A 230686-nucleotide genomic window follows, 5' to 3' on the forward strand; every position below is an offset into this window, starting at 1 on the left:
ATTTCCAATCGAGAAAGGAACGTCTCCATATCTTCATTCTTTTCATGTGCTTCCTTTGCCTTATCCATTAAAAAGCTTTAATAATGAAGCAGATCCTCACATAAAGATTGATCGCCTGCGTTTCCATGTCCAGGCACATAGGTCTCAATCTCCATTTGTTTTACGCTTTGCAAAATGGTTTGAAGCTGAATCGGGTCTACAATAGGGAGATGTAGCCTTTCCGTCAGCAGATCGCCCATGAAGGCGATTTTCACATCGGGTATGTACATGAACGTATCACTCGGGGTATGGCCTCCCCCGTAACAAACGATTTCCACCTGGCGCTTCGTACCTCTAATCATCAGCTTTTCCTCAAAAATGAAAGTAGGAAGGATGATTTCCAAAATCGGCAGGTCTTCCAATAATTTCGCTATCTCTTCATATTGATTAACGAAGCTTGCCTTCGTGATTTCATCCACTGCTTTCATCTGCTGATTCTTTAGGTGCAGCAGGTAATCCCTCATCTCCTGCTCTTCCTTTTCAAGTTCACCCATTTGGTTTTCAAGACCTAATCTAAGCGTCTCAGAGGTCGCAATGATCGGTACATCCTTAAAGGCTTGATTGCCAAACACATGGTCACCGTGATAATGGCTGTTCACAAGATATTTGACTGGCTTACCTGTTATCTCTTCAGCCTGTCTTCTCAGCTCTATTCCGGCAGAAGGCGTTCCGAGTGAATCAAATACCAGCACCTCTTCCCCTAAATCAACGATGCCGGCATTACTCCACGCTCCTTGTCCCGGCTTTGCCATAGCGGCATAGATTCCATCAGCTAATATATGCAAAGTGAAATAACTTGTCTCTTTTATGAGATTTTCCATCCTGCATCCTCCCTTTCCCACACCCAAACCCTAACATTAAATGGTAAAATGATTGTATAGTCTTATAGAAAGGAGTGATTCTATGAAGCGAATAGCGGTCATTGTCCTCTCCGTTATACTTTGCGGCACCATCTTATCGTATTTCTTTCGTGATACAAGCGGAGAATTTATTGTCTGGGCTGCTCTGCCCTTACTTCTAGTCCTTCTAGTCATAGATAGACAAAAAGATCCATTTTCAGAATTAATTAGACCTCATACATTTTTTATGTCTTCTTTTATGGTGATTATCTGTCTACTCGGAATCGAATTCAATCAGTCTCCTGTTTTTCTGCTTGCTGTATATCTGCCAGGTTGGTTTCTGATTCATGCCTGGCGTGAGCATCTATATGACAAGGAAACCGCAAAAGCCGTCGAGAAAGCCTTTTCCGAGAAAAGACCAGAGGACATTAAGCAGGCCCTTGAATTTCTTGCCTATGATGACCGGTATGAAAAGCTCAAGAACGGACACATATGGTATAATGAGCTTCAAAAAATGATTAAAGAGTGATAATGATGAGTAAAAGGCTGTACTATCTATCGGGCTTCCTTGGCACCATCGTGTTCGGTCTCCTATCAAGAAGGCTCGGAGACATACTGCCGGGCTTTCTGGCAGACCATGCCGGTGATGCAATATGGGCGATGATGGTTTATTTTGGTTTCCGTTTCCTCTTGTCTAACAGGGCACCGGGCTTATCCGTCATACTCAGCCTTTGCTTTTGCTTTGCCATAGAATTCAGTCAGCTTTATCAGGCAGATTGGATCAATGCTATCAGAAGCACAACCATCGGAGCGCTTGTGCTCGGAAAAGGATTCTTGATGATTGATCTTATTCGTTATACAGCCGGAATGGTCATTGCCTATGTGTTGGATCAGATGTTAGTCAAAGATAGAAAAGAGGAGAAAAATGGAATGTAGAAAAGCTGAACACGCTGACCTTTCTCGAATCATGGAAATCATTAAGGATGCGCAAGAAAGCTTAAAGGAGCTCGGAATTGACCAATGGCAGAATGGATACCCGTCTAAGGAAGTCATTCTTCACGATATGGATTGCGGCTATGGGTATGTCTTCCTTGAAGAAGGGAACATCATCGCAACCGCTGCTGTCTCCTTTGACGGAGAAGAAACGTATGAAAGGATCTATGAGGGTGACTGGCTCTCCACAGGGAATTATGCGGTTATCCACCGTTTGGCTGTAGCACGAAATCATAAAGGCAAAGGCCTCTCTCATGAGGTCATGAGGCAGATTGAACTTCTCTGCCTGCACTACCGTCTTCCAAGTATCAAAATTGACACGCATGAAGATAATTCTCCTATGCAGCATGTCATCAAGAAAAACGGATATACGCATTGCGGCGTAATTTATGTAGAGGATGGAACGAAACGGTCAGCCTTCGAGAAATTATTAAATTAGAATGGCCTCTATATTTTCTTCTACATGTTCCTTTCTTTTCATGCCGACCATGGCAGCAAGAATACCTTCTGTTTGAAGGACAGTGGACAAGGCTTGCTTTTTCTCCGGCACGGCTCCTGCCTGCAATGGGGAGCTCACGGTAACATGAATCCCTAATTCATGAGCAGCTTCTATCACGGTCAGCCACCTTCCTTTTACCCGCTGATTCTGAAACTGCCGTGCTTCAGGTTTATCTGGGTTCAGCGGTAATTGGATGAAAGCAAAATGATGCTCTTCTCCCCCTGCTTCTCTCGCACAAGTGATGATTCTTTCAAGTGACAAATAGCCCACTGCCTCAGGCGAACTGATCAGCCCATCCCACGTGGCGATTCCATAATGCCTGATATGCCCGAGTGCCGCCTCATCCTCCAGCTTCATAAACAATCGTGTAAGCTGCCGGTAAAATTCTCTTTCTCCAAGGGGAATCAAGGAATACTCTGGATTGTGCACAAAATAGAGATCGATTGTCTCGATATTCATATGTTTCCGGCTCTCCCCAATCGCGAACTCAAAATAAGACGGGCTCAATACATGCTTATAATGATTCAAGACTTGAATCTCATCCGGTTGAATGATTTCTCTCTTCAGCAGGACTTCACGAAGATAATTCTTCGGCACCAGCGCGGCATCAATATCTCCTGGAAGAATGCCTGCTTTCGTGGAAATGACAATCTCTTCTCTCTTCAAGTGTCCAGCCGCTGCTGCCTCCGTCAAACATTCCCCAATATCCCGCTCCGACCTCATCCCCCGATAATTCAAGGCCGTATCCACCATATTTATGCCTCTATCAACAGCACAAAGAATCGCCTCTTGATAAAGCAGCGAATCCACCCTGTTCATTTCCCCTAAATGCGTGCCAATGGCCAGCGGCGAAACGGAAAACGACCCTGCCTTTCTGCTCATGACGCCCTTTCTTTTAAGAAACGCACCTGATTCCTGTACCTGTGCATACCCTGGAATCATCCCAATCACTCACCAACCCTTCTGCTCAAGCAAGGACGTAATATGGGCAAGATGATGCTTCCCATGCCACGCATACATCCCGATATTTTGATAAGTCAAGACTTCCCCTAAATCTGGATGAATGAATGTCTTCTCCATTTCTGATTGACTCAAGGTACGAAGCAGCTCAGCCCAGCGTTTATGCAACCCTTTCAAAAGCAGCAAAGAACCTTCAACAGAGAATTGATAATCATTCAACTCAGCCCATTTCGTTTCATCATACGTTTTAACGACAGGACTTTCCTCTGTTAATGCAAGCTTCAAGCGAATATAGGCATTCATATGACTATCAGCGAGATGATGAATGACCTGGCGAATCGTCCATCCATCCAGACGGTAGGGCGTATCAAGCTGTTCGTCATCTAAATCTTTTACAGCATCCTGCAGCATACGCGGCAGTTCTTCAATCTCCTTGACCCACTTATTAACCACTTCCATATCCATCTCACCATCATATTGAAACGAGCCGATTGGGTATCTCACATCCATCCTTTATTCCTCCTCACTATGGTAAAATTACCTTATTCTACATCCCTTCCATGAATTCCTTTTCTCAAACCGTCGACCACAAGAAAAAGGACATCAATCCTTCTCGATTAATGCCCTCTATTATTCGATTTTTTCATTCAAACGATGTCTATATTTCTTTGAAACAATGAATTCAGTAATCGGCAAAGTAATCCACGCTAGTCCAATCACAATGACTAAAGGAATATTTTCCAAATCATTCATAGCTGTGAAACCTTCAGATATGAATAAAATGAGAATCATCATGATTAATAAGACGAAGTAGCTGATTTTTGAGCTTAAGAGAGTGATATATTTCTCCCTTTCATCCTTTTCCCCTTCTTGCTTTCCATCTATCTCTCCCCACGTCATCGCTTGAAATAAGAAGCCAATTCCTAGGGATAGAAAGAAGATGGCAGAAGGGTTCAGTGTTTTCTCTGTTAGCCACTCATAGATGCCTGAAGTGCCAATGGCTGTGATAAGCACGATAGAAGCTGCTATACTGATATTTTTGACCGTTAACATGTATTTCTCCCCAATCTTCCTTCTTTCACTCACTAACACTTACATCACCGAACAGAGAAGCCCATCAATAAAAAAGGCCAAACAATAATCCCGCAAGCAAGATCGAGATGCCTTGTATTTGCCAAAAGGCATGAAGTGTTGCTTGCTCCTTCCTTGCCGCTATTGATAGGTGCAGCGAGATACATACGATAGAAAAGCAAACGCCCACACTCAAGCTGGTCAAAGCGAATGGAACAATTCCAGACAGCCTCGTTTGATATAAGAACTCGGATAAAACAAATAGTGGAATCCCAGCCCAGAACCCGGTTGTGGTGATTAAGAGAAAGATTGTCATAAAAATAAGCATGAATGTATGGTACATTCGCATGATATTCTCCTATACAGCTCGACTCTATTAAACATTCCCTTTAGATAATGGAAATTCCTCCTTGAATCTGCTCATAATGAGAGTATCATAGTAGGTTCCATCAGATAACCGCTTATCCTTCTTCAAGATTCCTTCCACTTCGAACCCGTTTTCCTCATAAAGATGGATCGCTTTTGTGTTTGTTTTAAGGACGGTTAACGTGATTTTTTCAAGCCCAATTTCATCTGCCCATTTGATTGACTCTTCAAGTAAGTGTCTGCCTATGCCATGTCCCCAGAATTCTTGAAGAACGCATACCCCAAATTCTGCTCTATGGGCGCTTCTCCTTAAATCATTCCCAATACAGCGGGAGAACCCGGCAATCTGCCCTTTTGCTTCTGCAACTAGGAACAAATGGTTCTCCTTTTCGTCATCTTGCTCTATGATGCGGCTGAATGCCTCGGAATCTAAATAATCTTCACCTCGTTCCCGGTCCATATATACGGTTTCTCCATCAATCCTCAGCCTGACTTCCGCTAATTCCTTTGCATCCTCTTTCCGTGCCTGCCGAATGACATAAGACCATTCCTGTTGATAGAATTCTTTCTGAAACATCTTCAATTATTCACCCCTTCGTCAGCAGGATATCTGCTGATTTTTGTCGAAATAGTAGGTTATCTGAAGGCAGGAGGTGCCATATGGGAGAGATTCATTACCGAAAAAATGACCGGATTACCGCCGAGCAGCTGTCAGAGGTGTTCAAGGCTTCAGGCATCCGAAGACCCGTAGAGGATAAGCCAAGGCTTGAGAGGATGCTCCATCATGCTGATATTCTGATTACAGCCTGGGATAAAGAGCGTCTGGTCGGCGTTGCTAGGGCCTTAACGGATTATAGCTACTGCTGCTATTTATCTGACTTGGCAGTGGACCAAGAGTACCAGCATAAAGGCATCGGCAAGGAGCTGATACAGGAAGTGGAAAGGGAGATTGGCGAAGAAGCTGCCCTTATTTTGCTTGCCTCTCCCATTGCGATGGATTATTATCCGAAAATTGGCTTCAATTGCATTGAAAACGGCTATATCATTCCGCGTAAATACTAAGAGAGATGGGAAATTCCCACCTCTCTTTTTGCTTATTTGAGAGAGCTGATAAATTCAATTACACGATCAAGCTCCATATCCTTCTTTGAATTTAAGCGTAAAACCACTCGTTCATCAAAGATTAATCCCTTTGTGACTTCATTCGGTACGATAACACATGGGATATTGGCACGAATGGCAGCAAGCGAACCATTTGCGGAATCCTCAAAAACAATCGCCTCATCCGGTTTAATGCCAAAATGACTTAATACCTTTTCATACAGCTCTGGATCTGGTTTTACATTTTTGACGTCATCTGATGTACAGATGACATCAAAAAGAGAAATGTCGAGTCCGATGACACCAAGATACTTTTCAATCCATCTTCTAGACGAACTGGAGGCGATGGCTACTTTTAGCCCAAGCTCTTTCCCTCTCTCTATGTATTCCTTTACACCCTCTCTCACACTCTCGCCCTCAACAATTTTTTCAAAAAAGCTTTCCCGTTCAACCATGAGGTCGTTCATATTTAAGTGCGGAACAGCTGCCATCAATGAGGCGTACGGGTCATATGTCGAGATGGTACCGATAATCTTCAGCCATTCTTCTTTCGGGAATGTCACCCCGTATTTTGCATAAAGCTCCTCGAAGGATTTCAGCTCACATGTTTCTGTATCAAAGATCAATCCATCAAAATCAAAAATAATTGCCTTAATCATCCTGTATTCTTCCCCCTCTAATTGATATCGCCCAAGTAGAATGGGCTTTTCTCTGTATTGGTGAGTATGGCTCCAAGCTTCTTTGGATAAACAGGGATAGTCTTGAGCTCTGTTAACGGAATCCATTCCACCCCTACCTGATAATCATCCGGTCTGGTTGGTTGGCCGTGATTCTTCTGTGGACTGGCTAGCTTACATGCAAAGAAAAATTCAACCTGATGGATATCCTTGTCATAGGAGGCATGCTCATGATTCTTTCCAATGTATTCCCGGATATGAAGCAGCTCGCCGATCATGATTTCCTGGCCAATCTCCTCGATGCATTCCCGTTTCAAGGCATCCTCCAATGTCTCGCCATGCTCCTGACCGCCGCCGGGAAACAGGTAGAATAGGACATCTTCATGCTGATTCTTTGTCAACAGTACAGAGCCATCCTTTATAATGACTGCTTTTGCTGAATTCCGTATGGGCATATTAACCTCAACTCCCTTTTCATTACCACACTCTTTTAATCGATTCCTATTCCATCATGCGGAATAGGCTTTTTCGCTGTCAAGCTTATCGTAAAAATATTCGCGCATTATAGTATAATAGATTATACTTGTAATATTTTTCCAAAACGGAGGTCGTCATGATTGAAATTACACTTGCTGACTTAACTCATGTAAAAGGAATTCAGGATGTATGCTCCGCAGGCTATCGCGCAACCTATCCAGACCTGCGATCTGAAGACTATATCGAACGGGTCATTAAGGAATTTTACAATGTGGAGCGCATTGAAAAAGAAGTGACCGAACACTCCCGCGAATGGGGCGGATATTTTGTAGCCGTAGAAAACGGGCAAGTCATCGGTGCTGCAGGAGGCGGAATGGTTCATGAGACACTTGGTGAACTCTATGTCCTCTATCTAGATCCAGGCCGTCGCGGCGAAGGAATCGGCACACTTCTCCTCAATGCCGTCACTGCCCAGCAGAAGGAATGGGGGGCGACTGAGCAGCAAGTAGCTGTAGCCAAAGACAATCAGAAAGCGATTCCTTTCTATGAAGCACGTGGATTCCGATTCATGGCTGAGAAAAGAAGTTATTCCAGCAGTGAACAGGATGGGTATGTAAGCTTGCATTACAGCAGGCGAATTTAATTACCCACGCAGGAATCCTCCCTCCGAATGAATCACCTGGCCCGTAATCCATCCCGCTTCTTCACTGGCTAAAAAGCCAATCAGTTTAGCGGCGTCAGTCGGCTGGCCAATACGGCCCATCGGAAATTTAGGCAATAAATGCTCACGTATTCCTTCATCCATCCAGGTGGAATCAGTCGGTCCCGGATTCACCGCATTAACCGTTATGTCCTCATGCGCGAGCTCTGCTGACAATGTTTTCGTGAAGGCTGTAACGGCTCCCTTCGTGGCTGCATAAGCAAGCTCGCCTGGCATTGGGCCAAGATCCTGCCCAGAGGTGAGGTTGATAATTCTTCCGCCCCGCATTCCGGCTTCTTTTAAGCGGCGGGCAAATTCCACCGAAAGCAGGAAGGTTGTCCTCATATTGACCTGATAATGCTCATCCAAGATGGTTGCATCCAAATTCTCATATCCATCCCGAACGGAATGGGCTGCATTATTCACCAATACGACAGGAATACCAATGGATGATTGAGCGGTATTGAGCAGCTGCACCGCGGCATCCGCCTCAGATAGATCCATCTCTACTCCTTCACACCGCACACCTGATCCCTCCAATTCCCGCTGCAATATACCTATCCACTTCTGGTCCGCCTTCCAATGCGTAAAGAACACATCAAAGCCTTGGCTGGCCAGCTGACGGCAAATAGCGGTCCCAATATCCCTTGAGTCACTCGCACCGGTGACCAGGGCAGCCTTCCTCTGTACTTGTGTCAAAATTGTTTCCTCCTCAATCTTTTAACATGAAACTAGCGGTCTTTCAGTTAGACAATCTCATTTGGCTTTTGATACGATTAGGTTAATTCGTCCACAATCTACATAGAAAACCATAATTTGTCAAGAGGAGATATGTATGAGTAAAAAAATTGCAGGCATTTTTGCCTTAACCTTTCTGTTGTTCACTGATCATGCTTGGGCACACACAGCCCTAAAGGAGTCTACTCCTGCTGCCGGTGATGAAATAACAACGCCCCTTCAAGAATTGACGCTTATATACTCCACGAAGGTGGAAGAAAACAGCAAGGTTACCGTAACCGGGACAGACGGAAATGAGGAACAAATAGAAAGCGTCAGCATCAATCAGGATACCATTACCGTCAAGATGGCAGAGCCTTTAGTTAATGATACCTATGTGGCAGCCTGGGATATCATTGGTGCTGACGGCCATCCAATCAAGGATTCTATTGAGTTCACGGTCAATGTTCCCGTAACAGAGGAAAAAGAGCCAGAAACAGAAGGAATAGAGGAAGAGGCAACAGAGGAAGCAGCACGAGAACCTGAAGTGACAAAGGATCAACAGGCCGAGAACGATGAAGGGTCTGCGGTTATGCCAGTCATCATTGGAGTGGCTGCCATCATCTTGGCCGGCAGTCTCTGGCTAATGGTTAGAAGGAAGAAATAAAGATGCTCATTCTTGTCATCATTAGTCAAGCCCTGCTCTATCTCTGCTTTGCTGTACTAACGGGGAGCTTCATTCTCCTTCTTATTCCATCAGCTTACCGGCCTGAAATCCATATCCGCAAAGCCTGGCTTTTGCTCGCATCCGGAGGAATTGCCTTTCTTTCATTCGTACCGGTTTGGCAAATCATCGCCTACTTATATGATGGAATTAACTTAGGGGCGGTTCTACAATCCGTTCTGTTTACCTTTGAAGCTGGCAAGGCATGGATATTGACTTACTTTATTGCGACCTTCCTGTTTCTATTCCTTGTCTGGTTCGATTATGACAGGAAACCGGGTTACGCCTGGGTCGGTATGGCCATGACGCTCATGCTGATTATTGCGATGGGCTGGTCAAGTCATGCCAGTTCATACGACCAGGTTGTCGGCTTTCTGAGCCACACCATTCATGTAACGGTCGTCAGTATTTGGGCTGGCATTCTCCTTCTGGTCAGCTGGTTTTCAAAAAACCATGCGAACTGGGCCAAGTTCCTAGCCTGGTTCACACCTGTTGCGGTTATTTGTTTTCTTGGGACAGCCGTAACTGGTCTTGTGCTGATGAATTTTGCTATCGAATTCAAGGACTATGTTAACAGCTGGATGCTGCCGTACGGTCAAGCCTTACTGCTAAAGCATCTATTGATTATCCCGCTCTTCCTCTATGCCTTCATCAACAGCCTATTAATAAGAAGGAAAGTGAATGCCTCACCTGAGTGGGATCCGCGCCAATGGGTGAAGTGGGAGAGCGTCATCATCCTGCTGATTTTCACTGTAACCGCCTCATTAGGACAGCAGGCCCCGCCACATGAAGTGACCATTACAGAGAATATGGTGTCCGATATGTTCTTATTATTCTATCAAGGAACCTTCCAAACCAATCTCATCGTTCATTGGGCACCGGGTGGGACAAGCATCGCGCTCTTCCTTATGACCATCATGTTTGCCGTATTAATGATTACCTCTTATATAAGGAAATTCCCTCCCCTTAGTACCTTCTTGATGGGAATGATGGTTGTGCTATGCGGATACTGCGGGTTGATTTGGAGCTTGCAATCGTAGAAGACGAACGATTAGTGTTCGTCTTTTTTTATTGGTTAAACCCTCAGTGCATCTGAAACTCAAACTTGGATTAGTTTTGGCGTTATCCAGGTTAAAAAATCGATAATTTCTTCCAAAAAAGCCTCGGCTTGTCAAAGTTTAATCTTACGGCGTAGAGGAGACTACTTTTCTTCCTTAAATCTAGCTTGCTTCCGGTAGTTTAAGGAAGAAATCCAATCGTTTAAGGGCGGAAATGAGGAGGTATGGGCGAAGATGTGACTCTTAGCTCCATAACCTCTTAGTAAATGAACAGCTCCTCTCCTCTTAAACGATTATTAAAGGTGTAACCGTAGATAGAACTCAATCTCAAAAGGCGGGTGCAGGCCCTTCGTCAATTTTTAAACGAAGTAAACCATAGGGCTTTTGCCTGAGGTCTCTTCCATAATGATATTTTGCCTGCCGATGCAATTGATTCACAATGAAATAGAGGTAGTGATCCGGACCAATGGACAGGGTATCCGCCCATAAAATTCTTGGGTCATGGGCAATGGTTTCCATGCGGCCGTCCGGCCAGATTTTCCGAATACTATTATTCTCATAGTCTCCAACATATACAGAACCTTTCGCATCGGTAATCAGTCCATCAGATGCGCCCTTTTCTCCCCAGTACTCCACATGATAGGGTAAATCCGCATCCGCTATCGATTGGTCTCTAAGGGCTTCCGTTGATATCGCGTACAGATGACGGCTTGTCAATGGGCAGAAAAACAGTCTCTTCCCATCAGGGGAAATTGGGGAAATGGCAATCCCATCAGCTGAAATGCTCAAAGGAGAAGTGGAGCCGTCTTCCAATCGGTTCATCAAGATTTCCCCTTCTACTTTTGGTATAAAATAAGGGTCAGGCGAAGTGGATGCCGCTCCATTTAATCTCCTAAACGCTGATCCGTCATCTAAATTCAAGACGATAATGCCCCCTGGTCCCTCAGAGGAAGAATCCGTTATATAAGCAATCCCTGCTTTACCCACACGAAAATCAAAGCGAACATCATTCAAATACGTCGTTGGCAGGAGCACATCCTCTGAGAAGGGATATACTTTTCTGATTGTATTGGTTTTTAAATCAACAGCGATTAATTTCGCTCCCCCTATTATGGGCTGTGAGAAATTCGGCGCAGCCGTGTCCAATATCCAAAGAGTGCCTATCCCATCAGCAATGACACTTTGCACACTAATGAAGGAAGCGGTGAGGTTCCCCTGTTTAGCTGTGTTTGTCTCAATATTCGGATATGGCACCAATTGGCCACCTGTTATTTCAGCTACCGTAAATGGTACATCATCTCCCCATTTTGGAAAGCAAACAAATATACGACCTGTTTCTGACACAGTCACACCAGTAGGCATCGCTCCATAAAAGGCATATACGAGCTCTAATTGACCAAAGTATCTTTCACTAGGTAACATGACAGCAGCATTCCCCCTCAACAAATTCAAACCGGATTGAATAAAGGATATGGACCACCGTACAAAAAAAGAAGCTTAAAAAGGATTCTCTCCCCTTCAAGCTTCTTCCCTTCTATTAATAAAGCAAATACTTCGAGCGTACCTTCAGGAATCCCTTCAAATCCCGCTCCCACTTCTGCTTGATTTGCTTGACTGATTTCCCTGCTTCAATATCATCGCGAACCCAGCCATTACCGATGAGCAAGTCGAAAAAGGAAATACCCTTGCTGTCCTCAGCCCGGAATTCAAATTCTTCCGGATACAGATCATGGACAGTCTTGACGATATGGAGTCCCGTCTCAAGTGGAACGAAATCATCATAATCTGTGATATGAACCTGTACACCATGAGTCAGCACTCCGCTGTGCTTGGAGAATGTCGGCGTAAAGGAGGCTGCTCGGAATTCAACGCCTTTCAGCTTCAGCTTGTTCAGCTCTCTGGCAAGCTCGGTGCTGTTTATGAACGGGGCTCCGAGCAATTCGAAAGGCTTGGTCGTGCCGCGCCCTTCCGATAGATTCGTTCCTTCAATCAATCCGGTTCCCGGATAGGCATAAGCCGTATCAAGCGTCGGCATATTCGGGGATGGGAGCACCCACTCGAGTCCTGTATCCTCATAATTCATCTGCCTCTTCCAATTCTTCATCTTGACGACCTTCAAATCTGCGCCAATGCCGAACTCCTTATTAAATAGCTTGGCCAGTTCCCCAACCGTCATCCCATGTCTGAGCGGGATTTCATATTGACCGATGAAGCTAGCATACTCAGGTGCTTCAAGAATCGGTCCTTCCACCTTCAGACCGCCAAGCGGATTCGGGCGATCAAGGACGACGAACGGAATTCCCTTTTCCTCGGCTGCTTCCATCGCCAATGCCATTGTGTAAATATACGTATAGAAGCGTGTACCGACATCCTGGATGTCAAATACGAGTACATCGACATCTTCGAGCATCTCTGGAGTTGGTTTCCGCGTCTTTCCGTAAAGACTGTAAACCGGAAGACCGGTCGTTTCATCAATGTAGAAATCGACATAGCTTCCAGCCTGAGCATCGCCCCTTACCCCATGCTCTGGACCATAAAGGGCCGTGAGATTAATATCCTTATCCTGATAAAAGCGGTCCACGATGCTGTTCAAGTCTTTGTCAACACCGGTCGGATTCGTAATCAGGCCGACCCTTTTCCCTTTTAGCAAATCCTTCTCACTGCTTAAAACAACATCCACGCCGAGCTTTAGGTCCTTTGATTTATGCTTCCCCTTGTGGCCTGCTTGTACGAAAGAGATGGTCGATAAAATCAGGACAAATGTGAATAGAAGAGCGACACTTTTCTTCAGCATATAAAGCCTCCTTCAAAATGGATTAATAGGATAAGCCGTGACCAAATGGATAAAGGGTTTCACCTTGTCCGGCTGGAATTGTGACTGGCAGCTTCCCGCTCGGATTGATTTCACCGAATATGGCTGCAGCGGTCGCGTTGAAGCTTGCGGTACGGAACCCGTATTGGGCAATATAGGCATCCACCTCTGGATAGGACATGATGTCATATGGGTTGCGAATCGCCACCGCAATCGCCGGTGCCTCATAGTTCGCAATTAGATCATTGATTCGCTGCATTTGCGGATGGCTTGGCAGTCTTGCGGCCACATTCGATGTATGGCTGCCGATGATGATATAATCTGCCTCACGCAGCTGCACCTTTTGTGCCTCTGTCAGTTGATAACTTGATGGGAGATTAATGACACTCGTGCCTGCATGCTTTTCTTTAATGGCATTGTATAGGTCTTGGTTATAAGTAGAACCAATAACGACAATCTTCGCTGATTGCTCCAATCCTCTTAACGGCAGGACATTCTCAGCATTCTTGACTAATGTAATGGATTTCTCAGCAGCTGTTTTCTCAATGACTTTATGTTCTGGGGAGCCTACTGTCTGCAGTGCCTCTGCGATACGGTCCTCAATCGGATCAGGTGATTCTTCCTTGAAGATACCGCGCTTGATCTTGAGTGAAAGGATTCGTTTCACGGAAGCATTGATTCGTTTTTCCTTAATCTCTCCGCTCGCAATGGCTTCGAGTAATCCGGCCCTCACTGCCTCAAGCCCTACCGGCATGAGAACAATATCTGTTCCTGCCTTGACCGTCATGATGGCTGCATCGACTGTTCCATAATGTTCAGTAATAGCTCCCATATTCATGGCGTCAGTCACAATCAAGCCATCATAATTCATTTCCTCCCTAATCAGACCCGTTAGAATCCTGTGGGAAAGAGTAGCCGGCAACGAAACTTCTTCACCGGTCTTTTTGGAGATGACCTTCGTCTCATCAATCTTAGGGAAGGTGATATGCGCAGACATAATCGCATCTACCCCTGCATTCATCGCCTGCTGGAATGGATAAAGCTCGACTTCCTTCAAGCGGTCCATTTCATATGGTACCTCCGGCAGACCGACATGGGAATCAACCGCTGTATCACCATGACCTGGGAAATGCTTGGCCGTTGCGATTGTACCGGTTTCCTGCATCCCTTCTATATAAGCGGTGCCAAGCTCAGCGGTGAGCTGTGGATTCTCACTGAAGGAGCGGACGCCGATGACCGGGTTGTCAGGATTATTATTCACATCAAGCGAAGGGGCGAAGTTTGTATTGATGCCGAGTGAGCCAAGCTCCTCGCCAATTGCGCGCGCCACATCTTTCGTGATTTCGCTGGAGCGAGTCGCACCTAGCGCCATATTGCCCGGCATATCTGTGCCGGATTGAAGCCTTGTGACAATTCCGCCCTCTTGGTCAATCGAGACAAACATTCCGTATTTCTCCGAAGCCTTTTGATAGGCATCAACAAGACGGGCCGTTTGCTCGGTCGTGACGACATTCTCACGGAAAAGGATTACCCCTCCCAAATCAAAGTCCTTCACTTGCTGTTCAATTTCCGGAAGCATTTCTGTCACGTTCTGACCGTTCCAGTTCCGGTAATCAGGCATGAGCATTTGCCCGAGCTTCTCTTCAATCGTCATTTTGCTGACTGCATAGTCGGCAAGCTGATACCGTTTCTGCTTCATGGTGCGGAAGGAGGCTTTTCCCTTCTTGTCTACTGTTAGAAAAGCTGTATCGCTTTTCTTGCCGGACTTAGCATGAATAACCGCTATCCCGGATTTCCCCGTCAGCGTCAATGTCCCTGCTGCCGTAATCTTCGCTATTTTCTTATTTGCGACCGACCATTTCACGTCATCTGTCTTGGTAAAATGACCATCCTTATATACCTTTATCGCTTCCATTTGCACACTATTTCCGGCAATATGACGCTCAACTTCAGGCAGGTTTTGATAGATGACAACATCCTGAATGCCATCATCCGGCTTTGGCGGCTTTTTCTTAGATGGACTGCTGAAGCCTGCTGTCAAAATGACGCTCAACCCTAGTAAAAGCAAGAACCATTTCCTCTTTCTCATCATTCATTCCCTCCCTAATGTTTAATCATTTCTGCGCTCAAATCCATCTGCTTCAAATGTCAGCGGCTGTTTCTTGCCATGCTTCCCCTTTAAGCTCGCATCCTGTACATACCAGCCCCGTCCATTGACGCTTGCATCTGTCTTGTAGGAGAAACGGATGGATTTCGTCCCAGCGGGAATCTGAATTTTTTCCTTTTCCCAATCATCGCTTTTACCGGTAAATTGTTTCACGCTTGTATACGTCTTCCCGTCTGAGGATATTTCCACATATCCGTTATCGCTTCCTTCTTCAATCCTGAACCAGGTGCCGAAGCTTAACTCCGCCTTCTCTTTCGTGTTCACCTTGGCAGTCAGCGTATGGTGCAATTGATCGCCATAGCCTGCAAACCACGTATGGCTTCCCTTCTTGACCTTCACTGGAATGCTGTCGCCGACCTCTCTGGCAAAGCTTCGCCTAATTGGATTAATAGAAGGCGTATTACGGGTCGGGTGTACTCGGTTTGTGAGAACAATGGCAATCGTTTGATTAGAAGGACTCATCACAAGTGCGGTTCCTGTATAACCTGTATGACCGGCAGAGAATGTGTCCGCAAGCGAATCCATATACCAGCCCTGATTCAGTTCAAAGCCAAGGCCATGTTCATTGCCCGGAAATGCGGTGTTATAGTTCTTCATAATCAAATCAATCGTTTTCTTCTTCAGAATGCGCATCTTGCCGTATTTCCCGTCATTCAGATAGGCATGGGTAAGAATCGCTAAATCCTTCGCTGTCGAGAAAACGCCGGCATGACCGGCCACCCCGTCAAGCGACCATGCATTCTCATCATGCACCTCACCCCAGACCAGACCGCGGCCAATCTTTGGCTGATATTCGGTTGCAGCGATACGCTGCTTTAGATTTGCGGGAGGATTATACATCGTATCCTTCATGCCAAGCGGCTCTGTGATTGCTTTCTTCACAAATTCATCCTGCCTGAGACCGCTCCATTTCTCCACCAAGGCTCCCAGTGTAATCATGTTTAAATCACTGTATAAATAGGTTGTCCCTGGTTCATTGATCAATCCATGACCTAGTACAGATTGAATGCGGCTTTCCCGCGTACCCTCCTCTGCATACAAAGCCTTCCCGGCCGCAAATCCAGACGTATGAGTCAATAGCTGCCTGATAGTGATATCCTCCTTGCCTTTTGCCGAAAACTCTGGCAGATGCATGGCAACAGGGTCATCCAGCTGGAAGAATCCTTGCTCATATAGCATCATGACAGCCGTTGTCGTAAAAAGCTTACTAATAGAAGCTACGTCAAATATCGTGTCTGTTTTCATTACAATTGGCTTGTCCATCTCGGTGAACTTATCGTCCGTATAAACAGCCGAATAGCCATAAGCATCCTTTTGAACGATATGGCCGCTTCTGGCAACAAAGGTGACTGCACCAGGGGTTAAGCCGCTCTCAATATACTGGCCGATTGCTTGATCAATATCATCCAGGGCCGACTGCTTCATGCCGGCCATTCGTGCACTTGAAGGAATGAGAATCGGCAGCATGCGTCCGGGCTCATCCCAATAATGGGCGGGCTCGGAATGTCCTTTTGCATTTGTCATCGTTTGACCTCCGGACGGAATAAATATAGAAACAGCAACCAAGGTGCTAAGCAGAATCGGGGTGGCTTTTTTCATATCGTTCCTCCTCTTTATTGAATTGGCATACGAACGGTTAGGATGGTGAAATGAAGACACGGGGGAAGGGTCTAATAGAGGGAGTTTCGTGATGGATTCCTCTTATTCAAGCATACAATTTGTTTACTTAATTTTCCATCTGACATAAGTACTTGTTTCCACCACAAGCCTTAGGTCTATCTATTGGGATAATCCTGTTTTTCGTTCAAAAATGACAGGCTTCCGCAGAATAAGCCCATTCTGAAGGCTTAGTGTGTCACTAAGAATATGTTCTTACTACTTCATCAGGATGGTTCTTTCCGCTTACACTCCCCTTCTATTGTTTACTTGCTATAATGGAATTTAAGAGGGGGGAGAATATGCTTCATCATATCGAAATCAATGTTCGTAATTTAAAGAATTCGGAGGTATTTTGGGGATGGTTCTTGGAGGAATTGGGATATGAACCTTTCCAAAAATGGGATAAGGGATTCAGTTATAAAGAGGGGAATACCTATCTTGTCTTTGTGCAAACTGAAGAACGATTCATGGATATTCCGTATCACCGGGGACGGACCGGTCTCAATCATCTCGCCTTCACTGCTAAATCGTCCAAGCATGTGGATGAGATGACGAGAAAACTGAGGGAAAAGGGGATACCGATACTTTATGAGGACCGTCATCCTTATGCAGGCGGTTCTGAGCATTATGCTGTTTTTTTCGAGGATCCGGACAGGATAAAAGTAGAATTGGCTGCAAACCTATGAGCTTGCAGCCAATTCTTCTAGGCGGAATCGGTTTTAATATTTGCGTTTTGCTTTCTTAGTTGATGGCAGAACGCTGTTTGATTTTCTGGGGAAATAACAACGAAATGATGGCTGGCATAATGAATCTCTAATTTTTCCATAGACAAAGCGGGGGCAGTGAATGGGTTTCTTGTTTCTCTTATGCTATGGATTTCCTCAATCTTGATTCTCTTCTTATAGGGGCCATATTGAATAGTGAGTATATCCCGTTCAATGGTATAGCCCGTTTTGAACCAAATCCAGATGAGGAAGAAACCGATTGGGAGCAGGAATATGTTCCGAATCCATTGCTGGTCAAGGAATTCTGGTACCATCCAAACACCCAATTCCGGGAAGAAAATAGGCGGAACGATAAACATTATAGCAAACAGCCACAAAATGACCGTCATCCATCGATCTCTCTTGGATGGAAAATACATCTACACCCTTCCTTTCAAACAAGTATTTTCTACTTATGGCAGCTAGTTAACTTTTCAACTTATTAATCAAACTTGCTCGAAATATCTTCCACACTTGAGATTTCAGGAAGCTTCCCATGCTCGTCAGGGGAAATCATATAAGAGCCAGAATCATCCTTATGGCGAACAATCAATTCAACCCCATCTGCCCCCTTATTCTGCAAATCCTCATAATAATGGTAGATTCCTTCCTCTATCTTCTTTGCTTCCGATTCACGATAAGGTACTTTCAAATCCACATAGAGCGTTAACCATAACGTATCTTTCACCTCATCAATTGCTTGTGTTAGCAAAGGAATATGATTCACTTCCTCATTTCTGTATCCAACATTCAAATCAACCTTTTCCACATACGGGACATATTGATCGGCATGCCCCCATACAGACAGCCCTTTCTTTCGCCAAACTTCTTCCTCATAAAAATCTACGCTGCCATCTTTGGAATCCGGCCTCCACCAGGCATCAAAGGTGATGCCATCCTCTGCAGTCAGAGTCGCCGCATATCCAACCATATGCGTATAAAACCCATCACTCTCGATGATATGGATTCCGTATTTGTCCTCCATTTCCTCTTCCAGCGCCTTTGCTGCAGCCATCATCTGTTCCTCATCCCCATATATGGCCCGGTAGAAATAAATAGAACTGCAAACCAACAAGATCATCATGACGACTATGCCAATAAGCCATTTCTTCTTCATAAATTCCCTGCCTTCATTGAATAACACATCTATTGGAATATTATTACACTTTAATTATACGAAACAATCCAATGAAAGAATAGGAGTTTCTCATAACCGATACGTTTTCAAAAATTCCATAAATTCGATGGTCTTCGCATCCCTTTCCTTTATGATTGCATATGTCCCGGCATTCGGAAGATTGGATAATGCATAGCAAGGCACTTCCATGACACTGCCCTCCAAGAGCTCCCTTCTGACCGTCGAGGCCGGCAAAAAGGAAACCCCAAGCCCTTCGATGATAAATCGTTTCGTAATATGAATCTGGGACACCTTCATCATCTTCACCTTTGGATATTTCAAACGGATTTGCTTCTTTAATCCCTCCCAATAAACGGGGTGATTCGTATTATAGAGTTCAGCCAGAACTTTCTGGTTGAACTTTTTTTATATGGATTTATTCTATCAGTAGCCAGGGTAGAACGTACGGGGGCGTGGGACATTGATCCCGTCGACTAAACTGTTCACCCCCTACTTGTAGAAATATGTTTGAGGCTGGTTGGGACTGAGATCTCGTATAACAAGCGAAGATATAATACTACTTGAGGTATTAGGGGTTACTGGTGAATACGCAATAGGAGGAGAAAGAATGAACCCGGTTGTGGGTATAGACGTAGCTAAAGAAGTAAGTGAAGTACAGGCTTTTTTAGATAAAGGAAAGCCTTATGGAAAGAGCTTTTCAATCAAGCATAATCGTGAAGAACTAGATGGTTTCATAAGTTATTTAGGGGATATTAAATCACTGACTGGCCAGATGCCAGTGGTCATATTGGAATCAACGGGCCATTATCATATTCCCATTATTCAGTGCTTAGAAGAGAATGATTTACTTTATATTCTGTTGAACCCCATCATATCTCATCAAGCGAAGAAATCCAGTTTAAGAAAAGTGAAAACAGATGCATTCGATGCCTATCAGTTATGTGTTCTTTATTATAAAGAGGATTTTGAACCTTATAAATTGAGGGGAATTCAACTGATGAACCTGCGTAACCTTTCTAGGCAACAGGAAATCGTGACGAATATGTATGTGGAAGCAAAACTGCAATTTCACACGATTTTAGATCAGACTTTTCCTGAATACAGAAAGGTATTTGGAGATCTTTTTTCAAAAGTATCCTTATCAATATTAAGAGAATATCCAACTTCGGAGAAGATTCTAGAGGCGGATGAAGAGGACCTGGCGGAACGAATAAAAGGGTATTGTCCAACTCGTTCTATTCAGTGGGCAAGAGAGAAAGCAAGGAAATTGATCCATTCAGCTACTCAAAACCCTTTTCAAAAGGTGATGTATCAAAGCCATCTCATCAATCTTAATATGTATATAGACATCCTGTTTCATTACCAAGGACATCTTTCGGAATTGGAGAACCAAATGATCTCCCTGGCAAATGAAATAGAAGAATATAAGATTATCCAATCAATACCCGGGATTGGAGAAAAAATCGCTGCCACGATTATTTCTGAAATCGGTGAAATTGATCGGTTTAATCACCCTAAGAAATTGGTTGCCTACGCTGGAATTGATCCCAGTGTACATTCCTCTGGAAAGTTTACAGCTACGACGAATCATATAACGAAACGAGGTTCCAGCAGGCTAAGACACAGTTTATATCTAGCTGTATTATGTGGAATTAGAAGTTCCAGAAATAAAAAACTCAAGGAGTTTTACGACAAGAAACGCTCAGAAGGAAAGCCTTCGAAAGTGGCAATTATCGCTTGTATCAATAAACTTCTTCACTGGATATATGCTTTATTAAAAAGGAAAGAACATTTCCTAGATATAGCTTAAAAAGAGATTTTGACCACATAAAGAAAAACCTTCCATAAGATATCTGGAGGGTTATTTGGTATGCCTAAAAATAGTATAGCATATAAAAATATAAATTTTACAGAGAGATATTGACAAGCTATTAGCTGGTTTAATCGTTAGAAGAAAATTCTTGATCAGCACCTTCTCATCAGGCATGGTGGCCATTTCAGCGTCCATGCCATCATGCCGGGCAATCAAGAGCACATGCTCATTGTAAAGCGTTTCGTAATGAACCTCCGAATGCTTCGGAACCTAGACTATCACTGCAAGCTAGCATAGTTGGCTGGATTGCTCACATCATCGAGCAGGCACAGAATAAGGTCATCTTTAGACCAGAGTCTTTCTTCATTGCAATAAATGCATAAATGATGACGAAAAAGCATGTTTTCTAATTCGTGAAAACACGCTTTTTATTTGCCTGATTTTGGTATAGTGAAAAGTAAAAAGGAGAAAAAAGAGAATGGAAATCAGCACTCTATTAAGCATGAAGGATTATGGCTTTGCTTTCGTCAATATATCCGAACCGCGCACGAATGAAACAGCCTTAAGAATTACCGTCTACGGAAGTGATCATGACACCTCCCTGCTCGTGGCGCCGAATGAGCCTGTTACAACCATCCACATCGATTTCCCTTCCTATATCACCTATTCCGTTACCTATGATGATTACACACTTTGGGATGAAGATGCCGTCTTTCAGGGAGAATCCTTCCGGCTTTATCAACAATCATCATTCATGGATTCCTTTATTCGTTCATCCTGCTTAGAAAAGACGATTATCGAAAGCATGCATCATTATGGCATACACTGTATCGAGCATTCCATTGAGGTGCTATCGACTTCCGTACCAACAATAAAAGTTGTTCCATCCATAACGAAGGAATAACCAGTTATCTGTTCTCAACAGACAATCCTTATGCTAAACTAGTTTTATCAAATTTTACCATTTTTTTAGAAAGGAGACCTTCTGTTGAGACTTTCCTTGGAATTGATTCGTATTCTAGCCATTTTTCTTATTATCGGGGGATTATTAAGCAGTTTCGCATTTGCTCTATACGCCAGTTTCGGCTTTGAGGTTGCCAACACGAACGGAGGCATGCTTGTTGGAGCCGCTATCCTTCTCATTCTCTTTGTCCTGTATAGAAATAAACTTCAATTCTCCGGTTTCTATAAAGGAAAAGGAATGACGAAGCTATCTAAGAATGCGAGCATTTTCTTAGTATCTTGTGCTGTCCTGCTGTTTATTGCCGCTCCTTCCTTTGTCTAAAATCCAGCCTTCCAAACAAGGAGATTCAGCTAATGAAAATGAAGAAAACATACATTTGGATGATCAGTATGATAATAACGATCATCACTGCCTTAATGAATGTGAGCTCCAAAGAAACCGGGGGAAGTATATATGGCTTCCCCGTTGATATCGGAGAAACATATCGGAATCCGGGTATGTCACTACATGTATGGGGTTTCCTGCTCAATCTGGTCTTTTTCTATTTTATTCTTCAGCTTATTTCTAGGATGTTCTTTAGAACCAAGGAATAAGCTTGGCACCGCATGCCTTTTCATAAAATTCAATCGGTCCAGCTTGTTCGATTACAGCATAAGCATAGCCTCTGTCAGCCATGTCTATTAAGCTGCGATGCAGCAATTCTTTTCCGACTGAATGTAAACGGAATCGACTGGAGGTTCCCATCGGGCCAAACATCCCTTTCTTCTCTACATCAAAGCAGGCAAAACCTATGATTTCCCCATTATATTCCGCAAGAAATACGGAAAGTTGACCGCTGGCAGGAAGATGATTTATCCGTTTGATCCAGCGGTCGCCAAATTCACTCTTAATGAACTGTTTCAACTCCGGAAGATCTGCATGCACTGCTCTCCGAATGGAATTCTTATACCCTATATGACTTTTGCTCTGATATTTTCCGAGATGAACAACCATATCCCTAGGCACACAAGCAATATCGATAATAGCTTCTTTCATTTCCTCGGTTAACCAATCATTTAAGCTTGAATCGGTTTCTAGAATGCTTTGAATGATATGGCCTTCATTTATAAGGGTTTGACGATAGTACTGTCTTTTTTCGTCTGCTTTTTCTAAGACAAGTGATAAATTGGACTGGCTAGCCCTACCCATATCCTTTTCATCTTGCTCTTTCATGAAATTCAGAAATTGATTCCCTAATTGCTTATGTAAATAGAGATGTAATTCCCCGCAAACGCCTGCAGCTTCCCTGCAAGCGGCGATGAACAAATGATGGGGTTCAATCACATCTTGATTATATTTAGCAGCTAATTGAAGAATTCGTTTGCTCCGTTCTGTTAAATGATAATGAGCTCGTTCCATTCCATTTGCCCCTATTCTTTTAAAATCATCAAATCAAAAATCAACCGTTATAGATACCAAAAAAGAGTCCTTATTTGTTCCCTTCTCGTTCATACACTTCAAGCAGTTTTTCTACAGAGATATTATTGATCGTCATTCCTGTTATGTCACTGTCCGTAATTTGGAAATTTCTTAAGTTACTGCTGCTAATCTTCGTTCCTTGAAGGTCACATCTTTCAAAATAGAGCGGTTTCTCATCTTCCCCAAGGTTTGTATCGATAAATCGGACGCCCGCTAACGTAACAAACCTCATTTTGCTGTAGGATAGGTTTAAATCAGCATAAAATGAATACTTTAAATTAATATTTTGAAATCTTGAGTAACTAAGATTACAGTTACTTATATGTATATTCATTAGGTTACTGTTCGTAAAAGAACTCCCTTCCATATTCACTTGATAATACTCGTTTTTTTCCATTTGGCAGCTTTCATATTGGGTTTTTGAAAGGACTTTCTTTTCAATTAGATTCTCTTCTCCGGCTGCACATCCTTTTCTCTTTATGTAGCAGTATTCATCCTCGGTTTTAAAGGTAACTCGGTACCCCATCTTCTCGTAGAAATGATGATTGTTCACCTGTCTGCTGGAAGTCTCAAGGTCCCAGGTTCTCACCCTTGGAAATTCCTCTTCTATTAATTCCATTACTCTTGAACCGATCTTTCTCCCCTGGTAAGCTGGATCAACGAATATGCGGTCTATCCTTCCAAAGGACTTTCCTGTTATCGTCACAATGATGCCGCCGACAATCACTTTGTTATATACTATTTTGTAATAAACTAATTCTTCCATCATATATCTAGTCATCTCAACGGAAGAATATCCAGGAGGTTGAATATTGTAATCTCGCATTTCTAGATTAACTGACCATCTCCTTGCTTCTTCATCAAAGGTTTTTTTCATTATTTCTGTTAGCTTTCCAGCATCCCAAATAGCTGCTTTTTCAATCGAAATCAATAGTTTATCCACCCTTACTTAATATTTTTTTGAGCAAGTTGACTGCTTATTAAGCAGCACCATTCCAGAATTAACGATATGAAAAGGAGAAACCTATGAAGACACTTGCTGCTGTAACACCCCTTGAGGAGCAACAACTATACGAAGCATTAAAGCATTTTCAACAGGAAGGAAGACTACCAATACATATAAATAAGAATGTGCTCATTAAATCTATGCTCACTCATATCGGTACACCGAACAGTAAGTTAAGAGACCAATTAATATACGGTTCTTTCTGTGAGCTTAGCCTGAATAACCAAATCGAGCATGAACTATATATCGAATTAGCTGAGTATGGTGTAAGTGATGCCTTCTTGTTTCATGGCATTGGCGAATGCGGGACAGATACCGTTTTTACGAGATCATTTACAACCCTATTACTCGCCCTCATCCTGTATAAAGATAATGAAGAGGATTTCTTGCCTCAAGGTATATTGGATAAGATTAAGGAAAATATGATTCTTTACATAAACGCTGAAAGGGATTTAAGAGGATTTGTCCCTAAGAAAGGCTGGGCACACAGTATCGCCCATGCTTCAGATGTTGTAGATGAACTCGCCAAAAGCAAAAAAATTGACCAGGAATCGGGATTGGCTCTATTACATTCACTTTTGGATAAAATCTATGTACATCAAAGTGTGTATGTACATGATGAAGACGAAAGAATCAGCAACGCCATCATTTCGTTCCTTCATAATGGAGTCAGCCCGGAAGAAGTAGCAGCGTTAGTTAGAGGAATGCCATCAAAGCTTCACGAAATAAAGAAACAAGTAGCAGAAGAAAACTATTGGTTCCTCTATGCTAACTGTAAGACCTTTTTGAAAAGCCTTTATTTCGCAATCAATGGGAGGGATGAACTGCCTACCTTGCAAAAGGAAATTGAAAGCTGCTTAGCTTCTCTCTAATAAACTTCAAAAAGAATCATTACTGTGCATGAAATTTGTCATATAGCTCGTCAAATCGTTTTTTCAGAAGGGTGATTTTTGATTCAGCTGATAGGATATCGAGCACATCATTATTCACGTATACTAAGTACTCTTCATTATAAAAACAAATATAGAGGGGCATATGTCCTCGCATAAGCTTCAAGAAATATCGATAGATTTCCGATACCCTCAGGCTATTCACCTGCGTATAAATGATATAGGCATCCAAGTCATCATTCCATCCCTTATGGTTTTTCCAGTTCGTGATAGTAACTATCTTTCCTAGCCCTAATCTTTCTCTACGAATGCCATCTGCCGTTTCATAGCCGGAGATGAAGAGACAAGCAAGGTTTTCGTCACTATCAAACATATGGTAAAAAACCTGCTTTAAGGTCCCTGGATTTTGCTGAAAATCTGACATCGAAAAACGGATTCTTTTTGAATCATCTACTTGAAAAAACGGTGTTATTCCAGCTGTAAAATCTATCGGAAATGGCTTAATATTCATGATTTCACCCATTCTTTTTATCATTGCTCATACATAAAAGAAAACGGCCAGGTCTCAAACTAACGGGTTCTGTTTTGAAGAAAAGCAGGCAATTTTGTAAGTGAATCAACATAAAAAATGCTTGGAGCATCTTATCTTCAAGCATTTTTTTAAGGTGACTTTATTAATTCTGTACGTTGAAATTGAGAGGTTCGCCTAAATTTGATGGTATTCCCTCTTCCCAAATCTTTAATGAAATCGAGACTATTATATTATTGTGCCTTGGTGCATTTAGTTTTCGTTTTGACAATAAATCAAATATTCCCCAACACTCTCCATCTACAATCAGGATAGATTTCATAGAGTCCTCAGACCAAATAATATCTACTTTTTCACATTCAAAAATTGAAGGAGATATTTGATTATAAATCCAAAGGGCATCAGCAATACCTACCATTTCCCCGTCAGAAGACAATGGGCAAAAATATAAGTATCCAGTCTCTCCGTCATCCTCAAATACACACAGCCACTTACCGTCGGGAGATACCCCATCAATAACAAAACTTTCTTCTTGATTACTCATTAGACTCTCCCCCAAAAAACAATATAGCTTTAAACAAGCTCACTTTTTAATTTTAACATAAATATCCAGAAACCTTATTATCATTTATAGTACGCCAAATTGCATAGTAGTTAGCTTTAGAACATGTACACTGACAATAACTTCTGTCACCTTACCATAAAGGGGGGATTCGTGAGGTAAAACATCCTTAATTGCACAGTAAACACTGATATATCAACAAAAAGACGCAGCCCAATTCAGTTGTGAATAGGACTGCTAATTTGTATGCGAATTATGTCTTTGTACTCGAAAACCGAAACCGTTAGTCTCAAACCTGTCCGTTTATTATTTCTCTACAATACGGATAATTCCTTCAGTCTTTTAATATCTTCCTCAATATGGTCACTCTCGCATATCCACGAAATCAACGCCACTCCATCGGCACCAGCACTGCGCGGAATATGAGCGTTTTCCCCTGTCACACCGCCAATTGCGACAATTGGCAAATCTGGATATAGGATTTTCGTTTCTGCAATCAAGGCAGTCCCAGCAGGAGGAGGCGCATTCTCCTTCGACTTGGTTCCAAAGACTGGACCAATCCCGACATAATCAGCTTTCGCGCGATAGGCGATCGCCGCTTCTTCTTTCGAGTGGACAGATACCCCGAGCCACTTCGAGCCAATCCGAGCGCGGACTTCATCTACCCTTCCGTCCTCCTGCCCGATATGAACACCATCTGCATCCAGCTCAAGCGCCAAATTGACATCATCATTGACAATAAACGGTACTTGATACTGCTTGCATAAACGATGACATTCATGAGCCAATCTCTCGTATTCTATTCCCGTTCTTGCACGCTTGCCCTTTTCCCTGAATTGGAACATGGTGATTCCGCCCTTTAAGGCTTGCTCTAAAACTTCAAGAGGGTTTGCTTCCTTGACATTAACTGACCCCATCACAAAATAAACCTGCAGCTGTTCACGCTTCAATGATTTCCACCTCACATTTCTCCTTACTTTTTCTATAAGCAAAATGATTCGTCGGTCCACTTCCGCTTCCGAGCCCAAGCTCCTGCTCAATTGCCAGCTGGATAAATTGCTTTGCTGCTACGATAGACTCTTCCACCGTCCATCCCTGTCCTAAGAAGGCTGTAATGGCTGCAGAAAAGGTACAGCCTGTCCCATGGGTATGCCGAGTTCGGACACGCTTGGTTGTCATTTTAAACGAATGACCGTTCTCAAAGTACACGGCGTCCGTTGCAAAATCCGGGTCATCAACATGACCGCCCTTCATGACAACACAGTTCGCCCCAAGCTCAAGCAAATGCTCAGCCGCTTTTGCGATTTGATTCCCATTGTGGATTTTCATTCCCGTCAGTACCTCTGCTTCCGGTATATTCGGCGTAATAACCGTACTAAGCGGAATCAAATGCTCCCTTAGGTCACGGACAGCCTCCATTCCAAGCAGCTGCTCGCCGCCCTTGGCAACCATGACAGGGTCAACGACAAGCTGCAAATCTTGCATTCTGAGAATCTCCGCTGTTTCACGAATAATCTCACTTGAAGCGAGCATTCCTGTTTTAGCAGCCTGGACAGGAAAGTCAGAGAACACAGCCTCTGCCTGAGACCGGACAAATGCTGAGGTCGTGGCAAATATATCATGAACACCCATCGTATTTTGAGCCGTTAAGGCCGTCACCACAGATGTTCCAAAGACACCCAGCTCCTGAAAGGTCTTCAAGTCAGCCTGTATGCCTGCTCCTCCGCCGGAATCTGACCCGGCAATCGTCATCACCACATTCATGCTTCCACCCTCCCATTCGCTTGGATAAATAATTGATCTAGAAAGGCCGCTTGAAAGGATGCAGGAGTTGAGCTTTGCTGATACGCTTCCTCACTCGCCCGCTTATAAAGAGACAATCCTTCTGCAATTCTATCTAATCGATTTTCTGTATGGACAGCTAATAGCGCAGTACAAACCGAGCTGAGCAAACAGCCGCTGCCCGTAACCTGCGTGATAATCGGATGTCCGCCGCTAATCCAGCGTCCTTCCACCCCATCCGTTAGATAATCCCGTTCCCCCGTCACAATCACGAGGCACTCATATTTCAAGGCAATCTTCTTGGCCTCCTCCTCAAGGTCAATCGTCCCCGTGCCGCTGTCCACACCCTTCTGCTCCCATGCAGCTCCAGAAAGTGCTGCGAGCTCACCAATATTGCAGCGAATCGCATCTACATGAACTTCATCAAGCAGCTCTCGAACGGTGTCCTTCCGATACAAAGCAGCCCCGACCGCGACAGGATCGAGCAATACTGGGATTTGTCGCACATTAGCGGCCCTGCCCGCCTTCAGCATTGCCATCCTCATCTGTGGATTGAGTGTCCCGATATTGATGGAAAGGGCCGATGCCGCCTTAATGATCTCCTCCACCTCATCAGGGCCATCCGCCATCACAGGTGACGCCCCAATTGCCAGCAGGCCATTTGCCTGCAGATTAGCTGCCACATAATTCGTGATGCAATGAATGAGTGGATTCCTCTCACGTACTTGGGTGAATACATTTGTTCCTCCAGATAAATCGTTCATCTTCTCTCCTCCATTTTTTGATGGACGCAAGAAAGAAAAAAGCCCTTCTATCTCACTAGCAAGAATAAAAGGGCTTAAGCATCAGTATACGCCTGATGATCATTGCTCCCTACGCCAGTATTAACTAACAGGTTCTAAGGGTCAGGTTTTAACCTTCTCAACTCTAAAAGAGTCCCCCCGCAATCAAATGATTTATTTAGTTTTAGGAAACATCCCAATAACTCCTCGGAGTTATTGCGGCGAAAAGTTGTTCGAGCTCCGCCCGAAAACCTTCCTCTCAACTTTTCTGCCATCCGCCGGAGGCTTTAACTTTATTCAGCAGGAGTTTGCACTCGTCCCTGAAGCCTTCTTTCAACTTGCATTGAATTTGCCATAAAAAGCTGAATAAAGTTAAAAGCTCTCCAAAACAAATGGAGAGCTATAGTATACAAAAAATATTATACGATGCTCCCTACGCTAGTGTTAACTAAGTCAGGTTCTAAGGGTCAGGTTCTACCTTCTCAACTCTAAAAGAGTCCCCCTGCAAATGATTTGATTGGTTTAACCTTAACAAATGTTCCTAATTTTTTCAAGATTACATTCAAATAAATCCATAATAAGGACTCTGACTATTAGCATCATGCGCCCACCGGATAAGTGTCATGAAATCAAATACTGGCAGCTGCACGGCTTGTTGAATGGCATAGGCACAGGGAGGAAGATCGCTGCATTCCAGAAGAATGGCTCCAATTTCCGGATGTTTTTCTGTCATTTCAGTTGCCTTGCTGACAACTTCATTACGAAGCCGATCGTTATGGAATGCACCAGCACCATTTGAAATGGAAGAAAACTCAGCTCCCTTGCTAAGATCTCCGATAATAAGGTTGGATTCATCTGTAATCCCGCAGCTTTTTAAAAGTGCATCGGTCAATCCCTTTTCATAAGCAGTTAAAATACCAATCTTTTGTCCTGGCTTCAGCCCTATCTGAATCATATTCAACTGGACCAAACTGGATAAGAAGACAGGGATATTGAGGGCACTTGCAGTTTGAGCCTGAAAATTTCCGAAGAAGCCGCAAGCGCTAGAAATCACCTTTGCCCCTTCACTCTGCAGCTGCATTGCAGCCTCGATAATCCTCTTCTCTAATGAAGAATCCCCATTTAAGAGTCGCTTTCCTGTACAGCAAGGAACTAATTTATAGTGGACGGGAAACGGATAGCTTGAGTAGTTGGCGACATTACCGGGAATGACGGGATAATTGTTTCCATCGGAATAGAGGATGCCGACAGCAAAACCCGTTACATAGCGCCCTTTTTTCTGCTCAATCTGCCCTGAATGCATGCCTGGGCCGATATAACCGTATTTCATGAGATATTCTCCCCTTTCGTGACAGAGTTAGTTTCTGACGGAGGAGTTCATTTATACAGCATCAGTTAAACCTAAAAAAAAGAACCCTCATATGCGGGCTCTTAAGTGACTAAACCATTCTATATGTTGGCGATTTCCTCCGAAATCACCCTCACGATCAACCCAAGCTCCTCTTCACTCACACAAAGCGGCGGCGCCAAGGTTAATACATTATTGAACCCCGCAACCGTTGCTCCATTCTTCCCAATCAACACACCTTTTTTCTTGCATCCGGCAATAATTTGATTGACATGCTTAATGTCGAGTGGTTCTTTCGTTTCCTTATCTTTTACAAGTTCGATTCCGATGAGAAGACCTTTGCCGCGGATACTGCCGACATTAGGATGTTCGCCGATTGCTCCTGCGAGGTCTTCCCTTAATTGTTTTCCTAGCTTTTTCGAGCGGTCGTACATGCCCTCCTGTTCCATGATTTCAAGATTCTTTAGCGCCAGCGCACAGGCGGCTGGATTTCCGCCGAATGTATTGACGTGTCTGAAATAATCATATTCATCCGTTCCCTTGAAGGCTTCATAGATTTCCTTTCGAACAGCTGTCGCTGATAAAGGCAGATAAGCGCTCGTGATTCCCTTCGCCATTGTGATGATGTCCGGCTTCACCCCATAGTTCATGAAGCCAAATGGTTCTCCTGTCCTGCCGAAGCCGCAGATTACTTCATCGACAATTAGCAAGGCCCCATGCTTCTCACAGACTTCCTTGACGCCTGCCATATAACCGTCAGGCGGCATAATGACCCCGCCTCCAGTGATGATTGGCTCCATGATAACACCGGCGATTGTTTCCCCGAGCTCCCATGTCATAACTCGGTCCATTTCCTGTACGGATTGAAGTTCCTGCGGCTTGGTGTCCGCTATTTCTGGTGAACGGTACGTATCGGGCGGAGCTACGTGAATAAAGCCCGGGGCAAGCGGTTCATATTTATATTTGCGCTGAGCCTGCCCGGTTGCAGCCAGAGCGCCCATGGAGTTGCCATGGTAGGAACGGTAGCGGGAGATGAATTTGTAGCGCCCATGTTCTCCCTTTTGCTGATGATATTGCCTAGCAATCTTGAAGGCTGCCTCGTTCGCCTCCGATCCACTGTTAGAGAAGAAAACGACATAATCACCGCCAAGCATCTCGTTTAACTTCTCCGCCAGTACAATTGCCGGTGCATGGCTTTGGCTGAGCGGAAAATAAGCCAGGCGTTTCAATTGCTCATAGGCTGCTTCCGCCAATTCCTCCCGGCCATATCCAATATTGACACACCAAAGGCCTGCCATTGCATCGAGCAGCCGGTTTCCATCAGCATCCGTCACCCAGCAGCCCTTTGCCTTGTCGGCAATCACGGTAGAATCCGGACTATACGGCTTCATCGAATGCCATACATATTCCGCATCCTTAGCCAGCAATCCTGTCTCTTCCTTCACTTCCGTCATGATTCATCCCCCTGTCCGCTTAATAGTCAAACCGTGAAGTGATCATTTTCTTGCGTGTATAGAAATTGACGCCGTCCTTCCCATTTACATGGAGATCTCCATAAAAAGAATCCTTCCAGCCGGAGAAAGGGAAAAAGGCCATTGTCGCCGGAACACCGACATTAATGCCAAGCATGCCTGCATCTGCCTCTTCCCGGAATTGCCTAACAGCCCTGGCATCCTTCGTATAAATAGTTGCTCCATTCCCATAACGTGATTTCCGAATGAACTCCAGTCCTTCATCAAGTGATTCCGCCCTGAGCAGACTTAGGACAGGTCCGAACATTTCTTCCTTGGCAATTGTCATCTCCGGCTTCACATGGTCAAAGATGGTCGGTCCCATGAAATATCCTTCCTTCAGCTCATCTGTCCCTTCCCTGCCATCCCGGATTAATTTAGCGCCCTCTTCCAGACCTTTATCAATATAGCTGAGTAATTTCTCCTTTTGTGATTCCCGGATTACTGGTGTTAAGAGGACATCCTCCTCCAATCCGTTTCCAACGACCAATTCATCTGCCTGCTTTTTCAGCTCCTTGACAAAGTCTTGTCCTTCACCAACCACGACAACCGCACTGCAGGCCATACAGCGCTGGCCAGCGCTTCCGAATGCTGAGCTGATAATATTTCCGGCAGCCTTTTTTATATCAGCATCGGGCATGACAATATGATGGTTTTTCGCACCGGATAAAGCCTGCACCCGTTTACCATTTGCTGCTGCGCGGCTGTAGACATATTTGGCGACCGGCTGCGACCCGACGAATGAAATAGCCTTGACATCCTCATGGTCGAGAAGACCATTTACAACATCATGAGCCCCATGTACGACATTCAGCACGCCCTTCGGCGCACCTGCCTCTGTGAACAGCTCTGCGAGACGATTCGCAAGCATAGGCGTTCGTTCAGACGGCTTTAAGATAAATGTATTTCCGCATGCAATAGCGAGCGGGAACATCCAGAGCGGAACCATCATCGGGAAGTTGAAAGGCGCGATTCCGCCAACGACCCCATGCGGATAACGGAACATCTCAGAGTCGATCTCTTCAGCAATTGAGGATAATGTTTCTCCCATCATTAAGGTTGGCGCACCAGCGGCAAACTCAACACACTCAATCCCTCTTTGAACCTCCCCGTATGCTTCCTTGTAAGCCTTCCCATTCTCAGAAACAACCAATCTCGCGAGTTCCTCATGGTGCTCCGTCAATAGATAATGAAATTTATAAAGAATCCTCGCCCGCTTTGGCACGGGAACATAACGCCACTCCTTAAAGGCTTCCTTTGCCGCAGCCACGGCCTTATCGACATCCTCTGCCGTTGAGATTGGCACCTTTGCCAGAACTTCACCTGTTGCTGGATTCGGTACATCAATGGAATTCGCTCCGCTCGGGTCGACCCATTCCCCATTTATATAATTCTTCAACACGAGTGTTTCCTCTTTAATCATTGACATGTGCTCCCTCCTAGTCTCTCTTTTTCCGTAAATTTCTACCCGGATTTATACATACATTTATTTGTCCGGCACTGCGTTCATTAAATGGATTGCAGCTCCATAACCGCTTCAAGCAGGACATTTACCCCGTTTTCACATTCCTCCCAGGATGTCCGTTCAACCTCGGTATGGCTCTTGCCGTTTTCACTGGGTACGAACACCATGGCCGTTGGGATATAAGAGGCGATGAACTGGGCATCATGTCCGGCTCCGCTCACCATCTGCTTGGAAGAGATTCCGAGAGTTTGAGCCGCTTTTTCAAGCGTCCCACATAACTGCTCATCAAACATGACAGTGTCCCGGCCCCATAGCTTTTTAATTCCAACCTGACAATCTTGCTGGTCAAAGCTTTTTCCTACATTTCTTATGATGTCTTCTACCTTCGCCATTACGGCTGGATCTTTATGTCTGGCCTCTAAAGAGAAGATAACGGAATCCGGAATGACAGTATGAATATTCGGGTGAACAGTCATTCTGCCCATCGTATAGACGAGTTCGGCATCGAGATTTCCGAGCTGCTCCCTGATAGCAGTGATGATATCATTAGCAGTAAACAAGGCATCCTTCCGCATGGTCATAGGAGTTGTTCCGGCATGATCAGCCTCTCCCTTAATCGTCCATTCATAACAGACCATGCCGACAACACAGCCGACAATGCCAACGGAGATTGATTCCTGCTCCAAGATAGGGCCTTGTTCAATATGCAGTTCCAGGAAAGCTCTGCCCTCCTTCAAACGCTCTTTTTCATCCCCGTCATAGCCAATTGCCTTTAATGCTTCGCCAAAAGTCGTTCCATTCACATCCTTCTTTTCAAACATAATCTCTTTATCAAATTTTCCTGACAGGATACCTGAGGCCATCATAGACGGCTCGAATCGGGCTCCTTCTTCATTCGTGAAATTGACAATGGTGATTGGATAGCGCGGTTTTATATCATTTTCTACAAGGGTCCTCACAACCTCAAGCCCCGCCGCCACACCAAGCACTCCATCAAATCGGCCGCCCCTTTTGACAGAATCCAGATGAGAACCCATTACTATTGGCGGTCCTCCTTCTGTCCCTTCAAGGGTTGCGTACATATTTCCGAGGTCATCATATGTAACCGTTAACCCAAGCTTTTCGCAGCAATTCCGCAAGTAATGGCGGGCCAGACGGTCCTCCTCTGACAGAGATAAGCGGGTGACGCCATTGTTCTCCGTCTTGCCGAATTCCGCGAATTTCTCCAATGTCTCTTTTAATCTCTTTCCATTGATTAATAGTTTTTGTCCTTCCACTCTAGCGCCACGCTCCTTTATGAAAATGACTAAGACTTAATTCTGAACTGTGCTGGTTTTCGCTTGATTCTCCATCATCTTGACGGAGAAATATTTCCTTGCATCCGGGGTGATGATATGGAGTATATGCTTTTCATATGCTCCTCCGGCATCTTCTCGTTTTGTAAATTCCACATATGCCCCGTCCAGGTTTTCCGTTACCCGCTGAATCGTGAAGCCCTGTGCAAGAAATGAATCAATTCGTTTGCGTTCCTCTACATACTTTGCATAATCTGACATGTATAATCCTCCCATCATGCTTACTCCGGAACTGCTTTTGCCCCCAGGGGCGGATCAGGGTCAGCTTCACTGATTTCCCAATCCCTTCCGGCTGTAATTCCAAGAAACTTCTCATCACTCGGATCTTCAATTTCCGCTTGCGGATACATCTTGAACCACCAATATTTAGCGAGTACATAATAAAGGAAGGCCCCGCAGGCAAACCCGACAAGCGAGGAATAGGCCGAAAGCACGTTTGCAATGCCTCCGCCGATAATCCAGGCAATGAACCCGGCAAAATTGATTCCTTTCCAATACTTAAATTGACCTTCTAATTCATAGAGGTCCGTGACATGGACACGTCTCTTGCGAAGCAAATAATAATCGGCAAACAGGATACCGACAATGGCGGTCAGGATTCCACCGATGATGAGCAAGGCAGAGTTCAACACTTCAAACAGGCTCCATGGCTGTGCCACAATCCCAATCATACCGGCAATAATAACGCCTACCCAAAAAGGCACTTTTGGTCCGCCGACATTAGAGAAGATTGTTGCGGCCGGAATAACATTTGCCGATGTATTAGTCGACCACTGCGCCAGCACAATCATCAACAAAAGGACACCAAGTACGATGCCGCCCGCTGATTCCTGCAAGGCAATAATCGGATCTGACGTACCAACAGCCATGTAAGATACGGCCCCTATGACAATCATGAGTGTATTAAAGATTGGCATCACGACAATACTTCCGAGAAGCTGCGTCTTATTGCGCTTAAACCAGCTGCGTTCATGTCTTGGGGCTTTAAAAAACCTGGACAATGATGGCATATCAGCAGCGAGAGTCGCCCAGAAGCCCATATTGGCCATAACGACAATCATGAAGGCCGTAAAGGCGGAGCCCCCGGCAGCCGGGCTTTCCACCCATGACCAAATATCCTTGCCGGCACTAGCCGCCTTATCAGCAAGCGTAATATACATCCAGCAGGAGATAAGGATAATAATTGGGGCAGCAAGATCCGCAAACCGTTCAATTGATTTGATTCCCATTGCGGTATTGACCAACTGGAAGACCGTGAATAACAGAAAGCAAAGAATCCAGTTATCAAAGCCAAACAAAAGGTTCAGCACAGCATTGATGGCTGTTGAGCCAAAATACGTGTTAATCCCGAACCAGCAAGAAGCCGTTATCCCCCGGACAATAGATGGGATATGCGTTCCGATGGTCCCAAAGGGTGCTCTCATATAAACAGGAAAAGACAGTCCATGTTCAACGCCAATATCCCCAATGATTGTCATTAAAATCCCAATGGCGACAGACCCAATAACAGTTGCCAGAATAACCGTCCCAAGCGGAAGCTGAATGATTCCACCCCCGCCGATGGCAAACGCAGCAAGCACAATCGCCATTCCGACCCATATGACCGCAAAGCCAAATGGCCCGATCTTTCGATTCTCATAACTAATAGGCAGCAAATCTGGAGACTTTAAATAATTTGGCTTCTTTTCCATTAAGGCACCCACCCTTTATTCATTTTTTAATTAGACGGAACAGCGTCCTCCTTCTGAACTAGCGCTTCATTATAGTTCGCCCGCTTAATGTATTGGCCTCGGCCAGGCTCTGCGACGAATTCCTTATCCTTAATGATATAGTCTCCACGTGATAACACCGTGACAGGCTCCCCTTTAACCTTCATTCCTTCAAACGGATTATAATCAACGGCCATATGATGGGTTTTGGCAGACAGCACTCTCTCTTTATTCGGGTCGAAGAGGACAAGGTCCGCATCTGCACCGACAGCGATAGTCCCTTTCTTTGGATAGAGACCAAATAGCTTTGCTGCCTTTGTTGAAACGAGGTCAACGAATTGATTAAGGCTGATTCTTCCTTTCTCGACTCCCTCTGAATAAAGAATGCTCACCCGGTCCTCAATCAGCGGACCCCCATTTGGTATCTTCGAGAAGTCACTCTTTCCGAGATCCTTCTGCCCGTTAAAATCAAAGGAGCATTGGTCAGAGCCGATAGTTTGCAATTGACCGGATTTCAGTGCGTTCCACAGGCTTTCCTGATTCCATTTCTCCCGAAGCGGCGGCGACCAGACATATTTCGCCCCCTCAAAATCAGGCTTCTCCAAATAGGATTGATCAAGCACTAAATACTGCGGACATGTCTCTCCCCATATATCAATTCCTTTCGCACGAGCCTCGGCAATTCTCTTTGCCGCATCCTCACAGGACACATGAACAACGTATAATTGTGAATCAGCAAGACCTGTCAATGTTGCCGCTCTTCCTGTCGCCTCACCTTCCGCCTCCGGAGGTCTTGTGAGTGCATGAAAAATCGGCTCTGTATTCCCTTCCTCAAGCGCCTTTTTGACCAAATAGTCGATAACATCGCCATTTTCTGCATGAACCATTACCAAGGCTCCTAGTTCCTTTGCCGTTACTAACGTCTTGAATAATGTCTCATCATCTGCCTGGAATTGATTTTTGTATGCCATGAAAACCTTAAAGGAAGTAATGCCCTCCTCCTTAGAGATAACCGGGAGCTCTTTTAAAACACTTTCTGTCATTTCGACAATTTGCAAATGGAAGCTGTAATCGATAACCGCCTTGTCCCTGGCTTTGTTATGCCACGTCTCGACGGCATCCTTCAGCGGCACTCCCTTGCTCGTCAAACAGAAATCAATAATGGTTGTCGTCCCACCGAAAGCGGCCGCCCTTGTTCCCGTTTCATAATCATCCTTTGTGACCGTACCGCCAAACGGCATATCCAGATGGGTATGCGGGTCAATACCGCCAGGAAAAACATAATAACCTTCGGCATCAATCACTTCTGCATCCTGGCTCGTAAATCCGTTTCCAATCGAGGTAATGACCCCATCATTGATTTCGATGTCTGCCCTGTACGTATCTGAAGCCGTTACAATCGTTCCATTTTTGATGATTTTTTTCATGCGATTCCCTCCATTTGTTTTCTCTCTTTTGGTCAAGCTGATTACTTTCCAATGACATCTGGCTGAATGGCGCTGAAATTGACAGCTGCCTGGCGTTCATTCCACGTCATCGGCGGCAGGTCTGTCGGCAATTCAATCATATTAATCGCATCATCCACCGGACAGACAATCGAGCAGAGATTACAGCCAACGCAATCCTCTTCCCTCACTTTGACATAGCTTGCGCCTGCCTCATCCTTCAATAAGTCAATGCATTGATGCGACGTGTCCTCACAGGCAATATGACATTTATTGCAATGAATACAGTTGTCCTGGTTGATGCGGGCCACAATCTTATAATTGAGGTCCAGATTGCCCCAGTCCGAATACTTCTCAACCGACTTCCCAACAAGCTCCATTACCGAACCGATGCCCCGGTCATCCAGATAATTAGAAAGACCTTCAATCATGTCTTCAACGATTCGGAACCCGTGGTGCATCGCTGCGGTACATACCTGCACACCGGTTGCCCCCATGAGTATGAATTCAACCGTATTCTGCCAGTTGGAAATTCCGCCTATCCCAGAGATTGGGATGTTGATACGGGGATTTCGAGCACATTCTCCGACCATATGAAGGGCAATCGGCTTCACTGCTGGGCCGCAGTAGCCGCCATGAGCTCCTTTTCCTCCAACATGCGGGACCGTATTCCACGTATCAATGTCAACGCCGGCCAAGCTGTTGATTGTATTAATCAGGCTGATGGCATCTGCCCCTCCGCGAACGGCCGCCTCAGCTGTCGCAGTGATATCCGTGATATTTGGTGTAAGCTTGACAATTACTGGCGTCGTTGCCACCTCCTTCACCCAATAAGTCTGGCGTTCGACCAGCTCAGGGACCTGTCCAGAGGCAGCTCCCATCCCCCTCTCAGCCATGCCGTGGGGACAGCCGAAATTCAATTCCAGTCCATCAACTCCCACAGCCTCCACCCGCTTGACAATTTCATGCCATTTCTCCTGCTTCGGTTCGACCATGAGTGAAGCAATGATAGCATGGTCTGGAAAGCGCTTCTTCGTTTCATAGATTTCCTTCAGGTTCACATCAAGAGGACGATCTGTGATCAATTCGATATTGTTGAAGCCCGCAACCCGCTGTCCGTTGAAGCTGACAGCGGCAAAGCGGGAGGAAACGTTGAGAATCGGGTCTCCAAGAGTCTTCCAGACGGCTCCTCCCCACCCCGCTTCAAAGGCCCGCTGAACCTGGTAGCCGGAATTCGTCGGTGGTGCGGACGCCAGCCAGAAAGGATTGGGTGATTGAATGCCTGCCAAATTAATCTTTAAGTCTGCCATTATATAAACCTCCCTATTGTTTTACTGCTTCCCTGTCCCCCTCATGACCTGAAAAGCAGCTATGCTGTCACACTCGCAGCCGGTGATAAAAGCTTGTGAATGGCATAAGCTGCCTCTTTGCCTTGCTGAGCAGCAGATACAACCATGGCCTCTCCCTGTCCTTTACCGAATATACAATCCCCGCAAGCCGATACCTTTTCATTTGATGTTCGATAAGTTAATGGGTCAATGATGGCAACGCCATCCTCATGCTTTACATTAAATTGCTCAATTAAACTGACATGTCTTGATTGGCCGATGGCTTTGATAACGATATCTGCCTCAATGATGAAGTTCGAGCCTTGCACAGGAATCGGCCGCCTGCGCCCGTCAGGTCCCGCCTGTCCTAATTCCATACGGATGCATTCCACTCCGCTCACCTTTCCTTCCTCATTGGCGAGAATACGGACCGGAGCTGTCAGCCATCTAAACTCAACCCCGTCCTGCTTGGCAAATTCATATTCAAACTCATAGGCTGTCATCTCTTCCTTTGTTCGCCTGTATAGAATCTTCACATTATCCGCTCCAAGCCGGACTGAGCAAGTTGCTGCATCAATGGCCGTATTGCCGGCACCGATGACGACTGCCTTCTTTCCTCTCAAATCACATTGCTCAAGAGCTTGCTTCGTCTCCTTCACAAATTCAATTGCATCACGGACGCCTTCAAGCTCCTCTCCGTTGATGCCGAGGTCCGGTACATTTGACATACCGGCAGCGAGCAGCGTGTAATCAAAATTCTCCAGGATTTCTTCCGCTTGGACATCGACTCCCACTCTTGTGTTTGTTCGAATCTCCACACCAAGGCCCTGGACCTGGTCAACCTCCCAATATGAAACTGCCTGCGGTAGCCGGAATGACACAATACCATATGTATTTAAGCCGCCCGCCTTCTCCTCTGCCTCAAACACGACTACTCGATAGCCAAGCAAGGAAAGCTCACGCGCAGCCGACAAACCGGCTGGTCCTCCGCCAATGATGGCCACAGATTTGCCATTTGGCTGTCCTGCCTTGAAGAGGAGCTGTTCATTCTTCATCGCCCAATCTGTCGCATAGCGTTGAAGATTTCCAATCATGATTGGCTTGGTTGAGTGATTCAATACACATGCCCCTTCACAAAGCTCCTCGGTCGGGCATACACGGGCACAGCTCGCTCCCATTGGATTGGCGGTCATGATTGTCTTTGCAGCTCCTCGTAAATTATGCGTAGAGATTTTCTTAATAAAAGCGGGAACGTTAATGCTAGTTGGACATGCTTGAATACAGGGAGCATCATAGCAATACAGGCAGCGTGCTGATTCCTCCGCCGCCTCCTGATGGGAAAGCCCATGATTCACTTCCTTGAAATTGTCGAGAATTGCCTTCTCAGGTTTACTCATGCAAAAACCTCCTCTTTTTCATTTTGAAAATAGGAATGCAAAATAAAGTCGGGCATGGATGTACCGAACAAAGCTTCTAACATATGCTGCTTTTTGTTAATGGATTGAAAAATAACGAGAATGCTGGTGATTTATATGATTCTTTGAATAGAGAGGGTGTTTCCTTTAAGCCTGTCCTAATACGAAAGTGACAACTTCGAATCGGTCTTCTTAGAAACATTTTGTGTAAAGATAAAAGGAAGAAAAGGAATAGAGCTCCTTTTAGATGTGGATGACGTGTCGCATTGCTTATGTAAAGAAAAATGACACGACTTATAAGATATGATTGTTAATTATATCGTAAACAGAATATTTAGGAAACTTTTTCCTATAAAATAGGATATAAGCACTAAATCAAAACGGGAGGAATGAAGAGGATTGTCGTTTATTGTTAGATTTTCTCACAATGTTTTGTCGATATTTTTATATTCTTCTTACCTTAGATAGAAGATTTCGATCTAATCCCATTAACCAATAAATGACACAGCCATTATAAGCGAGGTGGAGAACTAGATGGTATCTATGAAAAAGATTCACATTCTATCCTTGTTCCTTTTAATCGCACCACCTGTTCATGCCTTATCTTGGTCAACCTCTTATATTGTTTGGGATGGATTAGTTTAGGAGGCCAAACTGGAGGAATATGCTGAAGAAAGTAAGAGTGGTAGGAACATAGAAGAGGTAGAGACCAAACCGGACGAATATACAGGGGAATAGGAGGGTCATGCCTCCAACCATTTTCCAATCGGAACAAAGTATTATGCCATAAAAGTCATCTCCACTACAAAATCAATTGCCGTACAGGGGCAGCGAGTGGATCAGGGCAGATTTTATCCATGAAGCCCCATTTCACCTCAAGGTTGTTTTAAAAAGCTCTATGTTTCTTCCTTCATTCATCCTCGCTGTCTTCATCATACTAATCCTGATTTCCCTTAAGAAGAGGAGACTAGATCATTGAAGGGAAGCTTAACAACGTCTTTGGTGGTTCTTCTTGCGGCTCTCGTCCCCAAGGTCTGTACAGCCCTGCCTAATATCCCTATACTTGTTTATACTAGAAACTAACATGACGGAGAGAACCATATGAAAATGACTGATTTGATGAAACAACCAAAAGCGTACAATGCAGACCATAAAGATATGCCGAACCACCTCCAAGTTAAAGCGAAAACCTTATGCTGGGAATACAATCAAACTCGGCCGGATGAAGGAGAAAAGAGAGCCTCTATCTTAAAGGAGCTTTTCGGGACTTGTCATCCTCTGACCTTTATCGAGCCTTCCTTCCGCTGTGATTACGGCTTCAATATCCATACGAACGGGCTGACCATCATCAACTACAATTGTGTGATCCTCGATACTTCACCCGTTCATATTGGTGCAGATGCATTCATCGCACCGGGCGTATGCATCGCCTGTGCGGGCCATGCCATTGACCCAGAGCAGCGCGCACAGGGAATCAGCACATCTAAGCCCATCACCATCGAAGAGAAAGTATGGATTGGCGCCAATGCAACGATTTGCGGAGGCGTAACCATCGGAGCTGGCAGCATCATCGGTGCCGGCAGTGTTGTTGTGAAGGATATTCCTCCTGGCGTGATTGCTGCAGGAAATCCATGCAGAGTACTTAGGGAAATCACCGGAGAGGATAGATTATCTCCTCAAGATTGGATGCACTAACACACAAGAAGCCACGTATCAGTTTGAAGCTTCATAAACAATCAAGACTAGGTGAACCTCTGATTGTCAGGATTTGAAAATATGAAATAGTTATTATAACAAGCCTTACCTCCAGGTCCTTTTCGCTAGAGGCAGGGCTTTTTTCATGCTTTGACACGCTGCTGTTTGATAAGTCTGTTCTTTGACAGACTGACTCACCCTTTCATTCGTGCTTCTTCTCATTCTCTATAGATGCTTACCAGCCATTGTCTTTTTTTAGCGCCTCGGCTAATCCCCTTGAAACCTTTCCAGATTAGTGGCCGTTTTGATTTTGTCCATCCTGACTGAAGAAGATAATGAGTACGACCTTATAAAATCTATCCAGTTTCAATCATTCTTGCTAATACCGACCTTATTTGACAGTTACCTCTGCTTGATTCACATAAGCTTTCATTTTTCTAGTATGAGGTGTCAAAGAAAATATACATTTAATTAACTGTTTGTCTAAAAAATATACAGAACATCGGAAGATTGCACCTCTCTCCCACCGCCTGATTTCCGTTTATCATTGCTCTTTTCTATATATATATGATTTTTTCCTATTTTTATTAAAACAACAGAATTTGGCATGATACTTGCATTTTTAGTAGATAGGAGGTGAATCTGCAGTTCGTTCAGGTAATAAACTATTTTATTGATAAGGAGATGCTGATTGATGAAAAGAACGCCTGTGAAACCTAATAATATATCCATACTTTTCGCTTTGACTTTTGTATTCTTGTTAGCTTTCAGCTCAAACGCCTTTGCAGCCGAAGACTATTCTCATAATCACACTTTTCAAAATGAAACACTGAAAAAGCTAATTGGCGTACAGGATGACGATAACGATTATGATGTAGAGGAAGCTCAAAATATGATTGACCGGGTTTCCAAAATTAACGAGAGATTAATTTCAGAGACTCAAAAAGCTGGAGTGAGTCTTATACTAACAGATTTCCCAGTGACATATTTGCCAGAGTATCTCTATTTGAAAGGAGTTGTTCCGCGAGGGTGGGAAGGGACTGGATTAACATGGGATGATGTGCCTGGCATAGGAGGAATCCCTGTAACAGCGGCTCGCATTGGATATAGTGATTATGGAAGGGGTCACTCGACGGTTAACCTGGAACTTCATGAGTTAAGCCATGCGATAGACTCTGCAGCAGCAGGATTAGATATCTCCAATTTAGAAGAGTTTGCAAAGATCCACGAGGAGGAATACGAACCATTATTCCATGATCATGTTGTATTCTATTATTTTGCCTATATAGAAGAATACTTTGCAGAAGCAATGGCCTTATACTATTTGAACGAAGACACAAAAGCAAAACTTTTGGAAAGAGCCCCGAAAACATATCATTTTATCGAAACATTACCTCAAAGAATCATCAGCATCGACAAAATCACATCTTCTGAATCTTCTTTTTCATGGGAGCCTATAGATGGTGCAGTAAAGTATGAAGTATACAGGGATGATCGTTTACTGAGAAGCACGAAAAACACGAATTATAAAGATGCTCGTTTTAGGTCAGGCCAAAATTACACATATTATGTCAAAGCATTTGATAAAAAAGGAAATGTATTGAACACAACGTTTCCTCGATTAATTTCGAATGAAGTTCAAAGTCTTCCTGAGAATCCAACGAAACTAGCTGTAAAAACCAAGACAAAAGTAACAGTATCGTTAACTTGGAATCAAGCATCCGGTGCCGATTATTATGAAATTCTCCGGGATGGTGTCGTAGTTGGAACTTCAAAGAATAATAGTTACACAGACAATCGCCTGACACCGAATACCATTTATACGTATAGTGTTAGGGCTGTCAACGCATTAGGAGCTTCTGTTGGGGCCAATGAAATCATAGTCACAACCAATAAAGACCCGAAAGACAAAAATCCTACAAATATCAACGAATATAAAGGAAAACCTATGCACCCTATACCAAATAGATAACAGGAAATACATGATAACGAAAAATCATTTCTCAAATGAATGAACAATTATGGGTGAATCTAAATATAAAAGAACACTATTCTCGCGAAAATCTTCTCCATTATGCCTAGGCGCAAGTTGAACGAATAGCTGGTTACTGGTTTTGTGCTTATTTAAAACATTCGACAACCTGACAAAAAGGCACGGGAACCCCGTGCCTTTTTATCTTGATCGTTTATCTCTTTTTCTTCACATTAACCTCTGTTTGGAGAACGACCGTACTCATAGCTGGAACGACCAATTGCTCACCCTTAATGGTATAGAGTGACTTGGCTGAAGCATTTTCCCCATCTACAAGCACCTTCCATGAGGCATTCGCCGGTAGTGTAAGCTCCCTAGCGCCGTTATTTGCGTTATGAGCGATGAAGTATTGACTTCTATACTTTCCTTTGCCTTCTCCATCAATCGTATAGGCAATCACATTGGCTGGTGCATCCAAGAAGGCGATATGCTCCTTGATTGCGCTTGCCGTGGTCATCCGGAAAGCGGCATGCTTCTTGCGAAGGTCAATTAGTCCCCTCATATAATCCACTTCATGAGAAAACGCCGCGTTACGCTTCCAGTCCATCTGATTGATGGAATCAGGTGATTTATAGCTATTGTGATCCCCATATTTTGTCCGCATGAATTCCTGCCCTGCATGAATGAACGAGATTCCCTGTGAGGTGAGAATGATGGAGGAGGCGAGCTTATGCCTTTGCTTTTTTTCCTCATATCCCGCTTCCGGGTTTGTTAATTCAAGCTTATCCCAAAGGGTATGGTTATCATGGGCTTCCACATAGGTCAGCACCTGCTCAGGATCCTGGTAAGTTGCTTGAGCAGGATCGTAATCAAGGCCTGCCATTATTCCCTTCTTGATTCGATCCTCCATGTTGGCCTTCCCATTGATAAAACCATTATCCTTGTCAATGAAAACACTTCCTTTCAGACCGTCACGGATATCATCATTGAAATGGCCAATACCTGGCATCTTTGCAGCATTCTTCTGGTTTGCTTTTTCAGCAGCTGGCAGTGGCGTATTCAAATCCCATCCTTCTCCGTGAACAATGAAGGTCGGATCGATACGCTTCAATTCCTTTCGAACGAGATTCATGGTCTTAACATCATGAATGCCCATTAAATCAAAACGGAAACCATCAAGCTTATATTCATTTGCCCAATAGGTTGAGGAGTCCACGATGAATTTTCGCATCATTTTGCGTTCAGAGGCCGTATCATTTCCGACACCCGTGCCATTGGCTAATGTACCATCCTCGTTATAGCGATAATAATAGCCCGGAACAAGCTTCTGGAAGTTCGATTCGGCTGCATCAAACATGTGATTATACACAACATCCATGACGACACGGAGTCCTTCTCCATGCAAGGTTTGAACCATCTGCTTTAATTCTTGGATTCGCACTGCAGGGTCATATGGATTCGTTGAGTAAGAGCCCTCCGGAACATTAAAGTTCTGAGGATCATAGCCCCAATTATATTGGGCTTGGTCAAGCTTTGTTTCGTCTACCGTTTTATAATCATAGATTGGCAGGAATTGAACATGTGTAACACCGAGTGATTTAATATGATCAAGTCCTGTTGGCAGTCCATTAGGTCCCTTCGTCCCTTCCTCCGTTACACCAAGGAACTTCCCTTTTTGCTTGATTCCGCTCTCTGGCTGAATGGACAGGTCACGGACATGCAACTCATAAATAATCGATTCCTCCGGGTTACTCAGCTTAGGCTTTTTATGCTTAGCCCATCCCTTTGGATTCGTTTTGGAGAGGTCAATAACAGCTCCCCTTAATCCATTGACAGAGGCCGCTCGGACATAAGGATCGACTGCCTCATTCCACTTATCTCCGATTTTGACCTTATAGGTGTACAAGAGACCATTCTGATTCCCGCGCAGTTTAGCGGTCCATGTACCCTTTTCTCCTCGCTTCATCTTAATTTCTCTGCCAGTCTTATCATCCCATTTCGAGTATACGACCAGCTTTGCCTCTGAAGCTGTCGGGGCCCAGAGACGGAATTTCGTCGAATGACGAGAGTACGTGTTTCCAAGGTCTTGTCCATCATAATAATAAAGTCTGTCGAAAGCCTCTGTACGAACAATCTTCCCAATCTCAACCAGCTGCTCTCCATACCCTTCAATACGAACTTGGTAAGAACCGCTGACATCCAGCTTCTTTTTTGTCTTTAACGTAAATTGATTCGTTACATTTCCCTTTCCGTCAGCCGGGATAATCTCCTGAATATCCGCTCCGCTCAATTCAATGGCAGTCTGCCTGATATCAAGCGGGATGTTTGTTGTCACAGCAATTTGATCAAAATCATCCATTGAGGCTTTCTTGATGACTGGCTCATTGCTTGGCTCTGAATAATATACTTCATCATCTCCTGACATGACCCACACCTCCGCTTTTCCATCCTCAATCCCCTCGATCCATCGGTCGCCGCCATCCTTCTCCCAGGTATCCGTCCGAACGATAAAACCGACACGCTCATAAGTCCCATCCAAAGTAAAATGAGCGACCTTGCCAAACTCATCCTCTCCCGTGAATGGCTGCACATGACCATCCAAACCCTCTGCCCACACCCACAGATTCCAATCCTTCTCATTTCCGTCTGATTCCTGGTAATGGACTGTTATCTCCGTTTTCCCAGCATCTGCCCTAATGCTCAACTCTGGAAAAAATGCGAACAACAGACAAAAGACGGCTAGCAATGCGGTGATTCTCTTCTTATTTGTAAACATCGTCAACTCCCTCTCATTTAGTATAAAACGATAAGGCAAACGCTTGCACAAAAGGACTAAGAAAGCGCTTTCCTTTAATTTCATTCTAGTGAACGGGCCGTTTGGACAAAAGATTAGGTTTTCCTATCTTTTCCATCTACTTTATTCGACAACAAGGTCTTTTTACCCAGTAATGAAAGAATAAAGCCCGGCAGCAGATTAGCACCGGGCCTTCGAAATTATTTTAGTCTTCCCAAACATCTTCCATTAATTGTTCAATTTCCTTCCGAAGCTTCTCGGTTTCGTCCTTCAAAACCTTTACTTTATCGCCGGAAATTTCTACAACATCACCGGTTTCAGCTTCTTTCGGGAAGATTTTCTTTGGGAAATCCTGCGTTTCGCCGTCAATTTCAACAACAGCGATATCCCCTTCAAAGCGGTCAATGATTCCTTTCACTGCTGACCACGCTCCTATTTCATAGACTATATGCCTATTGTACCACTATGCTTCTCTCTAATAAAGGAGCCGGTTATTGAACCTCCAGCCTTAAGTCACCAGGGTGAACCTTTCCAGCCATTTTCAGCAGGCGGTGAATCGATACGGCAATCAAGACAGGAAGGATCATTCCAACCGCTACATATATAAGGAATACACCCCATCCTTGGTTTGCTAATATATTAATTGGGGCAATCAAGGAGCTTAATCCCATTCCCCCTAGCTCATATGGAACTTTGAAATCAAATACCATCGTCGCAATCGGCGCTGCTATTGCAGACGCTGTGAAAGCAGGGATGATATAGATTGGATTCTTGATAAGATTCGGAAATTGAACCTTTGGCGTAACAATGGATTGGGCTAAGAATCCGCCAAGGTCATTATCCTTATAAGACATTGCTGTAAAGGCGACGAACTGGACTGTACAACCAATCAATGCTGCTGCACTTGAAACAGGATCCAGCTGTAAGGCAATCGCAAGTGCGGCAGAGGATGCTGGTGTCATTAACAATAAACTGAATACAAGTGAAAGAACAATGGAACCAATAAGCGGCGACCCTTGGACAGAGGCAGTGATTTGCGCGCTGAACCAAGTTAAGAGCGGTGTCGTTACAGCCGCAAGCCCAACTCCTGAAATTCCTCCGACAAAGATGGCTGCAAGCGGGATTGCCATGATGTCTAGTTTTGTCTTACCAACCATTCTCTTTCCGATATATGTAGCAATGATTGCCGCTAGTACTGCGGAAATTGGCTGCCCTGTCACAATTGTGAAGGCGCCCTCTGCTGTCTTTTGAATTGCAGCTCCCCCTACTGAGGAACAGGCCATTGCGCTGAAGATTACCAAAGAATTACCGCCAAGCTGGTAAGCAATTCCGGCACCTAATGCAGGAGCAAGCAATACCTTTGCAGCACCACCAATGGTCAGGAACATTTGCCAATCAAAGTATCCCCCGATTGATTCGAATAAAAGGCCAATCCCGAGCGTTACCAATACAGCATTTGCAATTCCTGTTGAAGCTTTGTACATCCGGTCTATGATGTAGTCTTTCCTGCTCATGTTCATCGTCTCCCATTCCTAGTTGTGTGAAAATTCCGATAAATAACGATATAGCTTATTCCATCATTTATCATTTTCTTTAATATTTTGATATATTAACATATTTTCGACAAAAAGAACATAATATTTTGATAATTTAATTAATTTTATTTCACCTTCCATATTATAGGAAAATTGTCTCAATCAACGTGAAATTTGTAAAATTTTATTTTGAACATAGACAAGAGATGATATAGTATTACAGGGGGTGAAATAAAATGAAAACAGTTAAGTTATTAAAAAAATGTAAGGGCTTAATAGCTATTTTAGCAATTTTATCAGTCATCACTGCCTGTACTAGTGAAAAAGAAGAAAGTAATGAAACAGACAAGACTGCATGGGAAAACATCAAGGAGAAGGGCACATTGAAGGCTGCTACATCCGGCACACTCTTCCCTGCCTCTTATCATGATTCTGACTCCAATGAATTGACAGGATATGATGTCGAAGTAGCGAAGGAGCTTGCAGACCGGCTTGGGCTTAAAATTGAATTTACGGAAATGGCCTTTGACGGGATGCTTTCCTCCATTAACAGCGGACAGGTTGATTTCGCCATTAACGACATCACGGTTACAGACGAACGGAAGGAGAAGTTTGGATTTACCGATCCGTACAAGCACTCTGTTGGAGCTGCCATTGTGCGGAAATCTGATCTATCAGGCATTGATAGCTTGGAGGATTTGAAAGGAAAGAAAGCAGCCGGCGAAGCAACGACTACCTATATGGAGGTCGCCCGTACATACGGCGCTGAAGAGGTTATATATGATAATGCAACCAATGACCAATACTTGCGTGATGTATCAACAGGACGCACAGATGTCATCCTAAATGACTACTACACGCAAACGCTGGCCGTCTCCTACTATTCGGACCTGGATATCACCGTTCATCCAACAATCCGTTATAATCCCAGCAGTGCCTCCATCATCCTGAAGAAGGAGAACGAGGATATGCGGGATGCCTTCAACGATGCATTGAAGACAATGAAGGAAGATGGAACACTCACGAAATTATCGAAACAATTCTATAATGGTGCAGACGTGAGTGAAGAAATTGAACTTGAGGAAAGCAAGTAAGCATTAATATGGAACAAATTCAGTGGCAATATTTATTTAACCCAAGCTTGGCCATTGACTCCTTGCCTTATGTACTGGAAGGATTATGGAACACCCTGTTCATCTCCTTTACAAGCATGGCATTCGGTCTTCTGCTCGGGCTATTCCTGGCACTAGGGCGCAGCTCGGCCAACTGGCTGCTGCGACTGCCTTCTAGCCTGTATATCTCGTTCATGCGTGGTGTGCCGATTCTTGTCATCCTGTTCATCCTATATTTTGGTTTCCCAGTAATCGGTATTGAATTCACAGCCATCCAAGCTGCTGTCCTCGGCTTCAGCTTGAACAGTGCTGCTTATATCGCCGAGATCAATCGTTCGGCTATCAAGGCGATCGACCATGGCCAATGGGAGGCATCACAATCACTCGGACTTACATATTGGCAAACCTTAGGCGGTATCATTCTCCCTCAGGCTGTCCGCATTGCCCTCCCTCCGCTATCGAACGTGATGCTTGATCTAATCAAAGCTTCGTCGCTCGCAGCCATGATTACTGTGCCGGAAATCTTTCAGCATGCCAAAATCGTCGGCGGGCGGGAATTAGATTACATGACCATGTACATCTTGATTGCGCTCATTTATTGGGCAATATGCTCCGTCGTATCGGTTCTGCAGCGCTATTTGGAGAAACGGGCAGAGGTTTTTATGAAATAAGGATTAGGGCTGTTCCAAGAGTCAGGGAAGATTGACTTTTAAGGACAGCCCTTTTTAAATTAGTCATTTTTTCTTAACTTCTATACTAAAATGAACTGTAACTGGAATGATCTTAGTTAGCCATTAATTATGAGCATGAATATCAGGACGATTCTATGAACAGAAAGTATTTTGGGGTTTGGATGGTATTAATTGCAATACTGGTATTCTTTACGCAAGAACTAGTGCTTTTTATTATGCTCTATTTAATTTTGCTAATTTTAATGGAAATCAGTGATGAGCTCAAAAAGAAAAATCATTAATATTTGAACGGCCTCTCATCATTAGAGGCCATTTATTCCGTCAAAAAGAAAAAAAGCATTCTAGAACGTTCTCTAAAATGCTTATCCTTCTCTTAATCAAGACCTGGCACTTTTAACACCGCATATCGTTTGGCGATCAAGTGCTTCAGTTGCTCCAAATCTTCTAACGTTGTTCTATTTTGAATATAATCTTTGATTACTGGTGAAAGATTTAAAGAATCATTTTTTTGTTCATATTCTTTTTTATCCATTGTCATCGTTCCCTCTATGTAGTTTGTATGTTTATTATATAGCTACAATGTTACATCTGGGTTTCTATCTTTTTACATTTTGAAGTTATAGGTTTAAATGGATAAATTTGATTGCCACTTTTATAACTTATCATTTCTTATTACTCTTTGCTGTAAACAAACCAATCATAATCATAATAAGCCCATTCATAAAAAAAGACGGATCCATACAAAACCGCAAATAATCCTGTCCCAAATCCTCCTGAATCAAAAGGTCCGATTGCAGCAATCGTGATAAAAAAGACGATAGGGGAAAGAAGAATCAAAATTAAGCCAGACCAAAGCCTTCTTCCCCTATGTTTACCTGCAAGTTTAAAAACAGCCGTATTTGTTAATCCCACTACAACAATGAAGACAAATAAGAAAATGAATACCATTTAACCCCTCCCACTTTACCTCTTATAGCTTACGTAGATGATTCTCTTCCAGCATGTTTGTATATCTCAGTCCATAGCCTAATATCCGGTCCATCCCAATATGGGAAGCAAAAATCAAGCCTATCATCAGTAGCATGTCATTTGACCAAATGGAGCCGTATAAGATAAAGGGCCATACGAACAGGTATGTGTGGAAGATATTATACGATATGGCTCCAACACGCTGATTAACGAGAAAGCCTAAGGCGGATAAATCCGGCGCCATAATCAATAGAAAAAATAACATCCAGCTGTAATCGAATAAAGCATATACATACAAACTGACAAGCAAAACAGCCAAACCTTCCAGACGCAAAAGCCATTTGGGCACCTGGTCACCACCTCCACTTCTTTGTTTTCCCCCTATACTTTCTATTCCGATAGACGGAATCCTTCTTTTATGATGCTGTTTTCGTATAGATTGTTGCTTTTGTATAATAAGGGAAATATCCATTTTGTGATACCATTAAATGGACATACTTTCTTCAACTAAGGGGCAGATTTCACTTTGTATATTGAGGGAGGTTATTTTAACAAGAGCAACTGAGAAAATAACATGAAGTTAATTCAAGTATTTTAAGAGTTAAAATAAAAAAACGGGGGAAGAGATGAGTTGAGATCACGTACAAAAACAATCTCATTTTATGTTATATCAATGATTGTTACATATGCGATATTTGCAAGTATAGAGAGTGCAAAACTAAGTTCTAAAACTGTTGATGAAGCATTTGAAAAGTTTAAGAATGAATTTGTTCAAACTGAAATGGGTGATAAAGAATTTTACCGAATTGGGAATTCTACATTTGTGCCATTTGAAGTTGGAAATAGTGTTTCATTAGTCCGGTTTGAAAAAGGGATATTCGGTTGGAAACCAACCTATTATTCTCACGATGAGGATAGAGGTTCTTCCTATACAAGTATTGTTGATGGAGATATCCTTTTGCACGGGATCATACCAAAAGATATAGTGGCTGAAACGGAGACCTTAAAAGTGAACGGAATAGAGGCAGATATTGTTAGGCTCAATGATAAAACGAGCGTTTGGATTTTGATGAACAATAAACCAAAAAACTTTTCTAACAGAAATATAGACTTCTTAGATAAGGATGGACAAATAATCAGTGAAATATAAATACAACTATCATTTCTAAAGGTAGTTGCTATTATTATGAATAAGTATACGTAAACTAAGGGGGCTTTGATCCAACGGGGGATTAATGCCTTTTTGTGTTGAATTCCTTATTGTAGAAACGGGCAGTTTAGTTTAATAAGAACGAATCATTAAAAAATTGGGTTAGCCGATTCTTTTTTATATCATTTAATATAAAAGGAATGCAGTTATATACGTAGGTGTGTTAGGGGCGGAAAATAAAACCTTTATCTCATTTCCTTATAGGGATAACTGGTCAAAAGCAGAATTTCACTACTGTCAAATTGACAGTCTTTTTTTTTGCTGCTAAAAGGAAAGATAGGCTTACACAAATAAACTTTTATACTTATATAATTTATCATTTTGTGATAAACTTCACTTATATGGCAAAAATAAGCACAATCTCCATTCGTACAGTCTCTATAGAGAAATATAGAATAACACCAAAAGGTATTTTTAAATAACAAATAATTTATAAGGAGGTCTTTTATTGGGCAAACCATTAACAAAAAAACAACGCATTACTAAAACTACTTTTCGTTTTCTAATGATTACACTTGGTGCATTTTTATTTGCCTTTGGCATCGAGAAATTTTTAATCCCCAATAATATTGTGGATGGTGGCATCGTAGGTATATCGATTATGCTATCGAAAATCACTAATTTTCAGCTAGCCATTTTTCTAATCGTTTTAAATGCTCCATTCATCTACTTAGGTTACAAACAAATAGGTAAAACCTTCGCAATTCAAAGTTTCTACGGAATTTGTATCGCTTCCCTATTCACTATTCTTTTGCATCATTCCGCCCCTTTGACAGATGATCCGTTATTAGCAGCCATATTTGGCGGCATCATTCTTGGTGTTGGTGTTGGTATTGTACTACGAAACTCAGGCGCGCTGGATGGTACAGAGGTTTTGGCTATTCTCATTAGCAGTAAGTCATCATTCTCTGTTGGACAGATTGTTATGTTCTTTAACCTTTTCATTTTAGGTGCTGCTTGCTTTGTCTACAACTTTAACTCTGGAATGTATTCATTGATTGCTTATTTTGTCGCCTTTAAAACGATGGATATTGTAGTAGAAGGATTAGATGAATCTAAGCAGATTGTCATCATCAGCAACCACTATGAAGAAATCGCTAATGAAATCACTACAAGATTAGGTAGAACAGTTACTTTCTTAAATGGGCAAGGTGCCTATTCTAAAGAAGAAAAACGAGTTATTTTCTGCGTGGTCACTCGTTTAGAAGAGGCAAAACTACGGTCAATTGTTGATGGAATTGATGAGAATGCCTTCATTGCTATCAGTCATATCAATGAAGTAAAGGGAGGAAACTTCAAAAAGAAGAACATTCATTAAGAATCCAATATATTTTCACACAAAGAAGAATCGATAAAAAAGCTTATCGGTTCTTTCTTTATTTTATTGCTTATATGGGTGATTATAATAGTTCCTCTTTTAATAATTGCTTAGCTGATGAACTCCAGGGTAGTCTCACTATAGGACTACCCTGTATTTTATATAATTAGCAGGGGCATTGATTTAAGAAGGATTAATGCCTTTTTGTGTTGAATTCCTTATTGTAGAAACGGGAAGTTTTGTTGAAGAAGGTATTTGTTTTAACGATCCAGAATATATTCCCTTAACTATAAAAAAGAGGGGGAGTTATAATGAAAAAAATAATTATTGGTACTATAGTTTTGTTTGCACTTTTGGTATTACTCTCATTTTTTTTCAATATCAACATATTGTATTTGTTTCCCAATGTAATCGAATGGTCTACCAAGTTCATTCTGCCTTGGATAATCTTATACTGGGTCATAAAATTGGCCCAAATTTCCGAAAACAAATAAAGTTGTCGCTTAGGGCATTAATCTAAGAAGGATTAATGCCCTTATCTGTTGAATTGCTTATGGAAGTAAAGGTGTGGATTGAATAACTAAACTGGACAAAAATTATAAGGTCTGCTGTATAAATTCTACAGGCGATAGATAGCCCAGTGTTCCGTAGTTGTTTCTACTTTCCTTAAAAATTCGGGAGATTTCTTTTGAAAGCTTTTTATCTTCAGTTTTCTGCTTACGTTTGCCTTTAAGATTGGCATGATAGTAATAGGTACTGGCCGGAATTTGGAGGACGTCACAATCAGATGATAAAATGACAAAAAGTACCTTTGTTTTAGAAAGAGTGATCCTATGGCTTTTCATCAATCAGAATATAAACAAGCGGCATCTTATGCCAAGAGCCTGCTTCTTCAACAATCAGAATCGGCGGTTATCGATCAATGGCTGGAAGCTTGGGTGGAACTAGTTCGAAAAAATAATTCAGAGGATAATCAAACGGAGCTTTTTCTGATCCACACCCAATCCTTGCGTTCAATGCTGGATTCATTAAGCAGTAACTCTTTGAAATACCTTTTAGGCCGCCTTATTAAAGTATATGATTTAACTTGGAGCGGCACATTCTCACCCATCGTATTTGATTCTTCCTTATCCTTGATGACGGAATTGATTGATGAGACGTTCTCTCTTATACAGATGTTCACCCCCATTGAGTTCACCTCTTTATTGGCTTATTTGCAGGGAGCTTCTGTCAATCCGAACTCCGGCATCTTCTCTTATATTTGGAAAATAGAAAAAAACAGCCGCTTCTTCCGTTCAGCTGATTTCTTTTTGCGCAACAAGGCACTTCACTATCTGTTACACCTAAACGCTGAAAGTGGATATCATCATACTATTAAAGACTTTAAAAAAATACTAAACTTTATAAAAGAGGATAATACAGCCATTCTGAATACCCTCCGCCATTATAAAGTCAAAAATCATCAAGGCTGCTATCAATTCATCCATTACTTGTTTAGTGAATTCATGGAAACCGGATTCAATCGAACAAAACAATGTATTCTATGGCTGGATAATGCTGCTGGCCGCACACCGAAAAAACCTTGGATGGATAAATTGTCTACCATCCAGCAGGAGTTTACAGAAGACGAACTGAGAAAAATAACACAATGGATCTTAACGAACGAACAGTTGAAAAGAGAGTCTGCCACTGGCTGGAGTGATCAAATCTATGCAAGATTCTACAAGTCCTCCGAATGGTATGGACAAATGAAAAAAGCAAAGCCGGTTCAATAATGAACTGCACCCTATAAAGTAGACAGTTTAATAAAAAGGGATGTGCCGTGTTTATGCGGCGATGAGATGACTTCGGTAAGCTGCCGGAGTCATCTTCTTTAATGTCCATTGCTTTCTCGTATTGTTATAGTGATCCATATAATCATCAATCATATATTTTAGTTCCGCCAAACTGTTTGCATTTTTGTAAGGAACTTCGTCCTTCATATGTCCAAAGAAGGATTCCATCGGGGCGTTGTCCAGGCAGTTTCCCCTTCGTGACATGGACTGTAAGAGCCCCATCTCTTTCACGCGAGATTGATATTCAGGATGCGTGTAATGAAACCCTTGATCCGAATGAATCATTGCTTCTGGATGTAATTGATTCTCATAAAAGCTTTCTAACTTGGTTAATGTTCGGTAGACTATCTCCATCCGCAGGCTTGTCGAGAGTTCATAGGCGACGATCTCTCGTGTCGCCACATCTTTCACGCAAGACAAATAAGCCGTCTTCCCACCACGGATTTGCAGGTAGGTGATGTCGGTCAAGAAGACTTTCCCTGGTTCCTGTTGATCAAACTGGCGGTTCAAATGGTTGGGTACCTGACGGTGAACCTCTGTTGCCTTGGCCATCGTACGGTAAGGGTTCGCTCTCCGTACCTTGGCAAAAAAGTGAAACTTGCGCATCAATCGAAGGATTTTCTTGTGGTTCATTGGCTGACCGGCTTTCTCGGTGACTTCCATATATAAGCCGCGATAACCAATTTTCCCTTGGGCCTCATCATAAATCTCTTTTAGAAAGACATAATCCTTATAATCAGACTCCTCCCGGATAGCTTGTTTTTCCGCATTCTGAAGCCATTTATAATAGCCGCTTGGACTCACTTTGGCCACTTCACATAAATAACGGACCATGTTCTTCAATTGATAAAGCCGAATCGTCTCATTAATGACTTGATATTTCTCTCGGGCTTTTAACGACGATTCTTCTTCGCCTGCCTTTCCAACTCGTCTAGCTTTTTTAGTAAGGTCAATTCCGCCTCTAAGAGGCGAATGCGGGCTTCTGCTTGGGCCAATTTCTTCTCGGCAGAGGCATTCTCTTTCTTGGGGCGTCCCTTACTCGCTTTTCCTCGGCGTTCCTCTAAAAAGCCATTTTCTCCGTATGTTTGGAAGGTTCTGCGCCAACGAGCCAGGGCGCTTTGGGCTTTTTTAATGCCAATCACCTCTAAATCGAAACCTGCTTCTCGGAATATTTCCGCTGGGCCTTTCCCAGATTGGTTTTGTTTAACCGCCTGCAGTTTGAAGTCAGGGGTATACTGAATCGCGCGGTCTGTCACGGCTTTAACGTTTGGGTTAGCTTCTAGTAGTCTCTGTTGGTGTTCATTAAAGATAATCTTACTCATGAAAAATACTCCGTTCTAAAAATCGTAATGTTAGTATAACGGGAGTTTTCCGGAAAGAGAATAGGAAAACCCCGAATAGGGTCCACTTTTTTTAAAGTGTCCACTATTCGGGGTTCAGTTCATAAATGGCTTTGCTTTCTTTATTTCTATTTCATTCTTTATTTCTTCCTAGTCATTCTGCCAAGCAGGAAGGCTCCTGCAGCGACACCAAGGACAATATTTGTTTTCTTATTAAATACTTGCTTTGTCACTAAGCCAAGGTTTTGCGGCCTTTCAGCAAGACGTCTCATGAAGTAACCGTACCAGTCTGTCCCAAATGGCACATACGTACAGAATTGATAGCCTTCATTGGCCAGTTCATATTGAAGCTCAGTTCTGAATCCGTAAAGCATTTGGAATTCAAATTTGTCTTTCGAAATATGGTTGGCTTCAACAAATCGCTTCACGTGATTGATAACCTGATGATCGTGGGTGGCAATGGACGTGAATTTGCCGTTCATTAAATGATATTCAATTAATCGAAGGAAATTATCATCGATGTCAAGTTTCGTTTGATAAGCAACATCGCTTGTTTCTTTATAAGCGCCTTTCACAATACGAAGGCGATAATCCTTCAACCGCTCAATGTCTGACTGAGCACGGTAGAAATAGGCTTGGATAACCGTTCCGATATTGGGATACTCTTCAGAAAGTACCTCCAAAAGGCGGAATGACGGTTCAAGACGGTCATAGTTCTCCATATCGATATTAATGAAAAGTTCATACCTGGAGGCCGCCTCGGCAATTTCCTTTAAATTCTGGAGACAGAATGCATAATCAATATCAAGCCCTAATTGAGAAGGCTTTAATGAGATATGAGCATCAACGTCATTGTCATGAATCGCTTCAATCACTTGGATAATCTGTTCCTTTGCTTTGGTTGCTTCCGCATGGTCACTCACGAATTCACCGAGGCAGTCAACCGTGCAGGAGATTCCCCTACGGTTCAGCTCACGTATGCTCTTAATGGCTTCTTCAATGGTCGTGCCAGCAACAACAGATTTTGCCCCCATTTTCAATCCATATTTCTGTGCGGCTTGGTTCAAGAATTGGTTCTCCGATAACGAAATAAATACATCCTTCAGTTTCAATCTGCAACACCCCTTGATTAACAGCATGGCCGTGCGAACTTCTTATCTATTTCTTGGGTAATCTTGGTCATTCCCATTTCATTTTACCAAGTTACCGTTTAATCTGACAAATTTATCAATGAATGATCTTGCTTTTTTTCGCATCTTCATTGAATTTGTTCACAATTTTGGTAAGCGGCTTTTTAAATATGGTTCCAAAAAGAGTGAATAAGACAGTAATCAAGGATAGCACTGTGATGCACATACTCGCTGTCGGCCAATAGATTCCTCCGACTGATTCCCGCAATAATTTCACCGCATATGTGAACGGCAGGAACGGATAGATATGCTGGAAGAAGGAGGAGGAAACCTCAATTGGGAAGTTAGAGCCTGACCCTGCAACCTGAAGTACGAGCAGAATGATGGCCGCGCCTTTCCCGACATTGCCAAGGACAGATACCAGCGTGTAAATCAGAGCTGTAAAAACAAGCGCAATCAATAGAGAGAATAGAATAAAGTATATCCGATCAGAAATATCAGCCTTTAGCAAAAAGATATCTCCAAGGGCAATGACGGCTGTCTGAATAAGGGCAATCGTCAGGAAGGTCAGCCCCCTGCCGAAATAGACTTGAGCAATGGTATATCTCTCCTCCGGCATATGGACTTCAACCGAGAGCATAGAAACCAAGAGGACAACACCCACCCAAATCGCTAAGGTCGAATAAAACGGCGTACTCGCGGATCCGTAATTCGCAATCGGATACTTCGTGACCTCTTTCAAATCAATTGGATCAGAAAGGAAATCACTGTCATTTTGTACATCAAGTCGCAGGAATTCAATCAATTCCTCTAAATTGATTTCCCCCTTTGCTTCTGTTAATTTACTTGCCGCTTCATTAATTTTGGTGGTGAGCGGTGGCAGATCATTGGCAGCCAAATCTGCAGCAAGTTCTATTGATTTTTTGACTTTCGGCATCTTCTCATCAATCAGTTTTGCAGTCGATACAAGCTCCTTCGATATCCCTGGCCATTGATTCTCTACGAACGCACTGCCAAGCATGATGGATTCCTTTGCAGCTGGATATTTCGTCTCATAGAAGTCATTGGCGGTAGTGATGCCATTCGTAATGGCATCCATATTCGTTTGAACGGCATCGGATGCTTTATCTATAGCTGAAGCTATTTGAGGAAAGGCTGCCTCATACTTTTCAAGGGCCTTAATGGCATCATCGACAATTCCTCCTGCATTCACTAAAATGGATTCAACTTTTGGCAGCTGCTCGTTTAAGGTTTGCAGAACATTATCGGCAGATTCCATATGACTGCTCACATTTTTCAGTGCCTGCTCAATAGCTGGTAAATAGGCACTGTCATAACTGGCCAGTATTTCTTCTATCGCTTTCTGAAGCTGCGAAGCCTGTGCCTGAGCAGCCGACACATTACCATTACTTAGTGATTGCTGAGCAGATTGCGCATAGCTCTGGGCCCTTGCCAATTTCTGGCCAAAACCGCCCAGATTCCCGCTCGTTGCATTGATATCACTGATCAGCTGTCTTTGCGTTCCAAGCATCGATGATAAACGTCCCAATTGATTTTGGGCAGCTGCTGTATCGTTACCAGTGACTGACAAAGCAGAGGTAACCGTTTTAGCGGATGCGTTAGCCAATTGAAGATTTTTCTTAATCATTTGCTCGATGACCTCAAAAGAAGCAGCTAATTTATCCGTGAAATCCTTGATGACGGCTGTATAGCCTGAGCCCGCCTCCATCAGCTCCTTTATTTCAGGAAGAACAGACTGAACCTGGTTAATAACCTCGCTCGCATTTTTTGCCTCGGTTATCGCTGTATTCAAATTATCATGAATCGTATCAAAGTCATTAGTGAGAGATTCAACCGAATCGGCTGCTTGTTGAATCTCTGGTAAATGCTCTTCAAGGACTACGATTTTCTCCCCGGCCGCCTCAATCTTTGGAAGTGCATCCCTTACCTTGAGGACATTTCCCCCTAGTTCATCGATTTTCGGTATGTACTCAGTATAGCCAGTAGCTTTATTCACTTTCTCTTGAATATCGGGAAGCTTCTTATTCAGACTGATAATTTGATTGCCGAATTCATTCATCTTCGGAATAGCGGCTTGAATTTCATACAGCTTGTTTTCCATGTTGCGGATGGTTGGGAGCTCTTTCTCTAATTCAACCCCTATTTCCTTAAAGGCCGAGAGCATTTCAGAGGAAACCGTTTCAATAAACTGAGTGCTCACGCTGCTGGCAATGGTGCTTGCACCCTTAGAAGTAATTTTCGGTGCGATTGCATTGATTTTATCATTCACCGTATAAATAATTTCTGGTTTCTCGATATCACCGGTCAAGATACTAGCCATATTCTCTGAGAAATCCTTTGGGATATAAATACTGGCATAATACTTCCCTTGTACGACCCCTTTCTCGGCCTTCTCATGATTCACAAAAGTCCATCCTAGCTTTTTGTTCTTCTTAAGCGATTCTACAACCTGGTCCCCAATATCAATCTTTTTCCCCCTGAATGTATAGCCTACATCATCATTCGCTACAGCCACACGGAGGCCGGATGTATTTCCATAAGGGTCCCATAGAGCCTTTATATTAAACCAGGCATAGAGTGAGGGAAGAATCATCAAGGCGACGATAAGAAAGATAGCAGCTTTAGAACGAAAGATCCGAACCCAATCCGTCTTATATATTCTCCAAATTTTCGACATGCTCATGATCGCCCTTTCATCTGTAGTATGATGGATAGTGTGGGCTAATTTTCAGCATTTATCCTTAGAAGAGCATGCAAAAAAAGCACCTGATTAAAGCACAGGTGCCCAAGGATTTGAAACTATCTCTAGGGTGAGATCGTATAGTTACTATGACTACTATTCAGAAAGGACTAATGCATATGCCAACCTGTAAAGCATGCGGGAATTCCTGGACATGGTCTTCATCGCTAAAGGCCATACTCTCCTTTAGACAGTCGATGATTTGTCCTTATTGTCAAAAAAGCCAATATCAAAGTCAGTCCTCCCGTTTCAGAACATCCTTCATCACCATGATTCCACTACTTCTTCTTCCGTTTTTCATCCTATTTCAACTTTCTATTACCGTTACTTTATTGATCGAACTTGCTATCTTGATTATCATACTATTCGTTCTGCCCTTTGTCCTTATCCTGAGCAATCATGATGAACCGATGTGGTAGCGGGATAAATGCTGCCTATTAGATTCTTATATTTTTGCTTTCTGCAATTCTTCTGAGCGATCAAGGAATTCTTTAACACGGTCAACATATTTTTGTTTATCATAGCCGCTGTATAGGGCACCGGCCATACGGACAGGATCTCCAAAGAAGAAACGCTCGTACAAGGTCTGCCTTGAACCAAATGAACTCATGCACACATCCCAAGCCAATCTGTATAGTTTGACACGGTTATAGGCATCTCCATTGGCCGATTGGAGATACTTATCCAAATCCGGCCGCAGCTCTGATTGGAAATCCTCTTCGGTTGGGATGGCCATTAAGCCGCTTGCTCCCATGAGCTGCATAATCTCCGTAAAGCGGGGATAGATTTTCGGGAAATAATTCCTCGCTGCATTTAATGGAGCGAAGTCAGGTGTCATGATGCCCCATTTATCTATGGAAGCATTGGCTTCCGATGCAGCTACATATGCCTTCAATGTCTCAAGGGCAATGATGACTTCTGAAATTTTTTCCTGAATATGCTGATACTGGCCGATATTAATGGTTTCAGCCATGAGCTCAAGAATTCCAAGGACGAACTCGGTCTTAGCAACATTCTTGGATACAACCTGATGTGTCATATGAACAACCGCGTTGCTCTCATTATAGGCCTGGTTACAAATATTAACGTCGCCTAAAGCAAAGACACGGTCCCACGGAACGACCACATCATCGAAGACGACAATAGTGTCCATTTCCTCAAACCGGGAACCTAGCGGATGGTCAAATGAGGATTTGCCATAATCAAATGACTCTCTGCAAATAAACTTCAGACCAGGTGTATTGTTCGGAATGGAAAAGGCATAAGCATAAGGATTCTCTTCCTCCCCCTGCTTAAGCAATGTTGAAGGGAATACCATGATTTCATCGGTAATGCCCCCCTGTGTCGCTAGTAATCTCGCTCCTTTTATAACCACACCTTCATCCGTCTTCTCCTTGATTCGTGCCGCAATATACGGATCATTCAGTTTAGAGGCACTGACCCCCCTGTTCACCTGCGGCTGGATGAGGGTGTGAGTGAGAGAAAGATCGTTCTCCCGGCAATACTCGTAATAGCGGATCATATTTTGTTTATATTGCTCATCCTGCTTGACAAACATATCAGCTGCCACTCCATAGGCCATGATGCCGACATTAATATAATCAGGAGAGCGTCCCATCATGCCGCCTGTATAGACAGCCCACTCCTGCATCATTTGACGTCTCATCATCAGCTCCTCTTTCGTCCTTGGCTGGATAAAGGATGTTCCTACCCTTTCTCCTGAAGATGGAGAGGTATAGGTCATATATTCCTTCTTGCCTGGCTGATGCTGAAGGTCATACAGCTCAGCCTGAGATTTCATGACTCCCTTAAAGGCGGGATGCTCAGAAATATCACCCTCTACTTGCTTTCCATTTATCCACACATTTGCTTTTGCCTGATTAACCCGCTCTATGTATTCTTTGCCTGTTTTAGCTCCCAAAGTATCTCCTCCTTTTTTGATAAAGCGCTTACATTTTTCTCTTGAAAACATCGTATCATGTGGTAATCTATAGGAAAAATACAAAAAAGAAGCTTAATCTATCTAAAAAAAGTATAATCCAGCTAATTGGAGGTGAACGATTGGATATTCGTCAGCTTCGTTACTTTGCGGCAATCGCCGAGGAGGGACAAATCACTAGGGCAGCCAAAAAGCTGCATATGGCTCAGCCTCCTCTCAGCTATCAGCTAAAGACACTTGAAGAGGAGCTCGGACAAACCTTGTTTGAAAGAAACGGAAAAGCCATGGAATTAACCGAAGCAGGAAGATTATTGTACGAACGGACAAATGAATTATTTCGCTGGGTCGAAGAGACTACCCAAGATGTTCAGCAGGTTGGAAAAGGATTAAAGGGAAACTTGGCAATTGGAAGTGTAAAATCCAGCTTTTCTTATTTACCGGAAAGAATCAAACAGTTCAGAGATGAATACCCTGAAGTCATATTTCAGCTCTATGAGGGAGATTCATACAGGATAGCCGACTATTTACTGAATCGGGATATCGAAATCGGCATTGTACGTCTCCCGCTTGACCTCCATCAATTTCACACCATGCCTTTACCGACTGATCAATTTGTCTGTGTGCTTCCCAAAAGTATTAGCTGCAGCGATTCCTTGCATATGTCCGATTTGGCCGAGATGCCGATTATGCTGCTGCATCGAGTAAGGGGAGTCGGATTATACGAACTAGTTATAGATACATGCCGGGATAACGGACTTGAGCTAAATGTGATTTGTCATTGCCCAGATACTTCGATGCTTCTCACCTTGGTAAGAGCTGGCGTCGGCGCCGCTTTATTGCCTTTATCCGCCATACCTGCATCTTCGGAAGAATGGTGGATAGTCAAACATATCGAGGATTTGCACATCAATTCTGAATCCGCCGTCATCTGGCTTAAAAACCGCCGTCTTTCAAAGCAGGCTGAGCGGTTTTTGGACAGTCTGCCAACCTCCGGACCTAAAATACCAAATATTTGAATATTAAATGAATTTCATATATGATTTCATATATGATTATTAATTGATGAAAGGAAGGCGATGATTTGAGCAATCCAGTTTTCGACCGCTCCTCCATTTGCGCCCAGCTGCTCAGCGGGACTTCCCTAGCCTACTCAAATGCAGGGAATCCCATTATGGGAACTGTTTACGGGACATTATTAAATGTCAAGGATGCCTATCAAGAACTAGAATCTCATATGAAAAACAAGCCGTATCAAAAACCGCCAGAAGCTCCAATTCTATACATCAAACCAAGAAATACATACAATCAGCATAAAGGAATCATTTGGCTCCCAAAAGGAACTGAGCGTCTTCGAACAGGCCCTTCCCTTGGCATTGTCATTGGCAAAACAACCAAATCCATTGTAGAGGATGACGCGATGGACTATATTCAGGGCTACACAATTGTTAACGATATCAGCATCGAGCATGACAGCCTGTACCGGCCGCCCATTCGTTTTAATGCAAGAGATGGATTTTGCCCTATCGGCCCAGATGTAAAAAAAGCCAGCCTAGTAACAGACCCGCACAATCTTCGAATCGATGTATATATAAATGAACAACTCTCTCATACCAGCTATACGAGCGAACTGATCCGCTCTATTCCAGCTTTATTAACAGATGTAACCGAATTTATGACTCTATATCCCGGAGATATTCTTATGGTCGGAGTCTCCCATAACCCGCCCGTCATACATGATGGAGACCTGGTCAGAGTCACAATTGAACAGATTGGCAGCCTGGAAAATCAGGTGATGTCAGAAACACAAGCAGAACAGGAGGGGAAATGATGAAGGTTGCCCGTATTGCCTATAAAGGGTCCATTCATATCGTGACTGAAAAGGATGGAAAACTTGCCATGCCTGACGGGCAAATGCTCGAGGAGGATCAAGTCGTCTGGCTTCCGCCGGTGAATCCCGGCAGCACGGTGTTTGCTCTTGGGCTGAACTATGCCGATCATGCGAAAGAGCTCGATTTCTCTCCCCCAAAGGATCCCCTTATCTTCCTGAAGGGACCAAATACCTTCATCGGCCATAGAGGAGAAACGAAACGCCCCATAACGGCTAAGTATATGCATTATGAATGTGAGCTTGCCATTGTCATCGGCAGGAGAGCCCGCCATGTCAGCCGCAAGAATGCACATGATTATATAGCTGGCTATACGATTGCCAATGATTATGCTATCCGGGATTATCTCGAAAACTATTACCGGCCTAACCTGCGCGTCAAAAACAGGGACACCTGTACACCTCTCGGACCGTGGCTTGTGGATGCATCCGATATCGAGGACCCATGCAATCTTACACTGCGAACGTATATTAACGGGAATCAGACACAAGAAGGTCATACACGAAACATGATTTTCACACCCGATTATCTAATTGAATACTTAAGCAGTTTTATGACCTTGAATCCAGGGGACATTATATTGACAGGAACACCAGAAGGTCTGGAAAATACGGCAATTGGGGATGAAGTCATGACAGAAATTGAAGGCATCGGCCGACTTAAGAGTACAATCATCGCTGATCAGCCATTAACGGAAGAACAGCCGCTCTCCTCCAGTATGAGGAGGTCCTGATAAATGCCCCACTTAACCATCGAATACACAGATAATCTAGCCAATCAACTTCAAGTGAAAGAACTGCTAAAGAAATCTGGTCAAGTTCTCTACTCCTTCCAAGATGTCTACCCAATTGGAGGAATACGGGTAAGGGCTATTCAATTAACCGATTATTGGATTGCAGATGGCACAGAAGATGATGCCTTTGTTCATATGACATTAAAAATTGGCGCAGGCAGGACAGATAAAGAAAAGAAGGATACATGCGATAAGCTCTTTCAGATGCTCGAGGATCATCTGCAGGATTTGTATCAATCACGCTATCTCGCTCTTTCATTGGAGTTATATGAATTTAGTGAACTAGGCACCTATAAGAAGAATAATATTCATAAACGGTTTAGGTGATGTAAACAAGAGCCTTATTATACATCGCATGCAATAAGGCTCTTCCATTTATATTAAGTAGACCATCCCATAAGATACGATTATTTCTGAGAGAGATTATTAACCCATTGTTCCTTCCATTGAAAATAGGATTCATTATTGTCGTTATGTAAAAATAACTCTTTCGGATAAGGCAAAGCTAGTTCCGGCATATTTTGAGGATGAAAATATTGAAGGTCAGCCGTTTCTTGATCCATTGGATTTAGTTTACCGCCTTGAATAACACAATCAAACAAAAAAAGAGAATATTCTACTTGATGCCCATTTGGGTATTGATAACGATATTCCTCCCCGCCAAATACCCCCAATAACTTTCGTGGCGCAGGCAGATAATCCTGTCTCTTCCCATACTTCACGAACCATCGCTCCTGCAGGTGCTTCTCCAGGTTCAATCGCACCAGCAGGAAGACTCCATTTCTCACCATTTCCTTTGTTCTGTAACAAAATTTCTCCCAATTCATTTCGAACAACCCCTGCTACGCTTGGGATGAATAATAAATCATTCCCTACTTTATCTCGAAGTTTTTGATAATAATCTGACATCCCCATTTTTTGCCTCCTTAGGTTTTATTTATACTCTCAAATACTCTTGATAACGAACCAGTCGTTCTTCACCTAATCTGATACTTTAGTGCAAGACAAAAAGCTTATGAATTTGACTATTTGGTTTCCTTTTGAATTTAGGGGAGATTAATCCCTCGTGAAGTCCCTGTTATTCACCCTATTGTCCATGTAAATCGTCACCATATTGTCGATGTCCCTCGACATAGTTTTAGACATTTTAGAAGAGATGAGTTTATTGAACATGGATTTCCTACTCGACGTTCTTGGTAAATCTTCATAAGATTTAACAATTTATATTGGAGGGTGGATCTTTTTCCGGAACCACCCTTTTTAGTAGAGTATGTTCTTGTATGCAGGGGAAAGGAATAGAATTGTAAATATATTCAACTAATCTTTTCTACCATTTAGTATAGTAGGATTTTTTAACAATTATATTATCACTGGACAAAAAGGCATATCCGTTTAGGATTATGCCTTTTTTGTTTTCTTCAAATAAATTCCATCTCGAGATTTCAAATCTATTTCATCCAGAAGATCTCTATAGAAACTAAGATTAAAAGAATCATACAATCACCACAAACTGCCGCCGTTAACTCAGCCCGCCGTACTTCCCGCCAAAGAATAACAGCGGCTTTCCTTCGTTCAGCAGCAGTTCCTTCACTTCACCAATAAACAAGGTATGATCACCAGCAATCTGTTCACTGTATACGTCACAAAATATACTGGCAATGGCTCCCTTGATCAAAGGCCGTTCATCAACCCAATCAAATTCTACATTCTGTTTTTCTTCTGACTGTCCTGCAAAAAGGCGTGAGATGGATTCCTGCTCCTCCGACAGAATATTAATGACGAAGCTTTGCGATTGCTGAATCTTTTGCAGCATCCTTGCCTTTTCACCGATTGAAATCATGACGAGCTTTGGATTTAGGGAAACAGACATAAAGGCATTGGCTGTCATACCGTGAACCATCCCATCTGCCTTTGTTGTCAGAACGGTCACTCCTGTGGCGAATTTTCCCATCGCTGAACGAAACAAACGATCCTCCATTTATCCTCCCTCATTTCTAACAGATTCCACATGTCTTCTATATGATGAATTCAGGCTTCTTTTTCTTCAGCAGGGGCTCTTTCATTCTGCAGACTTCTCCTGTATGAACATCCAGCACCTCCGAGGCTTCGTCAAACCAGCAGTCTGGCGCTTTCGCTCCCCAAAATGTCTGTCTCCTCGGGTCATCTAACTGCCAATGCAGAGGGCCGACATCTGGATCACAGGTCAGATAATCTCCGTTATAGAGCTCAATACGATGGCCGTCCGGGTCTCTTAAATATAAGAAGAAGGCATTGGATAAACCATGTCGCCCAGGTCCCCGTTCAATCGAATGAGCAAACCCTAGAGCAGCGAGCACATCACAAGTATGAATAAGCGCTAAGGGGTCTGGAAGCCAGAAACCGATATGATGGAGCCTTGGACCAACCCCGTTCATGAAGGCATGGTCATGCACACCATGCTTTCGGTGCAGCCAGCATGCCCAGAGTTTTCCGTCTTCATCAATCGTATCCTCTGAGCAGGAGAATCCAAGCTCCTGAGAATAGAAGTCATGTGCTTTTTGAACATCCGGTACTGCACAGTTCACATGGTCGATTCTTTGCACTCTGGAGCCCTTGTAAAGGTCATATCTTTGCAACAACCGCTCCACCTGGTTCATTTCATGAAAGAATTCTACCGGAAGCCCGGATATATCCTGGGTGCGTAAAGCTCTGCCCATAGCATGCTGGCTTCCTTTATCCATCCATTTTGTCTTTAATCCCTTAGCGGTAAATAGATTCTCCAGCGCATCCAAGTCTTTGTCATTTGATACTTTATAGCTTATCGCCTCAACACTTGGTGCTTCAGCCTTTTGAAGGACCAGACTGTGATGATGAATTTCCTCCAGTCCGCGTAAATAAATATGCGTATCTGTACTTTCTGTCTCAATGAACCCTAAAGTATCGATATAAAATTCCCTGGAACGATTCAGATCAGTGACATTCAATATCGTTCTCGCAACACGAATAATATTAAAGTCCATAAACTCCTCCCTTTCCGAGTGGTATCCTTACTGAATTTCTGTTGCGGTAATCTGCTGCTTCTTTTTCACCCCAAATTTTGGAATGAACTGTTCGCCAATCGCCACATGAACAACCTGTGTTTCAGTATAAAATTCGAAGCTGTAATGGCCGCCCTCCCGGCCAACGCCGCTGTTTTTAGATCCGCCGAATGGAATACGCAAATCTCGTACATTTTGAGAATTAAGCCATACCATACCGCTGTCCACCTTCTGAGCCAGTCGGTGACCCCTTTTGATATCACCGGTCCATACATAAGCTGCCAAACCATACTTTGTATCATTCGCCATCTCAAGCGCCTGTTCCTCTGACTTGAATGGAATGACCGCCATAACCGGTCCAAAGATTTCCTCTTGTGCGACAGTCATATCATTCCGGCAATTCAAGAGGAGTGTTGGTGCCACGAAATTCCCCTCTCTTAATTCAGGCGGAATTGTTCCGCTAACGATTTCCGCTCCCTCCTCTTCAGCCAGCTGAATATACCGCTTCACATTTTCGTAATGCTCCCTATGAATCAGCGGACCGACTTCACTAGCGGGATTCATCGGATCCCCGATGATGATATTATTCACACGTTCTTTCAGAGATTGAACAAATTCCTCATAAATCCCCTCTTGGATAAATAAACGGGAATTTGCTGTGCAGCGTTCCCCATTAAAAGAAAAGATGCCCCATACGACTGCATCAAGCGCCTTCTCTACATCCGCATCATCAAAGATAATGGCAGGAGACTTGCCTCCTAATTCCATCGAAACACGCTTTAGTGTCGCTGCTCCGTTGCGAATGATTTCTGAGCCGGTTTTTGTTTCTCCCGTAAAGGAAATTAATTGAACGTCCGGATGGGCCACTAAGGCAGCTCCGGCCGTTTCCCCAAATCCATGTACAATATTAAAGACCCCTTTTGGAAGACCTGCCTGGTCAATGATTTCAGCCAGCTTGTTTGCCGTCAAAGGCGACCATTCCGCAGGCTTCAGCACGACCGTATTCCCTGTCGCAAGTGCAGGTGCCACCTTCCATGTCTCCAGCATAAAGGGAGCGTTCCATGGCGTAATCAGCCCGGCTACCCCAACAGGCTTGTGAATCGTGTAATTGATGTATTCCTCATCTACCTGGTACGCTTCCCCGACAAGGCGGCTATTGACCATCTCCGCATAAAAGCGGAAATTCTCCGCTGCTCTCGCTGCCTGCTTCTTTGTTTGGCTGATTGGCAAACCCGTATCTAATGACTCTAAATAAGAGATCTCCTCTGCTTCCTGTTCAATCAAATCTGCAATTTTTTTGATATAACCCAATCGTTCCTTTACGGATAACGCTCGCCATGGCCCATGGTCGAATGCTTGTCTTGCCGCTCCAACCGCTAAATCAATATCCTCTTTTTCTCCCTCGGCAACCTGATTGATTTCTGTATTTGTAAAAGGACTGATATTACTGAACCGGTTGTTTGAAATCGCTTCCAAAAATTCGCCGTTTATATACTGCTTTACATTCCGAACGACATAGGCTGTCATCGAACTCCTCCTGTCCATAAAGATTATTGGTTAACGCCTTCTAAATATCCATATGTTTGCAAAGTTTGCTTAATCTCATCGTGAAGCTTACCTGAAGGGGGTTCCATCGGCGGTCTCATCGCCGGATGAATCTTGCCAATCATGCCCATGGCAGCCTTCAATGGTCCTGGGTTCGTTTCCTTAAAAAGTACATCATTCAGCGGCATCAGCTTATAATGCAGGTCAAGCGCTTTATCGACATCGCCTGCTTTCCAATAGTTATACAGGTCGGCAACCTCCTTCGGCGCGACACATGCCGTTGCGCTGATATGACCAGCTCCCCCAATCGCAAGCATTGGGTAACAAAGAAGTTCAATACCGGAATATAGGAGGAAATCCCTCCCGCAATGAAGCAAGACGCGATTCACATGCTCGAAATCCTTATTGGATTCCTTCACACCAATAATATTCGGACAATCCTCCACCAGTCTCGCCAATGTCTTAACCTCAAGGTTCACAGCGGTTCGTCCCGGAATATTGTAAACAATGATTGGGATATCAACGGAATTAGCAACTGTCTTGAAATGATTGTATAATGCTTGCTGATTAGGCTTGTTATAGTACGGAACAATTACCAGCGCTGCATCCGCTCCCATCTCCTGAGCGCGCTTGGTTAAATGCAAAGTCTCCCGCTGATTGGCTGAGCCGGTACCCGGCATAACAGGCACCCGTTTGCCGGCTGCTTTGATGGCCGTTTCCATGACCATTTCTCTTTCTTCTATGGACAATGAGCTTGGTTCACCTGTAGTCCCGCAAACCGAAACGCCGTGAGATCCACTTTCAATATGCCAGTCAATCAACTTTCTCAAAGCTTCCGTGTCCACATCCAGTTCTTCATTAAATGGCGTAATAATCGGGGCTATTGACCCTCTCAATCTACTCTTAACATCCTCAAACATCTAACCGCTCCTTTTCAGTATATTCAGAAATTTACGGGTGATAGGCATGCATCTGCCCATCCTTCGCCTATAAAATTTGCTGGCTGCTATCTCCTTTTCGATGGAGGAAAGCATCAATCGTATTCTTGCGATGCTTCCTGATAATAGATTCAACTTGTTCCATAGGGGCTCTTTCCTTCAAACATTGAATTAGCTCTGAATGCTCTTGAATGGATTGGTACGCTCTTTTGGGAACCATTGAGAAAATAGATTTACGTACTCGATCCATCCGGTCCTGTGTCTCTTCAATTTTCTCAACCAACACGGGGTTGCCGCATTTTTGAATAATGCTGGCATGGAAGGAACGATTTAGTTCTCCAAATAACTCAAACTCATATTCACCGACAGCCTTTTCCATGTCATTGTTTAATTGAATCAGCTTTTCAATGTCCTCGTCAGTTAAAAGCTGGGCGCTGAGTGCTGTAGCATAGCCCTCTAAAACACTTAGAACATTAAGGGTATCGATATACTCTTTTTCATCTATGCTTGTTACAACAGCCCCGCTGTATGGCTTGTAGGTAATGAGCCCCTCTGACTCCAATTGTCTAATGGCCTCCCTAACTGGAATAATGCTCACCCTCAGCTCTTTTGCCACTTGATCAATCACAATCCGCTGCCCAGAACCAAAGGTACCGTCCAAGATGCGTGCACGTAAATGCGTATACACAAATTCCTTTTTGCTCATTGATTTTACATTCCTTTCCATACGGATATCATATATGAAATCATATATGATTTCAATTTAATTTTTAATCTTCAGAATATTTTAGGTCTAACTGCTTATTGCTAAAGCTTATCCTGCATTTCATAACTCCCGCATCATTCAGCATTCATACAGAAAAAGCATCCCTCTATCCAAAAGGATAGAGGGATGCTTTTTGGTTAACGCTTATTAATTGGAGAATGGATAACTCATGACAATCAATTCTCCTTTAGGTCCCATCCGTCTCTCCCATGAGTCCACGAAACCGCATTTCCTATATAAGCTTTGTGCAGCCGTATTCTTCACATTTACGGCAAGGATGATTTCTGTCATGTCTTAGAAATGAAATTGAATGAACGCTGGCAGCAGACTCAAAGCCTTTTTGGCATATCCCCTTCCTAGGTAGCGGTGATCTGTCGAGAATGCCCGGATTAGGATCGCCTGCTTATTTGTTGTGTAAGTGCTAGTTCCCTCTCCGTGATGAAGGACGAAGAAGGTGACAAGTTGATCTTCCTCAATTGCCAATACTGGTAAACGGTGAGCATCACCTTTAGAGAGCTCAATGCATTCAGAAGGCATAGCCGTATAGCGCAGTTGGTCATCCTGCAATTGGTATTGTTTGGTTTTTGCTTGATAGCAATCCTTGTAAAAGTGAAGCTCCATCATCCCATCCCATCCCCTCAAAAGAACATTTGTTCTAATTATACCAATATATTCAAGATGGGTGCAATCTAATAATCATCTATCTTCTTTCTGGGATTTCTAATAGTTCATTGACTTGATTGATATAAACGGCTATCGCAAAAAACACTATCCAGCAAACCTAAGAAACGAAAAAGGATCTCAGAGACATATCATTCCTCGCCGATCTTATGTAAAGTCCTATAAGACATCTTTGCCTCGTTCCTAGCAGAATGAAGGGAATATACCGTCTCATTTCCTCCAGATAGAGCAAACCGTTTTGTCCTATCGCCTGTTTTTACGAGAAAAAAAATCATACATTTCACTAAGCCATAGTCTTCTGCAAACCAAGCCATTCCTACTGTATACCAGTAAAGAGGGTGAATCAAATATAACTCCTGTATGCGGGCTTGTTCTTCATCTGACAAAGGTGGAAAAATTCAGCCTATGTGCGCCGTTGTTATATGTCAGTTTTTGTAAACCAATTAACACCCTATACAATCAATCAAAAGTACTACTATAACAAATTAGTATGAAAAGAAAGTAATAACATCATCCTCAAATTAATTTAGAGTAGTTTTCCCATTCGATTTGCATATCATTAGACCCATTCCACTCTAACCAAATCTAACAATAACCAATCATCCATGCATGCCTGCAACCATTTTTTAAGGGTCTAAAAACCTATTTTATACCATTTTTCATTAAGTTTCGAATATTCTCTTCCATTCCTCCTGTATCTTTAGCCACATTGACGGTAATTAACCTGACTCTATATTATTAATTTTGTAACCATTATTTAATATTGTAAAAAGTTTGTAAGTTTTACACACATTTTGAAACAAAAGGGGACTCATTATGGAAATGCATATTGGATTGATCATTACGTTAATCATGTATATCATCTTCTTTACTTTTCAGTCACTATACATTTTCATACCGCTTCTAACGGTAAAAGGCCCACGCTTCTCTGGCAAAGAGAATACCTTTGAACAAGGGATATCTGTCTTAATACCTGCCTACAATGAAGAATCGGTCCTGAAAAATTGTATACAAGCCATGCTCCATGTCGATTACCAAAAGTATGAAGCGTTCATTATTAATGACGGGTCATCTGACAACTCCATGAAACTCTTGAACTCTCTCCTTCAGCTGAAGGAATGCAAGAGAAATAAAGCTAATGTGCTGGAGCATAAAGCGATACGGGGAGTCTATCAATCTAAACTCTACCCAACCATTTTTGTTATTGATAAGGAAAATGGCGGAAAGGCTGATTCCCTCAATGCAGGGATTGAATATGCCTCCTTTGAGAATATTATTACGCTTGATGCTGACAGCTCATTAGATGTCCGTTCACTAAGCATCATTAATGAAGCTTTCACTGATAAAGATGTAGTAGCTGCCGGCGGTATGGTTCATATCGGACAGGCTTTTCACGGAGATTACACAAATCCTAAGCCACGGTTTTCGATTAATCATTTAATGAAGTTTCAATTTATGCAATATTTAGCCAATTTCTATTTGTATAAGATCACACAGACAAGGTTTAATGCGTTAGCCATCATTTCAGGCGCATTTGGGGTATTTAAACGGAGCATGCTTTTCGAAGTGAAGGGGTACCGTATCACGGTCGGCGAGGATATGGACATCACGATGAGGATTCAACGTTTGATCAAGACCAAATATCCTGATAAGAAAATCATCTTCATTCCAGAAGCCGTTTGCTATACAGAAGGACCGGAAACCTTCCGGGATTTGTTTAAGCAAAGAATCCGCTGGCAGAAGGCCTTTATTGACTGCATTATGATTTATGGCACATCACTCTTCAGGAAATTTGGATTTGGCGTTTCTGTCTTTCTATTAGTGGATGCATTGATGCTCGGTACATTGACCGCTTTCCCGACGTTAATTATTCCATTCATGATTCTTTTATCCGGTTCAGGCGCTGTCCTTGCACTCATGCTCTTTCTCTTTTCCTTCAGCCTTGGTGTTTTCCAAAGTGTCGTGAGCTTAATCATCACCCACCGCCTTGGCCATGCCTTCACGGTACGCGACCGGCTCCGGCTTTGCTATTTCGTCCCATTAGAGATTGTCAGTTATCGTTTTCTCGGCGTTATTTTTAATACCTTTGGAACAGTCGCCTATTTCATCAATAAGAACAGCTGGAATAAGGTTCAACGCGTTGGGAAACAGCACCAAACGTACAGCGAAGAATTGACTGGTTCAGAGAATGTCATTCCTATTCTGCAGAAAAGCAAAAAAACGAGCTAGAGGTAGATGAATATGAAGAGAAAGTTTAATACAACGTTTATACTTGTCTTTGTTGTCCATTTTGCAGTACTAAGTGTTCTATTCGCCCAAAACTTTGAAGCAATTGCCTATGGCAAGCTGCAATTTGTTTCAGATAAGCCGCTTGAATTGGATCGTAAAAATGAAATTCGGACTTTTGATGACACCAAAAAGAAGAAAGCGAAACAGGTTCCAGTTCTGATGTATCATCGTATTATTAAATCAGATGACCTCCAAACGAACCACTATAATGAAGAGGGAGAACTATACGGTACGATTGTGACAAAGGAACAATTTAATGAACAAATGCGCTTTTTACATAAGAAGGGCTATACAACATTAACCTTAGCTGAGTTTCAGGCTTATATGAATGAGGATTTGGATGTACCTGAAAAAAGTGTGCTTATCACCTTTGATGATGGGTTCAAGGATAATTACATCAATGCATATCCCATCCTGAAAAAATATGATCAGCGCGCATCTATTTTCTTAATTGCTGGAAATATCGACCGAGATCCAAGAGATTATGACCCGGCAGATGCCCAATTCTTAAGTGTTGAGGATATTGAGGCTAGTACAGATATCTTCGATTATGAAAGCCATACGTACAAATTCCATGAACGAGATGAAAGCGGAGCTGCTTTCTTAACATCTAAGCCGAGGGAGGATGTCCTTGAGGATATTGAGATTGGCATGGAGCTTGTCGGCTCCAAGACAGCCTTCGCCTACCCGTTTGGTGAGTATGATGGTGAGACCATCAAAATCTTAGAAGAGCTAGGGATGGAAATGGCCTTTACGATTAAAGATGGAATGGCTAAACCAGGAGGCAACCTTCTCGAGATTCCAAGAAGGGGAATCTACCCGGGGACAACGATGGAGATTTTCGAACTTCTCCTTACCTATGAATAAGCAAAGGACCGAAAGAGGATACGCCTTCTTTCGGTCCTTTCTTTATGTAGATATTCATGATGAGCTTCCAGTGAGTCTCACCTTTTGCTCATTATTCGTCTGTTCAATTATTAAGACATTTTCGAGTAAGTGATCAATGAACGGGGGATAGAAATCGGCTGTTTCCTCAAGGCTTGCGTACAGGACATTTGCTTTTCTAGCAGCCTTCTTCAAAAAGGCCATATAGGATTTCACAAGAATCAGCTTCTTCCTTTTCAAATCAAACTCAGCAAGTTGAATATGATAGCTTCCTTGCCCCTTAGCTTTCTCCTCATACAGTTCCTTAAGCTCCACCTCAAGCGTTCGGATGGCGTAATATTCAGAGAGCAGCTGCGGAGATACAGATGCCTCATGGTCTTGTATCTTATCAAGGATCCTTTCAGCTAAGGAACAAGCATCCATTACTTTTACTGATTCCTTTTTTCGATGCTCTTTAATCAAATATAATTCTCTTTCAAAAAATCCGTAGGTTTGTTTAATTCTCATCGCTTGAGGAAGAATGGTTGAACTCAATTGAGAGAACACTAGCCTATTTTCCTGCTTTTTCTTTTGGGACCATACACCCTCTGCAGCAGACAGAATTGAGCTTAATAGTTGGGAAGCTTTCTTCATGCCCATCCTCCTTCATTATCAGCCATATACTATTTTCTTTTCTATCGACACATTAAACTCTCATTAAACCTAGTATAGCGATAAGGTGACTTTTATCCTACAAAAAGAGCATTTAGACCTACCTATCCTAACACGGAATTCTGGACAAAAAAAGGAATGAAGAGCCCAATGACTCCTTATTCCTCAATTCTTCTCTCGTTTCGGCCTCTCTTCAAATACAAGCTCGATTAAATAAGAGATAACCCCTAATAACAATTCCGTTCTTACAGGGATGGTTATCCCTAATATACATTCATCTGCAATATAAAATGACAGGGCGGAGAATGCTACCATCATGATTGATCGTATAATGAACCGTTTAGAGGATTGAAATCCTCTGCTCACGAAACCTGTTACCAGTTTAGAGAGCGGCTCTATAAAGAAATCAATCAAGAGCAGCAGCAACGTAAAATAAACAAGGGCCTTCACCGACTCGTATGTAACGCCAAGCAGACTGAAAAAGCCTGCGATCCCAAAGAAAAAGATGCCAAAGACGAGCAAAATCGCCAAAAGGACTAAAATGACGACCATGCCGAGCGCAAGCAAACTCCCAAACCACCCCATGTCCTTGAAATCATCATCATGATTGTCCTTCAATGGTCCCCGACCTTTCTAGTATGTATTTTCATCAAAGGATTGCTATCCGATAAAATGAATGATACTATATACTAAGCATACAAGAACACATTGAAATAGTACCATTTTCAAGATATATTCTTCCTAATAATCATGATTTCCACCCTTTTATTGATTGCTTCACCCAGATACATAAAATAAAAGGAGGTTATTTTATGGAAGAATTGTACGAGCCGTATATTAGAAAGTATGATTTCTTTATCTATGAGGATGAACTGTTTCACAATGTAGATTTAGATTTTGAAGAATATGTGAAAGAAGATTAATAAACAAAGGATTGGTCCAATCTATGGCACCAATCCTTTCTTATTTTATGCGGATCGTTTATTCATATTCCTTCTCAAACATTTGGTTGCTCCTGACAGTGTCAATTGGCCGTACCACCGATTCAATATATTCACGCTTTGGCTCAAGGAATGGCGGCAAAGATAATTTTTCTCCCAAAGTCTCATATGGTTCATCCCCCATAAATCCCGGTCCGTCAGTCGCAAGCTCAAATAGAATCTGCGGAGCCACTCTCGTATAAAGTGATTCAAAGAAATGGCGATCAACATAGCCGGAAGACGGCAGACGGAATTGCTTCATCCGTTCAATCCATTCATTCAATGCCTCTGTATCCTCGACTCTGAAGGCCGCATGATGTACCGTTCCATAGCCCTGCTGCGCATATGGCAAGGATGTGTTCTTCTCCACGATAACCTGTGCTCCATTTCCGCCTTCACCCATCTCAAATAAATGGATATCCCCATCATGGTCGATTTCAGTGAAATGATAGACCTTCTCTAATACTTCCTTGAAGTAATCAAATTCAGCAATTCGAATATGAACCGGTCCAAGCCCTGTAATGGCATATTCGAGCGGAATGGGCCCGTTTTGCCATGGGATGCCGCTTGGCACACCTTCATTCTGCTCATCAGAAATCAATTGGTACTGCTGATCATCAAAATCTGCAAAAGACAGCGTCTTCTTCCCAAATTGCTCCTTGATGCCTGTATGTTCAATCCTTAAGCGGTTAAATCTCTTGACCCAATAGTCCAGCGCCTCATCTGTCGGCACCCGAAAGGCTGTTCGATAAATCTCATTTGTTCCATGGGAACCTTTAGGAATCCCCGGAAAATCAAAGAATGTCATATCTGTCCCTGCATTGCCCTTGTCATCGGCAAAGAATAAATGATAGGTTTGTATATCGTCCTGATTGACTGTTTTCTTAATCAGCCTCATCCCAAGCACATGCGTAAAGAATTGATAATTTTTCTCTGCACTGCTTGTGATGGCTGTGACATGATGAAGTCCTTTTATTTTGTTCATAAATCATCCACCCCCATATTGATACTTTTAATTTATCTCGAATTCGAGATAATGTCAATTTATTCGCTTTTTGAATTTTTCTTAATCCACATCACCTTTCATATAAAAAACAACTACCTTTTGATTTTTACTTCAACATCTTGATCCCACTGCCTTCACGTTTATAAATAATAAAAAGCTGACCCGAAAGCCAGCTCTGCCCAAAGCATCTAAATCATCCATTATTTTTAAGAGTCTTTAACAATGCCGGCCTTCTCAGCCGCCATTCCTTTTATCGCAGCTCCTATGTGACGAATCGCTTCCTTCCCTTGGTCAAGCGCGTCTGCCATACTGACAAAGCCATGAATCATCCCTTTATATTCCTTATATTGCACCGATACACCAGCGGCAGCAAGTGCATCTGCATACATCCTTCCCTCATCCCGAAGCGGGTCATATTCTGCCGTTAAGACAAGGGCCTTCGGAAGAGCGCTTAAATCCCCAGCCGACAGCGGGGAGGCATAAGGTGAGGTCCTGTCCTCATCACGGAGATATTGATAGGCAAACCAATTCATCATATCCTTCGTCAGAAAGTAACCCTCTGCATTCTCTTTCATGGAAGGAGTTGAAACAGTAAAGGATGTGGCAGGATAAATGAGTACTTGGCCAGCCATTTTCGGACCGCTCCGTTCCTTAGCCATCAAGGTCACGACAGCAGCCAGATTCCCTCCCGCACTGTCACCTCCGACGATGAGACAATCTCTCATCCCCCCATGCTCTTCAATATGTTTTTCCACCCACAAGAGAGCATGATAGCAATCCTCCGTCGCGACTGGAAATTTATGCTCCGGAGCAAGGCGATAATCAACTGAGACAACGATGGCCCCCGAGGCATTGGCAATCATTCTAGCCATACCGTCATGTGTATCCACACTGCCGATTACCCAGCCTCCTCCGTGAAAGAACAAAAAGACGGGATAGGGGCCGTTTCCTTCTGGAGTGTAAATTCTCGCCATAATCTCCCCATCTTCAACCGGAATCTGCACCTCCTGTATACGGCTTACCTCTTCCGGCTTTGAGCCTGTCCCCATATTTCTATTGGAAATGGCCCGATATTCCGATGGGCTAAATGAGCTAATGGTCGGTGCCCCTAGTGAAGCCTCTGCCATTTGCTCAAGAAATCCTTTGACCTGCGGATCAAGCGGCATATAGAATCCTCCTTATTCTTATCAGATGGTCACTCTATCTACCAAATTATTCCACTTGTTTGTGCTAGATTCCTTTAGGTCAATGGGCCTGTTTTCAATTCAATTATTTTTTCCTCAGCTCTTCGCTTAGTTCATTAATTTTCTTCTCCATGCGCTCAAGCTGCTCATTCCGTCTTTTACGAGAACGAATAAAGGCAATAATCCCTGTAATGAAAACTGCCAAAACAATGAAACTGAATAATTGAAAAAGGATATCCCCTGTATTAAAGCTGCTGCTCATATCATCACCTCAAATCTAGTGTATAGATTATGGTTTATTTTTACAATCACCAAATCGAAGAATAGCTATTTCTCTATAAAAAAAGGAAATAGGCTCCTACTAATCGAATTAGTAAAGAAATATATTGATAGAGAAACAAGGGGGAAAAGATGAAAAGACTAAAAATCTTGATGACGGTTGGGCTGCTTACTACGGTCCTCTACGGGTGTGAGGAATCCATTGCTTCGGAGAAGAGCAGACAAAAAGATAATACAATCAGCAGTGTTCAAAGCTTCTCCGATCGAGAGAATACCATTCTGACAACTGCAGCGGAAACGGCCATGGTATTTGACTTTCAATTGGCCAATCAGTATAAGGAAATAAAGGTCTGGGTTGAAAAATATCGCTTTGGAAAATTAATCGATGATAAATCAGGCTTGAGCGGCACGGATTCCTTTAAGGACAGCGGAACCATCGTATTTGCCGCACCAAGAAGCGTCGAAGAAGATATGCCGTTCACTTACCAGATTGGTATTGGTAACAATGGGCAATTCATGACGACAGCTCAAACAGATGAAAATCAAACAAAGGATGACCAGTTCGAAAAGATGGGAATGGTTTGGGGAAGCCTGGAAGAAGAAAAAAGCATACCCGATAATGAAGATTTCTTGTTGGGATACATCGGATTTTCCAGTGACGACAGCGGCATAAGTTCCGTAAGCAGCGAGCTTTTCCACAAGCTAGGCAATGAACAAAAAGAACTCCAAGATTATGATATTGCCTATTTAATTAAAGCGCGCTTTATCCGGTAAAAAATAACACCCGGAAATCTCGTTTCCGGGTGTCATCTATCCTTTATTCTTTATGCATGATGTTAATCTTATGTGATTTGCTGACTTCCTTTTTCGGTACATCAATATAAAGCATGCCATTTTTGCTTTCTGCTTCAATCTTGTCCACATTGATATTGCCTGGCAAGGTAAAGCTTCTGTAGAAGGACCCATAGCTATGTTCTTCCACATGCATGCGTGTATCCTTTTCCTCATGTTTGCTGCGAACACTCTTTTCTCCTTTTACGACCATCACATTGCCTTCAAGCTCAATGTCAACTTCCTCAGGATCTACTCCTGGAAGCTCCAGCTCAATCAAGTAGCTGTCTTTCTTCTCAGAAATATTCATTGCCGGAACAAGCTTGTCAGGGTCAGTAAAGAAGGAATTAGACAAAGAAAACGGCGTATCATCAAAAAAACGCTGCAATAGTCCGTTCCAGTCATTTGGGTAAGATGGCTGTACTGATTGATTTTCTGGATGTTTGTGACGAATTGGTTTCATGCTGCAATCGCTCTCCTTATAATCAATTATTGTAAAGCACAATAATCGCTATACCCTGTATGAGAGCAAATAAACTATTTAAATATATTTTTTAGCCACTTTATACTGATAAATTTTATTTCTTCTTCTCTCTTCCTTCTCTATTCACCATTATTTTTGAATAACGATATTCTTTTACAATCCTAATGCTTCCCGCATAAACGCATCAATTCGCTCAACATTTGCGAGGTGCTGATTACATTGCATACTGTCCTGACAGATATAGTGGGCAAATGCCTGATAATTCATCGACTTTCCTCTAACCTTTCTCTCTACAGAGAATAAACCGACCTCAGCCTGCTTGTGACAAAAGTGGCATAATCCCTGTTTCGATGAAGGTGTGATTCGACCGCTGATTCCCCTCAAGCTTCCATCCACGGCTTTCACGATAAATTTGCGTTCATTATGTGTCCAGCCGAAATACGTAAGCTCCTCCATTTGCTCCTGCGGAAGCAGCGGATACTGGAGTTTCTTCACCTTTCGAAAGAGTTTTGTCAGCTGAGCGTCAGATAGAGCAGGAAAAGGAATTCTCCATTTGACAAGTTCACTTAAGAATCTCTCATAATCTGCTTCTGTTCTAATTTCACTCAAGTCGTTCAGGCACTCTCTCTGATCATCCGTCAATGTCTGGAACTGTTCATACACATAGAATTGACTATTATCAATAAAGGTTTCCTGCACATGCCGATCATGAACTGTATGACGCGCATGCACAATCTGCCTTGCTTTTTCCCGAATAAAGACGTATTGGTGGTTTTCAATAAACGGTTTCATTCTTGCCTTCACCTCCGTTTTTCCATTTTATCATGCTTGACTCGCTGGATAAACATTCATCTTTCATATAAAAAGAAATTGGCACCCTGCAGAGAGCTGCCGTATTAAGCGCAGCCCCCTGCTTGGTGCCTACTTTCGATAGAGTATATTACGAATGGTATAAGGGGAGAGGCTGTACTGGTCAGCCAACTCGGTAATTGCTGCGCCTTGCCGATAAGAAGCCCTTATTTCCTCATTCCTTTTATTCGTATATTCCTTTGCCTTGGTCAAACTGCCCCATGGTTTTCTTTCTTCCTCTTTGACGGGGATATACAGTAAGTCACCGTCTATATATTGTTGAATTTCCTCAAGTAGCTCCTTTGGGAGAATTCGATTGGCTGATTGATATTTCATGTTAGGCTCGCTCCTCCATTATTTTGGTTAAATAACGAATTGAGCCTTTTATGATTGGGCGATTAAATGTGTACTACAATGCCGCTCCATATGAAGGATCGCCGCTAATAAAAGGCTTCATATGGAACGCTTGAGTATCCTGCTTTTGCATGCTGACCACCTCCATTTTTTACTCTTGCTCACTGATTATACGTCTTTCGTCCCCAAGTAAACAATAGACCTTTCCACACAGAAAAATTATCCTTTTGACTTCTGTCTGAAAGTATTGTACATTACAAAAGGACGAACATTATTACAGAACAAAATAATTTCATTCGGATATAGAGGTGCTAACTCATGAGAAAAGTATTTGATTACGAAGATATCCAGCTAATTCCCGCAAAATGCATAGTTGACAGCCGTTCAGAATGTGACACAACCGTTACACTTGGAGCTCATTCCTTCAAGCTCCCTGTCGTGCCTGCAAACATGCAAACCATTATTGATGAAAACATCGCAGTCAAGCTGGCCGAAAATGGCTATTTCTATATCATGCATCGATTCCACCCGGAAGAACGTGTTGCCTTTATTCAAAAGATGCAAGCCCGCGGGCTTATTACATCCATCAGTGTCGGTGTCAAACCAGAAGAATATGAATTTATCGAGTGTCTCGCGAAGGATGGTCTTCTTCCTGATTACATCACAATCGATATTGCACATGGTCACTCTAACTCTGTGATTAAGATGATTCAGCATATCAAGAAGTATTTGCCGGAGAGCTTTGTCATCGCCGGAAATGTCGGCACTCCTGAAGCTGTGAGAGAGCTTGAAAATGCCGGTGCTGACGCCACCAAGGTCGGTATTGGACCAGGTAAAGTATGCATTACCAAAATCAAGACTGGCTTCGGTACAGGCGGCTGGCAGCTGGCGGCTCTTCGCCTATGCGGTAAAGCTGCAACAAAGCCAATCATCGCTGACGGCGGTATCCGCACACATGGTGATATCGCGAAATCCATCCGTTTCGGAGCAACAATGGTTATGATTGGCTCCCTTTTTGCCGGGCATGAAGAATCACCAGGCGAAAGCTTTGAGATAGACGGGAAACGTTACAAGGAATATTTCGGATCCGCATCTGAATACCAAAAAGGCGAACGACGAAATGTGGAAGGCAAGAAGATGTATGTTGAGTATAAAGGACCTCTAATGGATACATTGGTTGAAATGGAACAGGACCTCCAATCCTCCATCTCCTATGCCGGCGGAAAAACACTAGAAGCAATCCGCACCGTTGACTATGTTGTCGTGAAGAATTCCATCTTTAACGGAGATCGAGTATTCTAATCTTTCATCATGCTACTTGCACAAAAAGGAGGCGTTCAATAGGAGCGCCTCCTTTCTATTTATCTATTATCCAGCCCTCTTCCCTGATTGCAGCTCATACATTTGATAATATCTGCCCTTCAAGCTCATCAGTTCATCATGGCTGCCCCGCTCAACAATCTCTCCTTTATCAAGAACCAGGATTTGGTCTGCATTCTTAATAGTTGACAGACGATGGGCAATGATAAAGGTCGTCCGTCCTTTTTTGAGGACATCCATCGCCTCTTGTATGAGTGTCTCTGTTTCCGTATCAATGCTTGATGTCGCTTCATCTAAGATAAGGATTGCTGGATTAAAGGCTAATGCCCTGGCAAAGGATATCAATTGGCGCTGACCAGAGGATAACGTACTCCCCTTCTCAACCACAGGCTCATCAAAGCCATGCTCAAGATTGGCAAGGACACGGTCTGCCCCAACATCCCTTAAAGCCTTCTCTGCTGCTTCCTTCGTAATCTTCGGATCATCAAGCGTGATATTGGAGAGAATTGTCCCTGTAAAGAGATACGGGTCCTGCAGGACAATGCCCATATGCTCCCGCAGCGTCTGCCTTGGAATATCCTTCAATTCTTTTCCATCCAGAAGAATCGCTCCTTCTTGGTAATCATAGAAACGGAATAAGAGATTCATAATGGAGCTCTTTCCGGAGCCAGTATGACCAACAAGTGCAATTGTCTCTCCTTGATTCGCCTCAAAGCTAATATTCTTCAAGACGTGTTCTCCTTCTTTATAACCAAACGACACTTCTTTAAATTCGACATGTCCATTCAAGCGTGCTATCCGCTTATCCTCGACATCTGTTCCGTTTTCGTCCAGAAGAGAGAATACACGTTCTCCGGCAACCATCGCTTGTTCAAAATTGGCGAATTGGTTGACAATCCCCGAAATAGGGTGAAATAGCCTGTTTAAATAATTGACCATCGCATACAGCACCCCAAGCGTTACAACAGATTCACCCGAAGCGGCAAGTCCGCCGAAGTACCAGATAAAGAGCGTCAGCGTAATGACGCGGAAGGCACCGACAAGATTTCCGTTCAAGAGAGAATTCAAGCGCTGCATTTTGCTCTGGTAAATATAATGCTCTGAGTTCAGTTCCTCAAACTCTGCCTGCGTCTCCTTCTCACGCCGGAATGCCTGAATGATGGTCATCCCATTGATGGATTCATTGATCATTGCATTGATATCACTGATTCTAGCTCGGATGACCCGGTTATATTTCGTCGCAAATTTACGGAACACAATCGTCCATACGATGAGAATCGGGATGACCAAGAGCGTGATCGCTCCAAGCTTTGGACTAAGTAAAAACAAGGCGATAATTATCCCAATGATGTTCACCGTGCTTGAGAAGAAATTTGCGAGCACTCTGACATACAGTTCGCGGATAGCCTCTGTGTCATTCGTAATACGCGCGACCAGCTTCCCTGCTGGCAAATTATCAAAGTATCGGATTGGAAGGCGCTGAATATGAGCAAATACCTCCATCCGCATGGATTGAATAATCCGATTGGCTGCTTTCTGTAAATAATAGCTCTGCCCATATTGGAAGAAGAAGGCTACGACCATAATGGCGAAATAAATCAAAATCAACTTGATGATTCGATTAATCTCCGGCTCATAAAACTGCATAATCTCCGTGCCTGACAGTTTAGCCGCTTCATATTCAGCCGTCTTTCCGCCATTGGTAACAGTCAATTTCCCCTCTTCATAGGAGCGTTCTCCATCAAACTTAAGCGGCTCGTTCAGGAAGAGGAAGGTGGTTCCCGTCTGGACAACGGAAACTGCCTCTCCGCTCCATTCCCCCTCTTGCAGATAAGCCTCCCGCTTATACCATTTCCCTTCAAACTGGACGGCATCCTCCGTCTTTTCTGTCTCTACCCATGGCTCTTCTATTCCCATAATATGATTATCGATAATATTCTTCCCGATATAAGGGCCAATGAGTTCAGCCGCAACAGAAATAGAGAGCATGATGAGGGCGAGAATAATCGTGCCTTTGAAGCGGACCGCATAGCGGTACAGACGCTTCATCGTTTTCGCACTGGATTCCGTTTGTTCGAGATGTTCATTCATGCGCTCACCCCCGTATTCGCCTCAACTTGCTGGCGTTCAAATTGTTCCTTGTACCAGCCGCCCTTCAAGACTAAATCTTCATGAGTGCCCTCTTCGATGACCCTTCCGTCATCAAGGACAATAATCCAGTCGGCATGCTGTACCGCAGACAGGCGATGCGTTGTAATCATCGTCGTTTTCCCGCTTCGTTCTTCTTGAATATTCTTAATAATGGTCGTCTCTGTCTTCGCATCGACCGCTGACAAAGAATCATCCAATATCAAAATCTCCGGATTCTTAATCAATGCTCTTGCGATAGAGATTCGCTGCTTCTGACCGCCTGACAGCGCGATTCCCTTTTCTCCCACTAATGTTTCAAGTTCATTCGGCAGCATGATTAGGTCCTTCTCAAAATCAGCTAAGCGGATGGCTCTCCAGAACTCTTCCTCTGTCGCATTTTTATTACCGAAGAGAATATTCTCCCGAATGGTCTTTGAGAATAAGACATGATCCTGCGGTACATAGCCAATCCAGTCACGCACTCCATCAAGCGGCTGCTTCTCAATTGGGATATCCGCAATTGCAAGGACTCCCTCACCAGTAGGATACTCACGCAGCAGCTGCTTGATAAAGGTCGTCTTCCCGCTGCCTGTTTTCCCGACAATCCCGATGGTCTCCCCCTTGCCGATATTGACATTTACTTCAGCGAGATTATCTACCTTCGAGGAAGGGTAACGGAAACGGACATCTTCATAAGCAACGGTTGCCGGGTCTTCAACCTCAACCGGCTCTTCCACATTCTTGACATCCGCCTCATAGCTGAGCGTTTCATTCATCCTATCAAGCGAGGCATTCCCTCTCTGCATAATATTAATCAGTTCGCCAATGGCAATCATCGGCCATATCAGCATCGTCAAGTAGACATTGAATGTGACAAGCTGACCGATAGAGAGTTGCTGGGCAAAAACGAGATTAGCCCCATACCCAAGGCTGATCAGATAACTGATACCGATAACAAAGGTAATGACCGGATCAAAGAAGGAATCCACCTTAGCTACATCCATGTTCTTCTTATACACATCCTCCGTCATTTCCTCAAAGCGTTTCTCATCCGCCCGCTCCTGAACATAGGCACGAATTACACGGACACCGGCAACCGATTCCAGTACCTTATCGTTCAGCTCGCCGAAGGCATCCTGCGCAGCTGTGAAATACTCATGAATCTTCTTGCCGCCCTTATTCACGGCCCACGCCATAAGCGGCAGGGGCAGAAAGGCCGCAAGCGTCAATTCCCAGCTGATCGTAATCGCCATTGTGAGCAAGATTGCCAGCATATAGAGCGATGAATCCATCAAAGTCAAAATTCCGTAACCCGCGGTAACAGAAATGGATTTCAGATCATTCGTCGCCCTTGCCATTAAATCGCCGGTCCGATTCTTCTCGTAAAAGGTCGGCGTCATCTTCAAAAGATGGCCCATAAAGCCCGAACGCAGCTTTCTCTCAAGGACAAATGCCCCGCTAAAGAGCTGATAATTCCAAATATAGGTCAAACCATATAAGGAAACGATCAGGGCAATCATCCACCAAATATAAGTCATCAGTGTATCATTCGTCATGGTTCCCATCCCAATATCATCAATGGCCATTCCGACCAGCATTGGCGGCAGAACCTCAAGCACATTCACCACATTCAATAGAATGATAGCAACCGTATATCGTATCCAATGTTCTTTAAAAAACCATCCTAATTTCTTAAAAACCGAAAACATTCCATCCCCTCCTCATCTTCATTCCGCTATCTGTTATGGCTACGTACTGTTCATCGATTCCTCTTTTGAAATCTTGACCGTGAATAAACGTCTCATCATCTTCATTCCTCCCTTTTATTCATAACCTTATCAACCAACAAAAAAAGACTGCAGCGGTGCCGGCGAGGCGCCCTTATATCCGAAAGAATCCATAAAGACGTGAAAACACGCCCTTACAATCCTAACGAACACAAGGGGCTCACACAGCAGCGTGCAGCCTTTCGTTCAAAACGAATGGTTAACCTCGTTTATCGAAACAAGAGGACTGCACAATGAATATGAACATCAGTTGAAATAAATACTGGTTTTACTCTTTTCATCGTACAGCCCTCCTTTCATTGGTAAGTGAATTGGTTATTTACTTAACATAGGTTACTACTTTTGGAATTGTTAGTCAATTGTAAATTTAAAAAATTTAAAAAATTAAGCTAATGCCCACTAACTCGCAAGCCTGCAAGCCCCTCATATCCTCACAGTTCCTTCGTCATGAACACACTATTTGGATCATCCCAATAATCGGCAAAAGGCGGACAATAGGTAAATCCAAAGCTTTCATACAGCTTTCGGGCTGGAGAGAAGGCTTCCATCGAGCCCGTCTCTAAGGAAAGCCTTCTGTATCCTCGCTTACGGGCTTCGTCTATTATGAAAGCAAGCAATGCTCTTGCAGTGCCTTTGCGCAAATGAGCTGCAGCCGTACGCATTGATTTGATTTCACCATGTTGGGAATCAAGCTCCTTTAACGCTCCGCAGCCTAATAACTCTCCATTCTCCCAGGCACTCCATACGGTTACATCCGGTTTCCTCAGTTCCTCAAGACCAAGAGCATGGATGCTCTCAGGAGGAGAAGTCAGATACATGCCTGCGAGATGTTCACTTATTAAATCAGCCATCTCCCTGCTTGATAAATCGTCTAGTTTAATTTTCATTTCCGTCCGCACCTTCCTATGACACGATTGTGATGAGTTAAGTATAGCAACTTCACACTTTCTTTAAAGATTTATTATAGAAATAAATCTGCCTAGTCTTAGATTCAATTGATACTGTAGAAAGACAAAAGTTCACTACACTTATCCCATTCATTTTAAGATGGTTTTAAATGATGAATTTGTACATTTGTTAATTTTTTAAAACTACCTTGCAATAAATAGTACTAAATGTCATACTATAGATACTACCTAAGATTATATAATAGCTCAGAAAGGAGGGTACGAAGTGAATGTCCAATTTAAGAAAGGTGTGCTGGAGTTATGTGTTCTTGTTCTTGTGAATAAGCGGGACCGGTACGGCTATGAGCTCGTGCAGGAGATCTCCCATAAATTCGAAATCTCCGAAGGGGCCGTTTACCCTCTTCTAAGACGCCTCACAAAGGAAGAGTTTTTTACAACCTACCTTAAAGAATCGACAGAAGGACCTTCACGAAAGTATTATCATATGACACAAAGTGGTCGTACCTATATGGAACAATTGATAGAGGAGTGGCGTACATTTTCTATTGGTGTTAATCAAATTATTAAAGAGGGTGAAGAGTGTTGAACAAAGAAGCATTCATGAAAGAACTAGCTGAACAGCTTCGCGGGCTCCCGCCAAATGAGCAGGCTGAAATTCTTGCAGATTATGCCGAGTATTTCGACCTTGGCTTGCTAGAGGGAAAAACAGAACAAGAGATTGCCTTAGGCCTTGGTTCACCAAAAACAATAGCGAAAGAGTTGGTGCTTAATAGCTCCATCGAAAAAACTGAACATAACCTCTCCATGACTAATGTTCTTCGTATAATCGGCCTGACCATTGGACTAGGATTCTTGAATTTTCTCCTTATTGTCGGCCCAATGATTGCCATCGTCAGCATCCTGTTTGCCGGATGGATTGCCAGTATAACCATGATTGCCGCTCCCATCATCCAATTAGCCGAGATTTTGTTTGATTTCAATCATTTCTCCCTTTTTGAGGTTTTCGTCTCTATTGGGGCTTGCGGCCTTGGTCTTCTCCTGTTCATCGGGATGTACCATCTATCCAAACTCTCCATGAGACTGACCATTCGTTATTGCAAATGGAATATGAACATTGTGAAGGGCAGGGAATCATATGTTTAAAAAGATTTTCATTACTGGAGTCCTATTAATAGCCATTGGCGGTATCGGCGCCCTTCTTACAGCAAAGTCTTACTTCTCCGCTTCAGAGCAGGAAAAGAGTGCCACGACTTTCGCTGACGTCATCATTGACGAAATTGACATTAAAGGTAATCTTGGTTCTCTAACGATTCAACAAACGGATGGGGATGCTGTCACGGTTGAATCAATTGGACCAAAGAAAGGCCAATCGATTAATATCGAACAAGATGGGCGCACACTTAAAATATCAACACCTAATCAAGCTGGCATTAATTTTGGTATCCAGTTCAACAAGCAAGCAACCGATATAATTATTCATCTTCCAGAAAAGACCTTTCGGCAAATCACTGCAGATACTGAAGTGGGCTCAATTGACATTTCAGGCATCAATGCGGAAATTATTAAATGTGAATCAGAGGTTGGGGATATCAATATCAAGGATTCTGCCGGAAAACTTGTCTTAAAAAATGAGATAGGCAATATTAACATTAAAGTCCCGGCAATAAAAGCGTCTATTACCGCCAGCAACGAGATTGGCGATATTGCGGTTTCTATTAGTGAAACACCCAAGGACCATTATATTAGTGCTAATTCAGAAATCGGTAGCATTCAAATATTCGGAAAGAAATCGAGCAGCTATATGAGCGGTAATGGCAGCATCGCTGTTGATTTGAAAACAGAGGTTGGCGACATAGACCTTACTAACTAATCTAAAGAACAATGAACCAAAAAAGCACGAATGTATTCATCCACATTCGTGCTTTTACATACAAAGCTATTCTGCTCCCGCCTTTTTCTGGCTTGCTGTCTCAAGTGCAATGACGGCGGCTGTAACTAGATGCATGATCATCCCTAAAAATGGGATAAACCCGACGACCGAGGTGATAATGCCAACGATATTACCAGCCGCTTTTTCCCCTGCCTTGGTCGAGAAAACGACAAGTATAATATGAAAAATAAACATAATTCCAAGTGGAGCCCAGCCTGTGGCTAATATGATCATTCCGCCTAAAATCGGAATTCCTAAAAATGCTTCTATTCCGGCCGAAATCCATTTCAATAAACGTAATGTGTCGCGATCCATCCTACTCTCCTCCTTCCCCGCATAGGATAAAAACATTTCGAACGATTCACATATCTTTAAGTTAAGTATAAGCTTGCAGGAACCACTTCGACAAGATTGCTCTCCCTCAAAAACTGCGAAACTAAATGAATATGTGAGCTGCCTATGAGCAATACAACACGGTCATCAGGAGCGGTTATAAGTTCAGCCAGATTCTTGTAAATAATCAGGTTCCTCTGATACCACCAACGCAGCCAATCAATCCCGACGTATTCCTCCCCTTTGCCAATTCGTGCAACAGTCATGTTTAACTCATGACCTAATTGTATCTCACTCTCTTGATTATACTCCTTCATCAGTTCATAAATGGACTTAGAGCCTGACTTTTCACGGATTGGCTTCTGATACTTTTCTTCAATCTCCTTATATAGGTCGGGCTGGTGTTCCTTTGCCCAATCATACACCTGTCCAATACCTCTGTTCCCAACCGATTCCATCCAATCAACGGCATATACTTGGTCATGCTCAAGCTCTTCAGCGATACGAAATCCAAATTGATAGACTTCATCAACCCCAAGTTCAAACTCCCCCCGCTGATAGCTTTGATACTCCTCATTTAAACGTTCATTCTCACTCTTAACCACTTCGAATGCCATCTTCGTAGGCTTAAAAGCTTTTACCCGTTCGATCACTTGCCTGATCTCCCGTTGTCTTTCCGCAAGTCCAATATCCCCTACATCCAGCCTGAACATATCCGCCGTGTAACGCATATGAAAGGTACCAAGCACCATCACTTTTGGTTTTTCCATACATTCTCCCTTGTATAGATATTTTTTTTAAATTAGGCAATGTTCCTCTTAAAGCTCTTGGTGAGTTCTTGCTTTCATCACCCGAAAAACAAGTCAATGATATTCGATGACTTCGAGGATTGCTTATTATAGAATTCTGAATATCCACAATTCTTACAATACACGACGATGAACGTATTATGCTGAACGTCCAGAAACTTCGATAACCCCGTTCCTGTCATCGCCACTTCCTTCTTACCCGCATCCCTGCTTCCGCATTTTACACAGCCTTTATCAGCCATAGTTCTTCTCCTCTCATGTCATTCATTATTTATAATTCCATTACGAAGGACAACAGGAAAAGGTTTCAACTATTATCGAGATAACCCGCAAAAAAAGAGGTACATACCCCTATAAAATGGTCATGTACCTGTTGTTGTTTTTACTTTTTATTAAATTGGCTTCTCCCTAATGTCTCAAAGGTTCGTGGGAAGAGACTGTAAATTTTGCTGCCCGCATTCATCCAGCCCGGAGCATTGATCTCCCGCTTCCCTGTCATCATCGCATCCACGATTCTTCCGGCAAGCTTCACCGGGTCAATCATGAGCCGGTCAATATTCTTTATGTAGGTTCCTTCCTTATCAGCGATGTTAAAGAAATTGGTCCGAATAGGCCCTGGATTAACAGAGGTTACATATACGTGCCTGCCGTGCATTTCCATGCGCAAGGAGTTCGTGAATCCTAGAACAGCATGCTTCGTTGCAGAATAAACACTTGATTTTGGCGTAGCCATCTTTCCTGCCTGCGAGGCGATATTGATGATGTGTCCCGAGCGGCGGCTCACCATGTCAGGAAGCACAAGCTTCGTGCACGTAATTAAGCCGAGCACATTTGTCTCGATCATGCCTTCTGCCTCATCCAAATCCATCTCAAGCACCGTATCAAAAACACCGAAACCGGCGTTATTAACGAGTATATCAATCGGTCCGACCTCTTGCTTGATTTTCTTAAAGGTTTCTTCTATTTTCTCGCGCTTCGATACATCAAGGCTATAGACATGGGCTTTAATGGAATATTTCGTCATCAATTCATCACGAAGGGCCGCGAGCTTGTCATAGCTTCTCGCCATCAAGACCAGGTTCGCACCGTTCTTGGCTGCCTGCCTCGCTATCTCCATTCCTAGCCCCCCGGAAGCACCCGTGACAGCGATGGTCTTGCCTTTAATCCGTTCATTCATTTCTGTACCACTTCCTTATTCTTCGGTCATTACTCTATAATATAACACACCCTCTGCATCCTGCTTCTCCACTTTATGAATGGATTCCAAATAATCCAGCTGTCCTAATGTCTCAAACAAAGCAAGAGCAGGGTCCCTTCTGATCGCTTTCGGGAATAACTGTATAGCAAGCTCTAAAATCGTGCTCTGTCCATCGCCGATTAAATCCTTCATCACATGCATGGCCCGTTCATGCTGCATGATTAATCTCTTTTCAATTAAGCTGTAGGGGTCCATAATATTATCCCCATGGCCGGAGTAGACAATATTCAGCTTCTCCTTTGAAATCCGCTTCAGGCTCTCGTTCAGCTGAAGCTGCGGCCTAACCCTTTCATCCCCCTTTTTCTTCGGAGGCTCAAGAATAGGGTTTGGTGAAATCTTTCCAATCAGCAGGTCACCACCAATTAGACTGCCTGTCGCTTCATGATAGAAAGAGAGATGCCCCTGCGAGTGTCCGAATGTCTCCATGACAATCCAATCCTCATGTCCAGGTATCCTGTCTCCCTCTTTCAAATATCCCGTCAAAGGCTTGGAGCCGGAATATGTGTACATGGATTCCACATTATTGGCGTATTTCATGTATTCCTTTGGCACACCCATTTTCTTAGACATTTCCGTAAAATACTCACGCTGCCAATCGAGAAATTCTTCACTTCTAATCAGGTAACGCTGATTATCCTCATGGCCAAGCAGCTCTTTGCCTTCAAAAAGGTCCACTAATCCGCAATGATCGGAATGATGATGGGTTAAGATAACCTGATCGATATCTGAGATGGTGTAGCCGCGGTCATTCAACTGGCTTTCAAGGGCATTTTCCGCCTCTTTCGTTTTGATGCCTGCATCAACCAAGGTTAGTTTCTGGCCCTCTATCAGAAATACATTGACATCTCCGACCGCAAAAGGTGTCGGCAGGATGATTTTTTCGGCTACCTTTGTCTGTGTCATCTCAGCATTTCTCCCTATACTTGTTTTTATCATTATTTTTACATAATTTGGTTCGAAATTCTATCCTTTTCACTCATTCACCATTATTTAATATCCCAGCCCTTGACATTACGCGCAGTTTTTTGCATAATGCCTATAACTATAACGTACAATGAAACAATATCGGCAATGATAAAGGTCAAGTAAACAAGCCTTATGGCGCAAGAGATTGGGACCCCCGGCTGCAAGGCCCCATCGCCCTCTATCCTTGTTGAACCTCCCTTTTGAGCTTTTCAGGAAAACCTGAACGTTCCGCTAACGTTACAAGGCATAGAGTTGTGAACCATCCCTGCGTTCTTTCGGTTCACAAATGAAGGTGGTACCACGGAAGAATAGCCTTTCGTCCTTTACGGATGAAAGGCTTTTATTGTTTTTAAAGGAGGACATACGAATGGATAAGAAAATCGCATTTCTTGGGGCTGGGTCTATGGCCGAGGCCCTCATCTCAGGATTGGCCGCCCGCGAAGGCAGTCACCCTGAAAATATTTGGATCAGCAACCGCAGCAATGACACACAGCTGGCAAGACTTCAACAAGAATACGGCGTTACACCGTCTCGGGACCTCTCCTCCCTCTTAAACGGGTCAGATGTTGTCATCATTGCCGTAAAACCAAAGGATGTCCTGGCTATTCTCTCACAGGTTAAGAAATATTTACGTAAGGACATGCTGCTGATTTCTGTTGCGGCAGGCATATCCACCGCCAGCCTTAAATCCATCGTGGAAATTGACATGCCGATTATTCGAGCGATGCCCAATACGTCTGCGGCAGTCGGTAAATCCGCGACGGCTCTCTGCGGCAATGAATATGTGAAAGATAAAGATAAACAGCTGGCGAAGGAGATCTTCGGGACTGTTGGCATGGCTGTTTATACCGAAGAAGATAAGATGGATGCCGTCACCGGTCTTTCAGGAAGCGGTCCTGCCTATATTTATTATTTAATCGAAGCAATGCAGCAATCAGCTGAGCAGATTGGCCTCGAGCCCCAGGATGCCCAAAGACTAATCATCCAAACCTTGATGGGTGCAGCGGAAATGGTCCATACATCTGATAAAACACCCCAAACGCTTCGTAAGGAGGTCACAAGTCCAGGAGGCACAACTGAAGCCGGCATTCGCATATTAGAGGAAAAAGGGGTTAAGGAAGCCCTAATTGAATGCATCAAGAAAGCCACGCACCGTTCCAGTGAAATGGGGGAAGAGCTGTCAAAAAAAATCAGCCAAGGGATTCTGTCAAATTAGACCTAAAACACCTTATCTTGAAATAAAGGCAGCGCGCTTCCATATTTGTCCAAACGATTTCTTTCTTTCTCCATATGCTATATACAGGAATAGGGGTTAACAAGCTACAATTCCCTAATTCCTATTCTTCCATTAAGGAGGTGTCACATATGAGTGAAGGTAAAGGGTCTTACGGCGGACACGGTATGGGAAGCTTCGCTTTCATTGTTGTTCTGTTCATTTTGCTTATAATTGTTGGTGCTTCTTTTGTTTACTAAGTAGCACACCCACTTAAAGAGGGGGTTGGCATAAGCTATTGCTTTGCCAGCCTTTTCTTCCTTCCATTTCCCTGGAAACAAACTAATCGCATCTCTATATAGGGTATTGTTATAATGATGGCACAAGGAGGGATTTTCAGATGAAATCAAAGCAACCATTATTATTTGAACCATATACAATTAAGGATGTCACATTCAAAAACCGGATTGTGATGGCGCCAATGTGCATGTACTCAAGCCATAACAAGGATGGGAAAGTCGATAACTGGCATCTTGCCCACTATACAAGCCGAGCGGTCGGTCAAGTTGGATTGATTGTGGTCGAAGCCACATCCGTCACCCCGCAAGGCCGAATCAGCGACCAGGATTTAGGGATCTGGGAGGATGGCCAGATTGAAGGGCTACATACATTGACATCCATGATGAAAGAATACGGAACCGTACCTGGCATTCAGCTTGCACATGCCGGAAGAAAAGCTGGAGTTGACGGGGAAATCATTGCCCCTTCTGCCGCTCCATTCAAAGAAGGCGATAAAACACCAAAGGCCATGACGAAAGAAGAAATCAAAGAAACGGTCGAAGCCTTTAAGCAGGGAGCTGTCCGTGCCAAGAAAGCAGGCTTTGAGGTCATTGAGATTCATGCCGCTCATGGCTATTTAATCAATGAATTCCTTAGCCCTGCCGTCAATACCCGCACAGATGAATACGGCGGCACCAAAGAGAACCAATACCGTTTCCTTCACGAAATTATTGAAGCTGTTAAAACGGTATGGGATGGGCCGCTCTTTGTCCGTATTTCTGCAAATGATTACAGCAAGGATGGCTATACAGCAGAGGATTATGTCCAATATGCGAAATGGATGAAGGAGGATGGAGTTGATTTGGTGGACATCAGCTCAGGTGGTGTTCTTCCTGTACCTGTTCCTAGCTATCCAGGCTATCAGGTTCCTTTCTCTGAAACCATCAAGCATGGTGCTGATATCGCAACAGGTGCTGTCGGCTTGATTACAACTGGCATACAGGCAGAGGAAATCATCCAAAATAACCGAGCAGACCTTATCTTCCTTGGGCGCGAACTTCTGCGCGATCCATACTGGCCGAAGAATGCTGCCAAGGAACTCCGTTACGAAATTACGCCCCCTGTTCAATACCGATTCGGATGGTAACCATAAAAATGGATGGAGACCGACTATGGTTTCCATCCATTTTTTTTTATAAGATAGTTTGTCAAATTAAGTGCACCAGTTCTTCCTCAAACGCCTCGTATGCAGTTTTCCAGCCAAGGCATTTCCTTGGTCGATTGTTGATAAGTTGAAGAGCCTGTTTCATCTCCTCAGGTTTCACTTGATCAAAATTCGTTTGTTTGGGGAAGAACTCTCGCAGTAAGCCATTACTATTTTCATTACTCCCACGCTGCCATGAGGAATAAGCATCTGCAAAATAGACTTGAACGTTTAATTCCTTTTCAAGCACATTGTAGCAACTAAATTCTTTCCCACGATCGGTTGTAGCCGTTTGAATCGCACCTTCTGGTAATTGTCGATGTAATTGTTTGACAGCTGTTTCCATCGATGACGCAGAACGATCAGGGATTAGAATCCCCATATACCAACGTGTTTTACGCTCAATGAATGTGGCAACACAGCCTTTTGCCTGCCCGCGACCTGAAACAACGGTATCTAGTTCCCAATGCCCAAATGTTTCTCTTTTACGGACCTCTTTCGGTCGTTTCGAAATAGGAGTACCGATATTGAACCGTCCTCTTGTTTCACGAGGTTTCTGACGTTTTCCTTTTTGACGGAGGACCGTTAAAGGCACTTCTAACAAACCACTATAAATCCAACGATAGATGCTTTTATAGCTCAGTTTCCCTTGATATAAACGTCCTATAATCTGTTCTGGTGACCAGGTATCATTCAGCTTTTCTTGAACCATTTGTTTTAACTCTGGTGTTAATTTCGTCTTCGCACCACAGTTCGATTTATTCGCCTGATAACGGACATGCGCTTCCTCCACCGAGCAATTAGCATGGCGACGTAGTTCTCTTGAGATGGTTGATGGACTCCGGTTTAGGCGTACGGCAATCTCCCTAATGGTACAGCCTAAATCAACATACGTTTCTATTTTTGCCCGTTCAGTTATGGTAAGATGGGTATAGCTCATGACGATTCCTCCTCTGAATGTTTGTGTGGTAACTAACATTTTACACGAGGTCGTCATGGGCTTCTTTTATTTTGACTGAGAGGTGTTGCACTTAATATTACAATTCATCATAATCAAATTGATTAGCAGACAAACATTTTGATAGGATTAATAAAACGACGATACTAAAGGAGTGAACGAACATGTTTCTAGCACCATTATTCGAAAATGATGTTCCAGCCGTATTCTCCCGCTCTTAACGGAGAGAATCAGAAGAGCTGCTTCTCTCCGTAAGGGCCATGATAGCCTATAATAATACGGAGGGTACCCAATGAAAAAAACATTAATTGGTTCATTATATTTAACAGCAGCTTCAAGTATATGGGGCGGCATGTATGTTGTCGTCAAACATATCGTAGAGGTTATTCCACCATTAGAGCTGGTTTGGATGCGTTATGTCATCGCACTTGTCACACTCATTATCATTGGATTAGCGAGCAAACAAAAGTGGCAGATGAAACAGAAACATATTCTTCTCGTCATTACGATTTCTCTGATCGGCTATGTTCTCTCCATCCTCACGCAAGAAACCGGGACTATGCTTTCCACTGCGCAAATGGGCGCCATCATCACATCAACGACACCTGCATTTATGGTCCTGTTCGCCAGTATCCTTCTGAAAGAACGATTAACATTCAAAAAAGCGTCATCCGTCAGCTTGGCCACCATTGGCGTCATTGCCATTGTCGGCATTGATGATATTGATATGTCCAGCACACTCGGGGGACTATCACTCATTATCGCAGCCTTGACTTGGGCCCTGATGTCCGTATTGATCAAGCTTTTGCCAACCCGGTATTCCCAGATTGTCGTGACTACCTATGCGGTTCTCATTGCGGTGGTCGTTTTAACGCCATTTGTTATTGTAAGATACCCGCAGGTTTCGCTGAATGAATTGGTACAGCCAAATATTTGGGGCGGACTCCTTTATCTAGGAATCATATCTACCTCCCTCGCCTTCCTCTTGTGGAACCGCGGACTGCAAATGCTCAATGCCTCAAGCGGCGGCATCTTCTTTTTCTTCCAGCCGGTAGTGGGTACATTTTTGGGCTGGGCAATCTTAGGAGAAACCATCAGTATGACCTTCTGGGTTGGCTCATTCTTGATTCTGATTGGGGTACTCATCGCCATTAGGGAGCCGCAGGAAGAATAAACGACTATATCATACTCTTTAACACAAATGATTCTATTATCATTTGTGTTTTTCATTTTCCTAGAATATCAATAACTATCTGACTTTCCCTTTCTATCAGCTACATAAAGAATCGTCCTTAAACTAGACTGAAGTTGAACACGAGTGATTCACAAGCCTGCTAAGAGGGAGACGATGTTTTTTTAACATATTAGCATTCTTATTTACTGATTATGCCTTAGTCATACGCCGATGAACAATCCTGTTTTTTGTCGAAATATTTATTTTCAGTTTTTGCCATTTACCCCATTTACTTTCTTCATTTATGGGAGTATGATAATTTTCAGTTTCAGATTTTCTAAATCGCTGAGACCGTATGGTGCGGGGGACCCAAATGTTTCTTGGGGTGAATCCTTATTAAAAGGTAGGGCTACTCATGGCCCGAATCCGTCAGCTAACCTCGTAAGCGTTATTTGAGAAGGAAGGTGGAACTTGTGATGCCAAGACTAACATCCTAGGTGTCTGCAAGTCTATTTCTCATTGGACTTGCAGGCATTTTTTATTCCAAAGGTTTATTCCTTTCGAAGAAAATGTCTGTTTATTCACGAAACTAAACAGGCAAGGTGATGAATATGTTTTATTATTCGCTGAAAAGAAGACTGATCGGTAAACCATTAAAATCAACTCAATTATCTGAACAAAGATTGAATAAAACCAAGGCACTGGCCATCCTATCATCGGATGCTCTCTCATCTGTGGCATACGGACCAGAGCAAATCCTGATTGTCTTAATGACCATCGGAATGGCGGCGTTCTGGTATTCAATCCCGATTGCGGCTGGAGTGGTCATCCTGCTTGCTATCATCATCCTTTCATACCGGCAAATTATATATGCCTATCCGCATGGCGGCGGAGCCTATATGGTATCAAAGGAAAACCTAGGGATGAATCCCGGTCTGATTGCCGGCGGTTCGTTGTTCATTGATTATATTTTGACCGTAGCTGTCAGTGTATCAGCAGGAACAGATGCGATTACATCTGCTATTCCTGCACTCTATGATTACAGGGTCTATTTAGCCGTCGGACTTGTGTTTTTGTTAACAGTGCTGAATTTGCGGGGATTAAATGAGTCAGCCTCTATTCTGGCCTATCCCGTGTACTTATTTATTTTCGCTGTATTTATCATGATTGCCGCGGGCCTATATCATATCGCAGCAGGTGATGTATCCCCTGCCGCTCATTCGCCAATGGGAGCACCTGTGACAGGGATCACGCTCTTTCTGCTGCTCAGGGCGTTTGCTTCCGGAAGCTCTGCATTAACAGGGGTTGAGGCCATCTCGAATGCGATTCCGAACTTCAAGCATCCGGAGCCGGTGAATGCCGCAAAGACCTTGTCCTATATGGGAATCTTATTGGCACTCCTTTTCTCAGGAATTGTCTTCATTAGTTATTATTACGGAGCAGCTCCCGCATTGAAGGAGACCGTTGTCTCTCAGGTAGCCGCGGAAATATTCGGAAGAGGAGGTTTTTACTACTTCATTCAAGGAACAACCGCCCTCATTCTTGTACTTGCGGCTAATACAGGCTACTCAGCCTTCCCGTTGCTGGCGGTTAACTTAACGAATGATCAATTCCTGCCAAGGATGTTTCGGATGCGAGGCGACCGACTCGGGTATTCAAACGGGATCATCTTTCTAGGCGTAACAGCAAGTATCTTGATTATCGCTTTTCAAGTTCACACCGAGCATCTCATCCCGCTTTATGCTGTCGGAGTATTCATTCCCTTCACCCTTGCCCAGGCCGGGATGATGAGAAAATGGCTGAAGGAGAAACCAGGGGGCTGGCGTTCGAAGTTAGCAATCAATACAGCCGGTGCCATCATTTGTTTCATTGTCATGATGATGTTCTTCTTGACCAAATTCCAGCAGGTTTGGCCAGTGCTTATCTTCCTTCCGATTGTCATTTGGGTGTTCCACCAAATCCGCAAGCATTATATCGCAGTCGGTGAACAGCTCAAAATCACGAAGGAAACCGAGGCATTGCCGCCGGATGGGAATGTCATCATTGTCCCGGTATCCGGCATCACACGTGTGGTGGATAATTCCTTGAAATATGCCCGCTCCCTCTCCCCAGATCGGCTGATAGCCGTTTATGTGGCATTTGAGAAGGAGGATATCAAGGCATTCGAGAAGAAATGGGAGTCCTGGCAGCCAGATGTGAAGCTTGTTACCTTATATTCGCCATATCGGAGTATCATCCAGCCGCTGAATAAATTTATCAATATTGTCGAGAAAAAAGCCAGGGAGGCCAATTTCCAAGTAACGGTCATATTCCCGCAGTTCATCCCAAAAAAAGGCTGGCATAACTTCCTGCATAATCAATCCAGCTTTATGATCAGGGCAAACCTGCTATATCGTAAGAACTTGATCATAACCATTGTGCCGTATCATTTAATGAAGTGAGATCATGTAATACCAAAAGAGAGAGCAAGGTGGTTTTCAGGTCGATTATCCATTTTAGGTCACTGTAGTAGCCGGCTTTTTCCTGCTCCCTCCTTTTAAGTGAAACAGCCAAAATAGATGTCACCTTTGCCTGCCTTGTTCGTCCTCTCATCAGGATTCCTGCTTGGGTTCAGGCGGACTGTCTTTTAAACAAGAATGGCCCTCAAGAGAAGGATTCCTTATGACTCCATGACAAGAACTGTACAACGGATGAGATTAGGAGCCGCTTTATCGATGAGCTAAAGAATACAAGCCTCATATGCAGAGTGACTCCTAATTAGATGAAGAAAGAGGCTGGGACAAAAGGAAACAGCAACTAAAAAAGCCGAACTATTATTAAATGCTATTTAAGCATGAGTAATAATAGTTCAGCTTTTTAAAATTCCATACACCATTCGGCTTTGCACACAGCAAATTTAGGTATGTCCCAGCTCTTTTCTCATATCTTAATGAGAGCAAGATCATGGGCGATTTCCGTCTCCGGAAAAACCGCTCTCGCCTCAGCCTGAAGTTCAACCGCATCATCTTCCGTAAAACGGGAGCTGATATGCGTTAAGATGAGCCTTTTCGCTCCAGCTTCCTTCGCGCATTCCGCTGCCTGGACAGTGGTCGAATGGAAATAATCCCTCGCCATCTCCTCTTGCCCTTTCTTGAAGGTCGCCTCATGTACAAGGCAGTCTGCCCCCTCTGCTAAGCGCAGTGTATTTTCACATGGTCTTGTATCTCCAAGTATCGTAATAATTCGGCCCTCTTTTGGCGGTCCTACATAATCAGCACCATTAATGACTCGTCCGTCAGGTAACTCAACCATTTCTTTCTTTTTAATACGGCTATATAAGGGACCTGGCGGGATATTTTCTTCCATTAACAAAGCAGCATTGAGCTCACCAGGCTTGTCCTTTTCCGTAATCCGGTACCCATAGCTCAGCACCGCATGTTCAAGCGGTAGAGCTTCAACGCGAAAAGCCTCATCCTCAAAAAGGACGGACTCCTCCCCAATCTCTACATAGGAAAGCGAATACTTCAAGTGGGTCTGGCTAAGGCGCAGAGATGTTTCAATATATTCCTTGATACCGGCAGGCCCATACACTGTCAGTGGTTCTGTACCGCCCTGGAATGACCGGCTCCCAAGCAGTCCCGGCAAGCCATATATATGGTCCCCATGCAAATGGGTAATAAAAATCTTCTCTATTTTCCTTGTCTTTACGGATGTCTTCAATATTTGATGCTGGGTCGCTTCCCCGCAATCAAACATCCAGCTAGCGGCTCTCTCTTCATTCATCTGCAAAACGATTGATGAGACATTGCGCTGCTTAGCGGGTATGCCCGCTCCTGTTCCTAGAAATACAAATTCCAAGCTCCCATTCCTCCAACTACATTCAATATACTCATTTTACCGCATTCCGGCTTATTTTTCAGCCATTGCTGAGTCTTCCATAACTTATTTTTCCTGTATAATATAAATAGAAAATATTTTGCATTCACTCACATACGATGTAAACTAAAAAAGAGTATTTACACTAAACCAATTTCATTGCTAATCATTTTAGCAAGATATAAAATAGTATATCGTAAATAAGGAAAACAAAGAGAGGTTCTGAATATGCCCACTATTACTAAACAATCGGGATTGCTTATGATCTTTGGGGCAACTGGTGATTTAGCTCAGCGTAAATTATTCCCATCACTTTATCGCCTCTATACAAAAGGAAGACTCTCAGAGAACTTTGCTTGTATCGGCATCGGAAGACGTGAATGGACAACGGAACGCCTTAAGCAGCACATCTCCGATTCCATCATGAATGAACATGGCCCTGCGGAAGAAAAACAAGAATTTACCAAGCTTTTTTATTACCAATCCCTAGATGTCAGCCAAAAAGATGCATCATTCAATGATTTAAAAAAATTAGCTGACACTCTTGATACTCAATATAACTTAAAAGGAAACCGCCTATTCTACCTGGCCATGGCACCAGAATATTTCGGTTCCATAGCTACCCGCCTGAAAGAGGACGGTCTGACTGAAACATCCGGCTATAAACGCCTAGTCATTGAAAAACCATTCGGACATGATTTTGAATCCGCTAAGGAATTGAATGACCAATTGCGCAAATCCTTTGCAGAAGACGAAATCTACCGGATTGACCATTATCTCGGAAAAGAAATGGTCCAAAACATCGAAGTCATCCGTTTCGCGAATGCCTTCTTTGAACCGCTATGGAATAATCATTACATAGCCAATATCCAAATCACCTCTACGGAAACCCTCGGCGTCGAGGACCGCGGAAGATATTATGAAAACAGCGGCGCTTTGCGCGACATGGTTCAAAACCATATCATGCAAATCGTATCCCTGCTCGCAATGGAACCGCCAATTAAGCTTTCAACTGATGAAATCAGAAGCGAAAAGGTAAAAGTGCTGCGTGCACTCAAACCGATTAAAGATGACGAAGTGGATGATTATTTCGTCCGCGGTCAATATGGAGCAGGCGAAATGGACGGCAAGCTTGTACCAAGCTACAGGGAAGAAAACATGGTTGCAGATAACTCCAACACAGAAACATTTGTTGCCGGAAAACTATTATTTGATAACTTCCGCTGGGCTGGTGTTCCATTCTACATCCGTACAGGAAAACGACTTGGAGAAAAATCCACCCAAATCGTCGTACAATTTAAGGATGTCCCAATGAACCTGTTCTACCGTACCGAAGAGAAATTAAACCCGAACCTGCTCGTCATTAACATCCAGCCGGAAGAAGGCATCACCCTTCATCTGAATGCGAAAAAAGGCGGGAAAACACCTGTTCAATTGAATTTCCTAACTTCCAAGTATGATAGATTCAATACGCCGGAAGCCTATGAGCGCCTGCTCTTTGACGCTATGCGCGGAGACGCAACAAACTTCTCCCATTGGGATGAGGTTGCCCTATCCTGGAAATACACGGACGTCATCTCCCGTTCTTGGGAAAGGGAACCAGCTGCCTGCTTCCCTAACTATCCATCCGGTTCAATGGGTCCACTAAGTGCCGATGAATTGCTCGCAAAAGACGGCTTCCACTGGTGGCCGGTCGTTGAAGAAACAGACAAATAAATTGCATGAAGGAGTTTTGACAATGAAAATTTACGACGTATCTATGCCAATTTACAAAGGAATGCCTGTATATAAAAACATCGAGGACAAACAGCCTTCCTTCAATACAGTCACAAACGGCCATGTAACAGAGTCCCGCATCACACTTGACGCCCATGTCGGCACACATACAGATGCCCCTCTTCACATGATTAATGACGGCGACACAATTGAAACAATCGGTCTCGAAAGATTAGTCAGAAAATGTAAAGTCATTGACCTAACAGAAGTAGAAGGACTAATTGAAAAAGAAGATCTAGAAGGACACGGAATCGAAAAAGACGACTTCCTTCTATTTAAAACCAAAAACTCCTTTGACGAAGAATTCAATTTTGACTTTATCGCCCTTGGCGAAAGCGGAGCAAAATATGTATCCGAAATCGGCATTGAAGGCGTTGGCATCGATGGTCTTGGCGTTGAACGCGCTCAGCCAGGACATCCAACTCACAGAACATTATTTGCCAACGACATTATTGTTATTGAAGGCCTTCGCCTAAAAGATGTACCAGCAGGCGAATACTTCATGGTAGCCGCACCTTTGAAATTAGTCGGCATTGATGCAGCGCCATCCCGCGTCATTTTGCTGGAAGGTATTCTCTAATCCAGCAATCTGACGGGATCACCGTCTCGGTTGAAACGGTCTAAGTCCACTTAATTGGTGAGCTTGGACCGTTTTTTTGTTTGGCGGGTTGTTGGGGGCAGGATGGGCTGGCTCTGTCGATGCCCACCCTACCTACATGAAGCATGGGATAAGCATGGGCATTGCCTGGCTTCTCCCACCTTTCGCCCACCCTTTGCCCACTCTACCTACATGAAGCATGGGACTAGCATGGGTATTGCCTAGCTTCTCCCACCTTTCGTCCACCCTTTGCCCACTCTACCTACATGAAACATGGGACTAGCATGGGCATTGCCTGGCTTCTCCCACCTTTCGTCCATCCTTTTCCCACTCTACCTACATGAAGCATGGGACTAGCATGGGCATTGCCTGGCTTCTCCCACCTTTCGTCCACCCTTTGCCCACTCTACCTACATAAAGCATGGGACTAGCATGGGCATTGCCTGGCTTCTCCCACCTTTCGCCCATCCTTTTCCCACCTTACCTACATGAAGCATGGGATAAGCATGGGCATTGCCTGGCTTCTCCCACCTTTCGTCCATCCTTTTCCCACTCTACCTACATGAAGCATGGGACTAGCATGGGCATTGCCTGGCTTCTCCCACCTTTCGTCCATCCTTTTCCCACTCTACCTACATGAAGCATGGGACTAGCATGGGCATTGCCTGGCTTCTCCCACCTTTCGTCCACCCTTTTCCCACTCTACCTACATGAAGCATGGGACTAGCATGGGTATTGCCTAGCTTCTCCCACCTTTCGTCCACCCTTTCCCCACTCTTCCTACATGAAGCATGGGACTAGCATGGGCATTGCCTGGCTTCTCCCACCTTTCGCCCACCCTTTTCCCACCTTACCTACATGAAGCATGGGATAAGCATGGGCATTGCCTGGCTTCTCCCACCTTTCGTCCATCCTTTTCCCACTCTTCCTACATGAAGCATGGGACTAACATGGGCATTGCCTGGCTTCTCCCACCTTTCGCCCACCCTTTTCCCACTCTACCTACATGAAACATGGGACTAGCATGGGCATTGCCTGGCTTTTCCAACCTTTCGCCCACCCTTTTCCCACTCTACCTACATGAAGCATGGGACTAGCATGGGCATCGCCTGGCTTCTCCCACCTTTCGCCCATCCCTTTCCTTCTTTATCTAAAACAAATAAGCTTCCACTCATCAAAGGAAGCTTTCATCATAAGAAACGTTTTCGTACATCTGGCGGTGGCAGCTCGCAGTCTGCTTTTTCGCCAAACCATTTTATTCGGTTGCGGGCAATGAGGTCATAAACAGTATCTCTTATGGGGCGAGGTATGAAAATGAAGGCATAAAGCAGCTTCCATCCGCCTTTTAATTCTCTGGCGATCTTTAAGGCTGCGGCAGATTTTGAATGATATCGATTGCCTTCAATGAGAATGATGCTATCCAGTTCCTCTGGTATGTGATAATCCTTTTTTAATTGGATTCCTTTTTCGCTTTGCAGGGAGGCAAATGAAAAGTTGCCTGCTGGATCATGTTTTATGATAAATTGGACGCTTTTGTCGCAAAAATGGCAGACTCCGTCGAATAGGATAATCTTTTTCAAATAATCACCCCTTTTTGTTTCTCCTTCATTTATCATAGCATAATTTTCCATTTTATACGTTTGCATATTCACTGCTGGTTGGTGGGAGAATTTACCTAAGGTTGATACGGTGATAGTTTTTGATAACTTTTGACTGTTTTAGGAAGAAAATGATTGATTTTTGAAAGCGATATCCTTATAGTAACACTAGGAGGTGGTTACTTGCTGACACCTGAAAGGCAACAATACATTATCGAAAAGATTAAGCAAGATGGATTTGTGAAGATACAGGAGCTTGTCAAGGACTTGAATACATCAGAATCAACCATTCGCCGTGATTTAAGCCAGCTTGAGGACATGCATTTACTTAAGCGGGTTCACGGAGGCGCTGAGGTAGTGAGAAAGCGCGGGAGAGAGCTGACGATTTCAGAGAAGTCGACAAGCCATCAACTTGAAAAGAAAGCCATCGCAAAGTTTGCGGCAAGCTTGATTGAAGATGGAGACTGCATTTATCTCGATGCAGGTACAACAACGCTCGAAATGATTTCTTATATTAAAGAAAAAGCCATTACGGTTGTTACAAATGGAATACAGCAAGCTGAAGCTCTCAAGGACAGTGATATTATCACTTACTTAATTGGCGGCCGGATAAAAAAATCCACCAATGCCTTAATAGGCAGCCAAGCCATCCAAAACTTAGCTAATTATCGTTTCGACAAATGCTTTCTCGGCATGAATGGCATCCATCCGGAATGGGGCTATAGCACGCCGGACCCTGAGGAGGCGATCTTGAAAAGATCGGCCATTGATTTGGGGAAGGAAAGCTATGTTCTGGCAGATATCAGCAAATTCGGAGAGACATCATTTTCAAAAGTGGCAGAACTTTATCAGGCAACAATTATTACTGCTGGGATAGATTCTGACAAAGAAGCAAAATATAAAATGAAAACGACTATAAAGGTAGTGAAACCATGATCTATACCGTAACACTAAATCCGTCCGTTGATTTCATCGTAGAGGTGGAAAACTTTCAACTTGATGGGTTAAACAGAATGAGCAAGGAAGCGAAATATCCAGGCGGAAAGGGCATTAACGTTTCTCGTATCCTAAAGCGTATTGGAGTAGATAATACAGCACTTGGGTTTAGCGGCGGTTTCCCTGGCGGATTCATTCTTGATGCTTTGAAGAAAGAAGACATCAAGGAGAACTTCATCCAAGTAGAGGAAGACTCCCGCATCAATATAAAATTGAAGACTGGTGATGAAACAGAAATCAACGGTCTTGGACCAGCCATCAGCGCAGACAAAATGGATGAACTGCTTAAACAGCTTGAAGGGATGAAAGAAGGCGATATTCTTGTTCTTTCAGGCAGCATCCCTCCTTCCCTCTCGAAGGATTTATACCGGGATTTGACGAAGGAATTCGCTGCTCGAGGCATTCAAGTTGTTGTTGATGCAAGTGGAAAGGCACTTCTCGATGTAGTTAAAGAGAACCCATTCCTTGTGAAGCCGAATCACCATGAGCTTGGCGAACTGTTTGACACGAAAACAGAAACAGTGGAAGATGCGATTCATTACGGCAAAATCCTTGTTGAACAAGGTGCACAGAATGTGATTGTTTCCATGGCTGGTGAGGGCGCTCTTCTTATTAATAAAGAAGGCGTATACACAGCAACGATACCAAAGGGTACTGTGAAGAACTCAACAGGTGCTGGTGATTCCCTTGTTGCCGGATTTATCGGGAAATGGGACCAAACACACGATTTGCTGCAAGCATTTCAATACGGCGTGGCATCTGGCAGTGCAACTGCCTTCAACTATGACCTTGCTGAAAAGCAGGACATCGACACCTTGCTGCCGCAAGTACAAATTACAAAATTATAAGGAAGTGACAACATGAAAATTACAGATTTGTTAAAGAAAGATACGATGATTCTCAATCTTTCTTCATCTAATAAACAAGAAGTAATTGAAGAGCTTGTAAACAAGCTTGACGAGGCTGGCAGATTATCTGACCGCGAAGGATATAAGCAAGCCATCATTAAACGTGAAGAACAAAGCACAACCGGTATCGGTGAAGGAATTGCCATTCCTCATGCGAAATCTGAGGCAGTTAAAAATGCAGCACTTTGCTTTGGACGTGCTAAAGACGGTATCGATTATGAATCTTTAGACGGTCAGCCGGCTAAATTATTCTTCATGATTGCTGCTCCTGCTGGCGCTAACAATACACACTTAGATACCTTATCCAAGCTGTCATCCATGTTGATGTATGATGATTTCCGCCAAGCAATCTTAAATGCCGGCACTGAAGAGGAAGTCCTCTCTATCATTGACAAAAAACAAGCAGAGCTCGAAGGAGAAGAATCTGCAGATCAACCGGCTCCAGATGCTGCTGAAGCGGAGGCTGAAGGCTATGTACTTGCCGTTACAGCTTGTCCGACAGGGATTGCTCACACATACATGGCTGCAGACGCTCTTAAAGCGAAAGCAAAAGAAATGGGCGTAAACATTAAAGTAGAGACAAACGGATCTACTGGTATCAAAAATCCATTAACAGATGAAGACATTCAAAAAGCGAGCGGCATTATCGTTGCAGCTGACAAACAAGTTGAAATGAACCGCTTTGACGGCAAGCATGTCATCCAAGTTCCGGTTGCCCAAGGTATCCGCAAGCCGGAAGAATTAATCAACCGTGCGCTGAACCAAGACGCACCTGTTTATAAAGCACAGGGCGGCGCTGCACAAGATACAAGCAACAATGAAGAGAAAACAAGCATCGGCTCACAAATCTACAAGCACTTAATGAGCGGTGTCAGCAACATGCTTCCATTCGTTGTCGGCGGCGGTCTCTTAATTGCCATCTCATTCCTATTCGGTATTAACTCAGCCGACCCAACTTCTGCTGATTATAATGCTTTCGCAGCTGCCTTAAATTCTATTGGCGGCGGTACAAACGGTGCATTCTTCCTATTGGTGCCCGTGCTTGCTGGTTTCATCGCGAGCTCCATTGCAGACCGTCCTGGTTTCATGCCTGGTATGGTCGGCGGTTTATTGGCTGCAACAGCCGGCGCTGGTTTCCTTGGCGGTTTGATTGCCGGTTTCCTTGCTGGTTATGTAACTCTCGGTGTTAAGAAAAGTCTTAACTGGCTCCCTGCTTCACTAGAAGGACTTAAACCTGTCTTGCTTTACCCATTATTCAGCCTCTTAATTACAGGCTTGATTATGGTATTCGTTATTAATGAACCTGTTGTATTCTTAAACAATGCTTTAACCAATTGGCTTGAAACATTAAGCGGTGCAAATGCCATTGTCCTAGGCTTAATTGTCGGCGGTATGATGGCAGTCGATATGGGAGGTCCAATCAACAAAGCGGCCTTCACATTCGGTATCGCAGCAATTGCAGCTGGAAATGGTGTACCTCACGCAGCAATCATGGCTGGCGGTATGGTTCCACCACTTGGCATTGCCTTGTCTACAACCTTCTTCAAACATAAATATTCAAAACAAGAACGTGATTCTGGTCTTACGAACTATGTTATGGGTGCTTCATTCATTACAGAAGGCGCTATTCCATTCGCAGCAGCTGACCCAATTCGTGTCATCGTCAGCTCTGTAGTCGGTGCAGCAACGGCTGGTGCCCTATCTGCAGCATTCGGATGCTCAACACCTGCTCCGCATGGCGGATTATTCGTTATCGCGTTAATCGACCGTCCATTCATGTATTTACTTGCCATCCTAATCGGTTCTGCGATTACGGCAATCATGCTTGGATTCTGGAAGAAGAACGCAGAAATCAAAGATGTAGCATAATGTCTTGCCTGAACGATTCCTTATTGATAAGGAATCGTTCTTTTTGTTATGTAAAGATAATTTTAATCACCACTTTAATTAGCCAACACTTGATTATTATTTCTTTAATCAGATTTTTTGATATGTTAGTATAATTATATGGAATCAGAAAGGAGTGGATAACATGAGGTATATGAAAGCTGTAACCTTTGCTGCCGCAGCATTGATGACGACAGCCTTTGCAGATGAAGCACAGGCTTCGACATCATACACGGTCAAAAAAGGGGATACACTTTCAGCGATTGCCGGCAAATACAATACAACTGTGTCAAAAATCATGCAGTGGAATAATCTCAAATCAACGGTAATCTATCCGAACCAAAAACTAACGATCGGCACAAGCTCTGCAACTAGCTCTTCCACATCGAGCAGTTCGAGCAGTTCCAGCAACACAACGTACACGGTAAAAGCCGGGGACACCCTATACGAGATTGCCAAGAAACATTCAACAACTGTCAGCAATCTAAAAAGCTGGAATGATATTTCTGGCTCTATTATTTATCCAAAGCAAGTATTAATCGTATCGAAGAGCGCTTCGTCAGCACCCAATACAAACAGCTCTTCTGGTACAAGCAGCACATCATCTTCCGGCACCTATACGGTTAAATCAGGTGATACTCTATCCGCAATTGCCAAGACGTATAACGTATCTGTATCGCAATTGATGTCATGGAACAACAAGACCAAAACGCTGATTTATCCTAATGAGGTGCTAAAGGTAAAAAAGAGCGCTTCAACGACCACTTCAGGCAGCTCATCGAGCACTTCTTCGAGTTCAGCTGCGACACCGGCTACTTATACAGTCAAGAGCGGTGACACATTGTCTGCCATCGCCAAAAAGTACAAATTGACTGTTTCACAAATCAAGTCACAAAATGGTCTTAGCTCTGATATCATCTATATAGGCCAGAAATTAAAGCTTTCAACATCAACCGATTCCATGTCATCCGTTTCAAAGCCTTCAAGCGGCTCAACAACGGCTCAGCAAACGATTGGCAATTCAGCATTTACGTCATCACTAATCTCGATTGCCAAAAGCATGATTGGTACGAAATATGTGTGGGGCGGATCCTCCGCATCCGGTGTAGACTGCAGCGGGTTCATATATTATGTGTTGAATAAGGCTGGCTACAGCATAAGCCGCTATTCAGCACAAGGGTATTATGACCGCTCATATTACGTTAATACACCGAAACCTGGGGATATCATTTTCTTCTCCGGCACCTATAAGCCTGGCATTTCCCATTTAGGAATCTATCTTGGCAATAACGAGTTCATCCACGCCGATAATCAAGGCGTTCGCATTACCAGCACATCAAACAGTTATTATAAGAAATATTTCGATTGCTACAAACGACTCTATGATAAATAAGAGAATGCGACAAAAAGGACTCCCTTGAACGGGAGCCTTTTTTCTAGCCTAATAGCTTATACATTAAACAATCATCCACATATTTCCCGCCAATGAAAAACTCATTCACCAGCCTGCCTTGATGCAGGTACCCATTTTTCTCATAAAAGGCGATGGCCCGCTTATTCGTAGAAAGCACACGGAGACATATTTTATGAATATCCATTAGCAGTGCCCTTTCCTCTACATAAGCCAGGAGCTTGCTGCCAGTGCCAGAGCGCCAGAAATCCGGATGAACCCCAATGGCGAGCTCCCACACATGCTGATTTGCCTCAAGCATTGTTGGGTTCTTCAAGGAAATATAGCCCGCCACCCTCCCCTTTTCGATAGCGACAAATAGACTTCCGGGTGGAGCCTGCTCCGCATATTCATCCGGTGATTCCCATTCAATGACCATTGGCGTATTCTCATCATTCCAGATGCTATTCTCTAGTTCGACTAACTGTTCATAATCCTCATACCGTGATGGCCTTATTTCCATCTATCTTCCCTCTTTTCTGTCTCACTTCTTTATAGTATGAGAAAGAGGCATCACTGCCCTCAACAGCCATGCCTCTTCCATGTTTATATATATTATTTCGTTAAATCAAGGAATTCTTGAACATCGGCAATAGCGAGGTCAACACCTGCCTGCCAGAAATCAGGCTTAGTCAAGTCTACACCAAGATGTTTCATCGCCAATTCCTCTGTGGTCATTGCCGCTGTATCCTGAAGGAGGGCAATGTATTTCTCCTCAAAGGCTTTCCCTTCCTTCAAGGATAGATGGTAGATGCCCAGGCTGAATAAATAGCCGAAGGTATACGGGAAATTATAGAACGGCACTTCTGCGATATAGAAATGCAATTTACTTGCCCAGAAGCTTGGGTGATATTCACTCAAGGCATCCTTGTAGGATTCCTTCTGTGCTGCCTCCATCAGTTCATCCAGGCGTTCAGCTGAGACGAGGCCCTTTTGACGTTCTTTATAGAAGTTCGTTTCAAAAATATAGCGGGCATGAATATTCATGAACATCGCAATGGCATTTTGAATCTTCGTATCAAGCAACGTGATTTTCTCGGCATCTGATTCTGCTGCTCGTACGCTTGCATCAGAGCAGATTTGCTCAGCAAAGGTAGAGGCTGTCTCAGCAACATTCATCGCATATTCGGTATTAAAGAATGGCTTCTCATTAAGTACATGGCTATGGAAAGCATGGCCAAGCTCATGCGCAAGTGTTGCGACACCACTCGGAGAACCAGCATAGGTCATGAATATACGGGATTCATTCGTTTCTGGGAAGCTTGTACAAAAGCCTCCTGGACGTTTTCCTGGGCGGTCCTCTGCTTCAATCCAAGCGTTCTCAAATGCCTGCTCCGCAAATTTTGGAAGCTCAACACCAAACTTGGAGAAATTGTCGATGATAAATTTAGCCCCTTCATCGTAGGAATAATGCTTTGGCTCAGTCGTTACAATCGGTGCATCGACATCAACCCAACTAAGCTTCTCTTTACCGAAGATTTGGGCCTTTCGGTTGAGGAAATCAACAAATGGCTGTTTATTCTTAGCTATGACATCCCACATCACATCAAGCGTTTCTTTTTTCATACGGTTATACTGGAGCGGCTCCTTCATGAAATCGGTAACGCCATGGGCTTTATAATCCGCCAGGCGGAAGCCGCCCAAATGGTTCAATGTATCTGCGAATAAAGGAGCTTTCTCATGCCACGCCTTTTCCCATTTCACAAACAGTTCTTTGCGGACCTCAGGATCTGGGTCATCCATCATCTTATTGAATGCCTGACCAGCAGATAGAAGGACCTCTCTCCCATCCTTATCTGTGTAAGGTATCTCGATTGTTTTAACGAGTGAGTCATAATGCGTACTCCATCCTATGTAACCATCCACTTTCAATGAATTAATCAGCGCTTCTTCTGCTTCGGATAAACGTTCCTTCCCTTGCTCACGCTTTTCATTCAAGTAAAAGGCAATCTCTGAAAGGGACGGGTCTTTCAAAAGCTCTCCCCATAAAGCGTCATCAATATCGACTAATTTAATGGTAAAACCAGTAAAAGCCGTTTGGAACTCACTAATCAAGGAATAGGCTTCCCCGTTCAATTGGTCGGCTTTCGTATCATGAACATCCTGTGCGGTAAGACATTCCAAGAAAGCAACCACTTGAGAAACAGCCTTCTCAATCTCCTCTGTCTGCTCAAGTATACGGACTAGCTGACCCATCTCCTGCATTTCCTTTATCGGACTGAAATTCTTCACCTCGTCCTTATATACCGCTATTGATTCATGCATTCTCTCTAATTTTGCTGCAAGCTCAGCTGATTGGGAACCTCCTGGGAAAATCCCTTCAAGATCCCATTTTAATGAATAGCTCATGCCATGTCCTCCTAATCTTTTCATAATTTTCAGTATACAACTTTTCTACTGAGTTGAGTATCATTTTAATTATGGCAATGGACCTTCTTCTGAAATAGATTATCGTCCGTCATTCCTATTATTTCTCTCTTTCATCCCATTTACCTTCTTTCCTAATAAAGAATGCGTGTTAGTTCCTATAAATTACGAACCATTTAGCATCTTTAATTTGAAATTTTTGACAAATCTTTTATAATAATAAGGTTACAAGGCCAGACTCAACCCAAGGAGAATAGAATGGATTCTATATTAGACCAAGCTCAAATATCTCTCTTAAATGCTATCGGAGAGAACCTTTTTATTTGTGACGAACAGTATCAAATCATCTTGCTCAATGATTATTCTAACCATCTCATAAAAAAACTGGAACCCTTTACCGGACTTTCAAGCAAGGAAGAATATATCGGCAAAAGCATTTGCGATCTAGACCCTAATGAAGGCCAAGCTCTTAAGGCAGCCATAGAAGCAGGTATCTTTCCGGTTGAAGCGAAAATCACCCTCTATCATAAGTGGGCGGCTAATATGACCGTCAACAGATGGAAAAACGGGCTTAACCAGTCGATCTATATCATCACCTGGAAGGATGTTACCGATTATGAGGAGGAGCTGCATAAAGGATATGCTCTGCTTGAGGAATTATACGCTCCTGTTATCCAGACCATCCTAGATGATGTGATTCTTATGCCGATTACCGGAACGATGACAAGAAATCGTTTAGACAAGATTAAGGAGATTGCCCTGTTTGAGAGCGCCAATAGACTAGCCAGCTATCTAATCATTGATTTCACCGGTATGACTGTCTTGGATGATGACAGCATTACAATGGAGCTTGAAACGATTTGCCGTTCTTTAAATTTTATTGGAACAACAGTGATCTATTCTGGACTTTCAGCTAAGTTCGTGCAACAGATTATTGGACAAGGCACATCGATTCCAACAGAAACATTTGCGACCTTCCGCCAAGCGATTCGATATGCTTGTAAGGAAAAAGGCTTTAAATTAGTTCATGTATAACTAAACCTGGATGAAAGCAAAGAACACGGAGTCTGTGTCTTTGCTTTTTTCATACCTAAATATAATTCTTGCATAATAAAAGGCTGCATGATAACTTCATTTCCTCTTATAGCTTCCCATCTAATATCCTTTCTAGGATATCTGTGTGAATAGACATACATGCAGAAAAAAGACCATGACTATAGACGGACAAAATTTAGACAAATATTCACTTTATGGGTGTCTGAACACCAATATTTTGATTTGTGACAAATTTGCATCCTGTCACAAATTTACCATTATTTATTCATGTCCTTCTCTAGTAATTTTCTAATCATCCGACTAAAATACATATAGATAACAAGTTATTATATTTTTTAATATAATAACTTATTCCTTATCTTCCATTGTCCACAATATATATAAAAGAAACTATTTCTTTATTCATCATCCTTCTCTTCGTATACATTGGTTTTTTTTTGAAGATATTGTGAACACATGAACATTACATAGTTAATTTTGAAAGGTGTGAATGATTTTATGGAAATTCTTGATTTAGCTCGTTTCCAATATGCTGCTACGACGATCTATCATTTCCTTTTCGTGCCGCTTTCTATCGGGCTCGTCTTCTTGGTAGCCATTATGGAAACAATGTATTTCTTTAAGAAGAAAGAAATCTACCTAGACATGGCGAAATTCTGGGGAAACATCTTCCTCATCGCCTTTGCGGTCGGTGTTGTAACAGGAATTATCCAGGAATTCCAATTTGGGATGAACTGGTCCGAATATTCTCGATTTGTCGGTGATGTATTTGGTGTACCTCTCGCCATTGAAGCACTCTTAGCCTTCTTCATGGAATCGACCTTTATTGGAGTTTGGATGTTCGGACGTAATCGTCTGCCAAGATGGGTTCATCTTCTCTCCATCTGGCTTGTATCCATTGGCACGATGCTCTCTGCCCTATGGATTCTGGCTGCGAACTCCTTCATGCAGGAGCCTGTTGGAATCGCTGTCGTTGAAGGCAAAGCAACATTAGTGGATATTTGGGCCTTTTTGACAAATCCACAATTGCTCGTAGAATTCCCTCACACGATTTTCGGTGCTTTCGCGACCGGGGCATTTGTGGTCGGCGGTATCAGTGCCTACAAGCTCATGAAGAAGAAGGATATCGAATTATTCAAACGTTCTTTTACCATTGCTACCGTTCTTGGCATTGTTGCCGGACTTGGCATTGCCTTTACTGGTCACTGGCAGGCACAGCATCTGGTTTCCTCTCAGCCTATGAAAATGGCAGCGAGTGAAGGATTATGGGAGGACAGCGGTGACCCGGCCAGCTGGTCCTTAATCGCTGATATTGACGAAGAGAATAAGACGAATAATTGGTCTGTTGAAATACCTTATTTATTAAGTCTCCTATCTTATAATAGCTTCTCCGGATCGATTGAAGGAATGAACACACTTCAAGAGCAATATACGGAACTATACGGCGAAGGAGATTATATCCCGCCTGTAGAGCCTGTCTATTGGAGCTTCCGCATTATGACCTTTGGCGGGGGAATCATGATTCTTCTATCCTTGATTGGATTGTTCTTAATTAAGAGAAAAACCCTGATGGAGAATGCCTGGTACTTGAAAATCATGCTTGGAGCCATCTGCTTGCCGTTCATTGCCAATACTGCCGGCTGGATCATGACTGAGATTGGCCGCCAGCCATGGACAGTTATGGGATTATTTACGACAGCCCAGTCTGTTTCACCGAATGTCACGGCAACGGATTTATGGATTTCTATCATCGCCTTCCTTGGGGCTTATACCATTCTTGCGGTTGTCTTAATTACCTTGATTGTGAAACAGGTCAAAAAAGGACCTCAGAAGGATGCTCCGGAAAAACCGGATGTAGATTTATTTAATAAGGAGGCCTTTGGACAATGAGCTTAAATGAGTTATGGTTCTTACTTGTAGCGGTTTTGTTTATTGGTTTCTTCATTCTCGAAGGATTTGACTTCGGGGTTGGGATGTCAACTCGCTTCCTAGCCCGTGACCAAAGAGAGCGTGACCAGCTTGTGACAACAATCGGTCCTTTCTGGGATGCCAATGAGGTATGGCTTATCACAGCCGGAGGTGCCATTTTCGCCGCATTCCCTGAATGGTATGCGACAATGTTCAGCGGGTATTACCTGCCATTTGTATTATTCCTTCTCGCCTTGATTGTCCGGGGAGTAGCGTTTGAATTCCGCCATAAGGTTCATACAAAATGGACGAATTTATGGGATTGGATGATTTTCATCGGAAGCATTGTCCCTGCCTTTGTGCTAGGTGTCTTATTCACAAGCTTAGTGCGCGGCATGCCAATCGACGCTTCCGCCAATATGTATGCCGGTTTCACCGATTACTTTAATCTGTACTCCATCGTTGGCGGCATTGCTATGGTTGTTCTCTGCTTCGTACATGGCCTTACGTATATCGGACTGCGGACAGAAGGACCAATCCGTAAACGTGCGCAGGAAATGCTCACAAAGATGTACATTCTTTTGTTAGTTGGCTTGATTGCCTTTGCGGTATTGACTTATTTCAGCACAGACCTATTTGAGGCACGCCCTGTTGCTACACCGCTATTTTTATTCGGTGCTGTTCTTACAACGGCTTTTGCCTACTTCTTCACAGGCAAAAGAATGGAAGGCTGGGCCTTCACCATGACAACAGGCACCATTCTATTCACAGTCACAATGCTGTTTGTCGGGCTGTTCCCGCGTGTTATGATCAGCTCAATCAGTTCTGACTTCAACTTGACCATCATAAATGCATCCAGCAGCCCTTATACGCTTAAGGTCATGACAATCGTTTCCCTTACGCTGCTGCCATTCGTGCTTGGCTATCAAATTTGGAGCTATTATGTATTCAGAAAGCGGGTTTCTGATTCTGAACCGGTGGGTCATGAATGATTACAAGAGACATTCTTAACTTAAAGGGCATTAAAGGGACATTCGTCTTCCTCTTTGCCCTCTCCCTCCTGCAGGGAGCTGCCATCATTATGCAAGCCGTTATGCTTTCGCGTGCAATCACGAATCTTTTCAACGGGGAGAAACTGAGCGATCAGTTCCTTCCCTTCCTTTTATTTGCGTCTGCTTATTTAGCAAGACAGGTCATGGTCTTTTTCCGCGATCAATGGATGGAACGCTTCGCATCTGATTCCGGAACGGCCATTCGCCGGGAATTACTTGATAAGATTTTCAGTCTCGGGCCTAAATTCACACAGAAGGAAGGAACAGGGAACCTGGTGACAATGGCACTTGAAGGGGTCACTCAAGTGGAGACATACCTGAAGCTATTTCTTCCTAAAATGATGAATATGCTGTTAATACCCGCGATGATTGTCATCTATATGTTCACATTAAACCCCTCCTCCGCTGGTATTGTCATTCTTGTACTTCCAATCCTGTTCTTCTTCATGGCCATGCTCGGAATTGCCGCGAAGAGGAAGGCGGATAAACAGTATGAATCCTATCAGGTTCTCTCCAATCACTTCGTTGATTCATTAAGAGGGCTTGAAACGCTGAAGCTTCTCGGCTTGAGCAAGGATTACGACAAGAATATCGGAACAGTCAGTGAACGATATCGCAAAGCAACGATGAGTACTTTACGTGTCGCCTTCCTGTCTACCTTTGCCCTTGATTTCTTCACCTCCCTATCCATTGCGATTGTTGCCCTGTTCCTTGGTTTAAATCTAATGGAAGGTGCGATTTTGCTGGGACCTGCACTGACCATCCTGATTTTGGCACCGGAATATTTCCTGCCTATCCGAGATTTCGGAACAGACTACCATGCCACCCTAGACGGCAAAAACAGCATGGGAGCCATCGGACATATATTGGCGATTCCGACCGAGGTGAAGGAGCAAGATACGAAAAGTGCTTCTTCCTGGTCATCTGCAGATATCCTATCCTTCACTGATTTGACGGTCGTTCATGAAGAAGCAAGCCGCCCATCTCTTCAAAATATCTCCTATTCCTGGAAGGGCTATGGGAAGATTGGCATCATTGGAGCAAGCGGTGCCGGCAAGTCAACCTTCATTGATGTTCTAGGCGGTTTCCTCGCTCCAAGCAGCTGTACAGTGAATCGGAATGGAGAGACTATGGGCGGTTTCCATGATTCTTCCTGGCAGGAGCAGATTCTCTATATTCCGCAGCACCCTTATCTGTTCAATGACACAGTGCGGAATAATATTCTCTTCTATACGCCGGGAGCAAGCGAGGAAGCTTTACAGTCCGCCATCAATCAGGCAGGACTTCGGGAAATCATTGATTCCCTGCCAAATGGTCTAGAAGAGAAAATCGGCGAAGGAGCACGCATGCTCAGCGGCGGTCAGGAACAACGGATTGCCCTAGCCCGCGCTTTCCTTGACACAGGCCGTAAGATTCTCCTTTTCGATGAACCAACGGCTCACTTAGACATTGAAACAGAGTATGAATTAAAGGCCAATATGCTGCCACTCTTTGATGACCATCTCGTATTCTTTGCTACTCACAGACTTCATTGGATGAAGGATATGGACCAAATTATCGTATTGGACAAAGGAAAAATTGTAGAGACAGGAACACACGAGGACTTAATGGCGCAGCGTGGACATTATTATCAATTAGTACAGATACAAAGCGGCAAGATGGAGGCGATTAAATGAAAAAGACATTATCCCCGCTAGCGATTATGAAAAATTCATGGATTCGCCCCTATTTGAGCGAGAATAAAGGGCTCCTTGCGCTAGTACTTATTCTTGGAACAGGAACATTCTTCAGCGCGGGTGCCCTTATGTTTACATCAGGCTATTTAATTTCAGAATCTGCAACCCTTCCTGAGAATATTCTCTTGGTTTATGTACCAATCGTGCTTGTCAGGCTGTTTGGGGTATCACGCCCTGCATTCCGCTATGCAGAGCGATTGAGCGGCCATAGTATGGTTTTGAAGATACTCTCCCGTATGCGCGTCCGTCTCTATAAAGCATTGGAACCAAATGCCCTGGATTTCCGTTCCCGCTTCAAGACTGGCGACCTGCTGGGCGTGCTTGCAGATGATATTGAACATTTACAGGATGTCTATATCAAAACGATTTTCCCAGCCGTTATCAGTGTGTTGTTGTATGTCATGATTGTATTAGGGCTTGGCTATTTCTCCATCCCATTCGCTTTATTTATGCTGCTGTTGCTATTTGTCCTAGTCATCCTATTCCCGCTTGTCTCCCTTCTGGCCACACATGCCCGTCATGCGAAAATGAAGGACGCCAGAAATGGTCTCTATCAATCATTGACCGATGCTGTCATGGGTGCAGGAGACTGGATGATCAGCGGCAGACAGGCTGATTTCATTCAACGGTATGAACAGGATGAAAGAAAAATGGATGAGATTGAAGCCCAGCTTACGAAATTTCAGCGCAGCCGCAACCTCCTTTTTCACCTTGTCATCCTCATCATTATTATTGGGATGGCCTGCTGGATTTCCTTGAGCGTTGAAGCTGGCCGATTTGAGCCAAGCTGGATTGCCGCCTTTGTCCTGGTCGTCTTCCCGCTCATTGATGCATTCGCTCCGCTTTCTGATGCGGTCAGTCAAATTCCGAGCTATCAAAGCTCTTTAGACAGGATGAATGCCCTGCAGGAGCAGAAGCCGGCAGAAACTCATGATCAAGTGAAGAGCAGTACACTGAAAGAGGCAAATTCTTTACCTATTCAGTTTCATGATGTCACCTTCTCCTATGACAATGGTGCTTTACCTGTCTTAAGGAATTTATCCCTTTCTATTCAAGCAGGAGAAAAAGTCGCTTTGCTTGGGAAGAGCGGAACAGGCAAAAGTACATTAGCCAAATTAATTTTAGCGGCCTATGCACCGCAAAAAGGGATCATCACACTTGGTGGTCAGCCAGTCAACGAGCTTGGAGATCTCTCAAGTGTTGTGTCAGTCTTACAGCAAAAACCGCATTTATTCGATACAACCGTCATGAATAACATCCGCCTTGGCAATCCCGGTGCTACGGATGAGGAAGTCATTGAGGCAGCTAAACAAGTTCATATGCATGACTATATCTCTTCCCTGCCTAAAGGATATGAGACAAGAATGCATGAGCTTGGCAGCCGGTTTTCCGGGGGAGAAAGACAGCGAATTGCGCTTGCCCGCATTCTTCTTCAGAATACACCAATCGTTATCCTGGATGAACCGACAGTTGGACTCGATGCCCTAACAGAAAGGCAGCTATTGAAGACGATCTTTGATACCCTTCGAGCGAAAACCATCATTTGGATTACCCACCATCTGGCAGGGGCTGAGAGCATGGATCGTATCCTTTTCCTTGAAGATGGTACAATCAGCATGGATGGCTCACATACAGAGCTCATGCAAACAAATGAGACCTATCAGAGCCTGTATCGATTGGATATGCCGGAATTATAGCCTTTAAAAAGGCACGAATGCTCCATCTGCATTCGTGCCTTTCTTATGGGTTTCTCTTTGCCGCTTCATGAAGCTCCGGCCATTCATATATATTAGTTCCTTTTTCACTATCAGCAGCGATTTGAACCATAGCTGCTGCAACTTCCTCTGCCTTAATCGGCTTAAATCTAGCAAGCCTTCCTCGTAGAAGAGGGGAAAACACAGGGCTTAACCATCCGCTCAATGCTTCTGCTGTACGGAATTCATCTCTTTTTCCAAGAAGCAAGGAAGGATGTATGAGCTGCAAGGAATCAAATTGCAGAGTAATTAAAGCACTCTCAAGCTCCCCCTTCACCCTTGAATAGAAAACCTTTGTCTCAGGATTTGCCCCAATGGCTGAAATGACCAAGTATTGACTCACTCCTTGTGCCTTCGCTAACTCAGCTGCCTTTAATGGATACTCATAATCGACCTTCCGAAAAGCCTCCTTTGATCCGGCCTTCTTGATGGTAGTGCCGAGGCAGCAAAACACCTCATCTACTGCAAATTCACTCGCCATTGACTCCATATTGTCAAAATCAATGATTCGCTCATGGAGCTTTGGATTCGCAAGACCCATCGGACGACGGACGAGTGCGGTTACGTGGCCATACAAATCTGAATCAAGCAATCTATGTAAAAGTTCATTCCCCACCAAACCTGTGGCCCCAATAATCAACGCCTTTTTCTTCTTCCCCAAAAGCTCTAACCTCCTGTCATACATACGGCAGACATATGAAATAGGAAGCCCTCATATATCTGCCAAAAATGATTTATCGTTATTTCTCATAGATTTCTTCAAGCGGTTTACTCGATTTCTTCCATGTACGGACTCCATCATCCTCATCAAAATCAACCAATACATCTACAACGCCTTTTTCCTGAAGAAGCTTTTCCTTCAAACGATCTTTAATATCATCCATTTCTGCCACGGTCATACTAGGATCAATCTCTACGCTGACTTCCACATGGAAATCCTCGCCCTCTTTGATGACCACAACATCCTGTACATCTCTGATACCCTGTTCATTGATTACCTTATCCCCTATATATTGCTCCATCACCTCATCTGCCTCACCGAGCGCACCCGCAGCATTATCAAGGAAAACCTTCCCGACAACAATCAGCATAAGAAGCCCAATCATGATGGAGGCCAGACCCTCTGCTGCATGAAACGGAGTATAGTGTGAAATGATGATAGCAATAATGGCCAAAAGACCGCCGCTTGTTGCGACCAAATCCTCTAGAAAAACAAGCCTTGTAGCTGGTTTAGCATCCTTGAACCTGCTAAAGCTCTTGTAAATATACGAAATCCCCTGTACCTCTTCACCGGTCTCATGCATAATCTCGCGCATCGCCTTCAACAGAACGAAAGACTCAAGAACGACGCTGATGAACAAGACCCCTAAACTGACAAGAAAATAACTAGATTCTGTCGGATCGATAATATGAAGGTATCCTTCTTTAATCGTTTCATAAGACATGATCCCTACAATTAGAACGGCACCAAGAAGCACTAAATTGACCAGACGCCCAAATCCATTGGGAAATCTCCCTGTCGGTGCCTTTTTCGAAAGGGCAGAACCGATGAATACGAAAAATTGATTAGCGGCATCTCCTAAGCTGTGAAGCGTCTCTGCAAACAATGCCACATTTCCGGTAAAAATGTAGGCCGTTCCTTTAATAACGGAGATGATGAAGTTAACAATTGCCGCCATAAACGCACTTACATTTCCTTTTTTTAACATGGTGAATAATTCTCTCATATTACTGCCCCTTATCCTATTTATAATGTTTTCACAGAAACAAATATATCACTCTATACCCAAATGCAGGAAAAATAACATCCTATCCCTTAACTTTTTACACTGTCGAGGGGTACCTTTCGCTCCTATTTATCCTTTTTTAAACAATAGACTGGATTTTTATTCGATAGAGGAGTATAGTTACCTAGGTAACTAAAAGGCGGTGAACTTATGACAGATTCCCAGCACTTCTTCCATCAATATTTACAGGTATCTCGATCCTTTACGAAAAACTTAAATGAACATCTTGCAGCCCATGCCATGTTTCATTCACAATGGGCTATTATTCATTTCTTAAAGAAGAATGGCCCGGCATCCTTGAGTGAAATCGTCCAATACTTGAACGTTGAGAAACCGACCGTCACCCGCACCGTTAGCCGACTTGAAGAACGGAAGCTGATTGAGCAGCTTGAATCGACGGATAAACGGCTGAAGAGGATTGACCTGACAAAGGCCGGTCAAGAAATGTACGAGCTCTGCAAGAAAACGACCATGGATTACGAGAAAACCGTCATTGCCGATGTAACGGAGGAAGAATTGGACATCGCCATGAATGTACTTAAAAAAATGCAAAAACAGCTACAACAAGAGGATGTGAACCCGCATGACTAGACCCAAACTTTGGACGAAGGACTTCCTGCTCGTCGCCTCAACAAACTTATTTATCTTCCTATGCTTTTACAGCCTGATGGTCACACTTACGGTCTATACAATGGACAAGTTCCATACAAGTGCCAGCATCGCCGGGCTCGCTTCAAGTATATTTGTCATCGGAGCCGTCTTAGTACGTCCGCTGGCCGGAAAAAAACTTGCCCTTATTGGTCCGAAGAAAATGCTTGTCGCAAGCCTTTGCGTATTCTTTGCGTCAACCCTTTTATATTTTGCCGCTGATAACTTGATCCTCCTGTTAGGCTTAAGACTGATTCACGGCGCGGCATTTGGCGTCTCTTCCACCGCAACCGGCACCATTGTCGCTGAGATTATTCCCCCATCCAGAAGAGGGGAAGGGATGGGCTATTTTGCTATCAGCACAAATATCGCCATGGCTATTGGCCCCTTTATCGGGCTCTATATCAGCAATGCCTATGAATACACTATGGTCTTCACCGTGAGTGTAGTATTTGCCTTCTTCAGCCTGCTGGCCTCTATCCTTTTGACGTACAAGCAGCCCGCTCTCACCAAGGAACAGATGGAAAGCCTGAAAAGCAATAAGCTTCGCGACTACTTTGAATTCTCCGCTATCCCGATCTCCATCACAGCAGGAGTCATCGGCTTTACGTATTCAAGTGTCCTGTCTCACATGACATCATTTTCGGCGGAAATCAACTTAGCAGGCGCCGCAAGCTTTTTCTTTGTCATCTATGCAGCTTGCCTGCTGATCACAAGACCATTCACCGGCCGCTGGTTTGACATACGCGGGGAGAACTTCGTCATCTACCCTTCGCTATTATTATATGCCGCCAGCCTATTATTACTCGGCGGTACAATGAACAGCGCCATGCTGCTCTTTGCAGGAGCCATCATGGGCATCGGCCTGGGCACCTTTCAATCAAGCGCCCAGACAATTGCCATTAAAGAAGCACCGCCACACCGAATCGGCCTTGCTACATCAACCTTTTTCGTCATGTATGACATCGGCATCGGCACCGGACCATTCCTGCAAGGACTCTACATCCCGCACTTCGGCTACCGCGGGTTATACTTCACAATGGGGGCAATCGCCATTGTCGGAATTGTAATGTACTACTTCGCACACGGGCGAACAACCGAGATAAAAACAACCAAGCCAGTCTGGAAAGACCAGGTTCAATGAAAAAAGCATTGCCCGAAATTTGGGCGATGCTTTTTTGTTTTTGGCTACTCTGTTGTCCACCCTTTACCACCATTGCCTGGGCATTGGGCGGGCTTTCTCTGACGATGCCCACCTTTCGTCCACCCTTGGCCCACCCTTTACCACCGTTGCCTGGGCATTGGGTGGGCTTTCTCTGGCGATGCCCACCTTTCGTCCACCCTTGGCCCACCCTTTACCACCGTTGCCTGGGCATTGGGTGGGCTTTCTCTGACGATGCCCACCTTTCGTCCACCCTTGGCCCACCCTTTACCACCGTTGCCTGGGTATTGGGTGGGCTTTCTCTGACGATGCCCATCTTGCGTCCACCCTTGGCCCACTCTTTACCCCCGTTGCCTGGGTATTGGGCGGGCTTTCTCTGGCGATGCCCACCTTTGGTCCACCCTTGGCCCACCCTTTGCCACTGTTGCCTGGGCATTGGGTGGGCTTTCTCTGACGATGCCCACCTTTGGTCCACCCTTGGCCCACCCTTTACCCCCGTTGCCTGGGGAAAGCATGGGCATTGCGTGTCTTACCCCATCTTTCTCCCACCTTTATCCCACCCACCCTGAATGAGACACTGACTTATCCCGCTTTTCCTGTACATAGCCTGGACCGTTCCTCCCGTCAAAACAAAAAAATAAACCTTCCAATCATCACTTTGATTAGAAGGTTTATTCATTTGATTTTGTAATAGAATTTCTCATTTGTGCAGCCACTCTCTAGTATTGGCTTATTCTCCACAATGCCATCGTTCGGCCCGTCGAGGCACATTTTCGCTAATTGTCTATATTTCTCTGCACTGAATCTGGCTCTTATGACGATATTATCCACCAACTTGTAAATCCACTCCTTCTGTGTTTACGTAGGCACATTCGTTCATGGCTTCCTGGCTGACTAATCGTTCAATCCAGCATACGTATTCTATATTTTCGAGCTGTGCTGCGGCTGAATGATGCAGGATATATAAATATTGTTGATCCATGATGTCAAAGCGGCATGTATAGCTCCATAGGATAGATACTAGTAATTTATCCAAATGATGGTAGGTGTAAACCACAATATTCTTCTTTTTGAAGTTTACTGTAGATTCTTGATTCTCCATGTACGGTTTTCCTTTTTCGGCTGAGATTTGGGCAAGTCGCATCCATTCATCGGGTAAGGCAGCCCACTCGTATAAAGCCCAATTGATGCCGACTCCTTGCTTCTTGAATCCTTCTGCAGCGTATTTCTCTAGAAAATAGGCGATGGCACCTTCATAGTCAGCTCTTCCTGCATCCTCTTGATAAAAAAGAAAGAGCGTTCCTTTGCTGTGATCGCTGTAGAGGTCTCCTAACAGACGGAATCTTTCTTCCATGTTCAGATTATCAGATTCTTCTGCTTCATTGCTGTCTTCGAGTTCAAGTTCAAATTGGAAAAGACGGAATCTTTTCAGGCTCCGGGTCGCGAGCGGAATGAATAAAAATAAGAGAATCCAAATCAGTAAAAACAAGAGCCCCTTTCCGACAATGCGGTTTGCCTCTGATGAGACAATATTGGTCATCATGGCGACAAACCATCCTTGGTCCATTGCCGGCATTTCATTAACTGTCAGTGCCTCAAATGGATTGAGAAAGACCTTGCGATAGGTGATGGCAAGAGAGGCCAGCGTCCAAAGCGCAATGACCATAATGCCAAGCTGATACAGACATATATACCCCTTCTTGGCTAGTAAACGAAATAAATTGATCGATTCCTTTAATCGAAACCATATTTTCATTACAACCAATTCCTTTATCGGGATTTTTTTAGACAAAAAAGGCCGCTTCTTCTTGTTAGACAAGATGCGGCCTAATGTGTGACAAGCAGCCTCCCGTCCATGGAGAGGCTGCTTTTGAACCGAATTGTTTTATTGGACTCGAGGGAATCCGAAGCCAGAGGCATAATCATCGCCAACTGCGGCGCCAACTCCACCCAAAATGTCATTGGCTTTCGCCCTGTTTTGAAGCACAGTGCGAACTTGGTTTGCTGTATATCCAGTGTTAGACGCCCAGATTTTCGCAGCTAAGCCGGAAACATGAGGCGTTGCCATGGATGTACCGCTGATTGTGTTGTATCCGCCTGTATACCAAGTAGATTCAACAGCTGAACCAGGAGCAGAGACTTCAATATCTTTCACGCCGATTACATAGTCACCGTCTGTGTTCGGATTTCCGCGGGAAGAATAATTTGCCACACGGTATGTGCCATTAGCTTGTACATTTTCAAGGGCTGCTACTGCTACGACATTCGCAAGTGCACCAGGGTAGCCGATTGTATTGGCAGCAGAACCGCTGTTGCCTGCAGCCGCAATGATAAGAACCCCTTTTCCTTGTGCATACGTTACCGCGCTTGAGATCAAGGAATCATTTGCGCTAGAACCGAGTGACATGGAGATAATCAGCTTCGAACCTGTCGATGTGGCTTGGTCGGCCGCATGTCTGATAGCAGCTGCAATATCATCAGAATATCCAGAGCCGCTGTCCGTTAGAACCTTATAGGCCCATAGCTTCGCTTGTGGAGCAACACCATATACCCCTGTGCCTCCTCCGCCATTACCAAGAACGGTACCAGCTACGTGTGTACCATGTCCATTTCGGTCAGCACAAGAATTATTCACGTATGTGCTGCTAGTCGTAAAATCTTTACATTGCTCCACATTGGACGATAAATCCTTATGTGTTTTCAGAACACCTGTATCCAATACAGCGACCTTTATGCCGCTACCACCCGAAGTAGACGTTAGTGAACTATTATTATAAATGGCTTTTATTCCCCAAGGTACGCGAGTGGTAGGACTTGACGTTGCCTTTAATTGGTTGGTCGCGGCAATCTTGAATTCTGGTACTTTCTTGACTTCGATGTCATTATTTTTGACTAGCTTCTCATACTCTTTTTCAGAGACATCGACTGTAAAGCCTTGGCCGTTGAAATCATGATGGACACCCATATCTTTCTTCGCCTGTGCCCGTTCACTTTGAGATCCCTTAATAAGGACCCGGATTGTTTCCTTCTGAACTGACTCTTTCGGAGCCTTCCCCATTTCTGCTGCTGATGAGAAGGATGCTCCACTGAACACCATTGCCAAACTCAACACGACCGTACTGATTAATCTTTTTGACTTCATGTTTCCTCTCCTCTCACATATTTATTTTTGATGGCTCTCTTTGATGTAAAACTAGTATATTGATTATTTTTTTTCTTGGAAACGGAGCGATTTTACTATAATTCAAAAATGAATAGATTGAATTGTTAAAATGTTCTAAAATTTCCCAAATAAATAACACCATATTTCTACCATATTTTTACTTATTACATTATTTTTCAACAAATCTCTTGTTTTTCACCGTGGAAGAAGTACCAACCCGACCAAAAACAAAACAGGTGTTTGTGCCTATCATTTTTTTATTTTCCCAACAAAATTTATACATAAAAAAGCCGACTGCTTATGCAATCGGCTTTTCCCATGTATTCAGATACGATGTATTTAAGTTACCGGCGGCAAGATGGGCGCTTTCATGTTCATCTCTACTCCCCCTTATGTTCTTATTCCATATAAGTATATTGCAGCGCTTCTTTAAACTTTCCTTCTTTTTTATAATAATCAGCTAAAATTTTATTAACCGACCTAATATCTGTAAAGCTCAGCTCCTTATCGTATAAAAAAGGAAGGGTATAATCTTCTAAATATCGAATGGCTCTCTCCTCTTCCCCCTCCATCATGTATAAATAATAGTTCGGGAGAATTTGATAGATTTTCGTGTTTGATCGAGCAGCATTCTTTTTTAATTGGTCAAAGCTTTCTTTTGCCATAACATAATCCTCAAGATAGTAAGATGTTTCTGCATAGGCATACAAGCTGACCATGTACGAGTAGGCATCATCTATCCCCGAATCCAATGCCTTCTTGAAGTAATCTCGTGCTTCTGCCAAATTCCCCATCTTCTGCTTCAAATACCCGATATTGTGATACGTGAGTGCCAGCATATCCATTTCTCCAAGAATCTCTGCATTCCGTTCGAGATGCTTATAGCAATCCAGCGCCACCTCATGGATATTAGAATCCGTATAACTGATTCCCATTATCATCAGCGTATGGAGCATTCGCTTAATATTATAGTCAGCTGTAAAAGAGGTCAAAGCATGCTTACCGTAAAAAATGGCGTAGCCCGGCTGTTCAATATGACATTTGACGAGAGCCAAATGATAGTACACATCACCAGAGGCATTGACACCCTCCCCTTGAGAAAGGACCAAATCATCCAAAACATCATTCGCTTGACGATACTTATTCTGGACAATCAAACAAATGGCATGATAGTAGTGAAATAGGTACAACTCTTGGTAGGAGAAATTCTTCTTATGCTTCTCAAGCCACTTATAATGCAGCTTCGCCTCCTCAATCTCGCGCACCAAAAGATAATACCTTAGCTTATAAAGCTCGTACAAATAGAGATGCGGCGTATAAGCAATAAAGCCTGACAGCTCTGAAAGCCGTTCATATAGTCCTCTTGCTTTATCTACCTGCAAATAATTGATATTATGGATCCACTCATCGAGCAGCTCCTCTATCATCCCATTCTTTTGTTGCACTTCCTTCAAATTCGCGCCAAGCCTATTCAAAAGCAAATCAATGGTTTGTTCATTCGCCTCCTTCCCATTATTCTCGATTTTGCTAAGATGAGGTACCGAGCAAATGCCTTCCACCAGTTCACTTTGTGTCATTCCCTGCTTTGTTCGATAATATTTAATCAGCGAACCAACATTCATGTCCCCACCTTCTTATCCTTATTTCCAATATTATACAACAAGCTTTCAACCCTTGCTATGAGTCGACTTTACTGATTTTCTTTGCTTAAAACAGGATTGATCTTTCTACAATATTGGACAAGCCCAAGTCGATTCTTTATTAATGGCAAAATCCTTAATATTATATAAAAATACTAAGACCTCCGATTTCTTTGCACACAAAAAAGCACCGCCCCCAGCATATCAATCAGGAGCGGCTTCTATACATTTCCCTTTAGGAGGTCATCGCGTACGATAACACCTTCATTTTAACATTAATGCGTTAAAGCGTAAACGAATTTAGTGAAAATTCACAATCTTGACACCTCATAAATGAGGAGGTTGAAAACAACTCTCTTTATAAGATACGTTCCTAGTTTAAAAGCTTGAATCCCTTATTATTAATTCAGTTGGGATAACCACCTTTTTAGGGACACTTCGGTCGTCTTTCATTCTTTCGAACAGCAGCCTTACTGCCGTCTCTCCCATCATCTCTGTATGAACCTTAATGGTGCTTAAAGCGGGGTAGACAAATTTGGCTATACTCGTGTCATTCAATCCTATTATGTTTACACGTTCTGGAACAGAGATATTTTCCTCATGTAAGGCTTTCAAGCATCCGATTGCCATGGAATCGTTTCCTGCAAAGAAGGCCGTCGGAAGCTGCTCTCCTTTTTCATGAATAGCCCTCTTCATTAACTGGTATCCCTCATCCACGGTAAAAAAGCCTGTATAGATTGAACTTTCATCCAGAATATCCATCTCCGCCAAAAATGTTCGAAAAGCATCAATACGGACATCCTCAATATCCATTCCTTCATCCATATATGATTCATGACCGCCAATATAACCGATATTTTTATGCCCTTTATTAATCAAGTGCTTTAAAATCTTTTCTGTCGCTCTCCTTAAATCAATAATAACGGAGTCGAATTTATCCTCATCCGGATTGAAATCGACGAATACAGCATTGGATGTAAGGTTACTTATCTCTTCAACCTGTTTCTTTCTGAACTTGCCAATAGCAATTATTCCCGCAATATCTTCATCATTAATCCTTTGTATTTCTTGATACGTGTATTTCATTGATTGCAGTTGCAAATCCTGACAAGCATTTTCGGCTCCAATTCGGATAGACATATAATACAAATCATCCAATTCCTCTTTGTCTGTATACCAATTAATGATAGCGACCTTAGGCAAATTGATTTTCCGTGAGGGGGCTTTTTTATAGGATAATTCCTCTGCTGCTTCAAACACTCTTCGCTTTGTTTCATCACTGACTGAAAGGGTATTATCATAATTTAATACCCTTGATACAGTAGCAATTGATACCCCTGCTTTTTCAGCAATATCCTTGATAGTAGCCATTTTTTTATCCTCCTGAACACTCGGCAAGTGACTATTCTATTAATTGATTAATTCAAGGTCTCTGACAAATTGCATGGACGAATCATCCCTTCTTCATCCAGCAGACATAGGATATGACCATATGGGGTAATTGATATCCCATGATAGCTTCCTTCTGTCTCCAAGTGATTAACGACCATTAAATATTTTTGATCATTTACAACTCGTTCGACGACCTCTATTCCTTTGTCAGATTCATACATAGTGAGATTGACTTCATTTGCAATCGTCTGACTTATTGAACTTAGTACAGATGCTTCAATTCCACCACCAATATAGTAGGCTTTCCCTTTGCCATAGCAATTCTCTGTAACACAGGCATAGTTTGAATAAAAAGGATCCTCATACTGATTCAATATTTTAGCCGTCGTTGGACGAACCATATCTCTCCAAATCGTACAATTACTTATATTGCCTTCAGAATCTATGATGCGGGCACTTCTTCCTTGATGCAAGGATTCTGATTCATCCACTTCAATTCCTAACAACTCAGCCAACAGCCCTGGAATCGTTTTACCGAATCGGATATTGTTATCTCTATCCTTTACTCCAGCACGATACGACATGACGAGTGTGCCGCCGCCTGCCACAAATTCTTCCAGCCTTTTCGCCAATTGCTTATCAATTAATTTCAAGATTGGCACCAGTAATACTTTATAGCCTGAAAAATCATGGTCATACCGAATCACATCAATAGTAGTATTTAGTTGATAAAACGGCTCATACAAACGAAGGACTTCATTCGAAAAATCAATGGCTGGATTCTCCCTCTGGGACCGCCAAGACCAAATATTATCAAAATCATACAGAACTGCCGTCTCTGCTTGAATAGGGCTATCAATAATGTCTTGGTAATGATGAATCTCAGCAAAGAATTTTTGAACCTCATAATATTTTCTTGAAAGGCGATTATTAGCGTCTATGATGCCTAAACAATTTTGTTCTGCGCCGCGATTCATTCCGCGCCAACGGAAATATATCATATTATTGCAGCCATGAGCAAAAGCATGATAAGACCAAGCTATTGATTGTCCAGGCCTTGGCAGATATCCAATGATATCATGTCCTTGCGCTCCCATTAATTGCTCTACAATCCAAAAATTCTCTCTTTTAAGCCCTCTTACAAAATCTAAGGACATCGATAATTGTGCTGGTGTTACCGGCTCAGCTAATCCACCCCATACTGGATAATGATCATAAGAGACGAAGTCTAACTCTCTTGAGAATTCATTATGGTCAAACCATTTCTCAAAAAATCCTCCAGGAAGGTTTGTCGTTACAGTTTGATGGTCACCTTTCAGTTTTTTTACTAGATTGATATGCTTACGTGCAAATCTTCCTAATGAAAAAGAACGGAATCTTGCCCATTCAAGCAGCATTGAAGGATTATGAACCGTTATTGTCTTAAGAGGCAGAGGAATTTCTGAGAATTGATTATAGCTTTGCCCCCAAAAAATGGTTCCCCATCGAAGATTGAGTTCTTGAATGGTCTCATACTTTTCTTTAAGGTATTGCTGAAATTGTTGATGACATTCATCACAAAAACACATATCACTGCCTTCATGACCTAATTCATTATCAATTTGCCAAGAGATGATTTGCTTTTCATCCTTGTAATGCAAAACAAGCTTCTCAACAATTCTGAGGGAGAGCTCGTTATATTTCGATGAATTATAGCAGTATTGCCGCCTGCCCCCAAAGCTCATCTTTTGGCCGTTTTCATCCTTTAAATAAATTGAAGGATATTTCTGTCCAAGCCATGCTGGGAAGGTGGCAGTAGGAGTTCCAAACATCACTTTGACACCATATTCTTTAGCCTTTTCAATAACTTGATCGAAAAAACTAAAATCAAACAAACCTTCCTCTTGCTCCATCATATGCCATGCAAACTCACCAATCCGGATAATGTTTACACCCATCTCTTTCATACGCTGTAAATCAGTATCTATTGAAACAAAATCCCAATGCTCTGGATAATAGTCAACTCCTAAGTACATGCCAATTAACCTCCCATTTCTCTTTTCTGCTGCACATAAAATAGTTGGGACTGGTAATCTCCGCCTCTTTTTGCTGTTAAACGGTTGACTCCATTGAACTCTTCCGGAAGTGGAAGACCAATCGCCATTAATTCATCACCATAAAAAGCTTGTCCCTGTATCATATATTCATAATCTTTCTTCAACCCGGCTAGACGAAGGTTCTGCATCCTTTTCCAATTAGGTATTGCCCGAATTTGATAAAAACCGACTAAAGCCTCGCTTTTATCTTTACTTACAATCATCCAGGCCGTTTCATTTGTCTCGAACGGGCTTTTCAACCGATAAAAGTCTCCATCTCGAATCAATAATCGATGCTGCTTGTATAACTCAACCTGAGAGATGATCTCTTTCTGTTCCTCATCTGTTAGCCGATTGGGATCCAATTCATATCCAAAGGTGCCAAAATAGGCAACGTCAGCACGCATGGAAAGACTCGTATCACGCAATGTCTGATGATTTGGAACAGCAGAAACATGAGAGCCCATACTATAGATTGGATAGGTCAATGATGTTCCGTATTGAATCTTTAACCGTTCAACCGCATCCGTATTATCGCTGATCCACGCTTGTGGTGCATAATAAAGCAACCCTGGGTCCACCCTGCCGCCTCCTCCAGCACATGATTCAAACAAGATAGATGGAAATTCGCTTGTCAATCGATCATAAAGCTTGTAGACACCTAATATATAACGATGGAAGAATTCATCTTGGCAGTCTGCCGCAAGCCCGGCAGAATATGCTTCGGTAATATACCGATTCATATCCCATTTAATATAAGATAATTCCGTATCTCGAATGACTTGAGCCATTTGAGAGTATATATATTCGACGACTTCATCTCTGGAAAAGTCAAGCACCCGTTGATTCCGGCTCAACGTCGGCTGATCTCCTGGTGTTCCAATTGCCCAATCCGGATGTGCCTCAAACAAATGGCTTTTCGGGCTGACCATTTCCGGCTCAAACCAAAGACCAAATTTCAATCCGAGCATTCTTACCTCATCAGCCAAACGCTTGAGCCCGCCTGGCAATTTTTCCTTATCAACTGTCCAATCTCCAAGTGACGAGGTGTCATTATTTCTATTGCCGAACCAGCCATCATCAAGGACAAATAATTCAATGCCCAGATTCTTCGCTTTATCTGCAATCGACAGAAGTTTTTCTTCATTGAAATCAAAATAGGTTGCTTCCCAATTGTTAATGAGAATAGGGCGAATTTCCTTGCGCCAGCGTTTGGGGATTAGATGATTTCTGTATAGGTCATGAAACGTCTGGCTCATTCCATTCATTCCGTGTTTGGAATAGACCATGACCGCTTCAGGGGAGTGAAAGAGTTCCTTCGGCTCAAGACGCCATTCAAATCGGAACGGATTGATGCCGAGTAATACGCGGGTATTTTCATAATGGTCCACTTCTGCCTGAGCAAGAAAATTACTGCTGTAAACAAAATTAAATCCAAATACCTCTCCCGTATGCTCAGTCACGTGAGGTCGTTTCAATGCTAGAAACGGATTATGGTGATGGGAACTCGCCCCTCGTGTGCTTGCTATTGATTGAATGCCTGATTCAAGCTTGCGCGTTTTAATCTGACACTCTCTTGTCCATGCTCCAGCAAGATGAACTAGGTTAAAATCCTTATCTGGAAAATCAACAGAAGCACTCATGAGTTTTTCAATATAGATTCGGTCACTGCCGTAATTTTTCAGCGATGCTGAACGAGTAATAACTGGCAGCTTGTGAAAAATCGTGTAATTCAAAATAAGCTCAAGCCGAAGATGCTTCTCCTCAAGTATGACTTGAAGCGTACTTGCCTCTTCATCTCCGGCATATGTCGCTGGCATTCCAGGAATAGTTGGTTTCCCGGATATAATCTCATACTTCTTATAGACGAAATTCACCGTATGACTACCATCAGGCTTACGCAAGCTGAGAGCTGGATCGCGGAAATCTCCCTTCCCATAGCAAGGGAATTCCTGTCTAAAGGATTCAATCGAGAAAGCAGAATCATCTTCTAGATGTGTACTGTTGCCAGTTGGGACTTGATAAGCCTGAAGCCGCGAAAAATCTTCACGCCCTCGTATCGATTTCCCATAGTACAAATGACCAAGATGCCCATTTTTCATAACATGGAATAGATAGCTGAGCTTGCCGTTAGAAAGATGGAACTGAGTGCCGTTATTGGTTACTTGTATGTACATTCCTTACCCGCCTCCTAACCCAAATTAGCTTGTTCCTTCAAGGTAATTACCTCTGTTTCTGTACCTTCAAGCTCGAGAATGATAATCTCATTTTCCCCTTCTTTCAAACAAGGACCAGGTACATACAATGTCTTTTGCGGGCCTTCTTCCCAATAGCGTCCTAAATTGAATCCATTTATGAACACATATCCTTTCTTCCAGCCTTCCATAGAAATGAACGTATCCCTGCATACATCAGCTTGCAGCAGTCCACGGTAAAATTTCGGATAGCGAGTTTCAGTGCATCCTGCCCCGTTCAAAGACATATCGTCAAGTTCAATCGAATATATCTCCCAATCAGAGACAAATTGATTGTTAATCCACAATGGGGAAATAATCCCCTTTGAATCCTTCAAATGCTTGCCATAATTGACACGTCCCATATTCTCGACAACGATTTCAAGCACATTTTCCTCTTGATTTGCCATCAATTGAATAGTCTTTTCTTTGTCATTACGATAGATGATATTCGTTAACTTGCCATTCAAATAAATATAGGCACGGTCTCGAATCGGAGCCGTATCCATTTCGAAGGTTCCATTAAAAGGCAAGATGGTCTTATACACAGTTAATCCATAGTTCTGGCCCAATTGCTCCATCGATAATGGATGAGAGTGAATCTTCTTTTCATAAACGGCTTCCAAAGTATCAAATAAACTGCATACTTCCTCCATCGTTACTTGCCCATACCCATGAGCGGGCGGTTGGTCTATCTTTACATCAGGCACTTCTGCATAATCCTTAATCACTTGCTGAACAAGACGGTATTTCTCCGTAATTTCTCCCGATTCCGTCAGCAGGGCATCATAATCATAACTTGTGATTGTCGGTGTATATTCTTCATAATGATTGGCCCCGTTCATGCAGCCGAAATTTGTTCCTCCATGGAACATATAGAAATTGATTGATGCCCCGCTCTCTAACATCTGCCTTAATGTCTCGGCGACATCCGTCCCTGATCGGGTATGATGTTCACCACCCCAATGGTCAAACCAGCCAATCCAGAATTCCATGCACATCTTTGGATGATCAGCCTTAAAATTCTCTACTTTCTCAAACGCTTCGGTTGGCTTCGATCCAAAGTTCACCGTTGTTAATACATCAGGCAAGGATCCTGCCTCAATCATCTCAGGACCATCTGACGTAAATAACAGGCTCGTGATTCCCCTGTCCATTAATGCATGCTTCAAAAACGATAAGTATTGCTTGTCATTACCGTAAGCACCATATTCATTTTCAATTTGAAAGGCAATCACCTGACCGCCAAGGGAATATTGATATTTAGCCAGCCTTGGAATCAGCTCATCGTAATAATCACTGACATGCTTCATAAATTCTTCATTCGAACAGCGTAGTTCCATATTTTTATCCTTGAGGAGCCAAGCTGGCAATCCGCCAAATTCCCATTCCGCACAAATATAAGGAGACGGTCTAAGGATGACGTACAGACCAAGTCTCCCTGCTAATTCCACAAAGGCTTCCACATCAGCCAAGCCGGAGAAGTGAAACTCTCCTTTCTTTGGCTCATGCAGATTCCATGGAAGATAGGTCTCAACCGTATTTAGTCCACAGGCTTTCAGCTTTAATAGACGGTCTTTCCAATGCTCAGGCACCACTCTGAAATAATGGATGGCTCCTGAGAGAATTTGGACCGGCTTCCCGTCTAACATAAATTGATTCCCTTCAGTTTTCAGCATAGTCACGTCCCCCTTATTTCACAGCACTGCCAAGCATGCCGGAAATGAAATGTTTTTGGAGGGCAAGGAAGAAGATGATGATTGGCACCGTTGCCAATGTTACACCTGTCATTACTTGACCGTAATCAATAATAGACAAACCAATCAAACTGGATAAGGCCACCGGAAATGTATACATATCACTTGATGTTGTCGCAACGAGCGGCCACATGAAGTTATTCCATTGGGCCATAAACAAGAAGATAGCCGTTGCTGCCAATGCTGGTTTCATCGAAGGCAAAACAATACGGAAGAAAATCTTCGTCTCTCCTGCCCCATCTATCCTCGCAGCCTCAATTAACTCTGTTGGGAAAGCCAAGAAATTCTGCCTCATCAAAAAGATAGCAAATGGATAGCATACGGTTGGTAAAATCAAAGCTGCATAAGTATTGAGCAAATCGAGATTCGTCATCATTCTAAATAAAGGGATTAAAGTAGCCTGATATGGAATCATCATGGACATTAAGAACAATGTGAAAATCAAATTACGTCCCCTGAATTGATATTTGGCGATAACATAAGCTGCTGTTGAACAAACAAATAACGCAACAATCACATAGACTCCTGACACGATTAAGGAATTGGTCATGACTCTGACAATATCAATTGATTCATTTAAATTGGAGAAATTGGTCATGAATTCATTGCCAGGCATTAATGTCGGCGTCTTAGAGAACATTTTGCTTGAATGATTGGTTGCCCCAATAATCATCCAATAAAACGGAAAGATCGAAATTACTGTGAATATAGCAAGAATTGTATACATCCCAATCTTTTTACCTAATCCTTGACGATTTTTTCTCACTGATTTATTTATCACTTGTTTATAGGATTCTACTTTCGCCATATTAATCATCTCCCGTAACCTTAAACTGAATAAAGGTCAATACCGCAACTAGCACTACGACTGCATAAGCAATAGCTGACGCATAGCCGAAATCAAAATAGTTAAAGCCGTTTTGGTAAATATATAGCCCTAATGACATTGTGGCATCTGCTGGTCCGCCTTTTGTCAGATTATAAGGCTCATCGAATAATTGCAGCGTACCGATTGTAGACAGAATTGCCGCAAACAAAATCACCGGCTTAAGAGATGGAACGGTTATCGAAAAGAATTTACGGATTCTGCCTGCTCCATCAATGGAGGCCGCCTCATACATTTCCTCAGGGACATTTTGCAAGGCTGCCAGAAAAATGACCATATTATAACCGGTCCACCGCCAAGTCATAGCAAGAATAATCGAGACTTTAGCCCAGAATGGATTGGATAACCAGCCTATTTGGTCAATTCCGAAATAACCAAGCAAAGTGTTAAAGATCCCCTCTTCTTGAAGCATAATTGAAAATAGGATGGAATAAGCAACTAACGAGGTCACCGCCGGAAGGAAGAACGATACCCGGAAGAACCCTTTAAGCTTCAATAATTGGTTATTTAATAAAGTGGCCAAGACAAGCGCAAGTATTAACATGATTGGTACCTGAACAACAAAGATAATGAACGTATTTCCTAACGCTTTCCAAAAAATCGCATCCTCCAAGAGGCGCCTATAGTTATCGAATCCAGTAAAGACATATTGTCCCCGTTCAGAAGTTTGGAAGCTTAGGATAAAGGAAGATACAATCGGATAAATAGTGAATATGGCAAATAAAACAGCTGCTGGAGCTATAAATAAGTACGGAAATAGTTTTTGTTTATTCATACAATCTTCCCCTTCTTAAACAAAGGGTTGAATGTTTCCATTCAACCCCCTCTTTTTGACTACTTGCCTATACGGTTTTCCAACCTGCTCTTAGCTTTTTCTAATGCCTTATCAATTTTCCCGCCGTTAAAAATTTCAGATTGGGCTTTTTCTGCCTCATCCTGAGCAAGGGTGTAATTGCTTGTATAGTTGACAGAAGGGATGTCATTCATTTCATCAGCAAATAGCTGCCAAATTGTCTGGTTAGAGAAATATTCATCCTCTGCGGTAAATACCTCATTATCATAAATCGTGTTTAGAGATGGGAACAATCCACCTGCCATTGCATCTAATTGGGCCTCATCAGATGTGGCGAAATACTCCATGAATTTGTATGCTTCATCTTTATTCTCACTGCTATCAAGAATAACGTAGTTACTTCCTCCAAGGTTTGCTGCTCTATTTCCGCCTTCTTCAACAGATGGCAATTGGAAGACACCCCATTTACCGGAAGAATCCACTGCCTGCTGTGTAAGAGATCCAGATAACCATGCACCTGATGGAGCTGTAGCCACATCACCATTGGCCATTGCACTAATCCAGGCATCCCAGCCTACTGTATTCTTGATAAGGTCAGCATCATTGATTTTCTTCAAGACATCCATTGCATTTTTTGATGCATCAGACAGGAAATCAATCTCCCCTTTATCATCGAAGTACAAAGATCCTTGCTGGTTCATAATCATTCGGTATAAACCATCGTCGCCATTTAAGTCCAGCCCAATCATATCTACACCGACTTTGTCTTTGATTGTTTTACCTGCTTCAACGAAATCATCCCATGTTTCGATATCATCCGGATTAACGCCAGCTACTTCAAAGAAATCTGTTCGATAGAAGACACCGGTCGGGCCAGCATCAAATGGGAACCCGTATACACTTCCGTCTTCCTGTGTTAATAAATCAATTTTGAAACTGGCAAATTTATCGGCATGCTCTTCGAATCCGCTTTCAGAAACATTCATGAATGCATCTGGGAAAGATTCAAAATATCCTTGAATACGATCATCCTCCACCAGAACTATATCAGGTAGCCCTTTACCGCCAGCCTGAAGTCCAGTCGTTAATTTTGAATAAACATCTTCACGTCCAAGTTCTACAACATTCAATTTGAAATCCGGATTTTCCTTCTCAAATTCTTCTGCCGCTTTCTCCAAGACTGGTACATTGATATTCCAAGCCCATGCGGTGATTTCTTTCTTCCCATCCTTTGAATCAGAGGAACTGCTGCTACTGCAAGCACTTAATACTAAACTAAGAATTAATACAAAACCTAACAGCTTAAATTTTTTCACGTATGTATCCCCCTTTTTAATGACAGCGTTTACAATTCAATTCTAGCTTTTCCAAGATTATACTGTCAATAAAATTTTAGTAAAATTTTAGTAAAAGAGTTTTATTGTGGATTTTACCGGATTGTATTACCGACTAAATATCATTTATAAATTTGTAAAAAAAAACAGGCGGTTATTCCGCCTGTTTAAATTCTGAGATATTTATCCCGTTATTCATCCTTCCAGTTCTTAACAATCTCTCGGTTCCGTCTAACCTGATCCTGTACTTCCTGAATAAGGACACGCTTGTTTTCCCAGCATTTTGGACTGAGGTCAACCGGGTATTTCTCCGGATTCAAGAAACGTTTGTATTCATCCCATAGCAAGGAGAGGTTATCATGGGCAAATTTCTGGATATCAGTGAGCTCTGGTGTTTTATATTTCAGTTCGCCGTTTTCGAAAATAGTTTCATGCAGCGGCACGGCTTCGAAGTCGGTGACTTCCTTGCAGATGAAGGTGTGCACTGGATGGAACATAGTCAATATTTTTTCTTCCTGCGGGTTTTCGCCGTCTAGGGTGATGTAGTCCCCCTCGGATTTTTTGGTTTCACGGTTGATGATACGGTAAACGTTTTTCATCCCTGGTGTTGTAACTTTTTCAGGGTTTCCGCTGATTTTGATGGTGTCAGCCATTCTTCCGTTATCATCTTCAATGCTGACCATTTTGTAAACAGCACCTAATGCCGGCTGGTCATAAGCAGTGATGAGCTTTGTACCGACACCCCACATGTCAATTTTGGCACCTTGGGCTTTCAGGTTGAGAATAGTTACTTCATCCAGGTCATTAGAGGCGGTGATCATCGTGTCGGTATAGCCGGCTTCATCCAGCATGATTCTTGCTTTTTTAGATAGGTAAGCTAAGTCGCCGCTGTCTAGGCGGATGGCTTTGAATTTAATCTTGTCACCCATTTCCTTGGCAACCTTGATGGCTGTCGGTACACCTGAGCGTAATGTGTCATAGGTGTCGACGAGGAAGGTGCAGTCATAATGGGATTCCGCGTATTTCTTGAAGGCTGTGTATTCGTCACGATAGGTTTGGACAAGGGCATGGGCATGCGTTCCTACGACTGGTATGCCGAATAATTTACCTGCGCGGACATTGCTTGTCGCTTGGAATCCGCCGATAAAGGCCGCGCGTGTCCCCCAAATGGCCGCTTCGGTTTCCTGAGCTCTTCTTGTCCCAAACTCAAATAATGGATCGCCATCGGCTACCATGGTGAGCCTTGAGGCCTTTGTTGCAATCAATGTCTGGTAGTTGACGACATTGAGGATAGCCGTCTCAACAAGCTGTGCCTGAGCTAGCGGGGCTTCAATACGCATAAGAGGCTCATTCTCAAATACGAGCTCCCCTTCCTTCATGCTTCTAATTGTTCCTGTAAATTTTAGTTCCTTAAGGTAGGACAGGAAGTCATCAGCATAACCTACTTCATTACGTAAATATTCAATATCAGTGTCTGTAAAACGCAGCTCTTTAATATACGTAATGACACGCTCAAGTCCTGCAAAAACGGCATAGCCGTTCCCAAATGGGTTACGTCTAAAGTAAACGTCAAAGACGGCTTTTCTGTTATGGATGCCATCCCGGAAGTATGTTTCCATCATATTAATTTGGTATAGATCTGTATGTAACGCAAAGCTGTCATCTTGATAGTGTTTCATCAAGCTTCCTCCTTAATTTATAAAACATCTGCTCCAAGTGTTTGTTCAAAATGGCCAAGAGCCCATTGATGGCCGGCCTCATTGAAGCTTGCCACTCCATCTTTATGGACGATGATCTTGTAGCCTTTATTGTAAGCATCCACCGCTGTATGGAGGACACAAATATCTGTACAAACCCCGACTAAATGAAGCTCGGTGATTCCCCGCTCACGAAGCTTGATATCAAGGTCCGTGCCGGCGAAAGCAGAATAACGCGTCTTGTCAATCCAAAGGACATGGTCTTCGTCCTTGTTCCTATTATACACATTTTGCAGATTTCCAAATAAATCTCTGCCAGCAGTGAAACGGATATTATGGGGCGGGAACAATTTCGTTTCCGGGTGGTAAGGATCATTCTCTTCATGCACATCAATGGCAAATACGACATAATCCTTCCGTTTAATGAATTCTTCTGTCAATGAAACAATATAATCCTCAATTCGCTGCCCTGGCTCACCGCAGGTCAATCTTCCCTCATCTGCCACAAAGTCGTATGTATAATCGATATTAATCAGCGCCTTCAACCGAATCACTCCTCTGAATTTATGGTTGGACTGTCATCAGCATAACAAAAAATCATGCGAGATGTCTTTACAAATAATTTTACAGCTATTCTACCATTTAAGACAGAAGATTTCCGCTTCTTCACCCGTTTTTTCCTTCTTGCCAGCTTTAAGCTGCTTATCTCTTACATTTTCCTAAAATCACCATCATTACTCCATAAGAAAAGCCAGCCCTGCAAAATGGACTGGCTGAACGGATATTATGCTTGCACTTGTTTGCTGCTAACCGCTTCAAAGGCGTTCTTCAGGTCGGCAATTAAATCATCAGCATGTTCGATACCAACGGAGAAGCGGAGCAGCCGGTTACAAACACCACCTGCTATGCGGACCTCCTCCGGGATATCGGCATGCGTTTGTGTAGCCGGGTAGGTCATAAGGCTTTCAACCCCTCCAAGACTCTCTGCGAAGGTGATGACACCAAGGCTTTTCAGGAAGTGATTGACCCATTTCTCAGATTGAAGCCTAAACGAAATCATGCCGCCTTTTCCCGGATAGAGGACATCGATGACCTCCTCCCGCTCCTGTAAGAAAGCCGCGATTTTCCCAGCGTTCTCCTCATGCTGCTTCATGCGAAGGCTCAATGTCTTCATTCCTCTCATGACAAGCCAGGAATCAAATGGCGAAAGGATAGCCCCTGTTGCATTTTGATATTCATCAAGCTTTTGGCAGACATCCTCTCCCTTTGCAGCAATGAGGCCAGCAAGAACATCATTATGACCGGCAATATATTTTGTCGCACTGTGAACAACAATATCAGCACCGAGTTCAAGCGGACGCTGCAAGATTGGTGTGTAAAAGGTATTATCAACAATCAAAAGGAGGTTATTCTCTTGACTTAAATCAGCAATTGCCCGGATATCGATTTCCTGCATTAAAGGGTTTGTCGGTGTTTCAATAAAAAAGGCTTTTGTCTGACTTGAAATGGATTCAGCAAAATCTCTATAGGACTGGCATTGAACAAAAGTGATGCCGTATTTCTTCCAGGTTTTTTCGAATAAACGATATGTACCACCATATAAATCAGCTGAAACAAGGATCTCATCACCCGGTTCGAATAATGTGAGCAAAGCATGGATGGCTGCCATGCCAGAACTATAGGCAAAGCCTTGCTCACCGCCTTCAAGGGCCGCGATGGCCTTTTCCAAAACCTCTCGGGTCGGATTTCCTGTCCTAGTATAGTCATAGCCTGTTGATTGTCCAATCCCCTCATGCCTGTATGCGGTCGAGAAATAAACGGGCGTGTTCACCGTACCTGTTTGTGTTTCACTTCGATTGCCGATTTGGGCTAATACTGTTTCAATCTTCCATGCGGTCATTGTTCTGCCCCTCCCAAATAAAAAATAAAAAAGCCTTCCAAGAAGAAGACTTATCGAGCTTTACTCTCCTTCTTATCTCTCGAGGCACATAAATATGCATATGCCTTGCAGGATTTAGCACCTTTCCGAATGCATCGGCGGTTGCTGAGACATCATCGGGCCCGTCCCTCCGTCTCTCGCGATAAGATTTGTTCGAATATTCATTTAACTATAATTTACATGGATATCCTAAAAAAGGCAAGAAATTTCTCATCTATTGTACCCTTTTTCCACGGAGGTATATAATAGAGCTATTCACTAATAAGAGGAGTGTCTACAAATGAAAGCAGACGGTCAAGAGATATACGGCTACATAAAAGATTTGGTTTCCATTCCAAGCCCGACTGGCTATACGGAAGAGGCCATTCGTTATACAGAGAACTTTCTGAATACATGCGGAATTGGAAACAAACGGACGAATAAAGGGGCCTTGCTTGCGACAATTAAAGGCCAAGATGATTCTAAACACCGCTTCCTGACAGCCCATGTGGATACTTTGGGAGCAATGGTCAAGGAAATCAAACCAAGCGGGCGTTTAAAGCTGACGATGATCGGCGGCTTTCGCTGGAATGCCTGTGAGGGAGAATACTGCAAGATTCATACAGCAGACGGTAATGTGTACACAGGAACGATTTTACTAAACCAAACCTCTGTCCACGTTTATCAGAAAATGGGTGAAGTGAAACGCGACGATGACCATATGGAAGTTCGGATTGATGCGGTCACCAAATCAAAATCAGATACGCAAGCACTCGGTATTGAGGTCGGTGATTTTGTCTCATTTGAGCCTCGGGCAGAGCTTGCTGGGGACGGCTTCTTAAAGTCAAGGCATCTGGATGACAAAGCGAGTGTCGGCATCCTACTCTACTTGATAAAACAACTGAAGGAACAAAACATCACCCTTCCATACACTACCCATTTCCTTATTTCCAATAATGAAGAAATCGGCTATGGCGGAAACTCTAATATTCCGGACGAAACTGTTGAGTATTTAGCTGTGGATATGGGCGCAATTGGAGACGGCCAAACAACGGACGAGTATAGTGTATCCATCTGCGCGAAGGATTCAAGCGGTCCTTATCATTATGGCCTGCGCCAGCATCTTGTCAAATTAGCCCAGGAGCATGATATTGATTACCGTGTTGATATATATCCTTTTTATGGATCTGATGCCTCCGCTGCCATCCGGGCCGGGTATGATATCGTTCATGGATTAATCGGACCGGGGATTGACGCCTCTCATGCGTTTGAGCGCACACATATCAGTTCCATTGAACATACGGCCAATTTGATTTGGCATTATTTGCAGTCAGAGCTAGTCGTCTGATTATTGCCTAAAAAAGGGGTGGGAATAGATGGGTGAACTGCACCCTATAAAGTAGACAGTTTAATAAAAAGGGATGTGCCGTGTTTATGCGGCGATGAGATGACTTCGGTAAGCTGCCGGAGTCATCTTTTTTAATGTCCATTGCTTTCTCGTATTGTTATAGTAATCCATATAATCATCAATCATATATTTTAGTTCTGCCAAACTGTTTGCCTCCTTATAAGGAACTTCGTCCTTCATATGTCCAAAGAAGGATTCCATTGGGGCGTTGTCCAGGCAGTTTCCCCTTCGTGACATGGACTGTAAGAGCCCCATCTCTTTCACGCGAGATTGATATTCAGGATGCGTGTAATGAAACCCTTGATCCGAATGAATCATTGCTTCTGGATGTAATTGATTCCCATAACAACTTTCTAACTTGGTTAATGTTCGGTAGACTATCTCCATCCGTAGGCTTGTCGAGAGTTCATAGGCGACGATCTCTCGTGTCGCCACATCTTTCACGCAAGACAAATAAGCCGTCTTCCCACCGCGGATTTGCAGGTAGGTGATGTCGGTCAAGAAGACTTTCCCTGGTTCCTGTTGGTCAAACTGGCGGTTCAAATGGTTGGGTACCTGACGGTGAACCTCTGTTGCCTTGGCCATCGTACGGTATGGGTTCGCTCTCCGTACCTTGGCAAAAAAGTGAAACTTGCGCATCAATCGAAGGATTTTCTTGTGGTTCATTGGCTGACCGGCTTTCTCGGTGACTTCCATATATAAGCCGCGATAACCGATTTTCCCTTGGGCCTCATCATAAATCTCTTTTAGAAAGACATAATCCTGATAATCAGACTCCTCCCGGATAGCTTGTTTTTCCGCATTCTGAAGCCATTTATAATAGCCGCTTGGACTCACTTGGGCCACTTCACATAAATAACGGACCATGTTCTTCAATTGATAAAGCCGAATCGTCTCATTAATGACTTGGTATTTCTCTCGGGCTTTTAACGACGATTCTTCTTCGCCTGCCTTTCCAACTCGTCTAGCTTTTTTAGTAAGGTCAATTCCGCCTCTAAGAGGCGAATGCGGGCTTCTGCTTGGGCCAATTTCTTCTCGGCAGAGGCATTCTCTTTCTTGGGGCGTCCCTTACTCGCTTTTCCTCGGCGTTCCTCTAAAAAGCCATTTTCTCCGTATGTTTGGAAGGTTCTGCGCCAACGAGCCAGGGCGCTTTGGGCTTTTTTAATGCCAATCACCTCTAAATCGAAACCTGCTTCTCGGAATATTTCCGCTGGGCCTTTCCCAGATTGGTTTTGTTTAACCGCCTGCAGTTTGAAGTCAGGGGTATACTGAATCGCGCGGTCTGTCACGGCTTTAACGTTTGGATTAGCTTCTAGTAGTCTTTGTTGGTGTTCATTAAAGATAATCTTACTCATGAAAAATACTCCGTTCTAAAAATCGTAATGTTAGTATAACGGGAGTTTTCCGGAAAGAGAATAGGAAAACCCCGAATAGGGTCCACTTTTTTTAAAGTGTCCACTATTCGGGGTTCAGTTCAGGGTCTATTCCTCCCCCTTTTTATCTCATAATAACTCCTTCAATTTTCCATATGCTTTCTTTGCTTCCCGGTAGCCTTCCTCATACAGATTCTCAAGCTTTTGCGGATTCCGTCCGATGGTGGAAACATCAAGCCTCCGTATTGGCTGGATAATAACAACGTTCCCCTTCTCCTCTTCCTCCTTAAGATACTTTATCGTGTCATTATAGACGATATGATGGTTTTTCATTGCTTTCAACAGTCCCGCATATTTCCCATATTTCCTTGAGGCAAGCCAATTCCAATTTGATGGTGCCTCTCTATATCCTTTATTCTTCGTTAATACAACAATGTTTTTCGTGTTTCCGTCTTTCACCGATTTCTTAATGGGAATAGGATCGGTCACACCCCCATCAAGGAGATATCGTCCATTAAAGGATACCTCCGGTGCAAACAACGGCAAGGAGCTGGAAGCCCTTAGTATGGTAAGCATATCCTTACTATATGATTGTTTATCAAAATAAACAGCTTCGCCAGTCTCACAATCGGTCGTTCCAACGACAAAGCCTTCCTTTGAGCTGCAGAATGTTTCCATATCAAAAGGAATTAGCTCATTTGGCATTTTGTCAAAAATTAAATCCATTCCAAACAATTCCCTATTTCGCAAAAAGCGCTTAAAGGAGATGTATTCAGGATGTCGACTGTATTCAATGATCACCTGATGATTCCGATTCATTTGGCGGGCAATATAGGAGCTGCCATTACATGCCCCTGCTGAAACTCCAATGGTATACGGGATATAGATATCCTCCTCCATCAAATACCTCAGGACACCCGCAGTGAAAGCTCCTCGCATTCCGCCCCCCTCCAAAACAAGCCCTGTATTCTGCATATGCACCATCTCCTTGGCTTAGTGTCTATACCGGTGTCATCCTACTTTTTCCCTCTTTCAATTAAAAAATAAGCATTATTTTCATAGAAGTTATTGACATCTATGGTGTATTACCAGTATAGTACACCTTAAGGAGTGTATGAACCATATAGTACACACACCAAGAATTAGGAGGTGAATGGATGTCATTCCTCATTAATAACCGCGATCCCGTTTACTTACAGGTTGTCCGTTACTTCAAGGAACGAATTGCGACTGGAGAATTGGCAGGAGGACAGGAAATCCCATCTCGCCGTGAACTGGCCGGTTTATTGAAAATCAACCCGAATACCGCACAAAAAGCCTATAAGGAAATGGAGGAACAAGGATTGATTTATACAGAGCGCAATTTCCCAAGCCGTGTTACGACAGATGAAAAGATCTTAAACGGCGTCCGCGAGGAATTGATTCAAGAGGCAGTCGATGCCTTCATCCTAGCCGTCAAGCCCATTCAAGTACCAGTTGACGAATTGGTTGATATTGTGAAAAAGAATTATCTTACCGAAGAGAAATAAGGAGGAGAACTATGCTGCAGGTAAAGAACGTAACAAAAAAGTTCGGCAGGAAACGTGTATTGGACGATGTAAGCTTCACGGCGAATAAAGGTGAAATCACCTGCCTGATCGGCATTAACGGCGTCGGAAAGACGACCATCATGAAAGCCATCCTTGGACTTACACCCGTCAATGGCGGCGAAATCCTCATTGATGGAGAACACCGAAAGAAAAGCACCTATGAGAAATTAACTTTCATTCCGGATGCATTAACCATGCTTCCAGGCTTTACGATAAAACAGGCAATGGATTTCATGACTGATTTCTATGAAAGCTGGAACCAAGACCGTGCTGATGAATTGCTTCAATTCTTTAAGTTAAACGAGGAACACCGTATTTCCACCCTTTCAAAAGGAAATACAGCCAAGGTTAATCTCCTATTAGGTCTTGCTCAGGATACAGACTATGTCCTCATGGATGAACCGTTCTCCGGAATTGATATCTTCAGCCGAGAACAAATTGCCAATGTATTCACGAGTCATTTAATTGAAGACCGAGGCGTCATCATCACAACTCATGAAATCAATGATATAGAACACTTAATTGATAAAGTAGTCGTATTAAACCATGGCACCGTCTATAAGGAGTTTAACGCAGAGGACATGCGGATCAAGGAAGGGAAATCCGTCGTGGATGTACTGAGAGAGGTGTATATACAATGAATCGATATTTAAAGCTAGTGAACCTGGAAGTTTCACGGGTAGCGAAAGTATTATTTGGGGGCTTGGCTGCTCTATTCATCATTCAAATGATTGGAGTATGGATAACATCCAATCAATATATGAGCCGTGCGAACGAGGCCATTATGAACGGAGAGAGCGTTCAATCGATTGTAGACAATTATTCTTATATGAGCATGCTTAGCTTCAGTGATAAAATTTATTTTATCGGACCTATCGCTCTTTGTGTGGGTGCTGTCTTCTTTTATATCTTTTTGATTTGGTACCGGGACTGGAGCGGTAAGAATACGTTCATCTATCGCCTTCTTATGCTGCCGACCGCTCGACTTTCCGTTTATTTTGCCAAAGCAACCGCTATAATGATCATTATCTTCACAATGGTTGCCGCTCAAATGGTCTTCATCCTAATCGAAAGCAGCTTCATGGAATTGCTCACACCAGCTGAGTATTTAAAAGAAGCGACCATCAGCCAGATGGCCAGCTATAATATATATTTGTATTACATCATCCCAGGTACCTTCACAGAATTTATCCTCTACTATGGTGGCGGATTCATCGTCCTGACGGTATTATTTGCAGCTATCCTGATGGAACGTTCGTTCAGATGGAAGGGGCTATTCCTCGGTTTGATTTATATCGCCTTTGCGGTATTCCTGACTTTATCACCAATCGGAGTTTTAATTATGCTCGATAAAGCCGACTATTTCTATCCATCAGAAGTCGTCTACATGACGATTGCCTCAAGTATGGTTACCGGAGCCCTGTCTGTATGGATCAGCCATTATCTATTAAATAAGAAAGTTACCGTATAGGAGGAAGTAATAGATGAAAAAATATTTAACTTTAACGATTCTGACTGTCTTCCTGCTCGCAACCTTCTCCATCTACTATATTCAATCGGCCTTAGCAAAAGATGACAAGCTCCAATTCTATATTGAACAAACAGGCGGAGACAAGGAGATAATCAAGGATATAAGTGTCAGTGGTGCATATAATATTGGCGGCAGGTACAACAGCAGGTACCAAACCATGACCATCAAGGATGATGAAACATCCTATGTAACAGATCTTCCCTATTTCAAACAAATGGATTACGAAGATTTAAGCTTTAGAAGCAAGCAATTCCAGAAACTAAAAAAAGACTACCCAAGCTTCATGAGAGGAAAATATGATACGGGATCATTATTCGAAGATGATAACCACGTCATCTATGCAGAGGTTGATTATTCCACGTCCATTAGGGGTGAGAGAAAAAGCTACCACTTCACCATTGATCGATTGAACAAACAGAATGAGAAAGCAAGCTCCTACAAGATCGATGTTCCAAAACAAAAGAACATCAATATAATGGAAGTTTATGATGTTCAATATCATTACAATGAAATGCGCATCATTACAGCCAATCAACAATCTAATCCTTACGTAACAGAGGTCCATCAATATTCCATTGATTTAAAAAAGGAAAAAGTCACAAATGACGAGGTTATTTTCACACACAAAGATACACAAGAAAATTATCACTCAACCTATTCCTTGATGGAACGGAATGCCACCCAGCCGTCCAGCATCATGATGTTCGAAACGGAGGAAAGTCCAATTAGTGATGATGATGAGGCCGAACCGCAGCCGTCAAATAAATCTATTTATGTCTTCCAGTATAAGAAAGGAAAGCTATCTGAGCTTAAATTGCCTGACGAACTGCAAAACCAGCCAAATTCCGATGTCTCTTATCTATACGATGAAGACTATTTATATGCAAATCTCACCTTATATGAGGAACAGCAAACAACCGCAACAGTCTATAAAATAGATTGGAAAACAGGTAAAGTGGTTGACAAACTCAAACTAAACCTTCGTGACAACAAGCAAATTGAATACATTACACTACGCGATGATCACATCCAGTTATTCGGCCGCGATTCCGAAAGCCATCCTATCTTTAGCATCTATAATCTTGATGATGGCAAGCTGAAGTTCGAAGGTCGAATTGAAGCGAAAGACAAAGATGCCGTTAACTTCAAAGAGCTGGATATGTCCTTAGACAGTATTGGCGGCATTTAACCTGCTGTCGGCGTTTGACCCCTCCCTTAATAAGGGAATAAAGAAAAAAAATACTTTTAAGCGGAGGGGACTATATGTTTTATATATTTTTCGAAACAGAATCTCGCCTTTTACATGAAGGCACGAAGTATAACATCGAACTGCCAACAAGACAGATGCAGGACGAGATTGCCAACGATTTAGAAAAATATGCAGAAGTATTCAATGTCCAGAAATTAAACGAACCGGTTCCTGAATACCCGGTGCTGACAAAAGAAACCTATAAGCGGAATATTTAATGAAGATACTGGCCCGGAAAGTGATTGGGCCAGTTTTTTGTGTGCCCACCCTTTGTCCACCCTTCACCCCCATTGCCTGGGCATTGGGTGGGCTTTCTCTGACGATGCCCACCCTTTGTCCACCCTTCATCCCCTTTGCATGGGCATTGGGTGGGCTTTCTCTGACGATTCCCACCCTTTGTCCACCCTTCCTACCCCTTGCATGGGCCTTGGACGGGAGGTGCCTGGCTACTCCCATACCTCTCTACCTTCCATCCTCATTATCCCTTTGCCTGAGTTCCCCCTCCTCCCTATACCATAAAAAAGAAGCAGGGTTTCTCCTGCTTCCATTCCCGCTCCTCTTCACTCTGTCTTGCGGGCTTCCTTGATTGGCATAAGGACATATTCACTTACACCGACAATTTGGTCCTTGTCAATGTACCCTAGGCCATTGCGGCTGTCCATGCTGTTTAATCGGTTGTCACCGAGGACGAAGTATTGGTGGTCGGGGATAGTGACGGGTCCAAAGTCTCCGGTGTAATTCATGTCAACTGCATGGGCTTTTTCGATTTCTTCGGCGAGGTAGGGTTCATTTACTTCTTCGCCGTTAATGTATAGGTGGTCATTGGTCATTTCTACTGTGTCACCTGGGAGGCCGATGACGCGTTTGACATAATTGATGTCTCGGTTTTTCCCGTCAATGATGATGATATCTTGCCGGTTGACTGAGCCGGTATAGGCTACTACCTTATTGACGAGTAGTTTTTCATTATTATTTAATGTTGGCTCCATGGAGGCGCCTTCTACGATAAATGGTTCAAATAGGAATGCTCGAACGCCGAGAGCCAATATGAGGGCAATGGTTAAGGCGGTTATCCAACTGAACAGTTCAGATTTCATGATTTTTTTCATGTGTGTCACCCTTTTTTGGTTTCTAGCTATTGGCTTTCTGGATTAGTTGGTATATTCATATCTTTTATTGTATCATGTTAAACTCTTTTTTTCTTCGGGACGGCATTCACTTACCCTTTACATTTGTGTTACGGTTTGCTTGTTTGCTTCAGGGGAATAAAATGAAGAAGAGAAAAGCAGGTAGACTATTTTGAAGTGTGTGAAAGAGAGGACGGGTTTTCATGCTTAGCTTATCGAGGAATCATGATCCGAAGAAGAATGAGCTTTTGTTATCGAAATGGCTTCCGAAGGGACGGACAATGGCTAATCTGGCGTCAGAAACGGAGCAGGTTTTAAAGGAGGCGATTCGCCAAAATGAACCGAAGCATTCGTTTCCTGCCATGACAAAGCGGTTCGCTTATTTTTTTCCGCGTCTTTTCTTGACGACAACAAAGGGGCCAGATTTAACTCATCCCCCTGCCCTTAAGGAAGGGACTCTTTATCCGCAGTGGAAGGATACGCTTGATGATGAGTATGAAGTTCTGAATCAAGCAATCAACAAGCAAGTGAATGTAGTTGATTATGGTGCTGTCGGCGACGGGGTGACGGATTGTACGAAGGCTTTTGCGGAGGCAGTTGGGCATGGACGAAGAATGGTGTTTGTCCCTGAAGGAACGTATATCGTCAAAGGCGTCAAACTCCCTTCCTTCACGTGCTTTGTCGGCGAGGGCAAGGGCAGGTCTATTCTGAAGCTATCAGATGATGCGGTTGTTTCAAGCACGCTTCTTAGAAATGCTAATCCTATTAGGGGTAATCACCATATTCTCGTGCAAGCTCTTACGCTTGATTGGAATTCAGGCCGGATTCCTGCCGGGCAGAGAACAAGTGCAGGGAATAATCGCTCCAGCTGCCTGACCTATGCGCATGTCACCTACGGCTGGGTAAAGGATGTGGAGGCTGTGAATGCCGGACTGCATGGGTTTGATCTTTCCTCCAGCTTTTATACATATCTCGGTGACGGTACATGGTCGCGCGGGGCAAGCCGATATATTTGGGTCGACCATGTAACAGGCTATGGCTTCGGGGATGACGGTGTGACAACCCATCACAGCAGCCATCTGCTGATTACGAACAGCCATATGTGCTTCCCGAGCGGCAGGGCCCATGCGGAGGGCTTTTCGAATTCAAACGGCTTTGAGATTGATGACGGGTCGAATGATGTATGGCTCATTCATAATTCCTCCAGCCATTGCTTCGGCGGCATCGAAATAAAAGCACATGCGACAGCTTCTGCTGCTAGCAACGTCCATATATACGGGCATTTGTCGGTCCATGATAATCGCTCCTTTAATTTCCGCCATATCGGCCATCATCTGCAAACCGACCCGGATTCTCTGTCAGCCTTTAACATCAGTGCGGTAAATCTCGTATCGATGGCACCTGTCTTTACAGACTTATACAAAGACTCAGCGCCCCGTTGCCTGGTTGTATCGGCTTATCAAAATGTCGTCATGAATCATTTTACGATGATTGGCGATTCTGAATACGATTACAAGGGTGAACCGATGGCCGCGATTCAATATAAATCGAGGTCGATTACGATCCGACATGCTTCTTCCCGACATTTCAAGACGGCTTCCGCCGACATAAAAATCTTCGGGGGGCCTCAGCATTCTGACCATATTCAGCTTGAAGGGCTAATCTTTACTGATTCAGCACCCATTGCCATCGACATTGGTCCTAAGGTTAAGAATATTACCGTTTCCTCTGTCACTGCAAGGAGAGAGAACGGTATGGCTGCCATTCAAGTGGCAGAGCCATCTGCCCGTTTAGCTAATATTGAAACAGCGGGCTATCAAACATCGATTAAATTTGCCGGAAAAACCAATCATCTGTCATAAAAGAGCATGTTGGCGCATACCTATTTAGTGGTTAATTTTGTTTCTATAACAAAGAGGTGACCGCTAGTGAACAAGATTCTAAAAGGTATGAGTCAGCTTGTCTTTTTTTGCAAAGAATTTCTGCCTCAAGTTTTATCGCTCATTTATTATTCTGGGATTTTCATCATCATCGGGTGGACCCTTGCCCAGTTGTTTTTCTTAGATCCTGCTCCACTCCAGGCTGACCCAGCCGTCCCTCCAACCTGGTGGACGGAGTATATCATCAAGCCGATTGTTTCATCACAGGTGAACCGGCTCCTATTCCAGGGATTCTTCTATCTATTGGTCTGGATTTCTTTGTTTATGATTATTCCTTTAACTACCCGCCAATTAAAGCGCTTCCGTTTATTCCAGATGGAGTTTGAGGTCGAGGATAAGGAAACAGCTGCTGTAGAGTTTATTGAGCTTCAAAGTGCAAAAGCTACGATCCTTTCTCATATGTATTCTGATATCTTTATCGGAAAGCTCTTCACATTCCTTGATGAGGAATCCATGGAAGTGGATTATGAGTCCGCTCTGGCCTATTTCCTTGAGGATTTAAAAATAAGCTACCACCGTCACTATCAGATTCCCTTCGAATTCATTACCTGTCAGTTCGACCAACTAAAAGGAGTCGAACGCAGCTATGCTGAGTTATCAAAGGAAACCGGTGAACCTGAGGTCGTTAATTGGGAGCGGCCGCTTGAAAAATTCAAAAAGAACCGCCTGATTTTCCATTTTCTTTATAAGGGCATAGAAAAAGTGACTATACTCTCAAGCCACTCAGCACAGTTCGATATCATTGATAAGCAGAACATCCTCTTCCTCCATTACGCTCTCATGTCACAATCCGAAAACATCGAATATGCCATGCAGCTTGAAAAAGAAGAATGGCCATTTTTGAAAACTCCCCTTTGATTACAATATAATTATACAAAACATATATTTTTTTTATACAAAAAGGTTTAACTATCTCGAATTAAGTGAATATACCAAATGATTACAAAATATTTAAGAAAAGGGGATAATCAAAATGAGTATTGTTCAAAAAATTGCACTTGTCTTAACTATTATTGGAGCGGTTAACTGGGGATTAGTCGGTTTCTTCCAATTTGATCTTGTTGCTGCCTTATTTGGAGGCCAAGACGCCATCCTTTCGCGCATTGTTTATGCATTAGTCGGAATTGCTGGTTTAATCAATATTGGACTATTGTTTGCACCTGCAAAAGAAACAAGAACTGCCTAATAAGTGAACAAACAGAAATGGCCCCTCCTTATGCGAGGGGTTTTGTTTTGTGAAAATGCGTGGAATGCCGCTTCAGCATCTCTTGCACGATTTGATTATTGGCGGCGAGCTCGCTTGGGTCCTTCACCCGAATTTTCTTCTCTGAGAACGGCTCTGCAAATCGTTCGCCTTTTTTATAACGGTCATATACTTCACGAATATGATCCATACATGATTCCCCTCCCTCAGTCCTCAGGTTATGTATATTCAAGAAATCCATTAAATTCCCCATCTATTTAACTATTAATCTCAGCTTTTTTTATATAAAAAATCATCTGTCAGGAAACGGTAAAGGTTGCTGACATTCACTATTTGAAATTGCTGAGTTTTGTGGTAAAGTTATGAATTGTTTGAAGTGATACTTGAAATGGATATCCACTAGGTATATCCACTCAAAATATGCTATGATATGTTATCGTTATAATAAAAATCATGACATTATTTTACTTAAGAATGGAGATTTTTTAATGCCGCAAAGCAAATCTTCTATCCACTCATTTAGGCAGATTTTCTTTTTGTACATAGGCTGTGTCATTATATTTGCTTGTCTATATCTGCTTCCTGTGTCAAAAACGGCTGATTTGGCTGTTATTGATTCATTATTCCTATCAACGAGCGCTTTAAGTGTGACAGGATTAACCCCTATTGATATTGGTACGGAATTAACAAGAGTGGGACAATCCATTTTAATGGTGGAGATGCAGCTTGGGGGAATCGGAATTGTTGTCATCATCAGTTATCTATTCTTAGTAATGGATAAACGAATTACCGTCTCAAATATGCTTCTTTTATCAAAAGACCAGAATCATCATAAGCTGGGTTCCATTACAGCTTTGGGAGTTTCGGTCTTAATTATCGCATCGATTGTGGAGACGATTTGTTTTTTCATTCTTTTTGGCGAGATTCGGCCGCGCTTTGATGATTTCGGTGATGCTGTCTTCGTGACTGCTTTCCATTCTGTCGCAAGCTTTACCAATTCAGGATTCGATTTATTCGGAGATAGCCTTGTCTCATTCAAGCACAATAATTTGTTCCTGACCACAACGGCAATCACGATTTTCCTTGGCAGTCTTGGTTATCCAACCATGATGGAATACATCCTTTCCTTCAGAAAGAAGAAGACCTTGTTTACCCGGATCAATATCCGGATGCATCTTCTGCTGCTGTTTGCAGGAACCGTCCTTTATCTCTTGCTCGAATCAAAGAATATTCTGGAGGGATTTTCTTTCTGGGACAAGCTGACCAATGCATTTTTCTTTTCGGCAACTTCAAGAAATGGCGGTTTGACGACAATTGATGTGTCAGGGCTGACCATTACGACTGTTCTATGCCTGATGTTTCTTATGTTTATCGGGGGAGCATCATCAAGTACCGGGGGAGGAATCCGGCTGACAACGGCAGCCGTCTTAATCGCAAAGATTGGTGCCGTGGCTAAATCACGCAAAGAAGTGGTCATCATGCGCAAGACGATTACACAGGATACGATCGATAAATCATTTATGATTTTCTTTACCTTTATCACGCTCTTTTTCGTATCCACCATTTTGCTGACAACATGGCAGCCGCAGGAACTTGAGCCAATTATGTTTGAGGTTCTGTCTGCATTGACGAATACAGGGCTCTCATTTGGCATTACAAACGAATTGACAGGTGCATCGAAAACCATACTAATCTTGTTGATGATTATTGGCCGGATTGGTATTTTCAGTTTCATCTATACGATTTTTAAAGCAGAAAAATTTAAAGCTAGATACTTAAAAGAAGACTTAGCTGTGGGCTAATCTAAACAAAGAGGAGATACAAAATCATGAAGTCATATTTAGTCATTGGAGCCGGACGATTTGGAACTGGGATTGTCAAGGAGCTTCACAAACAGCACTGTGAAGTGGTTGTCAGTGACAAGGATGAACGAAACCTTGAGCTGCTTGATGAGTATTCAACACATGCCATCGTTGGGGACCTCCGCGAAGGCGATGTGCTCGATGAATTGAAGATTGATCAGTTCAACGCTGTATTCATTGCAATTGGTTCTGACGCTTATTCCGCGATTCTTATCACAAAAAAGGTCAAGGAACGAAAAGCGAAAAAAATCATAGCGAAGGCAAATAACCGGGAAATCGGGGAAATCCTGCAAAGCTTGGGCGCTGACCGTGTCATCCTTCCTGAAGAAGAGGCCGGTAGAAAGGTTGCCCGACAAGAAATGCTTACAGGTGTGATTGAATATATTGAGATTACGAAAGATATTTCCGCGATTGAAATGGAGGTTCCGGAATTGATGCATGGGAAGTCATTGAATGAAATGAACTTCTCAAGGAAGTTTGACATTACTGTATCCTTGGTGCTTCGCAATGGTGAACCTATTCTCTCACACTTTGCTGATTTGCAGCTCCAGCCTGGCGATGACTTTCTGCTCATTGGGTCGAATACAAGCATTGATAAATTCAAGAAAAAATATAAATAATTCGAGGTGAGTGTCTTGTTGGTTGGTCATGTAAAAGGACTAATGCGGCACCCGGTTAAATCATTTACGGGTGAGGAAGTGACGCAAACGAATGTCATGCCTTATGGATTATACGGGGACCGGAGTCATGCTTATCGTGATCTTTCCCGGATAGACAAATTTTTGACCATCACCCAGGCACCGCAAATGGCCTGCTACACAGCGTCCTTTCAAGGAGAAGATGATTTAGAGCGCTATCCGGCCATTGCAGTCCGAACACCAAATGGCGTTGAACTTGAATGGGATGACCCAATACTGCTAGAAGAACTGGAGACATTATCCAAAAGGCCAATCCAGCCTGTACAATACACTACTAATGAGGTTCCAATCGGACCGCTTGAGGAGGACCATTTACTCCTAGTCTCGGAAGCTTCCATTCAATCCTTATCTGAGGAATGGGGAAAAGCACTTGATTACAGACGCTTCCGGCCAAATATTCTTCTCTCGCTAACTGAACAGCAGCCATTTGGTGAGGAACAATGGATTGAGAAGACACTCTTAATTGGCGATACCGTGAGAATCTCCATCAATAAACCTTGCGAGCGCTGCATGATTATTACCGTTGATCCCGAAACCGGACTAAGAGATCCCTCTCTTTTAAAGCTTGTCGCTAATACTCGGAAGAATTATTTTGGTGTATATGCCTCGGTCATTGCAACCGGGCCGATTCATATAGGTGATGATATTCGCCTTTTATCATAAAAGAAGGAGTTTGAACGTTTATTTCTGTTCAAACTCCTTCTTTATTATCTGCTAAATATCAATGCTGCATATCCACTTGCTAAACAGGTCTGCTTGACTAGGTTTTTTTCATTTTTTAGGGTCCATGATGCAGGAAACCTGAAGCACAGCCAAATCACTCCTTAAGCCAGCTTAGTGCTGGTTTCTTAAGACAAATCCATTGATGATGAATGTATAAATGAGATTTCCTACCTCAGCCAGGAAGTAATCCAACTCTTGATCAAACCATTTCTTCAATAACCCTATGATTCCATGCATAAGGAAATAAACAGCACAAACGAATTGTTCAGGATTTCTTACATATCCTTCATATTTACTTTCTTTTGCATAGTAAATGAGTTTTCGGGACATTTTGTCGACAAGGACACTCTCATCATGCCTGACAAGGATTTTAAAAATTTTTTCATTATCCTGCATGTAGTTTATTAACCCCCTTAATGACCGTTCCGTGTCTTCCTTATGATATTGGTATCCTCGCTCCCTGAATAACCTAATAAATTCAGTCGCAAAATCCTCTAATACGGCCTCGTGCACCTCATATACATCCTTGAAATGCTGATAAAAGGTGCTTCTATTCACCCCAGCCAGATTGGCAATTTCTTTCACGGTTATTTTATTGATTGGTTTTTCATGAACAATGTCAGTAAATGCACGCTTGATCAAATGCCTTGTTTTAATTGTTCGTCTATCGATTTTCATCACTAATCTCCCGCTTATTTTTTACATTCATAGCCTATTCAACCTTTACCTTATCCATCGTCAAAGGGCCTTAGAACTTTTCGATTCTCCTAGCAGTAAAAACTGCTTCGAGTGGTGATCAATCATCACTACTCTTACTGAGTATGCCCCATTTTTGTTAGAACGAACTTCAAAAATTGAATGAGAGAAAGAGAGGAAATAATGGATGGAACCTGTATGGCTTAGAATGAATAATTGAATCGAAAAAGCCGGCTTTCGTTTATCCTTAAAAGCCGGCCTTTCTTTATCTTTTATTTTTCAGGAGGTCTTTCTTCTGGCTGGCAAGGGCATTGAACCTTTCATCAAGCTGTTCATATATCCCATCACCCGCTGTCCTTTCACTCAGCTTGCCGAGAAGAGCCGTCATTTCCGTTTCCATTACCATTAGCTGTTCCTCAAGCGAATCAGTCTTTTCTTCCATTATAACGCTATCTTCCAGCCGCTTAATTTGTTTATTCTCAATATGCAGGCGTTTATCACATATCTTATTTAAGAAAAAACGGTCATGAGATACGGCTATGACCGTTCCCTGGTAGGAGGCTAATGCGCTTTCAAGTCTCTCCCTGCTGATAAGGTCAAGATGATTAGTCGGTTCATCCAAAATCAATAGCTCATAGCCATGAAGAAGCAGACAGGCAAGCTTCACTTTTGTCCGTTGACCGAGGGACAGAGCTTGCATCGGCTTGATTATGTCATCTCTGGACAAACCTAAATGGGTCAGAATCAGCTTTGCTCTTTGCTGCTCCTCTCTGTCATGTAAACCAATGACTTCGATTGCCGACTTGTCAGCCGGCAGATCACCGACATCCTGACTCATATATCCAATGGATACACCAGGGCTCACCCATACTTCCCCGTCTGTCGCATTTTCCTCCTGACAAAGGATACGGAGCAAGGTTGTTTTGCCAGAACCATTACTCCCAGTCAATGCAAATCTCTCTCCTCGCTTCACGTAGAAATGGCTATTTTCGAACAAAACTTCTTCTCCATAATGCTTCTTTAATTTCTTCACCTCTATTATTCTCTTCCCATGCTTTCCAGCGTCCAAGAAGCGGAAATCAACTTGAGGCTCTTCCTCCGGTTTTTCGGCTTTATGCTTCCTCAGTTCTGATTCAAGACGTTTTCTTTTTGATTTGACTTGTATATCCATCTTCTTTGCCTTCACACGATGGTATTCTTTCGCCCCGATGGTTCCTCCCTGCTTGGTAGATTCTTTATGGGCCTTTTCAGACCAATTCTGCAATTGCTCCATTTGTGACTCAATTCGGCGGATGTCCTTCTGCTGATTCTCATAGGCAATTTGTTCAATACGTCTATTCTCCGCTTTCTGTGCATGATAGGCAGAATAATTGCCGTCGTAGGCTTTTGCTTCCCCTTTCTCCAATTCAAAGATTCTTGTAACTGTTTCGTCGAGAAAATAACGGTCGTGGGATATAATGACCACGGCACCAGGAAAGACCTGCAATTCCCCAATCAGCCATTCGATTCCCTCCTGGTCCAAATGGTTGGTCGGTTCATCTAGAATCAATAAATCAGGCGATGAGGCCCATACATGAGCAAGTGCGAGCTTGATTCTCTCTCCTCCGCTTAAATGTCCGAAATCCTCTTCATTCCATTTCTTGAGCTTTCGAAGTCCCATCAAGCTTGCAAAAGTGTAAAATCCTTTATCATGCCCCGCCTCTTCGATTGCTTTAAATGTTTTGCTGGAGTATTCAACCGACTGGCGTAAATAGCCGATGTTCAAATGATCTGATGATGATTCTATTACTCCCTCATCCGGTTCAAGCTCACCTGCCAAAATATTAGCTGCAGTAGTTTTTCCCGCTCCATTTATCCCTATAAGTCCAATCCGTTCCTTTATGCGGACATGCAGCTCCATTCCTGTCAGAACATCTTTATCTCCGTACGATTTTTTTATTCCTCTTAGACTGATGACATTCATCCAATCACCTCCATCATATTTCAGGCAGGGCTAACGCAAAACAAAAAGCCCTGGAACAGAAACCTGCCAGGGAGGAATGCGCCTATAAACCGGAATACAGGAAAGAACACCCCATGAATCAATCATGGAGACCTTCTGCCATTCCATATGTTAGAGGGTGAAAAGGGCGCACTAATCCAATTTTTCAGGTTTCTGTTTTAAATTTCAAACGACCTGTAAAATCAGATTAGAATTTCATTGTCCCAAATCAGTCCTTTTCAAATAAGTTACCAACAGTATAATCTTCCAATTTCCTCCTTGTCAATGGGCGTATAGCCAATATTCATTCCTTTGATTCCTGCCGCTTTCGGCACTCTTTTCAAAAAAAGACTAGGATTTTGTCATCAATTTGCGCAAAAGGGTTTCGATTCCTGGCTATTTCATGTATAATCCACACATAAAGAACAATTGTACGTTCGAGGAGGACATCATGAAACAATTTGGGATTTTACCGAAAATTATCGCTGCCATTTTCTTAGGAATTATGATTGGTCTTATTGCACCAGCCTGGCTGGTTCGCATATTCGCAACCTTTAATGGGTTATTCTCTACCTTTCTTGAATTCATCATTCCGTTCATTATTATTGGCTTCATCGCTTCGGGAATCGGAATGATGGGAAGAGGAGCTGGAAAAATGCTTGGCATTACAACCGGTCTTGCCTATGCTTCAACCATCCTTGCCGGAATATTTGCCTTCCTGGCTGCCAAGACATTGTATCCATCCCTTCTGCAAAACCAGGTATCCAAAAGCTTCACAAGCCCTGAGGAGGCCTTGCTGTCCCCTTATTTCACGATTGAAATGCCCGCTGTAATGGGTGTTATGACGGCCCTTTTAGTAGCCTTTACAATTGGACTCGGGATGGCATCTATTAAGGGTGATGCCCTGCTGAATGTGATGGAAGAGTTTAAAGAGATTGTCGTCAAAGTGATTAATGTAATCATCATCCCGCTTTTGCCACTTCATATATTCGGCATCTTCGCCAATATGACACAAGGCGGACAGATTGCTTCCATTATGAGTGTATTCGCAAAAGTGTTCGTCATGATTATCGCACTCCATCTCATTATGCTGGCATTCCAATATACGATGGCAGGCTCTGTCACAAAGAATAATCCATACCAGATGCTAAAAGGGATGCTGCCAGCTTATTTCACCGCCCTTGGAACACAGTCATCTGCTTCAACCATTCCGGTTACCCTGAAGTTCACGAAGAAAATGGGCGTGAACAAAAAAGTCGCTGATTTCACGGTGCCTCTATTAGCAACCATTCATCTATCTGGCAGTACGATTACATTAGTCAGTTGTGCGATGGCGGTCATGATGCTTCAAGGCATAGATACTGGATTTATGCAGATGCTTCCATTCATTTTGATGCTTGGCGTAACAATGATCGCGGCTCCCGGGGTTCCCGGCGGTGCGGTCATGGCGGCACTAGGTCTGCTGGAATCCATGCTTGGCTTCTCTGATAATATGCTTTCACTCATGATTGCCCTCTATCTCGCACAGGATAGCTTTGGGACTGCCTGCAACGTGACAGGCGACGGAGCGATATCGGCCCTTGCAGGTCGTTTCGCTCCTAAGGAGGACTCCTCCAAGCTTCAAATCGAACGAGAGGAACAGGTCATCTAATCAAAAAAAGCATTCAGAACATATTGTGTTCTGAATGCTTTTTTTCTTAGGTCTCTTATTCCATCCATTCTGTATGGAAGATACCTTCTTTATCCACACGCTCATACGTATGAGCACCAAAGTAGTCACGTTGTGCTTGCAATAGGTTTGCAGGCAATGTTTCTGCACGGTAGCTGTCATAGTATGAAAGGGCAGCGCTGAAGCATGGTACAGGAATACCTGCTTGGATTGCTGCGCCAATCACTTCACGAAGCGCATCCTGGTAGCTAGTCACGATTTCTTTGAAGTAATCGTCAAGAAGAAGGTTCTTCAGCTCAGGATTGCGGTCATAGGCATCCTTGATTTTTTGCAGGAATTGCGCACGGATGATACAGCCGCCGCGGAAGATCATCGCGATATCACCGTATTGAAGATCCCAGCCGAATTCATCAGATGCAGCTTTCATTTGAGCGAATCCTTGTGCATAAGAGCAAATTTTACTCATATAAAGGGCCTTGCGGATAGATTCGATGAATGCTTCTTTATCACCAGTAAATTCTTTCTGTGCAGGACCAGATAATACTTTAGAAGCAGCAACACGCTCATCCTTCAAGGCAGACAAGAAGCGTGCAAATACGGATTCTGTGATGATTGGAAGCGGAACACCAAGGTCAAGTGCACTTTGGCTTGTCCATTTTCCAGTACCTTTTTGGCCTGCTTTATCAAGAATGATGTCAACCATTGGCTTGCCTGTTTCTTCATCCTTTTTCGTAAAGATATCAGCTGTGATTTCAATTAGGTAGCTGTCTAGTTCACCTTTATTCCACTCAGAGAACACTTCATGTAATTCCTCAGCGTTAAGTCCAAGAATATGGCGGAGCAAGGAATAGGATTCAGAGATCAATTGCATGTCTCCATATTCGATTCCGTTATGGACCATTTTGACATAATGTCCTGCTCCATCCGGACCGATGTATGTGCAGCAATCATCTTCGCCGACTTTAGCAGAGATCGCCTTCAAGATAGGAGCAACAAGCTCATACGCTTCTTTTTGCCCGCCCGGCATGATGGAAGGACCTTTCAATGCTCCCTCTTCACCGCCGGAAACACCGGTACCGATGAAGTAGAAGCCTTGCTTGCTGAGCTCTTCATTACGGCGTTGTGTGTCTTTGTAGAATGTGTTGCCGCCGTCAATGATAATATCACCTTTATCAAGGTAAGGAGTTAATTGTGCAATTGTCGCATCTGTAGCGGCACCTGCTTTAACCATAATTAGTATTTTACGAGGTTTTTCTAGAGAATTGACGAATTCCTCAATTGAATATGTAGGCAGCACATTTTTGCCTTCCGCCTCTTTCATCATTGCGTCTGTCTTATCAGAAGAACGATTATAAACGGAAATGGAATACCCGCGGCTTTCTATATTAAATGCTAGGTTTTTGCCCATGACGGCTAGACCGATGACACCGATTTGTTGTTTTCCCATTGCTAACATTCCTTTCACTCATGGATTTCACTTGTATAAACCGTATTAACCTTAGCAATTTTACACCATTTGTGCAAGTTCTTAAACCATTATTTCAAAGGTCACTCCCCTTGCTTTGGACGATGCAAAAAATCCTTGCTGAAGCTCGTATTGCTAGCGGCATTGGAATCTTTGACTTCAATGCCTTTTTGAATGATTTGGCTTCCGAACTTCTTCGTAATGGCATCCATGGCAGACTCAAGCTTCACTTCCTTCACATCCTGTGTGTAGGAAAATAAATCGAGCTGCTTCATGGCCTCGTGGGCGTCGACGACTTCATTGGCAGTAACACCGAGCAGACGGACGGGATCGCCGCTCCAATGCTTCATGAACAATTCCTTCGCATGTGTGTACAAATCATCGCCTTTGACGATAGGGTTTACCAATGTTTTACCCCGAGTTACGGTTCTTCTATCCTTATAACGTATCATTATTTGAACTTTTGCCGCTAATAGCTCTTTTTTCTTGAGTCTTGCCCCGACTTTTTCACTCAAACGCTTCAGCACAGCAAATAATTCCTGCTGATTGGCAACATCTCTCGGAAGTGTTGTCGAGTTACCGACACTTTTGTAATCATAGATTGATTCGGGGTCTACCTCTCGGCGGTCTATCCCGTTTGCCCGTTCCTTCAGGCGGAGCCCATTGATGCCGAGGAGCTTCTCTAGTGCTCCTTCATAGGCATTTGCTAGGTCGCCGATGGTTTTGATTTGCAGTGTTGCCAGCTTTTCAGCTGTTTTCTCACCGACTCCATGCATTTCCCCGACCGGAAGAGGCCAAAGCTTGTCCTTTACTTCACGTTTGCGGAGGATGGTGATGCCCATCGGCTTCTTCATGTCAGAGGCAGTTTTGGCTAGGAATTTATTCGGTGCAATCCCAATGCTGCACGGAAGACCCATCGTCTCCATAATGCGCTCCTGAATCGTTTGTGCAATCTTGATGGGTGACTTTCCTTCACAATAATCCGTGATATCTAAATAGCCCTCATCAATGGATACCGGCTCCACTAATGGAGTAAATGTTCGAAGCAGTTCAAAGATCCCTTGGGAGGCTGAGCGGTAACGGTCAAAATTAGGTTCCATCACAATCAGTTTCGGGCAAAGCTTTTGCGCCTGCCAAATAGGCATGGTCGTCTTAACGCCAAACTTCCGTGCCTCGTAACTGCAGGTCACGATAATGCCTCTGCGCTCCTTTGCATTTCCCGCAATGGCCAGAGGCTTCCCTTTGAGTGCTGGGTCAAAGGCGATTTCGACCGAAGCATAAAAGCTATTCATATCTACGTGCAGAATAATGCGCCCTCCTCTTTTGGGCTGCCCTTTTACTGTCATGTCAATCACTCCCTACTCCATCTGCCATGAACTAGTATCATGGCAAAGAAGCCACCGGTATCCCCCGGTGGCCGATTTCCTTTATAGATTACTTCGTTGGAGCAGCTACTTCTTCAATGATGGCCAGGACCATTTCACCTAATTTATATAGTTCAGCAATTGGCATTTTTTCATTGGTTGTATGAATTTCTTCATAGCCTACTGCCAGGTTGACTGTCGGAATGCCATGTCCGGCAATGACGTTTGCGTCAGAACCGCCGCCGCTATGCTTTAATTCAGGTTCTCTTCCGATTTTTCGTGCAGCCTTCTTGGCTACTTCTACGACATGGTCACCGTCTCCATATTTGAAGCCAGGGTACATGACATCGATTTCCACCTCTGCTGTACCGCCCATCTCAGCTGCCACAGATTCAAACGCTTCCTTCATGAGAGCTGCTTGAGCTTCCATCTTCTCTGTAATTAATGAACGTGCTTCTGCCAAGATTTCAACATGGTCTACTACGATATTTGTTTGCTGATTACCGCCATCAAAACGACCGATATTCGCAGTTGTTTCTTCATCAATGCGGCCAAGCGGCATTTTTGCGATAGCTTTTGCAGCAATCGTGATTGCTGAAACGCCCTTTTCAGGAGCCACGCCTGCATGAGCTGTTTTCCCTTTAATCACCGCTTTAATTTTTGCTTGTGTCGGAGCAGCAACGATAATATTTCCTACCGCTTCATCGCTGTCTAGTGCAAAACCGTATGTAGCTTTAATAAGAGATGGATCTAGCGCCTTCGCACCTACAAGGCCGGATTCTTCTCCCACTGTAATAATGAATTGGATTGTTCCGTGCTTCAAGTCATTCTCTTTGATTACACGAAGTACCTCAAGCATGACTGAAAGACCAGTCTTATCATCCGCTCCAAGGATGGTTGTCCCATCAGTTACAACATAGCCATCCTTAATGCTTGGCTTAACGCCGACTCCTGGTGTTACGGTATCCATATGGGATGTGAAGTAAATGGTATCCGCACCCTCCACATTTCCAGGAAGTGTACAAATTAAGTTTCCAGCCCCAAAGCCTGTAGCTTCTTTGGCATTGTCTTCGTATACATCCAGGCCAAGCGCCGTGAATTTATCTTTTAATACTTTTGAGATTTGGCCTTCATTTTTTGTTTCAGAATCGATTTGGACTAATTCTAGGAATTCCTGCAATAATCTTTCTTCATTAATCATTCTATCTTCCTCCTAACCAGGAATAAGCTTTACCTTTTTAAGTATACCGATGTTTTTCTGATAAGAAAAGGGCGGAGCCCCCTGCTGCCCTAGACATATTTTGCCTATTAAGCGTAACAATTCTGAATAGATAGAACGTTTAAGCCCTTTCATGAAAAGAAGAGAAATCCGCAATGGATTTCTCTTCCTCTTTCTCATAATGGTATATTGCCATGCTTTTTCGCCGGGCGAACTTCCTTCTTCGTTCTTAGGATCTCTAGTGCCTGAGCAATTTTGAGCCTTGTCTCGCGCGGGTCGATGACATCGTCAACCATCCCTTGGCTGGCTGCCACATAAGGATTCGCAAACTTTTCCCGGTATTCCTCAATTTTTTGCTGACGGACCTTCTCTGGGTCTGGACTATTATTTATTTCTCTCGCAAAGATGATGTTAGCGGCACCCTGTGGTCCCATAACGGCTATTTCCGCATTTGGCCAAGCATATACTAGATCTGCCCCAATCGATTTGCTGTTGAGGGCGACATAAGCCCCTCCGTACGCTTTGCGCAGGATGACTGTCAGCTTTGGTACTGTTGCCTCTGAGTACGCATACAGAATCTTCGCACCATGTCGAATGATTCCCCCATGCTCCTGCTTAATTCCAGGGAAGAAGCCGGATACATCTTCAAAGGTGACAATCGGAATATTGAAGGAGTCACAAAAACGGATGAATCGTGCTGCCTTATCGGACGAATTAATATCAAGTCCCCCTGCCATGTTTTTAGGCTGGTTACAAACAAGGCCAATCGTTTCCCCGCGGAGGCGGGCTAAACCAATCACAATATTCTTCGCAAATCCCTCCTGGATCTCCATAAAGGATCCTTCATCCACTACCTCTCGCACAACCTTTCTAACATCATATGGTCGAACACCATCAAACGGCACGATATCACAGAGGTCCGGCCGGTCATCATCGTTATCATTCCAGTCTTTGCGAGGGGGAGATTGCTCGTTATTGAGAGGCAGATAAGACACAAGCTGTCTGACCATCAGCAAAGTCTCCTCTTCTGTTTTCCCTTCGAAATGAGCATTCCCGCTCACTGTATTATGAACCTTAGCTCCGCCGAGGTCCTCTGAGCTGATCTTCTCACCTGTAACGGTTTCAATTACCTTTGGTCCTGTAATGAACATCTGGCTTGTCTTATCAACCATGAAAACAAAATCCGTAATAGCCGGCGAATAGACGGCACCGCCCGCGCACGGCCCCATGATGACAGATATTTGCGGAACAACCCCCGAATAGATGACATTCCGATAGAAGACATGTCCATATCCATCAAGTGATGTGACACCTTCTTGAATTCTCGCCCCGCCTGAGTCATTCAGGCCGATAATCGGCGCACCGTTTTTCACAGCCAAGTCCATAATATTGGAGATTTTCTTGGCATGCATCTCACCAAGAGCTCCTCCAAATACCGTGAAATCCTGTGAGAATATGTATACAGGCCTGCCATCAATTTTGCCGTACCCGGTTACTACACCATCTCCCGGCCCCTTTACCTGATCCAGCCCGAAATCTTTATTACGATGTTCAACAAATGCATATAGTTCTACAAAGCTATCCTCATCTACAAGAAGGTCAATCCGTTCCCTGGCCGTTAATTTCCCCTTATCATGCTGCTTCTCAATCTTCTCGAATCCACCGCCAAGCTCAATATCATTCCTTCTGTCATACAGCTCCGTGATCTTCTCGTAAATATCCACCCTTATTCCTCCCGTTTCGGTTTCTCACATAATTCAACCAAAACCCTATGTACTGACTTAGGATGTATGAATGCCACTTCTGTATGATGTGCACCAGGCCTCGGTTCTTCATCAATCAACTGTAATCCTTTTTCTTTCAGTTCAGCAATTCTATCTTTAATACTCGTAACTTCAAGAGCAATATGGTGAATGCCCTCCCCTTTTGTTTCGATAAACTTCGCAATTGGGCTTGTCTCATCAAGAGGTTCTAGCAGCTCAATCCGGGTATTTCCTGCCGATAGGAAGGCAACCCTTACCTTTTGACCTTGAACAATTTCTTCCCCTTCGTGAATCATTCCAAGTACATCCTCATAAATAGGAAGCGCTTTCGAAATTGATTTCACGGCAACGCCTATATGATCAATTCCCCTATGCATACTCATCCTCCCTTTTTTTGCCTATTTAAATAATAGAACATTCGTAAAATTCTATAAAGACATATAGCTTGAATGAGCAGAAATTTTTTTCACTTGAGGAGGAATGCGAAACATAGTAGTATCGAAATAAGAGCAAATAAGGAGTGGAATTCATGTCTAATAAGCGTACCCGAAAAGTCATTGTCTATTTAATGATCATCTCTATGGTGGTTGTTACCTTGCTATCAGGGATTTCCGCTTTTCTATAATCGGTCGTATTAGAAAACACCAGCTTTCTCATAGCTGGTGTTTTTTTATCTTTTATCAAGGCTGTGCCGCTTTACTGACGGCACCATATTTAATGGCAAAGATAAGCGGGTCCTCATCTCCTGAGTATATGTATACCTTTGTGGCGAGTGGAGCATGGGTGAATAATCGTTCGGCATCTTCATTTTTCATGCGTATGCAGCCATTTGAAATATGTTTGCCGATGGAGTCTTCTCTATTGGTTCCGTGGATTCCATACACCCTCCCATTTGTCTCTCGTGCATCAATGCCCATCCATCTTGAGCCTAATGGATTGCGCGGACTATTTGCGGGTATCCGCTTAGCGGAATATTCAGGGTCCGTAAATTTCGTCACAATCGTAAATAGTCCTTCAGGGGTATCGCCTGCTTCTTTTCCTGTCGCTACCGAAAAACGCATCAGTTCCTGTTCATCCTCATAATAATACAATTCATTTTCCTGTTTATTAATAATGATGAACGGATCGCCAGGAAGCGGATTCGGTCCAAGGGGCCAGAGCGGCGAGATGATGTGCAAAACAAAAACGAGTGAGAGCCAGTTCATAGGGAATCCCCTTTTTTCACATAGTATCTGACCTTCTCACTCATCTTATTCAGCCTCTTCTCACTCTCGTATAGGGCAATGGTTTGACCGTGCTCTTGATAATGAGGTAATCCTTCAGTTCCTTTCCCAATTGGAAAAGAGCCGCACGGCGTTCAAATTCATCAAAATTCGCCGGAATTTCCTTTTTCTTTAATTCATCCAGCAGATCTTCAAGCTGTTTGATATGTTCTTCTGTCGTATTCCTGTGATGAACATTATCACTCAAATGTCCAATGAATTCACCCATTTCACGACTGCCCTCATGCTCGGATAAATCCATTTTCCCTGCAAGCGGAAGAATACGCTTCAAGATGCCAAGCTGTCTTTCTCTGAGCTTGAAGTAATGATAATAGGAATCCTCGCTTCCGGTAATATGATTCTCTAGATCAACAGCAGCATAAAAGACCGCTTTTTTGATGGCGTTATCTGCCTCAATAATTTCCTTTCCTGTCCAGATGCTATTACCTGTCACTAAGTATTCACTTAGTTCCTTTAATATAATTCTGTATAAGTCCTCAATCTTTTCTTTATACGAAATGATTTCGCGGTCCATGCTTGGCATATAGAAGTTCACAAGAAAAGCAACGCTGATTCCGATGACGACAAGGCAGAACTCATTAAACAAAGTCGCCATGGTAATCGAGTTTGAAGCATATAGATGAAGGATTATGACGGAGCTCGTCACGATACCGCCGGACACCTTCAACGCGACAGTTGTCGGGATAAATAATAGGAGCATTAACCCGATGACGGGCGGTGTATATCCGAGCCACTCAAAGAATAAATAGGAATAGGCCATCGCAATCAAACAGGCTGCAAAACGGTCTCCAGCTGCCCTGAGCGATTTCTTTTTCGTACGCTGGATACACAAAATAGTAATGATTCCAGCCGAAGCAAAGCTTTGCAGACCGATCAATTGTGCAAGATAAATGGCCATTGGTGTCCCAATTGCCGTTTTGATCGTTCGATAGCCAATTTTGAACATGTATGTATCACCCCGATAAGTAATGTACCCAAAAAAAGACATTCTGAATATCAGAATATCTTTCTTTAGAATATGCTATTTACAATACTTTCTGCAAGAACTCTTTTGCGCGCTGGGATGATGGTGCTGTAAAGAAAAGCTCAGGAGCGCTGTCCTCCACAATAACTCCTCCATCAAGGAAGAGGACTCTGTCAGCCACTTCTTTCGCAAAGCCCATTTCATGCGTTACAATGGCCATCGTCATCCCTGAATTTGCCAAGGATTTCATAACCTCAAGAACCTCTTTGACCATTTCAGGGTCAAGAGCAGAGGTTGGCTCATCAAACAGCATAATCTCCGGCTTCATTGCAAGCGCACGCGCAATGGCGACACGCTGCTTTTGTCCGCCTGAAAGCTGTCCTGGATACTCATTTGCTTTTTCTGCCATTCCAACCTTGGTGAGAATATCCATCGCTTCCTTCTTAGCCTCATCCTTTTTCATCTTCTTCACCTTCATAGGTGCGTATGTGACATTTTCAAGAACGGTCTTATGCGGGAAAAGGTTAAAATGCTGGAACACCATTCCAACATTTTGGCGCATTGCAAGGACATTCGTCTTAGGAGCGGTAATTTCTTCTCCCTTGATCCAAATGGCTCCGCCAGTCGGAGTTTCCATTAAGTTGAGACAGCGAAGGAATGTTGATTTCCCGGAACCGGAAGGGCCAATAACAGCAATTACTTCCCCTTCCTTGATTTCTGTCGTAATTCCTTTTAACACTTCTAGTTTGCCGAAGCTTTTTTGTAGATTCTCTACTTTAATCATGAATGCTGCAACCTCTTTTCAACCATTTTTCCTATAAACGTGAGAATCATGACGAGAACATAATAGATGAGACCCGCAAACAAGAGCGGTTCTAAATATTGGAATGTCTCTCCCCCGACCTGATAGGCCCTTCTCATAATATCCATGACACCGATTGTTGTCACGATTGCTGATTCCTTCGTTAACGTAATAAATTCATTCATCAAGGCCGGAAGGATGTTTTTATATGCCTGCGGCAGGATGATGTTCGCCATCATGCTTGTATAAGGAACGCCCAGCGCCATCGCTGCTTCCTTTTGTCCTTTATCAACGGCCAAGATCCCGCCGCGGATGATTTCTGAAATATAAGCTCCTGAATTCAAGGAAAAAGATAGCACAGCGGCCCAATATCCTTCAATCTGAAACCCGAATAATTGTGGTGATGCAAAGTATATAATCATCAATTGAAGGACAAGTGGTGTACCGCGGAATATACTTGTATAGAAATCAGCCAGCCAGATCAGCGCTTTAAGCTTAGAGATTTTGCACAGAGCAAGCAAGGTTCCTAGAATAAAACCAAAAACAGCTGCAAGTGCTGCGATTTGAAGGGTGATTTTCACCCCTTCCAAAATATAAGGCATCGATGGGATAATTCCCGTAAAATCTAAATTCATAATAGGTTCTCCTTCTTCATGATTCATCTATCGTGTCATAAGGGGACATGAAAAGCAGATAATAAAAGAAGAATTTCAGAGGGATCAAGCCCTTCTGAAATTCTCCCGTCCTGCTTATTCAGCGTCTTCGTCAAACCATTTCACGATTAATTCTTCCAATTCTCCGTTTTCCTTCATTTTTTGAAGTTCTTCATTGAATTGTCCGCGTAATTCACTGTTCTTTGGAAAGGCCATTGCATAGCCGACTCCCTCTTCGTTCTGCTCAAGTAAAAAGCCTGTCAGGTCATCATTCTTTTCGAGATACCCCTCTGCTACTGTATCTTCAATGATTGCTGCATCAAAACGGCCAGCTTTAATTTCTTGTACAAGTTCAGGAATTCGGTTACGGTCTTCAACTTTTATATTGATTGTTTCAGCAAGCTCATCGGCTTTTGTTTCCTGGATGGATCCCATCTGTGCGCCGACTGTTTTTCCTTCAAGGTCTTCCGCACTGGAGATTCCGCTGTCTTTTGTTGTTACAACCATGTGATTGGATGTATAATAAATGTCTGAGAAATCAACACTCTTTTCCCTTTTCTCGTTCGGTGTCATTCCAGCCAGCACGAGATCAGCCTGTCCATTTTTCAGTGCGGTAATCAATCCGCCAAAGTCCATGTCAGAGACTTCTAATTCATAGCCGAGCTTTTCAGCCAATGTCTTCGCTAAATCAACATCAAATCCGATGATTTCATCACTCTTGGCCGTATCAATGTATTCAAAAGGCTTGTAATCAGCGGAGGTCGCCATTTTCAAGACCTTTTTATCACTTGCGTTTTCGCTTCCAGATTCTTCGCTGCCGCAGGCGCTTAATAATACCCCAGCGAATACGATAGTCAATAAACTAAGTAGCCACTTTTTCATGTGTGTTTCCCCCAATATGTTTGTTAATCAAATTCATATGCACTCTTCATTTTCATACAAACTATTAAACCATAAAAATTATATATATACAACAAAATGAATTTTAACACATCATTTTTTAGATTGCACGTTTTGTTTTCATTCTATATTAATAACATAATTCTTCCACTAAAAGAGAATACAAACGACATTTTCAATTATCTTCATTTTCAGACAACACTGTCTCTATAACCCTATGACTCTTCTTTATTCAAAATCTATGCATAAAAAAGTATATACTTATGGCTCCTTTCCTCTTTACGCAAAAAAGCCAATGCTCTTTTCGTGGAGCATTGGCTTCTTAACGTTTTAAATTTCCTCACAATATTCATCAAAAGCCTGTTGCAATGCGGATATGACTTGCATTGGCTCATGGCCTTCAATCTCATGTCTTTCAATCATCTTAATAATCTCTCCGTCCTTCATTAAAGCAAATGAAGGAGAGGATGGCGGATAACCCGTGAAATATTCTCGTGCCCTTGCTGTTGCTTCCTTATCTTGCCCGGCGAATACCGTCACAAGATGATCGGGGCGCTTATCGTAATTCACGGCGTGATAAGCAGCCGGACGTGCGATCCCGCCTGCACAGCCGCAGACGGAATTGACCATGACAAGCGTTGTTCCTTTCGCTTGAAGGGCCTCGTCTACCTCTTCTGTCGTTTTAAGTTCTTTATATCCAGCATTCTGTATTTCCTGCCTTGCCTGGCGGACTACATCATTCATAAACAAATTGAAATCCATGCTCATGCCGTTTGATCTTCCTTTCCGGTCTTTTTCCTTCATTTTACCAGATGAGTATAGAATTAAAAAATAATCCAGCCTATAGGTTTATCCACCTTATACGGCGGGTAAACTACCTTTAATTAAGATTTATCCCTATACTCCCTTGATTGAAGGATGGCATTCTATGCTATCCCTTTTTTTATGGCACTAAGCTCATTTTACTTCTTGTTTAAAGAAAAATAAATATTTATTAGTTCTCTAGCCGCTGCTGAAGGCAGGACCTTTCCTTCTATAACGTTCTGTTCCTGCCTTTGGAGAGAGACTTTCATATCCTCATCCTTCAGGAAGCGTTCTACTAAGAGACGCCTCATCTCAGTATGCAGCCATTTCCCAGCCTGAGTTCTTCTCCTGCTATCATAGATTCCAGACTTTTTAGTCTCTTCCATAAAGGATAAGATCAGCTTCCAAATATCATCCAATCCATGCTGATAAAGAGCTGAACAGGTTAACGCCGCAATATTCCAACCGGGAGTCGCAGGATTAATCCCCATCGTGACACGCCTGTATTCTTCCTTTGCCATTAGGGCTTTCTCTTCATTATCCCCGTCCGCCTTATTGACTGCTATAGCATCAACGAGCTCAAGAATCCCCTTTTTCATTCCTTGCAATTCGTCTCCCGCTCCTGTTAAGGCGAGCAGAAGGAAGAAATCAACCATATCCCTTACTTCTGCTTCACTTTGTCCGACACCAACCGTTTCAACGATAATGACAGAGTACCCTGCTGCTTCGCATAAAAGAAGGCTTTCCCTTGTCTTTCGATGCACACCGCCAAACTCCCCATCTGACGGTGTCGGACGGATGAAGGCGCTTGGATGACGGGAAAGCTTCTCCATTCTTGTTTTATCGCCAAGGATACTTCCGCCGCTGACGGGTGAGCTTGGATCAATAGCCAGAACAGCCACCCGATGTCCTAGACTACAAAGATAAAGACCAAAGCTTTCAATAAAGGTGCTCTTTCCTGCCCCAGGCACACCTGATATCCCGATTCTCACAGCATTTCCGGTACTCGGGAGCACCTTCTCAAGAATGGCTTGCGCAGCTTGCTGATGGCTCTCCTGTCTGCTCTCCACTAAAGTAATCGCCTTTGAGAGAACGCTCACGTTCCCCTCCTGAAGATTTAAGGCTATATCATGGACTTGAAGGTTTACTGGCCCTTTTCTCTTAAATCTTCTTCCTTCCTTCTTACTCATTAATCGGACACTTCCTCATAACCAAGCTCTTTGTAGATTTGTTCCATGATGGTCACAGCTGCCTCTGGAATAACTGTTCCTGGTCCAAAAATTGCAGCCGCTCCATGTTCGAGCAAATAATCATAATCCTGTTTAGGGATTACTCCTCCGGCAATGATGATAATATCCTCTCGGCCTAATCGTTTCAATTCCTGTTTAAGCTGAGGAAGCAATGTTTTATGTCCGCCAGCAAGAGAGCTCATCCCGATGACATGCACATCATTCTCGATGGCTTGCTTAGCTGTTTCTTCAGGTGTTTGGAATAACGGTCCCATGTCAACGTCAAAGCCTAGGTCTGCATAAGCGGTTGCTACTACCTTTGCTCCTCTGTCATGACCGTCCTGACCCATTTTTGCAATAAGAATGCGCGGACGTCTGCCCTCATGCTCCATGAACTCCTCCGTCATCTCTCTAACTTCCTGAATCTTCTCTTCCTGCTGATAATGACGTCCATATACACCGCTCACTGTTCTCACTTCAGCCTGATGTCTTCCTGATATTTCTTCAATTGCATCGGATATCTCTCCTAAAGTGGCACGCAGCATCGCTGCCTCTACAGCATATTCGAGCAGATTGCCTTCGCCAGTACGGGCTGATTCTGTCAGTTTCTCCAATGCTGCATGAACTTTTTCATGATCACGTACTTTCTTAATAGCCTGGAGTCTCTCAATCTGTTGGCTTCTCACCTTTGAATTATCCACTTCAAGAATGTCAAATTCATCGGTTTCATCACTTCTGTACCGATTCACCCCTATGAGTGACTCTTCTCCAGAATCAATTCTCGCCTGCCTTTTAGCGGCAGCCTCCTCAATGCGCATTTTCGGAATGCCGGTCTCAATCGCCTTTGCCATACCGCCAAGCTTCTCAATTTCTTCAAGATGACCCCACGCTTTCTCAATGAGACTCTTGGTCAAAGATTCTACATAATAGGAGCCGCCCCACGGATCAATGACATTAGTTAAGCCGGTTTCCTCCTGCAGGAACAGCTGAGTGTTACGTGCAATCCGTGCAGAGAAATCAGTCGGAAGGGCAATCGCCTCATCAAGTGCATTCGTATGAAGAGATTGCGTATGTCCCATTACAGCTGCATGCGCTTCAATCAAGGTTCGGGCAACATTATTGAAGGGATCTTGTTCCGAGAGACTCCATCCAGATGTTTGCGAGTGGGTGCGAAGGGCCAATGATTTCTCATTTTGCGGATGAAATTGCGTCATCAGGGTTGCCCATAAATAGCGAGCCGCCCGAAGCTTCGCCACCTCCATGAAATAATTCATGCCAATTCCCCAGAAGAAGGAGAGCCTTGGCGCAAATGTATCAATCGGGATTCCCGCATCCAACCCTGAACGGACATACTCAAGTCCGTCAGCGAGTGTGTAGGCAAGTTCAAGATCAGCAGGTGCGCCTGCTTCCTGCATATGATAGCCTGAGATGGAGATGCTGTTAAACTTCGGCATCTTCGAGGATGTATAAGCAAAGATATCCGAAATAATTCTCATTGACATTTGCGGAGGGTATATATATGTATTACGAACCATGTATTCTTTTAAAATATCATTTTGGATCGTTCCTGATAGTTTCCCGACCTCTGCCCCCTGTTCAATGGCAGCCGCGATATAAAAGGCCATCACAGGCAGCACAGCCCCATTCATTGTCATTGAAACAGACATTTTCTCAAGCGGGATCCCCTCAAACAAGATTTTCATATCCTCAATGGAGTCGATAGCGACACCAGCCTTGCCTACATCCCCAATTACTCGAGGGTGGTCAGAGTCATACCCGCGGTGAGTGGCCAAATCAAAGGCCACTGACAGACCCTTCTGCCCCATCTCCAGATTCCTTCTGTAAAAAGCATTGGATTCCTCTGCCGTAGAGAAACCTGCATATTGCCTGACCGTCCATGGTCTGTTGACATACATCGCTGCATACGGTCCTCTCGTATAAGGGGCAATCCCCGGATAGGACGGCATATGGGGAAGCTGCGTAAGATCCTCTTTTCCATAAACCGCCTTAATAGAGATTTGTTCATTCGTTTCACTTACCGCCTGATATTCGTCTGTCTTCTCTAAAGAAGGATGAGCGGTTGTTTTCCAATCAATCTTTGAAAAGTCTGGTCTCTTCATGCCTCTACCTCCTGCGTGGATGAAAGAACCGTGAGCCATTCAATCATATTCACGCTCCGGTCTATCTGCTGATATTTAGTGTGACCGCTGAAATCGCCAATTGTATATACACGGACATGAGGAGCCAGGGCTAATGCTGATAGTTCCTCATGAAGATCCTCCTCTTTGCCGCAAATGATGAGATGCATGACTTCAGACTTCTTGACAAAATGCTGGATGTCCTCTGTTTTGCTGATTCCCTCTTCCGCTTGATAGCCTAACCCGCCAGATGCCAGAATCTCTTTAGCAAAATCCATATAAGGTTTATACGCTTTCAGCTCTCCGATACCAGCCAAGCCAATTCGTTTCGCCTTTTCCTCGTTATGCCAGCTCAAGTTCATGGAACGGATTACCTCAAATTCACTAGAGAGGGTAATCGGTTTAAGCGGGGTAATCTCTTTCATCTTCATTTCGGACTGTTCGATAGGCTGTTTAACAGCCACATCAGGACGTGCCTCTGCTGGATTCGCATACGCATTGACCCCAATGATTTTCTCTTTTCGCAGAGATACATTCTCAAGGCGCTTCCGTGCCAGACCGGAAAGCTCCGTTTGTATCGTTCCCTTCTTCAAGGCTGCAAGAATACCCCCGGTGCGTTCTAATTCAAGGAACCGCTCCCAAGCTTTCTCGCATAGTTTATCGGTCAGCGCCTCCAAATAGTAGGAACCGCCCCCCGGGTCCTCCGTTTGACAAATACCCGCCTCTTCCTTCAGGATATGAACAATGTTTCGTGCCATTCGGACACCAAGCGAGCTCCCTTGAGAAAGCATCGTATCAAACGGTGAAACAGTTATGTACTGACAGCCTCCAGCCAATGCTGCAAAGGCTTCATTACTCGTTCGAAGAAGATTGACATGGCGGTCATAGCTTGATTTATTGCGACCCGATGTTTTAGCATGAATCACCATCATACAATCTTCAACTCCATAAGCTTGTCCAACGGTACTCCATAGCCTTCTAGCCGCTCTAAGCTTTCCAATTTGGATAAAGAATTGGGAATCGACGGCGAATGAGAAGACCATCTGCTTCGATCCCATCCTCTGATCAAGACCTGCTGCCTGGACAGCATTCATATACTCCACACCAGCAGCAAGCGCATAGGCAATCTCACTTGCCGCATCAGCCCCCGCTTCATGGTAAGGAGTTGTATCGACCATAATTGTTTTTATATCAGGATGATTCAGTCCCCATTCTCCTATGAGGGAAATCCAGTTTGCTAATTCATTCTTTTCATTGATTGGCAGCCCGCCTGCTTGAACCCATTCCATGATTAAATCACGCGTGACGGAGCCAGTGATAGTCAAACCGCTCTCCATGATCGCCTGCTGCAGCCTGCCCGCTTGGATAAAAACGGGATATTCATCAATCGGCAAATCAGACAGAAGCCTTATCACCTCATCAGGCTTTAAAGAGTCCGCCTTAAATGAAATGGTATTCTCTCCGCCCCTTATTCCTTTCCGGACAGCCTCCTTTACAGCCTCAGCATCCCGGCCTTGATTCTCTTGGCAAATCCATAATTCCTTTGTCCCGATTCCTCTTGTATAAGGAGGAACACCCGGGTGCTCCCTATCATCTATGCTTTCGGAATAAAGCGGTTTCAAAATAATGTTTTCATAGGTTTTCGTTTGTAAGCTAGCTGCATCTTTCCCTTTTAAGGAACGCTTAACAGCCTCTTCCCATTCCTGTTCAGTACTTTGTGAAAATACATGATTTCTCAACATATCCAGACTCATAGCTTGCTTTCTTTTGTTCGGAATGCTCCGAGAAAGAAAGCTCCCTCCCCTCATCAGTCATTTATTTCTGATAATTCCATTTTATCACAACATTTTCCAAACCTCTTCCTTCTTGATACAAAAAGAACTTTTGAATGGCTGTGAGCGCATAAAAAGAACTGGATGAAAGGCTCATCCAGTTCCAGCAGAAATCATTAATAAATCGAAACCGTTTTTTCACTTGTTCCTTCAAGGATTTCTTTAATCCTTGCCAAGAAACGTCCGGCCACTAAACCATCAAGCATACGATGGTCGATGGAAAGACAAAGATTAACCATATCTCTAATAGCAATCATATTCCCTTCCATCACAACCGGCCGCTTCACAATGGATTCCACCTGAAGGATGGCTGCCTGCGGATAGTTGATAATACCCATGGATTGGATGGAACCAAATGAACCGGTATTATTTACGGTGAATGTTCCTCCCTGCATATCATTCACGGATAGCTTTCCGGAACGCACCTTACCAGCCAGTTCATGAATCTCGCGGGCAATTCCTTTTATCGTTTTCTCATCGGCATGCTTAATGACCGGCACATACAATGCATCATCTGTCGCCACGGCAATCGATAAATTGATGTCTTTCTTGTGGATAATTCTGTCTCCATCCCACATTGAATTCATTTCTGGGAACTCCTTAAGTGCTTGTGCCACAGCTTTAACGAAGAAGGCAAAATACGTCAGATTATAGCCCTCACCCTCCTTAAACGCTTTCTTCAAGGCATCACGAGCAGATACAAGTCCGGTGACATCTGCTTCCACCATTGTCCAAGCATGAGGTATCTCCTGCTTCGTTCTAGTCATATTCTTTGCAATGGCCTTACGGACACCTGTGACCGGGATAATGGTATCATTTGCGGCCGTTTGAATCGTTTCCTTTCTTTGAGCCGTTTCTCGCTCTTGTTCTTTAGGGGCTGATACCTCCGCTTTTGTCTCAGGTTCAGCTGATATCTTCCTTGATACACCATTTTCAACGGCATTCAAGACATCCTTACGAGTAATTCTTCCCCCTGCACCTGTTCCTGTGAGAGTTTTCAAATCAATATTATGCTCTTCGGAAAGTCTTAGCACAGCAGGTGAAAAACGCGGTTTCGCCTCTGAAGGGGTCCCTTTTCCCTCTTGATTCTCCACTTTCACAGGAGCTGTTTCCGGTTTGTCTTCTGTATCAGTTCCTGTTCCTTCTGTTTCTATTTCTATGCTGCAAATCAGCTCACCGACTGGCACGGTCTCCCCTTCTTCTATGAGCAATTCCTTGATGGTTCCAGTAAACGAGGAAGGTACTTCAGCATTCACTTTATCCGTCATTACCTCTGCTATTGGATCGTACTTCTCCACATGGTCGCCCGGCTTCACTAGCCAGTTAGAAATCGTACCCTCTGTTACACTTTCCCCAAGCTGGGGCATTTTCATTTTTTCTATAGCCATTGTTAACTCCTCCCTCCTAGTTGTCTAGAATTCTGCCAATTCCTTCATTGCCTTTTCCACTTTATCAGGGTTCACCATGAAGAATTTCTCCATTGTTGGTGCGTAAGGCATCGCAGGAACATCCGGCCCGGCCAGTCTCTTAATCGGCGCATCCAAATCAAATAGGCAATGCTCCGCAATGATGGCCGAGACCTCGCTCATGATGCTGCCTTCCTTTGTATCCTCTGTCACCAATAGAACCTTGCCGGTTTTTCTTGCCGCTTCAATGATGGCTTCCTTATCAAGCGGATAGACCGTTCTAAGGTCAAGAATATGAGCGGAGATACCATCCTTTTCAAGCTTCTCTGCAGCTTGGAGAGCAAAATGGACACATAGCCCGTAGGTAACGACCGTGATATCTTCGCCCTCTCGTTTCACGTCTGCCTTTCCGATTGGCAAAACATAATCATCTGTCGGGACCTCGCCTTTAATTAAGCGATACGCTCGCTTATGCTCAAAAAACAACACGGGGTCCTCGTCTCGGATGGCAGCCTTCAAAAGCCCCTTCGTATCGTATGGTGTGGAAGGTATGACAACCTTCAGCCCCGGCTGATTGGCAAAGATGGCTTCAACTGATTGCGAATGATAAAGCGCTCCATGAACTCCTCCTCCAAACGGGGCCCTTATCACGATTGGACAGTGCCAGTCATTATTGGAGCGATAGCGTATTTTCGCTGCTTCAGAGATAATTTGGTTCACAGCCGGCATAATGAAATCAGCAAATTGCATCTCGGCGACTGGGCGCATACCATACATGGCCGCACCAATACCGACACCAGCAATCGCCGATTCAGCAAGCGGCGTGTCAAGCACACGCGCCTCTCCGAATTGGTCGTACAATCCAGCAGTAGCCTTAAAGACGCCTCCCTTTTTGCCTACATCCTCACCGAGAACAAATACCCTCTCGTCTCTTTCCATTTCTTCTCTTAAAGCCATGGTCACGGCATCAATATAAGATATAACCGGCATTAAACCGCCCCCTTCCCTTCGTCATACACATGATTCATTGCAGTCTCTGCCTGTGCATAAGGTGCATTTTCCGCATATTCCGTCGCTTCGTTCACAAGCTTCATTACACGTTTATTGATTTCTCCCTCAAGTTCATCATTCAAAACTCCGTTCTCCTTCAAATAAGCGCCAAATGTGATGATTGGGTCATTTGTTTTTGCCTCTGCCACTTCATCAGGAGCACGGTAGGAACGATCATCATCATCGCTTGAATGGGGGGTCAGCCGGTAAGATACGGTCTCAATCAAGCTTGGGCCGCCGCCGTTTCTTGCTCTGTCTGCCGCTTCCTTTACCGCTTTATATACCTCAAGCGGGTCATTACCGTTAACTGTTACTCCAGGCATTCCATAGCCTGACGCCCGGTCGGATACCCGTTCGCAGGCGAGCTGCTTTTCAACCGGCACAGAGATGGCATATTGATTGTTTTCACACATCAGGATGACCGGCAGCTTATGTACCCCGGCAAAATTTGCCCCTTCATGGAAATCCCCTTGATTGGATGATCCTTCCCCGAAGGTAACAAATGTCACCAAATCTTTATTTTGCATCTTCCCTGCCAGCGCAATGCCGACTGCATGCGGCACTTGAGTCGTCACAGGCGATGACCCAGTAACAATTCGGTTTTCCTTCTGTCCAAAGTGACCAGGCATCTGTCTGCCGCCTGAATTGGGATCCTCTGCCTTCGCAAATCCTGACAGCATGAGCTGCTTGGCTGTCATTCCAAAGGTCAAGACAACCCCCATATCCCGATAGTAAGGAAGAACATAATCTTTTTTCCTGTCCAGCGCAAAGGCAGCACCGACCTGAGCTGCCTCCTGCCCCTGACAGGAGATAACAAATGGAATCTTGCCTGAACGATTTAATAACCACATACGCTCGTCTAGTCTTCTTGCCAAAAGCATGGTTTCATACATATCTAATACAGTTTGATTGGATAATCCTAACGATTCATGTCTAGCCTCAGCCATCTAAATTCCCCCTATCAATCTCTTTTATTACAAATGCAGTGCCATACCATCCACCGCAAGGGCCGCCTCCCCAATTACCTCTGACAAGGAAGGGTGCGGATGTATGCTTGAAGCAACCTCCCATGCTGTTGCATTCAAGACAAGCGCAAGACCTGCTTCTGATATCATGTCAGTTACATGAGGTCCAATCATATGAACGCCCAGAAGATCATCGGTTTCTTCATCAGAGATGATTTTCGCAAATCCCTCCGTTTCTCCAAACACCAATGCCTTGCCTAAAGCTTGAAACGGGAATTTCCCGACCTTCACCTTATGACCTCTCTTCTTTGCTTCCTCTTCCGTAATACCGACGCTTGCTGCCTCTGGACTGCTGTAAATACAGCGCGGGATGAAATCGTATTGGATTGGCTCCGGCTTTAAGCCTGCCATATGTTCCACCGCCTTGATTCCCTCATGACTTGCCACATGGGCCAACTGCATTCCGCCGATGCAATCACCAATGGCATAAATATGGGATTCTTTCGTTTGAAAGAATTCATTTACACATATGAATCCTCCCTTGATCTCGATATCGGTATTCTCTAACCCTATTCCACTCGTATTGGCATCACGGCCAACTGACACAAGCATTTTTTCTGCTTTATACTCCTTAGTAGTTCCATTTTCCTGGGCTGAAATGGACAGACCACTCTCGGTTGAAAGTGTTTCAGGCAGTACTTTAGACCCTGTTATGATGTTAATTCCTTTTTTCTTCAATGCCTTTTCCATTGCTTTGGATAAATCCTTGTCCTCTAAAGGCAGAATTCGATCCGCATATTCGACAATCGTCACATCCACATCAAAATCACGAAGCATGGACGCCCATTCAACACCAATGACTCCACCGCCGATTATCAGCATGGATGATGGTAGCTTATCAAGTGTTAAAGCCTCATCAGAGGTTATTACCGTTTCGCCATCAATGGCCAGACCAGCAAGCGTCCTCGGTCTCGATCCAGTGGCAAGAAGGACATTTTTCGGAATAAGGATTTCATTTTCCTCGCCATTATTCATTTCGACGGAAACCGTACCAGGCATTGGCGAGAAAATCGAAGGACCTAAAAGACGGCCATACCCCTCATAAAGATCAATCTTTCCTTGTTTGATTAAGTATTGGACACCAGCATGCAGTTTATCTACAATGCTTTGCTTCCGTTTTTGTACAGCTTTGAAGTCGAGAGCTGCTCCTTCTGACTGAACACCAAAGTCTGCAGACTTTCTTACGGTTTGATATACCTCAGCACTTCTCAGCAATGCCTTTGAAGGAATGCATCCGGCATGAAGACATGTTCCCCCAAGTTTACCTGCTTCGACAATAGCCGTTTTTAAACCGAGCTGAGAGGCTCGAATAGCAGCAACATATCCGCCTGTTCCTCCACCGAGGATAACAAGATCATACTCTGTCGACATAAAAGACACCCTTCCCTGTATGAATCGCCGCCTATTTGGCGGCGTCATTATCTATGTTCAATCCTGACAGCCTCCAAGAGATGAAGGACTATCATCTCTTTTAGCGGCGACGATTTAAAATATGACGCCCATTCATGAGAAATTGGCTTCTTGAATTCTTGAGCTTTTCAATTCGCTCCTCAGCCATACGGTCTGCTGCCATATAGGTTGGAATTCCGTCACGTTTGGCAATTTCGATAACTCGTTCAATATTATTGTAAATCAGCTCTACCTTCTTTAATGCGCGCTCTTGATTGTAGCCATAGAGCTCATCAGCTACATTGATGACTCCGCCGGCATTGATGACATAATCTGGAGCATAAACAATCCCCATCTCATGGATGGCATCGCCATGTCTTGTTTCTTTGAGTTGATTATTGGCCGCACCGGCAATGACCTTCGCCTTTAATTGCGGAATTGTGTAATCATTAATCGTTGCCCCTAGTGCACATGGAGCATAAATGTCACAGTCAACACCATAAATCTCATTAGGGTCAACGGCTTTGGCACCAAATTGTTCTACAGCCATTTGAACGCTATCTTTGTTGATGTCGGTTACGATCAATTGAGCTCCCTCTTCATGCAGATGCTTGCATAAATTAAAGGCTACATTGCCTACACCTTGGACCGCGATGACTTTTCCTTCAAGAGAGTCTGTACCAAACGCTTCCTTAGCGGCTGCTTTCATCCCGCGGTAAACACCAAATGCCGTTACTGGAGATGGATTGCCAGATGAACCAAATGCCGGAGAGATACCTGTAACATAATCCGTCTCTTCATGGATAATATCCATATCAGCTACTGTCGTGCCTACATCCTCAGCCGTGATATAACGACCATTAAGCCCTTGGATATAACGGCCGAACGCACGAAACATTTCTTCGTTCTTGTCCTTGCGCGGATCGCCAATTATGACGGTTTTCCCTCCTCCAAGGTTTAGGCCTGCAGCAGCATTCTTATACGTCATCCCTTTAGCAAGACGCAGGGCATCCTCAATAGCTGCATCCTCTGATTCATATGTCCACATTCTTGTGCCGCCAAGAGCTGGCCCTAGCGTTGTATCATGAATAGCGATGATGGCCTTCAATCCAGATTGCCTATCCTGTACAAATAATAATTGCTCATAATCATATTGCTCCATATATTTGAAAAGCTCCATCTGTCATTTCCCCTCTCATCTTCTTCAAAGTCTAGCAGACTCCGGTTCTCTTTTTTGTATTTTGAGAAAATATTACTTTTCCGGAAAGCCAATAATAAATAATGCAAGAATCATGCCAAAACCATCATGCTTCAATAAAAGAATATAGATAATATAATAATCGTGCAATTTATTTCAAAAATGAAAATTTTTGCACGCAAAATTATTCTGAATTATATTTCGTTAATTTATAGTATAGGTTTCGTATGGAAAGACCCAATTGCCGGGCAGTCGCCGTTTTATTGCCATGCAGCTCTTTTAACGTCCTTTGGATGATTTCTTTTTCAACATTTGCCAGCTGTTCAGCCAGACTCACTGAGTTTTCCAATCGGATATGTTCTTGATTACGTTCCTCATATTGTTCATTTTTCAAAAACAAAGAGGGTAAATGGGTTTTCTGAAGCATTCGTTCATGCATATCCATGAAAATAATAGCTCTGCCCAGGATATTCTCCAGCTCCCGTACATTCCCTGGCCAGCTATACCCTTCAAGAACCTGAATGGCATCCGGGCTGATTGTCTTAATATCACGGCCATATTCTTCGTTCAGCTTCTTAAGCAGATGAATGCTGAGAGGGGCTATATCCCTTGGTCTTTCCCTCAGCGGCGGTATATAGATGGGCATCCGGTTTATTCGGTAATACAAATCCTCCCGAAATGTCCCATTTGCAATGGCTTTCTCCAAATTGACATTGGTTGCAGCAATAACCCGTACATCAATTTGAATCGGTTTCGTTCCACCTACGCGCAGGATTTCTCCCTCCTGAAGTACACGGAGTAATTTCGCCTGTGTACCGGGAGTTAGTTCGCCAATCTCATCTAAGAAAATACTCCCTTTATGAGCCTCCTCGAAAAAGCCTTTCTTTCCGCCTCTTTTAGCCCCGGAGAAGGCTCCCTCCTCATAGCCAAACAACTCGCTTTCAAGCAGGGATTCTGCGATTGCTGCACAATTCACACGAACAAATTGGTTATATTTACGATCGCTGGCATTATGGATTGCATGGGCAAATAATTCCTTGCCCGTCCCCGATTCCCCTCTTAATAAGACAGTTGCAGAGGTTCGCGCATACAGCCTGGCTTGTTCAAGGCATAGGCTCATTTCCTTTGATTCACCAATGATATCGTCAAAGGTATACTTTGCTTCAATCTTGCGAATCATTTGACGAGCGCGCTGCAGTTCCTTCGTTAAGTTCTGGATCTCGGATAAATCATGGATGACCCCGACACTGCCCTTCAGCTCGCCGTTTACCATGATCGGCGCCACATTAACGATCACATCCCGCTTAGCCGGACCAACCTTCATCCGTGCTCCACGAACCGGCTTCTGGGTTTTTAGTACCTGCATATGCATGCTCTCGCCTTCAACGATGTCTGCTGTCGCAGGCTTGCCGATTACATCTGATTCCTCGAGACCGGTAATCCTTGAATATGCTGGGTTTATCAAGAGCCCTGCACCCTTTTCATCGACAACAGAAATAGCATCATCGCTTGAATGAATGATTGCTTCAAGCATTTTTTGGATATGCTTTAAATTCGTGATTTCTTCTGCAAGACGGGTCATTTCTGTAATACCTTTGAAAATGGCAAATGCGCCTAAGATCTCCCCTTGTTCATTCTTGATGGGCATCCTTGTCGTAAGAATGTCCCGTCCATTATCAAGCCTTGCCCGCTGATTGCTCTCTGTCATTGCTGTTCGGATAATGCGAGGGAGAGAAGAGGCGGGCATAACCGCTTGTATAGAATATCCAACGGCGTTCTCTGCCTTTATTCCTGTTAAATTCTCCGCTTCTTGATTAAAGAAAACAACTTGTTCATCTTTATTGATCACAATCATTCCATTATCCGAGATGTTAAAAACGAGCTCGCGCAAGTATGCCTCTTCCTGGGATTTCTTCATTAATTCCTCTTTTTCCTGGATGAGGTTTGCCAGAATAAAGGCAACCCGTCCCTGAACTAGGATGGTCTCTTCTTCCTTCTCACGAGCAATTTCTTGATAGACGTTATCATTGCCTGTTACTTCAAAAATGATATCAGGCGGATGCTTAATCAAACGAGACCAGCTGCTTGCTGTTTCAATCTGATATATGCGTGCGAGCTTCATTCCTTCTGCATCCGGGTTAGAATCAATGACGCCGATTACGCGGTAATCCTTCGCCATCAGCAGGAAGTTGAGAATAGCTGTTCCTCCATTCCCTGCTCCGATAATCAGCACTGTTCTTTCCATGTACTCCCCCCAAGCTTCTCTCGGCATGCAATTTTTTTCACATTAATACTACCATATTTATCCTGAAAAAACTTGACATAACTTCCGAATTTTATAAAGATGAATAAGTAAGATACTTTCATTAGGTGAGGGTGAAATGAAATGCAGCGTGCGGTTGCGTTTATCCTTTTATTGATTCCGGGCTTTTGCACGGCACTTGGTATCAAGTGGATGAGAGATATGCTTTTTGGGAAATTAAGTCCTCTCTTACCCGCTTTATGGGTACAATTTTTAGTAGGTTTTTTCTTGTTTGCTGGCGGCTTAGCCTTTATTGGAGGATTTATTTTTTATCGAGATCGCAAACGAAATAATGTGCAGGATCGCTTCAAAAGACGCCCTGTCCAAAAATAAACCCGGCAAAGAGGTCGAGCCTCAATTGCCGGGTTTTATTTTCGTCCATCCCGAAAAAGAAATAGTCCATTATACCTATATTCCCTACATATTTCTTGGCCATGCAAGCCTCTATATGTCGGAAAGGGGTTCACTCGCTATGTATGTCGGTTTATCAGATTTCTTTTTTTAAACCTTCCGACGATATCCGAAACGGAATCGACAAGGAAGACAAGAAGAAAGAAAGCCCGCAAAATAAACGGTAAACTGACATTCCTCCAAACCCCTATGTCATTCATAATCCTTCCGCAGCTGGATGGCGAGGTCGGGGTCATCCGTGATAAAAGCAGAGCAGCCTGCCTTAAATAAGCGTTTCATATCCCCTTTTCGGTTTACCGTATAAGGTCTCACCGCTATTCCTGCTTCCTGGCATTGCTTGATTATTCCATCAGGTGCTGCGCGAAATTTTGGGTGGATCGATTTTGCCCGAATCGATTCCGCATACACCCATGGCATATAAAGTCCATCTGAGTATAAAGGGGCCGTCTCAATATCGGGTGCAAGCCGGTAGCAATAAACAAGACTGTAATGATTGAAGGAAGAAAGAATGACCCTATCCTCCAAACCAAATTCTCGTATCAGCTCAATCACTTTCTCCTCCATCCCCTCATATGGATAGATTGCATTCTTCAATTCAATATTCAGGAGGAGATTCGTTCCAGACAGCCATTCCATCACTTCTCTTAATGTCGGGATTCCCGCAAATTCCACTGTCTTGGAATTATTCGCTGCATTTAGTTTCCTTAACTCTTCAAGCGATAACTCACGGACAGAGCCCGTTCCATCTGTCGTACGGTCAACTGTTGGATCATGAATCACGACTAATTCACCGTCCAGACTCAGCTGCACATCAAGCTCAATTCCGTCCGCACCTGCATTTAGAGCCTCCTTAAACGATATCATCGTATTCTCGGGATAGAGGGCCGCATATCCCCTATGTCCAAATATAAGTGTCACGAAAAAACCTCCGTTCTCTCTAGTTCATTCCTCTCTAGCATACAATAAAAAACACCATTATTACCGCATAATATCACAATTCGGCAGTAATGGTGCTTTTGCATAAAGTTTGATAGCGTTTTAAGTATTTATTCATCATAAATGCGAGGCATAACGGCTTATGAGGCTTTATGTTCAAGGCGGAGTTTATCAGCCACCATCGCAATGAATTCTGAATTGGTGGGTTTCGCCTTTGTCATGCTGACTGTATAGCCAAATAATGAAGAGATGGATTCAATATTCCCCCTGCTCCATGCCACTTCAATTGCATGACGGATAGCCCGTTCCACCCGGCTTGCAGTTGTATTGTATTTCTTGGCAATATCAGGATAGAGGACCTTTGTGATGGACCCTAACAGCTCGATATCATTGTATACCATAGAAATAGCTTCTCTTAAGTACAGATAGCCCTTGATATGTGCCGGTACACCAATCTCATGGATAATACTAGTGATACTCGCATCTAAGTTAATTGGTTTCGACTCTACAGGCTGCCTCGGGGCATAGCTGTTTGAACGTGCAATTCCAGCGCCTTTTTCACCGGATTGCCTAATATGATTGACGAGGTTTTCCATATCAAATGGCTTCAGGATGAAATAGGAAGCACCAAGCTCTACCGCTTTTTTTGTCACGTCCTCCTGGCCAAAAGCAGTCAGCATGATGACATTCGGAATAGAAGTGCCTTTTTGAGAGTCCTTTATTCTTTCCAAAACAGCCAAACCATCTAAATGCGGCATAATGATATCAAGGACCAACACGTCTGGACTTACTTGTTCAAGCATACTCAGGCAATCCTGGCCATTATGGGCTACCCCGAGCACTTCCATATCCGGCTGTTCACTAATATACTCTTCCAATAAAGCAACAAGTTCACGATTATCATCAACAATACATACTTTTATTTTTTTCAACCAGATATCCTCCTCAAAACTCATTTTCCTATATTTACTAGTATTTCTATACTTTATTCTAACCGAGATATTCGACATTGCAATATAAAAAGTACCTAAAAATCAAAAAATGCTTAAAAAGAATGATTTAAACAAGTTTCTCTTTTGTTTACTCCTATTTTCGACCTTTTTCACATCTTTTTACAAACTTCCATCCAAATTTGTCGAATCCACTGTGAAAACGCTCTGTTTCGACTAAAAAAAAGCAGGTTTTAATCAACCTGCTTTCGAGTCCTTTTGATAAATATCTATACCTGCTTCGTTGAGCATCCATTCAATATGAACCCCGTACCCGCTTGTCGGGTCATTGACGAATACATGCGTAACCGCTCCAACAACTTTTCCCTTTTGAATGATTGGACTTCCGCTCATTCCTTGGACGATTCCTCCGGTCTTGCTCAATAATCTTTTGTCTGTCACCTTCAGAACCATGCCCTTTGTTGCAGGAAACTTTTGAGGTATAGTACTGATAATTTCAATCCCGAACTTTTCAACCTTATTTCCTTCCACAACTGTATAAATCTCTGCCGGACCTTCTTCTACCTCATTGGATAAAGCGATTGGAAGTGGTGTGTTCTTAATGCCGTTTTCCATCTGCTTTGTCAAACGGCCGAAAATACCGAATGGGGAATTACGAGTGATATTCCCAATCACTTCACGATCAGCCGCGAACCGGGCCAGCTTTTCACCTGGATTTCCGTTGCTTCCCTTTTCGATCGAGGTGACGGTAGATTTCACAATCTGCCCATCCTTCACCACAATCGGTTTCTTTGTATCCATATCAGAGATGACATGTCCCAATGCTCCGTATTTCCTTGTTTCCGGGTGATAGAAGGTCATCGTTCCGATTCCTGCCGCAGAATCGCGAATATAGAGACCAAGCTTATATACTTCCTCGTTTTTATCTTTTAAAGGCTCAATCTTCCTGGTAATCTTTTCATTATCACGAAATATATCTACAACCAAAGGTTCTGCAGATCCTCGATATCCGTTGACGAACGGGGCTACATCCTGCATTTTCGTGATTTTCTGTCCGTTTATGGCCATAATGATATCTCCGACCTTAATCCCGGCAATTTCGCCCGGGGACAGAGCGCCCTTTTCAGTTGTTATTTGGTGATGTCCGACGACCAGCACGCCAAGCGTATTTAATTTCACGCCAATCGATTGGCCTCCTGGAATGACCTTAAAATCCTTCAAAACCTCGATATTCATTTTCTTGACCGGGATACCTGCAATATTCAGGACAACTTGATCGTATCCACTTTTTGCTGCATGGATGCTTAATGCATCTGACTCTTTTGCAATCGACACGCTGTTGCTGGCAGAGACCACTTCTGCCTTCAGCAGATCACTCTTCGTTAAAGCTTTTTCTTGTCCTTCAAAAAGGGTTACATGGGTGGGAATTGCAAAATATTGTTGTAATGGGTGGCTAAAGAAAATCGCTAACAATGAAACAAGGAGGATTATACCAGCTGTTTTTCTTAATGGTATTCTTTTCATCCATCCACACTCCTCGTTTCTTTGGCTACGTCTTTAATTTTTCCGGGAGAGGGCTTCTTTATAACCTTCCCTGCAAATAAAAAGCTGCCCATTCTGGATAGGAATAACATCATGAATAACAAAAAACTGATGAAGGGATTCATCAGTTTTCCGTGATTATTCCTATCTATTCAGTTTCTCCGCCATAAGCTTTTCTTATACCATAGCAGCTTTAATATGTTCCGCCTGATCAAGCATTTCCCGGACATGCTCCTCAGTCAAGGATGTGAGCTCCTTCCCAGAAATCATGCGGCCGATTTCTTCCACACGCTCCGCTTTCTCAAGAGGTTTCACGCTTGTTTTCGTTCTTCCTTCAATAATTTCCTTGGAAATGAACAAATGAGTATCAGCCATAGCGGCGACCTGCGGTAAATGGCTGATGCAAAGGACCTGCGAACCGTTCGAGACTCGATAGATCTTCTCAGCAATCGCCTGCGCAACTCTCCCGCTGACACCTGTATCCACCTCATCAAAGATAATGGATGTAATTCCTTGATGCTTGGAGAAAATATTCTTCAAGGCAAGCATAATTCTTGAAAGCTCCCCGCCTGAAGCAGTTTTCGAAAGCGGCTTCAAAGGTTCACCCGGGTTGGCGGATATATAAAATTCAACTGTATCCAATCCGTTTTCATGAATGGAATCATCATATTCCTTCAGTTCAAGGAATCGAACATCAAATACAGCTTTATCCATATATAGCTCCTTGAGCTCTTGATGAATGGCATCTGTCAAGGACATGGCGTATTTCTTCCTTCTATCCGTCAATTCAGCACCAGCAAGCAGTACTTCCTTCTTTATAGAATCCAGCTGTTTAGACAGCTTCTCAATATGGCTTTCCCTGTTTAATATCGTGTCTATTTCTTCTTCAATGGCCGCACCATATTCAAGAATCTTATCAATTGTATTGCCATATTTCCGTTTCAGGTGATTGATTTCATTCAAACGGGCTTCTATATCATGCAGCCGTTCCGGTTCATACTCAAGCATATCGAGCTGCGTACGAACCGAGCTTTTCGCATCCTCCAACAAATAAAAGGCATTCTTGACTGTTTCTGATAATTGCCGGTACTCTTCATCCAAGCTTTCAATTCTCTCGAGCTCTGTCATCGCATTTCCAACCCAGTCAAGGCCGGTATTCTCGTTGTTGAGGGAGCCATAAGCATTATTCAAGCTCTGATGGACTCTCTCGAAATTGCTGAGCTTCTGCCTTTCTTCAAGCAGCCTGTCTTCTTCATCAGGCTCAAGACCCGCATTCTTTATCTCATTGTATTGGAATTGGATCAAATCAAGCCGATGGGCCATCGTTTGCTCATTTTCGCTCAGTTTATTAAGCGATTGTCTTGTTTCATGGTATTGCTTGTAATGGTGCTTATATTCCCCAAGAGCCTCATTGATTTCATGTCCACCGAACTCATCAAGAAGCGGCAGGTGATAATCGGGGTCCATTAGCTCCTGATGCTCATGCTGGCCATGAATATCAATCAGCTTACGCCCTATTTCTCTCAACGTTGAAATCGTAACCATCTTGCCGTTTATACGGCATATACTTTTACTGGACATATACATGGCACGCTGAATGATGATTGCATTGTCTTCTGACTCAATGCCAAATTCCTGTGCTTTTAAAATTGCCGGGTGCGAATTGTCAGGTAATTGGAAAAAACCTTCAATTTCTGCTTTGTCTTCTCCGTGACGGATGAACTCTGCTGACCCTCTTCCTCCCACTAACAATTGAATGGCATCGATAATAATCGACTTCCCTGCGCCAGTTTCCCCTGTCAGGACTGTCAGCCCTTGATGAAGAGCGAGAGTCTGCTTCTCTATGATGGCGAAATTACGAATGGATAGCTCCAATAACATATTTTCATCCCACTTTCTACAACATGTCTAAGAAACGTTCTGTTATAATATCTGCCTGTTCCTTTTCCCGGCAAATAATTAAGCATGTATCATCTCCACAGATGGTTCCAAGAATCTCTTCCCAATCCAAATTGTCAATGAGCGCACCAATAGCTTGTGCATTGCCAGGCAAAGTTTTCATAACTAACAGATTATTAGCAGAATCGATCCGAACGAAGGCATCCATTAATGACCGCTTTAATTTCTGCAAAGGGTTGAAGCGCTGATCTGCAGGCAGACTGTATTTATAACGCCCATCCTGCATAGGTACCTTCGCTAAATGTAATTCCTTGATATCCCTTGAAACGGTTGCTTGGGTTACATTTACCCCTTCAGCACGTAAAATATCAACTAAATCATCCTGTGTCTCTATATTGTTATTCGCAATGATATCGCGGATTTTTATATGTCTTTGTCCCTTATTCATGGTTTTGACACCCCTCATTATACGTTGATCTTTCGTCTCCCTTAATGTTAGCGGATTTTGTCGTAAATGTACATGTATTTTTATGCATAGGATGTATACAAAGCAAACCCCCGCGGCACAAACGCCGGCGGGGGAATAGATATCTCTATATTAGGATTCTTCGTTCTTTGCTTTTAAGGTCTGATGAGCTTCCTCGACGACTTCAGCCAAGTCTATATGAGGCAAATCGGCTGTCAGCTCTTTGTCTTCACCCGGCCAGTATAGATGGAATAAGAATTCAATATTCCCGTCTCCACCCGTAATAGGACTGTAGGTTGCCTCCTTCAGAATATAACCCTCACTTACCACAAAGTCACGCATATCCTCTACAACCTGCAAATGCACCTTCTTGTCACGAACAATTCCTTTCTTTCCTACTTGCTCGCGTCCTGCCTCAAACTGTGGTTTCACAAGGCAGACAACATCTCCCCCAGGTACTAATATCCTTTTTAAGGCTGGAAGGATTAGCCGCAAAGAAATAAACGAAACATCAATAGAGGCAAATTCAGGCATTCCCTCGGTAAAGTCCTCCGGAACAGAATGACGGAAATTCGTTCTTTCCATGACAATAACACGCTCGTCATTGCGAAGCTTCCAGGCAAGCTGATTATATCCTACATCCACCGCATAGGATTTCTTGGCCCCATTTTGCAGGGCGCAATCGGTGAATCCGCCAGTGGAGGAGCCAATATCAATCATTAATTTATCCTTTACAGATAAATCAAATTCGGACAAGGCTTTTTCAAGCTTGTATCCGCCCCTTGATACATAGGGCATGACCTGTCCTTTTATGGTAAGAGGGGCATCCTGGGCAATCTTTTCACCAGGCTTATCCATCCGAAGTTCATTGGAATAAACCAAGCCTGCCATCACTGCCCTTTTTGCCTTTTCCCTTGTCTCAGCAAGGCCTCTTTCTACTAATAAAACATCAATTCGTTCTTTTTTCATTTTTAATACGCCTTTTTCGTTTCTTTATAGGTCATTTTCGTTAAATGTTCAATGGCAGCTTCTGTAGTCAAGTGAATATCTGCAAGAAGCCTGCTTACGCTGCCATGTTCAACAAATTCATCAGGAATTCCCATCCGTTTAATATATGCTTGGGAAAAGCTGTGCTCCTCAGCGAATTCTAAAACGGCACTGCCAAACCCGCCTTCAAGGACAGCCTCCTCAATAGTGAGAATTGGAAGATTGGATGCCAAGATTTCAGAGAGCATAGCTGCATCAAGCGGTTTGATGAAACGAGCATTGACGACCTTAACTTGTACGCCTTTCTGAGCCATTGCCTCTGCCGCTTCAAGCGCCATTGGAATAGTCGTTCCAAATGTTAAAATAACAGCATCCTTCCCTTCTCGAAGGACTTCCCATGTGCCGATTGGAATAATTTCTAATTCTTCATCCATCTCAACACCAAGACCATTTCCTCTTGGGAAGCGCATCGCGATTGGACCATCATTATATTTAATAGCTGTATTAACCATATGCTGCCCTTCATTCTCATCTTTAGGCATCATCAGCACTAGATTCGGCATTGAACGCAGGAAGGATATATCAAATACCCCTTGATGTGTCTCTCCATCAGCACCGACAAGGCCGGCACGATCGATCCCGACAAAGACATTTAATTTCTGGCGGCAAATGTCATGCAGCATTTGGTCATAGGCACGCTGAAGGAACGTAGAATAGATGGCTAAAAATGGCTTCATCCCTTGAGTCGCAAGCCCGGCTGCAACGGTGGTGGCATGCTGCTCCGCAATGCCGACATCAAACATTCTATCCGGGAATTCACTAGCAAACCCAAGAAGCTTAGAGCCTACCGGCATCGCCGGTGTAATGGCAACTATACGGTCATCCTCGCGTGCAAGCCGTCTGACAGTTTCACTGACGAGTGCACTCCAAGCTGGAGGAGCATTGACTTCCTTAATAATGTCCCCAGTTTCCATCTTATATGGACCCGTCCCATGCCAAGTTCCTACGGCATCCGTTTCAGCAGGATCATAGCCTTTGCCCTTCTTCGTAATCACATGAAGCAAAACAGGGCCTTTCGTCTTTTTAGCATATTTTAGGTTTTCAGATAATTCATCAAAGTTATGTCCATCAACAGGTCCGAGATACGTAAACCCAAGCTCCTCGAAAAACATTCCGCTCACTAAGAGATACTTAAGGGAATCCTTCACGCGTTCAGCTGTAGTTGCAAGCTTACCGCCGACTGCAGGGATTTTCTTAAGAAGAAGCTCCAGTTCGTCTTTGACATAATTATACTTCCCGGCTGTTCTCATCCGGCCAAGAATGGAGTGCAGGGCACCGACATTCGGTGCGATAGACATTTCATTATCATTTAGGACCACAATCATATCCTTTTTCTCATGGCCGATATGATTAAGGGCTTCAAGCGCCATGCCGCCTGTCAGGGCACCATCTCCGATAATAGGCACAATATAGCTTTTCTCCTTTTTTAAATCCCGGGCAATGGCCATTCCCATCGCCGCCGACAAGGAGGTTGAGCTATGACCTGTTTCCCATACATCATGCTTGCTTTCGTTCATCTTTGGAAAGCCGCACAGTCCTTTGTATTGACGGAGTGTATCAAATTGGCTTGCGCGTCCGGTCAATATTTTGTGTACATAGCTTTGGTGGCCGACATCCCATAACAATTTATCCTTTGGGCTGTTAAACTCCTTATGCAAGGCAATGGTAAGTTCAACTACCCCTAGGTTTGGGCCGATATGCCCGCCGGTCTTTGACAGCTGCTCAATCAAAAATGTTCTTATTTCCTGTGACAACGCTTCAAGTTCTGCGTTTGTCATCTTCTTTAAAAAAGATGGGTCCTTTATAGACAATAGATCCAACAGGATCACTCACTTTCGTTTCGTATTCTTTTGAGTCGTTTTGCCCCTATTTTCTTTTATTATAACAATTTGGAAGTTTCGCTCAAGAAAGGATAACATTTTTCCGACTCCAAAGATAATATCTTTAGAATGCTGGATGGCAAATGTCTTTCCCATCGCTTTGCCTCCGACGGTTAATGCTGCGATCGTACTCGTCAGAACGATGGAACTGATACTCTCTGATGGAGACGCTTCGCCCCATTGGAAACGAAGAGCCAGCTGCGTAATAACGAGGGCAGCCGCTGTCCCGCTTACAATCCCAGAGATATCACCAATCACATCATTGCAAAAGCTCGCGAATCGGTCTGCATTCCGTATAATCCGAATGGAATGCTTCGCGCCGTGAATCCGCTTCGATGCCATTGCATGAAAGGGCGTTTCATCTGCGGCGGTTGCTGCAATTCCAATCATATCAAAGAATATGCCAATTAGTACAATGACAAGTACAATCGCAAGACCAACACTAAAGCTTACCCCCTTTAAGGAAAGCGTAGAGGCCACGGTAAAGATAGCTGCTAATATAAATGTAATGATTGAGATCGTAATTGTCCATTTCGCTGTCTTCTTTAGAGTTTCCTTCATGTTGTAAGTAAGACACATCCTGTATGTAAAATAAAGCTTGCTAAGCGCAAGCTTTGTTCTTTTCGTATAGAAACGAGTGGCCATAAATAGAGTTAATTTTACGGCTTAGGTCCAGTAGGATTTCCCAATCAGCTGCCGAATGTCGCCATCTCGGCGGTTTCCCTTTAAAGCCAACTCAGCCCCGTCTCCGAAAGCTGGACTGGATTGCCACTTAGTCCGCACCTTAATCCTCTATATATGTCATTGAACGAACAGTCTAGGGGATTTCCCCGGCGGCCTTTAACCAATTCCTTAGCCTCTTTTGCAAAGCAGATTTCATGCATGACAGACCAGCAAATATATCAATGGCCAACTGATGTATATGCCTAGTACGCAATCCCCTCATACTTCACTCAAGGCAGGCTACGCTGCACGCAGTTTCCTGATATGCAGGTTTTTCAATATCCCCCTTGCAAAAGGAGAATAAAGCCTCCGCGGAATCAGGGTCATCGCCCACATGCCATTGTGGATCGCCCTAATTCCTTACTCCCTGGACCGACCCAAAGCTGGGCGCTCCGAGCCAATCCAACGAACTTCATCGATGTGCCCTCTAGTGAATTTTTAGCCTCACCCTCCAGAACGGTAGACCGACTAGAATACTGCACCACTCGAAATGTACAATTAGTATAGCACACAACTTAAATGGACGTAAGTGGATGTCAGTGGAAACGATGGGCAATCAATGGTCTCTTTTTGCAACTAATTCCAGCATTTCAGCTAATATGCCGGCTTGGAAATTAGTATTTCCGAGCGCTTCATTTGCCATATTAACATGGAAACCCAGCTTCTCCTTAGCCCCCTCCATGGAAAGGAGAGAAGGATAGGTGCTCTTATGATTCGTTTCATCACTTCCCACCGGCTTGCCAATCTTGCTTTCGCTTCCTTCGATATCGAGGATATCGTCCCTGATTTGAAAGGCAAGTCCAAGATGATGGGCATACGTCTGCAAATGCTCCTTCTCCCAATCATCTGCACCAGCTAAAATGGCCCCTGCAAGAATGCTGTAGGATAACAGTTTACCAGTTTTATGTACATGGATGTATTCAAGCTCTGATAAACTCAAGTTCCTCATTTCACCTTCCATATCAGCAACCTGCCCGCCGACCATTCCTTCTGCACCCGCAGCCTTGGAAAGCTCAGCAACCAATTCAAGGGCAACGGCCGGGTTCTGCCGAGCTTGCTCTTGGTTAGCAATCACCCCAAAAGCTAGGGTGAGTAATCCATCGCCAGCAAGGATCGCTGTTGCCTCGCCATACACCTTATGATTAGTCGGCTTACCTCGGCGCAGGTCGTCGTCATCCATGCTCGGCAAATCGTCATGTATTAATGAATACGTATGAATCATTTCAATCGCACAGGCCGTATCAAGACCAATCAGCGGATTTTTCCCAAATGCACGCAATACAGCAAGAACAAGCAGCGGGCGAAGTCTTTTCCCTCCTGCCTCCAATGAATAATTCATGGCAGACCTTAGGTTTTCAGGCGTATTCAAATCAGAGACAATACCCTTCATTCTCTCTTCAATCTTTCGCTTATATTCTCGAGAAAAGGCCTCCAGCAGCTCTGCCACGCTTATTCCTCCTCTTCAATAGAGAATGGTTTTAACGCATCGTCTTTCATGATAAGCGTAAGCTGCTCCTCGGCGGTCTTTAGCTTATCATGGCACCATTTGGATAATTCCATTCCCTCTTTATAAAGATTAATGGATTCCTCCAGCGGCACCTCTCCATCCTCTAAACGCCCTACGATTTTTTCAAGCTTTTCCATCGCTTCCTCAAAAGTAATGTTTGACTGTTCCTTAGTCATTGGAATCACTCTCCCTAATCTCATTAACGGTACAATCCAGCTTTCCGTCCTGGATGACAACGGTCAATCGATCGCCGGCCTTCACCGAATCCCTTGTCTTAATCAGTTCATCCTGCTCATTATAAACAAGGCCGAAGCCTTTCTCCATAATCTTGAGCGGACTCACAGCCTTTAAGAGAGACACCCTGTTTAAGTATGCCTGCTGCTTACTCCGAATAATGGCTGCCTCTGCCCTTGTCATTCGTCCCTGCAGCTGTATGATATCCGCTGATTTCTTCGAGATTGTGCTCAGCGGATTATGACGTTCAATCATCTTCGCCAAGTGCTCGAGCTTGTCTCCTTTACGTTCAAAGTAAAGTGTACTGTTGCGTGCAATCCGCTCCGTCACTCGGTCCAGCTGTTCCATCTTTTGCTGATACAGCAGATGCGGGTATTTAAAGGCATAAGATTTTTCTATTGACACGAGTCGTTTCTTTTCACTTTCAATACGTTGCGTTGTATAGCGGCTGATTTTTGCTTCCATCATCTTGATTCTCTCAGCGATATCACTCACCTTTGGTGCAGCCATTTCCGCTGCCCCTGTTGGTGTCGGTGCCCTCAGGTCAGCAACGAAGTCACTGATCGTCGTATCTGTTTCATGTCCGACAGCTGAGATAACCGGAATCTGTGAATTAAAGATGGCTCGGGCGACAGGTTCCTCATTAAAGGCCCATAGCTCCTCGATAGACCCGCCTCCGCGCCCGACAATCAAGACATCAATTGGATGCTGATTCGCCGTCTCAATGGCGTTAACGATGGACGGCGCTGCCTGTTGTCCTTGGACGAGTGCAGGGAAAATGAGGACCTCTCCAATTGGGTAACGCCTCTTTAGGGTCGTGATGATGTCTCTTATCGCTGCTCCAGTCGGGGAGGTAATGACTCCGATTCTCGCTGGAAATGCTGGAATTGGCTGTTTATGCCGAATGTCGAAAAGACCTTCCTGCTCGAGCTTTTTCTTCAATTGCTCATAAGCGATAAATAATTCTCCAATTCCATCAGGCATCATTTCTTTTATGTACATTTGATAGCCGCCTGTCGGCTCGTATACACGGACCTCTCCTCGCAAAAGCACCTTCATCCCATTCTCAGGGTCAAAGGCAAGCCCTCTTGCCGATTGAGCGAACATGACAGCATTAATGCGTGATTTCTCATCCTTTAACGTTAGATACATATGTCCGCTTGAATGCCTTTTGAAGTTTGAGATTTCCCCTTTCAAATAAATATTATCTAAATTAGGGTCTGCATCAAACTTGCGCTTAATGTATTTCGTGAGGGCGGCCACTGTTAAATATTGATTTTTGTCCATTGGCATGGCCTCCTTGGCATAATATTCATCCATAGAAAAAAAGCTGCCGCAAATCTCATTATAGCAATTTCCGGCAGCTTTCAGGTAACATTGAAATTTATGATTGCTTTTGGACCATCTTTGCTGCCTGAACAGTATTGTACATCAGCATCGTGATGGTCATTGGTCCTACACCGCCTGGCACAGGGGTAATGTAGGAGGCCTTAGGGGCGACATCCGTGTAATCAACATCCCCGCAAAGCTTATTTTCCTCATCCCGGTTCATGCCGACATCAATGACGATTGCTCCCTCTTTGACATCCTCCGCTTTAACCATTTTTGCGACCCCGACAGCGGCGATCAATATATCCGCTTGAGTGGTGAAGGCTCTCAAATCCTTCGTTCTGGAATGACAGTAGGTAACTGTTGCATCCTCATTAAGGAAAAGCTGTCCAACCGGCTTACCGACAATATTGCTTCGGCCGATAACAACGACATGCTTTCCTTTAATGTCAATTCCCGTTTCCTTTACCATCTTCAGAATGCCAAATGGCGTACACGGAAGAAGAGCTTCTTGTTTCGTCATCATGCGCCCAATATTAATAGGATGGAAGCCATCGACATCCTTTGCAGGGTCAATGGTTTCGATGACGAGCTTTTCATCAATGTGCTTTGGCAATGGCAATTGAACCAATATGCCGTTTATCCTTGGATCAGCATTTAATTCACGTAAACGACCAAGCAATTCCTCTTCCGTGACAGAGGCAGGAAGCTTGATAAGCTCCGAGTACATCCCAAGCTGTTCACAAGCCTTTTCCTTGTTCCTGACATATGTATGAGAAGCTTGGTCATCTCCAACTAATATAACTGCAAGCCCCGGGGTTACCCCTTTGCCCTTCAGTATTTCAACCTCCTTGGCAATGTCCTCTCTAATAGAGGCCGATATGGCTTTTCCGTCTAATATGTTTGCTGGCATGACTCCTGCTCCCCCTTAATTCACTCTCTATTTATAGCAAAGCTTTATAAAGAATTCTTAATCTTAGATAAAACAGCGTTCACGAATTTCGGCGATTGGTCATCACCAAACAGCTTAGCCAATTCAATAGCTTCATTGATGGCAGCATTTTGCGGAACATCCTTGCTGTATAGAAGCTCATATGTTGTCAATCGAAGGATATTACGGTCAATATTCGATAAACGGTCCAGCTTCCAGTTCTCCAGGTTCGACTCAATCATCCGATCAACCTCAGCTGCATGGTCTGTTGCGCCGTCTACCAATTCCATTAGATAAGAATCTGCTTCAGATTCTTCAATTACATGCTCCAGCGCTGTTTCTTTTTCGACTTTCCCTACATCTATTTGAAAAAGAGCTTGAAGAGCCTTTTCTCTTGCCTCTCTGCGTTTCATGAATTACTATTACTCCTTTGTCTAAAAATGCGAAGCATCTGCTCGCACTTCATTTCATATATGAAGATAATAACACATCAAGCCCTTGAAAGGTAGTGTGCGGTCATCTTTTTGGAAATTGCTGCATCAAATTCTTTTCTCATGGACGACAGAATCTCCGCATGAAGTATTCCCGCCTCCGTTCATCCGTATACATACAATAAGAGACCAGGTCCCTATAAAAAGGGCCATGGTCTCTTATGGATGTTCTTAATGCTGTTCTTCTACTTCAGGTTCAGCTTTTGCTGTCTCAAATTGTACGCCGACAATGTGAATGTTTACTTCATTCGCATCGAGCGCAGTCATATTAAGTAACGTTTGGCGGATATTATCCTGTGCTTCCTGCGCAACTTTCGGGATGGAGATTCCGAATTTCACCAGGCAATACACATCTATTTTAATGCCATCTTCACTAAGCTCAACCTTGACGCCTTTTCCGTGGTTTTTCTTTCCTAGCTTTTCGACAACGCCTGAAGCGAAATTCCCTCTCATTTGTGCGATTCCTTCCACTTCTGAAGCAGCTAAACCAGCAATTACTTCAATGACTTCAGGGGCAATTTCAACCTTGCCTAAACCGCCATCATATCCATCCATTTCCAATGCATGATTTTCACTCATGTCTAACACCTCCAAATCATCTACTCTATTATGAGTTCATCACGTCGTAAGTTTCAAGGAATTTCGTATTAAAATCACCAGAAACAAAAACATCATGATTTAATAATTTTAAATGAAAAGGGATTGTCGTATCAATACCTTTTACGACAAACTCATCCAAGGCTCTTTTCATTTTCTTGATTGCTTCTTCCCTTGATGGTGCATGGACGATTAATTTAGCGACCATAGAATCGTAAAACGGCGGGATAGAATAACCGGTATACACTGCCGAATCAACCCGGACGCCAAAGCCTCCAGGAGGAAGATACATATCCACCATGCCTGCTGACGGCATGAATTTCTTCTCCGGATTCTCCGCATTTATACGGCATTCGATCGCCCATCCATTCATTTGTACATCTTCTTGCTGAATGGTTAATTTCTCGCCAGATGCAACAAGAATCTGCTCCTTGATTAAGTCAATCCCTGTCACCATTTCTGTTACAGGATGCTCAACCTGGATACGCGTATTCATCTCCATGAAATAAAACTTACGGTTTACATGATCATAAATGAATTCAACCGTACCGGCACCGGAATATTGTACAGCCTTCGCAGCAGTGACGGCTGCCTGTCCCATTTCATCACGCATCTCGCTGTCAATGGCTGGTGAAGGAGTTTCCTCAAGCAATTTCTGGAGCCGTCTTTGAATAGAGCAATCACGCTCTCCAAGATGAATGACATTGCCATAATGATCACCAAGTACCTGGATTTCCACATGTCTGAAATCCTCAATGAATTTCTCTAAATATACACCAGGATTGCCGAAGGCTGTTGCTGCCTCCTGCCTTGTGATTCGATAACCCTTCCGAAGTTCATCCACATCCTTCGCCACCCGGATCCCTTTGCCGCCGCCGCCGGCTGTCGCTTTAATGATGACCGGATAGCCAATGCTCTCAGCTGTTTTAACAGCTGCCTCCTCGTCCTCAACAATCCCTCTTGAGCCGGGAACGATTGGAACACCAGCCGCTCGCATTGTCTCACGGGCTACATCCTTCGTCCCCATTTTTGAAATGGCCTCAGAGGATGGACCGATAAAGGTTAAATGACACTCTTCACACATATCAGCGAAATCAGCGTTTTCTGCCAAAAATCCGTATCCCGGATGAATGGCATCACAGTCTGTCAGCTTCGCCAGGCTTATAATATTTGTTGTATTTAAATAGCTGTCTTTTGATGTGGTCGGACCAATACAGTAAGCTTCATCCGCTAATTGTACATGCAAGGCTGTCTTGTCTGCCTCTGAATAAACCGCAACTGTCTCAATGTCCATTTCTTTACATGCCCGAATAATTCGGACCGCTATTTCGCCCCGATTGGCAATTAGAACTTTTTTAATCATCTTGTTCCTCCTATTCGGGTTTTACCAAGAATAAAGGCTGTCCGTATTCAACCAATTGGCCGTCCTCTACAAGAATTTCCTTGATTTCACCGGATACTTCCGCTTCAATTTCATTAAATAATTTCATTGCTTCAACGATGCAGACAACGGATTCGTTCCCTACTCGGTCTCCAACCTTCACAAATGGATCATCATCAGGTGAGGAGGCCTTGTAAAAGGTTCCAACCATTGGGGACGTAATCTTATGATAGCTTGTCTCATCATTGGCCTCAGGCACGGATGCTTCACCTGACTGTATTGGCGCCGGGCTTGCTGCCGGTGCTTCGGCAGGCTTAGGCATTTCTGCTTGGGCAGCTGGAGCTTTCACAACTTCTGGAACAGGAGCTGAGGCGGCTTCAAGTTTTTCCTTTGCCCCTCTTTTGATTTCAAGTCTGGTTCCCTCTTGTTCAAAGACAAATTCATCAATACTTGTTTGATCGATTAATCTAATGATTTCACGTATTTCCTGTACCTTCATCAAGATTCAGCCCTCCTAGTTATTTACAAAATAATTCATAAAAGCATGAATATGTAAAAAATACCATATAAGCCTATCATAATATTTTTTGGCAGAAAAGTGAACGGTTAAAAGACTGATATCAGCAGCCCAGGAACTTCTCTGCTTTAAAACTGCCAAAATTTTATATATAAATATAATGATTATCATTAAAAAATATTGTTATATAAATAGTAAATGTCAAAAAATACTTTTGACACATAACTCTACACTTTTATAATTTTTTTCACCCTCTCATGACTGCCTAGCCACCTTACTCTTTCGCAGAAAAACAGTTAGGCGGCATTATTAGCCTATTCGAAAAGATATAATAAAGATTAATTACGTAATAACGGCCAAGATGGAGCGGGAGGGTACATACGCTAATTCCCTGCAAGGTTTGTTATACGCTCCTTCACACAGCCGGCCGAAACATTTACTCCAAAAAGAAAAAACAGATTGAAAAACCAAATCGGCCTTTCCACCTGTTCATTCAACAGTTTTATTGATTTATTTTTCCGGCTGAAATTCTACTGCAACAGCATTTGTCTTGCCGATTTCCTTAGTGACCATTTGAATGATTTTGTTAGCAGCCTCAGCATTAGGCTTCTCTGCTTTAACAGTGATTTGGATTTGGTTGTTGTCTGCTCTCACTAACGCATCCTTATATCCCAAGGCGACAATCATTGATTCAAGCATATCCTCTTTTGTCGACAATTCATCCAGCTGCTCAATCTGCTCATGCGCGTCAACCCGCTCTTCCTCTGACAGATCGCTTGATGCTACCTTTTCAGTCAGCTGTTCCTTCTCCTTGCTGCGCTCATCATTCAAGTCCATGCGCATCGCCTCAAACGCAGAATCACTTGCCTCATTAGATACGACAGTGGATTGTTCAGCATTGCCGCTATCCCCGCCTTTTCCGTTTTCCGTCTCCTCCTGTGCTTCCTGATTCACAGTAGTTTCCTGCGGAGAAGTAATATAGTAGACACTCAAGACCGCCACCAAACTTAACATTGTCAACAACCATACTGTTTGTTTTCTTAGCAACACGGATAGTTCCTCCTCTTATTTCGTTATTTTTTGGCACTAACAGCAACACGATGGCTTGGTACATCAAGCACGCGTGTGACAGCTTCTACTATTTCCTTTTTTATGCTGATATTATCTGCTCCCTTGGCAACAATCAGTACTCCCCTGATGGTGGGTTTTTTTGTTTGCTGAACAAGCGGGACCTCCTTGTCACCTTCCCGGATGATGACAACCTTCTCATCGGTTGAGAAATCCTCTACCTTTCTTTCTCCCCCGTCACGGTCAGTTTCCTCCGTGATCTGATGCTGGGATACGGCATTTTTCTCATACACTTTTTCCTCCGTCGAGTCGACATTGACAATCACGGATACATTAGAAACTCCATTCATCGTCTCAAGGGTGTCCTTCAGCTCGCTTTCATAAGCTTTCTCAATAGAAGCAATCGTGCCGGTTTTCTTGGAATTGCCGGAGCCGAATGTTTCAGCTGCGTCCTCCTTCACTTCCTTGCTGGCCGCCTCAAACACCGCGTTGGTCTTGTCCTTTGTCTCATCCCCCCGATTGATAAACAGGCTGCTGACCATCAGCAGGATGCCGGCCAGAAGCAGGATGGCAATATTCCGATATGGCGGTTTCTTTCCGTCTCCATCCTGTTTCATAAACATCCCTTTGAGTTTGTTCAGTTTTTCTTTATTCAAAGACCATCACCCCCTTCATTGATTTCGATTATTAATTTACTGCTGCTAACTCCCCATTTCTCCGACAAAATTTCCTGTATCTGGGGTGAAGGTGCAGTTATAAGCGATTGTTGTTCTTCTAAGTCAATGTCAACCTTCTCTACAGGTTGTACACCCTCTGCCTCTTCCTTGCTCTGTTCTACGAGGGTGACATGAATGGACTCGATGTTTTCCTCCTTCATCTCCCCTTTAGGATTGATGAGCCGGATCTCCACATCTTTGATTTCGTACCCACTCCCTTCTGTCAGCTCCTTTTCTGCTTCACTTTTCAGTTGGACAGCCATCTGTTCCAATATATATGCTTGCTGCGTCTCTTCTATTTCTTTTTTCTTCGATTCCAGCGAATTTTCCATTTCCTGATTGCCCCAAACCCCGTTGGACATGATTTTATGCTGAATATCACTGGTGAAGTCCTGCTTAAGCAAGGTAAGAATCGGGGTTAAAAAGATGGCTGTCAGCAATAACCCAACCACAAGCTTGGTGTACTTCTGCATCGATGAATTGGGAAGGAGCATGTCCAGCACAACAGCAAATAAGATGAAAACAATAATATTGGTCACCCATGTTGTCAAAAAAGACATGGACAGCTCCCTCCTATCGAACCATCATTGTGACATTTCCAGCAGCAACAATTACCGTGACCGTCAGAAAGAACATAAGACTGACAATGGCCAATGCAGCAAAGACATAAATGATATTCTTGCCAATCACATCTAAGCATTTAATAATGGGACCTGCCCCAAGAGGTTGTAAGATGGCAGCGGCAAATTTATAAACGAGAGCAATCAACAGGATCTTCAAAGCAGGAAATGCAGCCATAATCAAAAGCATGACCACACCAGCAATTCCGACTGTGTTCTTTAAGAGCAGAGATGCCCCTATGACTGTATCCGCAGCGTCCGTGAACATCCGTCCGATGACCGGGATGAAATTTCCTGCCAGGAATTTAGCCGTACGCAGGCCGATTCCATCAGCAACCGCTGTTGAAATTCCTTGAACCGAGATCACACCAAGAAAAACAGTCATGAAAATTCCTAAAAGACCAACGCTCCATGTTCGTAACAGTCCGGCCAGCTGGGTCACCTTATAATGCTCTGACAGCATGCTGACAATGCTCAGTAAGGTTGAGAGGAAGAGCAGCGGCAGGACGATGTACTCAATCAGGGCACCGCTCGTGTTCATGAGGAATAAGAGCATCGGATGAAAGAAGGCCGCAGAGAGGACGCCGCCTGAGCTTGCAATCAGAGCTAATAGTAGCGGCACTAGTGCAATCAGAAAATCGGTAATCTGTGAAATTGTCGAGGTGACATAATTGACTGCCACATAGAAACTGTTCAGTGCAATAATCATTAAAACCATAAAAACAATCGAGTTTGCCACCTTGCTGACAGATGTCTTCTCAAAGGTACTTTGCAAAGATTGGAGAAAGACACTGAACACCGTCAGCAGAATGAGCGTTCCAAGCAGCTTTCCATTCGCGATTAACTCATGAAAGATAAACTGAAGGATTCCAGAAAGCCACTCCTTAAAGGTGAATTTTTTTTCGCCGCTGATGAAATCGAAGAAACTCCCTTTTTGAGATTCTGGAAGAAAACCGCCATATTGGTCATAGACCGAATCCCAAAACTGTTTTAAGTCATCAAGCGGTATGTCCTCCACACCGAATGTTTCAACCGCCTCCTCTTGCTGCGTGTTTACGGTCGTTGTTCCCGGGGCAGCCAACACTTGCTGGCTATAGCTGCAAAGAAATAGAAGAATGAAGAGTAGAATGCTTGTCCGCAAAAAATGCTTCATATAAATATTCAGCCCCTTTAATTGCTTCCCAATCCGGGAGTTAATTCGGGATCATCTGGATGATGCTCTCGATAATTACGCTCAAGATTGGGATTGCCATCGTCAGGATAAGAATTTTTCCTGCGAGCTCAATCTTGGAGGCAATCGCCCCCATCCCGGCATCCTTCGTGATTTGAGACGTAAACTCCGCGATATAGGCAATTCCGATAATTTTCAGTACAGTTGATAAATACACCATGTTCACATTGGCGTTTACGGCCAATTGTTGAACCATTTGGATGATTTCGTAAATTTTGTCGACTAGGAATAAAAAGATTGAGCTTCCAACAAAGACAACAAGCAAAAAGGCGAGATTTGGCTTTTGCTCCTTTATAATCATGGCAAGGAACGCCCCAATCAGGGCTACACCGGTTATTTGCAGCATTTCGATGGCTCATCACCCCAAGCTTCTATTGAAATAGGAATACGGATTTAATCCGGTCAATCAGCTGCCCGACAACTTGGGCAACATTGAACAAAATATAAATAAAGCTGACCAAGATTACCCATTGTGAATACTCCTTCTTGCCAACTTGATCGAGAATCGTATGAATGAAAGCGACAATCAGTCCAACACCCGCAATTTTAAAAATAATATCAATATCGATGCCCATTCCGCTCATTTCCCCCTATTCATCACAACAATAGGATGGCAATTAAAAGACCTGAGAAGAAACCAAGACTTTTCACCATCTTGTCGTATTTCATTTGTTTATCGAGTGCCAGCATTTCCTCCCGCTCGAGATGTGTCAATGCCAGTTGAATTTGTTTCCGCTGCGTATCCCGATCATGCTTTCCAAGAGTCTCTCCAAACTGAAGAAGGATTTCTGCCTCTTTATCCTCAAGCTCAGTCCATTTCATCATTTCCTCGATACTTTGACGCCAGGCATTCGTGACCGTCTGATTTTCTTCGTTCAAGTAATCTGCAAACAAGGTAAAGCCTCTTGCAACCGGCTCGGGAATTTGCTTGGCCAATTTCAAAACAGCTTCCCTTAGCGGCATGTGACCATACATGATTTCAGCCTCCAAGATTTGCAATGCAGCCCTCAAATCCCGTATTTGCTTAGGTCGGGCAATCAGCCGTTTCGAGAAATCCCACCCTATCCAGGAGGTTGAAAAAACGATCAGCACGGCACCAAGTAGTTTAATCATGTCCTCACTCTTTCTCCGTCATATAAGATTTTTCCCGCTCCATCTCTGACCTTGACCACACACCCCGGCTTGTCTATCCGCGCAAGTTCGATAAACCGTTCAAACTGCGCCTCTGTAATAATTGCTTTCATACTGGGTCTTGACAGAATATCCTCTAAACTATGACCATGAGCTGTGATAAAGAGAGCGGTACCTGCATTGACCGCTTCCATGACAGCATCTCTGTCCTCTCTTCTTCCTATTTCATCTGCTACGAGAATGTCTGGACTCATGGATCGAATCATCATCATCATTCCTTCCGCCTTTGGACAGGCATCAAGCACGTCTACTCGGATACCGAATTCCATCTGCGGCACCCCGTGAACACATCCCGCTATTTCCGAACGTTCATCTATGATCCCAACCTTCTTAGGCGAAATCCGATGCCTTTCATCTCCTGTCGAGGCAATCCGGGCTAAATCTCGCAGAAAGGTTGTCTTTCCTGATTGCGGCGGACCGATGACTAAAGTGGATAACCACCGCCCTTGGTACAAGTAGGGTATCCACCCCTCTGAAAGTCCTTTCTTCTGTCTGGCAATTCGAATATTAAAAAAGGTGACCTCCCGTATCCCCTTCACACTGCCGTTTTCAAGAATCACCTTCCCTGCGATGCCAATTCGATGTCCTCCCTTAATGGTGATATAGCCCCTCTTCAATTCTTCATCGAGCATATAGAAAGAAAATTGACTGATTTTGTTCATGAAGATCTCAGCCTCCTCCCGTCCGACGGGCCGTCTCCCGTAATGAACCTGTCTGCCTGCCATGACTTCGAGCGGCCTTCCGACACGGATACGGATTTCCTCCACATCCTCTTCATTCAAGGTCATTCCCGTCATGTCAGCGAGAATAGCCTTGGGCAGCATTTCCAATACTCCTTCCATACATCTCCCTCGCTATATGTGTCATTTACTTAAAATGTATTCATGGACAAGTATTTTATGTCCCTTCAACCCAGAAAAAGATTAGACAAGTGTTCCAGGTACTAAAAACACCCAGGAGCGCTCTCCTGGGTGCAAAAAAAAAAAAGCTGCAGGCTGCCAAAAGAATGATTGGCGTGCTCTGCAGCTTTTTCTTATAAGACAATCGATTATCCGCGGGAAACGTATGAACCGTCAGATGTATTGATGATAAGCTTGTCTCCTTCATTTACGAAGAATGGAACTTGAACAACAAGACCGGTTTCAACAGTTGCCGGCTTCGTACCGCCGGATGCTGTATCTCCTTTGATGCCTGGTTCAGTTTCAGTTACTTCTAATGTAACAGTTGTTGGAAGCTGAACGCCAAGTGTTTCTGTTTGGAACATCATGATGGACACTTCCATGTTTTCTTTCAAGAATTTCAATTCATATTCGATTTGCGCAGTAGGCAATTCGATTTGATCATATGTTTCGTTATCCATGAATACATGGTTATCGCCGCTTGCATAAAGGTATTGCATTTTGCGGTTGTCGATATGCGCTTTCGATACTTTTTCACCGGCACGGAATGTTTTCTCTTGAATCGCGCCTGTACGAAGGTTACGTAATTTAGAGCGCACGAATGCCGCACCTTTACCTGGTTTTACGTGCTGGAATTCGATAACCTGCCAAATACCGCCGTCTACTTCGATTGTTAAGCCTGTTTTGAAATCATTAACAGAAATCATGTGATAATAGCCTCCTACTGCCTTATAAAATAATTAATTCTTTTGTTGAATGGGTCAATCTTTCATTGCCGCCTTCTGTCAGCAATAAATCATCCTCGATTCGCACGCCGCCGACTCCCGGCAAATAAATACCTGGTTCACATGTCACGGTCATGCCCTTCTCTAAGACTATATCTGATTTAAAGGACAAGCCAGGGCCTTCATGGACTTCAAGGCCGATTCCATGACCAAGGGAATGTCCGAAATATTCACCATAGCCTTTTGCGGCGATGATATCCCGTGCAAGTGCATCTGCTTGTTTGCCTGTTAAGCCAGGTTTAATATTTTCCATCGCATAAACCTGCGCTTCAAGCGTTATCCCATAGATCTTCTTCAGCTCATCACTTGGTTCACCAACAGCAACTGTACGGGTAATATCAGATATATACCCTTTGTAGAGTGCGCCGTAATCCAGAGTGACAAAATCACCCTTCTCAATCACCTTATCACTTGCGACACCATGCGGAAGCGCCGAACGCGCGCCGGAAGCCACAATTGTATCAAAGGAAGAAGAGGTAGCACCCGCTTTACGCATGAAGAATTCAAGCTCATTGGAAACTTCCATTTCCGTCAAACCTGGACGGATAAACCCTAAAATATGCTCAAAGGCAGCATCTGCAATGTCTGCCGCATCCTTTAATATCTTAATCTCTTCAGGAGTCTTAATCAAGCGCAATTTTTCTACAAAGCCGGATAAAGGAACAAGCTCCCCCTCTACCACGCCTTCATAGGTTTTGTATAGGGCAAATGTAAGGTCATCCTGCTCAAAGCCAACTTTCTTGGCGCCCATTGCTTTAAGCTGTGCCGCCACCTCATTCTCAATCGGACCGGTATGCTTAACAATCTCAAATCCAACCGCCTGCTTGGCCGCTTGTTCCGTATAACGAAAGTCTGTAATAAATTTTGCTTCCTTTTCAGAAATGACAACTATGCCTGATGTACCTGTGAAATTTGAGATATATCTTCGGTTGTAAGGATTTGTGATAATCATGGCATCTATTTTTTCTGCGGCAAGATTTTCACGAAATCTTTGTAATTTTTCCATTATACATTCTCTCCCTTATCTAATATAATAGCTGCTGCCTGTTCCGGAGCCAGGCTTAAAGCCCCTGTATATATGTATGACCAACCGCTAAAGTAAGCCTTTAATGGATATTAATCATTTTATCATATGCAGGAAAGGGACCACTATATATTTATACCTGAGCTTCGTTATTTTCTGTCTGCCCCTTTTTTTCCAGCTGTCTTTCGTTATACTCAAAACTGATGGAGTAACCGACGAATAGCCCATAAAGGAGAAATAAGCATACGGTTGTAAGGATTGTATGGAAGGACAATTCCATTACGGTCTTCATGCCTGGGAACAGAGGCCTTAACACAAGGAAAATCAATGCCCAAATAACAAGACCATAACCAACACCAAGCCAGTAGGAGTATATTTTGCGAAAAACAACGGAATACAAATAGGCAAACAGCAAGGATATCACGGATAGACAAACAAGTGAGAGAATGACACCCACCCATCCCTTGGCGAAATCAGCCTTAATCCAAGACCGTATCACAAAGGCAGGGCCAATTTCCGTAAAGTTAAAATACACAAATAATTGAAAGATTGCCCCCCAAAACACACCAGCGAACAAACCAATCGCTGTCACTGTAGCTCCATAGCTTAATGGCTCTTTTACTTCTGTTACATTCTCTTCCATTCATCTTCACCTCATAGACTAGTATGTACCGTTTAAGCAAACTTCATGATGAATGAATCCAATAGTAGAGATATCCCTCAAGATTCGGTAAAATAAGAAGATAAACATTCATACTATAAATAACATGGAGTGGTGAATACAGTGGAAAATAAACCAGTCTACGGCGGGCAGGCTGTCGTAGAAGGAGTCATGTTCGGCGGCAAACATTGCACCGTGACAACGATCAAACGGAAGGATGGAACATACGATTCCTTTTCGATGCCGCGAAAGAGCCATCCAACCATTCAAAAACTTAAGAAAATCCCTTTTCTCAGAGGCATCGTGGCTATTATCGAATCAAGCGCCGTCGGCTCAAAGCATCTATCCTTTTCTACTGACCGCTTTGATGTTGACCCGAAGGATGACGACCAAATCGTACAGGAAGAGGAAAGCTCAAAGCTAGGCATGATTCTCGGTGTCGCAGCTGTCGGCATTCTATCGTTCATTCTTGGGAAAGTTTTGTTCACCCTCATCCCCGTATTCTTGGCGGCAATCTTCCAAGGTGTCGCACCGGCAAAGGGAGCTCAAATATTAATAGAAGGATTCTTCAAATTAACATTATTACTTTTGTATATATACTTTGTTTCCATGACACCTCTCGTTAAGCGCGTGTTCCAATATCATGGTGCTGAACATAAAGTCATTAACGCCTTTGAGGCAAATAAGGAATTGACTGTTGAAAACGTACGACATGCATCCCGGCTTCATTACCGCTGCGGCAGCAGTTTCATTCTCTTTACTGTCGTTGTTGGATTGTTCCTGTATATGTTCGTCCCGACCGATCCGTTATATGCACGGATTCTAAACCGGTTGGCTCTCATTCCGGTTGTTCTGGGCCTCTCCTTCGAGGTTTTACAGCTGACCAATAAGCTGCGCGATGTACCAGTGCTCCGTTTTCTTGGCTACCCAGGTCTATGGCTGCAGCTTCTGACAACGAAGGAACCGAATGATGACCAGATTCAAACCGCCATCATTTCCTTCAATAACATGCTTGAAGCCGAAAAGAGGGCTGGACAAGGTTTGAACGGAGAGAAAATTGTGTAAATTAAAATTAAGAGAAAAATTTATTGGTATAGCTGTTTAAATTCCCATAAATACGCTAATGATGCTCTTAAGGAGGTGCTTTCTATGAATCGTAACAAATCAACTATCATCATTTATGTTCTTCTGGGATTAGCGGTAGTGGGCTTGATTTATACATTGCAGTACAACGCTGCATCATTCATACGAAGTGTGCTTATCGGAGCGGCAATCATTGGGGTAATCTATCTTGTGTACAAACGATTCATGCTGAAAGGTAGCTCAGGCAAAACAGGCAAAGAGCGTCAAGCATACCGGAAGGCAGCCCGAATCTCAGCTAAGAAACATAAACAAGATACGATGAAACCCAAAAGAAGCAAGCACCATAATACACATGGACTAACCGTGATTTCAAAAGAAACCTTAATTAACAAGCCAAAAAAGAAATCAAACATTCAGTTGACTGTCATCGAAGGCAAAAAGGCCCGCAAAAAAAATCGCGCCCTGTTTTAAACAAGCTAAAAAGGTTCAAGCATTGTGCTTGAACCTTTTTTCTTAATTCATTTTCTTCTTTATTCGATGCGTCCAATGTTTGACGAACTGAGCCGCAGCCCTCCGTCCGCTTTCAACCAGTCCTGTCCTTTGCTCATCTGTCAGCGAGAACTCAATAAAACCTGCATCCTTCACTGGGATAAAAATAATATTTTTGACAAACTTACGTGAGATATAACGAGAATCATGTGCATTACGCATCGTTTCAAAAAGAGAAGAAAAAAGACCAATCGCATTCGTGATTTCCTCTTTGCTCTTCTCTGTCTTCTCATGAACTAAATTAAGACCAAGTACTGGTCTGATAGGATTAATATTATCCTGATCAAATAACCACATCGGAAAATTACTCAACACCCCGCCATCGACGACAATGTATTTTTCCCCGACTGTTTTCAGCTTGATTGGCTCAAAGAAAAAGGGAATGGAGCAGCTCATCCGAATCGCTTTTGCGACAGGGAACTGTTTCGGTTCAATATTATAGGCAGCAAGATCATCAGGCAATATAAGCATACGCCCATTTGATAGGTCGGAGGCAATGATACGCAGCTGCTTATCTGAAAGATCTCCGAAAGTATGAATCCCTTTTTTCTCAAGAATTTCCTTGATCCAGCACTCTAGGGCATCTCCTTTATATAAACCCATCGTCCAATATAATTTCAACCAGCGGGCAAAAGGAAATTGGATCCGTTTCTTCGATTCCAATAACCGGCTGAGCTCAACATCCTCCATTAAGAGCTTAATCTCAGCACCACTGTATCCAGCCGCGAGAAATCCAGCAATAATGGAGCCTGCACTTGTTCCCGCTACACGTTTAAACGTGTATCCCTGCTGCTCCAGCTCCATCACGGCACCGATAAGGGCAAATCCTTTGATTCCCCCGCCGCAGAAAACACCATCTATGTACAAACCGATGCACTCCCTCCCAAGATGTTCTCGCTTACTTATCATCTTTAAGCAGTAGGAGTGCATTTTAGAACGGTTTAGGTAAAGTATTTAATTTCTGCCTGCGGAAAGTGAGCTTGGATAGATTCTTCAATATGACTTCTTAAACGGGCAGCCTCATCATCCGGGTAAACATATTTTCCAATCCCGTACTTGCCCCATTTATATTTTCGTTTCGTTTCATCCATCTCAAGTTTTGATTTCGGATATCTGGCCTCAATAACCTTTTTGGCCGGCTTTGTGAAACGGTGCTGGATGAGTTCAAAATAAAGCGGAAGATCCGCATATTCCCCCAGCGCCTTTTTGAGCCGGTCAAACAGCTCCGCATAGCCCTCCTCCCACTCATCATGCATATAGATGGGGGCTACGATAAATCCTAAATGATAACCGGCTGCTGCTACCTTTCTGGCCGCCTCCAGCCTTTCATCAAACGAGGACGTACCCGGTTCGAAATTCTTGATGACATAGCGGGAATTAATGGAGAATCGGAAGCTCGTATGTCCATTATGCCGTGCATCAAGCAAATGATCGACATGATGAAATTTCGTCACAAAACGTAAGCGTCCAAGCTCAGTTTCCCCGAAAAAATTTATTGCCTTTTTCAATGAATGGGTTAAATGATCAATACCGACAATGTCTGACGTACAGGCTGCCTCAAAGCGGGTAATCTCTGGTGCACGTTCACCTATATAGGTGAGTGCTTTGTCAAAAATCTCCTCCAGATTAACATACACGCGTATATACGGTTTGCTCCCAAGTGTCGTCTGCAAATAACAGTAATGACAATGACCCATACAGCCTGTCGCAAGCGGGATAGCATATTCTGCTGATGGCTTGGAGGTATCGAATTTCAAGGTTTTCCTCAAGCCTACCACCATCGTCGATTTGGCTATTCGATATTTCTGCAGTTCCGTTTCTCCAGGAAGGTCCCTAATTTGATTATGGGAGGTTGTCTGGCGGATCTCAACATTCGGCATTGTCCGGAATTTCTCCCATAGTTCTTGACCTAATGGATAGTCTAAAGCCTTAGGCTCAAAATAGACCAGTTGAGGAATGAATGGTTTCAATCATCTCACCTACCTTACAGGTAGTATGTTCAAGACACAAAAAAAGGATGGCAAGAAAGTTTGCCATCCTTTTGAAATCATTGCCTTAGCCTTATTGGATTACAATCCGCATTTCAGCTGCGCGCCGCAGTTCGTGCAGGTATTGCAGCCGCCAAGCTCCTCAACCTTGCCTTTTCGGCAAACCGGACAAGTGTTGCCGACTTCGCTTCCAATAGTGACGCTCGTTGATTCAAGCGCATTGATGGTGTCAACTAGCACGACATGCTGTTCCGTTCTTTCCTTTGGCATTTCAGCTGTCTCGGTACTCTCTTCCTTCTTCAAAGTCAAGACTTGCGTGTCACGGCTTCCGTCCACATACACGGTACCGCCTTTTGCTCCGCCTCTATAAAGACGCTCGTACACTTTCTCAACCTGTTCGACAGAGTAGCCCTTCGGAGCATTAACCGTCTTACTGATGGAGCTGTCGATCCAGCGCTGGATAATGCACTGTACATCCGCATGTTTCTCAGGAGTGAGATCCATCGCAGATACAAACCATTCCGGAAGGTTATGAGGATCTGCCTCAGGATTGCGCGCCAAGTAGTCCTCTACGATATCCGCTTTTACTTCAATGAATTTACCGAGTCGTCCGCTTCTGAAGTAAGTGAAGGAGAAGTATGGCTCAAGTCCTGTCGATACTCCTACCATCGTTCCCGTGCTTCCTGTCGGTGCAACAGTAAGCAGGTGAGAGTTGCGAATTCCATATTTGAGAATATCTTGACGGATATGCTCCGGCATTTTCTTCATGAAGCCGGATTGAATAAAGGCTTCACGCAATGCTTTTGTTTCTTCCTCAGTATCTCCAACCAAGAATGGGAAGCTTCCCTTCTCCTTAGCGAGTTCAATGGATTCCTCATAGGCTGCAGTCGCAATTGTTTCAAATACACGGTCAACAAGCTCATTGCCGTCTTTTGAGCCGTATTCTTTCTCACAGTAGATGAGCATATCATGAAGACCCATAACTCCAAGGCCGACACGTCTTTCGCCCAAGGCTTGGCGTTTATTCTCTTCAAGGAAATATGGAGTCGCATCAATGACATTATCCTGCATGCGAACACCGACTTTAACCGTTTCCTTCAGCTTATCGAAATTGACCGTTTTTGCGTCCTTATCTGTCATTTCCGCTAAGTTCACGGCTGCCAGGTTACATACGGAATAAGGAGCTAAAGGCTGCTCACCGCATGGGTTTGTCGCAACGACCTTTTGTCCATAGCTCTTTGCATTAGTCATGTCATTGGCATTATCGATAAAGAAAATACCAGGCTCCGCAGAGTAAGTAGCACAAATATTAATTAAATTCCATAATTCCTTCGCTCTCACTTTACGGTAAACACGCACACCATAGCCGCGTTTTTCCCACTCCCGTACGTCTCCGCAATCCGCCCATTCATTATTATAGATTTCCATTTCCTCTGGGCTGTAGGATTCTACATCAGGGAAGCGCAATTCATATTCAGCATCATTCTCAACAGCATCCATGAACTCCTTTGTCAAGCAGACAGAGATGTTTGCACCTGTTAGGAAGTCTGGATTATGGACAGCGTCATTGCCGCCGTGCGCCAGTTTTTCCTCTGCTTCTTGAATGATGGCTTCACTGAAACCGCCTAGTCCTGGAATGGTCTTATAGTTCACGATTCCCTGATACATGGCTTGTTCCTGAATGGAAAGAGGTGTGAATTTTAATTTCTCTGCAGCCAGCCTTTGAATCGTCTCATCTTCTGATACTTCCATCAAGAAGCGCAGGATTTTCGGATTTTGCATCTTAGAGATGATGAACTCAACAATATCGGGATGCCAGTCAGCAAGCATAATCATTTGCGCACCGCGACGTGAACCGCCTTGTTCGACCAAATGAGTCAGCTTCGCGATATCATCAAGCCAGGAAACCGCTCCCGAGGATTTGCCGTTAACACCACGGGCAAGGGTGTTTCGTGGACGCAAGGTAGAACCGTTTGTACCTACTCCGCCGCCTCTGCTCATAATTTCCATAACTTGCTTGCGGTGTTCAGAGATACCCTCACGGCTGTCCTTGATGAACGGCATAACGTAACAGTTAAAATATGTCACCTCTGTCTCCGATCCAGCTCCATACAGCACACGGCCAGCAGGGATAAAGTTTGTTTGAACCAATTGCTGATAGAATCTCTCAAAGGATTCCTGACGCTTCTCTTCTGTCTTCTCCACTTGTGCCAAACCGCGCGCATTGCGTTTGGCGATTTGCTCATAGTAAATCTCAAGCGGCTTTTCAATGACATCAAGCGACTTGCAAATCAAACCTGTTTTCATTTCATCATGCTTGTCCAACGAAGCTCTGTATTCTTCTTCTACAAGCACATGGGCTGTTTTCTTTTCCCAATCAATTTCTTGAATATATCCTAGTCCGCGGGCTGGGAATTTTGGATCTTCCTTGATCGTCAAGACAACGAAGTCCCCATTGGCAAGCGTAAGCTTCTCCGTATCCTTAAACGAATAGCGATCGATCATAACAAGTCTTGATACACCTTTATAAGTCTTATTCATGTCGGGTGTTATTGGAAACACCTGTGGAAAATTGGCAATATCCTTATTCAACCTTTCGACATTTACAGACAGCTTATGATTAACAGCAGTATACAATATGATCTCTCCCAACCTCTTAAGTATTCTTCATGAATGTTTTTCTTTCTCTGATGCAGTTTGTTTTAATATAAATAACGTTATCATACGTCTTTTTGAAATTCAACTACATATTGTGTCCCTATTTTTTCAACGCATACTATATATTGTATTTGTGCATTTATCGAATGAATTGTCAATCTTCCTCTATGGGCAGAATTTTAAGAGAATCTGCGATTATGAACATTTTTCTACCCATTTTGAACAAAATCAAACAATAACTAGGATTTAGGACTTTTGCCTTACATTCTACAATATTCGTCCTTATTCTGGCTTATGAACCCCTTTTGATGAAGACTGATGTCGAATGCCAGAATATAAATTATATCGGTCCGAAGGAGGGGTCGTAAAGATTAAAGCATTCTTTTTAGAGGGATTGCCATAAAAAAATTTTGCCAGACAAAATATCTCCCTGTATAATAAATGAGGGAACAAACGAGAAAGTGGGGATTTCATTGACACCAACGACATATATTCTGATTGGCCTGGCTGTGCTGATCATTGCGTATTCAATTTACAGCTATTTCTCTACAAAAAAAATGGTTAAGACCTTATCCCAAGAAGAGTTCAAAGCTGGATACCGGAAAGCCCAGCTGATTGACGTTCGTGAACAAAATGAATTTGACGGCGGACATATTTTGGGAGCCCGCAACATTCCATCCACTCAATTAAAGATGCGCATGAAGGAATTGCGCAAGGACAAGCCTGTCTACTTATACTGCCAAAGTGGTATGAGAAGCACAAGAGCAGCTCAAATGTTATACAAAAACGGCTACCGCGACCTTTACCAGCTTGATGGCGGCTTCAAGAAATGGACTGGAAAGATCAAATCCAAATAAAAAGAGCCGATGCTGTCAAAAGCGCATCAACTCACACACAAAACGCGGACAATCCCCTTTATTCAGGTTTCTGAAAAAGGGGTTTTTATTTACCCCTTTTTCGGCTGTCTATCTTCAATCTTGGCGGCTAAGCTCTCAGCAGCCCGCTTATACAATTGACTCATATGAGCAAGCGATGCTACGGCCAATAGTTCCTCAAAATATTCCGCATCCTCCTCCTGACTAGCTCCTGCTGTCTCCTTAAGCTCCTTCATGCTTGTTTCGATACTTTCCGTGAAAATGGCGGCATTCTTATCCGTTTGCTTCAAGAAGGCCTCATACAGCCAGTCAATTGAGAGATCATCCTTCATAATTCTTTCATTGAGCGGGTCAAGAATCCCTTTGATTTCATTGATGGACAGGCTTCCTTTTAGCTGATAGATAAGACTGAGCAAGATTAAGTGCCTTTTCGTGTATTTCTTATTCTTGATTGGGAAGAACACTTTAGCCTTCGCATAATTATTAATCATCGTTTTCGTAAGAATCTTCTCATCATCAGTCCGCTTTGTTTCTTTAAACTTATTCTCGAATAATTGAATGACTTGATCCATATAAAGGTCAATCTCTGGAATTTCGTGAAGATTCAGCCTTTCATTTAACCCAATATTCTCTATAAAATCCATTTTATCATTCATCAATAATCCCTCATATTTCTTCGTCTTTCCATTTATTATACGTGTTTCCTCATGCAAGGTAAATAACAACCACTTCATCTATTTCCATAAATCCCACATATGGTTTTTAATACTAGATGTATAGATCAGCAAGGAGAGACTTTTACCCCATTCCCAATATTCGGAACCGTTATATAATGGTCTATAGATTTACACAAAGGAATGGTGAACATGAAATCAGAAAAAAAGAGTGCGGTTCAGACCTTTGCCAACCAATGGTCCTTTCTCCTCACACTGCTCGCCTTTATCGTCTTTATCTTCTTTATGATATTCGGCTCGGCCTTTAGCAGCCAGACATGGATTTATTCCCTTATCCCTTTTCTGCTGGTCACCTTGATCTTAGGGGTTATTGGAATTCCCTTTGAAAACCCTAATAAAAGGAGAATTGCCCAATCGATTTTCTCTATCCTCCTATCGCTCTCGCTCATTCTGCTGTTAGGGGTTATTTATCTCGCGCCAATCTTGTTTCCATTTGGCATACCGTCTATTTGAAACCCAGATTGGTTGATGATTCCATTTGAAACATACTTGCTCATAAACAATAAAAAACACTCCCCAATAAACAGGGAGTGTTTCTTCGTTCAGCCTGCGACAAAGGATCTCGCCTTATGCCTTATGCATTCGATGGTTTCTTTTCTTCCTTTACCGAAAGGATACTGGCTTCGGTTCCATATTCCAGGCGGATTCTTTTACGTGCCTCCGCAGGTGTCCGTGCGGTAATGGGCATCATTTGTTTTTCACCCTGTGCCTCTATCTCAACGAGGAAGCATTTTGCTCCGCATCTCATTTGCTTCCCTCCTATTACTCTCTTCTCTTTATTATAGAACAAAAGCATGAAAGAGCGAGCAATGGTTATACTGTCATTGAACTGCACCCTATAAAGTAGACAGTTTAATAAAAAGGGATGTGCCGTGTTTATGCGGCGATGAGATGACTTCGGTAAGCTGCCGGAGTCATCTTTTTTAATGTCCATTGCTTTCTCGTATTGTTATAGTAATCCATATAATCATCAATCATATATTTTAGTTCTGCCAAACTGTTTGCCTCCTTATAAGGAACTTCGTCCTTCATATGTCCAAAGAAGGATTCCATTGGGGCGTTGTCCAGGCAGTTTCCCCTTCGTGACATGGACTGTAAGAGCCCCATCTCTTTCACGCGAGATTGATATTCAGGATGCGTGTAATGAAACCCTTGATCCGAATGAATCATTGCTTCTGGATGTAATTGATTCCCATAACAACTTTCTAACTTGGTTAATGTTCGGTAGACTATCTCCATCCGTAGGCTTGTCGAGAGTTCATAGGCGACGATCTCTCGTGTCGCCACATCTTTCACGCAAGACAAATAAGCCGTCTTCCCACCGCGGATTTGCAGGTAGGTGATGTCGGTCAAGAAGACTTTCCCTGGTTCCTGTTGGTCAAACTGGCGGTTCAAATGGTTGGGTACCTGACGGTGAACCTCTGTTGCCTTGGCCATCGTACGGTATGGGTTCGCTCTCCGTACCTTGGCAAAAAAGTGAAACTTGCGCATCAATCGAAGGATTTTCTTGTGGTTCATTGGCTGACCGGCTTTCTCGGTGACTTCCATATATAAGCCGCGATAACCGATTTTCCCTTGGGCCTCATCATAAATCTCTTTTAGAAAGACATAATCCTGATAATCAGACTCCTCCCGGATAGCTTGTTTTTCCGCATTCTGAAGCCATTTATAATAGCCGCTTGGACTCACTTGGGCCACTTCACATAAATAACGGACCATGTTCTTCAATTGATAAAGCCGAATCGTCTCATTAATGACTTGGTATTTCTCTCGGGCTTTTAACGACGATTCTTCTTCGCCTGCCTTTCCAACTCGTCTAGCTTTTTTAGTAAGGTCAATTCCGCCTCTAAGAGGCGAATGCGGGCTTCTGCTTGGGCCAATTTCTTCTCGGCAGAGGCATTCTCTTTCTTGGGGCGTCCCTTACTCGCTTTTCCTCGGCGTTCCTCTAAAAAGCCATTTTCTCCGTATGTTTGGAAGGTTCTGCGCCAACGAGCCAGGGCGCTTTGGGCTTTTTTAATGCCAATCACCTCTAAATCGAAACCTGCTTCTCGGAATATTTCCGCTGGGCCTTTCCCAGATTGGTTTTGTTTAACCGCCTGCAGTTTGAAGTCAGGGGTATACTGAATCGCGCGGTCTGTCACGGCTTTAACGTTTGGATTAGCTTCTAGTAGTCTTTGTTGGTGTTCATTAAAGATAATCTTACTCATGAAAAATACTCCGTTCTAAAAATCGTAATGTTAGTATAACGGGAGTTTTCCTGAAAGAGAATAGGAAAACCCCGAATAGGGTCCACTTTTTTTAAAGTGTCCACTATTCGGGGTTCAGTTCACATATCAATTACGTCAGCTTTTCCTTCCAAGATTTCTAGGGAGAGACGGACAGAATCTCCGATGGCTTTCTCGATATCATCAGGCTCCATTCCCAATGGGCTCACGACGTCTTGGTCCATGAACAACTTTCTTGTAAATACCTTCGCAAATTCTGCTGTGTCCAAGCCGCTTTCTATTCCCTTTATTCGCTCATCTTCTCCCTTTGCTTCCATTGCTTTTATATAGGAATCTTTCGGAATCACGATAATCTCTTTATTCTCACAGCCCATATATTTATGCATGATGCTAAGCATTTCTGACCATTCCATATTATAATAGCCAACCGGATACTGACCATTTAAGCCATTTTTAACTGCACCGGCGATTGCCTGCCCGGCCTGCCGTATCGTCACCATTGTTGTACCGCCCTCAGGGTACATCGTTGCCCCCTTCATATTCTTGATCTGTTCAACAAGGAACACCCAAACTGGCTTTCTTCCTTCTTGGCTGCCAAACACATACGGTATTTCAAGAATAGCCACACTCATAGATTCATCAGCGAATGTTAGCGCCATCTCCGCTTGGTCAACACGGCTCCGTATGTACGGATGATGCTTATATAAATCCAATTCAGGCATCGTGCGGTGAGCCCAGCTGAAATAGGAACCAAGAACAACGACATGCTTGACGCCGCACTCCTTAGCAATCGTTAGAAAACGATAGAGTGGATCGATATTATGCTTTTTGAAAAAATCATAAACAGGAGAGTTTGCCTCGATGCGCTCATCAACACCTGCCGCAAACACAAATGCCTCACAGCCCGACATTTTTTCCTTGATTTCCTTATCTGTCATCTCCATATAATTCCCGAAGTCAATCTTCATTTCGTCCGGCAGCATACTTCCTGCCGGCACGGGCGGCAGGGACAAGGTTGAAACCTCATGTCCATGCTCTATCAATGCTCTCGCTCCCTCTGATCCTATTAAGCCTGTTCCGCCAATCATGAATATTCTCATATACACACACCCCTTATCTTCACTTTATATCCTGATTTTACCACATTATATTCCCGCTTCATTCAGACTTATATGATTTTTTTGTGAAGTTTTTCACAATATTACTCCATAAAAAAAGGACTTCAAAAAAGCCCTTTTTCCTGCCATATAAGTCTTATCCCTCCATCCATGCCTAAACAAGGGTATATAGCTCCTTTACTTTATGCTTGTAAAAGGACACCGGTGTTTTTTCTTCACCATGGACAGAATCAAGGATTTTGAATACCCTATCAGCAAGCATCGCTTTCTTGAGCGGTTCTTCATCCTGAGCTACATAATATTCGTACAAAATATTATAGGCTAGGTGTACGCTGATCTCATAATAATGATAATTCAGGCAATCATCACTTCTCTTATCTTTAATGAAAAAGTGAGGAAGCCATGCTCCATCCTTCGCCTTATAATGCGCTTGGTATAAATCGAAGGCATGCTCTATACTGATTGGTGTACTCCTGAAATCATCCACAATATCATTTTGGACAAGACGGTAAAATTCTTTTTGTGTTAATTGCTGAGCCCATTCTCTCATCTTTATCACCTTATTCCCCCTCATTATTCCTTTTCACAAAATAACTTTCTTTCAAACCGTTATTTTAAGGAAATAATGAATATCTTTTTCCTCTATTTTATTGTTATTCCTCTGTTTCTTGAAGCAGAAGACTCTCTACATCATTGATAAAGCGGCGCAAATATTTGGCTGTCTCCCGATTAATTTGCCCCTCCTCATACATGCCTTGAATAGTTGAGCGTTCAACCTCTAATGCTTTAAAACGAAGCTCTTCCTTCTGCTCATCGCGCATCATTCTCGTTCGCATGTCATCTGTCTGCGTTCTTTTCCATTTCTCGATAAAGCGCTCATATTCCCGTATAACAACATTGAGGCTCTCTGAATCTCCCCCGTTCTCCCTTATTTTAGACAGCTTATCTATCGCAGCCCTTGCTGCATTCATTTGCAGCTCCTGCATCTTGGCATAATCATCAGCCTGATTCGCTGACGCCCTGTCCGTATACCAATATTTCCTCTTGAACTGTCCTATCACAATCATCACCTTGGACAATAGACTGTGAGCAAGCACCTCCTCACGTAAATCTAGTGATTTAAGGAGGCGGCTGATAATCTCTGGACTAACCTGACCTTGATTAATACATTCACGTAAATACTTGCGTTCAGTCCTCAACCCCGTGATCCGATAGTCCATCAGCTCTTGCTCCATTTCATTTATTCGTTCATCTTCACGATTATCGTAGCGAATTTGCTCAATCACACGTTTGTACTCACCAACCAGCTCAAAAGCCGCTGCTTGATTTTCCTCCGTCGTTTCTTCCTCAATTTTCTTCACTGCTGCCCACAGCAGCCGAATCTTGTATTGGTCATAAGGGGGTATTTGAACGGTACTCCCTGCTGAATCTTTCTTACTGAACATTGGCAGCAGAATGGCCGCAGCAACTAATGTCAGCAGGATAATTCCCCCGGCAAGCATAATGGTCAATGACCGTTCAGGAAACAGGGCCCCGCTAGCAACGAAGTAAGGGAGAGAAAGTACCCCTGCCATCGTGATGGCTCCTCTTACTCCGGTCAAGCCCGTTAATATACTTACCTTTACACTTGGCTTAGCGGTACCTCCCTTTGATAAAACAAATTCAATTCCCATATAACAATACGTCCAGATCATCCGAATCAGCATAATAACCAATCCAATAGCCAAGATATATCCAATGATCAGCCAGTTACTGATAGCCGGATTCTCCACTGTTTCCTTCATCGCCGAGGGAATGCTTAAACCGAGTAACAAGAAAACAACCCCATTTAAGACGAATAAGATAATTGACCACATATGTTCAGTGACGACTTGTTCATCAGCATTACGGATTCCCGCTCTCTCTTTAACGCTCGAGTGAATGATTCCTGCAGCAACAACGGCAATCACTCCTGATGCATGAAGCAACCCCTCTGCCGCATAATAAATAATAAATGGCGATACAAGCTGCAACAGGGAATAAAACGTAACGTCAACAATTCCTTGCCTCCTCAAAGAACGGCGCAAGCCGACAAGCAGCAAACCGACAATAATCCCTGAGACTGCTCCAGCAGATACGACATAAACGAAATCCAAGGCTGCCTCACTCAGTGAAAAATACCCTGTGACAACCGCGGCAACAGCGTAATTAAAGGCAATCAGCCCGGATGCATCATTGATAAGCGATTCTCCTCTGACCAGCCTTAAAATGACAGGCGGCAGATAGATTCTCTCAGCAATTCCATTCACAGCTACCGGATCAGTAGGAGAAAGGATGGCTGCCAGTGCGAAGGCGGCAGCTAACGGGATCGATGGAATGAGCCAATGAATGAAATAACCGCCAATTATCGTTGTTAAAAACACCAAGATAAAGGCATTGGCCAAGATTGGCCAGCGCATCCTCCACAGCTCCTCCCTCGGGAAGCGCCGCCCATCATTAAAGAGAAGCGGAGCGACAAATAAAAGAAGAAACCATTCGGCTTCCAGCTCAAAGGAAATTTCCTTCACAAAAACAGCAAACAAAATTCCGAGCGCGATTTGTGTCAGGGCGGTCGGAATCATCGGCAAATAATGACTAATAATATTTGAGACTAACAAAAGAACTAATAAGACAATAATTGATAATAATAAATCCATAAGTATACCCTCAATCCATAGCAAATCATTTCTTTAGTGTGCCACATACACGCTTATACCATTCCCTCAAATCCGATTCAGGAAAACCCAAGTCGTAAGATTACTCATTGCACCCCTCCCTATTACACGACTTTTATCGTAAAGACTGCTTTCGATTGACTATTTGTTCAAAAAACAACCGCCTCCATTAGCAAGCGGTTATACGTACAAAGGAACATACTCACCAGTCGATTTATGATATTCTATTCTTTCAAAAAAACGAAAACGTCTCATATAAGATGCCCTCTTAGTGTTTTCCACTCAATCGCCCCCTATTAACGGCAGACCGCTAGGAAGGCGGTCTTCAAGTTTCGGCTGTTCTTTGGCAATTATCAATATACTTGCTTCCCCATTCCGTCAACTCATTAATCGCCAGGACGTGCCTTTATCGCATCCGAGGAGGCAAGATGGATCACTGGACAATTGATTGACGCCAGTGAAGGAGCCAAACTTAAAAAGCAAAAAGAGATGAAGCAGCACTTGAGAATCTACAAAAAAGCTCTGATGATTCTTCAATCTTTGAGAATCATCAGAGCCTTCATCTTATCGGTCAAAAGCTTCGTATACTTTGAGCCGCTTGCCCTTAACCGTTGTTTTTTTCATGGCCTGGAGGACATATGGGCCTTTTCCGTTTAAGATTTCAACAAAGGAAGCCTGATCTTCAATGGTGATAATGCCAATATCCTCGGCATTCACACCATCAAGCTTGGCAATCGTACCAACAAAGTCGACCGCTCTTAGCTTCTTTTTCTTTCCGCCATTGAAAAATAGCTTCATGATGTCCTGATTGAGCTCTGCCCCCTTGTCCTTCTTCCATTCGGTCTCAAACATATTCCGCTCAAACGAATCCCGTGCCGCTTCAACCTCTTCCTTTTCCGGAGCTTTCTTTATGAGGACAGAAACGCCCGCATACTCTTGTGTTTCAGCAAGCAAATCCCTCTCGTGCGGAGTAATAAAGGAAATAGCCTTGCCCATTTTTCCGGCACGTCCTGTTCTTCCAGCACGATGCACATAGGCTTCTTTCTCATGTGGGAAATCATAATTAATGACATGGGAAATTTCCTCAATATCAATGCCACGAGCTGCTACATCGGTAGCCGCTAAATAACGAAATTCTCCCCTCTTAAACTGGTTCATCACATCAAAACGGTCCTCCTGGTACATGCCGCCATGGATTTTTCCGCAGGAATAATCCCACTCTGCAAGCTTTTCAAATAAGCGGTCCACCTGCTCCTGGGTCCGGCAGAAAATCATGCAGCTGTCTGCTCCTTCAACCGTCGTTACGTCTCTTAGTAAGGTAAGCTTCTGCTCCTCTTCCGTTAAGTAGCCTTCATGGACAATGCGAGGCTTCGCCAGGGGCGTATCCTCTATATCAATTGATTCAGGGCTGTCTAGAAAGGTTTCGCCTAATTGTTTGATATCATCGCTAAAAGTTGCCGAGAACAGCATCGTAACTCTTTGTTTTGGCAAAGCATCCATAATCTCTCCCACTTGGTCAATAAAGCCCATATTCAGCATTTCATCTGCTTCATCAATGACCGCATAGCGGATTTTTTCAATGGACAGGGTTCCTTTTTGGATATGATCAAGCACCCTTCCCGGCGTACCGACGACGATATGGCATTTCTGGCTTAGTTCAAGCTTTTGCTTAGCAAATGGCTGCTTTCCATAAACTGCTGCCGCCTTGATACGCTTGAGGCGGCCAATATTAATTAGGTCTTCTTTCACCTGAGCAGCTAGTTCCCTTGTAGGTGTCAGTACAATTGCCTGCGGTTTATTCTCAAGCCAATCGATATGCTCACAGAGCGGAATGCCATAAGCCGCTGTCTTGCCGCTTCCTGTTGAAGCTTTCACAATAACGTCCTTGTTTGAAAGCAGAAGCGGAATGGCCTTTTGCTGCACCTCTGTCGGCTGTTTATATCCCATGCTGTCTAAAGCCCGCTCAATGGACTCTTCAAGCTGAAAATCTTTAAAACTGATGTTTTTCATGTATTCTTCCTCATTTTCATTTCTATCCTTCTCCATCTTGGATAACGGTATTGCCTTATTATACCCGATATCACGCAAATTGCAGGGATTTTGCTGGGATGCATCTATATTACCGATATACTTAGCCTTAACTATAAGCTTTTATTTCTAATTGTCATTATAAAACCACCTTAGCCTTTAACAGACCAATTATTTAACATATCATCATCTTCACAGCGTCAAACTTTCTCGCTTAAGCAATTTCAAGACTTAACATTTTAAATTAACATGGTGAACATAACTACTGAAAATACAATCACAATAATTAATGCCAAGGAAATAAAAAAGCCATTTTGCCAAATAACAAAATGGTCGAAAAAATTCCTATAATCTCATACTCTTTAATAAATGTTGAATAACTTTGACATACCACTGGATAAGCAGAAGTTTACTTATTGATATCTTTAGAATTCTCCTTACTTATCCGATACTGACTAACTTTCTCCTTAACTACTAATTCATCTTGTTTTGTTGTCAACATCTTCACAAAAACATCTTCAACCTTATAACAAACCTTGTTATATAAATTCACCTTAGTCTCCTTCCTAGCTAATCATTTTTTTAGCTATATATAACCTTCTACCTAGCCATGATAAAACCATAAAACCTATACCTGTTGTAGTTGTAGCTTGTTTCTCTTTCCGATTTTTCTCATATTTTTCATAACCAACTTGATAATAATATTCAAAAATATTTTCACCTTTTTTATATTCTTTAGCTATAGTATAATCTTCTCCAGATTCCCCTAGTTTTTTCCCTGCTTCTTTGATTTTTTGAACTTCTTTATTTGAGATGAATCCCTCCTTATACCACTTCGTAAATTTCTTACTGCTTATTTCGGGTTCTGAATATTGTAGTGATGAAAATGCTGCTGCATAGCCTTCATTATAATATTTTTCCTGTAATTCTTTTTGTGCTTCTTCATACCCTTCCTTATATGCATTTAATAATTGTTCCTCTAAATTATTTGGAGGATTTTGAATATCCTGCATCCCATCTTCATACCCTTTATTTCTTAATTTCTTTATTTTTATCGCTGTCTTTTCTAACAATGCTTTATCAAATCCAGCTTCATAGGCATTTCTTAGAAGTTGATTCTTTATATATGATTCAGGAATTTTTATTGTTTCTGTCTCCTGTCCTGACTTATATCCAGCTTCAGAGGCTATTGACTTTTCTTGTTCAATCTTAGACTTTCCTTCTTCATACCCCTTTATATAAGCAGCATGGTAACTCTCTCGATAAGATTCTGAACCAGATGAAACATCTGGATTTTCTTGATTACCTGAATACCCATCCTGCTTGCCCACATTATATCCTTCCTCTTTACCTGTTTCCTGATCCTCTCGCTTTTGTTTAAAAGCTAACTGTTCCGAGCTATTATTAATTTTTGTCTTATCATAGCCATCTGGTGGCTCACATGGAATTCCGTCGTCTACAACACCATTCCCCCAGCCATCTAAGTTTTCTGGATCATTGGAAGCAGAATAGCCTTTTTGATTCCAGTAATCAACTACTTCATCATATGTCGAAAAATCCGTACAATCCTTGTCTTTTGTATTAGTTGCTGGTATTTCAGTTTGTTTATTCTGCGTACTCCCCCCATTATGATAATGATATCCATCACATAATCCCTTGGCTTGCGATTTTTCACTACAATTATGACCACCAGAGGAATCAGTTCTTCCAGAATGGGCAAAAATCTGATCCACTGACGTCATGAAGAATAATAAACATAGAAGAATAGCTATCTTTTTCATATACACTCCTCTTTTTACATTTTTTAACATAAAATATATTACTATCAAATGGTAAATAATTCAATATTATTACATTTTTTAGAATTTTAGAGAGTGCAAATGAATTATTCAGCATATGACATTTACCCCTGAGACAATAAAAAAAGAGGCACAGTGCCTCTTCATTTATCATTTCACGCCCTCTTGCAAACGGGCGGCCTTTTCCTCCAGCTTCGCCGTATTCTTAAAGGCTGTTGCAAGCATGAGCTTCAGACGGTTCATTTGGTTGACGGCAGATTCACTAGCATCATAATCAATCGCTGTAATGTTTGCATCAGGGTATACTTCCTTTATTCCTTTCAGCATTCCTCTTCCCGTCACATGGTTTGGAAGACAGGCAAATGGCTGAACACAAGCAATATTCAGTACACCGCTCTCAATTAATTCAATCATCTCACCTGTGAGGAACCAGCCTTCACCCGCTTGGTTTTCAGTTGAGAGAATGGTTTCAGCTTTCGCAGCAAGCTCATCAATCGTGTGCGGAGAGCTAAACCTCGTGCTATT

221 protein-coding genes, 1 pseudogene and 4 riboswitches (2 of these 226 cut by a window edge) are annotated in these 230686 nt (G+C 43.4%); of the genes and pseudogenes, 68 read left to right on the forward strand and 154 right to left on the reverse strand.

All coding sequences use genetic code 11. From position 1 onward, the window contains the following. Positions 1-68, reverse strand: the beginning of a protein-coding gene (locus ACY8DX_RS14195) for a hypothetical protein (protein ID WP_462405484.1). It extends 82 nt beyond the left edge of the window; only the first 68 of its 150 coding nucleotides appear in the window; the start codon lies at positions 66-68; its stop codon lies beyond the left edge, outside the window. Positions 69-77: 9 nt separating this feature from the next. Further along, positions 78-860, reverse strand: a complete 783-nt coding sequence (locus ACY8DX_RS14200) for an MBL fold metallo-hydrolase (RefSeq protein WP_462405485.1) — start codon at positions 858-860, stop codon at positions 78-80. A gap of 82 nt (positions 861-942) precedes the next feature. On the opposite strand from ACY8DX_RS14200, the gene ACY8DX_RS14205 reads away from it, so the two are divergent. From ACY8DX_RS14205 to ACY8DX_RS14215, 3 genes are read left to right on the forward strand one after another with little or no spacing between them, the layout of a single operon-like run. Beyond that, positions 943-1407, forward strand: coding sequence for a hypothetical protein (locus tag ACY8DX_RS14205; RefSeq protein ID WP_049670356.1), 465 nt, complete (start codon positions 943-945; stop codon positions 1405-1407). Positions 1408-1409: 2 nt separating this feature from the next. Continuing rightward, positions 1410-1814: a ribosomal maturation YjgA family protein gene (locus ACY8DX_RS14210; protein WP_049670355.1), complete on the forward strand. Its 405-nt coding sequence runs from the start codon at positions 1410-1412 to the stop codon at positions 1812-1814. Further along, the gene (locus tag ACY8DX_RS14215; protein WP_049670354.1) at positions 1804-2310 is read left to right on the forward strand and encodes a GNAT family N-acetyltransferase; all 507 of its coding nucleotides are present in this window, start codon (positions 1804-1806) and stop codon (positions 2308-2310) included. The genes ACY8DX_RS14210 and ACY8DX_RS14215 overlap by 11 nt, the downstream gene beginning before the upstream one ends. Here ACY8DX_RS14215 and ACY8DX_RS14220 read toward each other — a convergent pair. The 5 genes from ACY8DX_RS14220 to ACY8DX_RS14240 form a co-directional block, all read right to left on the reverse strand. Continuing rightward, entirely contained in the window at positions 2302-3312 is a 1011-nt protein-coding gene (locus ACY8DX_RS14220) for an aldo/keto reductase (protein WP_462406952.1), read from the reverse strand. The two genes, ACY8DX_RS14215 and ACY8DX_RS14220, sit on opposite strands and share 9 nt — an antisense overlap. A 9-nt stretch (positions 3313-3321) precedes the next feature. Beyond that, positions 3322-3840: a YfiT family bacillithiol transferase gene (locus ACY8DX_RS14225; protein WP_049670352.1), complete on the reverse strand. Its 519-nt coding sequence runs from the start codon at positions 3838-3840 to the stop codon at positions 3322-3324. A 120-nt stretch (positions 3841-3960) separates the two neighbouring features. Then, positions 3961-4422 carry a hypothetical protein gene (locus tag ACY8DX_RS14230; protein WP_462405486.1) on the reverse strand — a complete coding sequence of 154 codons (462 nt, stop codon included), beginning with the start codon at positions 4420-4422 and terminating at the stop codon, positions 3961-3963. A gap of 25 nt (positions 4423-4447) precedes the next feature. Then, entirely contained in the window at positions 4448-4744 is a 297-nt protein-coding gene (locus ACY8DX_RS14235) for a hypothetical protein (RefSeq protein WP_049670350.1), read from the reverse strand. A 33-nt stretch (positions 4745-4777) separates the two neighbouring features. Next, positions 4778-5344, reverse strand: coding sequence for a GNAT family N-acetyltransferase (locus ACY8DX_RS14240; RefSeq protein ID WP_439802067.1), 567 nt, complete (start codon positions 5342-5344; stop codon positions 4778-4780). Between the two features lie 83 nt (positions 5345-5427). Here ACY8DX_RS14240 and ACY8DX_RS14245 point away from each other — a divergent pair, with 83 nt between their 5' ends. Continuing rightward, entirely contained in the window at positions 5428-5829 is a 402-nt protein-coding gene (locus ACY8DX_RS14245; protein ID WP_462405487.1) for a GNAT family N-acetyltransferase, read from the forward strand. Between the two features lie 32 nt (positions 5830-5861). On the opposite strand, the gene ACY8DX_RS14250 is transcribed toward ACY8DX_RS14245, so the two are convergent. Together ACY8DX_RS14250 and ACY8DX_RS14255 are read right to left on the reverse strand one after the other, a co-directional pair. Beyond that, on the reverse strand, positions 5862-6527 hold the full coding sequence (locus ACY8DX_RS14250) for an HAD family hydrolase (RefSeq protein WP_462405488.1): 666 nt from the start codon (positions 6525-6527) through the stop codon (positions 5862-5864). Between the two features lie 17 nt (positions 6528-6544). Then, positions 6545-7000, reverse strand: coding sequence for an NUDIX domain-containing protein (locus ACY8DX_RS14255; RefSeq protein WP_439802060.1), 456 nt, complete (start codon positions 6998-7000; stop codon positions 6545-6547). Positions 7001-7158: 158 nt separating this feature from the next. Here ACY8DX_RS14255 and ACY8DX_RS14260 point away from each other — a divergent pair, with 158 nt between their 5' ends. Beyond that, complete coding sequence (locus ACY8DX_RS14260; RefSeq protein WP_462405489.1) at positions 7159-7665, forward strand: GNAT family N-acetyltransferase; 507 nt, start codon at positions 7159-7161, stop codon at positions 7663-7665. Here ACY8DX_RS14260 and ACY8DX_RS14265 read toward each other — a convergent pair whose 3' ends face one another. Further along, positions 7666-8421, reverse strand: coding sequence for an SDR family oxidoreductase (locus ACY8DX_RS14265; protein WP_439802058.1), 756 nt, complete (start codon positions 8419-8421; stop codon positions 7666-7668). 136 nt (positions 8422-8557) lie between these two features. Here ACY8DX_RS14265 and ACY8DX_RS14270 point away from each other — a divergent pair, with 136 nt between their 5' ends. After that, positions 8558-9106, forward strand: a complete 549-nt coding sequence (locus tag ACY8DX_RS14270) for a copper resistance CopC family protein (protein ID WP_462405490.1) — start codon at positions 8558-8560, stop codon at positions 9104-9106. Positions 9107-9108: 2 nt separating this feature from the next. Beyond that, positions 9109-10203, forward strand: coding sequence for a copper resistance D family protein (locus ACY8DX_RS14275; protein WP_462405491.1), 1095 nt, complete (start codon positions 9109-9111; stop codon positions 10201-10203). A gap of 345 nt (positions 10204-10548) precedes the next feature. Here ACY8DX_RS14275 and ACY8DX_RS14280 read toward each other — a convergent pair whose 3' ends face one another. The 4 genes from ACY8DX_RS14280 to ACY8DX_RS14295 form a co-directional block, all read right to left on the reverse strand. Next, the gene (locus tag ACY8DX_RS14280; protein ID WP_462405492.1) at positions 10549-11643 is read right to left on the reverse strand and encodes an L-dopachrome tautomerase-related protein; all 1095 of its coding nucleotides are present in this window, start codon (positions 11641-11643) and stop codon (positions 10549-10551) included. A 115-nt stretch (positions 11644-11758) separates the two neighbouring features. After that, positions 11759-13012, reverse strand: a complete 1254-nt coding sequence (locus ACY8DX_RS14285) for an exo-beta-N-acetylmuramidase NamZ family protein (protein WP_462406953.1) — start codon at positions 13010-13012, stop codon at positions 11759-11761. 25 nt (positions 13013-13037) lie between these two features. Next, entirely contained in the window at positions 13038-15125 is a 2088-nt protein-coding gene (locus tag ACY8DX_RS14290; RefSeq protein ID WP_462405493.1) for a glycoside hydrolase family 3 protein, read from the reverse strand. Between the two features lie 18 nt (positions 15126-15143). Continuing rightward, complete coding sequence (locus tag ACY8DX_RS14295) at positions 15144-16799, reverse strand: serine hydrolase domain-containing protein (protein WP_049670339.1); 1656 nt, start codon at positions 16797-16799, stop codon at positions 15144-15146. A gap of 359 nt (positions 16800-17158) precedes the next feature. Between ACY8DX_RS14295 and ACY8DX_RS14300 the strand changes: the two genes are divergently transcribed. Beyond that, complete coding sequence (locus ACY8DX_RS14300) at positions 17159-17545, forward strand: VOC family protein (protein ID WP_049670338.1); 387 nt, start codon at positions 17159-17161, stop codon at positions 17543-17545. 17 nt (positions 17546-17562) lie between these two features. On the opposite strand, the gene ACY8DX_RS14305 is transcribed toward ACY8DX_RS14300, so the two are convergent. The 3 genes from ACY8DX_RS14305 to ACY8DX_RS14315 form a co-directional block, all read right to left on the reverse strand. Then, complete coding sequence (locus ACY8DX_RS14305; protein ID WP_049670337.1) at positions 17563-18003, reverse strand: PH domain-containing protein; 441 nt, start codon at positions 18001-18003, stop codon at positions 17563-17565. A 62-nt stretch (positions 18004-18065) separates the two neighbouring features. Further along, positions 18066-18740, reverse strand: a complete 675-nt coding sequence (locus tag ACY8DX_RS14310; RefSeq protein ID WP_462405494.1) for a hypothetical protein — start codon at positions 18738-18740, stop codon at positions 18066-18068. A gap of 90 nt (positions 18741-18830) precedes the next feature. After that, entirely contained in the window at positions 18831-19082 is a 252-nt protein-coding gene (locus ACY8DX_RS14315; RefSeq protein ID WP_462405495.1) for a LysR substrate-binding domain-containing protein, read from the reverse strand. 286 nt (positions 19083-19368) lie between these two features. Between ACY8DX_RS14315 and ACY8DX_RS14320 the strand changes: the two genes are divergently transcribed. From ACY8DX_RS14320 to ACY8DX_RS14330, 3 genes are all read left to right on the forward strand, one after another. Next, positions 19369-20571 carry an IS110 family RNA-guided transposase gene (locus ACY8DX_RS14320; RefSeq protein WP_462405496.1) on the forward strand — a complete coding sequence of 401 codons (1203 nt, stop codon included), beginning with the start codon at positions 19369-19371 and terminating at the stop codon, positions 20569-20571. 481 nt (positions 20572-21052) lie between these two features. Beyond that, positions 21053-21478, forward strand: a complete 426-nt coding sequence (locus ACY8DX_RS14325; protein WP_049670335.1) for a hypothetical protein — start codon at positions 21053-21055, stop codon at positions 21476-21478. An 84-nt stretch (positions 21479-21562) separates the two neighbouring features. Beyond that, positions 21563-21859: a hypothetical protein gene (locus ACY8DX_RS14330; protein ID WP_462405497.1), complete on the forward strand. Its 297-nt coding sequence runs from the start codon at positions 21563-21565 to the stop codon at positions 21857-21859. 255 nt (positions 21860-22114) lie between these two features. Here ACY8DX_RS14330 and ACY8DX_RS14335 read toward each other — a convergent pair whose 3' ends face one another. Together ACY8DX_RS14335 and ACY8DX_RS14340 are read right to left on the reverse strand one after the other, a co-directional pair. Continuing rightward, entirely contained in the window at positions 22115-22936 is an 822-nt protein-coding gene (locus ACY8DX_RS14335; protein WP_462405498.1) for a GNAT family N-acetyltransferase, read from the reverse strand. Positions 22937-23006: 70 nt separating this feature from the next. Then, entirely contained in the window at positions 23007-23873 is an 867-nt protein-coding gene (locus tag ACY8DX_RS14340; protein WP_462406954.1) for a GNAT family N-acetyltransferase, read from the reverse strand. A gap of 149 nt (positions 23874-24022) precedes the next feature. Here ACY8DX_RS14340 and ACY8DX_RS14345 point away from each other — a divergent pair, with 149 nt between their 5' ends. Then, positions 24023-24874: a DUF2785 domain-containing protein gene (locus ACY8DX_RS14345; RefSeq protein WP_462405499.1), complete on the forward strand. Its 852-nt coding sequence runs from the start codon at positions 24023-24025 to the stop codon at positions 24872-24874. 19 nt (positions 24875-24893) lie between these two features. On the opposite strand, the gene ACY8DX_RS14350 is transcribed toward ACY8DX_RS14345, so the two are convergent. From ACY8DX_RS14350 to ACY8DX_RS14415, 14 genes are all read right to left on the reverse strand, one after another. Then, entirely contained in the window at positions 24894-25427 is a 534-nt protein-coding gene (locus ACY8DX_RS14350; RefSeq protein WP_462405500.1) for a hypothetical protein, read from the reverse strand. Between the two features lie 139 nt (positions 25428-25566). After that, positions 25567-25965: a DUF2251 domain-containing protein gene (locus ACY8DX_RS14355; RefSeq protein WP_462405501.1), complete on the reverse strand. Its 399-nt coding sequence runs from the start codon at positions 25963-25965 to the stop codon at positions 25567-25569. Between the two features lie 332 nt (positions 25966-26297). Beyond that, the gene (gene thiE, locus ACY8DX_RS14360) at positions 26298-26933 is read right to left on the reverse strand and encodes a thiamine phosphate synthase (RefSeq protein ID WP_462405502.1); all 636 of its coding nucleotides are present in this window, start codon (positions 26931-26933) and stop codon (positions 26298-26300) included. Further along, positions 26923-27747 (reverse strand): bifunctional hydroxymethylpyrimidine kinase/phosphomethylpyrimidine kinase, encoded by an 825-nt coding sequence (gene thiD / locus ACY8DX_RS14365; RefSeq protein ID WP_439802396.1) that lies wholly within the window; start codon positions 27745-27747, stop codon positions 26923-26925. The genes thiE and thiD overlap by 11 nt, the downstream gene beginning before the upstream one ends. Then, a complete protein-coding gene (gene thiM, locus ACY8DX_RS14370; protein ID WP_462405503.1) occupies positions 27744-28529 on the reverse strand; it encodes a hydroxyethylthiazole kinase in 786 nt (261 codons plus the stop codon). Before thiM ends, thiD begins: the two co-directional genes overlap by 4 nt. An 89-nt stretch (positions 28530-28618) precedes the next feature. Then, a riboswitch (TPP riboswitch) is annotated at positions 28619-28718 on the reverse strand. Positions 28719-28960: 242 nt separating this feature from the next. After that, positions 28961-29061: riboswitch (TPP riboswitch) on the reverse strand. A gap of 48 nt (positions 29062-29109) precedes the next feature. Beyond that, entirely contained in the window at positions 29110-29877 is a 768-nt protein-coding gene (locus tag ACY8DX_RS14375) for an aspartate/glutamate racemase family protein (protein ID WP_462405504.1), read from the reverse strand. 119 nt (positions 29878-29996) lie between these two features. Further along, positions 29997-31349, reverse strand: coding sequence for an aspartate aminotransferase family protein (locus tag ACY8DX_RS14380; protein ID WP_462405505.1), 1353 nt, complete (start codon positions 31347-31349; stop codon positions 29997-29999). 19 nt (positions 31350-31368) lie between these two features. Continuing rightward, complete coding sequence (locus tag ACY8DX_RS14385; protein WP_439801975.1) at positions 31369-32835, reverse strand: CoA-acylating methylmalonate-semialdehyde dehydrogenase; 1467 nt, start codon at positions 32833-32835, stop codon at positions 31369-31371. A gap of 80 nt (positions 32836-32915) precedes the next feature. Further along, the gene (locus ACY8DX_RS14390; RefSeq protein WP_049670322.1) at positions 32916-34148 is read right to left on the reverse strand and encodes a Zn-dependent hydrolase; all 1233 of its coding nucleotides are present in this window, start codon (positions 34146-34148) and stop codon (positions 32916-32918) included. 36 nt (positions 34149-34184) lie between these two features. Continuing rightward, positions 34185-34427 carry a hypothetical protein gene (locus ACY8DX_RS14395; RefSeq protein WP_049670321.1) on the reverse strand — a complete coding sequence of 81 codons (243 nt, stop codon included), beginning with the start codon at positions 34425-34427 and terminating at the stop codon, positions 34185-34187. A 20-nt stretch (positions 34428-34447) separates the two neighbouring features. After that, complete coding sequence (locus ACY8DX_RS14400; RefSeq protein ID WP_049672822.1) at positions 34448-35917, reverse strand: NCS1 family transporter; 1470 nt, start codon at positions 35915-35917, stop codon at positions 34448-34450. A gap of 26 nt (positions 35918-35943) precedes the next feature. Further along, on the reverse strand, positions 35944-37362 hold the full coding sequence (gene hydA / locus ACY8DX_RS14405) for a dihydropyrimidinase (RefSeq protein WP_049670320.1): 1419 nt from the start codon (positions 37360-37362) through the stop codon (positions 35944-35946). 41 nt (positions 37363-37403) lie between these two features. Further along, entirely contained in the window at positions 37404-38690 is a 1287-nt protein-coding gene (preA, locus tag ACY8DX_RS14410) for an NAD-dependent dihydropyrimidine dehydrogenase subunit PreA (RefSeq protein WP_049670319.1), read from the reverse strand. 59 nt (positions 38691-38749) lie between these two features. Beyond that, on the reverse strand, positions 38750-40105 hold the full coding sequence (locus ACY8DX_RS14415; RefSeq protein ID WP_462405506.1) for an NAD(P)-dependent oxidoreductase: 1356 nt from the start codon (positions 40103-40105) through the stop codon (positions 38750-38752). 1119 nt (positions 40106-41224) lie between these two features. Here ACY8DX_RS14415 and ACY8DX_RS14420 point away from each other — a divergent pair. Both ACY8DX_RS14420 and ACY8DX_RS14425 read left to right on the forward strand, forming a co-directional pair. Next, a complete protein-coding gene (locus ACY8DX_RS14420) occupies positions 41225-41818 on the forward strand; it encodes a sugar O-acetyltransferase (RefSeq protein WP_439801979.1) in 594 nt (197 codons plus the stop codon). Positions 41819-42512: 694 nt separating this feature from the next. Continuing rightward, on the forward strand, positions 42513-43790 hold the full coding sequence (locus tag ACY8DX_RS14425; protein WP_462406955.1) for an anthrax toxin lethal factor-related metalloendopeptidase: 1278 nt from the start codon (positions 42513-42515) through the stop codon (positions 43788-43790). A gap of 214 nt (positions 43791-44004) precedes the next feature. Here ACY8DX_RS14425 and pulA read toward each other — a convergent pair whose 3' ends face one another. The 3 genes from pulA to ACY8DX_RS14440 form a co-directional block, all read right to left on the reverse strand. Next, a complete protein-coding gene (gene pulA / locus ACY8DX_RS14430) occupies positions 44005-46566 on the reverse strand; it encodes a type I pullulanase (protein ID WP_462405507.1) in 2562 nt (853 codons plus the stop codon). Between the two features lie 223 nt (positions 46567-46789). Further along, positions 46790-47002 (reverse strand): DUF3006 domain-containing protein, encoded by a 213-nt coding sequence (locus ACY8DX_RS14435; RefSeq protein WP_049670315.1) that lies wholly within the window; start codon positions 47000-47002, stop codon positions 46790-46792. Between the two features lie 73 nt (positions 47003-47075). Further along, positions 47076-48104, reverse strand: a complete 1029-nt coding sequence (locus ACY8DX_RS14440; RefSeq protein WP_462405508.1) for a PTS sugar transporter subunit IIC — start codon at positions 48102-48104, stop codon at positions 47076-47078. Between the two features lie 251 nt (positions 48105-48355). Here ACY8DX_RS14440 and ACY8DX_RS14445 point away from each other — a divergent pair, with 251 nt between their 5' ends. Then, on the forward strand, positions 48356-49213 hold the full coding sequence (locus ACY8DX_RS14445; RefSeq protein WP_462405509.1) for a transporter substrate-binding domain-containing protein: 858 nt from the start codon (positions 48356-48358) through the stop codon (positions 49211-49213). A gap of 8 nt (positions 49214-49221) precedes the next feature. Continuing rightward, complete coding sequence (locus ACY8DX_RS14450; protein WP_462405510.1) at positions 49222-49902, forward strand: amino acid ABC transporter permease; 681 nt, start codon at positions 49222-49224, stop codon at positions 49900-49902. Between the two features lie 394 nt (positions 49903-50296). On the opposite strand, the gene ACY8DX_RS14455 is transcribed toward ACY8DX_RS14450, so the two are convergent. The 3 genes from ACY8DX_RS14455 to ACY8DX_RS14465 all read right to left on the reverse strand — a co-directional run bounded on the left by ACY8DX_RS14455 (position 50297) and on the right by ACY8DX_RS14465 (position 51241). Next, positions 50297-50455 (reverse strand): hypothetical protein, encoded by a 159-nt coding sequence (locus ACY8DX_RS14455; RefSeq protein ID WP_156185572.1) that lies wholly within the window; start codon positions 50453-50455, stop codon positions 50297-50299. A gap of 140 nt (positions 50456-50595) precedes the next feature. Continuing rightward, complete coding sequence (locus ACY8DX_RS14460) at positions 50596-50871, reverse strand: hypothetical protein (RefSeq protein WP_462405511.1); 276 nt, start codon at positions 50869-50871, stop codon at positions 50596-50598. Between the two features lie 22 nt (positions 50872-50893). Next, the gene (locus ACY8DX_RS14465; protein ID WP_049670310.1) at positions 50894-51241 is read right to left on the reverse strand and encodes a DUF4260 domain-containing protein; all 348 of its coding nucleotides are present in this window, start codon (positions 51239-51241) and stop codon (positions 50894-50896) included. Between the two features lie 324 nt (positions 51242-51565). Here ACY8DX_RS14465 and ACY8DX_RS14470 point away from each other — a divergent pair, with 324 nt between their 5' ends. From ACY8DX_RS14470 to ACY8DX_RS14480, 3 genes are all read left to right on the forward strand, one after another. After that, positions 51566-52042, forward strand: a complete 477-nt coding sequence (locus ACY8DX_RS14470; protein WP_462405512.1) for a hypothetical protein — start codon at positions 51566-51568, stop codon at positions 52040-52042. A 565-nt stretch (positions 52043-52607) separates the two neighbouring features. Further along, positions 52608-53420: a YitT family protein gene (locus tag ACY8DX_RS14475; protein ID WP_082197243.1), complete on the forward strand. Its 813-nt coding sequence runs from the start codon at positions 52608-52610 to the stop codon at positions 53418-53420. Between the two features lie 833 nt (positions 53421-54253). Further along, complete coding sequence (locus ACY8DX_RS14480) at positions 54254-55195, forward strand: hypothetical protein (protein WP_439802617.1); 942 nt, start codon at positions 54254-54256, stop codon at positions 55193-55195. Positions 55196-55246: 51 nt separating this feature from the next. Here the strand turns inward: ACY8DX_RS14480 and ACY8DX_RS14485 are convergent. The 3 genes from ACY8DX_RS14485 to ACY8DX_RS14495 form a co-directional block, all read right to left on the reverse strand. Beyond that, positions 55247-56577, reverse strand: a protein-coding gene (locus ACY8DX_RS14485) for an IS3 family transposase (protein WP_462405513.1) whose coding sequence is annotated in 2 segments (ribosomal slippage) — positions 55247-56199 and positions 56199-56577 — 1332 coding nt in all. Because the reading frame shifts where the segments join, the coding sequence is not laid out codon by codon here. Between the two features lie 158 nt (positions 56578-56735). Continuing rightward, positions 56736-57707 (reverse strand): proline dehydrogenase family protein, encoded by a 972-nt coding sequence (locus ACY8DX_RS14490; RefSeq protein WP_462405514.1) that lies wholly within the window; start codon positions 57705-57707, stop codon positions 56736-56738. 115 nt (positions 57708-57822) lie between these two features. Further along, positions 57823-60423 carry a YhgE/Pip family protein gene (locus tag ACY8DX_RS14495; RefSeq protein ID WP_462405515.1) on the reverse strand — a complete coding sequence of 867 codons (2601 nt, stop codon included), beginning with the start codon at positions 60421-60423 and terminating at the stop codon, positions 57823-57825. Between the two features lie 182 nt (positions 60424-60605). On the opposite strand from ACY8DX_RS14495, the gene ACY8DX_RS14500 reads away from it, so the two are divergent. Beyond that, positions 60606-60905 carry a TIGR04104 family putative zinc finger protein gene (locus ACY8DX_RS14500; protein ID WP_197089907.1) on the forward strand — a complete coding sequence of 100 codons (300 nt, stop codon included), beginning with the start codon at positions 60606-60608 and terminating at the stop codon, positions 60903-60905. Between the two features lie 26 nt (positions 60906-60931). Here the strand turns inward: ACY8DX_RS14500 and hpaB are convergent, their stop codons facing one another. Continuing rightward, positions 60932-62407, reverse strand: coding sequence for a 4-hydroxyphenylacetate 3-monooxygenase, oxygenase component (gene hpaB, locus ACY8DX_RS14505; RefSeq protein WP_462405516.1), 1476 nt, complete (start codon positions 62405-62407; stop codon positions 60932-60934). 140 nt (positions 62408-62547) lie between these two features. Between hpaB and ACY8DX_RS14510 the strand changes: the two genes are divergently transcribed. The 4 genes from ACY8DX_RS14510 (at position 62548) to ACY8DX_RS14525 (ending at position 65431) form a co-directional block, all read left to right on the forward strand. Next, a complete protein-coding gene (locus tag ACY8DX_RS14510; RefSeq protein WP_049670302.1) occupies positions 62548-63441 on the forward strand; it encodes a LysR family transcriptional regulator in 894 nt (297 codons plus the stop codon). Between the two features lie 65 nt (positions 63442-63506). Next, on the forward strand, positions 63507-64253 hold the full coding sequence (locus ACY8DX_RS14515; RefSeq protein ID WP_053103720.1) for a fumarylacetoacetate hydrolase family protein: 747 nt from the start codon (positions 63507-63509) through the stop codon (positions 64251-64253). Further along, a complete protein-coding gene (locus ACY8DX_RS14520) occupies positions 64253-65044 on the forward strand; it encodes a fumarylacetoacetate hydrolase family protein (protein ID WP_049670301.1) in 792 nt (263 codons plus the stop codon). The genes ACY8DX_RS14515 and ACY8DX_RS14520 overlap by 1 nt, the downstream gene beginning before the upstream one ends. A gap of 3 nt (positions 65045-65047) precedes the next feature. Next, a complete protein-coding gene (locus tag ACY8DX_RS14525; protein ID WP_049670300.1) occupies positions 65048-65431 on the forward strand; it encodes a 5-carboxymethyl-2-hydroxymuconate Delta-isomerase in 384 nt (127 codons plus the stop codon). Positions 65432-65511: 80 nt separating this feature from the next. Here ACY8DX_RS14525 and ACY8DX_RS14530 read toward each other — a convergent pair. From ACY8DX_RS14530 to ACY8DX_RS14565, 8 genes and pseudogenes are all read right to left on the reverse strand, one after another. Then, positions 65512-66019 (reverse strand): annotated as a pseudogene (locus ACY8DX_RS14530) (NUDIX hydrolase). Between the two features lie 604 nt (positions 66020-66623). Beyond that, positions 66624-67082: a flavin reductase family protein gene (locus ACY8DX_RS14535; protein WP_049670298.1), complete on the reverse strand. Its 459-nt coding sequence runs from the start codon at positions 67080-67082 to the stop codon at positions 66624-66626. Between the two features lie 37 nt (positions 67083-67119). Further along, positions 67120-68103 carry a 3,4-dihydroxyphenylacetate 2,3-dioxygenase gene (hpaD, locus tag ACY8DX_RS14540; protein ID WP_049670297.1) on the reverse strand — a complete coding sequence of 328 codons (984 nt, stop codon included), beginning with the start codon at positions 68101-68103 and terminating at the stop codon, positions 67120-67122. Positions 68104-68130: 27 nt separating this feature from the next. After that, positions 68131-69648, reverse strand: coding sequence for a 5-carboxymethyl-2-hydroxymuconate semialdehyde dehydrogenase (gene hpaE / locus ACY8DX_RS14545; protein WP_462405517.1), 1518 nt, complete (start codon positions 69646-69648; stop codon positions 68131-68133). A 23-nt stretch (positions 69649-69671) separates the two neighbouring features. Next, positions 69672-70586 carry a 2,4-dihydroxyhept-2-ene-1,7-dioic acid aldolase gene (gene hpaI, locus ACY8DX_RS14550; RefSeq protein ID WP_049670295.1) on the reverse strand — a complete coding sequence of 305 codons (915 nt, stop codon included), beginning with the start codon at positions 70584-70586 and terminating at the stop codon, positions 69672-69674. A 67-nt stretch (positions 70587-70653) separates the two neighbouring features. After that, positions 70654-71310: a GntR family transcriptional regulator gene (locus ACY8DX_RS14555; RefSeq protein WP_231589487.1), complete on the reverse strand. Its 657-nt coding sequence runs from the start codon at positions 71308-71310 to the stop codon at positions 70654-70656. A gap of 207 nt (positions 71311-71517) precedes the next feature. Next, positions 71518-71661 (reverse strand): GNAT family N-acetyltransferase, encoded by a 144-nt coding sequence (locus ACY8DX_RS14560; RefSeq protein ID WP_462405518.1) that lies wholly within the window; start codon positions 71659-71661, stop codon positions 71518-71520. Between the two features lie 3 nt (positions 71662-71664). Further along, complete coding sequence (locus tag ACY8DX_RS14565; RefSeq protein WP_331456700.1) at positions 71665-71994, reverse strand: hypothetical protein; 330 nt, start codon at positions 71992-71994, stop codon at positions 71665-71667. An 873-nt stretch (positions 71995-72867) separates the two neighbouring features. Between ACY8DX_RS14565 and ACY8DX_RS14570 the strand changes: the two genes are divergently transcribed. Both ACY8DX_RS14570 and ACY8DX_RS14575 read left to right on the forward strand, forming a co-directional pair. Further along, on the forward strand, positions 72868-74280 hold the full coding sequence (locus ACY8DX_RS14570; RefSeq protein WP_049670292.1) for a glycosyltransferase family 2 protein: 1413 nt from the start codon (positions 72868-72870) through the stop codon (positions 74278-74280). Between the two features lie 12 nt (positions 74281-74292). After that, positions 74293-75207, forward strand: a complete 915-nt coding sequence (locus ACY8DX_RS14575) for a polysaccharide deacetylase family protein (protein ID WP_049670291.1) — start codon at positions 74293-74295, stop codon at positions 75205-75207. A 54-nt stretch (positions 75208-75261) separates the two neighbouring features. Here the strand turns inward: ACY8DX_RS14575 and ACY8DX_RS14580 are convergent, their stop codons facing one another. The 5 genes from ACY8DX_RS14580 to ACY8DX_RS14600 all read right to left on the reverse strand — a co-directional run bounded on the left by ACY8DX_RS14580 (position 75262) and on the right by ACY8DX_RS14600 (position 79308). After that, positions 75262-75858 (reverse strand): hypothetical protein, encoded by a 597-nt coding sequence (locus ACY8DX_RS14580; RefSeq protein WP_049670290.1) that lies wholly within the window; start codon positions 75856-75858, stop codon positions 75262-75264. Positions 75859-76041: 183 nt separating this feature from the next. Further along, positions 76042-76494: a YrvL family regulatory protein gene (locus ACY8DX_RS14585; RefSeq protein ID WP_049670289.1), complete on the reverse strand. Its 453-nt coding sequence runs from the start codon at positions 76492-76494 to the stop codon at positions 76042-76044. A gap of 363 nt (positions 76495-76857) precedes the next feature. Beyond that, complete coding sequence (locus ACY8DX_RS14590; protein ID WP_049670288.1) at positions 76858-77841, reverse strand: ring-cleaving dioxygenase; 984 nt, start codon at positions 77839-77841, stop codon at positions 76858-76860. Between the two features lie 227 nt (positions 77842-78068). Beyond that, the gene (locus ACY8DX_RS14595; RefSeq protein ID WP_082197041.1) at positions 78069-79028 is read right to left on the reverse strand and encodes an alpha/beta hydrolase; all 960 of its coding nucleotides are present in this window, start codon (positions 79026-79028) and stop codon (positions 78069-78071) included. Positions 79029-79131: 103 nt separating this feature from the next. Then, positions 79132-79308 (reverse strand): DUF4083 domain-containing protein, encoded by a 177-nt coding sequence (locus ACY8DX_RS14600; RefSeq protein WP_156185571.1) that lies wholly within the window; start codon positions 79306-79308, stop codon positions 79132-79134. A 149-nt stretch (positions 79309-79457) separates the two neighbouring features. Between ACY8DX_RS14600 and ACY8DX_RS14605 the strand changes: the two genes are divergently transcribed. Continuing rightward, positions 79458-80099 carry a hypothetical protein gene (locus ACY8DX_RS14605; protein ID WP_049670287.1) on the forward strand — a complete coding sequence of 214 codons (642 nt, stop codon included), beginning with the start codon at positions 79458-79460 and terminating at the stop codon, positions 80097-80099. Between the two features lie 43 nt (positions 80100-80142). On the opposite strand, the gene ACY8DX_RS14610 is transcribed toward ACY8DX_RS14605, so the two are convergent. The 3 genes from ACY8DX_RS14610 to ACY8DX_RS14620 all read right to left on the reverse strand — a co-directional run bounded on the left by ACY8DX_RS14610 (position 80143) and on the right by ACY8DX_RS14620 (position 81825). Then, entirely contained in the window at positions 80143-80619 is a 477-nt protein-coding gene (locus ACY8DX_RS14610) for an Hsp20/alpha crystallin family protein (protein ID WP_049670286.1), read from the reverse strand. Positions 80620-80793: 174 nt separating this feature from the next. Continuing rightward, a complete protein-coding gene (locus tag ACY8DX_RS14615; protein WP_049670285.1) occupies positions 80794-81432 on the reverse strand; it encodes a FusB/FusC family EF-G-binding protein in 639 nt (212 codons plus the stop codon). Between the two features lie 129 nt (positions 81433-81561). Further along, entirely contained in the window at positions 81562-81825 is a 264-nt protein-coding gene (locus ACY8DX_RS14620; RefSeq protein ID WP_462405519.1) for a CD3324 family protein, read from the reverse strand. Between the two features lie 336 nt (positions 81826-82161). On the opposite strand from ACY8DX_RS14620, the gene guaC reads away from it, so the two are divergent. Further along, positions 82162-83145, forward strand: a complete 984-nt coding sequence (gene guaC / locus ACY8DX_RS14625; RefSeq protein WP_462405520.1) for a GMP reductase — start codon at positions 82162-82164, stop codon at positions 83143-83145. Positions 83146-83211: 66 nt separating this feature from the next. Here guaC and ACY8DX_RS14630 read toward each other — a convergent pair whose 3' ends face one another. The 3 genes from ACY8DX_RS14630 to ACY8DX_RS14640 all read right to left on the reverse strand — a co-directional run bounded on the left by ACY8DX_RS14630 (position 83212) and on the right by ACY8DX_RS14640 (position 87967). Continuing rightward, a complete protein-coding gene (locus ACY8DX_RS14630; protein ID WP_049670282.1) occupies positions 83212-85254 on the reverse strand; it encodes an ABC transporter ATP-binding protein in 2043 nt (680 codons plus the stop codon). Beyond that, positions 85251-87002 carry an ABC transporter ATP-binding protein gene (locus ACY8DX_RS14635; RefSeq protein ID WP_462405521.1) on the reverse strand — a complete coding sequence of 584 codons (1752 nt, stop codon included), beginning with the start codon at positions 87000-87002 and terminating at the stop codon, positions 85251-85253. Before ACY8DX_RS14635 ends, ACY8DX_RS14630 begins: the two co-directional genes overlap by 4 nt. 509 nt (positions 87003-87511) lie before the next feature. Further along, on the reverse strand, positions 87512-87967 hold the full coding sequence (locus ACY8DX_RS14640; protein ID WP_049670280.1) for a GNAT family N-acetyltransferase: 456 nt from the start codon (positions 87965-87967) through the stop codon (positions 87512-87514). 286 nt (positions 87968-88253) lie between these two features. On the opposite strand from ACY8DX_RS14640, the gene ACY8DX_RS14645 reads away from it, so the two are divergent. From ACY8DX_RS14645 to ACY8DX_RS14655, 3 genes are read left to right on the forward strand one after another with little or no spacing between them, the layout of a single operon-like run. Beyond that, positions 88254-88574, forward strand: a complete 321-nt coding sequence (locus ACY8DX_RS14645; RefSeq protein ID WP_439802724.1) for a PadR family transcriptional regulator — start codon at positions 88254-88256, stop codon at positions 88572-88574. Continuing rightward, positions 88568-89131, forward strand: a complete 564-nt coding sequence (locus ACY8DX_RS14650; protein ID WP_049670279.1) for an HAAS signaling domain-containing protein — start codon at positions 88568-88570, stop codon at positions 89129-89131. The genes ACY8DX_RS14645 and ACY8DX_RS14650 overlap by 7 nt, the downstream gene beginning before the upstream one ends. Beyond that, positions 89124-89858, forward strand: a complete 735-nt coding sequence (locus ACY8DX_RS14655; RefSeq protein ID WP_462405522.1) for a DUF4097 family beta strand repeat-containing protein — start codon at positions 89124-89126, stop codon at positions 89856-89858. The genes ACY8DX_RS14650 and ACY8DX_RS14655 overlap by 8 nt, the downstream gene beginning before the upstream one ends. A 66-nt stretch (positions 89859-89924) precedes the next feature. Here ACY8DX_RS14655 and ACY8DX_RS14660 read toward each other — a convergent pair whose 3' ends face one another. The 5 genes from ACY8DX_RS14660 to ACY8DX_RS14680 form a co-directional block, all read right to left on the reverse strand. After that, positions 89925-90233 (reverse strand): hypothetical protein, encoded by a 309-nt coding sequence (locus tag ACY8DX_RS14660; protein WP_049670277.1) that lies wholly within the window; start codon positions 90231-90233, stop codon positions 89925-89927. A 56-nt stretch (positions 90234-90289) separates the two neighbouring features. After that, the gene (locus tag ACY8DX_RS14665) at positions 90290-91021 is read right to left on the reverse strand and encodes a DUF5694 domain-containing protein (RefSeq protein WP_049670276.1); all 732 of its coding nucleotides are present in this window, start codon (positions 91019-91021) and stop codon (positions 90290-90292) included. Between the two features lie 77 nt (positions 91022-91098). Next, entirely contained in the window at positions 91099-91302 is a 204-nt protein-coding gene (locus ACY8DX_RS14670) for a zinc ribbon domain-containing protein (RefSeq protein ID WP_049670275.1), read from the reverse strand. 140 nt (positions 91303-91442) lie between these two features. Beyond that, positions 91443-92237, reverse strand: coding sequence for an SDR family NAD(P)-dependent oxidoreductase (locus tag ACY8DX_RS14675; RefSeq protein ID WP_462405523.1), 795 nt, complete (start codon positions 92235-92237; stop codon positions 91443-91445). A 15-nt stretch (positions 92238-92252) separates the two neighbouring features. Next, positions 92253-93221 (reverse strand): MBL fold metallo-hydrolase, encoded by a 969-nt coding sequence (locus ACY8DX_RS14680; RefSeq protein ID WP_462405524.1) that lies wholly within the window; start codon positions 93219-93221, stop codon positions 92253-92255. A 430-nt stretch (positions 93222-93651) separates the two neighbouring features. On the opposite strand from ACY8DX_RS14680, the gene proC reads away from it, so the two are divergent. From proC to namA, 3 genes are all read left to right on the forward strand, one after another. Continuing rightward, positions 93652-94500 (forward strand): pyrroline-5-carboxylate reductase, encoded by an 849-nt coding sequence (gene proC, locus ACY8DX_RS14685; protein WP_049670272.1) that lies wholly within the window; start codon positions 93652-93654, stop codon positions 94498-94500. A gap of 185 nt (positions 94501-94685) precedes the next feature. Beyond that, positions 94686-94757, forward strand: a complete 72-nt coding sequence (locus tag ACY8DX_RS14690; RefSeq protein WP_197089974.1) for a YjcZ family sporulation protein — start codon at positions 94686-94688, stop codon at positions 94755-94757. A 140-nt stretch (positions 94758-94897) separates the two neighbouring features. Beyond that, positions 94898-95923 carry an NADPH dehydrogenase NamA gene (namA, locus tag ACY8DX_RS14695; RefSeq protein WP_049670271.1) on the forward strand — a complete coding sequence of 342 codons (1026 nt, stop codon included), beginning with the start codon at positions 94898-94900 and terminating at the stop codon, positions 95921-95923. Positions 95924-95984: 61 nt separating this feature from the next. Here namA and ACY8DX_RS14700 read toward each other — a convergent pair whose 3' ends face one another. Then, positions 95985-96920 carry an IS30 family transposase gene (locus ACY8DX_RS14700; protein WP_462405214.1) on the reverse strand — a complete coding sequence of 312 codons (936 nt, stop codon included), beginning with the start codon at positions 96918-96920 and terminating at the stop codon, positions 95985-95987. A gap of 310 nt (positions 96921-97230) precedes the next feature. Between ACY8DX_RS14700 and ACY8DX_RS14705 the strand changes: the two genes are divergently transcribed. Then, positions 97231-98112, forward strand: coding sequence for a DMT family transporter (locus ACY8DX_RS14705; RefSeq protein ID WP_049670270.1), 882 nt, complete (start codon positions 97231-97233; stop codon positions 98110-98112). A 333-nt stretch (positions 98113-98445) separates the two neighbouring features. Beyond that, positions 98446-98576, forward strand: a riboswitch (cyclic di-AMP (ydaO/yuaA leader). 147 nt (positions 98577-98723) lie between these two features. Next, complete coding sequence (locus tag ACY8DX_RS14710; RefSeq protein ID WP_462405525.1) at positions 98724-100553, forward strand: APC family permease; 1830 nt, start codon at positions 98724-98726, stop codon at positions 100551-100553. Here ACY8DX_RS14710 and ACY8DX_RS14715 read toward each other — a convergent pair. Together ACY8DX_RS14715 and rnz are read right to left on the reverse strand one after the other, a co-directional pair. Then, the gene (locus tag ACY8DX_RS14715; RefSeq protein WP_462405526.1) at positions 100519-100704 is read right to left on the reverse strand and encodes a hypothetical protein; all 186 of its coding nucleotides are present in this window, start codon (positions 100702-100704) and stop codon (positions 100519-100521) included. The genes ACY8DX_RS14710 and ACY8DX_RS14715 overlap by 35 nt on opposite strands. Positions 100705-101031: 327 nt before the next feature. After that, positions 101032-101949 (reverse strand): ribonuclease Z, encoded by a 918-nt coding sequence (gene rnz, locus ACY8DX_RS14720; protein ID WP_462405527.1) that lies wholly within the window; start codon positions 101947-101949, stop codon positions 101032-101034. 246 nt (positions 101950-102195) lie between these two features. On the opposite strand from rnz, the gene zwf reads away from it, so the two are divergent. Beyond that, positions 102196-103683 (forward strand): glucose-6-phosphate dehydrogenase, encoded by a 1488-nt coding sequence (gene zwf, locus ACY8DX_RS14725; RefSeq protein ID WP_049670267.1) that lies wholly within the window; start codon positions 102196-102198, stop codon positions 103681-103683. A 22-nt stretch (positions 103684-103705) separates the two neighbouring features. Then, positions 103706-104323, forward strand: coding sequence for a cyclase family protein (locus tag ACY8DX_RS14730; RefSeq protein ID WP_049672818.1), 618 nt, complete (start codon positions 103706-103708; stop codon positions 104321-104323). 1208 nt (positions 104324-105531) lie between these two features. Here ACY8DX_RS14730 and ACY8DX_RS14735 read toward each other — a convergent pair. After that, positions 105532-105921 (reverse strand): thiol-disulfide oxidoreductase DCC family protein, encoded by a 390-nt coding sequence (locus ACY8DX_RS14735; protein WP_049670266.1) that lies wholly within the window; start codon positions 105919-105921, stop codon positions 105532-105534. A 201-nt stretch (positions 105922-106122) separates the two neighbouring features. On the opposite strand from ACY8DX_RS14735, the gene ACY8DX_RS14740 reads away from it, so the two are divergent. The 4 genes from ACY8DX_RS14740 to ACY8DX_RS14755 all read left to right on the forward strand — a co-directional run bounded on the left by ACY8DX_RS14740 (position 106123) and on the right by ACY8DX_RS14755 (position 111123). Continuing rightward, positions 106123-106875: a DeoR/GlpR family DNA-binding transcription regulator gene (locus ACY8DX_RS14740; RefSeq protein WP_049670265.1), complete on the forward strand. Its 753-nt coding sequence runs from the start codon at positions 106123-106125 to the stop codon at positions 106873-106875. Next, positions 106872-107783 carry a 1-phosphofructokinase gene (pfkB, locus tag ACY8DX_RS14745; protein WP_462405528.1) on the forward strand — a complete coding sequence of 304 codons (912 nt, stop codon included), beginning with the start codon at positions 106872-106874 and terminating at the stop codon, positions 107781-107783. The genes ACY8DX_RS14740 and pfkB overlap by 4 nt, the downstream gene beginning before the upstream one ends. Before the next feature lie 12 nt (positions 107784-107795). Further along, the gene (locus tag ACY8DX_RS14750; RefSeq protein WP_049670263.1) at positions 107796-109712 is read left to right on the forward strand and encodes a PTS fructose transporter subunit IIABC; all 1917 of its coding nucleotides are present in this window, start codon (positions 107796-107798) and stop codon (positions 109710-109712) included. Between the two features lie 163 nt (positions 109713-109875). Next, complete coding sequence (locus ACY8DX_RS14755) at positions 109876-111123, forward strand: C40 family peptidase (RefSeq protein WP_462405529.1); 1248 nt, start codon at positions 109876-109878, stop codon at positions 111121-111123. 43 nt (positions 111124-111166) lie between these two features. Here ACY8DX_RS14755 and ACY8DX_RS14760 read toward each other — a convergent pair whose 3' ends face one another. Together ACY8DX_RS14760 and ACY8DX_RS14765 are read right to left on the reverse strand one after the other, a co-directional pair. After that, positions 111167-111643 carry a GNAT family N-acetyltransferase gene (locus ACY8DX_RS14760; protein ID WP_049670261.1) on the reverse strand — a complete coding sequence of 159 codons (477 nt, stop codon included), beginning with the start codon at positions 111641-111643 and terminating at the stop codon, positions 111167-111169. Positions 111644-111735: 92 nt separating this feature from the next. Further along, positions 111736-113529 carry a M3 family oligoendopeptidase gene (locus ACY8DX_RS14765; RefSeq protein ID WP_439802180.1) on the reverse strand — a complete coding sequence of 598 codons (1794 nt, stop codon included), beginning with the start codon at positions 113527-113529 and terminating at the stop codon, positions 111736-111738. Between the two features lie 276 nt (positions 113530-113805). On the opposite strand from ACY8DX_RS14765, the gene ACY8DX_RS14770 reads away from it, so the two are divergent. The 5 genes from ACY8DX_RS14770 (at position 113806) to cydC (ending at position 120996) form a co-directional block, all read left to right on the forward strand. After that, positions 113806-114582, forward strand: coding sequence for an STAS domain-containing protein (locus ACY8DX_RS14770; protein ID WP_462405530.1), 777 nt, complete (start codon positions 113806-113808; stop codon positions 114580-114582). Positions 114583-115101: 519 nt separating this feature from the next. Continuing rightward, entirely contained in the window at positions 115102-116493 is a 1392-nt protein-coding gene (locus ACY8DX_RS14775; protein WP_049670258.1) for a cytochrome ubiquinol oxidase subunit I, read from the forward strand. Beyond that, complete coding sequence (gene cydB, locus ACY8DX_RS14780) at positions 116490-117503, forward strand: cytochrome d ubiquinol oxidase subunit II (RefSeq protein ID WP_049670257.1); 1014 nt, start codon at positions 116490-116492, stop codon at positions 117501-117503. The genes ACY8DX_RS14775 and cydB overlap by 4 nt, the downstream gene beginning before the upstream one ends. Then, positions 117503-119239, forward strand: coding sequence for a thiol reductant ABC exporter subunit CydD (cydD, locus tag ACY8DX_RS14785; RefSeq protein WP_462406956.1), 1737 nt, complete (start codon positions 117503-117505; stop codon positions 119237-119239). The genes cydB and cydD overlap by 1 nt, the downstream gene beginning before the upstream one ends. Next, a complete protein-coding gene (gene cydC / locus ACY8DX_RS14790; RefSeq protein WP_439802178.1) occupies positions 119236-120996 on the forward strand; it encodes a thiol reductant ABC exporter subunit CydC in 1761 nt (586 codons plus the stop codon). The genes cydD and cydC overlap by 4 nt, the downstream gene beginning before the upstream one ends. A gap of 43 nt (positions 120997-121039) precedes the next feature. Here cydC and ACY8DX_RS14795 read toward each other — a convergent pair whose 3' ends face one another. Both ACY8DX_RS14795 and ACY8DX_RS14800 read right to left on the reverse strand, forming a co-directional pair. Continuing rightward, positions 121040-121714, reverse strand: coding sequence for an oxidoreductase (locus tag ACY8DX_RS14795; protein ID WP_231589486.1), 675 nt, complete (start codon positions 121712-121714; stop codon positions 121040-121042). Positions 121715-121793: 79 nt separating this feature from the next. Next, positions 121794-122780 (reverse strand): cation diffusion facilitator family transporter, encoded by a 987-nt coding sequence (locus ACY8DX_RS14800; RefSeq protein ID WP_049670254.1) that lies wholly within the window; start codon positions 122778-122780, stop codon positions 121794-121796. 210 nt (positions 122781-122990) lie between these two features. On the opposite strand from ACY8DX_RS14800, the gene ACY8DX_RS14805 reads away from it, so the two are divergent. Together ACY8DX_RS14805 and ACY8DX_RS14810 are read left to right on the forward strand one after the other, a co-directional pair. Beyond that, positions 122991-123431: a MarR family winged helix-turn-helix transcriptional regulator gene (locus ACY8DX_RS14805; RefSeq protein ID WP_049670253.1), complete on the forward strand. Its 441-nt coding sequence runs from the start codon at positions 122991-122993 to the stop codon at positions 123429-123431. Further along, on the forward strand, positions 123424-124632 hold the full coding sequence (locus ACY8DX_RS14810) for an MFS transporter (RefSeq protein WP_049670252.1): 1209 nt from the start codon (positions 123424-123426) through the stop codon (positions 124630-124632). Before ACY8DX_RS14805 ends, ACY8DX_RS14810 begins: the two co-directional genes overlap by 8 nt. A gap of 693 nt (positions 124633-125325) precedes the next feature. On the opposite strand, the gene ACY8DX_RS14815 is transcribed toward ACY8DX_RS14810, so the two are convergent. From ACY8DX_RS14815 to ACY8DX_RS14880, 14 genes are all read right to left on the reverse strand, one after another. Further along, a complete protein-coding gene (locus ACY8DX_RS14815; RefSeq protein ID WP_462405531.1) occupies positions 125326-125481 on the reverse strand; it encodes a hypothetical protein in 156 nt (51 codons plus the stop codon). Beyond that, the gene (locus ACY8DX_RS14820) at positions 125474-126406 is read right to left on the reverse strand and encodes a hypothetical protein (protein WP_156185568.1); all 933 of its coding nucleotides are present in this window, start codon (positions 126404-126406) and stop codon (positions 125474-125476) included. The genes ACY8DX_RS14815 and ACY8DX_RS14820 overlap by 8 nt, the downstream gene beginning before the upstream one ends. 129 nt (positions 126407-126535) lie before the next feature. Next, positions 126536-127792, reverse strand: coding sequence for a S8 family peptidase (locus ACY8DX_RS14825; protein ID WP_049670249.1), 1257 nt, complete (start codon positions 127790-127792; stop codon positions 126536-126538). Between the two features lie 419 nt (positions 127793-128211). Next, positions 128212-129435, reverse strand: coding sequence for a helix-turn-helix domain-containing protein (locus ACY8DX_RS14830; protein WP_462405532.1), 1224 nt, complete (start codon positions 129433-129435; stop codon positions 128212-128214). Positions 129436-129831: 396 nt separating this feature from the next. After that, entirely contained in the window at positions 129832-130824 is a 993-nt protein-coding gene (locus tag ACY8DX_RS14835) for a LacI family DNA-binding transcriptional regulator (protein WP_462405533.1), read from the reverse strand. A gap of 47 nt (positions 130825-130871) precedes the next feature. Next, positions 130872-132860 (reverse strand): beta-galactosidase, encoded by a 1989-nt coding sequence (locus ACY8DX_RS14840; protein WP_462405534.1) that lies wholly within the window; start codon positions 132858-132860, stop codon positions 130872-130874. Positions 132861-132865: 5 nt separating this feature from the next. Further along, entirely contained in the window at positions 132866-135097 is a 2232-nt protein-coding gene (locus ACY8DX_RS14845; RefSeq protein ID WP_462405535.1) for an alpha-galactosidase, read from the reverse strand. Between the two features lie 14 nt (positions 135098-135111). After that, on the reverse strand, positions 135112-136833 hold the full coding sequence (locus ACY8DX_RS14850; protein WP_462405536.1) for a glycoside hydrolase family 35 protein: 1722 nt from the start codon (positions 136831-136833) through the stop codon (positions 135112-135114). A gap of 13 nt (positions 136834-136846) precedes the next feature. Continuing rightward, entirely contained in the window at positions 136847-137638 is a 792-nt protein-coding gene (locus ACY8DX_RS14855; protein ID WP_462406957.1) for a carbohydrate ABC transporter permease, read from the reverse strand. Between the two features lie 82 nt (positions 137639-137720). Further along, positions 137721-138572, reverse strand: a complete 852-nt coding sequence (locus ACY8DX_RS14860) for a carbohydrate ABC transporter permease (RefSeq protein ID WP_462405537.1) — start codon at positions 138570-138572, stop codon at positions 137721-137723. A 59-nt stretch (positions 138573-138631) separates the two neighbouring features. Further along, positions 138632-139906 carry an extracellular solute-binding protein gene (locus ACY8DX_RS14865; RefSeq protein ID WP_462405538.1) on the reverse strand — a complete coding sequence of 425 codons (1275 nt, stop codon included), beginning with the start codon at positions 139904-139906 and terminating at the stop codon, positions 138632-138634. A gap of 209 nt (positions 139907-140115) precedes the next feature. Then, entirely contained in the window at positions 140116-141603 is a 1488-nt protein-coding gene (locus ACY8DX_RS14870; RefSeq protein ID WP_462405539.1) for a nicotinate phosphoribosyltransferase, read from the reverse strand. Positions 141604-141620: 17 nt separating this feature from the next. Then, complete coding sequence (locus tag ACY8DX_RS14875; protein ID WP_439802926.1) at positions 141621-142172, reverse strand: cysteine hydrolase family protein; 552 nt, start codon at positions 142170-142172, stop codon at positions 141621-141623. 233 nt (positions 142173-142405) lie between these two features. Further along, complete coding sequence (locus ACY8DX_RS14880; RefSeq protein WP_462405540.1) at positions 142406-143521, reverse strand: methionine biosynthesis PLP-dependent protein; 1116 nt, start codon at positions 143519-143521, stop codon at positions 142406-142408. A 69-nt stretch (positions 143522-143590) separates the two neighbouring features. Next, positions 143591-143709: riboswitch (SAM riboswitch) on the reverse strand. 131 nt (positions 143710-143840) lie between these two features. On the opposite strand from ACY8DX_RS14880, the gene ACY8DX_RS14885 reads away from it, so the two are divergent. After that, positions 143841-144887: a M42 family metallopeptidase gene (locus ACY8DX_RS14885; RefSeq protein ID WP_462405541.1), complete on the forward strand. Its 1047-nt coding sequence runs from the start codon at positions 143841-143843 to the stop codon at positions 144885-144887. Between the two features lie 84 nt (positions 144888-144971). Here ACY8DX_RS14885 and ACY8DX_RS14890 read toward each other — a convergent pair. Both ACY8DX_RS14890 and ACY8DX_RS14895 read right to left on the reverse strand, forming a co-directional pair. Then, positions 144972-146302 (reverse strand): IS3 family transposase gene (locus ACY8DX_RS14890; protein WP_462405542.1). Its coding sequence is split into 2 segments (ribosomal slippage): positions 144972-145924 and positions 145924-146302, totalling 1332 coding nucleotides; the frame shifts between segments, so codons are not numbered across the junction. A gap of 147 nt (positions 146303-146449) precedes the next feature. After that, positions 146450-147295 (reverse strand): patatin-like phospholipase family protein, encoded by an 846-nt coding sequence (locus tag ACY8DX_RS14895; protein WP_049670243.1) that lies wholly within the window; start codon positions 147293-147295, stop codon positions 146450-146452. Positions 147296-147477: 182 nt separating this feature from the next. Between ACY8DX_RS14895 and ACY8DX_RS14900 the strand changes: the two genes are divergently transcribed. The 5 genes from ACY8DX_RS14900 to ACY8DX_RS14920 all read left to right on the forward strand — a co-directional run bounded on the left by ACY8DX_RS14900 (position 147478) and on the right by ACY8DX_RS14920 (position 150907). Beyond that, positions 147478-147849: a GntR family transcriptional regulator gene (locus ACY8DX_RS14900; protein WP_049670242.1), complete on the forward strand. Its 372-nt coding sequence runs from the start codon at positions 147478-147480 to the stop codon at positions 147847-147849. Between the two features lie 11 nt (positions 147850-147860). Further along, positions 147861-148550: an ABC transporter ATP-binding protein gene (locus tag ACY8DX_RS14905; protein WP_049670241.1), complete on the forward strand. Its 690-nt coding sequence runs from the start codon at positions 147861-147863 to the stop codon at positions 148548-148550. Beyond that, complete coding sequence (locus ACY8DX_RS14910) at positions 148547-149380, forward strand: hypothetical protein (protein ID WP_049670240.1); 834 nt, start codon at positions 148547-148549, stop codon at positions 149378-149380. Before ACY8DX_RS14905 ends, ACY8DX_RS14910 begins: the two co-directional genes overlap by 4 nt. Before the next feature lie 13 nt (positions 149381-149393). Next, on the forward strand, positions 149394-150629 hold the full coding sequence (locus ACY8DX_RS14915; RefSeq protein ID WP_049670239.1) for a hypothetical protein: 1236 nt from the start codon (positions 149394-149396) through the stop codon (positions 150627-150629). Positions 150630-150703: 74 nt separating this feature from the next. Beyond that, positions 150704-150907, forward strand: a complete 204-nt coding sequence (locus ACY8DX_RS14920; protein ID WP_049670238.1) for a hypothetical protein — start codon at positions 150704-150706, stop codon at positions 150905-150907. A gap of 342 nt (positions 150908-151249) precedes the next feature. Here the strand turns inward: ACY8DX_RS14920 and lepB are convergent, their stop codons facing one another. Then, a complete protein-coding gene (gene lepB, locus ACY8DX_RS14925) occupies positions 151250-151798 on the reverse strand; it encodes a signal peptidase I (protein ID WP_049670236.1) in 549 nt (182 codons plus the stop codon). A gap of 221 nt (positions 151799-152019) precedes the next feature. Here lepB and ACY8DX_RS14930 point away from each other — a divergent pair, with 221 nt between their 5' ends. The 3 genes from ACY8DX_RS14930 (at position 152020) to ACY8DX_RS14940 (ending at position 154942) form a co-directional block, all read left to right on the forward strand. Then, on the forward strand, positions 152020-153678 hold the full coding sequence (locus tag ACY8DX_RS14930; protein WP_049670235.1) for a glycosyl hydrolase family 28-related protein: 1659 nt from the start codon (positions 152020-152022) through the stop codon (positions 153676-153678). Positions 153679-153744: 66 nt separating this feature from the next. Next, positions 153745-154614 carry a hypothetical protein gene (locus ACY8DX_RS14935; RefSeq protein ID WP_049670234.1) on the forward strand — a complete coding sequence of 290 codons (870 nt, stop codon included), beginning with the start codon at positions 153745-153747 and terminating at the stop codon, positions 154612-154614. Positions 154615-154729: 115 nt separating this feature from the next. Next, positions 154730-154942, forward strand: a complete 213-nt coding sequence (locus ACY8DX_RS14940) for a DUF378 domain-containing protein (protein WP_049670233.1) — start codon at positions 154730-154732, stop codon at positions 154940-154942. Between the two features lie 28 nt (positions 154943-154970). Here the strand turns inward: ACY8DX_RS14940 and ACY8DX_RS14945 are convergent, their stop codons facing one another. Continuing rightward, on the reverse strand, positions 154971-155150 hold the full coding sequence (locus ACY8DX_RS14945) for a hypothetical protein (protein ID WP_049670232.1): 180 nt from the start codon (positions 155148-155150) through the stop codon (positions 154971-154973). Positions 155151-155448: 298 nt separating this feature from the next. Here ACY8DX_RS14945 and ACY8DX_RS14950 point away from each other — a divergent pair, with 298 nt between their 5' ends. From ACY8DX_RS14950 to ACY8DX_RS14960, 3 genes are read left to right on the forward strand one after another with little or no spacing between them, the layout of a single operon-like run. Then, a complete protein-coding gene (locus tag ACY8DX_RS14950) occupies positions 155449-156762 on the forward strand; it encodes a TrkH family potassium uptake protein (RefSeq protein WP_439803313.1) in 1314 nt (437 codons plus the stop codon). Positions 156763-156788: 26 nt separating this feature from the next. Continuing rightward, on the forward strand, positions 156789-157442 hold the full coding sequence (locus ACY8DX_RS14955) for a potassium channel family protein (RefSeq protein ID WP_049670230.1): 654 nt from the start codon (positions 156789-156791) through the stop codon (positions 157440-157442). Between the two features lie 15 nt (positions 157443-157457). Beyond that, on the forward strand, positions 157458-158183 hold the full coding sequence (locus ACY8DX_RS14960; protein ID WP_049670229.1) for an MOSC domain-containing protein: 726 nt from the start codon (positions 157458-157460) through the stop codon (positions 158181-158183). A gap of 171 nt (positions 158184-158354) precedes the next feature. Here the strand turns inward: ACY8DX_RS14960 and ACY8DX_RS14965 are convergent, their stop codons facing one another. Both ACY8DX_RS14965 and abc-f read right to left on the reverse strand, forming a co-directional pair. Then, complete coding sequence (locus ACY8DX_RS14965) at positions 158355-158921, reverse strand: TetR/AcrR family transcriptional regulator (RefSeq protein ID WP_049670228.1); 567 nt, start codon at positions 158919-158921, stop codon at positions 158355-158357. Positions 158922-159204: 283 nt separating this feature from the next. Continuing rightward, positions 159205-160902, reverse strand: a complete 1698-nt coding sequence (gene abc-f, locus ACY8DX_RS14970) for a ribosomal protection-like ABC-F family protein (protein WP_462405543.1) — start codon at positions 160900-160902, stop codon at positions 159205-159207. A gap of 469 nt (positions 160903-161371) precedes the next feature. Between abc-f and ACY8DX_RS14975 the strand changes: the two genes are divergently transcribed. Further along, complete coding sequence (locus tag ACY8DX_RS14975) at positions 161372-162571, forward strand: dicarboxylate/amino acid:cation symporter (protein ID WP_049670226.1); 1200 nt, start codon at positions 161372-161374, stop codon at positions 162569-162571. 55 nt (positions 162572-162626) lie between these two features. On the opposite strand, the gene gndA is transcribed toward ACY8DX_RS14975, so the two are convergent. The 5 genes from gndA to mce all read right to left on the reverse strand — a co-directional run bounded on the left by gndA (position 162627) and on the right by mce (position 168777). Next, positions 162627-164036, reverse strand: coding sequence for an NADP-dependent phosphogluconate dehydrogenase (gene gndA, locus ACY8DX_RS14980; RefSeq protein ID WP_049670225.1), 1410 nt, complete (start codon positions 164034-164036; stop codon positions 162627-162629). A 101-nt stretch (positions 164037-164137) separates the two neighbouring features. Further along, positions 164138-165400: a DNA polymerase IV gene (locus ACY8DX_RS14985; RefSeq protein ID WP_049670224.1), complete on the reverse strand. Its 1263-nt coding sequence runs from the start codon at positions 165398-165400 to the stop codon at positions 164138-164140. Between the two features lie 88 nt (positions 165401-165488). Continuing rightward, positions 165489-166619, reverse strand: a complete 1131-nt coding sequence (locus ACY8DX_RS14990) for a M20/M25/M40 family metallo-hydrolase (RefSeq protein WP_049670223.1) — start codon at positions 166617-166619, stop codon at positions 165489-165491. A gap of 194 nt (positions 166620-166813) precedes the next feature. Continuing rightward, the gene (locus tag ACY8DX_RS14995) at positions 166814-168361 is read right to left on the reverse strand and encodes an acyl-CoA carboxylase subunit beta (protein ID WP_462405544.1); all 1548 of its coding nucleotides are present in this window, start codon (positions 168359-168361) and stop codon (positions 166814-166816) included. A 2-nt stretch (positions 168362-168363) separates the two neighbouring features. Continuing rightward, positions 168364-168777 carry a methylmalonyl-CoA epimerase gene (gene mce, locus ACY8DX_RS15000; RefSeq protein WP_049670220.1) on the reverse strand — a complete coding sequence of 138 codons (414 nt, stop codon included), beginning with the start codon at positions 168775-168777 and terminating at the stop codon, positions 168364-168366. Between the two features lie 152 nt (positions 168778-168929). Here mce and prli42 point away from each other — a divergent pair, with 152 nt between their 5' ends. Then, the gene (gene prli42, locus ACY8DX_RS15005; protein ID WP_156185566.1) at positions 168930-169025 is read left to right on the forward strand and encodes a stressosome-associated protein Prli42; all 96 of its coding nucleotides are present in this window, start codon (positions 168930-168932) and stop codon (positions 169023-169025) included. A gap of 55 nt (positions 169026-169080) precedes the next feature. On the opposite strand, the gene ACY8DX_RS15010 is transcribed toward prli42, so the two are convergent. From ACY8DX_RS15010 to ACY8DX_RS15080, 15 genes are all read right to left on the reverse strand, one after another. Next, the gene (locus tag ACY8DX_RS15010; protein ID WP_462405545.1) at positions 169081-169605 is read right to left on the reverse strand and encodes a L,D-transpeptidase; all 525 of its coding nucleotides are present in this window, start codon (positions 169603-169605) and stop codon (positions 169081-169083) included. A gap of 49 nt (positions 169606-169654) precedes the next feature. Further along, entirely contained in the window at positions 169655-170629 is a 975-nt protein-coding gene (locus tag ACY8DX_RS15015; RefSeq protein ID WP_462405546.1) for an aromatic acid exporter family protein, read from the reverse strand. Positions 170630-170708: 79 nt separating this feature from the next. Further along, a complete protein-coding gene (locus ACY8DX_RS15020; RefSeq protein ID WP_049670217.1) occupies positions 170709-171431 on the reverse strand; it encodes an amino acid ABC transporter ATP-binding protein in 723 nt (240 codons plus the stop codon). Further along, positions 171428-172084, reverse strand: coding sequence for an amino acid ABC transporter permease (locus tag ACY8DX_RS15025; RefSeq protein ID WP_049670216.1), 657 nt, complete (start codon positions 172082-172084; stop codon positions 171428-171430). The genes ACY8DX_RS15020 and ACY8DX_RS15025 overlap by 4 nt, the downstream gene beginning before the upstream one ends. A 114-nt stretch (positions 172085-172198) precedes the next feature. Then, the gene (locus ACY8DX_RS15030; RefSeq protein WP_049670215.1) at positions 172199-172984 is read right to left on the reverse strand and encodes a transporter substrate-binding domain-containing protein; all 786 of its coding nucleotides are present in this window, start codon (positions 172982-172984) and stop codon (positions 172199-172201) included. Between the two features lie 348 nt (positions 172985-173332). Then, positions 173333-173770 (reverse strand): BrxA/BrxB family bacilliredoxin, encoded by a 438-nt coding sequence (locus ACY8DX_RS15035; protein WP_439803319.1) that lies wholly within the window; start codon positions 173768-173770, stop codon positions 173333-173335. Between the two features lie 194 nt (positions 173771-173964). After that, positions 173965-174996: a methylmalonyl Co-A mutase-associated GTPase MeaB gene (gene meaB, locus ACY8DX_RS15040; protein WP_462405547.1), complete on the reverse strand. Its 1032-nt coding sequence runs from the start codon at positions 174994-174996 to the stop codon at positions 173965-173967. Then, positions 174996-177155 carry a methylmalonyl-CoA mutase gene (scpA, locus tag ACY8DX_RS15045; RefSeq protein ID WP_049670212.1) on the reverse strand — a complete coding sequence of 720 codons (2160 nt, stop codon included), beginning with the start codon at positions 177153-177155 and terminating at the stop codon, positions 174996-174998. The genes meaB and scpA overlap by 1 nt, the downstream gene beginning before the upstream one ends. Next, positions 177152-178915 (reverse strand): methylmalonyl-CoA mutase family protein, encoded by a 1764-nt coding sequence (locus ACY8DX_RS15050; RefSeq protein ID WP_462405548.1) that lies wholly within the window; start codon positions 178913-178915, stop codon positions 177152-177154. The genes scpA and ACY8DX_RS15050 overlap by 4 nt, the downstream gene beginning before the upstream one ends. Positions 178916-179121: 206 nt before the next feature. Then, positions 179122-180393: a dihydrolipoamide acetyltransferase family protein gene (locus ACY8DX_RS15055; RefSeq protein WP_439802910.1), complete on the reverse strand. Its 1272-nt coding sequence runs from the start codon at positions 180391-180393 to the stop codon at positions 179122-179124. A gap of 24 nt (positions 180394-180417) precedes the next feature. Next, complete coding sequence (locus ACY8DX_RS15060) at positions 180418-181401, reverse strand: alpha-ketoacid dehydrogenase subunit beta (protein ID WP_439802911.1); 984 nt, start codon at positions 181399-181401, stop codon at positions 180418-180420. Beyond that, positions 181401-182408, reverse strand: coding sequence for a thiamine pyrophosphate-dependent dehydrogenase E1 component subunit alpha (locus ACY8DX_RS15065; protein WP_049670207.1), 1008 nt, complete (start codon positions 182406-182408; stop codon positions 181401-181403). The genes ACY8DX_RS15060 and ACY8DX_RS15065 overlap by 1 nt, the downstream gene beginning before the upstream one ends. A 27-nt stretch (positions 182409-182435) precedes the next feature. Then, the gene (lpdA, locus tag ACY8DX_RS15070) at positions 182436-183857 is read right to left on the reverse strand and encodes a dihydrolipoyl dehydrogenase (protein ID WP_049670206.1); all 1422 of its coding nucleotides are present in this window, start codon (positions 183855-183857) and stop codon (positions 182436-182438) included. Between the two features lie 100 nt (positions 183858-183957). Continuing rightward, a complete protein-coding gene (gene bcd / locus ACY8DX_RS15075; protein ID WP_049670205.1) occupies positions 183958-185055 on the reverse strand; it encodes a branched-chain amino acid dehydrogenase in 1098 nt (365 codons plus the stop codon). A gap of 202 nt (positions 185056-185257) precedes the next feature. Beyond that, complete coding sequence (locus ACY8DX_RS15080; protein ID WP_049670204.1) at positions 185258-187318, reverse strand: sigma 54-interacting transcriptional regulator; 2061 nt, start codon at positions 187316-187318, stop codon at positions 185258-185260. 141 nt (positions 187319-187459) lie between these two features. Here ACY8DX_RS15080 and ACY8DX_RS15085 point away from each other — a divergent pair, with 141 nt between their 5' ends. After that, entirely contained in the window at positions 187460-187708 is a 249-nt protein-coding gene (locus ACY8DX_RS15085; RefSeq protein ID WP_049670203.1) for a DUF2627 domain-containing protein, read from the forward strand. 270 nt (positions 187709-187978) lie between these two features. On the opposite strand, the gene ACY8DX_RS15090 is transcribed toward ACY8DX_RS15085, so the two are convergent. The 27 genes from ACY8DX_RS15090 to ACY8DX_RS15220 form a co-directional block, all read right to left on the reverse strand. Beyond that, positions 187979-188704, reverse strand: a complete 726-nt coding sequence (locus ACY8DX_RS15090; protein ID WP_049670202.1) for a glycerophosphodiester phosphodiesterase — start codon at positions 188702-188704, stop codon at positions 187979-187981. A 158-nt stretch (positions 188705-188862) separates the two neighbouring features. Beyond that, the gene (spo0A, locus tag ACY8DX_RS15095) at positions 188863-189654 is read right to left on the reverse strand and encodes a sporulation transcription factor Spo0A (protein ID WP_462405549.1); all 792 of its coding nucleotides are present in this window, start codon (positions 189652-189654) and stop codon (positions 188863-188865) included. 255 nt (positions 189655-189909) lie between these two features. Beyond that, positions 189910-191196, reverse strand: a complete 1287-nt coding sequence (gene spoIVB, locus ACY8DX_RS15100) for a SpoIVB peptidase (protein WP_049670200.1) — start codon at positions 191194-191196, stop codon at positions 189910-189912. Between the two features lie 195 nt (positions 191197-191391). Continuing rightward, entirely contained in the window at positions 191392-193095 is a 1704-nt protein-coding gene (gene recN, locus ACY8DX_RS15105; RefSeq protein ID WP_462405550.1) for a DNA repair protein RecN, read from the reverse strand. 16 nt (positions 193096-193111) lie between these two features. Then, on the reverse strand, positions 193112-193561 hold the full coding sequence (gene ahrC / locus ACY8DX_RS15110) for a transcriptional regulator AhrC/ArgR (protein ID WP_049670198.1): 450 nt from the start codon (positions 193559-193561) through the stop codon (positions 193112-193114). A 150-nt stretch (positions 193562-193711) separates the two neighbouring features. Then, positions 193712-194548 carry a TlyA family RNA methyltransferase gene (locus ACY8DX_RS15115; RefSeq protein ID WP_049670197.1) on the reverse strand — a complete coding sequence of 279 codons (837 nt, stop codon included), beginning with the start codon at positions 194546-194548 and terminating at the stop codon, positions 193712-193714. A gap of 2 nt (positions 194549-194550) precedes the next feature. Beyond that, positions 194551-196446, reverse strand: a complete 1896-nt coding sequence (gene dxs / locus ACY8DX_RS15120; RefSeq protein WP_049672816.1) for a 1-deoxy-D-xylulose-5-phosphate synthase — start codon at positions 196444-196446, stop codon at positions 194551-194553. 9 nt (positions 196447-196455) lie between these two features. Continuing rightward, a complete protein-coding gene (locus tag ACY8DX_RS15125; RefSeq protein WP_049670196.1) occupies positions 196456-197067 on the reverse strand; it encodes a hypothetical protein in 612 nt (203 codons plus the stop codon). Between the two features lie 718 nt (positions 197068-197785). Beyond that, positions 197786-198676, reverse strand: a complete 891-nt coding sequence (locus ACY8DX_RS15130; protein WP_049670195.1) for a polyprenyl synthetase family protein — start codon at positions 198674-198676, stop codon at positions 197786-197788. Between the two features lie 2 nt (positions 198677-198678). Beyond that, on the reverse strand, positions 198679-198912 hold the full coding sequence (gene xseB / locus ACY8DX_RS15135; protein ID WP_049670194.1) for an exodeoxyribonuclease VII small subunit: 234 nt from the start codon (positions 198910-198912) through the stop codon (positions 198679-198681). Then, the gene (xseA, locus tag ACY8DX_RS15140; protein ID WP_049670193.1) at positions 198905-200257 is read right to left on the reverse strand and encodes an exodeoxyribonuclease VII large subunit; all 1353 of its coding nucleotides are present in this window, start codon (positions 200255-200257) and stop codon (positions 198905-198907) included. The genes xseB and xseA overlap by 8 nt, the downstream gene beginning before the upstream one ends. A 97-nt stretch (positions 200258-200354) precedes the next feature. Next, the gene (gene folD, locus ACY8DX_RS15145; protein ID WP_049670192.1) at positions 200355-201212 is read right to left on the reverse strand and encodes a bifunctional methylenetetrahydrofolate dehydrogenase/methenyltetrahydrofolate cyclohydrolase FolD; all 858 of its coding nucleotides are present in this window, start codon (positions 201210-201212) and stop codon (positions 200355-200357) included. 44 nt (positions 201213-201256) lie between these two features. Next, entirely contained in the window at positions 201257-201643 is a 387-nt protein-coding gene (nusB, locus tag ACY8DX_RS15150) for a transcription antitermination factor NusB (protein WP_049670191.1), read from the reverse strand. 249 nt (positions 201644-201892) lie between these two features. Continuing rightward, on the reverse strand, positions 201893-202300 hold the full coding sequence (locus ACY8DX_RS15155; RefSeq protein ID WP_049670190.1) for an Asp23/Gls24 family envelope stress response protein: 408 nt from the start codon (positions 202298-202300) through the stop codon (positions 201893-201895). Between the two features lie 28 nt (positions 202301-202328). After that, positions 202329-203681: an acetyl-CoA carboxylase biotin carboxylase subunit gene (gene accC / locus ACY8DX_RS15160; RefSeq protein WP_439802914.1), complete on the reverse strand. Its 1353-nt coding sequence runs from the start codon at positions 203679-203681 to the stop codon at positions 202329-202331. 10 nt (positions 203682-203691) lie between these two features. Then, a complete protein-coding gene (gene accB, locus ACY8DX_RS15165) occupies positions 203692-204198 on the reverse strand; it encodes an acetyl-CoA carboxylase biotin carboxyl carrier protein (RefSeq protein ID WP_462406958.1) in 507 nt (168 codons plus the stop codon). 528 nt (positions 204199-204726) lie between these two features. Then, positions 204727-205266 (reverse strand): SpoIIIAH-like family protein, encoded by a 540-nt coding sequence (locus ACY8DX_RS15170; protein WP_049670188.1) that lies wholly within the window; start codon positions 205264-205266, stop codon positions 204727-204729. 23 nt (positions 205267-205289) lie between these two features. Further along, positions 205290-205907 carry a stage III sporulation protein AG gene (gene spoIIIAG, locus ACY8DX_RS15175; RefSeq protein WP_439802918.1) on the reverse strand — a complete coding sequence of 206 codons (618 nt, stop codon included), beginning with the start codon at positions 205905-205907 and terminating at the stop codon, positions 205290-205292. Positions 205908-205936: 29 nt separating this feature from the next. Next, entirely contained in the window at positions 205937-206560 is a 624-nt protein-coding gene (gene spoIIIAF / locus ACY8DX_RS15180; protein ID WP_462405551.1) for a stage III sporulation protein AF, read from the reverse strand. Positions 206561-206573: 13 nt separating this feature from the next. Beyond that, positions 206574-207773: a stage III sporulation protein AE gene (gene spoIIIAE, locus ACY8DX_RS15185; RefSeq protein WP_462405552.1), complete on the reverse strand. Its 1200-nt coding sequence runs from the start codon at positions 207771-207773 to the stop codon at positions 206574-206576. 40 nt (positions 207774-207813) lie between these two features. After that, complete coding sequence (gene spoIIIAD, locus ACY8DX_RS15190) at positions 207814-208197, reverse strand: stage III sporulation protein AD (RefSeq protein ID WP_049670185.1); 384 nt, start codon at positions 208195-208197, stop codon at positions 207814-207816. 25 nt (positions 208198-208222) lie between these two features. Continuing rightward, on the reverse strand, positions 208223-208426 hold the full coding sequence (gene spoIIIAC, locus ACY8DX_RS15195) for a stage III sporulation protein AC (protein WP_049670184.1): 204 nt from the start codon (positions 208424-208426) through the stop codon (positions 208223-208225). 22 nt (positions 208427-208448) lie between these two features. After that, on the reverse strand, positions 208449-208964 hold the full coding sequence (gene spoIIIAB, locus ACY8DX_RS15200) for a stage III sporulation protein SpoIIIAB (RefSeq protein ID WP_049670183.1): 516 nt from the start codon (positions 208962-208964) through the stop codon (positions 208449-208451). Then, a complete protein-coding gene (gene spoIIIAA / locus ACY8DX_RS15205; RefSeq protein WP_462405553.1) occupies positions 208961-209884 on the reverse strand; it encodes a stage III sporulation protein AA in 924 nt (307 codons plus the stop codon). The genes spoIIIAB and spoIIIAA overlap by 4 nt, the downstream gene beginning before the upstream one ends. A gap of 206 nt (positions 209885-210090) precedes the next feature. Continuing rightward, positions 210091-210648, reverse strand: a complete 558-nt coding sequence (gene efp / locus ACY8DX_RS15210) for an elongation factor P (RefSeq protein WP_049670181.1) — start codon at positions 210646-210648, stop codon at positions 210091-210093. Between the two features lie 22 nt (positions 210649-210670). After that, on the reverse strand, positions 210671-211732 hold the full coding sequence (locus ACY8DX_RS15215) for a M24 family metallopeptidase (RefSeq protein ID WP_049670180.1): 1062 nt from the start codon (positions 211730-211732) through the stop codon (positions 210671-210673). A gap of 151 nt (positions 211733-211883) precedes the next feature. After that, the gene (locus ACY8DX_RS15220; protein ID WP_049670179.1) at positions 211884-212393 is read right to left on the reverse strand and encodes a YqhR family membrane protein; all 510 of its coding nucleotides are present in this window, start codon (positions 212391-212393) and stop codon (positions 211884-211886) included. 132 nt (positions 212394-212525) lie between these two features. Here ACY8DX_RS15220 and ACY8DX_RS15225 point away from each other — a divergent pair, with 132 nt between their 5' ends. Both ACY8DX_RS15225 and ACY8DX_RS15230 read left to right on the forward strand, forming a co-directional pair. Beyond that, positions 212526-213476: a DUF1385 domain-containing protein gene (locus tag ACY8DX_RS15225; RefSeq protein WP_439802915.1), complete on the forward strand. Its 951-nt coding sequence runs from the start codon at positions 212526-212528 to the stop codon at positions 213474-213476. A gap of 84 nt (positions 213477-213560) precedes the next feature. Continuing rightward, a complete protein-coding gene (locus ACY8DX_RS15230) occupies positions 213561-213965 on the forward strand; it encodes an SA1362 family protein (protein WP_049670178.1) in 405 nt (134 codons plus the stop codon). Between the two features lie 42 nt (positions 213966-214007). Here ACY8DX_RS15230 and ACY8DX_RS15235 read toward each other — a convergent pair whose 3' ends face one another. The 3 genes from ACY8DX_RS15235 to ACY8DX_RS15245 form a co-directional block, all read right to left on the reverse strand. Further along, a complete protein-coding gene (locus ACY8DX_RS15235; protein ID WP_462405554.1) occupies positions 214008-214952 on the reverse strand; it encodes a patatin-like phospholipase family protein in 945 nt (314 codons plus the stop codon). Positions 214953-214984: 32 nt separating this feature from the next. Then, positions 214985-216013: a spore photoproduct lyase gene (gene splB, locus ACY8DX_RS15240; RefSeq protein WP_439802916.1), complete on the reverse strand. Its 1029-nt coding sequence runs from the start codon at positions 216011-216013 to the stop codon at positions 214985-214987. A gap of 99 nt (positions 216014-216112) precedes the next feature. Then, positions 216113-218668: a vitamin B12-dependent ribonucleotide reductase gene (locus ACY8DX_RS15245; protein ID WP_049670175.1), complete on the reverse strand. Its 2556-nt coding sequence runs from the start codon at positions 218666-218668 to the stop codon at positions 216113-216115. Between the two features lie 578 nt (positions 218669-219246). On the opposite strand from ACY8DX_RS15245, the gene ACY8DX_RS15250 reads away from it, so the two are divergent. Further along, positions 219247-219546: a rhodanese-like domain-containing protein gene (locus ACY8DX_RS15250; RefSeq protein ID WP_082197241.1), complete on the forward strand. Its 300-nt coding sequence runs from the start codon at positions 219247-219249 to the stop codon at positions 219544-219546. A gap of 89 nt (positions 219547-219635) precedes the next feature. On the opposite strand, the gene ACY8DX_RS15255 is transcribed toward ACY8DX_RS15250, so the two are convergent. Continuing rightward, positions 219636-220298, reverse strand: a complete 663-nt coding sequence (locus ACY8DX_RS15255) for a DUF1836 domain-containing protein (protein WP_231589484.1) — start codon at positions 220296-220298, stop codon at positions 219636-219638. Between the two features lie 132 nt (positions 220299-220430). Between ACY8DX_RS15255 and ACY8DX_RS15260 the strand changes: the two genes are divergently transcribed. Next, the gene (locus ACY8DX_RS15260; RefSeq protein ID WP_049670173.1) at positions 220431-220751 is read left to right on the forward strand and encodes a hypothetical protein; all 321 of its coding nucleotides are present in this window, start codon (positions 220431-220433) and stop codon (positions 220749-220751) included. A 121-nt stretch (positions 220752-220872) separates the two neighbouring features. Here the strand turns inward: ACY8DX_RS15260 and ACY8DX_RS15265 are convergent, their stop codons facing one another. From ACY8DX_RS15265 to ACY8DX_RS15300, 8 genes are all read right to left on the reverse strand, one after another. Next, the gene (locus tag ACY8DX_RS15265; protein WP_197089906.1) at positions 220873-221046 is read right to left on the reverse strand and encodes a hypothetical protein; all 174 of its coding nucleotides are present in this window, start codon (positions 221044-221046) and stop codon (positions 220873-220875) included. A 128-nt stretch (positions 221047-221174) separates the two neighbouring features. Then, positions 221175-222505, reverse strand: a protein-coding gene (locus ACY8DX_RS15270; protein WP_462405542.1) for an IS3 family transposase whose coding sequence is annotated in 2 segments (ribosomal slippage) — positions 221175-222127 and positions 222127-222505 — 1332 coding nt in all. Because the reading frame shifts where the segments join, the coding sequence is not laid out codon by codon here. 119 nt (positions 222506-222624) lie between these two features. Next, positions 222625-223623: an NAD-dependent epimerase/dehydratase family protein gene (locus ACY8DX_RS15275; RefSeq protein WP_462405555.1), complete on the reverse strand. Its 999-nt coding sequence runs from the start codon at positions 223621-223623 to the stop codon at positions 222625-222627. A gap of 172 nt (positions 223624-223795) precedes the next feature. Continuing rightward, positions 223796-224200 (reverse strand): hypothetical protein, encoded by a 405-nt coding sequence (locus ACY8DX_RS15280; RefSeq protein ID WP_462405556.1) that lies wholly within the window; start codon positions 224198-224200, stop codon positions 223796-223798. A gap of 94 nt (positions 224201-224294) precedes the next feature. Next, positions 224295-226316, reverse strand: coding sequence for a Na+/H+ antiporter (locus ACY8DX_RS15285; protein ID WP_049670170.1), 2022 nt, complete (start codon positions 226314-226316; stop codon positions 224295-224297). A gap of 582 nt (positions 226317-226898) precedes the next feature. After that, positions 226899-228344, reverse strand: a complete 1446-nt coding sequence (locus ACY8DX_RS15290; protein ID WP_439803062.1) for a DEAD/DEAH box helicase — start codon at positions 228342-228344, stop codon at positions 226899-226901. Positions 228345-228928: 584 nt separating this feature from the next. Next, a complete protein-coding gene (locus ACY8DX_RS15295) occupies positions 228929-230143 on the reverse strand; it encodes a YHYH domain-containing protein (protein WP_439803063.1) in 1215 nt (404 codons plus the stop codon). 168 nt (positions 230144-230311) lie between these two features. Further along, positions 230312-230686: the 3' end of an acyl-CoA dehydratase activase-related protein gene (locus ACY8DX_RS15300; RefSeq protein WP_462405557.1), read on the reverse strand. Its footprint extends 3882 nt past the window's final position; the window shows 375 of its 4257 coding nt (coding positions 3883-4257); the start codon falls outside the window, past its right edge; its stop codon occupies positions 230312-230314.

Source organism: Gracilibacillus sp. Marseille-QA3620, from assembly GCF_054950035.1.

Excerpts from the sequence above, each read along its gene's own strand:
- nusB (WP_049670191.1), bottom strand. The coding sequence starts at position 201,643 with ATGAAACGCAGAGAGGCAAGAGAAAAGGCTCTTCAAGCTCTTTTTCAA.
- ACY8DX_RS14940 (WP_049670233.1), top strand. The coding sequence starts at position 154,730 with ATGAGTATTGTTCAAAAAATTGCACTTGTCTTAACTATTATTGGAGCG.
- pulA (WP_462405507.1), bottom strand. The coding sequence starts at position 46,566 with ATGTTTACAAATAAGAAGAGAATCACCGCATTGCTAGCCGTCTTTTGT.
- ACY8DX_RS14975 (WP_049670226.1), top strand. The coding sequence starts at position 161,372 with ATGAAACAATTTGGGATTTTACCGAAAATTATCGCTGCCATTTTCTTA.
- ACY8DX_RS14450 (WP_462405510.1), top strand. The coding sequence starts at position 49,222 with ATGGAACAAATTCAGTGGCAATATTTATTTAACCCAAGCTTGGCCATT.
- ACY8DX_RS15035 (WP_439803319.1), bottom strand. The coding sequence starts at position 173,770 with ATGAGCATGGATTTCAATTTGTTTATGAATGATGTAGTCCGCCAGGCA.
- ACY8DX_RS14805 (WP_049670253.1), top strand. The coding sequence starts at position 122,991 with ATGACAGATTCCCAGCACTTCTTCCATCAATATTTACAGGTATCTCGA.
- ACY8DX_RS15015 (WP_462405546.1), bottom strand. The coding sequence starts at position 170,629 with ATGTTCAAAATTGGCTATCGAACGATCAAAACGGCAATTGGGACACCA.
- guaC (WP_462405520.1), top strand. The coding sequence starts at position 82,162 with ATGAGAAAAGTATTTGATTACGAAGATATCCAGCTAATTCCCGCAAAA.
- ACY8DX_RS14930 (WP_049670235.1), top strand. The coding sequence starts at position 152,020 with ATGCTTAGCTTATCGAGGAATCATGATCCGAAGAAGAATGAGCTTTTG.
- ACY8DX_RS14445 (WP_462405509.1), top strand. The coding sequence starts at position 48,356 with ATGAAAACAGTTAAGTTATTAAAAAAATGTAAGGGCTTAATAGCTATT.
- ACY8DX_RS15230 (WP_049670178.1), top strand. The coding sequence starts at position 213,561 with ATGAATCGTAACAAATCAACTATCATCATTTATGTTCTTCTGGGATTA.
- ACY8DX_RS14255 (WP_439802060.1), bottom strand. The coding sequence starts at position 7,000 with ATGCCCATACGGAATTCAGCAAAAGCAGTCATTATAAAGGATGGCTCT.
- ACY8DX_RS14500 (WP_197089907.1), top strand. The coding sequence starts at position 60,606 with ATGCCAACCTGTAAAGCATGCGGGAATTCCTGGACATGGTCTTCATCG.
- ACY8DX_RS14305 (WP_049670337.1), bottom strand. The coding sequence starts at position 18,003 with ATGTATTTTCCATCCAAGAGAGATCGATGGATGACGGTCATTTTGTGG.
- ACY8DX_RS14655 (WP_462405522.1), top strand. The coding sequence starts at position 89,124 with ATGTTTAAAAAGATTTTCATTACTGGAGTCCTATTAATAGCCATTGGC.
- hydA (WP_049670320.1), bottom strand. The coding sequence starts at position 37,362 with ATGAAAAAAATCATCAAAAATGGAACGATTGTAACGGCTTCAGATACG.
- ACY8DX_RS14640 (WP_049670280.1), bottom strand. The coding sequence starts at position 87,967 with ATGAAAATTAAACTAGACGATTTATCAAGCAGGGAGATGGCTGATTTA.
- ACY8DX_RS14755 (WP_462405529.1), top strand. The coding sequence starts at position 109,876 with ATGAGGTATATGAAAGCTGTAACCTTTGCTGCCGCAGCATTGATGACG.
- ACY8DX_RS14345 (WP_462405499.1), top strand. The coding sequence starts at position 24,023 with ATGAAGACACTTGCTGCTGTAACACCCCTTGAGGAGCAACAACTATAC.
- ACY8DX_RS15215 (WP_049670180.1), bottom strand. The coding sequence starts at position 211,732 with ATGGAAAAATTACAAAGATTTCGTGAAAATCTTGCCGCAGAAAAAATA.
- bcd (WP_049670205.1), bottom strand. The coding sequence starts at position 185,055 with ATGGAGCTTTTCAAATATATGGAGCAATATGATTATGAGCAATTATTA.
- ACY8DX_RS14350 (WP_462405500.1), bottom strand. The coding sequence starts at position 25,427 with ATGATAAAAAGAATGGGTGAAATCATGAATATTAAGCCATTTCCGATA.
- ACY8DX_RS14200 (WP_462405485.1), bottom strand. The coding sequence starts at position 860 with ATGGAAAATCTCATAAAAGAGACAAGTTATTTCACTTTGCATATATTA.
- ACY8DX_RS14595 (WP_082197041.1), bottom strand. The coding sequence starts at position 79,028 with ATGCCGCTTGATCCGCAGGTCAAAGGATTTCTTGAGCAAATGGCAGAG.
- ACY8DX_RS15290 (WP_439803062.1), bottom strand. The coding sequence starts at position 228,344 with ATGAAAAACATCAGTTTTAAAGATTTTCAGCTTGAAGAGTCCATTGAG.
- ACY8DX_RS14495 (WP_462405515.1), bottom strand. The coding sequence starts at position 60,423 with ATGTCGAAAATTTGGAGAATATATAAGACGGATTGGGTTCGGATCTTT.
- ACY8DX_RS14760 (WP_049670261.1), bottom strand. The coding sequence starts at position 111,643 with ATGGAAATAAGGCCATCACGGTATGAGGATTATGAACAGTTAGTCGAA.
- cydC (WP_439802178.1), top strand. The coding sequence starts at position 119,236 with ATGAAAAAGACATTATCCCCGCTAGCGATTATGAAAAATTCATGGATT.
- ACY8DX_RS15080 (WP_049670204.1), bottom strand. The coding sequence starts at position 187,318 with ATGGAAAGAACAGTGCTGATTATCGGAGCAGGGAATGGAGGAACAGCT.
- ACY8DX_RS14375 (WP_462405504.1), bottom strand. The coding sequence starts at position 29,877 with ATGAAATACGGTTATATCGGCCCAGGCATGCATTCAGGGCAGATTGAG.
- spoIIIAC (WP_049670184.1), bottom strand. The coding sequence starts at position 208,426 with ATGGGCATCGATATTGATATTATTTTTAAAATTGCGGGTGTTGGACTG.
- ACY8DX_RS14475 (WP_082197243.1), top strand. The coding sequence starts at position 52,608 with ATGATTACACTTGGTGCATTTTTATTTGCCTTTGGCATCGAGAAATTT.
- ACY8DX_RS14300 (WP_049670338.1), top strand. The coding sequence starts at position 17,159 with ATGCTTCATCATATCGAAATCAATGTTCGTAATTTAAAGAATTCGGAG.
- hpaE (WP_462405517.1), bottom strand. The coding sequence starts at position 69,648 with ATGACAGCCTATGTCGTTCGGAATGTAAAGCAGTATATAAACGGCGAA.
- ACY8DX_RS14870 (WP_462405539.1), bottom strand. The coding sequence starts at position 141,603 with ATGAAACACTATCAAGATGACAGCTTTGCGTTACATACAGATCTATAC.
- ACY8DX_RS14800 (WP_049670254.1), bottom strand. The coding sequence starts at position 122,780 with ATGAGAGAATTATTCACCATGTTAAAAAAAGGAAATGTAAGTGCGTTT.
- ACY8DX_RS14275 (WP_462405491.1), top strand. The coding sequence starts at position 9,109 with ATGCTCATTCTTGTCATCATTAGTCAAGCCCTGCTCTATCTCTGCTTT.
- mce (WP_049670220.1), bottom strand. The coding sequence starts at position 168,777 with ATGCATAGGGGAATTGATCATATAGGCGTTGCCGTGAAATCAATTTCG.
- ACY8DX_RS14570 (WP_049670292.1), top strand. The coding sequence starts at position 72,868 with ATGGAAATGCATATTGGATTGATCATTACGTTAATCATGTATATCATC.
- ACY8DX_RS14730 (WP_049672818.1), top strand. The coding sequence starts at position 103,706 with ATGAAAATTTACGACGTATCTATGCCAATTTACAAAGGAATGCCTGTA.
- cydB (WP_049670257.1), top strand. The coding sequence starts at position 116,490 with ATGAGCTTAAATGAGTTATGGTTCTTACTTGTAGCGGTTTTGTTTATT.
- ACY8DX_RS14700 (WP_462405214.1), bottom strand. The coding sequence starts at position 96,920 with ATGAGCTATACCCATCTTACCATAACTGAACGGGCAAAAATAGAAACG.
- ACY8DX_RS14775 (WP_049670258.1), top strand. The coding sequence starts at position 115,102 with ATGGAAATTCTTGATTTAGCTCGTTTCCAATATGCTGCTACGACGATC.
- ACY8DX_RS14290 (WP_462405493.1), bottom strand. The coding sequence starts at position 15,125 with ATGATGAGAAAGAGGAAATGGTTCTTGCTTTTACTAGGGTTGAGCGTC.
- spoIIIAE (WP_462405552.1), bottom strand. The coding sequence starts at position 207,773 with ATGAAGCATTTTTTGCGGACAAGCATTCTACTCTTCATTCTTCTATTT.
- ACY8DX_RS14400 (WP_049672822.1), bottom strand. The coding sequence starts at position 35,917 with ATGGAAAAGAAGCCAAATTATTTAAAGTCTCCAGATTTGCTGCCTATT.
- ACY8DX_RS14680 (WP_462405524.1), bottom strand. The coding sequence starts at position 93,221 with ATGACACAGACAAAGGTAGCCGAAAAAATCATCCTGCCGACACCTTTT.
- ACY8DX_RS14575 (WP_049670291.1), top strand. The coding sequence starts at position 74,293 with ATGAAGAGAAAGTTTAATACAACGTTTATACTTGTCTTTGTTGTCCAT.
- ACY8DX_RS14950 (WP_439803313.1), top strand. The coding sequence starts at position 155,449 with ATGCCGCAAAGCAAATCTTCTATCCACTCATTTAGGCAGATTTTCTTT.
- ACY8DX_RS15260 (WP_049670173.1), top strand. The coding sequence starts at position 220,431 with ATGAAATCAGAAAAAAAGAGTGCGGTTCAGACCTTTGCCAACCAATGG.
- ACY8DX_RS14840 (WP_462405534.1), bottom strand. The coding sequence starts at position 132,860 with ATGTACTTAGGAGTTGACTATTATCCAGAGCATTGGGATTTTGTTTCA.
- ACY8DX_RS14590 (WP_049670288.1), bottom strand. The coding sequence starts at position 77,841 with ATGAACAAAATAAAAGGACTTCATCATGTCACAGCCATCACAAGCAGT.
- ACY8DX_RS15155 (WP_049670190.1), bottom strand. The coding sequence starts at position 202,300 with ATGAGTGAAAATCATGCATTGGAAATGGATGGATATGATGGCGGTTTA.
- spoIIIAD (WP_049670185.1), bottom strand. The coding sequence starts at position 208,197 with ATGCTGCAAATAACCGGTGTAGCCCTGATTGGGGCGTTCCTTGCCATG.
- ACY8DX_RS14885 (WP_462405541.1), top strand. The coding sequence starts at position 143,841 with ATGAAAGCAGACGGTCAAGAGATATACGGCTACATAAAAGATTTGGTT.
- ACY8DX_RS14415 (WP_462405506.1), bottom strand. The coding sequence starts at position 40,105 with ATGAGTAAACCTGAGAAGGCAATTCTCGACAATTTCAAGGAAGTGAAT.
- ACY8DX_RS14830 (WP_462405532.1), bottom strand. The coding sequence starts at position 129,435 with ATGAATGTTGGTTCGCTGATTAAATATTATCGAACAAAGCAGGGAATG.
- prli42 (WP_156185566.1), top strand. The coding sequence starts at position 168,930 with ATGTCTAATAAGCGTACCCGAAAAGTCATTGTCTATTTAATGATCATC.
- ACY8DX_RS15020 (WP_049670217.1), bottom strand. The coding sequence starts at position 171,431 with ATGATTAAAGTAGAGAATCTACAAAAAAGCTTCGGCAAACTAGAAGTG.
- ACY8DX_RS14310 (WP_462405494.1), bottom strand. The coding sequence starts at position 18,740 with ATGAAGAAGAAATGGCTTATTGGCATAGTCGTCATGATGATCTTGTTG.
- abc-f (WP_462405543.1), bottom strand. The coding sequence starts at position 160,902 with ATGAATGTCATCAGTCTAAGAGGAATAAAAAAATCGTACGGAGATAAA.
- ACY8DX_RS15010 (WP_462405545.1), bottom strand. The coding sequence starts at position 169,605 with ATGAACTGGCTCTCACTCGTTTTTGTTTTGCACATCATCTCGCCGCTC.
- ACY8DX_RS14620 (WP_462405519.1), bottom strand. The coding sequence starts at position 81,825 with ATGAAATATCAATCAGCCAATCGAATTCTCCCAAAGGAGCTACTTGAG.
- ACY8DX_RS14600 (WP_156185571.1), bottom strand. The coding sequence starts at position 79,308 with ATGAGCAGCAGCTTTAATACAGGGGATATCCTTTTTCAATTATTCAGT.
- ACY8DX_RS14215 (WP_049670354.1), top strand. The coding sequence starts at position 1,804 with ATGGAATGTAGAAAAGCTGAACACGCTGACCTTTCTCGAATCATGGAA.
- ACY8DX_RS14660 (WP_049670277.1), bottom strand. The coding sequence starts at position 90,233 with ATGGATCGCGACACATTACGTTTATTGAAATGGATTTCGGCCGGAATA.
- thiD (WP_439802396.1), bottom strand. The coding sequence starts at position 27,747 with ATGAATGTGGTGATGACGATTGCCGGGTCAGATTCCGGCGGAGGAGCA.
- ACY8DX_RS14615 (WP_049670285.1), bottom strand. The coding sequence starts at position 81,432 with ATGAAACCGTTTATTGAAAACCACCAATACGTCTTTATTCGGGAAAAA.
- ACY8DX_RS14895 (WP_049670243.1), bottom strand. The coding sequence starts at position 147,295 with ATGCAGAATACAGGGCTTGTTTTGGAGGGGGGCGGAATGCGAGGAGCT.
- ACY8DX_RS14460 (WP_462405511.1), bottom strand. The coding sequence starts at position 50,871 with ATGGTATTCATTTTCTTATTTGTCTTCATTGTTGTAGTGGGATTAACA.
- spoIIIAB (WP_049670183.1), bottom strand. The coding sequence starts at position 208,964 with ATGATTAAACTACTTGGTGCCGTGCTGATCGTTTTTTCAACCTCCTGG.
- ACY8DX_RS14270 (WP_462405490.1), top strand. The coding sequence starts at position 8,558 with ATGAGTAAAAAAATTGCAGGCATTTTTGCCTTAACCTTTCTGTTGTTC.
- ACY8DX_RS14420 (WP_439801979.1), top strand. The coding sequence starts at position 41,225 with ATGAAAATGACTGATTTGATGAAACAACCAAAAGCGTACAATGCAGAC.
- ACY8DX_RS14355 (WP_462405501.1), bottom strand. The coding sequence starts at position 25,965 with ATGAGTAATCAAGAAGAAAGTTTTGTTATTGATGGGGTATCTCCCGAC.
- ACY8DX_RS15265 (WP_197089906.1), bottom strand. The coding sequence starts at position 221,046 with ATGAGATGCGGAGCAAAATGCTTCCTCGTTGAGATAGAGGCACAGGGT.
- ACY8DX_RS15285 (WP_049670170.1), bottom strand. The coding sequence starts at position 226,316 with ATGGATTTATTATTATCAATTATTGTCTTATTAGTTCTTTTGTTAGTC.
- ACY8DX_RS14670 (WP_049670275.1), bottom strand. The coding sequence starts at position 91,302 with ATGGCTGATAAAGGCTGTGTAAAATGCGGAAGCAGGGATGCGGGTAAG.
- accC (WP_439802914.1), bottom strand. The coding sequence starts at position 203,681 with ATGATTAAAAAAGTTCTAATTGCCAATCGGGGCGAAATAGCGGTCCGA.
- folD (WP_049670192.1), bottom strand. The coding sequence starts at position 201,212 with ATGCCAGCAAACATATTAGACGGAAAAGCCATATCGGCCTCTATTAGA.
- ACY8DX_RS14955 (WP_049670230.1), top strand. The coding sequence starts at position 156,789 with ATGAAGTCATATTTAGTCATTGGAGCCGGACGATTTGGAACTGGGATT.
- ACY8DX_RS14225 (WP_049670352.1), bottom strand. The coding sequence starts at position 3,840 with ATGGATGTGAGATACCCAATCGGCTCGTTTCAATATGATGGTGAGATG.
- ACY8DX_RS14480 (WP_439802617.1), top strand. The coding sequence starts at position 54,254 with ATGGCTTTTCATCAATCAGAATATAAACAAGCGGCATCTTATGCCAAG.
- ACY8DX_RS14205 (WP_049670356.1), top strand. The coding sequence starts at position 943 with ATGAAGCGAATAGCGGTCATTGTCCTCTCCGTTATACTTTGCGGCACC.
- zwf (WP_049670267.1), top strand. The coding sequence starts at position 102,196 with ATGCCCACTATTACTAAACAATCGGGATTGCTTATGATCTTTGGGGCA.
- recN (WP_462405550.1), bottom strand. The coding sequence starts at position 193,095 with ATGTTATTGGAGCTATCCATTCGTAATTTCGCCATCATAGAGAAGCAG.
- ACY8DX_RS14580 (WP_049670290.1), bottom strand. The coding sequence starts at position 75,858 with ATGAAGAAAGCTTCCCAACTATTAAGCTCAATTCTGTCTGCTGCAGAG.
- spoIVB (WP_049670200.1), bottom strand. The coding sequence starts at position 191,196 with ATGAAAAGAATACCATTAAGAAAAACAGCTGGTATAATCCTCCTTGTT.
- ACY8DX_RS14525 (WP_049670300.1), top strand. The coding sequence starts at position 65,048 with ATGCCCCACTTAACCATCGAATACACAGATAATCTAGCCAATCAACTT.
- lpdA (WP_049670206.1), bottom strand. The coding sequence starts at position 183,857 with ATGTCGACAGAGTATGATCTTGTTATCCTCGGTGGAGGAACAGGCGGA.
- ACY8DX_RS14470 (WP_462405512.1), top strand. The coding sequence starts at position 51,566 with ATGATTGTTACATATGCGATATTTGCAAGTATAGAGAGTGCAAAACTA.
- ACY8DX_RS14750 (WP_049670263.1), top strand. The coding sequence starts at position 107,796 with ATGAAAATTACAGATTTGTTAAAGAAAGATACGATGATTCTCAATCTT.
- ACY8DX_RS15065 (WP_049670207.1), bottom strand. The coding sequence starts at position 182,408 with ATGGCTGAGGCTAGACATGAATCGTTAGGATTATCCAATCAAACTGTA.
- ACY8DX_RS14555 (WP_231589487.1), bottom strand. The coding sequence starts at position 71,310 with ATGAGCAAAAAGGAATTTGTGTATACGCATTTACGTGCACGCATCTTG.
- ACY8DX_RS14965 (WP_049670228.1), bottom strand. The coding sequence starts at position 158,921 with ATGAAAATCGATAGACGAACAATTAAAACAAGGCATTTGATCAAGCGT.
- hpaI (WP_049670295.1), bottom strand. The coding sequence starts at position 70,586 with ATGTTTGAGGATGTTAAGAGTAGATTGAGAGGGTCAATAGCCCCGATT.
- meaB (WP_462405547.1), bottom strand. The coding sequence starts at position 174,996 with ATGAGTAAGAAGGAAGGAAGAAGATTTAAGAGAAAAGGGCCAGTAAAC.
- ahrC (WP_049670198.1), bottom strand. The coding sequence starts at position 193,561 with ATGAATAAGGGACAAAGACATATAAAAATCCGCGATATCATTGCGAAT.
- proC (WP_049670272.1), top strand. The coding sequence starts at position 93,652 with ATGGATAAGAAAATCGCATTTCTTGGGGCTGGGTCTATGGCCGAGGCC.
- ACY8DX_RS15085 (WP_049670203.1), top strand. The coding sequence starts at position 187,460 with ATGCAGCGTGCGGTTGCGTTTATCCTTTTATTGATTCCGGGCTTTTGC.
- accB (WP_462406958.1), bottom strand. The coding sequence starts at position 204,198 with ATGAAGGTACAGGAAATACGTGAAATCATTAGATTAATCGATCAAACA.
- pfkB (WP_462405528.1), top strand. The coding sequence starts at position 106,872 with ATGATCTATACCGTAACACTAAATCCGTCCGTTGATTTCATCGTAGAG.
- ACY8DX_RS15295 (WP_439803063.1), bottom strand. The coding sequence starts at position 230,143 with ATGAAAAAGATAGCTATTCTTCTATGTTTATTATTCTTCATGACGTCA.
- spoIIIAG (WP_439802918.1), bottom strand. The coding sequence starts at position 205,907 with ATGTTTATGAAACAGGATGGAGACGGAAAGAAACCGCCATATCGGAAT.
- hpaD (WP_049670297.1), bottom strand. The coding sequence starts at position 68,103 with ATGGACTTTAATATTATTCGTGTTGCGAGAACGATATTGAATGTCACT.
- ACY8DX_RS14665 (WP_049670276.1), bottom strand. The coding sequence starts at position 91,021 with ATGGAAAAACCAAAAGTGATGGTGCTTGGTACCTTTCATATGCGTTAC.
- ACY8DX_RS14250 (WP_462405488.1), bottom strand. The coding sequence starts at position 6,527 with ATGATTAAGGCAATTATTTTTGATTTTGATGGATTGATCTTTGATACA.
- ACY8DX_RS14705 (WP_049670270.1), top strand. The coding sequence starts at position 97,231 with ATGAAAAAAACATTAATTGGTTCATTATATTTAACAGCAGCTTCAAGT.
- ACY8DX_RS14280 (WP_462405492.1), bottom strand. The coding sequence starts at position 11,643 with ATGTTACCTAGTGAAAGATACTTTGGTCAATTAGAGCTCGTATATGCC.
- xseA (WP_049670193.1), bottom strand. The coding sequence starts at position 200,257 with ATGGACAAAAATCAATATTTAACAGTGGCCGCCCTCACGAAATACATT.
- ACY8DX_RS14710 (WP_462405525.1), top strand. The coding sequence starts at position 98,724 with ATGTTTTATTATTCGCTGAAAAGAAGACTGATCGGTAAACCATTAAAA.
- ACY8DX_RS14820 (WP_156185568.1), bottom strand. The coding sequence starts at position 126,406 with ATGAAAATATGGTTTCGATTAAAGGAATCGATCAATTTATTTCGTTTA.
- ACY8DX_RS14855 (WP_462406957.1), bottom strand. The coding sequence starts at position 137,638 with ATGTATACAATTCTTGCTATATTCACAGTAATTTCGATCTTTCCGTTT.
- thiM (WP_462405503.1), bottom strand. The coding sequence starts at position 28,529 with ATGAACGATTTATCTGGAGGAACAAATGTATTCACCCAAGTACGTGAG.
- ACY8DX_RS14915 (WP_049670239.1), top strand. The coding sequence starts at position 149,394 with ATGAAAAAATATTTAACTTTAACGATTCTGACTGTCTTCCTGCTCGCA.
- ACY8DX_RS14910 (WP_049670240.1), top strand. The coding sequence starts at position 148,547 with ATGAATCGATATTTAAAGCTAGTGAACCTGGAAGTTTCACGGGTAGCG.
- ACY8DX_RS15055 (WP_439802910.1), bottom strand. The coding sequence starts at position 180,393 with ATGGCTATAGAAAAAATGAAAATGCCCCAGCTTGGGGAAAGTGTAACA.
- ACY8DX_RS14520 (WP_049670301.1), top strand. The coding sequence starts at position 64,253 with ATGAAGGTTGCCCGTATTGCCTATAAAGGGTCCATTCATATCGTGACT.
- ACY8DX_RS14905 (WP_049670241.1), top strand. The coding sequence starts at position 147,861 with ATGCTGCAGGTAAAGAACGTAACAAAAAAGTTCGGCAGGAAACGTGTA.
- ACY8DX_RS14260 (WP_462405489.1), top strand. The coding sequence starts at position 7,159 with ATGATTGAAATTACACTTGCTGACTTAACTCATGTAAAAGGAATTCAG.
- ACY8DX_RS15250 (WP_082197241.1), top strand. The coding sequence starts at position 219,247 with ATGGTTAAGACCTTATCCCAAGAAGAGTTCAAAGCTGGATACCGGAAA.
- ACY8DX_RS14810 (WP_049670252.1), top strand. The coding sequence starts at position 123,424 with ATGACTAGACCCAAACTTTGGACGAAGGACTTCCTGCTCGTCGCCTCA.
- ACY8DX_RS15050 (WP_462405548.1), bottom strand. The coding sequence starts at position 178,915 with ATGTTGAGAAATCATGTATTTTCACAAAGTACTGAACAGGAATGGGAA.
- ACY8DX_RS14945 (WP_049670232.1), bottom strand. The coding sequence starts at position 155,150 with ATGGATCATATTCGTGAAGTATATGACCGTTATAAAAAAGGCGAACGA.
- lepB (WP_049670236.1), bottom strand. The coding sequence starts at position 151,798 with ATGAAAAAAATCATGAAATCTGAACTGTTCAGTTGGATAACCGCCTTA.
- ACY8DX_RS14845 (WP_462405535.1), bottom strand. The coding sequence starts at position 135,097 with ATGTACATACAAGTAACCAATAACGGCACTCAGTTCCATCTTTCTAAC.
- ACY8DX_RS14880 (WP_462405540.1), bottom strand. The coding sequence starts at position 143,521 with ATGACCGCATGGAAGATTGAAACAGTATTAGCCCAAATCGGCAATCGA.
- ACY8DX_RS15060 (WP_439802911.1), bottom strand. The coding sequence starts at position 181,401 with ATGCCGGTTATATCTTATATTGATGCCGTGACCATGGCTTTAAGAGAA.
- ACY8DX_RS14630 (WP_049670282.1), bottom strand. The coding sequence starts at position 85,254 with ATGAATGAACATCTCGAACAAACGGAATCCAGTGCGAAAACGATGAAG.
- ACY8DX_RS14340 (WP_462406954.1), bottom strand. The coding sequence starts at position 23,873 with ATGAAAAAAACCTTTGATGAAGAAGCAAGGAGATGGTCAGTTAATCTA.
- ACY8DX_RS14385 (WP_439801975.1), bottom strand. The coding sequence starts at position 32,835 with ATGTCAATGATTAAAGAGGAAACACTCGTGTTGAAGAATTATATAAAT.
- ACY8DX_RS14605 (WP_049670287.1), top strand. The coding sequence starts at position 79,458 with ATGAAAAGACTAAAAATCTTGATGACGGTTGGGCTGCTTACTACGGTC.
- ACY8DX_RS14990 (WP_049670223.1), bottom strand. The coding sequence starts at position 166,619 with ATGATTAATGAAGAAAGATTATTGCAGGAATTCCTAGAATTAGTCCAA.
- ACY8DX_RS14440 (WP_462405508.1), bottom strand. The coding sequence starts at position 48,104 with ATGAACATGAGCAGGAAAGACTACATCATAGACCGGATGTACAAAGCT.
- ACY8DX_RS14985 (WP_049670224.1), bottom strand. The coding sequence starts at position 165,400 with ATGACAGTAAAAGGGCAGCCCAAAAGAGGAGGGCGCATTATTCTGCAC.
- ACY8DX_RS14920 (WP_049670238.1), top strand. The coding sequence starts at position 150,704 with ATGTTTTATATATTTTTCGAAACAGAATCTCGCCTTTTACATGAAGGC.
- scpA (WP_049670212.1), bottom strand. The coding sequence starts at position 177,155 with ATGAAGAGACCAGACTTTTCAAAGATTGATTGGAAAACAACCGCTCAT.
- ACY8DX_RS14380 (WP_462405505.1), bottom strand. The coding sequence starts at position 31,349 with ATGACGGAAGTGAAGGAAGAGACAGGATTGCTGGCTAAGGATGCGGAA.
- ACY8DX_RS14850 (WP_462405536.1), bottom strand. The coding sequence starts at position 136,833 with ATGCTGAAAACTGAAGGGAATCAATTTATGTTAGACGGGAAGCCGGTC.
- ACY8DX_RS14425 (WP_462406955.1), top strand. The coding sequence starts at position 42,513 with ATGAAAAGAACGCCTGTGAAACCTAATAATATATCCATACTTTTCGCT.
- ACY8DX_RS14560 (WP_462405518.1), bottom strand. The coding sequence starts at position 71,661 with ATGACAGAAATCATCCTTGCCGTAAATGTGAAGAATACGGCTGCACAA.
- ACY8DX_RS14715 (WP_462405526.1), bottom strand. The coding sequence starts at position 100,704 with ATGAGAGGACGAACAAGGCAGGCAAAGGTGACATCTATTTTGGCTGTT.
- ACY8DX_RS14860 (WP_462405537.1), bottom strand. The coding sequence starts at position 138,572 with ATGAATAAACAAAAACTATTTCCGTACTTATTTATAGCTCCAGCAGCT.
- ACY8DX_RS15235 (WP_462405554.1), bottom strand. The coding sequence starts at position 214,952 with ATGATAAGTAAGCGAGAACATCTTGGGAGGGAGTGCATCGGTTTGTAC.
- ACY8DX_RS15220 (WP_049670179.1), bottom strand. The coding sequence starts at position 212,393 with ATGGAAGAGAATGTAACAGAAGTAAAAGAGCCATTAAGCTATGGAGCT.
- ACY8DX_RS15275 (WP_462405555.1), bottom strand. The coding sequence starts at position 223,623 with ATGAGAATATTCATGATTGGCGGAACAGGCTTAATAGGATCAGAGGGA.
- ACY8DX_RS15030 (WP_049670215.1), bottom strand. The coding sequence starts at position 172,984 with ATGAAAAAGTGGCTACTTAGTTTATTGACTATCGTATTCGCTGGGGTA.
- efp (WP_049670181.1), bottom strand. The coding sequence starts at position 210,648 with ATGATTTCTGTTAATGATTTCAAAACAGGCTTAACAATCGAAGTAGAC.
- ACY8DX_RS14835 (WP_462405533.1), bottom strand. The coding sequence starts at position 130,824 with ATGGCTACTATCAAGGATATTGCTGAAAAAGCAGGGGTATCAATTGCT.
- ACY8DX_RS15125 (WP_049670196.1), bottom strand. The coding sequence starts at position 197,067 with ATGAAGGAAACTCTAAAGAAGACAGCGAAATGGACAATTACGATCTCA.
- ACY8DX_RS14395 (WP_049670321.1), bottom strand. The coding sequence starts at position 34,427 with ATGTCAGATTATGCAAAGTATGTAGAGGAACGCAAACGAATTGATTCA.
- ACY8DX_RS14335 (WP_462405498.1), bottom strand. The coding sequence starts at position 22,936 with ATGGAACGAGCTCATTATCATTTAACAGAACGGAGCAAACGAATTCTT.
- ACY8DX_RS14240 (WP_439802067.1), bottom strand. The coding sequence starts at position 5,344 with ATGTTTCAGAAAGAATTCTATCAACAGGAATGGTCTTATGTCATTCGG.
- spoIIIAA (WP_462405553.1), bottom strand. The coding sequence starts at position 209,884 with ATGGAAGGAGTATTGGAAATGCTGCCCAAGGCTATTCTCGCTGACATG.
- ACY8DX_RS14610 (WP_049670286.1), bottom strand. The coding sequence starts at position 80,619 with ATGAAACCAATTCGTCACAAACATCCAGAAAATCAATCAGTACAGCCA.
- ACY8DX_RS14220 (WP_462406952.1), bottom strand. The coding sequence starts at position 3,312 with ATGATTCCAGGGTATGCACAGGTACAGGAATCAGGTGCGTTTCTTAAA.
- ACY8DX_RS14320 (WP_462405496.1), top strand. The coding sequence starts at position 19,369 with ATGAACCCGGTTGTGGGTATAGACGTAGCTAAAGAAGTAAGTGAAGTA.
- ACY8DX_RS15115 (WP_049670197.1), bottom strand. The coding sequence starts at position 194,548 with ATGAAAAAAGAACGAATTGATGTTTTATTAGTAGAAAGAGGCCTTGCT.
- ACY8DX_RS14770 (WP_462405530.1), top strand. The coding sequence starts at position 113,806 with ATGGATTCTATATTAGACCAAGCTCAAATATCTCTCTTAAATGCTATC.
- ACY8DX_RS14825 (WP_049670249.1), bottom strand. The coding sequence starts at position 127,792 with ATGAAGTCAAAAAGATTAATCAGTACGGTCGTGTTGAGTTTGGCAATG.
- ACY8DX_RS14455 (WP_156185572.1), bottom strand. The coding sequence starts at position 50,455 with ATGGATAAAAAAGAATATGAACAAAAAAATGATTCTTTAAATCTTTCA.
- ACY8DX_RS14565 (WP_331456700.1), bottom strand. The coding sequence starts at position 71,994 with ATGATGGAGCTTCACTTTTACAAGGATTGCTATCAAGCAAAAACCAAA.
- ACY8DX_RS14675 (WP_462405523.1), bottom strand. The coding sequence starts at position 92,237 with ATGAATGAACGGATTAAAGGCAAGACCATCGCTGTCACGGGTGCTTCC.
- xseB (WP_049670194.1), bottom strand. The coding sequence starts at position 198,912 with ATGACTAAGGAACAGTCAAACATTACTTTTGAGGAAGCGATGGAAAAG.
- ACY8DX_RS14295 (WP_049670339.1), bottom strand. The coding sequence starts at position 16,799 with ATGAAAAAAGCCACCCCGATTCTGCTTAGCACCTTGGTTGCTGTTTCT.
- preA (WP_049670319.1), bottom strand. The coding sequence starts at position 38,690 with ATGGCAGACTTAAAGATTAATTTGGCAGGCATTCAATCACCCAATCCT.
- ACY8DX_RS14210 (WP_049670355.1), top strand. The coding sequence starts at position 1,410 with ATGATGAGTAAAAGGCTGTACTATCTATCGGGCTTCCTTGGCACCATC.
- ACY8DX_RS14900 (WP_049670242.1), top strand. The coding sequence starts at position 147,478 with ATGTCATTCCTCATTAATAACCGCGATCCCGTTTACTTACAGGTTGTC.
- spoIIIAF (WP_462405551.1), bottom strand. The coding sequence starts at position 206,560 with ATGTCTTTTTTGACAACATGGGTGACCAATATTATTGTTTTCATCTTA.
- ACY8DX_RS14245 (WP_462405487.1), top strand. The coding sequence starts at position 5,428 with ATGGGAGAGATTCATTACCGAAAAAATGACCGGATTACCGCCGAGCAG.
- gndA (WP_049670225.1), bottom strand. The coding sequence starts at position 164,036 with ATGGGAAAACAACAAATCGGTGTCATCGGTCTAGCCGTCATGGGCAAA.
- ACY8DX_RS14235 (WP_049670350.1), bottom strand. The coding sequence starts at position 4,744 with ATGTACCATACATTCATGCTTATTTTTATGACAATCTTTCTCTTAATC.
- namA (WP_049670271.1), top strand. The coding sequence starts at position 94,898 with ATGAAATCAAAGCAACCATTATTATTTGAACCATATACAATTAAGGAT.
- ACY8DX_RS15255 (WP_231589484.1), bottom strand. The coding sequence starts at position 220,298 with ATGAAGTGGTTGTTATTTACCTTGCATGAGGAAACACGTATAATAAAT.
- ACY8DX_RS14635 (WP_462405521.1), bottom strand. The coding sequence starts at position 87,002 with ATGTTTTCGGTTTTTAAGAAATTAGGATGGTTTTTTAAAGAACATTGG.
- ACY8DX_RS14325 (WP_049670335.1), top strand. The coding sequence starts at position 21,053 with ATGGAAATCAGCACTCTATTAAGCATGAAGGATTATGGCTTTGCTTTC.
- ACY8DX_RS14765 (WP_439802180.1), bottom strand. The coding sequence starts at position 113,529 with ATGAGCTATTCATTAAAATGGGATCTTGAAGGGATTTTCCCAGGAGGT.
- ACY8DX_RS14535 (WP_049670298.1), bottom strand. The coding sequence starts at position 67,082 with ATGGAGGATCGTTTGTTTCGTTCAGCGATGGGAAAATTCGCCACAGGA.
- ACY8DX_RS15025 (WP_049670216.1), bottom strand. The coding sequence starts at position 172,084 with ATGAATTTAGATTTTACGGGAATTATCCCATCGATGCCTTATATTTTG.